The organism is Caulobacter sp. DWR3-1-2 (assembly GCF_049896225.1).
In the GTDB taxonomy this organism is placed as follows: Bacteria; Pseudomonadota; Alphaproteobacteria; order Caulobacterales; family Caulobacteraceae; genus Caulobacter.
On sequence record NZ_JAFCTW010000002.1, the window covers coordinates 217,169 to 442,610 of the forward strand.

The window sequence follows — 225,442 nt, forward strand, 5'->3', positions numbered from 1 at the left end:
CCTTCCATTTGTCGAGCGGCGCGGGGCCGCCGGTGGCGTAGGCGGCGGCCAGGGCGTCGACCGCCGGGAAGGCCGCCGACTTGATGTGCACGGCGTTGTCCGGCAGACCCACCTGATAGACCCACTGGTCGATGCCGATCGCGGCTTCCAGCTTGGGATCGCCCTTGATCAGGCTGGCGCGCAGGTCGGCGACGAAGCCGGCCGTGGTCTGCGACTGGAAGGCGTGGCGGGCGAAATAGTTCTTGAGATAGGCGTCCCATCGCGCGCGGCCGACGGCCTTTTCGATGGTCCGCAGGAAGGTCGCGCCCTTCTGGTAGGCGATGTCGGTCATGCCGTCGTCGGGATCGCGACCGGCCAGGTCGAGGTGCAGGCGGGTGTCGGCGCCGGTCAGGCCGCCGGCGTCCTTGATCGCGCCCTGCAGGTCGCTCCAGCCCAGGTCGGCCAGCATATTGGCGCGCTCCGGACCGTAGAGCTTCTCCATGATCCGGTTCTCGAAATAGTCGGTGAAGCCTTCGTTGAGCCAGAAGTCCGACCAAGTGGCGTTGTTCACCAGGTTGCCCGACCATGAATGGGCCAGTTCGTGGGCCACCAGGCTGACCAGCGAGCGGTCGCCGGCGATGATCGTGGGCGTGGCGAAGGTCAGGCGGGGGTTTTCCATGCCGCCGAACGGGAACGACGGCGGCAGCACCAGCAGGTCGTAGCGACCCCAGGCATAGGGGCCGTAGAGGCTCTCGGCCGCCTCGACCATCTTCTCGACATCGACCAGTTCGTAGGCGGTCTTCTTCATCACCGACGGCTCGGTATAGACGCCGGTGCGCTGGCCCAGCGGTGTGAAGGCGATGTCGCCGACCGCCAGGGCGATCAGGTAGGAGGCGACAGGTTTGTCCATCCGGAAGCGGTAGGCGCGGCCGCCGCCGGCGCCAAGTTTGCCGGCTAGGGGCTCACCGTTCGGAGTCAGCATCTGCGCGCTCATCACCGCCTTCAGGCCGGCCGGCGCCACGATGCGGGCGGTCCAGGTCTGGCGGACGCCTGGGCTGTCCTGGGTGGGAATCCAGGTGCGGTTGAGGATCGCCTCGCCCTGGCTGAACAGATAGGGCTTGGCCTTGCCCGCCGTCTGGGCCGGGGTCAGCCACTGCAATGCCGCGCCGCCGGGGGCGCTGTCGTAAGCGATGACGATGCGCTTGGCGCCGTTCAGTTGGACGGTCAGCGGCGCGCCGAGGATGGGGTCGGTCTTTCCCAGGGTGAAAGGCAAGGCCGCGCCCTTGGCGTCGGTGACGCCCTTGATCACCAGGCCCTTGCTGTCGAGCACGACTTCCTTCGCGCCTGGCGCGGCGGCGATGTCGAGGGCGGCCGTGCCGGTCATCTTCTGGTTGGCGAAGTCGGCGGTCAGGTCCAGGTCGATGTGGGTGACGCGGGCGACCAGGGGCTGTGCGTAGGAGTGGACGTCGCGCGCCTCGGGCGACTTAAGGACCGCCGGGATGGGCGGCTGAACGGCGGGCGTGGCGGCCATGACAGCGGTCGCGGCGGCGCCGGACAGGAGCAGCGCCAATAGGGCGGCGCGACTGGTGATGTTGATCGAGGGCATGATAGGGCGATTTCCGTGTTCGGAAGGGCGTTGGGATTGTTCTAGCCCACCGCCACGGCGGGTCTAAGGCCAATTGCTCAACTCCTCCCCCTCTGGGGCGGTGTCGGCGCAGCCGACGGTGGGGGGAGCAGGATGAAAAAAGATGCCACGCGTCGAGCACTGCCGGCCACTCCCCCCCTCCGGCCCTTCGGGCCTCCTCCCCCACAGGGGGGAGGAGCTTAGAGATAATCCAGCAAACTCGTCCCGCCCGTATTCACGCTGCCGTCGGGATTGAACAGCGAGGCCAGCTTGTCCGACAGGTTCTGGAGCGCGACCATCTTGTCATAGAGCGCCGGAGTCCAACCCGCCGCCTGCCGCTCCTCGTCGCTCATCGCCGTGTATTGAGTGATCAGGCTCTTGCCGAAGGCCGAGTTGTCGGAGCCCTTGGTGCTCTTGTAGCTGCCGGAGATGCTGTCGCGGTTGCGGGTCTTCACCTCGGCGGCGGCCTGGGCGACCTCGTGCTCAGAGAACTGGGCGCCCTTGTTCAGCGCCACGGCGGCCAGGGACCGGTTGTCGAACTTGGAGAAGTCGATCGTTCCGTCGTCGGGATCGGTCGCCATGCCGTCGCCCGTCGCAGCGGCATATTGCTTGTCGAGCACCGAGCGGACGTCGGAGGCGACCGCCTTGATGTCGCGGGTGCGGGGGCTGGCGACCACGCCGCCGGTGTCCTTCAGATAGGCCGCGACGGGGTCGCCGTCGATGCCGCTGGGGGCCACGACCGGCTTGTCGGTCGCCTGCTGGAGCCCCTCGGTGAGGGCGGCCTTGTCCTTGGCCCACTGTCCCATGGCCTTTTCCTCGGGCCCGGCGGCCTCGAGATTGGCCAGGGCCGCCTTGTAGAGCCCGGCATGGTCTCCGGTCACCCGCATGGCCGAGGCCGGGGCCGACAGCGACGCGTCCCGCGTGGCCTTCATCTGCAGGGTCGCCACCACCTGTTCCTCGATCGGGAACTTACCGCCCATGTTGCTGGCGATGGCGTAGAGGCTGCGGCGGTCCAGGCCCGCCAGGCTGATCATCGGCTTGCCGTCCTTCAGGGCGCTGGTCGCCTTGGCGTCTGACAGCAGCTGGTCGAGCGCGGTGCGGGCGAATACGACCACGGTGTCGATGGTGCGGCTGTCGGTCTGGGCGGCCAAGGCGGCCAGGGCTTCCGCCGAAAGGGTGACATTGACGCTGGAGCCGCTGGTCTTGGCTGCGGATGTGCTGGCGGTATCGGCGGCGGTTGCCTTAGTGGCTGTCGTCCCGGCAGCCGCCGCAGCGTAGGGATTGGTCGCGTAGCCGGTGGTGATGCTGCTGACCATGACGCCCTCGAACCGATCGCCGCGCAATCACGAATCACGGCGCTCCTGAACCCAAGTCAAAGGGCGCGATCATGGTTAAGGCTGCGTTCACCATGATCGCGCCGGGCCATCTCAATCCCGTGTGCTGACCTGGGCGATCGGCGCGATCGTGGTGAAGTTGGCGACGTCGGCCATGACCTCGCCGCCGCGCGGACCGGCCAGCGAGGCCTGCATCGCGGCGGCGTCCTCGAAGGCAAGGTGCGCCATGGCCACGAAGGGCGCGGGACCACCGTCGGGCGCCGAGACGCCGACGAACACCTGAACGTCCTTCAGACCGGTGGATCCGAAGGCGTCCTTCACCAGTGGGATGTGGGTGGCGTCATAATAGGCCTGGTCGAAGCTGGCGCCGGGCGTCGCCGGATAGAGCACGCTGAAGATGACCATGTCGGCTTCCTTGATGGCGGCGCTCGAGCATCGCGGGCCGCTCCCTGACGCGATTTAAGCACGCGCCTGGCCGGGCGCCATGCGGGGCGCGGCGCCAATTACGAGCTTAGCGCGCTGACCACAGACTGCCAGCGGCCGCTTGCAGATCTCCAGAGACGTTGCGCCGAGCCAGCGAGAGCCCTTCCAGCTCCACCTTGTCGGCGCGCAGAGTACGGTCGTGCAGGCTGTAGCCCAGTTGATAGACGGCGCGGTCGGTCTTGGTCTGGCCATCCTCGATGAACACCGTCAGCACGCCGACCGGCACGCGACCGGTCCTGGCCTTGCCGGCATGCTTGCGCAGGCCGTTCTCGATCCAGCCGGCCTCCAGGCGCGGATTGCCGGTGGTCTCGACGCTATCGCTGCGCAGCTCGGCGGGAAACCAGATCGTCTGGGTCTGGATCACCTGCTCGGAATTGACCGAGTTCAGACGCACCGTCTCGCCCTTGTCGGCCACCGCGCCGGTCATCACGAAGGTCAGCTTCCGAGCCTGGGCCTTGGCCTCGGCCCGCCGTTCGCTGACGGCGGCGACCCGGTCGCGCTCATCGCGTTCGCGTTCGCGGTGCGAGTCCCAGAAGCCCAGGCCGGCGATCACCAAGGCCCCCACGCCGACGATCTCGGCCAGGGTCAGCCAACGCAGCTGGATGCGCTTGCGGGAGGTCTCTTCGGTCAAGTCGGTCTCCGTCGAAACAAGCGCGAATCCATGGCATGTTCCCACTCTCTAGGGGAAGTTCGCTTGGGAGGCACGGGAGACTGGACCTGACCTGTCGGCTATCTTGGTGAGCAAACCTTCGTCAGATTGGCCAAAGCCGCCATGCGCACACTTGATTTCGAGGACTTCGTCAGCCCGGCGCCCCATCCGGGTGAGCATCTGCGCGAAGACTATCTGCCGGCTTTCAAACTGACGGCCGGCGCCTTGGCTCGCTCCATGGGCCTGAAGGACCGCACCCGGATCGAGCGGCTGATCCGCGAGAAGCAGCCCGTCACCGCCGATACGGCGCTGCGCCTGGGCAAGGTGTTCGGGACGTCGGCTCAGTTCTGGATCAACCTGCAGAACGCCCACGACCTGTCCAAGCCCGCGATCGAGACGCGCGATGCGTTGAAGGCGATCAAGCCGCTGGCGGCGGCTTAGCGAAACCGCGCAATGTAACTCAATCTTGTCATCCCGGGCGTAGCGAAGCGAAGACCCGGGACCGCCGGAAGCGCCCACGTTCACGCGTCGGTCCCGGATCTTCGCGCTTCGCGCTCGTCCGGGATGACAGCCGAGGGAGGCTGACCTCAGTCCGCGTGCCCCGGCTTCCGAGACGTCGCCCAAGGCTCGGACACATCCGCCAACACCACGTCCAGGCAGTCGACGGTGACGCGCAGATCGCCGCCGCCGGCGAAGGTCAACAGCACGCTGCCGCCGGGGGCCTCGGCGGGCTCGAAGGCCACGGAGAGCAGTTCGACGACCGCCGACTTGGCGTCGCGGCGCAGCTTGCGGGCCTGGACGCCGGTGACGTCGCCAAGCTGGAGGGCGGAACGCACGCGCTCACCCTTCTTGGCGCTCGATTCCCAGCGAAAGCGGTTGCAGGCCAGGGTCAGCGTCCGCGCCGAAGCGTCCCAGCGGATGTCGCCGATCTTGGCGATGGCGTCCTGCAGGGCGGCGGAGATCACCGCCAGGTCGTCGGCGTCCTGGGCCAGCAGGCGTAACGGCGTAGCGGCGTCACTCATGGTCGTCGCCCTCGGCATCGCCCGTGATGCGGCGCACCTGAGCCCCGCAGGCGCCCAGCTTTTCTTCCAGCCGCTCGAAGCCGCGGTCCAGGTGATAGATGCGGCTGACCGTGGTCTCGCCGCGCGCCACAAGGCCGGCGATCACCAGGCTGACCGAGGCGCGCAGGTCGGTGGCCATGACCTCGGCGCCTTCCAGCTGGGCCACGCCGCGCACCCGGGCCTCGCCCCCGGCCACCGAGATGTCGGCCCCCAGGCGCATCAGTTCGGGGGCGTGCATGAAGCGGTTCTCGAAGATGGTCTCGCGGATCCGGCTCTCGCCCTTGGCCGTGGTCATCAGGGCCATGAACTGGGCCTGCAGGTCGGTGGCGAAGCCCGGATAGGGCTGGGTTTCCAGGTCGACGGCTTCCAGGCGGTGGCCGTTGCGCTTGATGATCACCCCGTCCTCGGTGCGAACGACGCCGCAGCCGGCCTCTTCCAGCTTGACCAGCAGGCTGTCGATCAGTTCGGGGCGAGCGCGAGTCAGCTGAACCTCGCCGCCGGCCATGGCCGCCGCCACGGCATAGGTGCCCATCTCGATGCGATCGGGGATCACCGAGTGCGTCGCGCCGTGCAGCTTGGCGACGCCGGTGATGGTGATGGTCGGGGTCCCCCCGCCCTCCACCTTGGCGCCCATGGCGTTGAGGCAGATCTGCAGGTCCAGCAGTTCGGGCTCGCAGGCGGCGTTCCTGATGGTGGTGACGCCGTCGGCCAGCACGGCGGCCAGCATGGCGTGCTCGGTGGCGCCCACCGAGACGAACGGGAAGGTGATCTCGGCGCCCTTCAGGCCGCGCGGGGCCTGGGCATAGACATAGCCTTCATGCAGGTCGATCTTGGCGCCCAGGGCCTCAAGCGCCTGCAGGTGCAGGTCGACGGGACGCGCGCCGATGGTGCAACCGCCGGGCAGGCTGACCTTGGCCTGGCCGGTGCGGGCGATCAGCGGGCCCAGCACATTGAACGAGGCGCGCATCTGCCGGACCAGCTCATAGGGCGCGAAACCGCTGGTAATCTCGGGCGCGTGCAGCACCGTCTCCGAACCATCAGGCCCTTCGCGCTCTTCGACCTGGGCGCCCAGGCGGGTCAGCAGCTTGCCCAGGAACCTGGTGTCGGCCAGGCGCGGCATGTTGGTCAGGCGCAGCGGCTCGGACGTGAGCAGGCTGGCCGCCATCAGCTTGATGGCCGAGTTCTTGGCGCCGCTGACCGGGATGATCCCGTTCAGCTGCGCGCCGCCGATGATGGCGATACGATCCAATGAAAGTCCCTCATCGCGCGGCTATTCGAGGGGGAGCGCCGCGCGGTCATCTGTGAAGAAGAGGTTCTAGCGGTTGCAAAGCCCCGCGCAAGGGGCGGCGCCGATTCCTCACCGTTCCCCCTCAGTCGGACGGCTCGCCGGTCTGTTCAAGAGCTGGTTCCGGCTTGGCGGCCGGCGCGGGGGCGACCTTCCTGCGGCGAAGATTGGTCCGTAGCGCCTGAGCCAGCCGCGCCTCGCGCGCCGCCTTTTCCCCAATGGGCTTGGTGTGAGGCTTGGGGTTGTGGCTCATGTTTCCACAGGTGAAAGCGCCGCGACGATTGGTCAACACGATTTTGGCTTTGCCAACCGCGTTTGGTTCGCTATACGCCGCTCCTCTTCGCCGCGGTAGCTCAGTGGTAGAGCGCATCCTTGGTAAGGCTGAGGTCCTGGGTTCGAGTCCCAGTCGTGGCACCATCGGGGTCCAGACCTCTCAGGTCTGGACCCCGACCACACCAGATCCCTACAGATCCTCAACAGATCGCCAGCCGCTAGTTGAACCGGCGCTTCTTCAGCAGGGCGCTGCGATCGGCCGAGCGGATCTCGACCTCGAAGACGTCCTGCTCGCGCAGGATGCGCAGAGGGATCACGGCGCCCGGCGGGCCTTGCGCCCAGAGCTGCGTGTAGAATTCGGCCAGGTCGTCGACCGGCTCGCCCGCCACCGCCAGAATGAGATCGCCCGCCCGCAGCTCGGCGCGCGAGGCCGGACCGCCGGGAACGACGCCCACCAGCACGACATGCGCGCCAGACTCCTGGGCCAGCACACCCAGCCACGGACGCGGCGGATGGCCCGGCTTGCCCCGCGCCAGATCGTCGAGGATCGGCGGCAGCAATTCGGCCGGCACGAACATGTTCATGGGCCGGGGCGCGCCGCTGGACGTGCGGCCTTCCAGGCTCAAAGAGCCGAGCCCCACCAGCTTTCCGGCGGCGTCGATCAGGGCCGCGCCACTCCAGTGCGGGTGGGCCGGCTCGGTCATGATGGCGTCGTCGAGCAGATATTCCCAATAGCCCGCGAACGGCATGCGGGCGAGCACGCGTCCCGCTGCGGCATGGGCGCGTCCGCCGGCCCCGGCCACCACGACGGCGCTGCCGGCCTTCAGCCCCTGCGACGAGCCGAGCGGCAGCACCGGCAGGTCGAGCGGCTCCAGCGCCTGGACGAGGCCCAGTCCCGTCTGGTTGTCGAGACCCAGGACGTGGGCCGCGACGCGCCGGCCGTCGTTGAGCGTAAGGGTGACAGTCTCGGCCTCGGTGATCAGATAGGCCATGGTCAGCACCAGGCCGCTGGGTCCAACCACCACGCCATTGCCCAGGCGCTCCGTGCCCAGAATGCCGGCGGTGAAGGCGTCGGCCGGCACGCGCGCCTCCAGCGCCACGACGGCGGACAGCGCGCTATCCAGGTCGAACGCATGGCCGTCGGCGGTGGGACGCAGCCGGGCCTCGACCTCGTAACCTTGGAATGGTGAGCTCAACTCGATCTCCTTTAGGACTCCAGATCTGGGATCGACCGGCGCGCGCGACAAGGGATACCGCCAGGCGACGGCACGTTTGCCTCAAACAGAACGCGAGACGTTCCGCGCGGCGTTGGCTCCGCCCGCGCCTGTGCTAAGGACCAGCATCCTCACGCGGGCCCCTGGCCCGCCAGCCTGCGAATCGCATGTCCGATCCTTCCGACGAGCCCAAGATCGCCCCGCGAGCCGTCTCGCCCGAGGGCGCCACGCCGAAGCCGAAACGCGTGCGCAAACCCACGGCCGCGCCCGCGCCGGTGACCGCAGCCGAGCCGGCTCCGGAGACCATCAAGGCCGCCCCCGCCAAGCCCAGGCGCCTCCGCAAGCCAAGGCCCGTCGCCGCGCCCATCTCCGCGGTCGAACCGGAGACGCTGGACACCGTCCAACTCGCGCCGGCGGTTGTTGAACCTGAGCCGGCGCCCGCTGACCCGGAAACCGCCGAAGCGCCGCAAGCCTCCGTCACTTCCGATACCGCCCCGGCGCCGGTCCCCAGCAAGCCGGCGCTGTGGCGGCGCCGCGCCTGGCAGGTCGGAGCTGGCGCCGTCGTGCTGCTGGTGATCTCGGTGATCGCCTCGCTGCTGTGGTCCCTGCCCCTGGGCCGCGCCCTCGAGCCGCTGGCCAACCCGACCCTGATCCTGGAAGCCACCGACGGCACGGCCATCGCCCGGCGCGGGTCCTACAAGGAAGCCCCCGTGGTGGTCGCCAATCTGCCGGCCTATGTGCCCGGGGCCTTTGTCTCGATCGAGGACCGGCGCTTCTACAAGCACATAGGCGTCGATCCCAAGGGCATCGCCCGCGCCATGCGCTCCAACGCCAAGGCGGGCGGCGTGTCCGAAGGCGGCTCGACCATCACCCAGCAGCTGGCCAAGAACGCCTTCCTGTCCAACCAGCGCAGCCTGCGCCGCAAGGCCCAGGAGGTGCTGATCGCGCTCTATCTGGAAGCCCGGTTATCTAAGAATGAGATCCTGTCGCGCTACCTGTCGTCGATCTATTTCGGCGACGGCGCCTTTGGCCTGCGCGCCGCGGCCCGGCACTATTTCGACAAGACACCCGAGACCCTGTCGGTCGGCGAGGCGGCGATGCTGGCCGGCATGGTCAAGGCCCCCTCGCGCCTGGCCCCGACCGAGAATTTCGACGGCGCCAAGGCCCGGATGCGCGTGGTGCTGGTCGCCATGGTCGACACCGGGACCATCACCCCCGCCCAGGCCGCCCAGGCCGTCCGCGACATCCATGTGGACGGCGGCCGCCGCAAGCTGCCTACGGGCTCCTACTTCGCCGACTGGGTGTTCCCCCAGGCCAAGGCGGTGTTCGAAAACACCTATGGCGAGACCGTGGTGCGCACCACCCTGGACCGCGACCTGCAGGCCAAGGCCGAGAAGGTGCTGCGCTCCGCGCTGGACCGCGACGGCAAGGGGCTGAACGTCAGCCAAGGGGCGATCGTCGCCATGCGCACCGACGGCCGGGTGGTCGCCATGGTCGGCGGCCGCGACTACAAGGCCAGCCAGTTCAACCGCGCCGACGGCGATCGTCCGCCCGGCTCGGCCTTCAAGCTGTTCGTCTACCTGACCGCCCTGCGCCAGGGCATGACCCCGACCAGCCCGATCCTCGACGCGCCTGTCATCGTCAGCGGCTGGACGCCCAAGAACCACGAGAGCAAGTACGCCGGCCGCGAGGTGCCGCTAATCACCGCCTTCGCCGCGTCTTCCAACGTCGCCGCAGTGCGTCTGGCCAAGCAGGTTGGTCGAGACAGCATCGTCCGCACCGCCCGCGACCTCGGCGTCACCGACCCGATCCCCGACGACCTGACCCTGGCCCTGGGCACCGGCCCGATGAGCCTGGTGCGGCTGACGGCGGCCTATGCGGCCATCGCGGCCGGCGAGACGCCGGTGGTTCCGCACGGTCTGGCCGACTGGCGCAAGCCGGCCAAGGTTCATCCCCTGACCAAGGCCGAGCTGGTTGGTATGCGTGACCTGCTGCGCTCGGCCACCCAGCGCGGCACCGGCATCGAGGCGGCGATCCCCGGCGCGTTCGGCAAGACCGGCACCAGCCAGAGCTATCGCGACGCCCTGTTCGTCGGCTATGTCGGCGACCTGGTGATCGGCGTTTGGGTCGGCAATGACGACAACAGCCCGATGAACGGCGTGGTCGGCGGCGGCATGCCGGCCAAGATCTGGAAGGAACTCGCCAGCTACGCCGTGGGGCGCGGCGTTCGCGCGGCGCCGGTGATCGACGAAAGCCTGGTGCCACTCAATCCCGAGGACCCGACCCTGGAGATCGCGCCCGAGGTTACGCTCGACCCGGCCGTCCCTGGCGAGCCCGCGCCCGCCGATCCTGCCAGCCCCGCCGCGCCGGCCGACCCCTCGCCTCCGATCGCGCCCGTTCCGGTCGCCCCGGCCGCGCCTCCGCCGAGCGAAAACCGCTAGACTGACCCAAGGGCGCCGGCGCTCAGGTCGGTTCAATGCCGTTTTAGGCAACCGTTCTGGGAGGAACGCCGCTATGCCCGAGGCCCTGATCATCGACGCCTGCCGGACGCCGCGCGGCATCGGCAAGGTTGGCAAGGGAGCGTTGGCCGACCACCATCCCCAGCACCTGGCCGCCACTGTGCTGAAGGCCCTGGCCGAGCGGAACGCGCTGAACACCGCTGAGGTCGATGACATCATCTGGGGCACGAGCACCCAGCGCGGCAAGCAGGGCGGCGACATGGGCCGGATGGCCGCTCTGGACGCCGGCTACGACGTGCGGGCCAGCGGCATGACCCTGGACCGGTTCTGCGGCTCGGGCATCACCACGGTGAACCTGGCTGCGGCCTCGATCATGTCGGGCATGGAAGACCTGGTGATCGCCGGCGGCACGGAAATGATGTCCTACACCGCCGCCACTGCGGATCGGACCTCGGTGGGCCTGCTGGACTCCGGCAATCTGCGCCTGCGGGCCCGCCATCCCCAGACCCACCAGGGGGTCTGCGCCGACGCCATCGCCACCCTGGAAGGCATCGACCGCCGGGCGCTGGACGAGTTGGCCCTGCTGAGTCAGCAGCGCGCCGACCACGCGATCCGCCACGGCCATTTCGACAAGTCGCTGGTGCCGGTCTATCGCGACGACGGCTCGGTGGCCCTGGACCGCGAGGAGTTCCCTCGCCCCGAGACAACGATCGAGGGCCTGTCATCGCTGAAGGCCTCGTTCGAGATGATGGCCGGCGTGCCGATCGACGAGGCGGGGACCACCCTGGGCGGGCTGATCCACCAGGTCTATCCGGACCTCAAGATCAACCATGTGCACCACGCCGGCAATTCCTCGGGTGTGGTCGATGGCGCGGCGGCGGTGCTGCTGGCCTCGCCGTCCTATGCCGCCGCCCACGGCCTGAAGCCGCGCGGCCGCGTGATCGCCATGGCCAATATCGGCGACAGCCCGACCCTGATGCTCAACGCCCCGGTTCCCGCCGCCCGCAAGGTGCTGGCCAAGGCCGGACTGACGGTTGACGACATCGACCTGTGGGAGATCAACGAGGCCTTCGCCGTGGTGGCCGAGAAGTTTATCCGCGACCTGCGGCTCGACCGCGACAAGGTCAATGTCAATGGCGGGGCGATGGCGCTGGGCCATCCGATCGGCGCGACCGGGTCGATCCTGATCGGCACGATGCTGGACGAGTTGGAGCGGCGGGGCCTGAAGCGCGGCCTGGTGACGATGTGCGCGGCGGGCGGCATGGCCCCGGCGATCATCATCGAGCGGGTATAGCGCATGGGGACAGGCGCATACGCCTGTCCCCTGCCGGACCAGTCATCGCGCGTAGTAAGCCTCGACCAGCTTGCGATGGACCGGCAGGTGCTTCAGCGCCTCGGTCGAGGCCGCCGCCACCTTTTCGAAGGTCTGCCGCGCCAGCACGCCATCGGGATACCGCCCGTCGACCGGCGAGAAATCGGTCGCGGCGTTCATGCCGTAGAGGATGAACTGGTAGCTGGCCGGCAGGAAGGTCTCCAGATCGACGACGAAGTCGAAGCGCGACACCGGCCGGTGCGCCCACTGGGCCAGCATGTCGCGCAGACCTTGAGGCCACGAGGCCGGGTCGGCGTTGTCGCGCCAATAGGGCTCTTCGCGCTTGGACAGACAGTAGTGCAGCTTGAGGAAGGCGACGATCCGCTCGAAGCGGCCACTCATGGCGCTGCTGAAGTTGCGCGCCGCGCCTTCCATCGCCGCCCTGCCCTTCAGCGGGAAGGTGTCGGCGATCATCATCGCGGCGGCCTCGATCAGCATGCTGCCGGTGGACTCCAGCGGCTCGAAGAAGCCCGCCGACAGGCCCACGGCCACGCAGTTGCCGACCCACTGGGTCTCGCGATAGCCGGTCTGGAACTTCAGCAACCGCACCGGCAGAAGGTCGGCCTCTTTGCCGACATAGGCCCGAAGCACCTCTTCGGCCCGCGCCTCGTCGCTGTGCCGGCTGGAGAACACGTAGCCGACGCCCCGGCGGTTCTCCAGGCCGATGTCCCAGGTCCAACCCGCCTCGTGAGCGGTGGCCAGGGTGTAGGGCGCGATCGGCGCGTCCGGCGTGGCGTAGGGGACCTGCACGGCCAGGGCGCGATCGTTGAACAGCACATCGTCGCAGCGCTTGAACGGCACGCCCAGGGCCTCGCCGATCAGCAGGGCGCGGAAGCCCGAACAGTCGATGAACAGGTCGCCCTCGATGACGCCCAGTCCGCCGGCCGTGACCGAGGCGATGTCGCCGGTCTCGCCGTCGCGTTGCACCGTCTCGACCTTGCCGGTCAGGTGGACGACGCCCAGGTCCTTGGCCACGCCGCGCAGGAAGTCGGCGAAGCGGGCGGCGTCGAAATGGTAGGCATAGTTCATCGGCCCCTGGAAGTCGGGGTCCTCCAGCCGCTTGGGGCCTAGGCCATGGGCGACGACCTGGCTCTGGTTGGTCACCGCGTCAGCGAATGGGACGGTCGATCCCGCCTGGCGGTCCAGCAGCCAATAGGGCGACAGATCACGCCCGCCCGGTTGGACCGGCACGTTGAACGGGTGAAAGTATTCGGAAGCCTTGCCGTCCGATGAACGCCGTTCCCAGTCGCGGAACAGTACCCCCTGCTTGAAGGTGGCCGAGCTCTCTCGCAGGAACCGCGCCTCGCTGACCCCCAGCGTGGCGAGCGTCGCGCGGATGGTGGGAAACGTGCCCTCGCCCACGCCGATGATGCCGATGTCCGGCGACTCGACCAGGGTGATGCTGGCGCCGCCTGGACGGTTCGCGCCCAGCGCCTTGGCCAGGAAGGCGGCCGTCAGCCAGCCCGCCGTGCCGCCGCCGACGATGACGATGCGGTTGCCTGCCATGAGCGGATGATCCCTCAAAGATTGCTCAGGGAGGGACTGGACCCCGAGTCGGGAAAACAAAGAAAAGCCCGGGCGGCGTCAGGGGAATAGCCGCCACCCGGGAGAGCGTCAGTCTGGGAGGTGGAACGCTCAAGAAACTTCGATGGACCGGCCCACCGCCGGAGGCGGAGGGCCGGTCCCATGCGAGCCTAGAGCATTTCCCGACCTGACTGCGTCAGGCCGTGAGCTCTAATCTTCTGTTTTGACGCATTTTTCTTCACGCGAACCGGAACCACTTCGCTCGAAAAATGCCCTAGAACTTCGCGCGGACGCGGAAGCCCCAGGTGCGCGGGGGTTGATAAACCGACAGCCATACCGGGGTGGACGGCCCCCCGAAGGCGCCGGCCCCGGACTTGATGTTCTTGTCCTCAATGTTCTGGACAAAGCCTTCGAGCGACCACGGATCTTCTGGCGGCTCGTAGCGCACCACCAGGTCGGAGCGCGTATAGCCCTTCTGCTGGTCGGCGGCGCCCTGATTGAAGTAGGACAGCCAGCTCTTGCTTTCGATGTGGGTGCTCAGGCGCGGGGTGATCCGCCCGCCGTTGCTCAGCTCGAACACATGCTCGTACGAGACCGTGCCCGAGAAGCGCGGCGCGTGGGCAAGTTCGTTGCCCTTCACATTGACCAGCTTGGTGGGGTCGTTGTTGGCATAGAGGCGGGCGTCGATGCTCTGCAGGTCGTCCATCTCGGTCTTTTGGAGCGAGGCGGAAAACTGCAGGCGGTCGACGGCGGTCAGGTTGGCGGTTAGTTCGGCTTCGAAGCCGTACGCCGTCGCGCCCTTGGCGTTTTGGGTCACCAGTTGCGAGGACTTCACTGAGCCGTCCGGGTTGCGGGTCGTGACCGCCTGGTTGACCTGATAGCCTTTGAAGTCCGCGTAGTAGGCTGCGAGATTCAGCGTGGCTCGGCCGTCCAGGAAGCGGATCTTCGAACCCACTTCGTAGTTGGTCAGGGTTTCCGGGTTGGTCAGCTTGCCGCCGTCCTGGATGTTGCCCGACTTGAAGCCGGTGCCGACCGAGGCATAGACCAGCACGTCGTCGGTCAGATCGGCGTCGGCGCGGGCCAGCCAGGTCAGCTTGCTCCAGCTGCCCTTCACATCGTTGGGCGAGATCGCGTAGCCCGGCAGCAGCGTCAGCAGCTGGGCGGCGGTCAGGCTGCGGCCGACGGCGAAGATGCCGTGGCCATAGGTCCCGTAGGTGCACGAGAAGCTGCCGGCCGGATCGGGGCAGCCGTCGAACATCACGTTGCGGCCGCCGACGTCCTGCTTGGTGTCCTTGGTGTAGCGAAGGCCGCCGGTAAGGCGAATGCGGTCGGTGGCGTGCCAGACGGCCTGGGTGAAGGCGGCCTTGGACTCGATGGTGCGGGCGGCCTGGATGAAGCTGCCGGCCCAGGCGAAGGTGCCGCCGCGATAGCCGTTGCGCTGGTCGATGTCGAAGCGGATCGAGTTGTCTTCGTGGCTGTAATAGCCGCCCAGGATCCAGTCGACGGCCCGATCGTCGCCGGTCGACTTCAACTGGACTTCGTGGCTGTAGGCGTCGTTGCGCGACCAGACGGTGCGGTTCTCGTTGAAGGCGCCGCCCGGAGTGGTGGCGCTGGTCGGCGGCAAGGCGCCGGCGTCGGCGTCGCTGTTGGCGCCGCCACCCACCCGTTGCCAGCCGGTGATGTAGGTCAGGCCGATGTCGTCGGTGACCGCATAGTCCAGCTGGCTACGGATGCCGTAGGAATAGCGATCGCTCTCGGCGGCGGTGTCACTGAGCGTCGACCACTTCTTCTGGCCGGCGCGCGGGGTCTGCATCAGGCCGATGACCGGCGCGCCGGTATCCTGATAGCCCTCGACATTGACGTTCCAGGTCAGCTTTTCGGTGGCCTTCCACAGGGCGCTGACGCGCAGCGAGCGCTGGTCCTGGGCGTAGTACTTCTTGCCGGTGGTGACGAAGGCGGCGGGGTTGATGCCGTTGCCGGCCGGGGGCTGCTGGTAGTCGGCATAGCCGTCGTGGCGCTCGGTGATGCCGGCGATGCGGATGGCGAAGGTGTCCGACAGCGGCATGTTGACCGAGAAGCGGGCGCCCAGGCGGTTGTACGAACCGGCCACCAGTTCGGCGCTGCCGTAATAGTCGTCCGTCGTCGGCCTGGCCGTGCGTAGGCTGATGGCGCCGACCGTGGCGTTGCGGCCAAACAGCGTGCCTTGCGGGCCGCGCAGCACCTCGACGGCGTCCATGTCGTACATCAGCACCGCAGCGCCCTGGGCGCGCGGCGAATAGATGCCGTCCACATAGATGGCGACCTCGGGGTCGGCAACTTCGGTGTAGGCGTTATCGTTGCCGATGCCGCGCATGGTCACCAGGATCGCGCCCTGGTCGCCTTGCTGGTTGATGGCCATGCTGGGCACGAACTTGGCCAGATCGGTGACATCCTCTACCTGCTGGCGGTCGAGCGAGCCTTGGCCAAACGCCGTAATGGCGATCGGGGTGTCCTGCAGGTTGGTCTCACGCTTGGTGGCGGTGACCGTGATTTCCTCGATTTGGATGTTGTCTGCCGGGGCCTGAGCGGTCTGGGCCTGCACGGCGGTGGCGGCGATCAAGGCCGTTACGGCCGAGGTCCCGGCCAAGAGCGTATTGCGGAGTTTCATTCTTCATCCCTCCCTGTGTGCGATCCTTTTTGGTCGCGACTTGCATGCCGTGAATAGCTACAGTAGGACAACGTTGTCAATCACACTTATATTCAGTGTTTAGTTCAAACCTCGGCTTTTAGTGATATGTTTAGCTAAAAGTAGAAGCCGTGATATAAGCAAACAGCGATCGAATGCCTTGAATAGGGCAAGCTTTCTAAGGGAGGAAAAGAATGAAACGACAGCAGATGCGTGGCTTGGCCATGGCCCTGATGCTCTCAACGGCGTTGCCGGCCGCCGCTGCTCACGCCCAGGCCGCCCCCGCGATCTCGGCGAAACCTTGGATGAACACCAGGCTGAGCGCCGATCAACGCGCCGACCTGGTCGTTGCCCAAATGACGCAGGACGAGAAATTGACCCTGGTGTTCGGGTTCTTTGGCTCGAACCAGAAGAAGCCGCAGTTCACGCCTTCGCCGGAAGCCCGCATGGGCTCGGCCGGCTATATTCCCGGCATTCCCCGCCTGGGTGTGCCCGCCCTGTGGGAAACCGACGCCGGCGTGGGTGTCGCCACCCAGCGCGAGACCAGCGATCCCTACCGCGAGCGCACCTCCCTGCCCTCCGGCCTGGCCACCGCCGCCACCTGGAATCCCGAGGTCGCCTACAAGGGCGGCGCGATGATCGGTTCGGAGGCACGGTCGTCGGGCTTCAACGTGCAACTGGCCGGCGGCGTCAACCTGGCGCGCGAACCGCGCAACGGCCGCAACTTCGAATATGGCGGCGAGGATCCGCTACTGGCTGGCGTGATCGTCGGCGCGCAGATCCGCGGCATCCAGTCCAACAACATCATCTCGACCATCAAGCACTGGGCCCTGAACGCCCAGGAGACCGGCCGGATGACGGTCAGCTCCAATGTCGCGGACGACGCCGCCCGGGCTTCGGACTTCCTGGCCTTCGAATTCGCGATCGAACAGTCGAACCCAGGCTCGGTGATGTGCGCCTATAACCGCATCAATGGCGCCTATGCCTGCGAGAACAACTACCTGCTCAACGAGGTGTTGAAGACCGACTGGGCTTATCCGGGCTTCGTGATGTCCGACTGGGGCGGCGTGCACTCCACCGCCAAGGCCGCCAATGCGGGCCTGGACCAGGAGTCGGCCTACACCTTCGACAAACAGCCCTTCTTTGGCGCGCCGCTGAAGGCCGCCGTGGCCGACGGCTCGGTGCCACAGGCGCGCCTGGACGACATGGTCCGCCGCATCACCCGCTCGATGTTCGCCCACGGCCTGTTCGACCATCCGGTCACCCCGGGACCGATCGACTTCGCCGCCCACGCCAAGGTCACCCAGGCCGACGCCGAGGAAGCCATCGTTCTGCTGAAGAACGACGGCCTCCTCCCGCTCCTTTCTGGAAAGGGGGCCAAGACCGCCAAGACGATCGCCGTGATCGGCTCGCATTCCGACGTTGGGGTGCTGTCGGGCGGCGGCTCGTCCCAGGTGTTCCCGATCGGCGGCATGGCGGTGAAGGGCCTGGGCCCCAGCGGCTTCCCCGGCCCGATCGTCTATCACCCCTCTTCGCCGCTGAAGGCGTTGCAGGCCAGAAACCCCGGCGCCCGGTTCACCTATAGCGACGGGACCGATCCAGCCGCCGCCGCCAAACTGGCCGCGCAAAGCGACCTGGTCGTGGTCTTCGCCCACCAGTGGGCGGCCGAGTCGCAGGACTATTCCCTGACCCTGGCCGACGATCAGGACGGCCTGATCGCCGCCGTCGGCGCGGCCAATCGCAAGACCATCGTGGTGCTGGAAACCGGCGGTCCGGTGCTGATGCCTTGGCTCGACAAGGTCGGCGCCGTGGTCGAGGCCTGGTATCCGGGCACCAATGGCGGCGAGGCCATAGCCCGGGTGCTGACCGGCGAGGTCAACCCGTCGGGACGCCTGCCGATCACCTTCCCGCAAAGCGCCGCCCAATTGCCTCGCCAGACGATCGACTGCGACCCGGCCAAGCCGGAGGACTTCTGCGACGTCGCCTATGTCGAGGGCGCGGCGGTGGGCTACAAGTGGTTCGACCAGAAGGGCCTCCAGCCGCTGTTCGCCTTCGGCCACGGCCTGTCCTACTCGACCTTCGGCTACAGCGGCTTGAAGACCTCGGTGACCGGCGACAAGCTGACCGTCAGCTTCACCGTCAAGAACACCGGCAAGGTCACTGGCAAGGACGTGCCACAGGTCTATGTCGGTCCCACGGCCGGAGGCTGGGAGTCCCCGCGCCGCCTCGGCGGTTTCAAGAAGGTCGCCCTGGCCCCTGGCGCCAGCACCGAGGTCAGCGTCACGGTCGATCCACGCCTGCTGGCCACCTTCGACTCCAAGGGCAAGACCTGGGAGATCGCGGGCGGATCGTATGAAGTGTCGCTGGGCTCCTCGTCCCGGACGCTCTCGGCCAAGGCGAACGTGACGGTGGCGGCCAAGTCGCTGCCGGTGTCGTACGACGGAAAATAAGGCGAAAGGGCGGAGCGGCGGTGACCGCTCCGCCCCCTCTCTCGCAATATTAGGACGCTTTCGGCGCGGGCCCCGTTGAGGCGCGGACCATCAGTTCGAAAGGCAGCATCTGACTGCCCGCCGTCAGCTTCTCGCCCGAGGCGCTGGCCATGATCAGCATGTCGGCGGCCTTCTCGGCCATCCGGGCCACCGGCTGGCGCACCGCCGTCAGCGACGGAACGCTCAGCCGCACCCCGATCGAATCGTCATAGCTGAGGATCGACAGGTCGCCCGGCACCGCCAGGCCACGCGCCTGGGCCACGCTGACCACGCCCAGCGCCATCTGGTCGTTGGAGGCCATGATTGCGGTCGGCGGCAAAGCCAAGTCCAGCAAGGCGTTGGCGCCGGCGACCCCGGCCTCGAACGTGAAGTCGCCCTTGTAGATCCAGTCGTCGGGAACAGCCTGGCCCGCCGCTTCCATGGTCGCCACGAAGGTCTCGACCCGCAGGATGGAGGACGAGAACTTGTAGTCCCCGGCGATCATGCCGATCCGCCTGTGACCCAAGCCCAGCAAATGCTTGGTCGCCTGCCGCGCGGCGGCCCGGTCGTCCATATAGACCCGCGGCCCCTGCCCCTTGACGGGGGTGTTGAGCCGCACGAACGGGATACTTCGCTTTTTTAGAGCCGCCAGCACCACCGGGTTCTCGCAGTTGGGCGGCGTCAGGATCACGCCGTCGGGCTGCAGCGACGACAGGACCGCAGTGATCTGTTTCTCCAACTGGTCGGACTCCCGATCGACCAGCTCGAACATCAGGTGATAGCCCGACTGCTCGCAGCGCAGCATGGCGCCATAAAGCATCTGGTCGATCCACTCGTTACCGCGTTCGCTGCGCCAGTTGTCCAGGGTCAGGCGGCGGTCGTTGAAGGCGACCAGCAGGTAGGAACGCGAACCGGCCATGGTGCGGGCGGCCTTGCTGGGGCTGTAGCCCAGCTTCTCGACGGCCGCGAGCACGCGTTCCTTCAGGTCCGGCGTGACGTTGGGCTCATTGTTGAGCACTCGCGACACCGTCTTGACCGACACGCGCGCCTTCTCGGCGACATGGATGATCGTGGCCGGCCGCTTCGCCATGCAGAATCCATTCCCCCGCTTCAGATTCGAGCCTAGCGACCGCGAAACCTTATGTCTGCCCCCGGACGTCAGACGATGGTGCGGCGCCACCAGTCGGCGCCGGTTCGCCGTACCCGCCGCCACCCGGCGTCTCGATGACGATCACATCGCCGGCCAGCATCTCGGCCGCATCGGTGGCCCCGAGGGCCAGCACGCTTCCGTTCGCCCGCTCGACCCGCGCCGCGCCCAACTGCCCCGCCCCGCCGCCAGCCAGACCGAACGGCGCCACGCGGCGTCGGTTGGATAGCAGGGTGGCGGTCATCGGCTCACGGAAACCGATCCTGCGCACCACGCCGTCGCCGCCATGATGCGCACCGACGCCGCCTGACCCCCGCCGGATCGAGAAAGCCTCGACCAGCACCGGATAGCGACTCTCCAGCACCTCGGGATCGGTGAGGCGGCTGTTGGTCATGTGGGTCTGGACCGCGTCGGCGCCGTCGAAGTCCGGACCGGCCCCAGCCCCCCCGCAGATAGTCTCGTAGTACTGCCGCCGGTCGTCGCCGAAGGTGAAATTGTTCATCGTGCCCTGGGCGGCGGCCATCACACCCAACGCGCCATAGAGGGCGTCGACCACCACCTGGCTAGTCTCGACATTGCCGGCCACCACCGCCGCCGGATAGCGCGGCTTGAGCATGGAGCCTTCCGGAATGACCAGCTCGACCGGCCGCAGGCAACCGTCGTTCATCGGGATCTCGTCATCGACCAGGGTCCGGAACACGTACAGCGCCGCCGCCCGGCAGATCGAGGCCGGGGCGTTGAAATTGGTTGGGACCTGATCGCTGGTGCCGGCGAAATCGACCCGCGCCGCGCGGGCCGCGCGATCGACGGTGATGGCCACCTGCACCACGCTGCCGTCGTCCAGCTCGTAGGCGAAGGCGCCGTCCGACAGGGTCGCCAATACTCGCCGCACGGCCTCCTCGGCATTGTCCTGCACGTGAGCCATATAGGCCTCGATCACATCCTGGCCGAACTCGGCGACCAACCCGGTCAGGCTCTCGGCCCCGCGCGCGCAGGCCGCGACCTGGGCCTTGAGGTCGCCGATGTTCTGGTCGGGATTGCGGGCCGGCCAACGGCCCGAGGCCAGCAGGACCCGGACCTCGGCCTCCAGGAACCGTCCGCCCTCGACCAGCAGGACGTTCTCGATCAGCACCCCCTCCTCCTCGACCGTCCGGCTGTTGGGCGGCATCGAGCCCGGCGTGATGCCGCCGATGTCGCCCTGGTGGCCCCGGGCTGCGACGTAGAAGATCAGAACCCCGGCCGCGTCGAACACCGGCATCACCACCGTGACGTCCGGCAGGTGGGTGCCGCCGTTGTAGGGCGCGTTGAGCATGTAGACGTCGCCTGGTTTCATGCCCCGGCCATCGCCGTCGCGCGCCTCGCGGATGGCTCGAACGCTGTCGCCCATCGAGCCCAGATGCACCGGCATGTGCGGGGCGTTGGCGATCAGGTTGCCGTCCCGGTCGAACAGGGCGCAGGAAAAGTCCAGCCGCTCCTTGATATTGACCGAATAGGCGGTGTTCTGCAGAGCGAAACCCATCTCCTCGGCCACGGCCATGAACAGGTTGTTGAACACCTCCAGCATCACCGGATCGGCCGCCGCGCCCACCGCGTGGCGCTTGGCCAGGGCGACGACGCGGTCGAGGATCAGGTTGAGGTGCGCATCGACCGTGGCTTGCCAGCCGGGCTCGATCACGGTGGTCCCGGTGGCCTCGCGGATGATGGCCGGACCGGCGATCGTTGCGGCGATTGGCAAGGCGGCGCGGTCGAACACCGGCGTGGCGTGTTCCAAGCCGGCCATGCGGGTGAGCACCGTGGCCAAGGCCTCGACGTCGCCGGCCGGGGCAGCGCCCAGATCGGGCGCGGTCCCGGCGTCGGCGTGACCGATGGCCTCGACCGCCAAGGCCTCAACCATCAAGGCTGTACTGGGCGAGATAAAGCCAAAGCGCCGCTGATGCAGGGTCTCGAACGCGGTGCGCACGGCCGCTGCATCGCCCAGCGGTACGCGAAGGGGCGTATCGGTCCCAGCATATTTGACCAGCAGGCTGGAGATCGTCTCGACACGGATCAACGGCACATCTTGCCCGCGTAGGGCCACCTCGGCTTCGCTGGCCAAAACCGCAGCGCGCTCGACCAAGTCGCTGGCGTCGGACAGCGGTTGCTCGACGGTCGCCTCCCGCAGGATCCGCAGTTCGGCCAGGCCCATGCCGTAGGCGCTGAGCACGCCGGCGAACGGGTGGATCATCACCTTGGACATGCCAAGCGCGTCGGCCACCAGGCAGGCATGCTGTCCGCCGGCCCCGCCGAAACAGGCCAGCACATAGCGGGTGACATCGTAGCCGCGCTGGATCGAGATCTGCCGCACGGCCTTGGCCATGTTCTCCACGGCGATGGTCACGAAGCCCCCGGCGATCTGGGCGGGGCTCATATCGCGGCCGGTCGCGGTCAGGATCTCGCCGGCCATGGCCTCCAAGCGCGCCATGACGATGTCGCGGTCCAGCCGCTGATCGGCGTGCGGCCCAAACACCGCCGGGAAGAACTCGGGCGACAGCTTGCCCAGCATGACATTGCAATCGGTCACCGTCAGCGGCCCGCCGCGCCGGTAGCAGGCGGGACCGGGATTGGCGCCGGCCGAGGCCGGTCCCACCCGGAACCGCGCCCCGTCAAAGACGCAGATCGAGCCGCCGCCGGCCGCCACGGTGTGGATGTTCATCATCGGCGCGCGCATCCGCACGCCCGCCACCACGGTCTCGTAGGCCCGCTCATATTCGCCCGCGAAGTGGCAGACGTCGGTCGAGGTGCCGCCCATGTCGAAGCCGATGACGCGGTCGAAACCGGCTTGGGCGGCGGTCTTGGCCATGCCCACCACGCCGCCGGCCGGCCCCGACAGGATGGCGTCCTTGCCCCGGAAGGCGTGGGCGTCGGTCAGGCCGCCATTGCTCTGCATGAACAGCAGCCGGGTCTCGCGGCCCCCCTCTTTCGCCTTGAGGGCACTGGCGACCTTGTCGACATAGCGGCGCAGGACCGGCGATAGGTAGGCATCGACCACCGTGGTGTCGCCCCGCCCCACCAGCTTCATCAGCGGGCTGACCTCGTGGCTGACCGACACCTGGCTGAAGCCGATATCGCGCGCGATGGCGGCGACACGCGCCTCGTGGTCGGTAAAGCGAAAGCCATGCAGCAGCACGATGGCCACCGCGCGAAAGCCGGCGTCGAAGGCGGCCCGCAGACCGTCGCGCGCGGAGGCCTCGTCCAGCGGTCGCAGAACGGCGCCCTCGACGGTCATCCGTTCGTCGATCTCGACCACCCGGGTGTAGAGCGCCTCGGGTTTGACGATCTTGCGGTCGAACAGCTTGGGCCGCGCCTGGTAGCCGATCCGCAGGGCGTCGGCATGGCCCTTGGTGATCGCCAGCACCGTCGGCTCGCCCTGGCGCTCAAGCAGGGCGTTGGTGGCCACGGTGGTGCCCATCTTGACCGCGTCGACGGCGGTCTCGGCGCCCAGCAAGGCCCGCACGCCCGCCACGGCGGCGTCGTCATACTGCTCGGGGTTCTCGGACAGCAGCTTGTGGGTGACCAGGGTCCCGTCGGGACGCCGCGCGACGATGTCGGTGAAGGTGCCGCCGCGATCAATCCAGAACTCCCAGCCGCGTTCGGTCATTCATGGCCCCTTGGTCAGAGGTCCCTTTTGGCGTTGGGGAAGGTTCGCATCAAGGGCGCCTCGCGATCCTTCTCTCTCTTGCGGGCGAAGGAGACTTCAACGCATCGCCTCGATCGCGGCCCAAACGCCGAGGCCCAGGAAAACCAGAGCGGCGCCCATGCGGACATATTTGAGCGGCACGACCTTGGTCACCGCCTCGCCGAAATAGACCGCCGGCACGTTGGCGACCATCATGCCCAGGGTGGTGCCGGCCGCGACCAGCAGCACGTTGTGGAAGCGCGCGCCCAGGGCGATGGTGGCGATCTGGGTCTTGTCGCCCATCTCGACCAGGAAGAAGGCGATGGTTGTGGTCAGGAACACGCCGTAGCGACCCTTGCCGCCGGGCATGTCGTCATCGACCTTGTCGGGGATCAGGGCCCAGGCGGCCATGGCGATGAACGAGACGGCGATCGCCCACTTAAACCAGGTTCCGCCGAAGAAGTCCGAGGCCAGCGAGCCGGCCAGCGCCGCCAGGGCGTGGTTGGCCAGGGTGGCGACCAGTATGCCCAGGATGATCGGCACGGGCTTTTTGAAGCGCGTAGCCAGGATGATGGCCAAGAGCTGGGTCTTGTCGCCGATCTCGGCGATGGCCACCACGAGGGCCGACACAAACAGGGATTCCATGGATCAGGTACCGTCAGGGCCGAGCGCATGCCAATAGCGTCGGAGACCCCGCCCAGCCCGGAACGGAAACCGACGCCATTGGTCTCGCCGCGGAAGCCTGTCGGCTTCCTCCACCCGCGCCATGATCTCACCCCTCTTGAAGAAGGAAGACCAAGTATGTTGACGACGGGCCCCGCTGATCGGTGCGGGCGGCTACTCCCCAAAGGTGAGCGGTTGGTAGCGGCGCGAGACGCGGCGGTCAATGCGCGTCTGCCGGTCGAAAGGTCGCGCCCGATGCCCAGGGACTTCGCAAGCCGGTCGCCAGTCTGACGCTGGCCAAGCCGTTCCCGTTAGACCTGTCGGCCATCGAGGGGGGCCCTCCGTTGTCATCCCGGACGAGCGCGCTGCGCGAAGATCCGGAACCGACGCGTGAAGGCAGGCGCTTCCGGCGGTCCCGGATCTGCCCCCGGCTTTCGCCGGGGTTGTCCGGGATGACGGCGGTGGGGGGTTGTGAGTTTGCCGCCTCTAGGGAACCACCCCCGCCCCATCGAAGCGCATGACGTGGATCGCCACCCGCACCTTGCCGCCGGTGAAGCTGCCGCCGGCCGCCGTGATCACCACCGCAGTGTCGGCGTAGTAGGCCGTCGGCCCCACCACCCCGACATTGTTGGTGTTCTTGGCGACGCCCAGGCCCGAGCCGAACTTCGCCGTGTCACCGCTGACGCCGCAGCTGTAGGACGTCGCGCCCGTCACCGCGACGCTGGTGCGGGTCGAGACGCCCAGGACGATGGCGCGGTTAGGGATGACGACCGTGGTGGCGGTCAAAGCGCCCGACAGGGTGACTTCCTGTTCGACGATCTCGAACCGCGTATTGGCGCCGAACGGCGACTTGGCCGCCGTGACGGCCTTGAAGGTCGCGGCCAGGGGCGTCCAGGTCGCGCCGTCGGAGATCACCGCATGGCCCTCGTCCTTGACCCAGGCCAGCCAACCGGCCGCCGGGGTCAGCGCCTCCCAGGCCCCAGCCTCGAACCGGGTGAGCAATCCCGCCGCCTTGCCGGCCCAGAAGGCCCCGGTCGCGGCGGCGGGCAGGATATGGATCGCGCCGTCGGCTGGCGCGACGGGCTGGGCGACGATCGTGCGGCTCTCGACCGCGAGCTGAACGAGACCGTCCAGCCGGGCGAAGGCCTCGTTGACCGTGATGTGTTTCTGGGCCTGGCCTGCGGCTACATAGGGCAGCGACAGGCGGGGGGTGGCGTCGTCGGACATCGGAAGGCTCCTGGAGGTTTCAAGGCCTCCATTCTCGCCCCGCCGCGAGTGACGGAGGACCGACGCGGGTCGATCCCCCTCTTCGTCCCCGTCTACTGGGCCGCGAAAGCCAGGCGGGCGCCCGATGTGAAGGCCGTCTTGGCCGCCAGCTCCGCCTTCGCATCCTCGTACTGCTCTGCGAACTTGGCCACCAGCTCGCCGGCGGTCAGCACCGCGTCGATCGCCCCGACGCCCTGGCCCGAACCCCAGATATCGCGCCAGGCCTTGGCGTCCTGGTTGCCACCCGAGCCAAAGTTCATGGCCGAAGGATCGCTGACCGGCAGGTTTTCCGGATCGAGACCGGCCCGGACGATCGACTGGCGCAGGTAATTGCCGTGCACCCCGGTGAAGAGGTTGGAATAGACGATGTCGTTGGCCGAGGCCTCGACGATGGTGTCCTTGTAGCCCTGGGGCGCGTTGGCCTCGGCGGTGGCGATGAACGCCGAGCCGATATAGGCCAGGTCCGCGCCCATGGCCTGGGCGGCCAGGATCGATCGGCCGCACGCGATCGCGCCCGACAGCGCCACCGGCCCGTCGAACCAGGCGCGGATTTCCTGCACGAGGGCGAAGGGCGACAGGGTGCCGGCATGGCCGCCCGCCCCGGCCGCCACCGGGATCAGGCCGTCGGCGCCCTTCTCGATGGCCTTGTGGGCGTGGCGGTCGTTGATCACGTCATGCAGGGTGATGCCGCCGTAGGAGTGAATGGCCGCATTGAGGTCCTCGCGCGCGCCCAGCGAGGTGATGACCACGGGCGCCTTGTGCTTGACGCACATTTCGATGTCTTCCTCGAGCCGGTTATTGCTCTTGTGGACGATCTGATTGACCGCGAACGGCGCCGAGGGCGCTTCGGGATGGGCGCGATCATAGGCGGCCAATTCTTCCGTGATCCGCGCCAACCACTCGTCCAGCTGCGAGATCGGTCGGGCATTGAGGGCCGGGAACGATCCGACGATCCCCGCCTTGCACTGGGCGATGACCAGGTCCGGGTTGCTGATGATGAACAGCGGAGACGCAATGACAGGCAGGCGCAGGCGGTCGCGCAGGATCGGCGGCAAGGCCATGGACGTCGTCTCCTCTTGGGTCTTCCGGGGGCGACCACTCCGGGCCGCTCATGTAATCAGCGTTAGCTTAAACGCTCGTTCGTGGCATGTGCAAGCGCTTGACCTACCCTAGGGCAGAGAGGCATCTGCTGGTCAAAACAAGAAAATGCTGCACTGCAGGAGAGAAACGACGTGACTGAGGCGATCACGCCGCTGGCCGAGGATTTCGGCCCCCCGGACGAAACTAAGTGGCTGGCCCTGGTCGAGAAGACCCTGAAGGGCCAGAGCTTCGACGACGCCCTGATCACCCAGACTGCCGATGGCATTGCGATTCGGCCCCTCTATACGGCCAAGGACGGCGCGGTCGTGGTGCGCGACCTGCGCGCCCGCGACGCCGATCGTCCGTGGGACCTGCGGATGCGCGCCGCCCATCCTGATCCCCGCCAGACCGCATCCGAGATCATGAAGGACCTGGAGAACGGCGCGGCTTCGGTTCTGCTGGCCATCGATCCGACGGGACAGAGCGGTGTCGCCGTCGGCGCCGTGCAGGACCTGGCCCTGGCGCTGAACGGCGTGATGCTGGACCTGGCGCCCGTCGCCCTGGACGCCGGGTTCCTGGGTCCCAAGGCCGCCGACTGGCTGGGGACGCTGGCCAAGTCGGCCCCCAACGCGCCCCTGGCCTTCCACATGGATCCGCTGACTGCCTTCGCCCAGGCGGGCGTCTCTCCCGGCCCGATCGAGGGCCACCTGATCGCTGCGGCGACGGTCGGCGCGCGGCTGTCGGAGACCTACGCCAAGGCCAGCCTGTTCCTGGCCACCGGCCGCGCGGCGCACGAGGCCGGCGGGTCCAACACCGAGGAGCTGGCGATGATGACCGCCAGCGCCGTGACCTACGCCAAGGCCCTGGTCCGTGCCGGCCTGTCGATGGAGGAGGCCTTCTCGCGTATCGTCTTGGGCGTCAGCCTCGACGCAGAATATTTCACCGGCGTCGCCAAGGTTCGCGCCGCTCGGGCCCTGTGGGCGAGGATCACCGACGCGTGCGGCGTTTGCGTTCCGGCCGTGATCGAGGCCCGCTCCTCCAACCGCATGCTGACGAAGGCCGACGCCTGGACCAACCTGCTGCGCCTGACCTCGGCGGCCTTCGCCGGCGCCGTCGGTGGAGCCGACGCCGTCGTGCTGGGCGCCTTCACCGACGCCCTCGGCCTGCCCACCGCCTTTGGCCGTCGCCAGGCGCGCAATACCCAGTTGGTGCTGATGGAAGAAAGCCACCTGGGCCGCGTCGCAGATCCGGCCGGCGGGGCGTGGTATCTCGACAACCTCACCGACCTGCTGGCCCGCGCCGCGTGGGGCGGTTTCCAGGCCATCGAGGCTGACGGCGGCATCGTAAAAGCCCTGGAAAGCGGCCTGATCGCCGATATCGTCGCCGACACCTGCGAGGCCCAGGCGGCCCAGTTCGCCGACAAGAGCCGCAAGATCCTGGGCGTCACCGCCTTCCCCAACGCCGCCGACAAGCCTGCCGAGGTGGCTACGCCTGATCTTTCCGACTTCGCGCTGGAAGGGCCCAGCACCCGCGTGCCGGGACCGGACTCCAAGTGCCGGCCCATGACCCCGATTCGTTTCGCCGCCGCCTTCGAGGGCGCTGTCGCATGAGCAAGTTCCCGAATTTCGCCGACATCGCCTTCGAGACCGGCGCCACCGCCGACGCGCCCGCTGATGGCCCCGTCTGGAACACGCCCGAAGGCGTCGGTGTCGCAGCGTCGTTCACGCAGGCCGATGTCGAGGGCCTGGACTTCACCGGCGGCTATCCCGGCGTCGCGCCCTATCTGCGCGGCCCCTACCCGACCATGTATGTCACCAATCCGTGGACGGTGCGGCAGTATGCCGGCTTCTCGACTGCCGAGGACAGCAACGCCTTTTACCGGCGCAACCTGGCGGCGGGTCAGATGGGTCTGTCCGTGGCCTTCGACTTGGCCACCCACCGCGGCTATGACAGCGACCATGAGCGGGTGAAGGGCGATGTCGGCATGGCCGGCGTGGCCATCGACTCCATCCTCGACATGCGCACGCTGTTCAGCGGCATCCCGCTCGACAAGATGAGCGTGTCAATGACCATGAACGGCGCGGTGTTGCCGATACTGGCGCTCTACATCGTCGCCGCCGAGGAGCAGGGCGTCAGCGCCGACAAGCTGTCGGGGACCATCCAGAACGACATCCTCAAGGAGTTCATGGTCCGCAACACCTACATCTATCCGCCCGCCCCCTCGATGCGGATCATCTCGGACATCTTCGCCTACACCTCGACGCACATGCCGAAGTTCAACTCGATCTCGATCAGCGGCTATCACATGCAGGAGGCCGGGGCCTCGGCCGACCTGGAGCTGGCCTATACCCTGGCCGACGGCGTCGAATACGCCCGCGCGGGGGTCGCGGCCGGCATGAGCATCGACACCTTTGCCCCGCGCCTGTCGTTCTTCTGGGCGATCGGCATGAACTACTTCATGGAGGTCGCGAAAATGCGCGCGGCCCGGCTGCTTTGGGCCGGGCTGATGAAGCGGGAGTTCGCGCCGAAGGACGAGCGCTCGCTGTCCCTGCGCACCCACAGCCAGACCTCTGGCTGGTCGCTGGCGGCGCAGGACGTGTTCAACAACGTGCCGCGCACCTGCGTCGAGGCCATGGCGGCGGTCAACGGCCAGACCCAGAGCCTGCACACCAACGCCCTGGACGAGGCCCTGGCCCTGCCCACCGACTTTTCGGCCCGCATCGCCCGCAACACCCAGCTGTTCCTGCAGATGGAAAGCGGTACGACCCGTGTCGCCGACCCGTGGGGCGGGTCCTACTATGTCGAGCGCCTGACCCACGACCTGGCCGTCCGCGCCCTCGCCCATATCGAGGAGGTCGAGGCGGCCGGCGGCATGGCCAAGGCTATCGAGCAGGGCATTCCCAAGCTGCGCATCGAGGAGGCCGCCGCCAAGACCCAGGCCCGCATCGACGCCAATCGCCAGAGCGTGGTGGGCGTCAACCGCTACAAGCCGGAGGTGGAAGACGTCATCCCGATGCTGAAGGTCGACAACTCGTCGGTCCGCGCCCAGCAGCTGGAAAAACTGGCCCGCCTGAAGGCCGCGCGTGATCCTGCCAGGACGGCCGCCGCGCTGAAGGCCCTGGAAGACGGCGCGCGGGGCGCCGAGAACCTGCTGGCCCTGGCCGTCGATGCGGCCCGCGCCCACGCCACGGTCGGCGAGATCAGCCTGGCCATGGAGAACGTCTTCGGCCGCCATCGGGCCACCATCCAGTCGATCGAGGGCGTCTATGGCAAGGAGGCCGGCGCCGATCCCAAGGCCGCCCGGGCCCGCGCCATGGTCGCGGCCTTCCAGGAGGCCCACGGGGCCCCGCCTCGCATCCTGGTCGCCAAGATGGGCCAGGATGGCCACGATCGGGGCCAGAAGGTGATCGCCAGCGCCTTCTCCGACCTCGGCTTCGACGTCGACATCGGCCCGCTGTTCCAGACCCCGGCCGAGGCCGCGCAGCAGGCCGTGGCCCACGACGTCCACATCGTCGGGGCCTCGTCCCTGGCGGCCGGACACCTGACCCTGGCGCCTGAACTGAAGGCCGAACTGGCCAAGCAGGGACGCGGCGACATCATGATGGTGGTCGGCGGCGTGATCCCGCCCCAGGACTTCGACGCCTTGCGGCAAGCCGGCGCGGCGGCGATCTTCCCGCCGGGCACGGTGATCGCCGAGGCGGTCATCGAGCTGCTGGAAAAGCTGAACAAGCAGTTGGGGTATACGCAGGGGGAAGGGTGAACGAGGTGCGAGGCGGCGACGTCCTGCGTCTGATCGAAGTGGCTGACAGCTCGATCCTGCATGACCTCAGGGTCAAGGCCGAACTCGACGCTCGGCATGGCGTGACCGACTATTGGTGGTCGATGCTTATGGCCGCCGGATTTTCGTCCATCGCGATCCCACGGCCAATGGGTACGGCGAGATCAACGAGCTCAATCGCGACGGCGAGGTCGCGCCCCTTTCCGGATTTGACGGTCAAGGTTGCCGACCTGCCGACCTGCCGACTTAAGCCCTACCGCTTGTCCGCCTTCACCTTGCGCTTCTTGCGCGTCTTGATGTCGATGTCGTCGGGCAGACCGTGCTTGGACTCGATGTCCTTCTGCAGCGCCTTGGCGGCCATCAGGTGGCCGGGGAACAGGGTATCGACCGCCCAGCCCAGCATCGGCACGGTGTCGGACAGGTTGTCGGCGGCCAGATAGGCGGCCATCCGGGCCATCGTGGCGGCAGAGGCTCTGGCTTGCATGGCGTGGTAGAGCAGCACCCCGCCCGCACCCAGGCCGTAGGCCAGACCCACGCCGGGCACCCAGGCCAGAACGCCGTCCAGGCCAATGCCGAAGGGGCCAATGCCGATCAAGCGATCGGACAGGCGCTTGATGGTCTCGGCGTGCCGCCAGGCCTGATGGGCCTTATGGCGGTGGGAGGAAGGGCCTTCGTCGACGACGTAGCCCTCAAGGGTTTCGGCGGTGCGCTCGGTCATGTCAGTTCAACGCGCCTCTACGAACTTGGTTGTCTGAACGCCAAACTAGCCCAGAAACACGACACGGCGTTTTTCCTTGCCGGCCCGAATTCGCTCCAGAAGGTCGCGATATTCGGCAGTGCCCTGGACATCCTTGCGCGTGCCCTCGAAATAGATCGTGTCGTCCATGTGCTTGGTCAGCATGTCGGCCGACCACTTGTGGCCGGTGAACAGCATGTCGGCGATCTTGCCGGCCACCGGCACCGCGCCGGCGACGGTGTCGATCAGGATGATGGCGACGATCTGCACCACGATCATCGGCGCGGCGCGCGCTCGCACGGCGTCGATGACGATCAGCCCCCCGGCTCCCAAGCTGTAGAGCTCGCCCGCCCCCGGGATCCAGGTCAGCAGGCCGTCCAGGCCGATGCCCAGCGGCCCAATCCCGACCACGTTGTCGGACAGCTTCTTCACCCGCTCGACGTTGTTGCGGATATTGTGAAGATCCAAATGCGATTTGGCGAAGATCACCCGGCGGCCCCCAGCAGCGGAAGCGGTCAATCTGCCTTAACCACGGGCGCGCAGGAAGTGGTCAAAGCGCAGTTTCCCGCGTCAGGCGAAACCCCGATGCAAATACTTCGCGCCGGAAGGGAGCCCCTCGCGGATCAGCGGGTTTATGCTTAAGTTAACGGCGACGCGCCGATGGCGGCTGAGGGGGACTTACCGATGCTGATCTCGACCACCCCCTTTATCGAGGGCCGGCCGGTCCAGGATTACAAGGGCGCGATCTACGCCCAGTCGATCCTCGGCGCCAACGTGGTGCTGGATCTGATGGCGGCAATCCGCGACTTTATCGGCGGCCACTCGAAATCCTATGAGCGCGTGCTGGCCCGGGCCCGCGAAGACGCCATGAAGGCCCTCGTCAAAGAGGCCGAAAAACTGGGCGCCAACGCCATACTGGCCGTCGATCTCGACTACAACACCGTCGGCCCCAACGGCTCGATGATGATGGTTTCGGTATCCGGGACGGCTGTCGTCCTTTAGCTAGCGCGGCAACGACAGGCCAAACCAACCGCTCACCCCGGCGGATGCCGGGATGAGCGGTATTAAAGAGCGGCCAGCCGCTCGGCTTGAGCTACCCAGGCGTCGCGCTCGGCGCGGCCCTTCAAGTTCAGCTGGTTATCGAACTTGGCCAAGTCCTTGGCGCTCCAGGCGGCGATCTCTGCGAACCGGGTCACGCCCAGCTCGGCCAGCGCCACCGCCAGCTTGGGGCCGATGCCGACCAGCAGCGTCAGATCGTCGGCGGTCGCCTCTACGGTCTCGACGGCGGCTTCGACCACGGGTTTGGCTAAAGCCTTTGCGGTTTCCATAGCTTCGGTCGTGGCGGCTTCGGCGGTATCGAGCGTCTGCTCCATCGCTTCAGCGACGGCCTCGATCACGGGCGCGGGTTCGACGGGCTCCGCCATCTCGACCGGGGCGAGGTCAAGCGCGGGCGCCTCGGTGACTGGGGCAATGACCGGTTCGGACCCCGGCGCGTTGAGCGAGGGCGCCATCAACGCCTCGACATTGACCGCCTCGCGCCAGCGCGCCGACCACCACCACCAGGTCGCGCCCGCCATGGCGGCGCTACCGAACATCAGCCACAGGGGCGAGGCGGCGGCGGCCAACAGATAGGAGCCTTTTCCAGGGTCGAGCTTGGCGGGTTCGGGCAGGAACGAGAGGGTCATGGCGCGGGCTCCAACAACCGTTTTGTTGCGGCGCAGCATAACACGGTTTCCCGTATCGCAAGCGCGAAAATCTTGACCCTAGGTCAAGCCCGCAGCGCCCAGCGCCAATCCAGCGGCCACCATCACGGCGACCACCGCCAACACCGGCATGCGCAACGCCAGCACCAGCCCGCACGCCAGGCCTGTCAAGCCGAGCGCCCCGAGATTGAGGCTGGCCAGGTCCGGAAGTTCAGTGCGCAGCGGTCCCCAGGTCTTCACCCCGCCGACCCTGAACAGCAGGTGGATGGCAAACCACACCGCCAGGTACGCGATCACGCCGACAGCGGCGGCCGAGACCAAGGCCAGGGCCCGTGCTGGCCTGGGCTTGGTCCTCAGCCGCTCGACGAACGGACCGCCGGCGAAGATCCATAGAAACGATGGGGCGAAGGTGGTCCAGGCGGCCATCAAACCCCCGGCCAAGGCGGCGAGCCAGGCCCATCCTTCCGGCGCGGTCTGGTAGCCGCCGACGAAGCCGACGAACACGAAGACCAGCACCAGCGGCCCCGGCGTGGTCTCGGCCAGGCCCAGGCCGTCGAGCATCTGGGTTGGGGTTAGCCAGCCATAGGACCCCGCCGCCTGGCCGACATAGGCCAGCGCCGCATAGGCTCCGCCGAAACTGACCACCGCCAGCGTGCTGAACACCCCGCCGATCCGGACCAGAGGCGATCCCGGCGCGACAGCCAGCGCCAGCGCCACCGGCGCGAGCCAGACGGCAAGGCAGATCACGGCCGTGCGCCAGGTGGGCCGCGCGTCCACCGCGTTGGGCTCCGCCTCGACGACCGGGCCGCCGCCCAAGGTCAAACCGGCCGCGCCGGCGGCCAGGATGATCAGCGGGAACGGCAGGGCGGTCGCAGTCAGGGCCAGGAAGGCCAGGCCGGCCGCCCACCATCCCGCCGCGCCCTTGATCGCCCGGCTGCCCATGCGGATCACGGCCTGCAGCACCAAGGCCACCACGGCCGCCTTCAATCCCAGCAGAGCCGGTCCGGCCCAGGCTTCGCGGCCATGGGAGACGTACAGGGCCGACAGCCCGAGCATCACCAGCAGGCCCGGCAGCACGAACAGCAGCCCCGCCGCGATCCCGCCGCGCACGCCATGCAGCCGCCAACCGAGCCAGGTCGCCAATTGCTGCGCCTCGGGTCCGGGCAGCAGCATGCAGAAGCTGAGGGCGTGGGCGAAACGCGCCTCGTCGATCCAGCCGCGCTGCTCGACCACCTCCTTGTGCAGCAGGGCGATCTGGCCGGCGGGGCCGCCAAAGCCGAGACACCCAACCTTCAGCCAAACCCAGAACGCTTCACGGAAGGTGGGGCGGAAACTGGGGCTGGCCGATGGCGTCACGCGCGCCAGATCCTCGCCTTGGCGCCGACGTCGCCGAGATTCCCGGCCAACCAGGTCGTGGCCTCGGTGATCGCCGCTTCCGTGGACTGCGGCGCGCCGACCATGACCATCGCGCAACCGTTCATCTTCATCGGGTCCGTCAGTGGGCGAAGGCGCAGTTCGGCAGCTAGCGCGTCGTTGGTGACGGTTTCCATGGCGCGCATGAAGGCGTCGAAGGTTTCCAGGTCCTTGAGCGGCATCCAGGCGGCGATCACCGCGTGTCGGTCCTTGGCCAGCACCGCCTTGGTCGTGGCGACGATCTGGGCGTAGTCGTCGCTGCGCTCGAACGGCGGGTCGATCAGCACGAAGGTCCGGCCGCCCTTCCCCGCCAAGGCCGCGGCGGTGGCATAGCCGTCATCCTTGATCGCCTCGGCGAAGGCGTAGGGCTTCACGGTGCGGCGCAAGCTGTCGAACTCGTCGGGCCGCAGCTCGCAGGCGGTGTAGCGGTCGGTCCTGCGCAGGCCGCCGGCGATGAGCAGCGGCGAGCCAGGATAGAGCGAACCGTCGCCGCCGCCGTTCAGCGCCTTCACCGCCGCGACCAGAGGCGCCAACACCGCCGGGACGTTCTTCATCGCCAACAGCCGACCAATCCCCGCCGCCGCCTCGCCCGACCGCAGGGCCATCTCGCCGCCCAGGTCGTAGGCCCCGGCCCCGGCATGGGTGTCGATCACCGACAGCGGACCGTCCTTGGCGGTCAGGGCCGCCAGCAGCGCCAGCAGGATCGCGTGCTTCTGCAGGTCAGCGAAATTGCCGGCGTGGAAGGCGTGTCGGTAGTTCATATCTGGCGCGTCGCTCCCGGAACCGACGATCCGTCTATCACGTTGGCGAATAAACAAGACCGCACGATAGGGGAGCACGCCATGGCGTCGCATTTTTCGAAGGGCGACAAGGTCACCTGGACCTGGGGCGCGCACAAGGCTCACGGCCAGGTCGCCGAACGCTTCGAGCGCCGGGTCCAGCGCACCATCCAAGGCGAAAAGATCGTCCGCAATGGCAGCCGCGCCGCGCCGGCCTATCTGGTCACCCAGGAGGACGGCGGCCAGGCGTTGAAATCCCAATCCGAACTGCATCCTTCAAGGAGCGAGTGACCATGGCCCGCGACATTGCGGAGACGACCCCCGCCGAACGCACCCTGCTGGCCTATGTCAACGACCAGGAGCAGGGCCTGCGCCGCGTCGCCGACGGCAAGGGCTTTTCCTATGTCGATGAGGACGGCAAGACGGTGACGGACGAGGCGACCCTCGACCGCATCAAGGCCCTGGCCATCCCGCCGGCCTGGACCAGCGTCTGGATCTGTCCCGACGCCAACGGCCACATCCAGGCAATCGGCCGCGACCAGAAGAACCGCAAGCAGTACCGCTACCACACCGAATGGCGGGCCGACCGCGACGCGCGCAAGTACGACCGCATGTCCGACTTCGGCCGCTCCTTGCCCAAGCTGCGCAAACGGGTCGAGCGCGATCTGGCGCGTCGCGGCCTGCCGCGCGAGAAGGTGCTGGCCGCCGTGGTCAGCCTGCTGGAACTGACCCTCATTCGGGTCGGCAACGACGTCTACGCCAAGCAGAACAACAGCTTTGGCCTGACCACCATGCGCAAGCGGCACCTGAAGCTGAACGGCGGCGGGGCAGTCTTTGAATTCGTCGGCAAGAGCGGCAAGAAGCACAAGACCGGCTTTCGCGACCGCCGTCTGGCCCGCATCGTCGCCGCCTGCCAGGAACTGCGCGGCCAACGGTTGTTCCAGTATTTGGATGACGACGGTCAACGCCGGGCGATCGAGAGCAGCGACGTCAACGACTACATCCGGTCCGCGTGCGGCGACGAATTCTCGGCCAAGGACTTCCGCACCTGGTACGGCTCGCTGGCGGCGCTGGAGGCCCTGGGCACCAGCCCGGCGCCGGCGACCCAGACCGAGGCCAAGCGCACGCTCAACACCTGCGTCAAGGCCGTCGCCGGCCTGCTGGGCAATACCCCGGCGGTGTGCCGCGCGGCCTATATCCACCCCAAGGTGCTGGAAGCTTTCGAGACCAGCCAACTGCCAAAACGAAAAGCCTCGTCGCCGAGGGCAATGGAGCTCGCGCTGCTGCGGCTGGTGGCGTCACAAAATCCTTCGCCCCTTGCGGGAGAGGGTGGCGGCTCAGCCGTTGAATGAGGGGTCGCACCGACCCCGAAACCGCGAGCGGCGCCTCAGTCTGCAGCGGAGTCGGTTTTCGACCCCTCCGTCGGCCTTAGGCCGCCACCTTTTCCCGCAAGGAGAGAAGGAAGATCGTGCGCCTTCAGCGCCGCCTTCAACTCCTCGACCATCAAGGCCTTCAAGCCCGCCGGCGAGACGATCTCCACCGCGTCACCCCAGGTGAAAAGGTGCCAGGCGAGCTCCCGCATGCCGCTTGCCCGGAAGGCCACGCTCACGGATCCGTCCGGCTCGCGCGACACCACCTGGCTAGGGTGGAAGCGCCAGCGCACGGCGTCGTCGGCGCGGCTGGGGCCGATGCGCAGGACCACGTCCTCGATGTCGCCGTGATAGATCCCGAAGCTCTCGGCGGCGAAGGCCGGCAGCGAGAAGTCGGCCGGCGGGGGCGCCGGCTCGTCGAGCACGCCCACGGCCTCCATGCGGTCCAGCCGGAAGGTGCGCGGACGGGGGTCCTTGCCCTCCACCGCCACCAGATAGTTGCTGTGACCGAAAAGGATGCCCAGCGGCGTGACCTTGCGGGTCCGGCCCGGCGCGCTGCCGCCCTCGTAGCGGAAGGACAGGGCCTGCAGCGCCTTGACGGCCGTGCGGATGGCCCCCAGGACCTGGGCGTCCTCGAACGGACGGGGGCCCGGATGGATGGCGATGGTCTCGGCCTGGATCAGGGCTTCGAGATCCGGAGCCACCCGGCGGCGGGCCGAGCCGCGCAAGGCAGACATCAGCTTGCGCTCCAGAGCCTGCAACGACGCGGCCCGCCCGGCCGCTCCCCCCGCAGCGTAGCTGTCGGCGGCGGTGCGCAGTGCGGCCAGTTCCTCGGCGGTCGGTGTCTGAAACAGGCTGTCCAGACCAGATGGGATGCGGAAACGCTTGGTGGGCGGATCGTCGATGGCTTCCATCTGCGGAAAGGCGGCCCAGACCGCGTCGCGCATCCGTTCGGCGGTGCGTCGCCCCACCTCCATCGCGCGGGCCATCTCGTCCAGGGTCATGCCCTCGGACGAGCCAGCCAGCATCCGGGCGAGGTCCAGCAGTTTGGTCGCCTTGTCGTGCCGCATGGCGAAACCAATACGACCGTTTTTGTCGCAACGCATCCTTAAAAGCAGAGTCCAGCAACTCGCGCCGTCTCGGAGCCTCGATCATGAACCGTCTCGCCTGCCAGGACTGGCACACCGCCCCGGTCAGCGCCGCGATGATCTCGGCCGTGCTCGACTTCGCTGACATCCATCGCGATCTCGGCGGCGGCCGCACCCTGCTGAGGCTGAGCCCCGAGCGGGTGTTGCGGGCCGACATCATTCTGCTGCTGGGCCGCGACGCCGAGCGCGCCGCCGACGTCGGCCTTGTCTGGAACGACCGCGAGGACCAGATCGTCCGGATCATCGACGACGCAGCCCTCCGCGTCACTCGCCAAGCCACGTGGGAAGACGCCTTCGACCTTTTCGACCACGACGACCGCGACCAGACGCCGCATCGCCTGAGCGCCTGAGCGCCTGAGCGGAACGTCTGGACGTTTGGCCGCAGCGAAAAACAACCCGAGGAGGCGGCCGAAAGATAAGGTCGAGAAAATACCCCAGTTTTGTATCAAATCTTTCGACAACGCGACAGATCGACACATGTACCTTAGGTTTTATATATATTGACCCGACACAAATACCCGCGACGACAGATCTTGCCGGTTCCAACAATTCCTCTTCATAGCTCGTAAACCGACATCGACCATTCTGGTGGCGAGCAAAACGCTCCCGGCAGTCAAAATGACGTCGGATGCCTTGAATAGGACGACGACCATGGGTCTCAATAGCATCAACACGAACTCGGGCGCGATGATCGCCCTGCAAAACCTGAACACCACGAACTCGGAACTGCAGGTTACGCAACAACGCATCAACACCGGCAAGAAGGTCGGTAGCGCCAAGGACAACGGCGCGATCTGGGCGACCGCCAAGGTCCAATCCTCGTCCGCCTCCTCATTGAACGCCGTCAAGGACTCCCTGCAACGCGGTCAATCGACGATCGACGTGGCCCTGGCCGCCGGCGACACCGTCACCGACCTGTTGGGCAAGATGAAGGAAAAGGCCCTCGCCGCGTCCGACACCTCGCTGAACACCGCCTCATTCAACGCCCTGGCCGCCGACTTCACCTCGCTGCGCGACCAGATCACCAAGGCTGTCACCAACGCCAAGTTCAATGGCGTGAGCATCGCCGATGGTTCGACCACAAAGCTGACCTTCCTGGCCAACTCGGACGGTTCGGGCTTCACCGTGTCGGCCAAGACCATTTCGCTGGCCGGTCTGGGCATGAGCGCGACGTCGACCTTCACCACCGCCGCGGCCGCCAAGACCATGATCGCTACGGTCACCAACGCCCTGGGCACCGCGGCCAACAAGCTGGCCTCCTTGGGCACCAGCTCCACCGGTCTCGACACCCACCTGACCTTCGTCGGCAAGCTGCAAGACAGCCTCGACGCCGGCGTCGGCAACCTGGTGGACGCCGACCTGGCCAAGGAAAGCGCCAAGCTGCAGTCGCTGCAAACCAAGCAGCAACTGGGCGTGCAGGCGCTGTCTATCGCCAACCAGTCGTCCTCGTCGATCCTGAGCCTGTTCCGTTAATCGACGGCCTTTTGCGTTCATCATACCTTTGGGGGCGGGTCTTCGGACCCGCCCCCTTTTTCGTGCCCCAGAGTCTAAATTTCAACAACGACAGCCTGGCCGCTACAGGATTTAGTCCACTCGTGGCGATGCGCCACCAAGGATCGATTTTGAGTCTCTCGTGTAAAGTGTAGAGATTTATAGTTATCTCTTGACCGAGAGTTCGCCAAGGCTGCTCGAAATAATAGAATCGATCGGCAAGTGTTAATGCCTAACGCGGCGTTAGCTACATCCCAAAAATAGCTGCGACATTTTTACAATATCGAAAGCATGACCGTGGAGAGTGGGCCCCGAGCAAAACGCTCCTGACTGTCAAAATGACGTCAGACACCTTGAATGGGAACTTGCCGAAATGGCTTTGAACAGCATCAACACGAACTCGGGCGCGATGATCGCCCTGCAAAACCTGAACACCACGAACTCGGAACTGCAGGTTACGCAACAACGTATCAATACCGGCAAGAAGATCGGTAGCGCCAAGGACAATGGCGCGATCTGGGCGACGGCCAAGACCCAGTCGAGCACGGCCAGCTCGCTGAACTCCGTCAAGGACTCGCTGCAACGCGGTCAATCGACGATCGACGTGGCCCTGGCCGCTGGCGACACCGTCACCGACCTGCTGGGCAAGATGAAGGAAAAGGCCCTCGCCGCTTCCGACACCTCGCTGAACACCTCGTCGTTCAACGCCCTGGCCGCCGACTTCAACTCGTTGCGCGACCAGATCACCAAGGCCGTGACCAACGCCAAGTTCAATGGCGTGAGCATCGCTGATGGTTCGACCACCAAGCTGACCTTCCTGGCCAACTCGGACGGTTCGGGCTTCACCGTGTCGGCCAAGACCATCTCGCTGGCCGGTCTGGGCATGAGCGCGACGTCGACCTTCACCACCGCCGCGGCCGCCAAGACCATGATCGCTACGGTCACCAACGCCCTGGGCACCGCGGCCAACAAGCTGGCCTCCTTGGGCACCAGCTCCACCGGCCTCGACACTCACCTGACCTTCGTCGGCAAGCTGCAAGACAGCCTGGACGCCGGCGTCGGCAACCTGGTGGACGCCGACCTGGCCAAGGAAAGCGCCAAGCTGCAGTCGCTGCAAACGAAGCAGCAGTTGGGCGTGCAAGCTCTGTCTATCGCCAACCAGTCGTCCTCGTCGATCCTGAGCCTGTTCCGCTAAGTTCAGCGTACCGCGTAAGCGTAAGGAAAGGGCGGGTCTTCGGACCCGCCCTTTTTCTATGCGCGCCCGATAGGCGTCAGCGTCTTGCCCATCCGCACCAAGGGCACCTCGACCCCGCTGGAGGTTGGCGCGGCGAAGCGCTCGATCTCCTGGTACCCGCAGGCCCGGTATAGCGGCTCGCCGGCCAGGGTCGCCGCCAGTTCGCAGCGCGAGAACCCCTCCCCCGCCGCCGCGCCTTCGCAGGCTTCCAGAATCAATCGGCCGACGCCCTTCCGCACGTGATCGGGGTGGGTGTACATCGCCCTCACCCTGGCCGCGTCCCGGGCCGGATCCAGCAGCGCGGCGTCACGCCCCGCCGAATGATCGCCGCCGAACAAGGTGGCGCGCCGGCTCCAGCCACCGCAGCCGGCCAGCACCCCGTCATCCTCGACCACGAAATAGGTGCCGTCGGCCACCAGTTGGCTGTCCAGCCCCATGACCTCGAACGAGGCGGCCACGCCATCTGGGGTCAAAAACGGGGCCAGCAGTTCACCGATCGCCGCGTTCATCAGATCGCGCAAGGCGGGTAGGTCCTCGGGGACGGCGAGACGCAGGTTCAGACTCAAAGCGGATCGCTCCTTTGGCGCGGGCCAGCTTGGCCGCTCGAACGGTCGCCTCCAAGCCCGAAGCCGCGACAATGGCGCCCTTGGCGAAATTCTTTTATGACAACGTTGTCACAGCCAAAAGAATGCGCTACAGAAGTCCCAGCCTTTCTGGGCGTTTCCTCCTATCCCACTTTGGGCCGTCTTCCGCTCTCCTGCGAAGGCGGCCTTTTCTTTGGGCGCTAGAGCATTTTTCGAGCGAAGTGGTTGCGGTTCGCGTGAAGAAAAATGCGTCAAAACAGAAGATTAGAGCTCACGGCCTGACGCAGTCAGGTCGGGAAATGCTCTAGGCGCGGCGGCCGAGACGCGCCAAGGCGCCCACCGCCCCGGCCGCGAACAGACCGCTGCGCCAGGCGCTCTCGCGATCCGGCGCCAGGCCGCAGGCGGCGACCCTGGCGTCGAAATCCATCACCTGCCAGGTCCAGGCGTCATTGCCCGCGTGGATCACCACCGCGTAGTCGCGCACCTGCATCTGGTCGTAGGCCATCTCATCGCTCCTTGATGACGCGTGTCACCAAACTGAAGCGGTCGTGTCGTCCCCCGATGCCGGGGGTTTCCAGGGCGGGCGGAGGGAGCGTGGGGGTTTGGTGCAGAACTTATAAATGTTGTCATCCCGGACAAGCCCGCAGTGCGCAGATCCGGGACCGACGCGTGAACGCAGGGGCTTCCGGCGGTCCCGGATCAGCGGCCCTGCGGGCTTGTCCGGGATGACAGGCTTGGAAGCTACCCCGTCACGACCCGCCCGCCCTCGACCACCACCGGCCAAGGTGACAGCCGCGCCCCGACGCAGGGTCCGCCGACGCAGGCCCCGGTCTCGACCTCGAACAGCGCCCCGTGCCAGGAGCAGGCGATCAGGCCGCCGTCGTCGGTCAGATAGCGGTCCAGCACCTGGGCCAGGGGCAGGCCGGCGTGCGGGCAGCGGTCGACATAACCGAACGCCGCCCCGCCCCGGCGCACCACGAAGCCGTGGAAGCGCTTGTCGCCGATCTGCAGGACATAGTTCCGCGCGCCCGGGTCGGCGATCTGGTCGAGCGGGCCGAGCTTCACCCCGGCCGGCGTCGTCCACACCCGACCGCCAGCCCTGGCGTCCGGCGCGGTCTCTTGGCTCAAACGCGCTCGACCGTCTGTTCGATGGCGCCGAAGATCGAGTGGCCCTTGGCGTCACGCATCTCGATGCGGACCATGTCCTCGCCCAGAAGGAAGGACGTCTTGGCCGCGCCGCCCAGGAGGGTCTCGACCGTGCGCAGCTCGGCCAGGCAAGAATAGCCCAGCCCCCCCTCGGCGATCGGCTTGCCGGGTCCGCCGTCTGCGCCGCGATTGCTGACCGTGCCCGAGCCGACGATAGTGCCCGCCGCCAGGCCGCGGGTCTTGGCGGCGTGGGCCACCAGGGTCGCGAAATCGAAGGTCATGTCGACGCCGGCGTCAGCCTTGCCGAAGTCCTTGCCGTTGAGGGTGACCACCAAGGCGCCGTGCAGCTTGCCGTCCTTCCAGGCCTCGCCCAGGGCGTCGACCGAGACGGCGACTGGCGAGAAGGCGCTGGCGGGCTTGGACTGGACGAAGCCAAAGCCCTTGGCCAGTTCGCCGGGGATCAGGTTGCGCAGGGAGACGTCGTTGCAGAGCATGACCAGGGTGATGGCGGCCAGGGCCTCCTCGCGGGTCGCGCCCAACGGCACGTCGCCGACGATCACCGCCACCTCGCCCTCCAGGTCGCAGCCCCAGGCGGCGTCGGCCAGCGGGATGGTGTCACGCGGACCGAGAAACCCGTCGGAGGCCCCCTGGTACATCAGCGGATCGGTCCAGAAGGTCTCGGGCATTTCGGCGCCCCGCGCCTGACGCACCAGTTGGACGTGGTTCACATAGGCCGAGCCGTCCACCCACTGATAGGCGCGCGGCAAGGGGCTGGCGGCGTCATGCTCATGGAACCGCTCCAGCGGCACGCCGCCATCCTCGACGCTCAGGGCCAGGGCCTTGAGCATGGGCTCGCAGCGCTCCCAGTCATCGAGCGCGGCTTGCAGGGTCGGCGCGATCGTTCCGGCGTCGGTGAACCAGGCCAGGTCGTTGGAGACCACCACCAGCCGGCCGTCACGGCCGCCCTTCAGGGACGCGAGCTTCATGGGCGCTTCCTCTTCATTTTCTTGTTAGGGCAGGACGGCTTTGGGAAAGCCCATCCAGCAGGCGTCATAGTCGGCCTGAAGCGCGCAAGTCTCCAGCGCGAACTTCGTGGGGCGGATCACCCAGCGGCTTTCGAACATGAAGGCCATGGTCCCGTCGATCCTGTGCGGCTTCAAATCCGCCGCCGTCGCGCCCGCATGGCTGGCCACGTCGGGGCCGTGATCGCTCATCATGTTGTGCAGGGACGCCCCGCCGGGGCTGAAGCCGCCGGCCTTGGCGTCATAGGCGCCGGTGACCAGGCCCATGAACTCGCTCATCACGTTTCGGTGGAACCAGGGCGGGCGGAAGGTGTGCTCGGCCACCATCCAGCGCGGCGGGAAGATCACGAAGTCCACATTGGCCGTGCCGGGGATCTCGCTGGGCGCGGTCAGCACGGTGAAGATCGACGGGTCGGGGTGGTCGAAACTGACCGTGTTGATCGTGTTGAACCGCGCCAGGTCGTACTTGTAGGGCGCCAGATTGCCGTGCCAGGCCACCACGTCCAGCGGGCTGTGGTCCCAGGTTCCGGCCCACAGCCCGCCCTGGAACTTCTGGATCACCTGGGTGGGACGATCGACGTCCTCGAAGGCGGCGACGGGCGTAAGGAAGTCGCGGCTGTTGGCCAGGCCATTGGAGCCGATCGCACCCAGCTCCGGCAGGCGGAACATCGGGCCGTAGTTCTCGCAGACATAACCGCGCACGGGCCCATCGACCTCGACGCGGAAGCGGACGCCGCGCGGGATGACCACGATCTCGCCCGGCGCGGCGTCGATCAGGCCCAGCTCGGTAACCAGGCGCACCGCGCCCTGCTGGGGCACGATCAACAGCTCGCCGTCGGCGTTCTGGAACACCCGGTCGGTCATCGACGTGTTGGCGAGATACAGGTGCGCGGCCATGCCGGCTTGGGTCGCCACGTCGCCGTTGCCGGCCAGGGTTGTCAGGCCGTCCACGAAGTCCGTCGGCTCGGCGGGAATGTCGAGCGGGTCCCAGCGCAGGCGGTTGGGGGTCGGCTCGGCGACATCGAACGGGCCGCTCTTCAGGCGATCCTGGACGTAGGGCGCATAGGGACCATGGCCAGCGCTGGGCCGCAGGCGATAGAGCCAGCTGCGGCGGTTTTCATGACGCGGCGCGGTAAAGGCCGTGCCCGACAGCTGCTCGGCATAGAGGCCATAGGGCGGCCGTTGCGGCGAGTTCTGACCGACTGGCAGCGTGCCAGGCACGGCCTCGGTGGAGAAGTGGTTGCCGAAGCCGGATTGGTAGGCGGGCGCGTCAGTCATGCGGTTCTCACAAACACCCCCACCTCCCTTCATCCCGGCGAAGGCCGGGACCCAGGCCGAGCTCGGAAGCGATAAGCGGCGGTTCGATCGTTCTGGGCCAAGCCGAAATCCAGCTTCGGTCCCGGCCCTCGCCGGGATGAAGGGAAAGAGAATAGAACCCTTCCCGCGCCGCTCGAAAAGCCCCCTAGGCCTCGACGGTAATCACCCCACGCCGAATCTGGTCCAGCTCGATGCTCTCGAATAGCGCCTGGAAATTGCCGTTGCCGAAGCCCTGATTGCCCTTGCGCTGGATGATCTCGAAGAAGATCGGCCCAAACAGGTTCTCGGTGAAGATCTGCAGCAGCAGGCCTTCCTCGCCGACATTGCCGTCCAGCAGGATACGGTTCTTGCGCAGGCGTTCCAGATCCTCGCCATGGCCCGGCACACGCTTGTCGACCAGCTCGTAATAGGTCTCGATGGTGTCCTGCAGCTTGACGCCCCGGGCCCGCAGCTTCTCGACAGTGTCGAAAATGTCGTCCGTGGTCAGGGCCAGGTGCTGGATGCCCTCGCCCTTGTACTGGCGCAGGAATTCCTCGATCTGGCTGTGGTCGTCCTGGCTCTCGTTGAGCGGGATGCGGATGGCCTTGTCGGGCGCGATCATCGCTTGGCTGAACAGGCCGGTGGCCTGGCCCTTGATGTCGAAATACTTCTGCTCCTCGAAGCCGAAGACCTCGCGATAGAAGGTCGACCAGGTGCGCATCTGGCCGCGCTTGACGTTGTGAGTCAGGTGGTCGAGCAGGTCGAGGCCGACATTGTTGGCCGCTTCCGCTTCCGCAGCGCCGGGCACGGCGTCCCAGCTCGCGAACACCGCGCCTGGGCCTTCGACCAGATACAGCATCGAGCCGCCGATGCCTTCCAGCACCCGCGCGCCCTCGCCCAGCACGGTCGCCGAGGCGTCGGCCGCGACGGCCCCGCGCTTCAGGGCCTCGGCATAGGCGGCTTCCACGTCGGCGACGCCGAACGCCATGCCGTTGGCCGAAGGGCCGTGCGCCGCGCGGAACGCGGCGACCTGGCCGGCCGGCTCGTCATTGACCAGCAGGCTTATCCTGCCTTGCTTGTAGCGGGTCACGGCCTTGGTCGGATGGGTCGAGGCGGGCACGAAACCCAGTTGCTCGAACAGCGCCTTCATGGCGGCCGGCTCGGGGCTGGTGAACTCGACGAAGGCGAAGCCGTCGAGGCCCAACGGGTTTTGGGGCGGGTTTTCAGCGGTCATGGTCATGGCGTTGTCTCCGGAGTCAGAGCGCAAGGGCGGCCGGCAGGGCGGCGATCAGGCGGTCGTTGTCGGCGGGGCGGCCGATGGTGATCCGCACCCAGCCGCCGGGCACGGGCGTGGGCCGCACGATAAGCCCTTCCCGAAGCAAACGCATGGCGGTCGCTTCGGCGCCGGCCGGGCTGCGCAGGAACACGAAATTGGCCGCGCTCCGTGTGCGCTGCACGGCCATGGCGTGCAGTACGGCCTCCACGCGGCCACGCTCGGCGATCGTCAGGGCGACGGTTTGGTTCAGGTGCTCCTGGTCGTCCCAGGCGGCCAGGGCGGCGGCCTGGCTGATGGCGGCGACGTTGAACGGCGGGCGGATGCGATCGAGGTATCCGACCAGCTCCACCGACGAGCAGATGCCGTAGCCGACGCGCAGGCCGGCCAGGCCATAGGCCTTGGAGAAGGTGCGGCCCGAGACCCAGGTCCCGCCCCAGGCCTTCAGCAGGGCCAGGGTGTCGAAGGCGGCGTGATATTCGCGATAGGCCTCGTCGACGAACACCACGGTCGAGCGCGGGGTGACGGCCAGGATCTCGGCCATGTCGACGCCGCTCATCGCGTTGCCGGTCGGGTTGTTGGGGGTGCACAGCACCATCAGCTTGGGACCCTTGGCGGCCTCGAGCTTGAAGGCCTCGACGTCGAGGTCGAAGCTTTCGAGGCGCGGCACGTCGATGAAGCTGGCCTCGGCGCAGGCCCCGAAGATTCCATAGGCCGGGAAGGTGGGCGCGCTCAGCAGGATGCTGTCGCCGGGGTGCAGCACGGCGCGGAACAGGTAGTCGATCAGGGCTTCAGAGCCCGGGGTGACGACGATCCGGCCGGCGTCGATCGCCAGGCGCTGGCCGATCGCGGCGCGCAGGGTCTCGCAATAGGGGTCGGGATAGATCTCGGGGCTGGCCAGGGCGGCTTGCACGGCGTCGGCGACCTTGGGGCTGCAGCCCAGCAGGTTCTCGTTACTGGCCAGCTTGGACAGGTCGGTGCGGCCGGCGCGGCGGGCCGCTTCGGCCAGGGTCATGCCGGCCTTGTAGGCGACGACGCCTTCCAGGGCGGGACGCACGGGCGAGGAAACGGCGGGGGCCAGGGACTTTTGATCGACAACCAGCATAGCCGTGCTCCGGTACAGGATAGGCCGGCAGGATAGGGCGTCCGCTATGGCGGGGTCTGGCGATGATGACGATCTCATGGCGTTTAATGGTCATTTTATGCCGACTCAGTGGTCCATTTCGGACCTTTGTGACGCCTCCGGGGACATGCCCTTGCGGCGTGTCCCCGTCCGGAAACCCGGCGGGTTGAGAAGGCGCGGAGCGGCCGGGCCAAGCCCGGATGACCGTGGGTTTAGAGTTTGCGTTTCGGCGTGGACCGACCGCTTCGCGAAACCGTTTGTCTCGAGGGACGACGATTGAGGGCTTGTTTCATCCCGATCGTCGTTCCCCCTCGGACGGGCAGGATCAAAGTCGCCCGGAAGGGGCCGTCAGCGACTCCGACAGATCCTGGAACAGACCGGTTTGAACGTCCCGGCCCCGTCGACCCGCGCAGATCCCGGCGAGGTTTTGATGGGCGGCGGATTTCTCCAGACCCATGCCTGCCCCACGCGTGGCCCTGCACGGCCCCGCTCGGTTCCATCTCCATCGCCGCTTCGGGTCGGTATCAAGCGCCCTCCTCCGCGACGGAGACGGGGTCCAGTATGAGGCCGTGGTGGGTGCGCCAGCGGTTGTGACGCTGATTATTTTATAGGGCGTTGAATTTGTTGGGGTTTGGGGTGAGTGATTGTGGGGATGGAGGGCGCTCTATCCTCTCTCCGAGAGGGAGAGGGTTCAACAAAGGCGGCCCGGTACCGCTAAACATGGACCGCGCAGCCGCATCCGGGGCGGATGCGGGCGGTCGCCGGAAGCAGACATTACGAGCGTCCGCGAAGGGCGGGAAGCGGACGCTGCGTCAGCCTTCGAAGGCCTCTGCCATCCTGGAACGATCGTAGTCCAAGAGCCAGTTGTCGAACTGCTGGTAGAGTCCGGATGTGGTTTCCTTGGCGATGGAGGTGACCTCCATACCCCGGTCGTCATAAGCGTTGACCGACACACCTCGCTCTAGGTCGACAAGTTTGGACATGACCGGCGCTTGCGGCATGACGCCGATGTCATGCGCAACTTGGTTCCAGAGCAAGATGTCGGCTTGATCCCAAGTCAGCCTTACAGCGCGGTGCAGCCAAGGTTCAGCCTCATCGTCGATCGTCTCATCCTGCCAGCGATAACCGCTCCAAGTCGCTAGGTTGGACTCGGTCGGCACTCCCATCTCTTCGAGGTGTCCGAAGGCCGTCCCCTTTGTCCAGCCACGCCGCTTGGCTCCCAATTCTCGTTTGGGATCAGGATAGGCAGCGATGACACCAACCAGGTTGTCTGTGGGCAGAGCCGCACGGGCTAGAACGCGTGCGCGATCGTAGCTGCTCGTGAACATCGTCACGTAGGAGTCACCCTGGTTTAGCTCAAATCGGAGCCGATAGGGTGAGGACCACAGGTCTCGCTCCCAGTCAGGTCCAAAGGATAAGGTCATCGTTGTTCTATAGGTGGCGTAAATAAGGTCAGCAAAGGGATCGAAAGCCGGCTTTAGGATTAGTGCGCATAGTTGACGTCTAGGACCTCCATGGGCGGCGTCTAATGAGGGACACACCCGCACTTTCCCCCCTCACCCGCTACCCCCTACCCCCTACCCCCGCTCCTTCGTTCGCTCGAACCGCACCTTTGGGAACCGCTCGGTGACATAGCCGATTTCCCACGACGACTTGCCCAGAAATACCGGCTGGTCGTCGATGTCGTGGGCCATGGCGGTGCGGTGCTTGTTGGTGAAGTCCTCGACGTCGGCGCGGTCGCCATTGACCCAGCGGGCCTCGGAATAGGGGGCGTTCTCGAACAGGCAGTCGAGGGCGTATTCGTTGGCCAGGCGGTCGGCCATGACCTCGAACTGCAGCTGGCCCACGGCGCCGACCACGAAGTCGGAGCTGCCGATCATTGGCCGGAAAAGCTGGGTTACCCCTTCTTCTGCCAGGCCTTCCAGCGCCTTTTTCAGGTGCTTGGCCTTCAGCGGATCGCGAACCCGAACGCGGCGCAGGATTTCCGGGGCAAAATTGGGCAAGCCGGCGAAGCGCAGGGTTCCGCTCTCGGACAGGCTGTCGCCCACCCGCAGCACGCCATGGTTGGGGATGCCGATCACGTCGCCGGCGAAGGCGTCCTCGGCCAGTTCGCGGTCGCTGGCGAAGAACATGATCGGCGCGTTGACGCTCATGGCCTTGCCGGTATTCTGGGCCTTGAGCTTCATGCCGCGCACGAACTTGCCGCTGGTCAGCCGCAGGAAGGCGATGCGGTCGCGGTGGTTGGGGTCCATATTGGCCTGGACCTTGAACACGAAGCCCGAGACCTCCGGATCGCCGGGCGCCACATGGGTGTCGACGCCGCTCTTGTTGACCTTGGCCGCATGCGGCGGCGGGGCGTAGGCGCCGATGCCGGCCAGCAGCTCGTTGACCCCGAAATGGCGCAAGGCCGAGCCGAAGAACACCGGCGTCATGTGGCCCTCGAGGAAGCTCTTGACGTCGAACGGCTTGGCGGCCTCGGAGACCAGCATGGCCCCCTCCTCCACCTCCGACAGCTCCTCTGGGTCGAGATACTGGACGATGGCGTTGGACTTCAGCGACACGGCGGCCGGGTGGCCCTCGTCGTCGGTCGAGCTCTTCTTGGCGTAAGGGATGAAGGTCTGGCCGCGCAGGTCGAGCATGCCCTTGAAGCGTCCACCCGAACCGGCCGGCCAATAGAGCGGCGCCGGATCGAGGGCTAGCTTCGAGGAGACCTCGTCCAGCAGCTCGAACGGGTCCTGGGCCTCGCGGTCCATCTTGTTGATGAAGGTGATGATCGGGATGTCGCGCAGGCGGCACACTTCGAACAGCTTCAGGGTCTGGGGCTCGATGCCCTTGGCGGCGTCCAGCACCATGATCGCCGCGTCGGCGGCCGTCAGGGTGCGGTAGGTGTCTTCCGAGAAGTCCTCGTGGCCCGGGGTGTCGAGCAGGTTGAACATCAGGCCATCGTGGTCGAACGTCATCACCGAGGCCGAGACCGAGATGCCGCGCTCGCGCTCGATCTTCATCCAGTCGGACTGGGTGCGGCGAGCCTGGCCGCGGGCCCGCACCGCGCCGGCCGCCCGGATCGCCCCGCCGGCCAGCAGCAGGTTCTCGGTCAGGGTGGTCTTGCCGGCGTCAGGGTGGCTGATGATCGCGAAGGTGCGGCGGCGCGCGGCCTCGAGGGCGAGAGAAGTGCTCATCAGCGGGGGTTAGCGCTCCGGCGCGCCGTTGTCACCTTCCCCGGGCGTCCGATCGGCCGTTTCCGACGGAGCTGCGGCTGCGTCAAACCATACCGCTTGCACGAAAACTCTCATATGACCCTAGGCAGCCTAGGGTTTTCGGATCATGCTGATTTTACGGCGATAGCTCCCCTGTAGAGGGACGGCCGCGAGTGAGGAAACGACGATGGCTATGGTTCACGACCCGCGCCACCAACGCGGCGCATGCACCCCTCAAGGCACGGCCCTGTGCCTCGGCGTCGCGGTGGCGGGCTTGGTGCTGGCCGCAGTGGCGCTGAGCTGGCTGATAGGGCTGATAGGGCTGATCGGCTTGCTCTAGCCGGCCCCAAAAGACCAGCCTAGGCCGCCAGGCGTCGCCAGACCTGACGGTCGGCTTCCAGATTGCTGAGCGCGCCGGTCTTCTGCCGCTCGAACAACGACCCCATGATCTCCGGCCCAAGCTGGGCATATCGCACCTGCACCTGATCAACCAGGCAACCGCGCGACGGGGCGATGAACAGCGCGGCGTTGATGTCCGGCATCTTGGCGATGATCAGGGTGGCCAGGCGTCGAGCCTTCTCCAGATCCTTGTGATGCAGCAGGGGCTCGGTGGCGTAAAGCTCCTGACCCAGCTTACCGACGTAGTTCAGCGACACCTTCGCGAAACGCTCGCGGGTGATCGGCGGGGCCGGTTCGGCCGCGTCGAGGCTGAGGACGACGTCGTTGAGCAGAAACAGCATCGGAACCTTGAAATCACCGGGCGGCGGCTGGGATCGGGGCGTTCGGGGAGAACCGCGTCATCCTGCCTCTGCGGGCTTTCGTTCCGGTTTAGGAGCAGGGTTAACAACCTGGGAAGCCTGGAAATCCCCAATCGCGCCGGCGCCGAGCCCGGAACCAAGGCTTGGCGACCCCGCCTCGGCGCCCCATGTGGAAGCTTCGCCCTCGCCGGAGCCGCAGCACTTGATCCCATCCCCGATCACCACCGCCCTGCGCGTCGCCGGGTTCTGTCGCGTGTCGCCGCGCGAGACCGACGCCCTGCTCGGCCGGCCCGCGGTGGCAGGCTGGGACGCCTTCGCCGACAGCTGGAATGATCTCGGCCTGGACCGCTTCATGGCCGACGGCGGTCGCTATCGGCGGCGGCGGTTCGCGGCCTTTTCGGCGTCGCCGGAGCAGATTGTGCGCAAGCCCCACCAGCCGCACTATCAGAGTCGCGACCACAACGGCCTCAATGGCGGAGTGCAGCGCTGGTTCGCGCCAATCGACGACGCCATCGCCGACCATCCGGTGACCCAGGCTGTGATCGGCGCGGGCCTGGCGCTGTTCCATCCGCTAACGATGGATCCGCCCAAGGCTTGGCACGTCGAGCTCCACCAGTTCCGGATCGAGGCCGGCGATGGCGAGGCGGGGCTGCCCACGCCCGAAGGCGCCCATCGCGACGGCGTCGATTGGGTGATCGTCATGCTGGTGGATCGCCACAACGTGGCCAGCGGCGTCACCGACATCTACGCCAATGACGGCGCCCGCCTGGGCAGCTTCACGCTGGAGCGCCCGCGCGACACGGTGTTCCTCGACGACCACCGCGTGCTGCATGGCGTAACGGCGATCCGCCCGCTCGAACCCGGCGCGCCGGCGCGGCGCGACGTGCTGGTTGCGACCTTCCGGCGGGAGTAGCAGACTGCTAGAGCATTTCCCGACCTGACTGCGTCAGGCCGCGAGCTCTAATCTTCTGTTTTGACGCATTTTTCTTCACGCGAACCGGAAGCACTTCGCTCGAAAAATGCTCTAGGCGGCCGGATCGGCCTCCACCGGCTCGGTCAGGAAGTGGCGGCCTTCGCGGTCCTCGATCTCGATCACCCAGATGTCGGGATCGATCCGGGCGGCGCGCTGCGTATAGGCGTCCAGGTCGGGTTCGAAGTCCGAGCGGACCGGCTGCATCCAGAACCGCTCGCCGTCGCCGCGCGTCGCCTCGCCATAAAGGCGCGCGGTGTTGGCGCGCCGGTCCACGGCCTTGACCAGCACCGCCCCGGCGCGCGGGTCGCCCTTGCGCGTCACCATGGCGAAGGCCCCACCCAGCTCGGCGCGGCGGATCAGGGCCCCGACCCAGATATCCGTGGAAAGTAGCATCGCTAACCGAACCGCAACCTCGGCGCCCTAAGGCTGCCTGCTGAAACCGCTCTCGCAGAATACGAGACCATGACGTCGAAGACCAAGACCCTTGAGGGTTTGACGGCGCGGTGGCCAGGGATTTTCGTCGCCATCGCCGCGCTCGGCGCGGCGACCGCCGTCCAGGCCGCCACCGCCGCCGACCAGCTCTATGAACGCACGCTGATGACCTCGGCCGACGCCCGCTGCCGGCTGTTCAAGCCCGGCGTGGGTTCCGCCCTGGACGCCGCCCGGGCCCAGGCGCGGGGCGCGACCCTGCGCTCGGGGGCCAGCGAGGCCCAGGTCACGGCGCTGGAGGCCCGCGCCCAATCCAAGGCCGGCGCCGCGCCCTGCAATTCCCGCGACCTGACAACCGCCGCCGACCGCGTGCGCAAGGCCTTCGACGGCTATTCGACCATGTTGCGGATGACCTATCCGGGCGACCGCGCCACCTGGCAAGCCGACCGCTCGGTCTCGGCGACCATTCCGATCTGGCGGCTGTCGCAGCCGGCCGGCTTTGGCGCCGATCGACTGGTGTTCGGCCTGGAGGGTCGCGCCAACCAGATGCGGGCAGTGGTTGTTTTCGCCGACGCCGCCCAGCCCTACACCGCCCGCCTGGTGCTGCGCGACACGCTGCGCACCCAGGGCCCCTATCTGAACGCCCGCAACGCCAAGGGGCTCGCCGCCAACGCCGCTCCCCGCAACGCCAGCCGGGTGTTCGGCGCCGAGACCCGCGACAGCGCGCCCGTCACCCTGCTGCCGGCCGGCGCGAAGACGGGCTTGTCATTCCGCTTTCCCCGCGACGCCATCGACGCCATGAGCCGGCTGGACCCGCGCGAAGCCGCGACGCTGGAATTCGTGTTCACCGGCCGCGCGGGACAGGACGTGGTGCGGCGGGCCTATGTGGAGGTTGGCGATTTCGCGGCGGGGCGGGCGTTCTTGCGGTAGGCGCTCCGGCGGCGAACACTTGCCCTCTACGGATCGCTTCGCGATCGTCTTCCTCCAGAGGGGGAAGAGCTCAAGGCTCCGCGCCCATGGGGGCGGACAGACCGCGAAGCGGTCAGGTGGGGGCAAGTGTGTGAGCCGCCTACCGCGGCGGTGCGAACTTCACGACGTTGGGGCCTAGTTCAGGCTCGGCTTCGGGCTCGGCCATCGGCTCCAGGGTCGCCGGCATCGGCCGTGACGCGTGCAGCAGCACCGGCATGCGCACCGAGACGCTGGTGCCCGCGCCCATCCGGCTTTCCACATGCATCTCGCCGCCATGCAGCTTGGCGAAGGCGCGCACCAGCGACAGGCCAAGGCCCGTGCCCATGGCCCGCTGGTCGACACCGCCGGCCTGTTCATAGGGCCGGCCCAGGCGTTCCAGGTCTTCGGGACTGATGCCAACGCCGGTGTCGGCGACCACCAGCTCGAACTCACCGTCATGGCCGTCGGCGGTGACCGTCACCTGGCCGCCGCGCGGGGTGAACTTCAGGGCGTTGGACACCAGGTTCAGCACGATCTGCTTCAGCGCCCGACGGTCGGCGTCGACCTCCAGCTCGCCCGGCGGCAGCACGCCGCGCAGCTGCACGCCAGCCGCGTCGGCCTGGACGCGCATCAGCCGCATGGCCGCCGTTACCGCCTCGCGGGCGTCGAATTCGCCACGCGTCAGCTCGAACCGCTCGGCCTCGATCTTCGACATGTCGAGCACGTCATTGATCAGGTCCAGCAGGTGGCGGCCGCTCTCATGGATCAGCTCGGCATATTCGCCGTAGCGATCGGTCAGCGGGCCGAACATCCGGGCCCGCATGATGTCGGAAAAGCCCATGATGGCGTTGAGCGGGGTGCGCAGCTCGTGGCTCATGTTCGCCAGGAAGCGGGCGCGGCCGGCGGCCAGGCTCTCGGCCTCGGCGCGGGCTTGCTGCAAGGCGGTCTCGCGGGCGCGCTCGACGGTGGCGTCGCGCATGACCCCGACCAGCAAGGCGGGAGAAACCAGGCGCAATTCCAGGCTGACCGTGCGGGCCGGATCCAGAAGGGGCGCGAACGAGACGCTGGCCTCGCCGGCCTCGAGCGCGGCGGCCAGGGCGGCGCTGACCTTTTGGCGATCCCCGGCGCTGGCGACCGTGACCAGGCCTTCATTGACCAGATTGACCGAGCCGACGCCGCGCGGCGCCACGCCGCGCAGGGTCTTGATCCGGCCGATGCTGTTGACCACCAGCAGCAGCTGCGGCGCGCCATCGACCAGGGTCTGCAGCGTGTTGAGTTCAACGAGATGGCGGCTGTCGCGTTCTCGGGCGACGCGATGGGTGAGAATCAGGCCGGACGCCAGGCCCACCCCCACCGTGGCCACGGACAGGAAGCCGAGAATGAAGGCCAGCGGCCCTTCTGGCGCGGCGGGCGCCAGGCCGGAAAGCTGGGTCAGGGCCGCCACCGCGCCGCCAATCAAGGCCAGGCTGGCGCCTTCGGCCAAGCGTCTGGGGGACGACAGGGTCGAGGCGGCCGCCACCGGCGCCAGGATCCAGGCGCTCATCGCGCCCGAAACGCCGCCCGTGACGATCGCCGCGCCCGCGCCGCAGGTGGCCCACAGCACCAGGATCAGGGATTGCAGGCGCTCGTCCCGCCGCTCGCCGACGGCCAGGGCCGCCAGGGCCGGAACTCCTCCGGCCGCCAGGGCGAGCCAGACGTACAGGCTGGTGGCGTCGGTGAAGGCCGCCGCGCCCGCCGCCAGAAACACCGCCGCCAGCCAACCCAGCCGCCACAGATAGGCCGCGCCAAAGCCACCCGTCGCAGACAGGGGCCGGCCGTTCGGGATCTGGGCGCCGTCAATGGCCAAGGCCGCGAGAATCCCTCTTCGCTGTTTCTGGTCGTCAAAGCTTAACGCGGACCGGGCGCTGCCCCAAGGCCGCACAATCGACGCGCGATCGTTAGCGCCCGAGCTTCCTGTGGACGGAAACGGATTCGTAAGCGCCTTGGTTCAAAGGTGGTCGCTCGCGTTACGGACAGAAGGTCCGGGAGTTCCTGATGCCGCCACCGGCCATCACCGATGCGTCGCCCCATGCCGAACCGCCTCGCGAGAGCGTAGGCGCCGACATGGGACCGATGTCTCAGACCGCGACATTCCGTCGCGCGGCGGCGCGCGCGCGTCGAAAACAGGCTCTCGACGACCAGAAGCGCTCATTCCTGCGCATGGTCAGCCACGAACTCCGGACCCCGCTGAACGCCGTGATCGGCTTCTCCGAAATCCTGTCCTGCGAACTCTACGGCCCCCTGGGGGCGCCCCAATACAAGGAATACGCCACCCTGGTGCATGAGAGCGGCCTGAAGCTGCTCAAGCTGGTCAATCAGATCGTCGAGATCGCTCGGCTGGAAGGCCATGTCACCGACCTGGACCTGGGGTCCGAGGACCTGGACGAGGCGGTCGAGGACGTGGTCCTGCAATTGCGGGCGGAAGCTGCGGCCAAGGGCGTCAGCATCGTCGCGCCGGAGGTCGGCGTCCTGCCCAGCCTGCGCGCCGACGGCCGAGGCCTGCGCACCATCCTGTGCAATCTTTTGCAGAACGCCATCATTCACTCGCCGCAGGGCGGGCTGATCGTCATCGAGGCGCGACGGATCGAAGAGGCGATGGTGGAGATCGAGATCCGCGACCACGGCGAAGGCGTGGATCCCGCCGATCTAAACCGCCTCGTCCGGCCTTTCGAGCAAGGTGGCAGCACGCTGACGCGGTGTTCCGAAGGCGCTGGCCTGGGGCTGCCGATCGTCGATCTGCTGACCCGGGCCATGGACGGCGGACTGCGGCTGAAATCAGCGCCCGGCCAAGGCTTCACGGCGATCGTCACCCTGCCGGAAGTTCAAGCCCGGACCGCAACGGGGCGCGGACGGCTGTAAACGGGCTTCCCCTTTGGGCGGCGGCGCACTAAGTCCCGCGCCATGCAACGCCCGATCGACGCCGCCCTCGGCGAACTCGCCGACGAATTCGAAGTCCTTGGCGACTGGGAAGAACGCTATCGCTATGTGATCGAGTTGGGCAAGGACCTGGCTCCGCTCAGCGAGGCCGAGCATTCCGAGGCCAACAAGGTGCGCGGTTGCGCCAGCCAGGTGTGGCTGGTCACCCAGCCCCAGGCCGATGGCACGGTGGTGTTTCGCGGGGACAGCGACGCGCACATCGTCAGCGGCTTGATCGCGATCGTGCTGCGGCTCTATTCGGGCCAACCCGCCAAGGACATCGTGGCGTTCGACGCGGCGGCCGCCATGGCGCGGCTCGGCTTGTCGGAGGCGCTGTCTTCGCAGCGGTCCAACGGCCTCAAGTCGATGGTGGCGCGGATTCAGCGCGACGCCGTGGCGCTGAGCTGAATCCTGCCGACCGCATCGGTCGAGATTTAGAAGAAGCCCGCCCGGGTTCCAATGAACCAGATCGCGATGACGATCAGCACCAGCTGCAGCAGCCAGTTGACCGGCGAGGGAATGGGGCTGCGTTGGACCGCATAGAGCGCTAGGCCAAGCAGAACGAGGGCGACGACGATGATGATCAGGATGCTCATGACGGCTAAACCGCGCTACCTGAACATTAGTTCCAGTCACGCTTGAGAACCTGTCACGCTTGAGAAGAAAGGCGTCACGGCCTATGGCCAGCCGATGAGCTTCCGCGTCGCCGCCCTCTATCGTTTCACCACCTTCGAGGACCCGGCCGCGATCCAGGGACCGCTGGCCGCCCTGTGCTGCGGCCTGGGCATAAAGGGGACCCTGTTGCTGGCTCGCGAAGGGATCAACGGCACCATCGCCGGCCCGCCGGAAGCGATCGACCAGGTGCTGGGCCACATCCGCGGCTTGCCCGGTTGCGGCACGCTTGAGCTAAAGTTCGCCGACGCGGACGCCATGCCCTTCCACCGCATGAAGGTGCGGATCAAGCGCGAGATCGTCACCCTTGGGGCGGGAGAACTAGACCCCGCCAATCAGGCCGGCGCCTATGTCGAGCCCGCCGACTGGAACGCTCTGATCGCCCAGGAAGACGTGGTGGTGATCGACACGCGCAACGCCTATGAGGCCGCCATCGGCACGTTCGAGGGCGCGATCGATCCCCGAACCTCCAGCTTCAGCGACTTCCCCGCCTGGTTCCGCGCCTTCCGCGAGACCTGGGATCCAACCGCGCCGCCGCCCAAGGTGGCGATGTTCTGCACCGGAGGCATCCGCTGCGAGAAGTCCACGGCCTTCCTGAAGAGCGAGGGCGTGCCGGAGGTCTTCCACCTCAAGGGCGGTATCCTCAACTATCTGGAGACCACGCCCGCCGACGAGAGCCTGTGGCGCGGCGAATGTTTCGTGTTCGACGAGCGGGTGGCGGTCGGCCATGGGCTGACGCCCGGCACGCACGGCCTGTGCCGGGGCTGCCGACGGCCGCTGGGGCCGGAGGATCGCGCGTCACCGCTTTATGTCGAAGGCGTCGCCTGCCCCGCTTGCCACGACGAACGCGACGAAGACGCCAAGGCCCGCTACGCCGAACGCCACCGCCAGGCGGCCCGGGCACGGCAGCTGGGCATCGCGCATGTGGGGGCGGTGATGCCGCCGCGTGAAACGGACTGAACGGTCGGGATCATCGCCGCGTCGTCCGCGTTATCGAGGCTCACCCTTGTTGACGGAGCCTCCCCATGGCCGCCTATGACGCCTCCTACGGCAAGCCCGCCGCCTCGTCGGGCCTCTTTTCCAGCCTCAGCGACAAGCTTTCCGGCCTGTTCGGCTCCAAGGCCGCGCCGGCCCCGCCGGTCGATTACGCCCTGACGCCGGACGCCCAAGGCAAGATCACCCTGGCTGGCTACAAGGTGCCCGTGGCCTTGGCCGTGGTCGGCGCCGTCGCGGTCGGCGCCCTGCTGATCAACCGCCGCACCCGGGCCCCGGCTATCGCCGCAGCGGCCACCGCCTGGAGCTTCCTCGGCAAGAAGGCCGTCTAAGCCGCCGCTTAGAACCTTTCGGCCGAGCCCCGCGTTAGACTGGTCACCATTCCAAGGAGAGCCTCTCATGGCCCATACCAACGAAGACCACATAAAGCTCGTCAACGGCCTGGTGGAAACCACCATCGACAGCGCCGACGGCTATGAAGAAGCCGCCAAGGACGCCGACGGCGCCCGCTTCAAGGACCTGTTCACCCAGCGCGCCCAGGAGCGTCGCTCGGTGGCCTCCGACCTGCAGAACGAAGTCCGCCGCCTGGGCGGCGAAGCCAAGGACGACGGCACCATCCTGGCCGCCGCCCACCGAGCCTTCGTCAACCTGAAGGAGAGCCTGACCAAGGGCGACGAAGCCGTGGTCAACGAGGTCGAGGCCGGCGAGGACCACATCAAGCACAAGTTCGAAAAAGCCCTGGCCGACACCGACGTCGACACCCAGACCCGAGCCGCCATCGAAAAGGCTTGGACCTCGGTCAAGTCCGGCCACGACCAGATGCGCGACCTCAAGAAGTCGCTGCAGCATTAGGGCATTTCCCCACCTGACTACGTCCGGCCGTGAGCTCTAATCTTTTGTTTTAACGCACTTTTCTTCAGGCGAACCGGAACCACTTCCGCTCGAAAAATGCTCTAGCGTCTAGTCGGGGGACACACACTCATCCCACGCCCTCTGCCCTGTCGGCACGGGCAGGAGGTTGAGCGTTTGTCCCCCTTTCGCCCGCGCTGATCACGCCATCCGGTAGTGGCTCGCCAGTCGCTGCAGCGCCAATTTCAGGATCGTCTTGCCCGACCGCCTGGGCAGGCCCAACTCACGTTCCGCCGCCTGAAGCGCGGTCTCGGCCAGGCACACCCGCTCCAGCATCTCCCGCAGTCCCGGACCCACCGCCGCCAGGGCCGCAGCGATCCGGTCCTTGGCCGCCCGCGCCCGCAACGCCGGCTCAAGGCGTTGGCCGCCACCTGCGGAACGTGGCTGGGTGTCCCAGTTCATGGTCAGACGGCCCAGCGTGCCGGCCTTTTGGAAGTCCTCGCGCAGCCGCTCGCCCGCCGCCATCTCGACGGGCTCGATGCCGCCGCGTCGGGCCAGCCAGGCCAAGGGGGACTCGCCCAGATTGGCCTTCAACACCACGTGGGCGCTGCTGCCCTCGATCACCACCCGCTCACCCTCGATGACGCCAGGACGGCCGGGGGGCGGCAAGGCCGGGCCCTGGAGCGGGGCCAACCGCCAACCGCCCTCGCGCCGGACAATCAGGCCCCACTCACGCGCCAGAGCCCGAAAGGCGGCCTCGTCCATGGCCAGCATCGCCCGCTGGCGCGGTCCGAAGCATACGGCATAGCCCAGGCCCTTCGCCTCCAGCAGCGCGCCGGGCCGCTGCAGCAGCCGCGCCGCCCGGGCGGCCAGGCGCTCGGCCTCCAGTTCACGCTCGAAGACACCGCTCACCGCCGCGCGCCTTGGTGACAGGTGAGGTCGGGGATGGTGTCGGGCGCCTGTTTCACGCAGGCGTCCAGGGCGTTCATCTGGGCGTCAAAGGCGGCGTTCTCGCGCATGTCCTCGATGCGGTGGCAAGCGTGGCCGCAGGTGGTGCGGTCGCGGTTGAAGGCCAGGGCCACGCGCAGCAGCGGCCAGTTGAAATTGACGTGGGCCAGATAAATGGCGATCTGCCGCGCGCGGGCCGCCGCCTTGCTGGTGCGGCCGACCGAGGCGATCTCGGACGGCGACACCCCGGTGGCCAGGGCCACGGTATGGGTGACGAAGGCCGCGGCCAATCGGTCGCGACGCGGGTCGGGCGTGATCGCCCACAGGTCTTCGAGCGCTTGAGCAATCATGTACCACCCCCAGTGGTCGACGCCCCAATGACGCCGTCTGACCATCAGCCTAGGCCGATATTCCGGGGTAGAGGATAACTTTCCTATTACGCGCGTCTAGTAGGAATATAAACCTTTGATTGTACTCAGATGGGAGCCCCTCTATCCCCGCGTCCAAACGGGCATCGACGCTTTCGGAAGGATCGCGCCCTTGCAGCCGACGACCGCCGCGGCCAGCTCATGGCCGCGAATCACCGCCGATTCGATGGCCAGTCCGGCCAGGCGCGAGTGCAGGTAGGCGGCGTTGAAACTGTCGCCCGCCCCGGTGGTGTCCAGCGCCTTGACCCGCTGCGGCGCGGCCGTGGCGATGCGGCCTTCGGGGGTGTGGACATTAATCGCGTGGCTCTCGTCGCGCGCCACCACCTCGGCGCCAGTGGCGGCCCATTCGGCGGCCAGGTCCTCGGCCTCGCGGCCATAGGGCGGGCGGCTGTCCTCGCTGCTCAGCGAGATGTAGCGGCAGGACGGTACGACGCCATCGAGCGCCTCGCGAGCCGCCTCTGAAGTGGCCCACAAGGCGGGCCGGTAGTTGAAGTCGAGGGCCGCCGCCACGCCCAGCGAGTGGACATAGGCCAGAATATCCTTCAGCCGCGCCCGACCGATGTCGCCGATCACCGCCAGGGTGACGTCGGACAGATAGACCAGGTCGCTGGCCTTGGCCGCGGCGATCAGCTGGTCGGCGGTATGCTGCGAGAACAGGTCGCGGATTGGGGCCCGCTCGCGCCACTAGTGGAACTTCCGCTCGCCGTTGTCGTCCAACACGATGACGTAAAGGCCCGGCAGGCGGTTCTCGGCCTCGCGCACCAGCCGGGTGTCCAGCCCCTCGCGCCGCATGGCCGCAAGGGCGCCCTCGCTGAAGGGGTCGTCTTGGCCAAAGCGCCGTGCAGTAGGCGACCAAGTCGCCCAGCCGGGCCAGGTAGACGGCGGTGTTGAAGGTGTCGCCGGCATAACTCATCCGATGCAGACCCTCGCCCTCCGGCGACAGCTCGACCATGCATTGGCCCTACATCAATTCTGCAAGTCTATCGCCTTAGGTCAGCCAACCTGAAGGGCCGCGCTCGATGAACGTCATTCGCACGATCGGTGAAGCCTTGACCCTTGGCGCCCGAGCGATCGTCATGGTCTGCGCGGCCGGCCTGCTGGCGAGTTGCGACGAGGTGGCGATGTCAGACGCCGACCGCGCCTTCGACGCCGCCTTCACTACAGCCTTGGCGCGACATCAGCCGATTGATCTGGCTCGCCTCGAAACGGGCGACTGGTTTCAGGTCTGCGCGATCGGCGAGGACAGACCGGCGTCGATGTTGCCGGGCCAACGACCCCGTCCGGGAGAAGCGGCGTTCGACACCCTGATCGACCCGGCCTTCTTGCCCGCGGGTCAGGCCGACGGCGGCGCCCTGGCCTATACTCATCCGGACGGGGTGGAGGTTCGTCCGCTATCGGGCCTGGCGATCAACATGGGGGCGTCGATCAATCGCTGCGTCCCGCGCAAGGCTGCTGTCTTGGTCGACTCGCCTGACACCGGCTGGCGGTTTCGAGATTATCCGACATCAACCGACTGGACGGCGGGCACTAGCCCTTCTTCCGCTCCAGAATCCACGCGTCCACCTTGGCCTCCAGCACCGCCAGCGGCAGCGAGCCGTTGAGCAGCACCGCGTCATGGAAGGCCCGCTCGTCGAACTTGTCCCCCAGCGCGGCCTCGGCGCGGTGGCGCAGTTCGAGGATCTTCAACTCGCCCACCTTGTAGGCCAGGGCCTGGCCCGGCCAGGAAATGTAGCGGGCCACCTCGACGTCGATATTGACCGGCGACAGGGCGGTGTTTTCGACGAAACAGACCTTGGCCTGGTCGACCGTCCAGTGCTTGGCGTGGAGGCCCGTGTCGGCCACCAGCCGGCAGGCCCGCCACATCTCGTAGGACAGCCGGCCAAACAGTTCATAGGGGTCGCGATAGAGCCCCATCTCCTCGCCGAGCCATTCCGAGTAAAGGCCCCAGCCCTCGCCATAGGCGTTGAAATAGACGGTCTTGCGAAAGTCCGGGACGCCGGTCTGTTCCTGGGCCAGCGAGGTCTGGATGTGATGGCCTGGCGCGCCCTCGTGCAGCACCAGGGCTGGCAACTCATAGAGGCCGCGCTGGTCGAGCGCCGAGGTGTTGATCATCAGGCCGCCGGCCCGGCCGGTCTTGGGGTCGCCGCCGAAATAGCGGCCGGTGGTGTAGCCCTGCTCGATGCTGGCCGGCACGGGGCGCACGCCATAGGTCAGGCGTGGCAGGGTCCCGAAATGGGCCGGAAGCTGGTCGTCGGCCCGCTTGGCGATCTCGCTGGCCTTTTCCAGTAGCTGCTGGCGGCTGGTGGCGTAGAAGCGCGGGTCCTTGCGCAGAAAGGCGATGAAGGCGGGCAGGTCGCCCGTGAAGCCCGCCTGCCGCATCACCGTCTGCATACGGCCCCGGATGCGCGCCACCTCCGACAGGCCCAGGGCGTGGACCTCGTCGGGCGTCATGGTCGTGGTGGTATGGCGGCGCACCAGGAAGGCATAGTAGCGCGCGCCGTCGGGCAGGTCGGTGGCGGCCAGGCTCTTGGCGGCGTACGGCAGATATTCGGTCTCCAGGAAGGTCACGAATCCCGCGCGGGCCGGCGCCACCTTGTCGGCCAGCACCTCGGACCCCTCGGCCAGCAGGGCGGCTCGGCGATCGGCGGGGATGGACGCGGGCAGGTCGCGCAGCGGGGCCAGCAGCGGCTCGTCGACCAGCGGCGTGGCGGCCGTTCGGCGGGCGCGGTCCAGCACGGCCCGCGCGGTCGGGACGGCTTGGACAAAGCCCGTGCTGATCCCGCGCCGGGCGTTGGTGATATTGGCCGCGTACCAGTCGGGCGTGGCGGCCAGCAGGCCGATCCACTGGCGCGCCTCGGCCTCGCTCTTCAGGTGCATGCCGTTGGCGCGGTACAGCAGGGTCACGTCGAAGCCGCCGTCGGTGTTGAACGGCATCCGCGCCTCGTCGAACGACAGGCCCTCCAGCCGCTCGTCGAGACTCCATTTGAGGATGGCGTGGGTCAGGCGCTGGTCGGGGGTCAGGCCGGCCAGGTCGACGCCGTCCAGGGCCTGGCGGGCGGCCGTCAGCTGAGCCTTACGCGTGGCGTCGGCGGCCGGTCCTACTGGCGGAAACTTGAAGCGCGAAGCCTCGTCGGCCCCGCCCTCCCCGTCGTCCTCGCCCGCTCCGGCGGCCTCATAGGCCTTGACGGCCTGATCCAGCCGGTCGGCGGCGCTGGGCGTCGCGGCGGCCGCCGCGCCATTCAGGGCGAGGGTCAAGGCCAGACCTACAAGGACGCACTTGAACATTGGAAGTTCCCCGCTAAAGCCTCGCGGTTAGAGCAGGAATCGCGGCGCCGCCCAAACGGCTAGAACGTCGTCTTGCAGCCTTGCTTGGCGTGGACGCCGCGCAGGAAGCCGCGACGGGCGAAGCCGGCGTCGAGGGCGGCGTTCATGCGGCGCTCGGCGGGGGCGGCGCCCGAGACCTCGCGCACCAGGCCGCGGAAGGGGATGATGGCGTTGACCACGGTCTTGCCGCCCGCCTCGGCCAGACGGCCGACGCGGTTTTCCTTGTACTCGTTGCCGACGTTGTAGTCGGGGCCGAGTTCGCCGTTCAGGCTGGCGATCTCGGCGGCCAGCGCCTTGCAGGTTTTCAGGCCCTTGATGTTGTAAGGGTCGCTGGCGGCCTTGGCCAGGATCGGCGGTACGTCGCGCTTCATCACGCCGACGTCGCGAGCCGGCTGGGTGCCGATCTCCAGGGTCTTCTTGCGCGCGCCGTCTTTCCAGCTTTCGTTGGTCTCGTCGGCGGGTTTCTTCTGCACCACCTTGGCGGGGACCTTGCCCGGATCCCTGCTCGGATCCTCCGGCTGGATCTGGCGCTCGGCTGCGGTCTCCTGGATCTTGGCTCTTGCCTGGGCGTGCGCCTGGCCAGCCAGCATAAGCGCCGCCGCAGCAACCGTCATAGAGGCCAGGCGAGCGCGTCCAAGGTTCATTCGAGTCATGTGCCGTTCCTACACCTTCACCGGCCCGACGCAGGTGAACGCCGTTTATAAACGGCTAGCTTCACAGTGGGTTCCGCAGCGCACCCAAGGCCCACCGGATGCGTCACGCTTCAAATTCTGGGGAGGAAATTGGAGCGGGCGAAGAGATTCGAACTCTCGACCCCAACCTTGGCAAGGTTGTGCTCTACCACTGAGCTACGCCCGCATCCGGGATCTTCTGGGTCTCGTTCCACGCTCCGAAAACCGGAGAATGGAGCGGGCGAAGAGATTCGAACTCTCGACCCCAACCTTGGCAAGGTTGTGCTCTACCACTGAGCTACGCCCGCATCGGCGAGGGCTGAAACAGCGCCCCGCGACGAGGAGGCGGCTTATGGCAGAGCGCCCCGCGGTTGGCAAGCGGTCTGAGGGAGGGTTGCGGCGCATGATGGTGGACATTGCAAACTCCTCCCCCTTTGGGGCAGGCGGCCGAAGGCCGGTGGGGGGAGTATTGGGGTCGTCGATCTTGTTCGTGGCCCGCGTCCAATCACTCCCCGCTCCGTCGGCTGCGCCGACACCTCCCCCACAGAGGCCCCAAAGGGGGAGCAACTGGGGTTGCGCCGAGGCTCGTTTTGCCCGTTCATTCGCCCCCTCATTTTCAGGAACTTAGCGTTTGCGTCTGTTCGTGTTCGGATTGGGTTATGTCGGCCTGGCCTTCTGCAAGGCCCTGGTCGCGAAGGGCTGGAGCGTCGTCGGGACGACGCGGGGCGCTGACCGCGCCGTGTCGCTGCGCGCCCTTGGGATCGAGACCATCGACGCCAACGACCGCGCCGCGATGACCGCCGCCCTGACCGGCGTCAACGCCGTGCTGATTACCGCTCCCCCCACGGCCGAGGGCTGCCCCGGCCTGGAGGCGGTGATCCCCGCCCTGGCCGCGGCCCAGGCCTTTCCCGACTGGATCGGCTATCTGTCGACCACCGGGGTCTATGGCGACTTCGAGGGCCGCTGGGTGTTCGAAAGCAGCCCGCTGAAGGCCCAGTCGGTCGAGGGCGCCCGCCGGGTCGGCGCCGAGCGCGACTGGCAGGAGGTGGGGCGCGGCATGGGCCTGACCGTGACCACCTTCCGGCTGCCCGGCATCTACGGCCCTGGCCGCAGCGCGCTGGACCGCCTGCGGGCCGGCGAGGGCCGGCGTATAGTCAAGGCTGGCCAGGTGTTCAGCCGCATCCATCTGGACGACATCGTCACCGGCCTGCTGGCCTCGCTGGACCGGCCCAGGGCGGGCGGCGTCTATAATCTGTGCGACGACGAACCGGCCCCGCCGCAGGATGTCATGGAACACGCCGCCGGCCTGCTGGGCGTGGCCGTGCCGCCGGACCTGCCGTTCAACGAACTGGGCCTGTCGCCCGCCACCCGCCGCTTCTACGCCGAGAACAAGCGCGTCTCGAACGCCCTGGCCAAGGCCGAGCTGGGCTGGCGGCCGAGATATCCGACCTATCGAGAGGGGCTGGCGGCGATTTTGGCGGGCGGGGGCTAGGGTCGCCCTACTCCTCCTCGGCGCTCGCCCACGGCGCCGGCGCCAGGGCCTCCAGGTTCGGCGCACCGCGGATGCGGGCGGCTCGGGCGAGGCGGCGGGAGACCAGGTCGCCTTCGCCTTCCGTCGCGATCCGTGACCGCGCCTCGGCCACGGCCGCCACCAGCCGCTCCAGGTCCTGGGGCCGCGACAGCCGATGATCGCCGTCCTTGATCAGGGTGAAGACCACGTCGCTTGAGGTCAGGCTGTTGGCCAGTTCCAGGGCGTGGGTCCAGGGCACATCCGGATCGGCACCGCCTTGCAAAACGCGCACGGGGACGTCGATCGGCACGGCGCCTTGCAGGATCGACCAGCGCGCGCCGTCTTCCAGGAGTTCGCGGGTTATCGGATAGCCGCCGTCCTCGTAGTCGGAAGGCCGGGTCCAGAAGCCGTCGCGGGCGATGGCCGTCTTGGCCTCGGCGGAAAGTTCGGGTTCCATCAGCTTTTCGGTGAAGTCCGGAGCCGGGGCGATCAGCACCATGGCCTTGACACGCTCGGGCCGGGCGATGGCCGCCAGACACGCGATCCAGCCGCCCATCGACGAGCCCACCAGCACCAGCGGGCCCGTCGTCAGGTCGTCGATCACTGACAGGGCGTCCTCGCGCCAGCGGCTGATGGTGCCCTCGGCGAAATCGCCGTCCGATGCGCCGTGGCCGAAATAGTCGAAGCGTACGAAGCCGCCGCCGGTGGCCTGGGCCTGGTCAGCCAGAACCTGCGCCTTGGTCCCCGTCATGTCCGAGTGGAAGCCGCCCAACCAGACCACGGTCGGGCCATCGCCGATAACCTTGTGATAGGCCAACCTGAAATTGTCGTCTCGGGCGTGGTATTCAACGGAATCGGTCATGGCGCGGCCTTGTTCATTTCGATAACTACGACCCCGTAACCCTCGCCAGAGCAACGCGTGTCCATTCTCCCCGATGATTTCACGCTTCTGCAAGTGACCCCCGAGCTTGAAACGGGCGGCGCCGAGCAGACGACGATCGACGTGGCCCACGGCGTGATCGCCCAGGGCGGCAAGGCGTTGGTCGCCACCAAGGGCGGACGGATGGCCGCGCGCCTTGAGGCCGATGGTGGTCGCCTGGCCCAGATGCCGGCCCAGACCAAGAACCCGCTGATCATGCTGGGCAACGCCGCCCGCTTGGTCGACCTGATCCGCCGTGAAAAGGTCAGCCTGGTCCACGCCCGCTCGCGCGCTCCGGCCTTCAGCGCCCTGTGGGCGGCCTACGCGACGAAGGTGCCGTTCATCGCGACCTATCACGGAGTCTACAACGCCAAGTCCAGCCTCAAGCGCTGGTACAACGCGGTGATGACCAAGGGCGACCTGGTGATCGCCAATTCCGAATATACCCGCGCCCACGTCATCGCCGAGCACGGCATTTTGCCCGACAAGGTGGTGGCGATCCCGCGCGGCGTCGACCTGACCCGGTTTGAGCCCGGCCTGGTCTCGGCCGAGCGGGTCGACGCGCTGCGCAAGGCCTGGGGCGTATCGTCCGAGGATCGCCGCCTGAAGGTGGTGCTGGCCGGCCGGCTGACCCGCTGGAAGGGCCAGGCCCTGGCCATCGAAGCCCTGGCCAAGCTCAAGGCCGTCGGCGAGCTGCGCATCCTGCTGCTGCTGGTCGGCGACGACCAGGGCCGCAAGGCCTATCGGGCCGAGCTGGAACACATGATCGCCCAGGCGGGCCTGCAGGACAGCGTCAAGCTGTGCGGCCATTGTGACGACATGCCGGCCGCCTATCTGGTCGCCGACCTGGCCATCGCGCCCTCGCTGGAGCCCGAGGCCTTCGGCCGCACGGCGGTCGAGCCGCAGGTGATGGGCAAGCCGGTGATGGCCGCCGATCATGGGGCGGCGCGCGAGACCGTGCTGAACGGCGACACCGGCTGGCTGGTCAAGCCGGGCGACCCGGAAGCCTGGGCCGAGGCCCTGTCCAACGCTTGCGAGGCGGGCGCGGCGCGACGTCAGATCATGGGCATGGCGGCCCGGGCCCGCGCCCGTAAATTGTATTCTGTTGACGCGATGGTCGAAGCAACGCTCAAGGTCTACGCGCGCGTTCTGGAGACGAAGAGTTGAGCAAGGAAGTCAAGAAGGTCCTGGTCATCAAGCTGGGCGCCCTCGGCGATTTCGTACTGGCCCTGGCGGCGATGAAGAAGATTCGCGAGGCCCATCCGCGCGCCAAGATCACCTTGCTCACCACCCCGCCCTTCGAAGCCCTGGCCAGGCTGTCGCCCTATTTCAACACCATCGAGACCGACGGGCGGCCCGGCGATTTCGGCGACCTGACAGCCATGCTCGGCCGGATGCGCAAGGCGCGCTACGACAGGGTCTATGACCTGCAGACCAACAGCCGCAGCAACTGGTACTTTCAGGCCCTGCGGCCTTTTCCGCCACAGTGGTCGGGCATCGCCACGGGCTGCGCCCTGCCCCAGCGCGGCAAGGCCCGCGACCACATGCACACCCTGGAGCGGCAGGCCGACCAGCTGAAGCAAGCTGGCATCTGGCCCGACGCCCCCACCGAGCCCGGCAGCGCCCCGCCGCCGGACCTGACCTGGATTCTGCGCCGCACCAAGGAGCCCCGCGGCCCAGTGGCTGGCGCGACGGCGGCCAAGCCCTATGTGCTACTGGTGCCGGGCGGCTCGGCCCATCGGCCCGAGAAGCGCTGGCCGGTCGAGAGCTATGCGCAGCTCGCGGCGCTGCTGAAGGCGCGGGGGCTGGATATCGTCATCATCGGCGGCCCGCAGGAAAGCGCCATGGCCCGCCAGATCCAAAAGGCGGTCGGCCAGGCCCGCGACCTGACCGGCCGCACCGACTTCGCCCAACTGGCCGTGCTGGGCGCCAAGGCGGCCCTGGCGATCGGCAACGACACCGGCCCCACCCACCTGCTGGCCGCCGCCGGCGCCCCGACCATCGCCCTGTTCTCCGACGCCTCCGATCCCGAACTGTGCGGCCCGCGCGGCCATGTGGCGGTAATCCGCTCGCCGGACCTCAAGGCCCTGCCCGTCAGCACCGTGGCCAGCGCCGCGATCTCGCTGCTACCGCACTGAGGACCGGGCGGGGACATGCACTTGTGCGTGTCCCCGGGTCTTGGCGTCATGCCTCCGAGTGGGGACACGCACAAGTGAATGTCCCCAGCTCAGTTCCGATCTCAATACCCCTCGTACCGCCCAGGCTTGTGATTGGCGATGATCACCACGCTGAGCGCGACAGCCGACAGGATGGACAGCAGCAGCCTGTCCCACGAGATCACCGCGAAGGCCGCGACCACGATCACGCAGTCCGACGCCATCTGCACCTTGCCGGCGCTGATCCCGCGTTTCTCGTAGAGCCACAGGGCCAGCACGCCGATGCCGCCGACGCTGGACTTGTGCCGCGCCAGGGCCAGGATCCCCATGCCGATGATCGTGCCGCCGAAGATCGCGGCGAACAACGGGTCGACGCCGGTGATCTTCAGCCAGTGCGGCATGGCCCAGGCCAGGCCCATCAGCAGCAGGTTGGTGACCAGGGTCTTGCCCGTGAACACCCAGCCCAGGGTGCGCTGGGCCAGAACATAGAACGGAATGTTGATCAGGAAGAACAGCACCCCGACCGGCCAGTGGGTTAGGTACGAGATGATCAGCGCCACCCCCGCCAGCCCGCCGGTCGACAGGCCCGCGGCCTTCAGCAGGGTCAGGCCCACGGCAATGAAACTGGAGCCGATCAGCAGGGCGTGGACGTCCTCGATCGGCGTATGGCGCGCGGCTGAAGCGGGCGCGGAGGCGGAGGCGACGGGGGCCGCCACGGGGGAGATGGTCATCGGGACTGAACGGATCACGGCTGGAAATGAAGGCCAGCCCGACCGAACGCCTCGCTCCCCTACCCGTTCCTGACACGACAAGGCCCAAAAAGCGGGGCCTTGGACGCGCGGCGCCTTGATAGCGCGGGACTCCTTCGTCATATATCACTAGGCGAACGCGGCGTCCCCAGGGCGCCGCGCGAACCTATTCAACGCCATAGCGCTACGTTCATGCTATCGTGGTGCAAACGCCCTTAAACAACACCGGAGCCGCCCTATTCGCCGTCCTATGCAAACGCCGCCCGTCAAGGATGGTCCGCGTATCAACGAAGACATTCGGGTCCCCCGCGTCCTGCTGATCGACCACAATGGCGAGAAGCAAGGCGAGATGCCGATTTCCGCCGCGCTCGAAGCGGCCGAGGAAGCTGGCCTGGACCTGGTCGAGATCGTTCCCAACGCGAACCCTCCCGTCTGCAAAATCCTGGACTATGGCAAGTTTAAGTTCCAGGAGCAGAAGAAGAAGAACGAGGCCCGCAAGCGGCAGAAGATCGTCGAGCTCAAGGAAATCAAGCTTCGCCCCAACATCGACATTCACGACTATGACGTGAAGGCCAAGTCGATGAGCCGGTTCTTCGAGGAAGGCGACAAGGTCAAGGTGACCCTGCGTTTCCGCGGCCGTGAAATGGCCCATCCCGAGCTGGGCATGAAGCTGCTGCTGAAGGTCAAGGCCGACTTCGACGAGATCGCCAAGGTCGAGTACGAGCCGCGCATGGAAGGCCGCCAGATGATCATGATCCTGGCCCCGCGCTAGGACCAGGCTTTCAGGCCCATTCTGCAAAACGCCCCGGCCCATCGGCCGGGGCGTTTTTCCTTGCCCAGCCGCCCGCAACCGCACCTTGCAAACAAGCGCGACAATGGGCAGGTTGCCCCCGGTATCGGGGAGTCCTAAGTTTTGAAACGCTTTCTGGCCGTCGTTTCGGCCTGCGTCGCCATGGCGAGCACCTTGGCGGGCGTCGCCCAGGCCGAGGTGACGCCTCTGTCGGTCTATGGCGGCCTGCCCAACCTGGAACAGGTGGAGATTTCGCCTGACGGCAAGCTCCTGGCGATCGCGGTGACCGACGGCGAGAAGCGGATGCTGGTCGTCCGTGAGGCGGCCGAGGGCGGCAAACTGCTCAGCGCCATGAACTTCGGAAACACCAAGTTGCGCGCCGTGCAGTGGGCGGGGCAAGAGCACGTGCTGATCACCACCTCAAGCACCGCCGAGGTCTTTGGTCTGAGCGGGCCCAAGCGCGAATATCTGATGGGCTTCGACTTCAACCTGGTCACCAAGAAGCAGACCCTGCTGCTGAAAAACCAGGAAGGCGCGATGAACGTCATTCTGGAAACGCCCGACGTGCGGTTCATCGACGGCGTACCCCAAGCCTTCGTCGAGGGCGTGCATTTCAACGACAATCGCGGTTGGAACACCCTCTACCGGGTTAATCTGAAGACCGGCGTCACCAAGATGCTGGACAGCGGCGGCAGCGAAAACACCGACGACTGGCTGGTTTCTCCCGCGGGTCAGCCGCTGGCCCAGTCGATCTATGACGAAAAACAGGGCGCCTGGAGCCTGAAGGTCAAGGGCGACGGCGGGTGGACCACGGTCGAGAAGACCGTCTCGAAGATGGGCTCCTTTGGCGTTAAAGGCATGGGGCGCGACGGGCGCAGCGTGCTGGTCTGGGCCTATGACGAGGACACCGACAAGACCCTGCTGCGCGAATACGCCTCAGACGGCGGCCACGTCGACGTGCCGGGCAGCGGCGACTACGACAGCCCGATCCCCGCGCCCGACGGCTCGCGCCTGCTGGGTGGCTACAGCCTGGTCGGCGACGAGCGCCGCTATACCTTCTTCGACACCAAGACCCAGGCCAACTGGAGCGCCGTGCGCAAGGCCTTTCCCGGCGACCAGGTCTCGCTGGAATCCTGGTCGGATGACCGGCGCAAGGTGGTGGTCAAGGTCGACTCGCCTACCCTGGGCCCGGCCTACGCGCTGGTGGATCTGGACGCCAAGAGCGCCCGCTGGCTGGGCGACATCTACAGCAAGCTGACGCCCGACGGCGTCTCCGAGGTTCGCCCGGTCAAGTACAAGGCCGCCGATGGCCTGGAGATCACCGGCTATCTGACCCTGCCGCGCGGCAAGGAGCCCAAGAACCTGCCGCTGTTGGTGCTGCCGCACGGCGGCCCCGCGTGGCGCGATATGCCGGGCTTCGACTGGTGGTCCCAGGCCCTGGCCTCGCGCGGCTATGCGGTGCTGCAGCCCAATTTCCGCGGTTCGGACGGCTTTGGCCAGGCCTTCCTCGAAAAGGGCTACGGCCAGTGGGGCAAGACCATGCAGACCGACCTCTCGGACGGCGTACGCTATCTGGCCACGCAGGGGACAATCGACCCCAAGCGCGTCTGCATCGTCGGCGCCAGCTATGGCGGCTACGCGGCCCTGGCCGGCGCAACGCTGGATCGCGGCGTCTATCGCTGCGCGTCGTCGGTCGCCGGCCTCTCGGACCTCAAGCGGTTCGTGGTCGACGGCAGCAAGCGTTTCGAGACGGGCAATAACTCGGCTCAGCGCTACTGGCTGCGGTTCATGGGCGCCGATGGCCTCAAGGACCCCGACCTGGCCCTGATCTCGCCGGCCAAGATGGCCGACAAGATCGAGATCCCGCTGCAGCTGATCCACGGCAAGGACGACACCACCGTTCCCTATGTCCAGAGCACCCTGATGGTCGACGCCCTGAAGAAGGCGGGCAAGCCGGTCGAACTGGTCACGCTCGACGGCGAGGATCACTTTCTATCCAGAGGCGCGACGCGACTGCAGATGCTGACCGCGATGGTGGCCTTCCTGGAGAAGAACAACCCGCCGAACTGACCGGCCAAAGACGCCCGGTGAAATTTCGGACAGCGGTCGCCAGGGCGCGTGATCTGGCGTAAACCGCGCGGCCCGATGTCCACGCTCTCAACCCCCGCCCTGCTGGGCCTGAACATGGCCGCCGGCTCGCTGGCCCGGATGAGCGGACCCATGCTGGCCGGCCCCTTGTTTGGCCTGGCCATCGGCGGGCCCTACTGGTTCGGCGCCGCGCTGATGATCCCGGCCATCGCCTTCGCCCTGACGATCGAGCACAGGGCCAAGGCGGCGGCATAGGCTGGACAGCTCTACCTTGGCCGGGTTACCCCAGACGGGTAGAGTTCGGGGGTTTTCATGTTGAAGTTGTTCGCGGGCGCCGCCTTGGCCGCGTTGGTCGGAATTGGCGCGGCGGTGGCGTCGCCGATCGACGCCTATGGCCGCCTGCCGGCTATGAGCGACGTCTCGATCTCGGCGAATGGCGCCGACATCGCCTACATCGCCAATGAGGGCGGCGCCGCCACCGTCGTCGCCATGGGGCTGGACGGCACGGTGTTGCAATCGGCCAATCTAGGCCCGCGCAAGGTGAGGGCGGTAAGCTGGGTCGACGGCACTCATGTCATGATTCAGGTCTCGACAACCGTCGGTATCGCCAACATCGCCTATGTCGGCGAATGGTATCAGGCGCTGAGCCTGAACGTGAAGACCGGCGCGATGGTGCAACTGCCCAGCGGTTCGGAACAATCGGTCCTCAACGTGATGATGGACACGCCGCATGGCGGCACGTTGGAAGGCAAACCTGTGATCTGGGCCAGCCTCTACGCTAAGGAGGCGCAGAGCTGGCAGGACGACGGCCATTTGGATTTCTACCGCATGGACCCGGAAACGGGCATGGCGCGCAAGCAACAGATGGGCGACGCGGAGACCAAGGAATTCCTGGCCAAGTCCGACGGGACAGTCCTGGCGCGGGTCAAGTATCGCGCCAAGGACGGCGCCTGGCGGCTCGAACTGCGTCATGGCGGCTGGGAACAGGCCTATAGCGAAATCGCGCCCATTGATCAGCCCGACCTCGTGGGTCGGTCGCTGGACGAGAAGTCGGTTATCCTCACCCTCTGGGACGAGAAGAACGACCGGTGGCGCCTGGCGCCGTTCGCGTTGGCGGATGGCAAACAGGGCGAGTTTTTCGGCCCCGACAAACCGTTCGGCACGATCACCGACGAAGAGCGTCGACTGGTGGGTCTGTCCTATACGGACGTCTACACCGAATATGACTTCTTCGAGCCGCGCCTGAAGGCGATCTGGCCCCAGGTGCGTCAGGTGTTCGCCGGACGCCAAGTGAGCCTGACCTCCAACACGCCCGACTACGCCAAGCTGATCGTCTATGTGGAGGGTACTGGAGAGCCGGGCGGCTACTATCTCGTCGATCTGGGCGCTAAGAAGGTGAAGCGGATCGGCGCGGCCTATCCCGCCTTGACCAGCGCCGACATCGCGACGGTGAAGGCTATCAAGTACAAGGCCGCCGATGGCCTGGAGATCAGCGGCTACCTGACCTTGCCCAACGGTAGGGCGCCCAAAGGCCTGCCGCTGATCGTCATGCCGCACGGCGGGCCGCAGTCGCGCGACACCGCCGGGTTCGACTGGTGGGCCCAGGCCCTGGCCTCGCGTGGCTACGCCGTGTTGCAGGCCAACTTCCGCGGCTCGTCAGGGTACGGTCACGCCTTTATCGAGGCCGCCTATGGCGAGTGGGGCGCCAAGATGCAAACCGACCTGTCGGACGGCGTACGCTACCTCGCGCAACAGGGCGTCGTGGATCCCAAGCGGGTCTGCATCGCCGGCGCGAGCTATGGTGGCTACGCGGCCCTGGCCGGCATCACCCTGGACAAGGGTGTCTATCGCTGCGCCGTCGCCGTGGCCGGAGTTTCGGACATGGCCCAGATGCTCGCCAAGGAGAGCAGCCAGAGCGGCCCCGACAGCACCGCCGTGCGCTACTGGAAACGTTATATGGGCGTCGAGCGGTCGTCGGACCCCAAGCTCCGGGAACGCTCCCCCGTCAATTTCGCCGACAAGGCCGACGGCCCTGTGCTGCTGATCCACGGCAAGGATGACACGGTCGTCTACTACGATCAGAGCGTAGCCATGCGCCGCGCCTTGGAAAAGGCCAAGAAGCCTGTCGAGTTCGTGACCCTCAAGGCGGAGGACCACTGGCTCTCGCGCGAGGGCACCCGCCAGCAGATGCTGTCGGAAACCGTCGCCTTCCTCGAAAAGCACAATCCGCCGAACTGACCGACAGCGCGACGGGCCGAGGGGCGGAGACGGCTCTTGCCTTCGCCGCCCCTTTCCCGTACTAACCCCGCCTTTCCGGAACCGCCTGGCTAATGGCATGCCATGGCGGTTCGTCATGCTTCTCTAGAGGACGGGGCGGTTAAACGCTCCGACGCGAAATGCCTAAGTTGAAGACCAAGTCGGGCGCCAAGAAGCGCTTCAAGATCACGGCCACGGGCCTGCTGAAAGCCGGCGTCGCCGGCAAGCGTCACCGTCTGATCGGCCACAACGGCAAGTACATCCGCCAAAACCGCGGAACGAAGGTCATGAGTGCTTCGGACACCAAGACCATCCGTTCGTACATGCCCTACGGCCTTTAAGAGGAGCGCTGAGATATGGCTCGCGTCAAACGGGGCGTCACCGCCCACGCCAAGCACAAGAAGGTTCTTGAACAGGCCAAGGGTTTCTACGGCCGTCGCAAGAACACCATCCGTATCGCCAAGCAGGCCGTCGACAAGGCCGGGCAGTACGCCTATCGCGACCGCAAGGTGCGCAAGCGCGCCTTCCGTTCGCTGTGGATCCAACGCATCAACGCCGGCGCCCGCGTCGAGGGCTTTACCTACTCGCAATTTATCCACGGCCTGGACGTGGCGGGTATCGTGATCGACCGCAAGGTCCTCTCGGATATCGCAGGTCAAGACCCGGCTGCGTTCAAGGCCATTGCCGACAAGGTCCGCACCGCCCTGGCCGCCTAAGGTCTGTTTTCGGGTCCGCCCGATCGCGATCTGGAAAAGCCCTCCGGTGTGAGCCGGGGGGCTTTTTGCCGTCTGGGCCTCGGCGGAACGCTCTTCCCCTGCCCCTCCCCCCCCAGGAGGAGGGAAATGACGTCAGTCGCTAGTTCCAACAGCCCCCGAAACCGCCTAGACGGAACCCCGTCATGACCGATCTCACACCTCTCGAAGCCGACGTGCTGGCGCAAGTCGCCGCCGCTGGCGACCTCGCCGCCCTGGACGCCGTGCGCGTGTCCGCCCTGGGCAAGACCGGCTCGATCTCGGGCCTGCTCAAGACCCTGGGGGCCATGAGCCCCGACGAGCGCAAGGAACGCGGCGCGGCGATCAACGTGCTGCGCGACCGCGTGCAGACGGCGCTGAGCGACAGGAAGGCCGCGCTGGAAACCGCCGCCCTCGACGCGCGCCTGGCCAGCGAGACCCTGGACCTCACCCTGCCCGCCCCCTATCGCCGCAAGGGCAGCGTTCACCCCACCATGCAGACCCTGGACGAGATGATCGCCATCTTCGCCGAGATGGGCTTCGCCGTGGCCGAAGGTCCCGATATCGAGGATGACTTCCACAACTTCACGGCCCTGAACTTCCCGCCCAAGCATCCGGCGCGGGAAATGCACGACACCTTCTTCTTCAACGAGAAGGAAGACGGCGAGAAGCTGTTGCTGCGCACCCACACCAGCCCCGTACAGGTGCGGACCATGGTGTCGCAGACACCGCCGATCCGCATCATCGCGCCCGGCCGCACCTATCGGGTCGACAACGACGCCACCCATACCCCGGTCTTCCACCAGGTCGAGGGCCTGGTGATCGACAAGGGCATCCACATGGGGCACCTGAAGTGGACCCTGGAGACCTTCCTGGCCCGGTTCTTCGAGACGGGCGCCGTGACCACCCAGTTTCGCCCTCACCACTTCCCGTTCACCGAGCCCTCGGCCGAGATGGATGTGCAGTGCGACCGCCCAAAACCCGGGGAGAGGGGCGGCGAGATCAAGATCGGCCAGGGCACGAGCTGGCTCGAGATCCTGGGCTGCGGCATGGTCCATCCCAACGTGTTGCGGGCCTGTGGGATCGATCCCGACGAGTACCAGGGCTTCGCCTTCGGCATGGGCGTCGACCGGCTGGCCATGCTGAAATACGGCATGCCCGACCTGCGCGACATGTGGTCGTCCGACGGCCGCTGGCTGGCCCACTACGGCTTCAGCGCCTTCGCCGCGCCGAACGCGGCTAGCGGGCTTAGCTGATGCGCGCGCTCGGCGTCGCCAGCCTGGCTCTGACGGTTCTCGCCGCCTCGCCCGCCCTTGCCGCGACGCCGGTCGCGTTGTGGAAGGTCGGCGACGACGGCCTGACCAATCGCAACTTCGACGCCCTGGAAAAGGCGTTTGGCGCCGCGAAGGACTTTAGCCTGGCGCAGTCCGGCGAAGGCCTTGTGAAGGTGGAGATCACCAACCACCTCGCCTGGCGCCAAGATGGCGGCACGCTCCATGCCACCGCGCCCTATTCGATTTCCCGCGCTGGCGCCGCGCCGCTCGTCGGCGAGGCGACCTGCACCGAAGCCACCCTGCCTGTCTGCGCCGACGAGATCCTGAGCGCGACCCGCACGTACCTGAAGAACCGGTAGACCCATGAAATTCACCCTCTCCTGGCTCAAGGATCACCTCGACACCGAGGCGTCCGCCACCACCGTCGTCGCCGCCATGACCATGGCCGGCCTCGAGGTCGAGCACGTCACCGATCCGGCGACCAAGCTGGCGGCCTTCACGGTCGCCAAGATCGTGGAAGCGGTCCAGCACCCCAACGCCGACCGCCTGCGCGTCTGCCAGGTCGACACCGTTGACGGCCGCAAGGAGATCGTCTGCGGCGCGCCCAACGCCCGGGCTGGCCTGACCACCATCTATGCCCCGATCGGCGCCTATGTGCCGGGCCTGGGCGTCACCCTGGTCGAGAAGCCGGTGCGCGGCGTCGTCTCGAACGGCATGCTGTGCTCGGGCTCCGAGCTGGAGGCCGACGACGGCGCCGAGGGCATACTGGAACTGTCCGATGATCTCGCCGTCGGCACGCCCGCGAGCCAGGCGCTCGGCCTGGAAGCCGTCATCGACTTCGAGGTCACCCCCAACCGCCCCGACTGGCTGGGCGTGGCCGGCATCGCCCGCGACCTCGCGGCGGCTGGCGTGGGCACGCTGAAGGACCTGTCGATCGCCCCCGTGCCGGGGACCTTCCCCTGCCCGATCAGCATCAAGGTCGATGGCGACGCCTGCCCGGTTTTCAGCGGCCGGCTGATCAGGGGGATCCGCAACGGTCCAAGTCCTGGGTGGCTGGCCGACCGGCTGAAGGCCATCGGCCTGCGCCCGATCAACACCCTGGTCGATATCACCAACCTGATCACCTATGACCGCGCCCGGCCGCTGCACGTCTATGACGCCAAGCTGCTGGTCGGCAACGTCATCGAGGCGCGCCTGGGACGCGGCAAGGCGCAGGTCACCCCCGGCGACCAGCCCTCGCCGGCCGAGCACCAGGACGAGCAGTTGATCGCCCTGGACGGCAAGACCTATGACATCACGCCCGAGATGAGCGTCATCGCCGACGCCGCCGGCAATCGCCCGATCGGTTTGGGCGGCGTCATGGGCGGGATGAGCACCGGCTGTTCGGACGCCACCACCGAGGTCTTCGTGGAAAGCGCCTGGTTCGAGCCGATCCGTATCGCGCAGACCGGCCGCGCCACCGGCATCAACAGCGACGCCCAGTACCGCTTCGCCCGCACGGTCGACACCGGCTCGGTCGTGCCTGGCCTGGAGCTGGCGACCCGGATGATCCTCGAGCTGTGCGGCGGCGAGGCCTCGGAGGTCGTGGTGGCCGGTCAAGCGCCCGAAGCGCCAGGCCCGATTCTCTTCGACCCGGCCTATGTCGAGCAGCTGTCGGGCCTGGCCATCACGCCTGAGCGCAGCCTGAAGATTCTGACTGACCTGGGCTTCGCCATCGCCCCCCCCAGCGACGTCTCGACCACCGCATTCGCCATGAACGCCGAGAGCCTGGTCTGCGTCACCCCGCCGACCTTCCGCCGCGACGTGGACGGCAAGGCCGACCTGGTGGAAGAAGTGGCCCGCATCGCCGGCTATGGCGAATTGCCCTCCACGCCCCTGCCCGAGGTTCCCCGCGCCGTCGGCGGCGTGCTGACCGCCCAGCAGGCCCGCGTCCGCGTGGCCCGCCGCGCCCTGGCCGCCGCCGGCTATGCCGAGGCCCTGACCTTCAGCTTCACCAGCCGCAAGACGGCGGCGCTGTTCGGCGGCGGCGCGGCGCAGCTGGTGCTGGCCAATCCGATCGCCGCCGACCTGGATTGCATGCGCCCCTCCTTGCTGCCCAACCTGATCGAGGCGGCCGGCCGCACCGCCCGCAAGGGCTTTTCGGACATCGCCCTGTTCGAGATCGGCCCGGTGTTCCTCGGCGATCGCCCGCAGGACCAGAAGACCCCCATCGCCGCCATTCTGGTTCCCCGCGCCCCGCGCGGCTGGGCCAAGACGCCGGCCGAGGACCTGTTCTCGGTCAAGGCCGATCTGATGGCCCTGCTGGAGGAGATCGGCGCGCCGGTCGCGTCCTTGCAGACCGCACAGGGCTTGGCCTCGTCCTGGTGGCATCCGGGCCGCTCGGCGCGCCTGCAACTGGGCCCCAAGGCGGTGCTGGCCGAGTTTGGCGAACTTCACCCGGCGGTGCTGAAGGCCCTGGATGTGGCCGGCCCGGTCTATGGTTTCGAGATTACCTTGGAGGCCGTCCCCGAGCCCAAGAAGAGAGCCCTCAAGGCGCGCGCCGCCTTCAGCCCCTCGGCGCTGATGCCCCTGACCCGCGACTTCGCCTTCGTGACCGACAAGGCCAAGGCGGCGGGCGACCTGGTGAGGGCTGCGGCCGGCGCCGACAAGGCGCTGATCACGGCGGTGCGCGTGTTCGACGTCTATCAGGGCCCCGGCGTGCCGGAGGGTTTCAAGTCGGTGGCGCTCGAGGTGGTGGTGCAGCCGCGAGACAAGACCCTGACGGAGGCTGAGATCGAGGCGCTGTCGGGCAAGATCGTGGCGGCGGTGGAGAAGGTGGGCGGGACGTTGAGGTCGTAGGACATAGGTCCTCCCCCACAGGGGGAGGACTTACAAGTTGGCGCCGTCGCATATTTCTTGCGCAGTCTGGACCAAACGCCGCGCCGCAACGGCCGCCCCTTGCGCAGCGCCCAACCCCGCGCTACCTGTAAAGCCGCACACGGAGTCCGTTCGCCAAGATGCACGCGCAGCTGGCCATGACCGTTCTGATCGCGACCGGCCTGACCGCCGGGCTCGCGGTCTCGCGTACGCGCGCCATTATGATGCAGGCCAAGATTAAAACCGTTCGGATTCGGACGGGGCAGCACAGGCGCGCGGACTAGACCCGCAACACCGCCGAAGATCGCAAGATCCGCAAAGCCCCGCTTCCGAAAGGAGCGGGGTTTTTGCTGTGCGCTCGTCGGTCCTCCTCTCAAATCCAAGGACCTTGAACCCATGAGCTACCTGCCTTCCCCACCCGCCTTCAACTCCGACCACCAAGGCGTCACCATCCACCAGCTGCTGCTAGCCGCCCAGGATGCGAACTCCGCCCTGGACGCGGTCCGCCAGGGCCTGGCCGACAGCGGCGCCGAGCTGTGCGGTCTGTCGATGAAGCCGGTCGGCCAGATCGTCGAAGGCTCCTTACGGGTGCGCCATCTCAGCGACCAGGCCGCCCGCCTGCTGGCCCGCGACCTGGCCGCCTGGCCCGGCGTCACCTCGGCCAGCGTCGAACATCAGTGGGTGCGGCCGTGAGTCAACCGGAAGAAGACAAACGCCGTCTGTTCTTGGTGATCGCCGACGACACGCCCGACGCCCTGATGCGGGTGTTGGGCGTGGCCAATGTGCAGCAAACCCGCCTGCGCTCCCTGACCGCCCAGCCGGACGGCGCGGGCCTTTCCATCCGCATGGAGATCGACGACCAGGGCGACGACCGCGCCCAGGTCCTGGCCGCGCGCCTGGCCGCCGCGCCTTCGGTGCGCAGCGTCGGGTTCGGCTGGCGATAGGGATGTAACCTTTCGGCGGTCTCGTCCGTATCTATCGGTACGCACCCTGGAGCCACCCGATGATCCGCCGCCTGCTCGTCCTGCTCACCGTCCTGCTGATGCCGAGCGCCGCCCTCGCCGCCGCGCCCAAGCCCGCGACCCAGACCCAGACCGCCGTGTTCGCCGGCGGCTGCTTCTGGTGCATGGAGAACGACATGCGCGGCATTCCCGGCGTGCTGAAGGTGGAGTCCGGCTATACCGGCGGCCACGTCGCCAAGCCCACCTACGAAGACGTCACAAGCGAACGTAGCGGGCATTACGAGTCGGTGCGCGTCACCTATGACCCCGTCAAGCTCGACTACGGTTTCCTGCTCTACAAGTATTGGAAACTGGTCGACCCCACCGATGACGGCGGCCAGTTCTGCGACCGCGGCCCGTCCTACAAGCCCGCCGTCTTCGTCACCCCCGCCCAGCGCCCGATCGCCGAAAAATCCCGCGCCGAGGCCGCCGTGCGCTTGAAGTCCGGCGGGATGAAGGCCCAGATCCTCGACGCCAAGACCTTCTGGCCAGCCGAGGCCTATCACCGCGACTACGCCAAGAACCACGCGGTCCAATATCACCTGTATCGCACCGGCTGCGGCCGTGATCTGCGCTTGAAGCAGGTGTGGGGCGGCTAGCTGGACTCTTCGACCCACAGCGCGTCTAAGCCCGGACGCCCGTCTGAACCTTCACCCGGGCAAGCCGTTGGCATGGTTCACCCCGGGAGAGTTTGACGATGCGCGTAAAGATCGAGGCGCAGCTGGACTACGAGTTCCCGGAACGCTCTGAATCGCTGCTGCAGATCGAGGCCGCCGTCGCCGCCGATCAGCGCGTGATCGGCGAGACCCTGACCTTTGACCCGCCCTTGGTCGTCACCCGCCGCGACGACCCGACGACGGGCGAGCGTCGTGTGGCCTTCACCCACCAGGGCCATCTGTCCATGGTCTACACCGCCGAGGTCGAGATCGATCCGCGCGAGATGGAACTGACAGGTTCGGACCAGCACCCCATCGCCGAACTGCCGGTAGACACCCTGCCCTTCCTGCGCGGCAGCCGCTATTGCCCGTCCGACACCTTCGAGACCATCGCCCGCCAGAAGTTTGGCAGCTTGCGCGGCGGCGAACGGGTCAGCGCGATCATGGATTGGATCGCCGCCCACCTGGAATACATCCCCTGCAGTGACTCCCGGACCACGGCGCTGGAAACCTATGTCCAGCGCGCCGGCGTCTGCCGCGACTACGCCCACCTGGCCGTCACCCTGTGCCGAGCCAGCGATATTCCGGCCCGAGTCGCCAGCGTCTATGCCCTGGGCCTGCACCCGCCCGACTTCCACGCCGTGGCCGAGGTGTTCGTCGGCGACCGCTGGCGGCTGCTGGATCCCACGGGCTTGGCGCCGATCGACGGCCTGGTCCGCATCGCCTACGGCCGCGACGCGGCGGACGTCGCGTTCCTGACGATCTTCGGCCGGGCCAATATGGTGGCGCAGAGCGTGACGGTGACACTGGCCTGAAGCCGCTAAAATGTTCGACTGGACGCCTCGACCCTGGGCGCCGAAGGGGAAACTAGCCATGAACTGGCGGCGCCGCTTTCAGCCCCTGTGGGCAGGGGGAGGACCTGAAAACTCTAGAACGGGATGAGATTCCGCTGCCGGCTGTAGGCCAGATAACCCACATTGGCCCCCAGGCGCAGGCCGAGGCCAGCGCGGATCGGGGCCAGGGTGATGGTGTCGGCGCGCTGGTAGTTCACGCCGAGGCCGCCGATCAGATAGGCCGTGCCCTCGACGCCCGGGAAGCGGCGGAAGATGGCGTCCGGATATTGCAGATTATAGCACAGGGTGAAGGCTCGGCTGACGTTGCCGCCCCAGTCCCAGCCCACCGAGGGGCCCTGCCAGAACACTTCCTGGGTCGGCCGGCCCTTCATGTAGAGCAGACCCCGGCCGTAGCGCAGGCCCAGGCCGATGGCGCCCGAGCCCTCCTCGCCGGCGATGTAGCCGGTGGGCTGGCCATTGTCGCGGAACACCCGCTCGACCGCTGCGCCGACCGTCTCGGCGGCCACGCCCAGGAAGTCCGAACCGTTGCGGATGATCTCGTCGGCCGAATAGGTGGCGGCCGCGCCGGTGTCATAGGCCGGAGCCTTGGCGTTGTACGGGTCACGCGGCTGGGACGTGCTGGCGCAGCCCCCGAGGCCGGCGGTGGCCATACCGGAAAGGATCAGCTTGCGGCGGTCCATGGGGGTGCTCTCGTGATGTCCGACAGGCTTCAGAGTGCCAAGCCTTCATGTCCGGTTTGCGGCCGGGAGCTTAAGGCACGGTTAACCATGCCACCGTTCCCCCCCCCATGGGGGGAGGTGTCGGCGCAGCCGACGGAGGGGGGAGTGATCGGCCGACAGGCAGCCCCACGATGGCGCCCCGCCCCCCGCTCCCCCTCCGGCGCTACGGGCCACCTCCCCCACAGGGGGAGGAACTACGCTCGCGAACGCCCGCAAATATGCTAGACGCACGCCCATGACTTCGACGCCTCTGAACCTGATCCGCAACTTCTCCATCGTGGCCCACATCGACCACGGCAAGAGCACCCTGTCCGACCGCCTGATCCAGGAGACCGGCGGCCTCACGGCGCGTGAAATGACCGCCCAGGTCCTCGACAACATGGACATCGAGAAGGAGCGCGGGATCACCATCAAGGCCCAGACCGTGCGCCTGGAGTACAAGGCTGACGATGGCCAGACCTACATCCTCAATTTGATGGACACCCCCGGCCACGTCGACTTCGCCTATGAGGTCTCACGTTCACTGGCCGCCTGCGAAGGCTCGATTCTGGTCGTGGACGCCTCGCAGGGCGTGGAGGCCCAGACCCTGGCCAATGTCTATTCGGCCATCGACAACAATCACGAGATCGTCCCGGTCCTCAACAAGATCGACCTGCCGGCCGCCGAGCCCGAGCGGGTGCGCGCCCAGATCGAGGACCTGATCGGCCTGGACGCCAGCGACGCGGTGCTGGCCAGCGCCAAGTCAGGCGTCGGCATCCATGACGTGCTCGAAGCCATCGTCACCCGCCTGCCGCCGCCCAAGGGCGACGAGAACGCGCCGCTGAAGGCCCTGTTGGTCGACGCCTGGTACGACGCCTATCTGGGCGTCGTGGTGCTGGTCCGGGTGATCGACGGCCGCCTGCGCGCCGGCCAGAAGATCAAGATGATGCAGCACGGCTCCACCCACCTGATCGACCGGGTCGGGGTCTTCAAGCCCAAAAATACCCCCGTCGAGAGCCTCGGCCCCGGGGAGATCGGCTTCATCACCGCCCAAATTAAAGAAGTGGCCGACGCCGCCGTCGGCGACACCATCACCGACGAGAAGAAGCCCACCGACAAGGCCCTGCCCGGCTTCAAGGACGTGCAACCGGTGGTGTTCTGCGGCCTGTTCCCGGTCGACGCCGCTGACTTCGAGGCCCTGCGCGCCGCCGTTGGCCGCCTGCGCCTCAATGACGGCAGTTTCACCTACGAGATGGAAAGCAGCGCCGCCCTGGGCTTTGGTTTCCGCTGCGGGTTCCTGGGTCTGCTGCACCTGGAAATCATCCAGGAGCGCCTCTCGCGCGAGTTCGACCTCGACCTGATCGCGACCGCCCCGTCGGTGGTCTACAAGATCCAGATGCGCGACGGCACGGAGATCGAGCTCCACAACCCCGCCGACATGCCCGACCCCATGCACATCGAGAGCATTCTCGAACCGTGGATCAAGGCGACGATCTTCACCCCGGACGAATATCTCGGCGGCGTCATCAAGCTGTGCCAGGACCGTCGCGGCGTGCAGCGCGAGCTGAGCTATGTCGGTAACCGCGCCATGCTGGTCTATGAGCTGCCGCTCAACGAGGTGGTGTTCGACTTCTATGACCGCCTGAAATCGATCTCCAAGGGCTATGCCTCGTTCGACTATCAGGTCGAGGATTACAAGCCCGGCGACCTGGTCAAAATGTCGATCCTGGTCAATGCCGAGCCGGTCGACGCCCTGTCGATGCTGGTCCACCGCGACCGCGCCGAGAGCCGGGGCCGGGGCATGTGCGAGAAGATGAAGGAGCTCATCCCGCAGCACATGTTCGTCATCCCCATCCAGGCGGCGATCGGCGGCAAGATCATCGCCCGCGAAACCGTCCGCGCCCTGCGTAAGGACGTCACCGCCAAGTGCTACGGCGGCGACGCCTCGCGCAAACGCAAGCTGCTCGACAAGCAAAAAGCCGGCAAGAAGCGCATGCGCCAGTTCGGCAAGGTCGAAATCCCGCAGGAAGCGTTCATCGCGGCGTTGAAGATGGACGGGGATTGATCCAGGCCAAGCTGGCTACCCCTGACCGTTTAACGCGCCCTCCGCGGCAGCGATCAGCTGTGGAAGGCGGTAGGTGACGGTGGCCCAGACTAAGGCCGGCGATACGTCGTCATAGTCATGCCGGTAGACATTGCCCGAGCCCATGATCTCCCGCCATGGCAAGTCGGCGAAGCGTTAGCGCTCGGTCACATCAAGGCAGCGGGTCGCCGCGTAGAAGCTTTTGGTATCATGGGCCAAGGCGGCTTCGTCGAGACCGATGGTGAAAGCGAGCGCCAGACGCGCGTTTTCCAGAATATCGGTCCAGGCCTGAACGTCTCGTTCAGAAGGCATAGATCGCATCGCGCTCGGCGGATGGGCGCACATGCGCCTTCAAGCTCTCGCGTTTGACCACATCAACGGGCTCGACAAACAGGTCGGCCAAAAAATGCTGGATTCCGACATAGTCGTGCAGATCGATCTTCGCTGCTGGGTCCAATTCGACCAGGATGTCCAGATCACTGTCCGGTCGCGCCTCACCTCGAGCGGTCGATCCGAATAGAGCCGCTCGGGAAACGCCCATGGCGCGCAAAGCCGCCTCGGCGGTGCGCAGAACGGCGATAACGGCGTCGCGGGTCATCAAAGCCAGCATAGGTGAAGTGCGTTTGAATGGCGATTCACGCGGCTTCATCGTTGGAGAACACATGCTGAAAATCCTCGGCCGCACCTCGTCCCTCAATGTCCGCAAGGTGCTGTGGACCTGCGACGAGCTTGGCTTGGCCTATGAGCGCGAGGACTGGGGCAAGGGGTTCGCTTCGACCCAGAACCCGGAATTCCTGGCGCTGAACCTCAACGGCCTGGTGCCGGTGCTTATCGACGAGCAGGGCGCGCTCTACGAGAGCAACACCATCTGCCGGTATCTCGCCGCCCGCTATGGCGGCGGCCACCTGCTGCCCGCCGTGGTTCGGCCGCGCGCCGTGGTCGAGCAGTGGATGGACTGGCAGGCCACCGAGCTCAACCCGACCTGGGGCTACGCCTTCCTGGCCCTGGGCCGTCCTACGCCGGGCTATGACGACGCGGCGCAGATCGCCGCCAGCGTCCAGGCCTGGAATGGGGTCATGACCATCCTCGAACAACAACTGCGGATCACCGGCGCCCACGTCGCCGGACACGATTTCAGCGTGGCCGACGTGGTGATGGGCGTGTCAGTGCACCGTTGGGTGGCAACGCCGATGGACCGCGCGGAACTGCCGGCGGTCGAAGCCTATTACGCGCGGCTGAAGCAGCGTCCGGCGTTCGGGCCTTGGGCGCGAAACGACGTGCCCTAAGGCATTTTTCGAGCGAAGTGGTTCCGGTTCGCGTGAAGAAAAATGCTTCAAAACAAAAGATCAGAGCTCACGGCCTGACACAGTCAGGTCGGGAAATGCTCTAGACGGCGCCGCGCGCGCCGCGCACACGAAACACCCTGGCCTCCCGCGCCACGTCGTACAGCCGGTAGACCTGGAACGCTTCGGGCTGCTCGCGGCTCAACGCTTCCTCGCCCTGGTTCAGCCGAAAGGGCGTCGCCGCGCCTCCCGTGGTGGTTTTGACGGCGATGCGGCGCGGGGCGCCGGTGCGGCTGAAGCTGACGAGGTCGCAGCCCTCATCGTCCGGGGGCAGGGCCAGGCGGACCTGGTCGGCGAGGTCGGGCCGACCGCGCGCGGTTAGGCGGGTCTGCTCATAGGCCAAGGCGGCTGCGACGCCGATGCGGCTCAGGATGCGGGCGTCGCCGTCGCGGTCGGCGGGGTCGAAGCGGGCGATGAGGGCGCGCGTCCGCTCGCTGGGACGGACCGGCACGGCCTGGGCCGGCGCGCCTTCGGCCAGAACGGGCGCGGCGGCGCGACCCAACAGGGCCGGCGGCTGGGCCAGGTCCTTCAGGGCGGCGGGCTTGGCGGTCAGATGTCGGTCTATCGCATCGACCAGGACGTCGCCGAAGTCCCAGCGCGGCGGATGGTCCTTGAGGGTCGGCAGACCGACGAGCGTCAGGATCGCCGAGATCTCGCCCTGCAGGAAGGTGATCGCCCCGCCCGAGCGGTTGGTCACGAAGCGCAGAGCCCGCTGGTGGGTGGCCGGATCAAGGGCGCGGCCGGTCATCACCTTGTCGAGCATGACAAAATAGTCGCCGACCACCAGGTCGTGCTCGGCCTCGTTCCAGGTCTTTCCGTTAATCGCCACGTCGCCCACGCCGCGACGATGCCTCAGGCCGAGAGTCGGCGCCAGCGACATCGCGGTCGGTCGCGGCTCATGCTAGAAAGCGATCATGACCGACCAGCCTGAAGATTCCCCCGAAGTTCCCGGCGAGACCCCGATCCAGCGCGCCCTGCGCCTGAAGAAGGCCGCCCTGGCCGCCAAGCCGAAACCGCCGCGCGGCGGGAAGTTCCAGCGCGAGCAGGCGGCGGCGGCTAATTCGAGCAACAAGAGCAAGCCCTGGCTGACGCGCTAGCGCGTGTCTGGCTACACAGATGCTTCGCTCCAGTTCCCCTTCGCCGGGGAGACGGAATATTTGGCTGCCGATTCAATCTGAACTAAAGGCGCGCTAGCGCCTCGCCAGACGCTTCCTCGGCCTTGAGAAGGCCGCGCTTTAGCGGCACGATACAATATATGCGCGCCTTGACCCTCGCCCTGACCCTGTGCCTCGCCTCCGGCCCCGCCTTGGCGCAATCCGCAGTGTCCCCACCCAAGCCTTCAACGCCCCGGCCGCGCGAGGAGCCGACCTCGGTGTCGCCGGTGTTGGTGATGCCGCCGACGGCCAAGCCAAGGGTCGTGGGCACCTGGCCCGCCGCAGGCCAGGCGATCGCGCCCGGCGTGTTGGTGTTGAAGGTGGTGTTTGACCAGCCGATGATCCCGCGCGACTTTGCCTATGCTCCCTCGGCCAGCGGCGACGCGCTGGAGTGCCTGAAGACCCCGCGCCTGCTGAACGACACCAAGACCTTCGTCCTGCTGTGCCGAACCTTGCCAGGCAAGACCTATGCGGTGTCGCTGAACAAGGATCCAGCCTCGCCCACCGCCTTCGCCAACCTTGCCGAGAACCGGGCCGTCGAGAGCGAGCTCTCGTTCTCGACCCTGGCCGGTGAGCCCATCACCAAGCTGCGTGAGGCGGTCAAGACCGCCGGCCTCGGCGATCTCGACATGCCTGTCGAGGAAGCGCCGCGTCAGGCTAATGCCGCGCCGTGATCGTCTGAGGCGGTTTGCAAGCGGTGGAGAGCCGGCCGGATTTATGCGTCGGGACACCCCGACCGGCTCTCAGCCTGCGATCTGGTCATACCCCCTCGGAATTGGGCGGACCGACATGCCGGGGGGAATCGGGGGAGGCCACCCGGCATCTGCAAGCCCGCTCAGGTTGCAACAGCGCGCGCCGTTCATCCATAGGGTAAAACCCTGATCGCGGTCGCCGAATTTCCCGATGGACGTGGGCGAAAAGCCTGCCGGTTAACGATGTTGGGATGCCGCAGCACGACGGTGTGATCGCCGGACGACATGCGCAGCGTCAGACGAACGGGCAACCCTACCGTCGTCGGGGACTTCGATGACCAGGCTTTACGAGCGCGGTTGGCGAGACACCACGATGCCGAGGCATCCATCTGGCCGAGGGCCAGATGCGCTCGCGCGACTTCGAGGTGGTCGACGGCCCTCTGCGCTCCGGCGGCTCCGGCGGCTCCGGCGGCGACGCGCTTAATGGGCTTCCCTAAGGTCCGGCTATCGCCAGCCGTGATCCGCGCCCATCATCATCGCAAAAGAACGATAGGGGTGGAACGTAATGCGTTGGATCTTTCGAGGCCTGCTGGTCATCGTCTGCCTGGCGGTCATCACCGTGCTGGGGCTGATCGGCCTGGATCGCGCCGCCCAGCCGCCCAAACCCGACATCCAGGCTCTGATCGCCAAGGCCGGCGCCTATGACGTGCGCATCCGGCGCGACGAATGGGGCGTGCCTCACATCCTGGGCAAGCGCGACGCCGACGCCGCCTTCGGCCTGGCCTACGCCCAGTCCGAGGACGATTTCGCCACCGTGCAGAGCGTGGTGCTGGCCACCCGCGGGACCCTGGCGCACCGCGACGGCGCCAAGGCCGCCGTCACCGACTATCTGGTGGGTCTGCTCGATGTGTGGCCGACCGTCGAGGCGGGTTATCCCAAGCTTCCCGCCTATCTGCGCGCCCTGCTTGAGGCCTATGCCGATGGGGTCAACCTCTATGCCGCCCAACATCCCGACGCGGTGACGCCGGGCCTGCTGCCCCTGAGCGGCAAGGACGTTCTGGCGGGCTTCGTGTTCAAGCAGCCGTTCTTCTATGGCCTGGATGGCGAGCTGAAGCGGCTGAACGCGCCGGAGGAGGCCCAGAAGGCCCCACCCAAGGGCTCGAACGGCCTGGCGGTCGCACCGTCACGCGCCGCCGACGGCTTCACCCGTCTGCTGGTCAATTCGCACCAGCCCTATACCGGCCCGGTCGCCTGGTACGAAGCCGTGGTCGAGAGCGGCGAAGGCTGGCACGTGGCTGGCGGCTTCTTCCCCGGCGCGCCATTCATGCTGCATGGCCACAACGCCACCCTGGGCTGGGCCAACACCGTCTCCAAACCCGACCTGTTCGACGCCTACCGGCTGGTGATCAACCCGCAGAACAAAAACCAGTATCGACTGGACGGCCAGTGGCGCGACTTCACGCGGCACGACGTCAAGCTGCGGATCAAGCTGTGGGGGCCGATCGTCATCCCGGTGACCAAGCACGCCCTGCGCACCGTCCAGGGTCCGGTGCTCGAGACCAAGCACGGCCTGTTCGCCCTGCGCTATGCCGGCATGGGCGAGTATCGCCAGCCACTGCAATATTGGCGGCTGAACAAGGCGCGGAACCTGGCCGAGTGGCGGGCCGGCATCGCCACCCACGCCCTGCCCAGCCTGAACTACATCTATGCCGACGCCGCCGGGAACATCGGCTTCGTCCACAATGGACAATACCCCAACCGCCGGGAGGGCGTTGACTGGACAAAGATCCTGCCCGGCGATCGCTCCGATCTCGTCTGGCAAGGCTATCGCCCGGTCGAGACCATTCCCCAACTGTGGAACCCCCGGTCGGGCTATGTCTACAACTCCAACAACAGCCCATTCCTGGCCAGTGACCCGGCCGACAATCTGAGGTCCGCCGACTTCCCGGCCAGCGAAGGCTTGCAGACCAACGTGACAAACCGCGCCCTGCGCATCCAGGAGTTGGTCGGGGCAGACCATGCGATCACCGATCAAGCGTTCCGGCGCTACAAGTTCGACATCGCCTACAGCGAGCGTTCATCCGTCGTGGCCATGGTGCGGCAGGCGATCGCCGCCGATCCGGGGAACGACGCCGACCTCAAGGCCGCCCAGGCAATCCTGCGTGGCTGGGACCGGCGCACCGACGTAAACAACCGCGCCGCCGCCCTGGCCTCGCTGATGGCCCAGCCCATCCTGGTGGCGCAGATGAACGGCGATCCCGTCCCGACACCGCTGGAGAGCTTGAAGGCGGCGATCGTCACGCTGAAGCAAGGCTTCGGCCGCCTCGATCCGAAATGGGGCCAGGTCAATCGCATCCGCCACGGCAAGGTCGACCTGCCAATCGACGGCGCGGCCGACACCTATCGCGCGGTCTGGGGCATTCCGCAGAAAGACGGAACCTTCTCCGCCGACGCCGGCGACACCTTCATCATGTTCGTCAGCTGGGACAAACAGGGCGTGGTCCATTCCGACAGCATCCACCAGTTCGGGTCGGCCACCCTGGATGCCGCCTCGCCGCACTATGCCGACCAGACGCCGCTGTTCGCGACCATGCGAACCAAGCCCGTGCTGTTCACGGAGGCGCAGCTTCAAGGGCATGTAAAGGAGGACTATCGGCCGGGCCATCGGTAGCATCTAGTCGAACCGAAACCCTTGATTTGTCATCCCGGACAACCCCGGCGAATGCCGGGGTCAGATCCGGGACCGCGGGAAGCACCTGCGTTCACGCGTCGGTCCCGGATCTTCGCGCTGAGCGCTTGTCCGGGATGACAACTCGCTGGGACGGCGCGGAGGCTTGAACAGCAGCGCTTCGCGTGGCTAATCTCGGCCGCACTTCCCTCCAGTCTGGACCTCCTCCCATGCGCAAGATCCTGATCCTGGCCGTCACGGCCGCCGCCCTGATGGTTTCGGCCTGCAACACCGTCGAAGGCGTCGGCAAGGACGTGTCGGCCGCTGGCCACGCCGTCAGCGACACCGCCAAGGACGCCAAATAGCCGCAGGCCAAGCTTCGCGGAGTCCGGCAACCGGACTCCGCGAACCCCGGTGTAGTTAAGTCGCGTTTGCCCAAGGCCGCGCTTGTTGTCAGATTTTTCAAGATCGGCGGCTACTTACCCGTAACCCACAAAGCGCCAGTGGTTAATGTGGCGAAAGTCTGGCGGCTTTACTCGCTCATCTTGCGAGTGAATGCTTGGGCACACGCATACTCATCTCTACGAAACCTGATTCAAAATGGCGCATGCGACCGCGCGCCCCCTTTCGCAAGGCCCGCTGCGGGAGCATATCCACGCCCATGAATAAGAAGTCTCCTCCCAGCGTCCTGACCGGCATGAAGCGCGGTGTCCGTCACCGTTGCCCCAACTGCGGCGAAGGTCGGCTGTACACGCGCTATCTGAAGGTCGATCTGGACTGCGAGGTTTGCGGCCATGACCTGGCGCGTTACCCGGCCGATGATGGCCCGGCCTATTTCACGATCCTGATCATCGGCCACCTGTTCGTCGCCCCGCTGCTGCTGTTCCCGTTCATCTGGAAAATGTCGCCGGCGCTGGTGGTGCCGCTGACCGTGCTGCCGCTGGCCGGCCTGACCCTGCTGCTGCTGCCCCGCGTCAAGGGCGCGGTGATCGGCGCCCTATGGGCAATGGGCCTTCGCAAGTCCGAGGATTGCCCTAGCGGCTGAGCGGGATCGACACCACTTCACTTGATCAAAGGCTCGGGCTGTACGACAAACCCGGTCGACGGGTGGAGTTGTTTTCTATGCGCGCGATCAAGTTAGCCCTTGCGGCCCTGGCTGCGGTCGTCGGCCTGGCGTGCGGCGCCCCGGCTTTCGCGGAGGGCCCAGGCGACAGCTTCACCTACGGCGTCTGGCGCAATCCAAAGAACACGGTCCATCTCGAGATCAAGCCCTGCGGCGGTGGCCAGGCCTGCGGCAAGGTGGTCTGGGCCAATTCAGACGCCCAGGCCGACGCCCGCAAGGGCGGCACACCGAGCCTGATCGGTCTGCAGCTGCTTCGCGACTTCGAGCTGCAGAAGAATGGCAGCTGGCGCGGCAAGGTGTTCGTTCCCGACCTGAACATGGTGCTGACGGGCACCGCCGATTTCCCCGACGCCACCACCATGAAGGCCAAGGGCTGCCTGGTGGGCCGGCTGTTCTGCAAGTCGCAGACCTGGAAGCGGATCGATATCGCGGCCGGCTAGCCTCGCCAGCCCCTCTGGAACCTTGACCGCACCCTCGGCATTCCCTCTCCCGAACCCGGGCGCGCAGAGCGCTCGGATACAACGGAGACGGACATGCTCGGCACGATCCTCATCATCATCCTGATCCTTGCCCTGGTCGGGGCCCTGCCGACCTGGGGTCACAGCCGTTCGTGGGGCTATTTCCCCAGCGGGGGTCTGGGCCTGATTCTGGTGATCCTGATCATCCTGGTGCTGATGGGCCGGATCTAGCCGTCCACGGAACGGACGGGGACGCACGCATGCCTGCGTGCGTCCCCGATCGCTGCCCCCTCCCCCAAAGACCATTGTTCGCCTAAGGTCGCGACAACCAGAGTCGCGGGGCCAACATGACCGACACCACCATACCGGCGACCTCGCCCGTCGCCCCTGATCGGGTCCCCATGACCGCCTGGCGCCGCGTCCGCGCCATCCTCGGCGGTTCGGCCGGCAACCTCGTCGAATGGTATGACTGGTTCGCCTACGCCGCGTTCTCGATCTACTTCGCCAAGATCTTCTTTCCCAAGGGCGACCAGACCGCCCAACTGATGCAGACGGCCGCCATCTTCGCCGTGGGCTTCGGCGCGCGTCCTGTTGGCGCCTGGCTGATGGGGCTCTATGCCGACCGCAAGGGCCGCAAGGCCGCGCTCACCCTGGCTGTCGGCCTGATGTGCGCTGGCTCGCTGATCATCGCCCTGTGCCCCGGCCACGCCACGATCGGCGACGCCGCGCCGGTGATCCTGCTGCTGGCCCGCCTGCTGCAAGGTCTGTCGGTGGGCGGCGAATACGGCGCCAGCGCCACCTATATGAGCGAGATGGCGGGGAAGAAGCGACGAGGCTTCTGGTCCAGCTTCCAATATGTGACCCTGATCATGGGTCAGCTCGTCGCGGCCCTGGTGCTGGTGATCCTCCAGAACACCTTGGACAAGTCCGACTTGGCGGCCTGGGGGTGGCGCGTGCCGTTCTTCATCGGCGCCGCCCTTGCGGTTGTGGTCTTCTGGATCCGGACCGGCATCGAGGAGAGCGTCTCCCACCGGAACGTCGCCCAGCACGACCCGATCAGCAGCCGGCAGGTGGCTTCGGTGACCACCCTGCTGCTGCTGACCGTGGCGGCGATGGTGGTTGGCTTCACCGCCTGGTCCTTCGCGGGCGCGGCCCAAGGCGTCTCGGTGGTCTTGCTGATCATGACCTATGTGGCGCTCGCCGCGCCGCTGGTCTCGCGCCATCCCAAACAAACCCTGGCGATCATCGGGCTGAGCGCGGCGGGCTCCTTGGCCTTCTATGCCTACACCACCTACATGCTGAAGTTCCTGACCAACACCACCGGCTTCGACAAGGCCACGGCCGGGGCGGTCAACTTGGCGACCCTGTTCGGGTTCATGCTCCTGCAGCCGCTGTTCGGCTGGCTGTCGGATCGCCTGGGCCGCAAGATCATGCTGGTCTTCGCCTTCGGGGTCGGGGCGCTGATCGCCTGGCCGGTGTTCACCCTGACCGCCAAGGCCGCCAGCCCGCTGATCGCCTTCGCCCTGATCATGACCGCCCTGGTCGTGCAATCGGGCTACACCTCGATCAGCGCCGTGGTGAAGGCCGAGTTGTTCCCCACCCATGTGCGGGCTCTGGGGGTGGCACTTCCATACGCCCTGGGCAACGCCGCGTTCGGCGGCACCGCCGAATATGTCGCCTTGTGGTTCAAGCGCGAGGGCATGGAAAGCGGCTTCTACCTCTATGTTTCTGCGATCATGGCCGTGGGGTTGGTGGTGGCGCTGTTGCTGCGCGACACCGGCAAGCACAGCCTGATCCTCGAAGACTGATAGCGGTCCCTCGCCCCTTTCACCGACTCTCGTTCCAGACCTAAGCTCACCCCATGCACGCTTCGATCCGTCACGCCCTGCACGCCTTTCCCCTGCCGACCTTCGATCTGGTCGTCCTGGGCTTCTTCGCGTTCTGCTGGCTGTTCTACGAACCGCTGCTCAAGCGCCTGGGCCACGCCAAGAACGTCATCAACACCGACATGACGGTGATCCGCCGGCGCTGGATGGCCGAGATGGCGGTGCGCGAGATCGCCCTACTGGATGGCCAGCTGCTCGGCCACGCCATCAACTCGGCCTCGTTCTTTGCTTCGTCCAACCTGATCTTAATCGCCGCCGCGGCCGGGGTGCTGTTTGGCGGCGACAGCGCGCTGAAGAGCATCGAGGGCCTGGCCGTGCTGGCCCCGGCTTCGACCCTGGTGTTCCAGATCAAGATGGGCCTGGTGCTGATCGCCCTGGCGCGTGGCCTGCTCGACTTCATCTGGGCGATCCGCCAGATGAACTACTGCCTGGCCGCCATTGGCGCCACGCCGATGTGGGCCCCGCGCAAGGTGCTGGAAGACTATGCCGAGGCGACCGGGGCGGTGCTCAACCCCGCCCTGTCGTCGTTCAACGCCGGGGTGCGCGGCTACTATTTCGCCCTGGCCGCCGCCGCCTGGCTGCTGGGTCCGATCGCCTTCGCGGCGGCGACGGGCGGGGCCATGGCGCTATTGCTCTGGCGCCAGCGCCGTAGCCCGGCCTCGGTCGCCGTCCGCCGCATCCGTGAGATCCTCGAGGCTCAGCCCGTGACGACCGGACCCCACCTGCCGCGCGACGACCAGGCCAGTCTGTCCTAGAGCATTTTTCGAGCGAAGTGGTTTCGGTTCGCGTGAAGAAAACTGCGTCAAAACAAGAGATTAGCGCTCACGGCCTGACGCAGTAAGGTCGTGAGCTCTGGAGCCCGAGCCCGGCCCGGACCTTCTTGGTAAGCTTGGCGGCGATCAGGCCGTGGGCGGTCTTCAGCCAATCATTGACCTCGGCCTTGTCCTGGCCCGCCAGGTCCTCGAAATACAGCCATTTGGCCCGAGCCAGATAGGGGGCGGGAACGGCCTGGCCAGTCTCGCCAAGCACTTCGAACGCCACATCCGAGGCCTTCAACGAAAACCCCTTGCCGCCTATCGCCCCGCCCAGCACGGCGAACATCTTGCCGCCAACCTTGTAGACGTGGTTGTCGCCCCACTGGACGGTCATGGTCGCGCCGGGCAGGGCCATGGCGGCGGCGTCGAAGGTTTTGGGAGTCATCACGGGTCCTTTGACGCGGGCCAGGCACTATAAGTCGCCCGTGGCTCCGTTTCACCTCGCATGGCCGCTTGCCCCCGCAACCTTCCTGAGTATATTGCGCCCCTTCCTGCGACGGGGGCCTTCAACCGCCTTCGAATCAAGTGCGCATGGTGAGGTGGCCGAGTGGTTGATGGCGCACGCTTGGAAAGCGTGTTTAGGTGAAAGCCTAACGAGGGTTCGAATCCCTCTCTCACCGCCACCGCCCTCATCCAACATATTGTTTTTACTGGATAATATTTACGCGTCGTTTCTGCTGCCCCGTTTTCGGTCCCATTTTCGAATTCGATGACGAGACGGGTGCCTCGCGCGAATCAATGGGCCCCGGATAGATGGCAACCTGGGCTTGCAGGAATGAGGTGGCGCCGGTGGTCCGCACAGTTTGGCGGCTTGGCTAGGGTTGGCTCAGGTTCAGATCACGCCGCCAGTTTGTGCTCGAGGTTGGCCCTATCCGGGGCGAGCCCCGGATAGGGCCAAGTGGGGCCGGTTGGTGTTGTAGTAGCCGATCCACTTGGTCAGGCCGGCCCGCAGCTCCGAGCCGGTCTCGAAGGCATGGATTTAGACGCGCTCGTATTTGAGGCTGCGCCAGAGCCGCTCGATGAAGACGTCGTCTATCCAGCGGCCGCGGCCGTCCATGGAGACCCGCACGCCGGCGTCCTTCAGCACGTCGACGAAGCGGGGCGAGGTAAACGGGCTGCCCTGGTCGGTGTTGAAGATCTCTGGCGGCCTGTAACGGGCCAAGGCCTGCTCCAGAGCCTGGATGCAAAACTCGGCGTCCATGCTGTTGGAGAGCCGCCAGGACAGCACCTTCCTCGTCGCCCAGTCCATCACCGCCACTAGGGCATTTTTCGAGCGAAGTGGTTCCGGTTCGCGTGAAGAAAAATGCGTCAAAACAAAAGATTAGAGCTCACGGCATGACGCAGTCAGGTCGGGAAATGCTCTAGTACAGAAAGCACCGGCGCATCGGGATGTAAGTAATGTCCGAGCACCAGACCTGATTGGGCCGGTTGATCACCAGCCCGCGCAGCAGGTACTTGCAATATAAGGCCGCCGCCGGCCCGGCGAGGGGTCTCCGACGGGGCCTCCGACGGGGCCTCCCCGAACATGCCGCGATAGGCGCCGGCGAAGCGCCCCAGTTCCCAGAACCCATGATCTAGCGCCACCTGGGTCACCGTGGTGGGCCGACTGGCGGCCGCCAGCAGCCGAGCCCGGGTCGCCGACATGGTCTTCAGCCGCAGCGCGCCGCGAGACCGCCCAGGCCAGCCACATCGACGGCTTGTTGAGGGGCGCGTGAGGGGCCGTCCGCCCCCCTTGCTTACGCTTCGATATCGACGTCCTTGGTTTCCTTGAGGAACAGCGTGCCGATCACCGCGGTGAGTCCGGCGACGACGATCGGATACCATAGGCCGTAGTAGATATTGCCCGTGGCGGCGACCATGGCGAAGGCCGTGGTCGGCAGGAAGCCGCCGAACCAGCCGTTGCCGATATGGTAGGGCAGGCTCATCGAGGTGTAGCGGATGTTGGTTGGGAAAAGTTCGACCAGCATGGCGGCGATCGGGCCGTAGACCATGGTCACGTACAGAACCAGGATCGCCAGCACGCCGACCACCAGGGGCTTGTTCATCAGGGCGTCGTCAGCCTTGGCCGGATAGCCGGCGGCCTTCAGCGTCGCACCGAGCTCTTTCTCCCAGGCGGTCTTGCGGGCCTTGAAGGCGGCCTTGTCGAGGGTCTGGCCCGGGAACGAGGCGAGCACCGCCGGGCCGATCCGCACCTGGGTGATCGCGCCGGCCGGGGCGGCTTGGTTGGCGTAGGTGACGCCGGCCTTGGCCAGGTAGGATTTGGCCAGGTCGCAGGAGCGGTTGAATACGGTCTTGCCCACGGGGTCGAACTGGAACGAGCAGTCGGCTGGGTCAGCGACCACGGTCACCGGCGCGCTGGCCACCGCCGCCGCCAGTTGCGGATTGGCCGCCGTGGTCAGGGTCTTGAACAGCGGGAAATAGGTCAGGGCCGCCAGGACGCAGCCCAGCATAATGATCGGCTTGCGGCCGATCTTGTCCGACAGCCAGCCGAAAAACACGAAGAACGGCGTGCCGATCAGCAGGGCGATGGCCACCAGCAGGTTGGTCGTGCCGCCATCGACCTTGAGCATCTTCTCCAGGAAGAACAGGGCGTAGAACTGGCCGGTGTACCAGACAACCGCTTGCCCCATCGTCAGACCGACCAGGGCGAGAATGACGATCTTCAGATTGCCCCACTTGGCGAACGAGTCGGCCAGGGGCTTCTTGCTGCCCTTGCCCTCGTCGACCATCTTCTGAAACGATGGGCTTTCGGCCAATTGCAGGCGGATCCATAGCGACACGCCCAGCAGCAGCACCGAGATCAGGAACGGGATGCGCCAGCCGAAGGCCTGGAAGTTGTCATCGCCCAACGCATTGCGGGTCAGCAGTATGACCACCAGGCTGAGGAACAGGCCGAAGGTGGCGGTCACCTGGATGAAGCTTGTGTAGAGGCCGCGCCGTCCGGCGGGCGCATGCTCGGCCACATAGGTCGCCGCCCCGCCATATTCACCGCCGAGCGCCAGGCCTTGGACCAGGCGCATGACGACCAGGGCGATGGGCGCCGCGATGCCGATCTGCGCGTAGCTAGGCAGCAGCCCGACCACGAAGGTCGACAGGCCCATCAGCAGCATGGTGACCAGGAAGGTGTTCTTGCGCCCCCACAGATCGCCCAGCCGCCCGAACACCAGCGCTCCGAACGGCCGCACCGCGAAGCCCGCCGCGAAGGCCAGCAGGGCGAAGATGTAGCCCGTGGTCTCGTTGACCCCCGAGAAGAAATGCTTGGTGATGTAGGTGGCGAGCGAGCCGTAGAGGTAGAAGTCATACCATTCGAACACCGTGCCCACCGAGGCGGCCCCGATGACCAGGGCGTCCTTGCGCCCGACGGGACGGTCATCCTTGGCGCCCTTGGCCGGTTTGCCGGCGTTCGTCGCCGTGGTGTCGCTGCCCATCGCATCGTCCCCCTGAAGGCCGCTATTGGCGCGGCTCATGTTACCGCAACCATCATGCCCTCGACCGATTGCGATGGCGAGAGCCTACATGAACTGGTTGAAAGCCGAAGCGTTGGCGCTGAGTCTTTGAGCGTCGCTGTCGCCCTTCAGGAGAGCACCCCCGCATGAGCGTCGTCGCGGCCTACATCTACAAGGACGGCGTCCGGAAACGCGAAGTGTCGCTGGACGACCCGCAAGCCCTGGTCACCAAGCTTGGCGAGTTCGTGTGGATTGGCCTCTACGATCCCAGTGAGGCCGAGATGAGCCGGTTGGCGACCCGCTTCAAGCTGCATCCGCTGGCGGTCGAGGACGCTCTCAACGCTCACCAGTCGCCCAAGGTCGAGGTCTATGGCCGGGAGTTGTTCGTGGTGGCGCGAACCGCCCAACTGGTCGAGGACAAGATCTGCTACGGCGAAACGGCGATTTTTGTCGGGCAGGGCCACATCATCACCGTCCGCCACGGATCGGCCCGGGCCCATAGCGACCTGCGCCAGCAGTTGGAAGCCTCGCCCGACCTGCTGGCCAAGGGCTCGGACTACGTGCTGCACGCGGTGCTGGACTTCGTGGTCGATGGCTATCTGCCAATCATCGAGGCGCTGGAGGACGAGGTGCTCGACATCGAGCGCCGCACGCTCGAGACCTTCCTCAGCCACGCGGAGGTCAAGCGCCTGTTCCACCTTCGTCGCGACCTGATCCGATTCAAACGGGTGCTAAGTCCCATGGCCGAGGTCAGCGGCCGCCTGGAGCACCTGGAGACACCCTGTCTGGATAGCGACGTGCGACCCTATTTCCGCGACGTGCACGATCACACGCAGAAGGTCGAGAACATGGTGGATGCCTTGCGCGAGGTGATCACCTCGGTGTTCGAGGCCGCATCCCTGCTGGAACAGCAGCGCCAGGGCGCCATCACCCGCAAACTCGCCGCCTGGGCCGCCATCCTGGCTGTGCCGACGGCGATCGCCGGCGTATACGGCATGAATTTCGAGCACATGCCCGAACTGCGGTGGGTTTGGGGCTACCCGGCGGTGATAATTGGCATCACCTCGATCATCGGCGTGCTCTATGTGCGGTTCAAGAAGAACGGCTGGCTGTAGAGGCCCTGGCCGGACCCTTTCTAGAGCATTTTCCGACCTGACTGCGTCAGGCCGTGAGCTCTAATATTTTGTTTTGACACATTTTTCTTCGCGCGAACAGGAACCACTTCGCTCGAAAAAGGCTCTAGCTCGCCCACGCCCGCGCGGGATGCAGGAAACGCCCGGCCTCGGCGCCGTCGCGCAGGAACACTCTCACCTCGGCGGAGCGGCCAGAAGCGGCGACGCGATTGGCGAGATCGCGGGCGGCGGCCTCGGCGCGACCGCCGCGCTCGAAGGTGAGGTCGGCCTCGAGGGCTTCGGAACGGACAGACCAGCCCTGCTCGGCCGGCGTCACGGAAATCAGCAGAGCCATCGGGAGCTCCTTACGCAAAACGACTTGGGGTGCGCCCATCGAGGCGCGAACGAGGGGATCTTCGAGCGGTTGGACCGGGCCCCGAAGTTGCGGGATCAGGCCGGCATTCGCCCTGGGTGGGGGTAGCGTGGACACATCTTATAGGCTCGCATTCTCACAACTTGACGACATGGGTATGACTGGAATGCGACTTATGCGAGCTAGAACTCCTCACGCCCTTGTCAGTTTCTCGGGTCGTTCAATGTTCTGAAGGTCGACCCAGAAAAACTGCCTCGACTTAATTCCTACTACATTAGTAGGTTTTAGAAGTCTGCGCCCTTCCTCCCCTTTGGGCTCCGCCGGCCCGCGCCGTGCGGATCCGTCGGGGGATGGATGATCCGCCCGGCGCGACTACGCGCTGTGACGGGGGGGCGTCCCGTCTCGGCAAGTCCTAGGCGCCTAGATGCGCCTTGATCAGCGCCCGTCCCGCTCGCGCCACGGCCCGCACGGGGCCGTTGGGACCCAGCGTCACGCGAGCCGTGTAAGAGCCCTCCATCAGCAGCATGAGGCTGTCGGCCAGGTCCTCGTCCGGCGCGCCGGCCTGCTTGCACAGATCGACCAGTCGGGCATGAAGCCGCTGCTTGTAGGCCACCGACACCTTTTGGGCCGGGTGATCCGCCTCGTGCAGTTCAAGGGCGGCGTTCGACAGCGGGCAGCCGTGAACATCGGCGTTGCAGGCCTTGGTCTCGAAGGCGTCGAAGATCGCTTCCAGCTGCACGCGGGGGTCGCCGCACGTGCAACCGGTCACTTCATCCCACCAGATCCAGTAGTCGCGTTCCTGCTCGCGCAGCACCTCGGCGACCAGCTCGTCCTTGGACGGGAAGTTGCGATACAGCGTCATCTTGGTGGCGTCGGCCTCGTGGGCAATCGCCTCGACGCCCACCGCGCGGATGCCGTGCTGATAGAACAGCTCGCGGGCCGTTTCGAAAATCCGGTCGCGAGCTGGTCGTTTGGACAACGGGGCGCAAACCGGCGCCTCCATGGCGTCCATCTTGCCCCCGCTAGAATTTCTCTCAGCCATTTTCAATGCGCCTCACCTTGACGTGAGAGTTACCGGTCAGTATCTCTCACCGCGTGAATGATACCGAACGGTACCGTCACATCCATCTAAATCGTCACAGATGGCCGCCACGTCAAGCAACAGCCACTGCGACATTTTCATCCTAACCCAGAACGGAGCGCGAGCCATGTCCCCCAGTGCAAGCCAGGACCCCGCCCGCCCCCTGGGCGCCATCGCGAACCGACCGTGGCTGGCGTCCGCCAAGGCCTGGATCGCCCAGGCCGCCGAACCCCGCCGCCGGACGACCCGCTCGGCCAAGCGCCCTGTCCTCGAATAGCCCACTGACCGCTTCCGTTCCGCCTCCCCATCGTCCGTCTTCAGGTGTTTCCATGCGCAAGCATCCCGCCCCCCTCTCGTCCTTGCCCGTCTCCCCCGCTCTCAAATCCTTCGCCGTCCTGGCTGCGGCCGCCGTCTTGGCCGCCTGCACCGCCCAGGCCAAGCCGGAAGCCGCTCCGCCACCGGCCCAGGTCACCATCACCGCCGTGGACTTCAAGGACCTGCGCCAGTGGGATGACTTCACCGGTCGCCTGGAAGCCGTCGACACCGTCGACATCCGCCCTCGCGTCGGGGGTTACATCGACGGCGCGCGGTTCGAGGAAGGCGCGCGGGTCCGCAAGGGCCAGGTGCTGTTCCAGATCGACCCGCGCCCCTACCAGGCCGAGGCCAATCGCGCCGCCGCCGAGGTGGACCGCGCCAAGGCCCAGCTGAACCTGGCCGTCGTCAACCGCGAGCGCGGCCGCCGGCTGATCGAGCAGAACGCCCTGGCCCAGAGCGAATTCGACCGGTTGTCCGCCGAGGAGAAAGCCGCCCAGGCCAATGTCGCCGCCGCAGCAGCCACCTATCAGACGGCCCGCCTGAACCTGGAATGGACCCGCGTGGTCTCGCCGATCGACGGCCGGGTCTCCAAGGCCGCGATCACCCGCGGCAACCTGGTGACGCCCTCGGACCTGCTGACCACCGTGGTCAGCGACAGCCCGATCTACGCCACCTTCAACGCCGACGAGCAGACCTTCCTCAAGTACGCCTCGGCTGAACGCGGCAAGGCCAGCCCGGTCTATATGGGCCTGATGACCGAGGACGGTTATCCCCACCAGGGCCAGCTGAAGTTCATCGACAACGCCATGGACGCCAAGAGCGGCACCATCAATGGCCGGGCGATCTTCGATAATGCAGACGGCCGCTTCACCCCAGGCCTGTTCGCCCGCATCCGGATGGTCAGCGACACCTCGCAGGTGGTGGCCCTGGCCCCAGACCGGGCGATCGCCACCGACCTGGGCAAGCGCTACGTCGTGGTGGTGGGCGCCAATAACAAGGCCGAGTACCGCCCCGTTGAGATCGGCCCGCTGGCCGGCAGCCTGCGCATCATCCGCACCGGTCTGAAGCCCGGCGACAAGGTGATCGTCGGCGGCCTGCAGAAGGTCAAGCCGGGCGATGTCGTAAAGCCGGTGGTCATCAAGACCGAAACGGCCGGCGACCTGCGCCAGTTCGAGACCGCGCCCCAGCGCGTCGCGATGATCAACAGTGTGGGCCAGAACTGATCCTTTAAACCGCTCATCCCGGCGAATGCCGGGACCCAGATCCCCAAGCGATGGGGCGGGTTGGAGTAGCTCGGCGCGCCTGGCGTCAGCCACACCGCCTTTCCATCTGGGTCCCGGCATTCGCCGGGATGAGCGGAACGTGTGCGCCTACTCCCTCCTCGCCTCCTCCCCCTTTTCGCCCGTAAAAGGCGCCGCTCATGAACTTCTCCAAATTCTTCGTCAGTCGGCCGCGGTTCGCCGCCGTGCTGTCGATCGTCATCTTCATCGCCGGGCTGGTGGCGCTGCCGCGCCTGCCGATCTCGGAATATCCGGAAGTGGCGCCGCCGACCGTGGTCGTGCGCGCCGCCTATCCGGGGGCCAACCCCGCCGTCATCGGCCAGACCGTCGCCGCTCCGCTGGAGCAGGCGATCAACGGCGTCGAGGGGATGATCTACCAGTCCTCGCAGTCGGCCTCAGACGGCGCGATGATCCTGACCGTCACCTTCGCGCTCGGGATCGATCTCGACAAGGCCCAGGTGCAGGTGCAGAACCGCGTCGCCCAGGCCCTGCCGAAACTGCCCCAGGAGGTGCAGCGCATCGGCGTCACCACCGACAAGGCCTCGCCCGACCTGACCCTGGTCGTGCACATGATCTCGCCCAACAACCGCTACGACATGCTGTACCTCAGCAACTACGCGCAGCTGAACGTTCGCGACCGCCTCAAGCGCGTCGATGGCGTGGGCGACGTCCAGATCTTCGGCGCCGGTTCCTATTCCATGCGGATCTGGCTGGACCCGGAAAAGCTGGCCTCGCTGAACATGACGGCCGGCGATGTGGTGAAAGCCCTGCGCGAGCAGAACGTCCAGGTCGCCGCCGGCCAGCTGGGCGCGCCCCCCACCCCGGGCGGCGCCGAGTTCCAGCTGTCGGTCAACGCCCCCGGCCGCCTGACCGACGAGGAGCAGTTCCGAGACGTCATCATTCGCTCGGGCGACAAGGGCGAGATCACCCACCTGGGCGACGTGGCCCGCGTGGAGATGGGTGCCAACAACTACGCCCTGCGCTCCTTGCTCGACAACAAGTTGGCCGTGGCCATGCCGATCTTTCAGCGCCCCGGTTCCAACGCCCTGAATATGGCCGCCGACATCAAGGCCACCATGAAGGACCTGAAGAAGGATTTCCCCGAGGGCGTCGACTACGAGATCATCTACGACACCACCGCCTTCGTGCAGGAATCCATCAATTCGGTGGTCCACACCCTGATCGAGGCCATCATCCTGGTGGTGCTGGTGGTGGTGCTGTTCCTGCAGGGCTGGCGCGCCTCGATCATCCCGCTGATCGCCGTGCCCGTCTCGCTGATCGGCACCTTCGCGGTGTTGCTGATGCTGGGCTTTGGCCTCAACGCCCTGACGCTGTTTGGCCTTGTCCTGGCCATCGGCATCGTCGTCGATGACGCCATCGTCGTGGTCGAGAACGTCGAGCGAAATATCGCCAACGGCTTGGAGCCGGCGGCGGCCACCCGCAAGGCGATGAGCGAGGTCACCGGACCCATCGTCTCCACCGCCCTGGTGCTGTGCGCCGTTTTCATCCCCACCGCCTTCATCAGCGGCCTGTCGGGCCAGTTCTACCGGCAGTTCGCCCTGACCATCGCCATCTCGACGGTGATCTCGGCCTTCAACTCCCTAACCCTGTCGCCGGCCCTGGCCGCCGTGCTCCTGAAGAGCCACGACGCCCCCAAGGACCGCTTCCAGAAGATGATCGACACGGCCCTGGGCTGGCTGTTCAACCCCTTCAACCGGATGTTCGCCAAGGCTTCGAACGGCTATGTCCGCAATGTCGGCCTCACCCTGGGCAAGTCGACCGCGGGGTTGGTGCTCTACGGCCTGCTGCTGCTGCTGACGATCGGCGCCTTCGCAAAGACCCCCGGCGGCTTCGTGCCCCAGCAGGACAAGGCCTATGTGGTCGCCGTCGTGCAACTGCCCGACGCCGCCTCGCTGGACCGCACCGAGGCCGTGATCCGCCAGATGAGCGACATCGCCATGAAGGTGCCGGGCATCAAGCACTCGGTGGCCTTCCCCGGCCTGTCGGCCAACGGCTTCATCAACAGCCCCAATTCCGGCGCTGTGTTCTTCCCGCTCGCCGACTTCGACGAGCGCAAGGACAAGTCGATGTCGGCCACGGCCATCGTCGGCCAGCTGAACGCCAAGTTCGGCGCCATTCCCGACGCCCAGATCGCGGTCTTCCCCCCGCCTTCGGTGCAGGGGCTGGGCACGATCGGCGGCTTCCGCATGCAGATCGTCGATCGCGCGGGCCTCGGCCCCGACGAGCTCAACAAACAGACCCAGAACCTGATCGACAAGGCCCGCAAGGACCCCGCCCTGACCGGCGTGTTCTCGACCTACCAGGTCGGGGTGCCGAAGATCGAGGCCAGCATCGACCGGGAAAAGGCCCGGGCCTCGGGCGTCAGCCTGACCGACCTGTTCGAGACCATGCAGGTCTATCTGGGCTCGCTCTATGTCAACGACTTCAACCGCTTTGGCCGCACCTACGAGGTCAATGTCCAGGCCGACCAGAAATTCCGCATGCAGCCGGAACAGATGCTGCGGCTGCAGACCCGCAACGGCTCTGGCCAGATGATCCCGCTGGGCGCCTTCGTCAGCTTAAGGGAGGCCGCCGGCCCCGACCGCGAGAGCCACTATAACGGCGTGCTCACGGCCGAGATCAACGGCGGCCCGGCCCCCGGCTACTCGACGGGCCAGGCCCAGAAGGCGCTGGAAGACCTGGCCAAGCAGGAACTGCCCAACGGCATGGGCTTCGAATGGACCGAGCTGACCTATCAGCAGATCCTGGCCGGCAACACGGCGATCTATGTCTTCCCACTGTGCGTGCTGCTGGCCTTCCTGGTGCTGGTCGCCCAGTACGAAAGCTGGACCCTGCCGCTGGTCGTCATCCTGATCGTGCCCATGACCCTGCTGTCGGCCCTGGCCGGCGTGCTGCTGGCTCATGGCGACAACAACATCTTCACCCAGATCGGGCTGATCGTGCTGGTGGGGCTGGCCTGTAAAAACGCCATCCTGATCGTCGAATTCGCCAAGGAGCGCGAGGAGCACGGCGACACGCCGATGCAGGCGGTGCTGGAGGCCTGCCGCCTGCGCCTGCGGCCGATCCTGATGACCTCGATCGCCTTCATCATGGGCGTGGCCCCGCTGGTCACTTCCCACGGGGCGGGCGCCGAGATGCGCCGGGCCATGGGCGTGGCGGTGTTCTCCGGCATGCTGGGCGTCACGGTCTTCGGCCTGGTTTTGACCCCGATCTTCTACTTCGTCATCCGCCGCAACACCGCCCGCAAGGCGGCGCTGAAGGCGGCGAAAACCCCGACGACCGCCGTGGAGGCGCACTGATGTCTCAAGCTCTCACCCCCAACTACGGCTGGCGAAACCTCCGGGTCCAGCTGGGCCTGTTCGCCAGCATGACCCTGCTCTCGGCCTGCGCCGTCGGTCACGACTACAAGACCCCGGTCACCGCGCCGGTGGTCTTGCAGAACGCCCCGGCCGCCACCTATTCCGCCGCCCAGCCGGAGGCGGACTGGTGGAAGCTGTTCGGCGACCCGGTGCTCGATGGCCTGGTCAGCCAGGCCCTGGCCGGCAATCTCGACCTCAAGGTCGCGGTCGCCCGGGTCGACGAGGCCCGCGCCTTGTTCAAGGACGCGCGTCTCGACCAGCTGCCGCGGGTCACCGCCAGCGGCGGCTATCAGAAGAGCGACCAGCAGCAGCCGGGCTCGAACGGCGATCGGGTCGAGGGCGAGACCTATACGGGCGGCTTCGACGCCGGCTGGGAGATCGACCTGTTCGGCCGCGTTCGCCGGGGCGTGGAGTCGGCGCGGGCCGAGGCCGGGGCGGCCAAGGCCGACCTGCGCGACGCCCAGGTGACCATCGCCGCAGAAGTCGCTCGAAATTATCTCGAACTGCGCGGCGCCCAGGCCCGCCTGGCCGTGGCCAACCGCAACCTCGAGACCCAGCGCGAGACGGTGCGGCTGACCAAGGTGCGCTACGACGCCGGGGCCGGCAGCCCGATCGACGTCGCCAGCGCCCAGGCCCGCCTCAACGCCACCGAGGCGGTGATCCCGGCTTTGATCACTGCCGAGAAGCGCGCCAACTACCGGCTGTGCGTGCTGACCGGTCAGCGGCCCGGCGCCCTGAACGCCACCCTGGTGGTCCAGAACGCCGAGGTCACGCCGCTGATCACCGCCCTGCCGATCGGCGATGCGACGGATCTGCTGCGCCGGCGTCCCGACGTCCAGGCCGCCGAGCGCCGCCTGGCCGCCCAGACCGCCAAGGTGGGCGTGGCCACGGCCGACCTCTTCCCGCGCGTCCGGGTGACCGGCTTCATCGGCTTCCTGTCGGGCTCGGCCGGCGGCTTTGGCAACAGCGCCAGCAAGGCCTGGTCGGTGGCCCCCACCGTCAGTTGGCCGCCCCTCGACCTGGGCGGCGCCCACCAGCGGCTGAAGGCGGCGCAGGCCCGCAATGACGCCAGCCTAGCGATCTATGACCAGACCGTGCTGGGCGCGCTGGAGGACCTGGAGAACGCCTTGGTCGGCTACCGCCAGCAACAGGCCCAGCTCGTGAGCCTCACCAACCAGGCCGCCGCCTCCCGCCGCGCCGCCGAGCTGGCGCGGATCCAGTACAAGGAAGGCGGCATCGACTTTCTCGTGCTGCTCGACGCCGAACGCACGCTGCTGGCCGCTGAAGACTCGCTGACCGTGGCCGAGACGGGCGTCAACACCAACGTCGTGGCGATCTACAAGGCGCTGGGGGGTGGGTGGAGCTAGCGGGGGGCGCACATCTGGAACCCTATCCCAAAGGGAGAGGGTGAGGAAAAACGGCAGAAGTTATCCACAGGGCGGCCGTCCATCCCCACCTGTCGCAAGATAGACCCCAACCCTATCAGCGCCTTGCACAAAAACGCACGTTTCCGATCCTCACCCTCCAGGACGGCCGCACAGGGGCGGTTGTGAGCCGGGGGCACAGACTGCCCCCTACGGGTCGCTCCGCGATCGTCTTCCGCCATAGGGGGAAGAGCTCAAATGCGCTTGAGCTCCGCCCCCTATGGGAGCGGACAGACCGCAAAGCGGTCAGGTGGGGCAAGTGGGTGTGATCCCACGCCCGCCTACTTCGCCACATGCCCCTTGACCAGCTTCAGCTGGATCGTCTTGCCCGTCGGGTCCTTGGACGTCAGGCCGACCTCGGGATCGGTCGGGAAGGTCTCGCACAGGCTACCGAACAGCTTGGGCTTGGACTGTTTCAGGCAGACATTGTCGCCCTTGACGCTCCACTTGCCGGCCAGGTCCAGGCCCCGGCGGCTGAGGCCCGTCCAGGTCCCGTCGGGCTTCAACCAGATCTTCCGCGACCGCCCGTCGGGGTCGATGGTCAGCACGGTATTGCCGAACGCCGCCTTGACATTGGCCGCCGGCGCGGCGGCCTGGGCGACGAGCGGCGCGGCGAGGACGGCGGCCAGGAGGAGCGCTGTGGGCTTGGTCATGGCGGGGTAACGCGCGACGACGCGGAAGGCGCCGGCCTCTCCTCACCCGCGCAACGGGGGAGCGGGGGAGCGAAGAAAGGCCGCCAGCCATCCCAAAATCCGCTCATTCCGGCGAATGCCGGGACCCAGATCCCATGGCGTTGAAGTGGGTTGGAGGCGCTCAGAGCTGATGGCGTCAGGCCCAAAGCCACCCATCTGGGTCACGGCATTCGCCGGGATGAGCGGGTTTGTGGGGGTCGCCATTTGAGCCCCTCTTCCCTCCACGCGCATCGCCGACGCCCCGCCTCAAACCCTCAGCGGAGCCTGCTCCGCCGTCCGACGGTGTAAAGGACGGCGCGCCGCGCCGCCGCGACGCGGCCGCCAGAGGCGGTCCTTGACACCGCCAGCCGCCAGAGCTCCGATCCTCCAAAGGTTTAAGGTGTGGCCCCATCCGAGGCGGATGCGGGGCAAGAAGCCACATTTCCAACCTCAGCAGAGGGTGAGGCGCCTGCGCGAAACCCTCTCTCTTCGAGAGAGGGAGGGGCCCACCGCGAAGCGGTGGGAGGGTGAGAGGTTTCACCGCTTGCCGGGAAATCCCTGCCTGAACCTTCATCAACTCGAGCCCGACCACGCCTTACTTCAACGTCGCGCCGATCACCGCCGAGTTCCCTCGCATCCGTGTCTCGAAGTCAGGGTCCGACCAGTTTGTGTCGGCAATTCCCAGCGCGCAGGGCTGATAATCGCGCACCTCCACGCAGTCGGTCCAAATCCCGCCGCGCCCCACTAGGAGCCGGCGCCCGTCACGTGAGAGCGCCAGCCGCCCGTCGTTGATGAAGCGGCCGTCTTCCGAATAGCTGAGATCGGCCATCGTTCGCCGCCACAGCCACCCACCCTGCTCCTCCTGCCAGAGATCGTAGGTGACGTCGGTCAGCGTGGGGCCAACGCTAAGATGCACGACCCGCCCATCCGCCAACCGAAGGCGCGCGGTATCGGTGGCGGGAATCATTAGCGCGCCATTGCTCAGCGGCACGATCAGCGGCGGCAGCAAGAGCAACAGCAGTAAACCCGTCCAGTGGCGCACCCACAGGATCAGCAACACGATGGTGACGGCGGTCCCGCCAATGGCCGTCAGCAGTAGCACGTCCATGGTCGGCGGCGCCGGCGACAATTGGGGCGGGATCGCGGACATCACGAAGAGGACCCCCGCCAACACGGACACCGCCGCGCAAATGCGGAGAGGCCAGAGCAGCCCGCCGCGCCGAACCTTGCCAACCATCAGCCGCCCTCCCGCGCGGTCGCCAACCGCACCTCGAACACCGCCCCCGCCTCCCCTTCGACCAGCCCGATCCGCCCCGAACTCGCCGCCAGCAGCGATCGGGCGATCGACAGGCCGAGCCCCGTGCCGCCCGCCTCGCGCCGGCTGGTGAAGAACGGCTCGAACAGGCGCTCCCGGTCAGCCGGCGGCACGCCGGGGCCGTCGTCGCTGACGCGCAGCACCACGTCTTCGCCCATCACCAAAGCCGAGATCCAGACCCTCCCCGCCCCCGCCTGGCGGCTGTTCTCCACCAGGGTGGTCAGCACGGTCTCCACCGTCGCCTCGGGCGCGGCGACCTGCGGGAGGTCGTCCGGCAGGTCCAGGACCACGGCGATGTCGCGGCCTTGGGCGTCGGCCACCCGGCGGGCCGGCGAGGCCACGGCGCAGACCACGCCGGCCTGGGGCATGGCCATGTCGGCGCGGGCCATGTCCATCAACCGGCCGACCAGGGCCGAGAGCCGGGCGCTGTCGGCCGAGATATTGCCCAGGAAGCGGTGGCGCTCCTCGGGGCTCATGGTGGCGAAATGGTCGTCCAGCAGCTCGACCGCGCCAGTGATCCCGGCCAGGGGGGTCTTGAACTCGTGGCTGACGGCGGCGGCGAAGTCGCGCAGGTAGCGCGAGCGCACGGCGATGGCGCCGGCCATCACCCGGAAGTCCTGGTAGAGGGCGCGGATCTCGACCGCGGCGGTGACCGGGGTCTCCGGAACCTCGCCCTGCCCCGCCGCCACGCCCTTGGTGGCCGCGCTGAGGGCCTCGATTGGCCGGGTCACGCCGCGCGACACCAGGCCCGACAGCAGCACCATCAGCAGCACCGTCGCCCCCGCCCCGAGCAGGATCTTGCCCCGGTCCTGATAGACGCCCCGGAACAGGGCGCGGGGCGAGCGCGACAGCAGCAGCGCCCCCACCACCTGGCCATTGACCCGGATCGCCCGCGCGTGATGCAGCCGCAGGGCCGAGGCCCGGCTCAGCCACTCGAACGAATAGCGCGGATGATAGGCCCCATTGCGCCGCAGCACGGTGCGCGAGTGGCCCGCCAGCGCCGCCTGGATCTCCGGCAGGGCCGCCAGGCTGCCGCCTTGGCCAAGACCGCGCACCACCACGCCGTGGCGGTCGACGATCAGGATCGAGGCCAGGGTGCTGCGGCTGGTCTGGTCGAGGATCGGCTCCAGGGCGTCGGCGGCGGCCACGGCCTGCGGGTCGGCGGGCGGCGCGGGCGCGGGGCCGGGGCGCTCGGGCAGCACCGGCGAGGCGCGCAGGTCGATGCTGACAGCCTCGGGCCGGTAATAGCCGGGATCGTCGCGGGCGTCGGGGTCGGCCGGGGTGGTGTCGCGCACGGCGCCGGGCCACAGGGCGCCGGCCGCCGCCGCCAGGGCCGCGCCTTGCGACGCGAGTTCGGCCTCGGTCTGGCGCACCAGGGTGTTCTCATAGGTGCGCAGGAACACCGCGCCTATGGCTGGCATGGCGGCGGCGAACAGCAGCACGGTCAGCAGGATGGCCCGCAGCCGAAGCGCCGGCCACCAGGTGCGCAGCCAGGCCCGCAGCGGCTGGATCACGGCTCGACGCCGCCAGCACAAGCGCCTAGCCGGTAACCGATCCCGGCCCGCGTCTCGATCAGGTCGTGACCGCCCACGCCCGCGAACTTGGCCCGCAGGTTGCGCACATGGCTGTCGATGGTGCGGTCGGTGACCGCGAAGCCCGGCCCGCGCAGACGGTCGATGATGGCGTCGCGGCTGAACACCTTGGTCGGTGTGGCCGCCAGGGTCTTGAGGATGGTGAATTCGGTGACGGTCAGCGACAACTCGGCCCCGGCCCAGCGGGCGCTCCAGGCCTCGGGGTCGAGGGCCAGCCGGCCCCGCGTGATCACACCGTCCAGGCCTGTCGCCGCCTCGGCCTTGGCCCCGGTGCGTCGCAGGATGGCCTGGACGCGGGCCACCACCTCGCGCGGGCTGAACGGCTTGACCACATAGTCGTCGGCCCCCAGCTCGATGCCCAGCACCCGGTCGATCTCGTCGTCGCGCGAGCTCAGGAACAGGATCGGCAGCTCGCCCTGGGCCCGCAGCCGGCGGCAGACCTCCAGCCCGTCCAGGCGCGGCATGTTGATGTCGAGAACCACCAGGTCGGGGGCGCGCTCGGCCACGCTGGCCAGGGCCGCTTCGCCGTCGGCCGCTTCGCGGGTCTGCAAGCCCACCTTGGCCAGGGCGAACACCAGGAGCTGGCGGATGTGGGGATCGTCGTCGACGATCAGGATCGTGCGCTGCATGGCGCCCATGTTCAGGGCTCCGCGTCTGGGGTCAACGGAGACGTCGAGGCGGTCGCGCGCGTTTGCCGTGCAGATTTCGTGCAGGCCCTACCCCGCCTTGACCCTCTCGGTCCACCGTCCGAACGGGCCATCTGGCTCGTCGGGCAGGCTGGGCTGCAGCGAGCGCAGGTCGCTGGGGCGGATGTTGAACGCCTTGCGGAAGCTGCGGCTGAAATGGGCCTCGCTGCTGAAGCCGCACTGGAAGGCGATCTCGCTGATGCGGCGGACCCGCTTGGGGTCCAGCAGGGCGGCGCGGGCCAGGTGCAGGCGGCGGTCCCAGACATAGGCGGTGACCCCGCCCAGGGGTTCGAACAGGCGATAGAGCGTGGAGCGCGACACGCCCAGGGCTTCGCTGATCTTGGCCGGGTTCAGGCTGGGTTCCAGCAGGTTGTGCTCGACATAGCCGCGGGCGCGCAGCAGCACGGGCGACTCGCGCACCCCGAAATCGGCCCGTCCCGCCTCCATGGCCAGGCACGCGCCCAGCAGTTCGACGGTGGCGCGGGTGATGCCGGGCAGGGTCTGGGGGATCAGTTGCGGGAACCAGCGGGTCACCGAGGTCAGGTGTTCGATCAACAGGCCCGCCCGGTTGCCGTCCAGCACCATGCCATGCAGGTCGATACCCGGCACGACGGTCTGGACCTGGACGCGCGGCAGGAAGGTGGAGAGCACCTTGACCGACGTGCTGTGCAGCAGCATGGGCCGCGAAAGGTCGCAGATGCCCACCTCGCCCGGACCGGCCGCGAACGGCACGCCGTCGAAGTCGCCGGTGTGCGAGCCGGCGATGTTGAACTGAACAATGTAGGCGTCGTGGCCGTCGGCGGCGATCATTTCCGGCGTACGGAACATCGTGTGGCCACCGGTCTCGGTCACATAGAAGGCGTGGTCGCCCAGACGCAGCGAGGTGATGCTGGCGGTGAAGCCGGGCTCGGGGTCACGGGCGTCCAGCGCGACGAGCACTTCACGCCGGTAATAGTCGTGCCGCTCTTCGGCCGGTACGCTCCGGGTACTGAAATTCGACCGGGCGAGGGACGGCAGCCCCGCGCGCGGCTGTTCGAAATCGCTCATGTGTCCCCCCGTTAGCCATAGTCGCTGATTTACGAGACCCGCCCCATGCGGGCGTTCGTCGCATGGGGCGAGACAGGTTTGTCCTTTGAGACAAGCGGTCAAGGAAAAGGGACCCGCATGTAACGTTTGGCGCGCCGAACGCCTTCCTGGTATCCAGCCATCGGGAGAACGTTGGTCGATGACGCGAGCGCTCCGGGAAGACTTTCGTCCCGACGCGACGGCCGCTGGCGACATCGGTTCGAAGAACGGCGCACCGCCCAGGCCAGAGACTGGCTGTTTGTCAGCGCCGCCAAACCCTGTGGGGGGAACCAACTGAAGGCGGGCCTTGGGGGGGGGCTTTTTTGTTTCCGCGGATCCGCCGGGGACGTCATCGAACTGCCGCCGCGTTCCTTCTCCCCTTGCGGGGAAAGTGGCGGCGTAGCCGACGGATGACGGGTCGACGGGCGGCTACCGAAGCGTTTTCACAGCATTGCCGATAGGCTGGCGCGACCCCTCATCCGACCTGCTTCTCAGGCCGCCTTCTGCCGCAAGGGGAGAAGGGAAGGTCCACGCCCGTCCAAGAGCATTTCCCGACCTGACTGCGTCAGGCCGTGAGCTCTAATCTTCTGTTTTGACGCACTTTTCTTCACGCGAACCGGAACCACTTCGCTCGAAAAATGCTCTAGTGCTCGCGGCCCATCCGCCAGAAGGTCTGGGTCAGGGGCTCCAGCAGATAGGCCAGGGCCGAGCGCTTGCGCAGGGGGATCAGCACCTCGACCGGCAGGCCGGCCTGCAGGCCCGACTGCGCGCCACGGATCTGGCGGATCTTGTCAAGCTCCTCGGGCGGGGCCGCCACCTCGGCCCGGAAATACTGCACCCCGCTCTTCTCGTCGGTGAAGCTATCGGCCGACAGCTCGGTCAGGGTGCCGTTCAGCAGCGGCAGGTCGCGTTCGTGCAGCGAGGTGAAGCGAATCTGGGTCTTCTGGCCGGGCTGCAGGTCGTCGGCGTCATTGGGCGAGACCTTGGCCTGGATCACCAGCCGCCGATCCTGAGGCACGATCTCCATCAGGGTCTGGCCCGGCGCCGCCACGCCGCCGACGGTGAAGACATTGAGGCCCACCACCTTGCCGCTGCTGGGCGCGCGGACGGTGGCGCGGGCCAGCTGTTCGCGAGCGGCCAGCACCTTGGGCTGCAGGTCGTCCAGCCGCACCTGCACGTCGCGCAGTTGGCCGGAGACCTCCTCCATCATCTGACGTTCCAGCGACAGGGTCTGCAGGCGGGTTTCGCCGATCTGCTCGTTGGATCGGGCGATCTGGGCCCGATAGGCCCCGTCCTCGCCGGTCAGGGAGGCGGCGCTGCGCTGCAGGGCCAGAACGCGGGTCTTGGGCGCATAGCCCTTGCTGGCCAGTTCCTGAACACCGGTCAGCTCCTCGGCGATCAGTTTCTGCTGCTCGCGATTGGCGTCCAGCTGGCGCTCGGCGCCGTTGGTCTGCTGGCCCAACTGAAGGACGCGCTGGTTGAGCACGCCGCGCTGGGTGTTCAGCGAACCGCGACGGGCCTGGAACTGCTGGCGCTGCAGGCGCAGGGAGTCCTCGGCGAGGGGCTTGTCCTCGGGCGCCAACGTGGCGAACTCCGGCGGGACGGCGATCGTGGGGCGGCGGTCGCGCTCGGCCACCAGGCGGGCGCGCTGGGCCAGCAGGGTCAACATCTCGCCGGTCATGCCGCGTTCGCTGGCCCGCAGTTCCGACGCCGACAACTCGACCAGGATCTGGCCCTTGACCACGGTCTGGCCTTCCTTGACCCGGATGCCGGTAACCACCCCGCCTTCACGATTTTGTACGGCTTGGCGGTTCCCCGACACGGCGACCACGCCGTGGGCATAGGCCCCGGCGTCCAGCGGCGCGAACGCCGCCCAGCCCAGGAAGCCGACGAAGAACACGCCAGCGACCACCGCGCCGAGACGGATCATCAGGGCCGGATCGTCAGAAATCCGCGCCGTCGCCAGGGCGGTGTTGGGAGACGGCACGGTCATCGCTTGGCGGCCCGCAGGGACATGGCGTTGCCGTTGGTGGCAGGACGGGGCGGGGTCTTGGCGGCCGCAGCCATCTGGGCGATGACCTCGGCTCGCGGCCCGATCCGCTCGACCTGTCCGTCGCGCAGAACCAGCAGGCGATCGGCGATGTTGAGGATGCCCGTGCGGTGGGCGATGATCATGATCGCCGCGCCCCGGGCCTTGGCAGCCAGGATCGTTTGGTTCAACGCCGCCTCGCCCTCGGCGTCGAGCGCCGAATTGGGCTCGTCCAGCACCAGCAGCGGCGGACTTTCATAGAGGGCGCGGGCCAGGGCCACGCGCTGGGCTTGACCCGCCGACAGACCGCGACCGCCCGGCCCGAGCACGGTGTCGTAGCCATTGGGGAAACGCAGGATCAGCTCGTGCACGCCCGCGGCCTGGGCGGCTGCCACCACGGCGGCGTCGATGACGGCGGGATCACCGCCCGCCCAGGCCGCGAAGCGCGAGACATTGTCCTTGATCGAACCGGCGATCAGGGCGGAGTCCTGCGGCAGATAGCCGATGAACCGCCCAAGGCGATCGCCGTCCCAATCGTTCATTTTGGCGCCGTCCAGCCGAACCGCGCCGGCGTCGGGCGTGATCGCGCCGGCGGTCACGCGGGCCAGGGTGGATTTGCCGGCGCCGCTAGGGCCGACAACCCCGAGGATCTCGCCCGGCGCCAAGCGTAGGGACACGCCGCGCAGCAAAAGTGGGCCATCGCCGGGCGCGCGGATCACCACCTGCTCAAGGGTTAGGAGTCCCGAGGGCGCTGGCAGCAGCGTGCTCGGCAATTCAAGGTTCTGGGCTGGAAACAGCTTGATCAGGTTGTTGAGCGCGCCGCGCGCCTGGCCCACCGTGGTCCAGGCGCCGACCATCTGCTCGATCGGCTGCAGGGCCCGGCTCATCAGCACGGAGGCGGCGATGATCGAACCCGCCGAGATCTGCCGGTCCACCGCCAGCCAGGCGCCCAGGCCCAAGGCCGCCGACTGCAGGAACATTCGGGTGAACTTGGTGGCCGCCGAATAGCCGCCGCCGGTGAACTGGGCCTTGGCGGTCAGGTCCAGGCCCTTGCGGCGGTCGACCAACTGTCGCTCGCCCAGGGCGCCGCGCATGCCCAAGGCGCGCACCACCTCAGCGTTGGCGGCGACGGCCTCTTGCGAGGCATAGGCCTGGGCCTGGGCCAAGAACGCCTCGCGGGCCCGCAGGCGAGTGGCGCGCTCGTTGAGGACAGCCAGGGCTACCAGGATCGCGCCGCCGACGATGGTCATCGCGCCGAGGGCCGGGTGGATCATGAAGGCCACGATCACGTAGATCGGTGTCCAGGGGATGTCGAAGGCAGCGATGGCGATGGGGCCGGACAGGGCCTGGCGAACGATGTCGAACTCGCGCATGCCCTGCGACGACGAGCCGGGCGACAGGGCGCTCATCAGCCTCTGCAGGATGTCGCCGGCCAGCAGGCGATCCACGCGCAGGCCGGCCAGGGTCAGCAAGCGCGAACGCACCGACTCCAGCGCCGTCTGGGTGCCCAGGGCGAAGGCCACAACGAGGGTCAGGTAAAGCAGGGTGAGGCGGCCCTCGGTCGGCACGACCCGGTCATAGACCTGCATCATGTAGATGGTCGGGGCCAGCAGCAGCAGATTGATCATGGCGCTGAACACCGCCGCGGCCATGAAGTGCGGCCTGCAAGCTCGCAAGGCGGCGGCCAGCGGCGGCGGCAAGGGGGCGTCCAGGAACTTCAGCCTAATCTCTCCCCAGGCCGCGCGCTCGTTCCGACACCCTGGTCGGCCGTCAACGTTACGCTCCGGACGGTACCTAACGTCCGGGGCCCCTTCTATGCAAGAGAACGTCGCCCAGGTTGCAGGGCGGCGCGACCTTGCTATTCCACGAAGGCGGGAGCGGCGACGCGGCGTCCCAGCAGGAAAGCGTCCGCCACGTGCCGCAGGGGCGTGACATCGACGTCCGACGCGCCGGTCGCGATCAGCTCGGCGAACCGGGTGTAGAGGCTCGGATACTCCGCCTCTGGCTGCTCGTGCATCAGGAGGCCGTCGATCCAAAGCTTGGACCCGCCGTGCGACAGCCGCAGGGCGCCGCCGTCGGTGTCGACCTCGATGTCCCAGCTCTGCGGGCCGGTCTGCAGGAAGTCGAACACTGCGGTGATCGGCACGCCCGCCGTGTCGACAAAGTCCAGCTCGGCGGCGATTGGCGACTGGCGGTTCTCGGGAACGTGCAGGGTGGCGCTGGTCAGGAAGAACGACCGGGGCAGGATGGCGGTGGCGATCGACAGGGCGTTGATGCCGGGGTCGAAGACGCCCAAGCCACCCGGCTCCCATATCCAGTCCTGGCCGGGATGCCAGACGCGGACGTCCTCTTTCCAGATGATGCGGGCGGCGCTGATCCTCCTGCCGGCTAGCCAGTCGCGCGCGGGGGCGACGGCGGGGGCGTGGCGCGAGTGCCATGTGGCCTGCAGGGTGACAGCCTTCGCTTGCGCGAACTGCCGCAGGTCCTCGACCTCGCTCAGCGTCGCGCCGGGGGGCTTTTCCAGCATCACGTGCTTCCCCGCTTCCAGCGCCTGGCGGGCCAGGCCGTGGCGCACCTGGGGCGGGGTGCACAGCGTCACGGCGTCGAAGGCGACCTCGCTGGCCAGTAACTCATCGAGGGTGTGGAAGCTGGGTAGGCCCGGCTGTTCGGCGTGGCGGCTGACGATCGCTACCAGCTCGAAGCACGGGTCGGCGGCCATGGCCGGCAGGTGCTGGTCACGGGCAATCTTGCCCAGGCCGATCAGGGCCACGCGGATGGGGGTGGCGGCGGTCATGGGGCCTCGCGAACTCCGGGGACTTTATTTGTAGGATGAATGATGGGTGGGGCTCGAGATGTCAAATAGCCTCCACAAACCCGCTCATCCCCCCAACAACTCGAAACTCGCCGCCAAGCCATCCACGGCGTTATTGGCCACCCACAGGTCGAACATCCCCGGCTCGGCGATCCAGCGATCGTTCTCGCCGAAGAACATCAGCGCGCCGCGCTCCAGGCTGAAGCGCACCTCGCGCTTCTCGCCGGGCTTCAGGGCCACCCGGATGAAGCGCTTCAGCTCGCGCACCGGCCGAGTGCGGCTGGCGACCCGGTCATGCACATAGAGCTGGACCACATGCTCGCCCGCCACCTTGCCCATGTTGGTGACATTGGCGGTGATGGCCAGCTTGTCGTCCCAGGCCAGGCGCGTGGTCGACAACCGCACATCGCTGAGCGCGAACGGCGCATAGCCCAGGCCATGGCCGAACGGATAGAGCGCCTCGTTGCGGGTGGTGCGCCAGCGGGCTTTGTACTCCTGGCTGTCGTCGGCCTGGGGCGCGGGCCGGCCGGTGGTGCGGTGATTGTAGAAGAACGGCTCCTGGCCGCTCTCGTGCGGGAAGCTGACCGGCAGGCGGGCCGACGGATTGACCTTGCCAAACAACACATCGGCCACCGCGTGGCCGGTCTCGCTGCCCAGGAACCAGGTGGCGAGGATCGCCGGCGCGGCCTTGACGGCCCCCTCCAGCACCAGGGCCCGCCCGTGACGCAGCAGCACCACCGTCGGCTTGCCCACCGCGCCGACCAGGTCGGCCAGTTGCTGCTGGACGCGCGGCAGGCCGATCTCGGTGCGCGATTGGGCCTCGCCGGACATGTTCTGCCCCTCGCCGACCGCCAGCAGCACGATGTCGGCCGCCCGCGCCGCCGCCACTGCCTGGTCGAAGCCGCCGCGGATGGTGGCCTCGACATCGCAGCCGCGGGCGACGGTCAGCGACGCCGAATCGGCCAGGGCCTCGCGGATGCCGGTGGCCAGGTCGACGCTCAGGCCCGGATCGCCGAAAAAGGCCCACGGGCCCAGGATGTTGGCGCGGTCCTCGGCGAACGGCCCGATCAGAGCGATGCGCTTGCCCTGGGTCGCCAGGGGCAGCAGGCCGCCATCGTTCTTCAGCAGGACGATGGATCGCGCGCCCGCTTCCCGCGACAGCGCCCGCGCCGCCGGGGTGGCGGTTTGGGCGGCCTGGACCTTGGGGTTTATCGAGCGGAACGGCCGGTCGAACAGGCCGACGGCCTCCTTCAGGCTCAGCACCCGGCGCACGGCGGCGTCGACGACCGCCATCGGCACGCGCCCCTGGGCGACCAGCTCGGGCAGGTAGCGGCTGTAGAGCCCGCTCTGCATGCTGATATCCACCCCGGCCAGGATCGCCAGCCGCGCGGCGTCCCTGTCGTCGGCGGCGTAGCCGTGGGCCACCAGCTCCTGGTCGGCGGTGTAGTCGGAAATCACCACGCCCTTGAAGGCCCATTCGCCGCGCAGGACATCGGTCAACAGGTGGCGGTTGGCGGTGGAGGGCACGCCGTTGATGTCGTTGAAGGCCGACATCACCGTCAGGCAGCCGGCGTCGAAGGCGGCCTTGAACGGCGGCAGGTGCACCTCGCGCAGGGTCTCGTCTGAGATGTCGACGGCGTTGTAATCGAGCCCGGCCATCACCGCGCCATAGGCAGCGAAGTGCTTGGCGGTGGACAACAGGCTGTCGGGGGCGGTCAGGTCGCGGCCCTGGAAGCCGCGCACCCGGGCCTGGGCCATCACCTCGCCCAGGAACACGTCCTCTCCGGCGCCCTCGGCCCCCCGGCCCCAGCGCTGGTCGCGGGCCACGTCGACCATCGGGGCGAAGGTCCAGTGCAGGCCGTGAGCGCTGGCCTCGACGGCGGCCGCCCGGGCCGTGCGCTCGGCCAGGACAGGGTCGAAGCTCGCCGACTCGGCCAGGGGGATGGGGAAGATGGTCTTGAAACCGTGGATCACATCGGCGGCCAGCAGCAGCGGAATGCCCAGGCGCGACTGTTCGACGGCGGCGGTCTGGGCCAGCAAGGCGCCCTCGACGCCCACCCCATTCATCAGCACGCCGATCCTGCCGGCCCGGGTGTCGGCCAGGATCTGCTGGGTGTTGCGGGCGTTGACCGCCGGATTGATGTCGCCGACCGGCGGACGGATCGTGTCGGAATAGCACGAGAGCTGACCGGCCTTTTCCTCAAGGGTCATCTGAACGATCAGAGCCTCGACGCGCGGCGAGGCCGCCCGGGCGGAGCCGGCTCCCGCCCCCACCGAGATAACGGCGAACCCCGCCAGACCTGCGGCGCCGGCCATGAACTCGCGCCGACCCAGGCCCTGCCGCCCGCCACCATCCGCCATGGAATCTTCCTAACTGAAGCTTTGGCGCAACCTCGCCAGAAACACCGACCGGTGCAATGGTGCGTTACCTGTGGGGCGAACGAACGTCCAATTCTTGAAGAGGCTCCCATGACCGTACGCTGGCGCATTGATGTCCGACTGGGCGACGCCCCGCCCCAGGCGCCGCTCCGCAGCATGGTGGTCGAGGCTCCCACCGAGGTCGAGGCCCTGCGGCTGGTGCTGGTCCAGGCCGAGCAGGACCGCGACAACGCCGCGGAGCTGTTGCAGGACGGGCAGGAGGAGGTGTTCTCCCGCACCGAGGTCGAGGGCCGCACGGAGCACCAGGGGAATACGGACTAGCGGGCGGCGCAGTCTTAAAAACCTTCTCCCGGAGAGGAGAGGGTCTCATTTGCGCCGATACAGATAATCCGCCGGCAGTCCCATCCGCAGGCACGCCTCCACCGCTGGCATGCCCTTGATTGGTAAACGATCGGCCGCCGCGCCGGCCCAGCGCACCAACCGGCCCTCCACCGGCCCCAGGTCCCACTCAGGCCCAAGCCCCACGACCGCCCGAACCTCCGCCGGGGTGATCGCCACCGCCGCTCGGATCAGCGCGCCCTGCAGGCCTTGTAGTGGCGCTGGCAGGATCGCCGTCTGGCGCATCAGGTCCAGGAACTCAAACACGATCTCGTGTCGCTCGAGCTTCGGCAGCATGGCCACGAGCTGAGCCTCCCATCCCACCACCGAACCCGGCGCCCCCACGGCGCCGTAGAGGGCGGCCGCCGGCGCCGCCTCGGCGTAGAAGCGGTCGCGTTCGTCGTCAGTCAGCGGGGCGGCGTAGGCGCGGTAGGCCTCCAGGAAGCCGAAGCTGGCGGTGGCCTGCACCCAGTCCAGCAGCTCGACGTCGTTGGCGCGGTAGGTGGCGCCGGTTGGAGTATCGCCCGCCACCCGGTCATGCATCCGCCGCACGCCGGCGATCATCGTCTCGGCGGCCGATCGCGCGCCATAGACCGTGACCATCGCCGCCAGGCCCGTGCGCTTGAGACGCGGCAGGGGATCGGTGCGAAAACTGCTGTATTGCCAGACCCCCGTGCGCACGCGCGGCTCGGCGAGTTCCAGGATCACCGCCGCAACGCCGCCGACGAATAGCGAGACCGGGTTCTTGAACACCCGCCACGACACCGAGTCCGGGGCGGCCAAGGCGGGCTCGCCGGCCGGCTGGCGGAAGTCGATGCGTGGCCCGGTCTCCGGCTGGATCAGACCCTAAACGAAGCTCGCCAGGCGACCGCCGTCGGCCATGCTAGTTCACGCGCCTTTCCTTGCCAGCCCAGTACGGTTCGCGCAGTTCGCGGCGCAGGATCTTGCCCGAGGCGTTGCGCGGCAGGACCTCGACGAAGTCGATGGTCTTGGGCGCCTTGAAGCCGGCGATGCGGGTGCGGGCGAAGGCGATGATGTCGTCCGGATCGGCCGGGGCGCCGGGCTTGAGCGCCACCACCGCCTTGACCGCCTCGCCCCAGGTGTCGTCGGGCACGCCGATCACCGCCACCTCGGCGACGTGCGGATGACCGTAGACGGCGCTTTCGACCTCGGCGGGATAGATGTTCTCGCCGCCGCTGATGATCATGTCCTTCACCCGGTCGTGAATGAACAGATAGCCGTCGCCGTCGATATAGCCGGCGTCGCCCGTGCGCAGCCAGCCGTCGGCGGCGATGGTCTCGGCGGTGGCCTCGGGCAGTCTCCAATAGCCGGCCATGTTGGCGGGCGAACGGACCGCGATCTCGCCGACCTCGCCCGGCGGCAGGGCCTGGCCGCTCTCGCCGAGCACCTTCAGCTCCACGCCCGGCATCGGCAGACCGGCCGAGCGCATGCGGGCGTTGCCGGCCGGGTCGTGGTCCTGTGGCGGCAGATAGACCACCGTGCCGGTCGTCTCGGTCATGCCGTACTGCTGGACGAAGCCGCAGCCGAACACCTCGAGACACTCGCGCAGCAGGTCCAACGGGATAGGCGCGGCGCCGTAGAGGATGTGGGTTAGGCGGCTGTAGTCAACCTGGCGGGCGCTCGGCAGGCGGACCACGATCTGCAGGGCCGCCGGCACCATGAACATCTTGGAGATCTGGTCCTTCTCGATGAAGTCCAGCACCTTGGTCGGGTCGAACTCGCGGGCCACCACGCCCTTGGCGCCGTTAACCAGGCCGACCACGCCCCAGCCGGTGCCGCCGATATGGGCCACCGGCATGGCCACCAGGCTGACATCGTCCGGACCCCAGCGGTTCCAGTCCATGTCGGCGGCGGCGGCCAGCTTGCGCGGCCCCAGGATGTTGTCGTGGGTCAGCATCGCGCCCTTGGGGCGGCCGGTGGTGCCCGAGGTGTAGAGCTGCACGGCGATATCAGCCGGCATGATCCGCGCGGTCGGCGCATCGGCGGAGGCGGCGTCGCGCCAGGTGGCGAAGTCGGGATGGCCGTCCTCGCCGGGCTCCATGGCGATCAGCAGCGGCTGGTCGAGAATCAGGGCCGCCACGTCCTGGACATGGGCGATCAGTTCGGGGCCGACGAACACCATGCGGGCCTCGGCGTCGCCGAGGATGTAGGCGATCTCGCGCGGGGCCAGGCGCCAGCCGATCGGAGCCAGCACCACCCCGGCCTTGGCCGCGCCGAACAGCAGCTCGAAATAGTGGTCGCTGTTCTTGCCGACATAGGCGATGCGGTCGCCGGCGCTCAATCCCTCCGCCAACAGGGCGTTGGCGACCTGGTCGGTGTGGCGGTCGAAGTCGGCGAAGCTCGTCGAGCGCCCTTCGAACACCAGGGCCGTGGCCTCCGGGCGCACATCGCGATGGTAGCGCGCCACGTCGCCAAGGGTGGTCATGCGGTCGAAATCGACGGCGGGTCCGGACATGCTCACAGGGCTCCTCGCGCGGTTCCGAGGCGATCTAGGCGCCGCCTTCGGTTCAGAAAACCCAGGATGAAGGCCATTTCCGGTTCAGGGCTAGGGGAAAACGCTCGTTTTCGACACGGCCTTGGGTCCAAGGCGTCGAGCATTGGCTGTCGCGGCGGCGTGCACCGGGGTGATCATCGCCGCCTGCCAGGCCATGCTTAGCGACATCATTCGTCCCCAAAAGGCCATCGCCGCCATGGGCGCGGCCACGGGAGCGGCCACCACGCCGAGGCCCGGCGCCTTCCAGGCCTCGCCGAGATAGCGATTGGAGTCCGCCACCATCGCCAAAAGACCCGCGCCGCCCGCCGCCGCGCCGCGCGCGAAGGCCAGGGGCTTTTCGGACACCATCTTGGTCAGTTCGGCGTAGTCGCCGCGCATCGGGTCGCGCAAAGCCTGGGCGATCATCGGCGTGCGCGCGCCCACCACCTGCCACGAGGCCAGGGCCAGTTCTCCAGCCGTCGTGGCCAGGCAAAACGCGTCGACGACGGTGGCCGTCTTGCGGCGGGTCTTGCGGGGCTTGGTCATGCGAGAACAACGCGGCGCGAGCCGGGTTTGCTCCGCGCAATATAAAGACCGGCCCCGCACAAGCGGGGCCGGCCCTTCAGTCTTCGACGGCGAACGCTTAGTGGGCGGCGTCCTTGGCCTTGTCGCCGGCCTTTTCGGCCTTGTCGCCAGCCTTCTCGGCTTGGTCGCCCGCGGCGGCGGCGGCGTCGCCGGCGGCCTTCTGGGTGGCTTCGTCGCCGGTCGCGGCGGCGGTGGCGCTGGCCTGGGCGGCGGTCTCGGCGGCGGCTGCGGCCTGTTTGCTGGACATGGCGGCGGCGTCGCTGGCGGCGGCGGCCTTCTGGGCTTCCTCGGCCTTGTTCTCGCAGGCGGTGGCGGTCAGGGCGAGGGCGGCGACGGCCGCGATGGTGACGATGCGCATGGTGTGATGTCTCCCAAAATCCCCGACATCTTCGCCGTGGGTACGCAAATGAATTCCAAGCGCGGCCGAAGGTTGCCGTGAAGCTCGCGCGACGCTCGAGGACGCGGAAGCGCTTGACCCGACGCGGCCGGCATTCTCTGTTGGCGGCGGATACAGCAGGGTGAGCGCGTCCGTTTGGCGAAAGAGACAGTCCAAGCCAGCCCGCCGGCGGCCAGCACGGTGCGGCGGCGCCTGCTGCTGATGGCCCTGAGCCTGGTGGTTCCGGCCATGGTCTTCATGGCCCTGCTGGCGCGCGCCGAATATTCCGACAGCCGCGCCCGTGATGAGCGGCAACTGGTCGCCACGACCCGGGCCCTGGCCCTGGCCACCGACCGCCAGATCGGCCAGGGGCAGAGTATCCTGCAGACCCTGGCGGTCTCGCCCGCCCTGATCGCCGGCGACCTCCCGACCTTCGAGCGCCAGGCCCGCGCGGCGGTGCAAGGCGGCGATGGCTGGGTCGTGCTGCTCGACGGCCAGCGCCAGTTGCTCAACACCCAATCGCCGCCCGGCGCCGCCCTGCCCCCGTCGAAGACGCCGCCCTATCGCTGGGAGGCGGTGCGCTCGGGCCGAACCGCGGTCTCGAACCTGGTCCTGAGCGCCGATCCCAGGCAAGCCTTCGTGGCGATCGACATGCCGGTGATCGTCGATGGCCATTTGCAAGACCTGGCCTACATCCAGTCGCCCAAGGCCTTTTCGTCGATCTTCGCCGCCCAGAACATCCCGCCGACCTGGGTGGCGACCATTGTCGATCGAAGCCATTCGGTGGTGTCGCGGTCTCGCGACCAGGACCGCTTCCTGGGCCACAAGGCCAGCGGCAGCATGCGGGCGGCCTTGGCCCGGGGCAATGACGGCGTGATCCTGAGTCGGACCCTGGACGGCACGCCCACCCTCTCGGCCTTCAGCCGATCGCCGACCAGCGGCTGGGCGTTCATCATCGGCGTGCCGCGCGCCGAGTTGGATCGGGCCAACTGGGTTTCGGTGGGTCTGTTGACCCTGGCGGGCCTGGTGCTGTTGGCCATCGGCGCGACCGTGGCCTCGCTGTTCTCGCGCGATATCTCGGTGGCGGTGCGCGGCCTGGTGATCGACGCCAAGGCCGTGGCGGCCGGCGAGACGGTGTCGACCGCCCCCGACAGCCTGAAAGAGATCGCCGAGGTGCGCGCCGCGCTGCACGACGCCGCCGCCCAGCTGCGGGCCCGCGAGGCCGACGAGCATCGCGCCCGCCAGCGCCAGCGGCTGATGATCAACGAGCTGAACCACCGGGTGAAGAACACCCTGGCCACGGTCCAGTCCCTGGCCCGCCAGAGCCTGGGGCGCCCGGACGATGTGCCCGGCCTGCCGGCCTTCAACGAGCGCCTGCTGGCCCTGGCGAGGGCCCACGACCTGCTGACCAAGAGCGTCTGGGAAGGGGCCGACCTGGAGGATATCCTGCACCAGACGCTGGAGCCCTACGAGGGCCAGACCGTGTTGGCCGGCCCGCCGGTCGCCCTGTCGCCCAACGCCGCCCTGGCCCTGTCGATGGTGTTCCACGAACTGGCCACCAACGCCGTCAAATATGGCGCGCTCTCGGCGCCCGAAGGCTCGGTGACAATCGTCTGGCACGCCGATCCGCGCGCCATCCATCATGTCACCCTGCACTGGGAGGAGCGCGGCGGTCCCACCGTCTCGGCCCCCAGCCGTTCGGGCTTCGGCTCGCGCCTGATCGCCGCCAGCCTGAAGTCCGACCTGGGCGGCGAGGCCAGGTTCGACTATCGGCCCACGGGCCTGGTCTGCGTGCTCAGCTTGTCTCTACCCAAGCCGCCGGCGGGCGCGAAGCCTGAAACGCCTGAGACGGGCGTCGGTAATGAGTAAGCCATTTCTGAATTAGCCCAAGACTTGGGCGCCCCATGGGGCACTTGGCGTTCGGCGATCATCGATCGATTGCGCCGCGTCTCGCGATGGTCTTACCTGCGTCGCTCACCTCTAGGGCCATCCTTGACCGCAGGAATGAGCGCGCATGACGACACCCGACACCCTGATGCTGCCGGCCCGCCCCGAGCCGATCGCCCTGCCGGTCGACAAGACGGCCGTGATCGTCATCGACATGCAGAACGCCTATGCTTCACCGGGCGGCTATCTCGACCTGGCGGGCTTCGACATCAGCGGCGCGGCCGCCGTGATCGACAAGATCAAGGACGTGCTGGACGTGGCGCGCGGCGCGGGCATGCCGGTGATCTATTTCCAGAACGGCTGGGACAGCGACTATGTCGAGGCCGGCGGTCCGGGCTCGCCCAACTTCCACAAGTCCAACGCGCTCAAGACCATGCGCGCCCGGCCCGAACTGCTGGGCAAGCTGCTGGCCCGAGGCGGCTGGGACTATGAGCTGGTCGACGCTCTCAAGCCCCAGCCCGGCGACATCCAGCTGCACAAAACCCGTTACAGCGGCTTCTTCAATTCCCAGCTCGACAGCGTGCTGCGCTCGCGCGGCGTCCGTCATCTGGTGTTCGTGGGGATCGCGACGAACGTCTGCGTCGAGTCGACGCTGAGGGACGGCTTCTTCCTGGAATATTTCGGCACGGTGCTTGAGGACGCCACGCATCAAGCGGGCCCGGACTTCGTGCAGAAGGCGGCGCTCTACAACATCGAGACCTTCTTCGGCTGGGTATCGACGACCGCAGACTTCAAGGGGGCGGTGGGGCAGCAGCAACCGTTGTCATCCCGGACAAGCGCGTAGCGCGCAGATCCGGGACCGACGCGTGAACGCAGGCGCTTCCGGCGGTCCCGGATCGGCGGCCCTGCGGGCCCTGTCCGGGATGACACGCTTTTGAGAATCTGGAGAGAGACATGCCCAAGACCGTCATCACCCCGCCCGGCACGGGTACGCCCATCGCCCCGTTCTCGCCCGGAACCCTGGCCGACGGGATCGTCTATGTCTCGGGCACCCTGGCCTTCGACAAGGACAACAATGTCGCCCATGTCGGCGACGCTTCGGCCCAGACGCGGCAGGTGCTGGAGACCATCAAGTCGGTGATCGAAACCGCCGGCGGCACGATGGAGGACGTGACCATGAACCACATCTTCCTGAAGGACTGGGCCGACTACGCCGCCATCAACCTGGTCTATGCGGAATACTTCCCCGGCGAGAAGCCCGCGCGCTATTGCATCCAGTGCGGCCTGGTGCGGCCCGACTTCCTGGTCGAGATCGCCACCGTCGCCCACATCGGCAAGTAGATGAATTCCGGAACCGTCGACGGCCTGTACCACGAGGTCAATGGCGGCCCGGCCGCCGATCGCCAGACGGTGATCCTGTCGGCCGGGCTCGGCGGCTCCGGGGCCTTCTGGGCGCCGCAGATGGACGCGCTGCTCGAGCGGTTCTGCGTGGTGCTCTACGACCATCGCGGCACGGGCCGCAGCGCGCGGATCCTGACCGACCCGCACACCGTGGCGGCGATGGGCGAGGACATCGTCAAGGTCATGGACGCCATCGGCCTGGAGCGCGCCCACGTGGTCGGCCACGCGGCGGGCGGCAATGCCGGCCTGGCCATGGCGCTGACCCACTCGGACCGCATCGGCAAGCTGGTGGTGGTCAACGGCTGGTCGCGGCCCGACCCGCACATCAAGCGCTGTTTCGACACCCGCCTGGCCCTGCTGAACAACACGGGGATCGCGGCCTATGTGCACGCCCAGCCGCTGTTCCTCTTTCCTGCCGACTGGCTGAGCGCCAACCACGCCCGGCTGGAGGCCGAGGAGGTTCACCATATCCAAGGCTTCCCGGATCCCGACGTGATGCGCGCCCGCATTCAGGCGCTCCTGGATTTCGACATCGACGCCGACCTGCCGCGCATCGCCTGCCCCGTGCTGGTCAGCGCCAGCGCCGACGACATGCTGGTGCCGCTGTCCTGCTCGCGCCGCCTGGCCGAGCGCCTGCCCCACGCCACGCTCGACATCGCACCCTGGGGCGGCCACGGCTTCACGGTGACGGCGGCGGAGGCGTTCAACGCGACGCTCGTCGATTTTCTGGAGGGGGCGTGAGGTGTTTTTGCACGCCCCAAGCCGCCTTCCTGGCGAAGGCCGGGACCCAGATTCATCCTGAGCGGCTCGTGGGTTTCACCTAGAGCATCGCGCGGAAAAGTGGCAACCGGTTTTCCGCAAAAGCGATGCGAAAACAAAAGTCTAGAGCAAGCCGTGCGATTCCTATATCGCGCGGCTTGCTCTGGGCCCCGGCCTTCGCCGGGGAGACGGAAAATGGGCGAGTGATCGCTCAACACAACATCAAGCTTAGGCAGGGGGAATTGATATGGAAATCGGCGTCTTCATTCCGATCGGCAACAACGGCTGGCTGATCTCCGAAGCGGCTCCGCAGTACATGCCGACGTTCGAGCTCAACAAGGAGATCGTCCAGAAGGCGGAGACCTACGGCTTCGACTTCGCCCTCTCGATGATCAAGCTGCGCGGTTTTGGCGGCAAGACCCAGTTCTGGGAGCACAATCTCGAGAGCTTCACCCTGATGGCCGGCCTGGCGGCCGTGACCAGCAAGATCAAGATTTTCGCCACCGCCGCCACCCTGACCATCCCGCCGGCCATCGTGGCGCGCATGGCCTCCACGATAGATTCGATCGCCCCGGGCCGGTTCGGCATCAACTTGGTCACCGGCTGGCAGAAGGCCGAATATGACCAGATGGGCCTGTGGCCGGGCGAGGGCCACTATACCGATCGCTACAACTACCTGGCCGAATACGCGACGGTGCTGCGCGAGCTGCTGGAGACCGGGGTGTCGGACTTCAAGGGCAAGTACTTCCAGATGACCGACTGCCGGGTCAGCCCCCATCCGAAGGACACCAAGCTGATCTGCGCGGGCTCGTCGAACGAGGGCCTGGCCTTCACCGCAAAGTATGCCGACTACAGCTTCGCCCTGGGCAAGGGGATCAACACCCCCACCGCCTTCGGCTCGGTCAATGACCGCCTCAAGGCCGCCGCCGACAAGACCGGCCGCGACGTGGCCTCCTACATCCTGTTCATGATCATCGCCGACGAGACCGACGAGGCCGCCATGGCCAAGTGGCAGGCCTATCGCGCCGGCGCCGACCAGGAGGCGCTAGCCTGGCTGACCAACCAGGCCGCCCCCAACGCCGCCGCCGGTTCCACCACCAACACCGCCCAGCTGGCCGCCCCGGAATCGGCGGTGAACCTCAACATGGGCACCCTGGTGGGGTCGTATGAGAGCGTCGCCCGCATGCTCGACGAGGTCGCCGCCGTCGACGGCACGGCCGGCGTGCTGCTGGTGTTCGACGACTTCGTTGCGGGGGTGGAGAACTTCGGGACGCGGATTCAGCCGCTGATGAAATCAAGGGCGGGGATTTAGGTGGCTCACTGACTTGCCTCCACCTGACGGCTTCGCCGTCTGTCCACCCCCATAGGGGGCGGAGCTCAGGTCGCGCGAAACTCCGCCCCCTGTGGGGGCGGACAGGCGACGCAATCGCCAGGTGGGGGCAAGTGCGCCGCCACTCCAGCCCCTTTTCTAATCCACCGCCAGCATCCCGATCAGCTGCAGGCGGAACACCAGCACGCTGTTGGCCGGGATCGGACCGGTGTTGCGTTCGCCGTAGCCTAGGCTGGCCGGGATCCACAGGGTCCATTCATCGCCGACATGCATCAGCGGCAGGGCCTCCATCCAGCCCGGGATGAGCCCGTCCGACGGCATGATCGCCGCCTTGCCGCGCTCGAACGAGCTGTCGAACACCCTGCCGTCCAGCAGCTTGCCTTCGTAATGCACCTTGATGATGTCGCCGAGCTTGGGCGACGGGCCGGTCTTCGGACCCGAGGTCGTGATCTTGTATTGCAGGCCCGAGGCGGTGGTGATCACGCCAGGCGCCTTGGCGTTCTTCACCATGAACGCCTGACCGTCGGCCAGCGTCTTGGCGGTGTCGACCGCGTTGACCAGTTGCGGCGGCGGCGAGGCCTGCCGCGCCAGGGCGGGGCTCGACAACAGGCAAAGGCCCAGGGCCAGGGCGGCGATACGGTTCATCGGAAACTCGCGACAGGGACGAAAAGGAAAGACGCCCCGACCTTCGCATGAAAGCCGGGGCGAAATCAGCCTACTTCCGCGCCGCGTAGATATCATCCAGCCGCGCGGGCGTGCCCTCGATGCGTTCCAGGCGCGGATACTTCAGGCCGCCGGCATAGTCGATCTTCACCGTGCGATAGCGCTCGCCGTCCTTGATCAGCAGCTCGACCGGCGCCGCGCCGGTCTTGGTCGTGGCCTTGACCGCGTCCTTCAGGCCGTCGTCGCTATAGGCCGTACCGTTGACCGCCACGAGGGTCTCGCCGGCCGTCAGGCCCGCCTTGAAGGCCGGGGTGTCCCAGTTGACGGCCGACAGCACGCCCAGCGCGCCGACCGAAATGCCCAGCGAATAGCTGAGATTGACGACCTTGCCGCGCGTTTCGGCCGCCTTGAAGAACTCGGTGGGCGTGTCGGTATAGACCAGCTTGTAGCCGCCGCGTGTCAGGCCATCCAGCGGGGCGCGCGCCGAGAGCCCCTGGATGCGGGTCTTCAGAAAGCTTGACCAATCATAGGGAACCACGCCGTTCAGCGTCGTGACCACGGTGTCGAAGTCGTAGGTCAGCGGCACGTAGGAGCCGTTCTCGACGCCGAAAAAGGCCTTGGCAAAGTCGTCCAGCGACTTCTTGCCGCCGGTCTTCTCGCGGATCAGGGTGTCGGCGTCGAGCCAGACCAGCTGGCCTTCCGAATAATAGTCCTCGCTGCGCTGCCAGCTGGTCCACGAGGCCGGCTTGCGATTGGCGATGATCGGGTCGTTGGTGGTGTCTTCCACATTGCGCCAGTTGCGGCCGGCGCGAGTGTCATAGAGGGCGGCGGTCATGGCCAGAGAGTCCAGGCCCTGCTGCTTGGTCTGCAGGCCCGAGCGGGCGGCCAGTATGTTGCCCCAATACTGGGTCTGGCCCTCATAGACCCACATCAGGCTGTCGCGCATCGGCTCGTTCAGCGTCGGGGTATAGAGGTCGGCGGCGCGGCGGAACTTGCCGTTCCACGAGTGGGTGTATTCGTGGGCCAGCAGGTCGCGGCCCACATAGGTCTTTTCCCAGTCGGTGAAGTATTTGGGGGTGACGCCATTTTCGCTGGAGCGGTGATGCTCCAGGCCGATGCCGCCCATCTTGTCGGTCAGGGCCAGCAGGAAGTCGTAGTGGTCGTAGTGGTGCGCGCCGTACAGCCTGTAGGCCTGCTGCACGAGGTTGCGATGGATCTGCAGGGCTTCCGGCTTGATCTCCAGCAGATCGGGCTTGTCGGCGACGATGTTCAGCCGCACCGGCGTAGCCGCGCCCGGGTCCAGGTCGACCTGCTTGAAATAGCGGCCGGCGAACATCGGCGAGTCGACCAGCGTCTCGAAGGTGGTGGTCTTGAAGGTGGTGGTCTGGCCGCTGGCCGAGGCCTTCTCCAGCGCGGTGCCGAAGCCCCAGCCTTCCGGCAGCTTGACGGTCGGTTCGATCTGAATGCCGCGCATGTAGTAGCCGGCCGGGTAGAAGCCCAGCTGCAGCCACTGCACGTTCAGCATGTCGTCGGTCACCAGGATACGGCCGACATCGGCCTTCACCGGGGTGAGGAACTGGAAGCTGACCTGAATCTCGGTCGCGCCGGCCGGCACGTCGAAATGGAAGGCGTGGACGGCGACCGGGTCGCGGGTCCAGGGCAAGCTCGCGCCATTGGCTGTGATGACGAGGCCCGCAAGCTTGTCCAGGTCGTTGCGGGGCGAGTGGCCGCCGGGAACCCACTGCGGATAGAGGATGGTCATCGGGCCTGGCTTTGCGACCGGGATCGTCTCGCGGACCTGGAAGATCTTGCGGTCCAGATCGGTGGCGTCGACCGACAGTTTCAGCACGCCGGGATAGGCGATATCCTGGGCGGCCGCGATCTGCGGGGTGGGCGGCGCCTGGACGGGCACGCGGTCCTGGGCGGAAGCGCCGCCCGTCAGAACCAGGGCGAGAGCGGAGGCGGTAAGGAACAGCGTTTTCAAAAAACGACCCCAATGCGACGCGCGGGCATACTCCCACGACGAAAGGCAGGATACTTCTCCCCTAAGGCCGGCCTTGTCGAGGTCGCCTTTTGCAGAGACTACCGGGTTCGCTCCCTTTTTGACGGCCGCCCACGCAGCGGGCTCCTCCTGCCCCTGACCGACCCGCGTTAGCTGACAGGTCTGAAGCCGGCGTAGCGGGGACAACTATGGCTGGATGTCAGGCGCTGGATTTGGCAAAACTGACCGCACTGTTCATCGAGACGAGAACCATGAGTTGGACCTCCAAACCTCTGACCGTCTCCTTGGGTGTTTTCGCGCTTCTCGCGCTTTCACCGCTTTCCGCCCAAGCCCAGGCCACCTCGCGGACCTGTCAGGGGCAGGCCGGCGAGACACCGGGGCCGGCCTGTCTCGTCGCCCACCAGGATCTGGGGACGCCGCCGCCGGGGCCGCTCTATTGGAACATCTACACCTTCGCCGACCTGCCCGCCGCCGAACGCGTCAGGCCGCCGCACGGCGCCGTCGTTCAGGCCTTTGGCCGGGTCTGGCTCTTCGATGTGGGGGGCAAGGGCCTTGAACGCGAGGGCGGACGCCATCTGGCCGACATCGGCCCGCTGCCGATCGAGGCGGCGCCGGGCGAGCTTAGCGCCGAATATCTGAAATCGACCTTCGCGCCTGGCATGACCGCGCCGGTGCATGCGCATTCCGGACCCGAAGCCTTCTATGCAATCCGTGGCGCAAGCTGTCTGGAAACGCCCGCCGGCGTTCAGGTCGCCCGAGGCGAAGGCCACTCGCTGATGGTGCCGCGTGGCCCGCCCATGCTGCTGATGGCGATTGGCCGAGAAACGCGGCAGGGCTTCGCCCTGATCTTGCATGGCGAAGGCAGTCCGCCGACGACCCTCACCTCGGACTGGACGCCCAAGGCGCTGTGCCCAAAGGATTGAGGGATCGAGGCCGCCTGGCTGCGGACTTTACGCGGCCAGCGCGCCGCCGACGAAGCGCTCTTCCAGCGCCCGCACCGCGCTCAGCAGGCGGCCGGGGGTGATCGGCTTTTCCAGGCGGGCGTCGCCGCGCTCGTCGGCTTGCATCGAATGCTCTTCGCGTCCCGAGGCCAGCAGCACGGCCGTGCGCGCGCCGCGACGACGGCGGGTGGCCTTGATCAGCTCGCCGCCGTTCATGCGGGGCATGAAGAAGTCGGTGATCAGCAGGTCGGGATCGAAGGCGTCCATGGCCTCCAGCGCCTGCTGCCCGTCGCGGCACACCAACACGTCGAAGCCCGCCTCGCTCAGGGTAATCTCGTGAAGGGTCGCCAGCAGGATATCGTCCTCGGCGACTAGGATTTTCTGCACGCGACGGCCCCCGGCATTTCTTAACAACACATGAACAGATCTAGTCTCCGAGGCCGGGTCCGTCCCCGTGCGCTATCGTCGCAGGCGCCGTATTTGGGAGGCCTAAAAGCCGAGATCAGACCCTGCGCAGAGCTTGCTCTTGCAAGTCGTTCTCAAATATGGGCATGAAGCTGCGCTCCTCCTCCCGCCGACCCGGATACCGTGAAGACCGCTCCCGCCCCGCAACGCCGCTCGTTCTGGCTCAAGCAACTGCACCAGTGTCACTGGATCAGCGCGGCCCTGAGTTTGGTCGGCCTGCTGGGCTTCGCCGTGACGGGATTCACCCTCAACCATGCCGGCCAGATCGAGGCCAAGCCCGTGGTCATCGACCACAAGGCCACCCTGCCCGCCGACCTGATCGCCCTGCTGGCCAAGGGCCCGACCGAGGGCAAGCGCCCGCTGCCGATCCGGGTCGAGACCTGGCTGGACAAGGCCGTCGACGCCGACATCGCCCGCCGCGACGGCGAGTGGACGGCGGAAGAAGTCTATGTCGCCCTGGCCCGTCCCGGAGGCGACGCCTGGATCAGCATCGACCGCGAAACCGGCGCGGTGGAGCACGAGAAGACCACGCGCGGCGCGATCAGCCTGCTGAACGACCTGCACAAGGGTCGCAACGCCGGCAAGGCCTGGGGCTGGTTCATCGACATCTTCGCCGGGGCCTGCGTGATCTTCGCGGTCACCGGCCTGATCCTGCTGCAGTTCCACGCGCGGGCCCGGCCCCTGACCTGGCCCTTGGTGGCCGGCGGCCTGGTGATCCCGCTGCTGCTCGTCATTCTTTTCGTCCACCTGTGAGCGTCCATCCATGAAGCGCACCCTGTCCCTGCTCGCTTTCTCGGCTCTTGGCGCCGGCGCGGCCGTCGCGACCCCGGCCCTGGCCGCCGACCTTAATGTCACCGTCGAGGTGCCGCGCCTGACGGTCGCGGAATATCACAAGCCCTATGTGGCCATCTGGGTGGAGGCGCCGGACGCCTCGGCCGCAGCGACGCTGGCGGTCTGGTATGACGCCGACTCCAAGGAGGACAAGGGCGTCAAATGGTTGAAGGACATGCGCCAGTGGTGGCGCAAGGCCGGCCGCACCATGAGCTTCCCGGCCGACGGCCTGAGCGGCGCCACCCGCGCGCCCGGTCCGCAGAAGCTGGTGTTCAGCGGCGCCAAGGGACCGCTGAAGGACCTCAAGCCCGGTCAGTATAACCTGGTCGTCGAGGCCGCTCGCGAGGTCGGCGGCCATGAGGCCGTCCGCGTGCCCTTTGCCTGGGGCAAACCCGGCAAGCCCGCCTCCGCCAAGGGGACAGCCGAACTCGGCGCCGTCACCGTCGCCGTCAAATAGAAGAGAGAAAACGCCATGACCTTCAAGAAGCGCCTTCTCGCCGTCGCCGCGTCCATGACCCTGGGCGGTTTCGTCCTGGCCCTGCCCTTCGCGGCCCAAGCCCATCGCGGCTGGATCGCGCCCACGGCCACCGTGCTGTCGGGCGACATCTGGGTCAGCTTCGACGCGGCGATCTCGAACGAGCTGTTCTACGCCGACCATAACCCGATGCGGCTGGACGGCGTGGTCGTCACCGCGCCGGACGGTTCGGTCGACAAGATTCAGAACGCCCTGACCGCCAAGTACCGCTCGACCTTCGATGTCCAGCTGACCAAGCCGGGCACCTATAAGATCGGCGCGGCCTCGGCCAATATCATGGCCAGCTGGACCGAGAACGGCGCGGTCAAGCGCTTCCGCGGCACGCCCGAGGACTTCGCCAAGCAGGTTCCGGCCGGCGCCGCAGACCTGAAGACGATCAAGAGCTTCAACCGCAACGAAACCTTCGTCACCCGTGACGCCCCGACCACCACGGTGTTCAAGCCGACCGGCAAGGGCCTGGAACTGATCCCGGTGACCCATCCCAACGACCTGGTGTCGGGCGAGGCGGCGACCTTCAAGTTCCTGCTAGACGGCAAGCCGGCGGCCGATCTGGAGGTGACCTTCGCCCCCGGCAACGCCCGCTATCGCGCCACGCCGGGCGACTTCAAGGTCAAGACCGGCGCGGACGGCAGCTTCAAGGTCACCTTCCCGGAGGCCGGCCTCTACTGGATGAACGCTGTCGCGCGTTCCGGCGAGACCGGTCGTCGCGCCGGCGGTGAAGGCGGCGGCCCTGGTGGTCCCGGTGGCGCGCCCGGCGGTCCTGGCATGGGCGATCCTGGCGCCGGTCAGCAAGGCCCCGCCACGCCCCTGGCGGGCGACGGCACGAGCGCCAGCTACACCGCCACGCTCGAAGCGCTGCGGCCTTAGTCGGCCAACACTCCACGTCGTCAATCCCCCGACCTGTCCGGGGGATGACGACGGTGGGGCCGGCCCCTCCCCATGACCCGCGTCCTCGTCCCCCTGCTCGCCGAGCCGCCCGCCCGCCCGATCGGCGGCGCGGTGCTGGCGCTTGGTGGTGAGACCATGGGCACAACCTGGTCGGTCAAGCTGGTGGCCCCGCCCACCGCCAAGGCGCGGGCCCTGACCGCCATGGTCCAGTGCGAGCTCGACACCGTCGTGCGTGAGATGAGCCCCTGGGAGCCTGACTCCGACCTGTCGCGCTATAACCGCGCCGCCGCCGGAACTTGGACTGCCCTACCCCCGGCCATGCTTCGAGTGCTGCGGTGCGCTCTGGAAGTCGCCGAGGCCACGGAGGGCGCCTTCGACCCCACCCTGGGCGGCCTGGTCGACCTGTGGGGCTTCGGGCCCCGCCCGTTTACCGGCGCGCCGCCGTTGCCCGAGGCGATCGCCAAGGCCCAGGACGCCGCCGGCTGGCGTAGCCTGATCCTCCACGGCGACCGCCTGTTCCAGCCCGGCGGCTTGACGCTGGACCTCAACGGCGTCGCCAAAGGCTTCGCGGTCGATCAAGTCGCCGCCGCGCTCGATCGCGCCGGCGCCCGCTCGTACCTCGTCGACGTCGGCGGCGAACTGCGCGGGACCGGCGCCAAGCCGGACGGCCAGCCCTGGTGGGTCGAGCTTGAGCGGCCACCGGTCGCCAATGAGAACCCGCGCACCCTGGTCGCCCTGCACGGCCTGTCGGTGGCCACCTCGGGCGACTACCGCCGGTTCTTCGAGCATGACGGCCGGCGTTACGCCCACACCCTGGATCCCGCCACCGCCGCCCCCGTCGAACACGGCGCCGTCAGCGTCACGGTCCTGGACGAAAGCTGCATGCGCGCCGACGCCTACGCCACAGCCCTGACCGTGATGACGCCCGACGTCGCCCTGGCCTTGGCCACGGTGCGGGGCCTGGCCGTGCTGGTCGTGGCCGACGGTCCTGGCGGACTGGAAGAGCGCCTGTCGCCGGCCCTGACGGCGATGCTCGACGCATGAGCGCCTGGCTCGCCCTGTCTCCCGAGACCCGCCGGCTTTGCGCCGCCGGCCTGGTGCTGGGCGTCTATGCCCTGTTCTGCATCGCTATCGCCCTGCGCGAGGCCCGCCGCCGTCGCGCCGTCCGCCGCGAGGCCCACGCCCTGTCGGCCGGAGAGGGCGCGGCGATCCTGCTGGCCCATGCCAGCCAGACCGGTTTCGCCGAGCAGCTGGCGCTGGCCACCGCCAAGCTGCTCAGCGACGGCGGCGCGAGGGTGACGCTGAAGGCCCTGGCCGACGTTACCGCCGCCGACTTGGCCAAAGCTGGGCGCGCCCTGTTCGTGGTCAGCACCACCGGCGAAGGCGACGCCCCCGACACCGCCCGCCCCTTCCTGCGTGATGTGATGAGCGCGGCGCCCGACCTGCACGACCTTGGCTTTGGCGTCCTCGCCCTGGGCGACAGCAGCTACGCCCACTTCTGCGCCTTTGGCCGCACGCTCGACGCCTGGCTGGCCCGGCGCGGGGCCCATCCGCTGTTCGACCGGGTCGAGGTCGATGAAGGCGACGACGCCGCCCTGCGCCATTGGCAGGGCCAGGTTGGGGTAATGGCCGGCGTCACCGACAGCCCGGACTGGACCCGACCCCGTTATGGTCTCTGGCGCCTGGCCGAGCGTCGACAGCTCAATCCGGGCAGCCCCGGCGAGGCGGCGTTCCACATCCGGCTGGAGCCCGCCGAGGCCGCGACCTGGGAGGCTGGCGACATCCTGGAGATCGGGCCGTGCAACGACCCCGCCGAGGTCGCCGCCTTGCTGTCGGGCCTGGCCCTGGACCCGGACGCTGGGGTGCTGGCCGACGAGGGCGCGACCTTGGCGGCGGTCCTGGCCTGGCGGCGCCTGCCGCACGACGGCGCGGCCCCGACGACGCCTCAGGCCCTGATCGACGCTCTGTCGCCCCTGCCCCACCGTGAATATTCCATCGCCTCGCTACCGGCCGACGGCGGGGTCGAGCTGCTGGTGCGGACCATGCGACGCGCCGACGGCAGGCTGGGCGTGGGCTCGGGCTGGCTGACCGTCCACGCCGAGAAGGGCGCCGAGATCGCCGCGCGGGTGCGAACCAACCGAAGCTTCCATGGCCCGACCGACGATCGGCCGCTGATCCTGATCGGCAACGGCACGGGCCTGGCCGGCCTGCGCGCCCACCTGAAGGGCCGCGCCGCCGCTGGCCGCCACCGCAACTGGCTGGTGTTCGGCGAGCGGACCCAGGCGCACGACTACTTCCACCGCGACGAGATCGAGGCCTGGCGGGCCAGCGGCGTGCTGGAACGTCTCGACCTGGCCTTCTCCCGCGACCAGACCCGCAAGATCTATGTCCAGCACCGGTTGATGCAGGCCGCCGACGCCTTGCGGGCCTGGGTGGCGGACGGCGCGGCGATCTATGTGTGCGGGTCGCTGGAGGGGATGTCGGGCGACGTCCATGCCGCGCTGGTCGCGGTGCTGGGCGCGGAGGCCGTGGAGCGGCTGAGCGACGAGGGGCGGTACCGGCGCGACGTTTACTGACGCGGCGCCTGGAGGTGGCCAGCCCTCAATATCCTTCTCCCCTTGGAGAAGGGAAAACAATCAACCTCGCCCGCTCCTCCGGCGTGTTGGCCCCGCGCAGCCTCAACCGCACGGCCTCGTCGCAGGGCTCGGCGACCAGCCCCGCCCGCTCGACGAGCCGCCGCAACGGCCAGCCGACCTCCGCGTCACCCGGCACGGCGGTCAAAGCCAGCACCATCGGAACCGGCAGCCCCTCGTAAAACGCCCCCGCCCCCGGCGCGGCGAGCAGCGGCGCGAGGTCGGCCAAGGTCACGGTCGGCGCATCGACCGCCAGCACCAGCGCTCGCGTCAGGCCGCTCGCCGCCAGCGCCGCGCAGCCCGCCAGCACCCCGCCCACGGGCCCGGCGTCGGGCGCGGGATCCTCGACATGCTCCAACCCGTGATCGCGCCCGGCGGTCAACACGCGCGCCGCGCCCGCCGCGCGCGCCAGGGCGACCACGCAGTCCACCGCCCGCTGACCGTTCCAGTCGAGCAACGCCTTGTCGGCGCCCATGCGACGCGAGCCGCCGCCGGTCAGGATGATGGCGCCGAAGGGGATCATTGGGCGCAGCCTAGGACAGACCGTCCGCGGACAAAAGCGCGCGTCTTTCAAGTTGAGGCCGAACAGGGCTAGTCTCCGCCGCGATAAAGGGACGGGCTATTCATGAACGAACGTAACGAGCGTCAAAGGCGCCGGACGACCCAGAGCGCCACCATCCGCGACGTCGCCGCCCTGGCGGGCGTCTCGCCGATGACGGTGTCGCGGGTGATCAACCGCGAGACCACGGTCAAGTCCGAGACCAAGGCCCTGGTCGACGCGGCGATCCGCGACCTCAACTACGCCCCCAACCCCGCAGCCCGCAGCCTGGCCGGCTCGGCGCCGGCCCGCATCGGCCTGCTCTATGACAACCCCTCGACGGGCTACCTGTCGGAATTCCTGGTCGGTGCGCTGGACGAGAGCAGCCGCACGGGCGCCCAGGTGGTGATCGAGAAATGCGCCGAGCCCGAACTGGCTGGCGCCACCCTGACCCGCCTGTTGAAGACCGGCGTCGACGGCCTGATCCTGCCCGCGCCGCTGTGCGAGAACGCCCAGGTCCTGGCCGAGGTCAAGGCGGCCGGCGCCGCCGCCGTGGCCGTGGCCCCAGGCATGCCCAGCGCCGACATGGCCACCATCCGCATCGACAACGAAGCCGCCGCCTACGAGCTGGGCCAGCATCTGCTGGATCTCGGCCACAAGCGTTTCGGCTTCATCAAGGGCCACCCCAACCAGACGGTCAGCCAGCAGCGGCTGGACGGCTTCATGGCCGCCCTCAAGGCCGCAGGCCTGACGCAGGACGCCGTGCATATCGAGCAGGGCTATTTCACCTATCGCTCCGGCCTGGAGGCGGCGGAGCGGTTGCTGGCCGTCGAGGATCGCCCCACGGCCATCTTCGCCAGCAATGACGACATGGCCGCCGCCACAGCCGGCGTCGCTCACCGCCTGGGCCTGGACGTGCCGGGCGACCTGTCGATCGTCGGTTTCGATGACACCTCGATCGCCGCCAATATCTGGCCGGCCCTGACCACCGTCCACCAGCCCATCGCCGCCATGGCCCGCGCCGCCGTCGACCTGGTGCTGGAAGAGATTCGCCGCAACCGCGCCAAGACCGGCGAGCCCCGGCAACTGGTCCACCCGCATACCCTGATCGTCCGGGATTCGACCGGGCCGGCGCCGGAAGCCTAGAGCATCGCGCGGAAAAGTGGCCACCGGTTTTCCGCAAAAGCGATGCGAAAACAAAAGTCTAGGGCAAGCCGTGCGATTCCTATATCGCGCGACTTGCTCTAGGTCCGCGCGATCAGCGAACCAATACGCTCGGCGTCCGCCGCCGTGACCGGATTATAGACGATCATGCTGAGGTCGGGCCGTCCATCGACGGCGAAGGCGGAATATTCTAGCGCTAGCACGCCCAGGATAGGGTGGTGGAGCCGCTTGGCGCCCTCGCCGTGCAGGCCGACGTCGTTTTCGGACCAGAACCGCTTGAACTCGGGGCTGGTCAGGCACAGCTCATCGACGAGCTGGCTGACCTCGGAAACGGCCCCGGCGCGGGCCGCGTCCGCCCTGAACGTGCTGACCACGAACCGGGCGACGTTCTCCCAATTCTCCTGGGCGGCGCGGACCTGGGAATTGCCGAACATCAGCCGCAGCACGTTGCGCTGGTCGGGCGCCAACGCGCCATAGTCGGTCAGCACGGCGGCGGCGGCCCGATTCCACGCGACGATGTCCCAGGTGGCGGTCTTGATCATGGCGGGACTGGAGGTCATGCCGTCCAGCACCCGCTGCAGGCGGGGCGATACCCCCTCCGGCGCCTTGTAGCGAACCTCGGGAGGCCGCCCCAGGCCGAGCAGGAAGACATGCTCGCGCTCGACATCGGTCAGCATCAGCGCGACAGCGATGCGATGCAGAACGTCGGCCGACGGCGCCCCGCCCCGGCCTTGCTCCAGCCAGGTATACCAGGTGGCGCTGATGTTGGCGCGCTGGGCCACCTCTTCGCGCCGCAACCCCGTGGTGCGCCGGCGCGAGGCGGGAAACCCCAGGGCGACCGGATCCATGCGCCCGCGCCGGCTTTTCAGATAGGTCCCCAGCCGATTGTCAATATCGACGGTCATGTTGAGCCTGTTGGCTATTATACCCTGATAAGGTCACTACTTTAACAGTATCGGTCCAGGGCGTCATGGTCCTTCGAACAGCTAATATCGGAGTGTTTCCATGCGTGTTTTCCTCACTGGGGCCACCGGCTTCATCGGCTCCGCCGTCATTCCCGAACTTCTTCAAGCCGGCCATCAGGTCGTGGGCCTGACGCGGTCCGAGGCCGGGGCCCGGCAAATGGCCGTCGCTGGGGCCGACAGCCATCGCGGCAGCCTCGAGGATCCTGACAGCCTGCGGGCCGGCGCGGCCCAGGCGGACGGCGTGATTCACTGCGCCTTCGACCACGATTTCGAGAACTTCCTGGCCAATTGCGACAAGGACCGCCGGGCCATCGAGGCCCTGGCTTCGGCGCTGGTCGGAACCGACCGCCCGCTGGTCATTACCTCGGGCGCGGGGATGGGCAGCCCGGGCGACGGCCGGCCGGCCGTCGAGGACGTCTTCAACCTGGAGTACCCCAATCCGCGCAGCGCCTCGGAGGTCGCCGGCCAGGCGGCCCTGGCGACCGGCGTCAATGTTTCGGTCATGCGCCTTCCCCAGGTCCACGACCCGGTCAAGCAAGGCCTGATCACCCCCGCCGTGGAGATCGCCCGCGCGAAGGGCGTCTCGGCCTATGTCGGCGACGGGGCCAATCGCTGGGCCGCGGGCCATGTCCTGGACGTCGCCCGCCTCTACCGGCTGGCGCTGGAGCACGCCAAGCCCGGCGCCCGCTACCACGCGGTGGCCGAGGAGGGCGTGACAGCCCGCGAGATCGCCGAGGTGGTCGGCGACGGGTTGAAGGTTCCGGTGGTGTCCCTGACGCCGGAGGAGGCGGCGGTCCATTTTGGCTGGATGGCCCGGTTCATCACCCTGGACATGCCGGCCTCGAGCGCTTGGACGCGACGGGAACTGGGCTGGACCCCGACCGGGCCGAGCCTGATTGAAGACCTCGAGGCGATGAACTACGCGGCCTGAGGCGCCGTCACATCCTCATTCCTCGACGGGGCGGCCTGCGCGCCGTCCCCGTCGCGCCCGAGACAAAAGCCTCCGAACCGACTTACCTGCCCCCGCCATTTGTAATATCAAATCACCGACTTGCGCGCCCCGGCATGTTAGCGCTAACAGGTGGGTTTGCAGGAACGAGCGTGGCCTTGGTAGGGTTGCAAAGCTCGACGAGGGAGAAGACGCGGTGGGTATTTCGGAGTTCCTTCCCGAGGATTGGCGTGACGCGACCCTGCTGGGCCGTGTCGATTTCGGCGACGGACCGACCCCGATCCTCGTGCGCGGCGGCCGGATCGAGGACGTCAGCAAGATCGCCCCCACCACCTCCGACCTGATGAACCGCTTCGCGCCTGGCGAGACGATCCCGGCTGGCGTCGACCTGGGCCCGCTTGAAGACCTGGATGTCCGCCCGGTCTGGGCCGACCCGCAGGGCGCGGCCGCCAAGCTGCTGGCCCCCGTCGACCTGCAGTGCCTGAAGGCCGCCGGCGTCACCTTCGCCGTCTCGACCCTGGAACGCGTCATCGAGGAACGGGCGCGCGGCGACGCCGCCGAGGCCCTGAAGATCCGCGCCCAGCTGGCCGACAGCATGGGCGGCGACCTGCGCGCCGTCGATCCGGGCTCGGAGGGCGCGGCGCGCCTGAAGCTGACCCTGATCAAGGACGGCCTGTGGTCGCAATATCTCGAAGTGGCCATCGGCCCCGACGCCGAGATCTTCACCAAGGGCCCGACCCTGTCGTCGATGGGCTGGGGCGACCAGGTCGGCGTGCGCAGCGACAGCCATTGGAACAATCCCGAGCCCGAGGTCGTGCTGCTGTGCGACGGCCAAGGCCAGATCCGCGGCGCTTCGCTGGGCAACGATGTCAACCTGCGCGACTTCGAGGGCAGATCGGCCCTGCTGCTCAGCAAGGCCAAGGACAACAACGCCTCCTGCGCCATCGGTCCGTTCTTCCGCCTGTTCGACGACGGGTTCAGCCTGAACGACGTCCGCTCGGCCGAGGTCACCCTGAAGATCACCGGCCGCGACAATTTCGTGCTCGATGGCCACAGCAATATGAGCCTGATCAGCCGCGACCCCGCCGTCCTCGCCGGCCAGGCGTTCGGCAAGCAACACCAGTATCCCGACGGCTTTGCCCTGTTTTTGGGCACGATGTTCGCGCCGATCCAGGACCGCGACACCCCCGGCCAGGGCTTCACCCACAAGATCGGCGACCGGGTGCGCGTGGCCACCCCCAAGCTGGGCGTACTGGAGAACGAGGTCACCACCTGCGATCTCGCCCCCCCGTGGACCTTCGGCGTCTCCGCACTGATCCGCAATCTGGCCGGCCGCGGCCTGCTCTAGTCTCTAGGAATCCGGCATGACCGACACCCTGCACCACCTGATCGGCGGCCAACGCGTCAGCGGCGACACCCCGACCCAGAGCCTCAACCCGTCCAACACAAACGACGTCGTCGCCCAACTTCCCGACGGCGGCGCGGCCGAGGTTGACGCCGCCGTCAGCGCCGCCCGCGCGGCTTTCCCGGCCTGGTCGGAATCCTCCCCCGAAGTGCGTTCGGACCTGCTGGACAAGGTGGGCACGACGATCATCGCTCGCAGCGCCGAGATCGGCCGCCTGCTGGCCCGCGAGGAGGGCAAGACCGTGCCCGAGGGCGTCGGCGAGACAGTCCGCGCCGGGCGGATCTTCAAATATTTCGCCGGCGAGGCCCTGCGCCGCCACGGCCAGAACCTGGAAAGCACCCGCCCCGGCGTCGAGATCCAGACCTATCGCCAGGCCGTCGGCGTCTTCGGCTTGGTGACGCCCTGGAACTTCCCGATCGCCATCCCGGCGTGGAAGGCCGCCCCGGCCCTGGCCTTCGGCAACACCGTGGTCATCAAGCCGGCCGGCCCGACGCCCGCCACGGCCTCCGCCATGGCCGACATCATCCAGGAATGCGGCGCGCCGGACGGCGTGTTCAACATGCTGTTCGGGCGCGGGGCCATGGGCGACGCCCTGGTCAAGCATCCGGGCGTGGACGGCGTGTCGTTCACCGGCTCGCAGGGCGTGGGACGCCAGGTGGCCGCCGCCGCCGTGGCCCGCCAGGCCCGTGTGCAACTGGAGATGGGCGGCAAGAACCCGCTGATCATCCTCGACGACGCCGACCTTGAACGCGCCGTGGCCATCGCCCTGGACGGCTCCTATTTCGCCACCGGCCAGCGCTGCACGGCCAGCTCGCGCCTGATCGTCCAGGACGGCATCCACGACCGGTTCGTGGCCCTGCTGGCCGAGAAGGTCGCGGCCCTGCGGGTGGGCGACGCGCTCGACCCCAACACCCAGATCGGTCCGGCCGTCACCGAGGACCAGATGGAAACCAGCTACCGCTATATCGACATCGCCACGAGCGAAGGCGGCCGGCTGGTCACCGGCGGCCAGCGTCTGAAGCTGGAAAACCCCGGCTGGTACGTGCACCCCACCCTGATCGCCGACACCGATCCGTCGATGCGGATCAACAATGAGGAGGTCTTTGGCCCCGTCGCCTCGACCATCCGGGTCAAGAGCTACGAGGAAGCCCTGGAGGTCGCCAACAACACCGAGTTCGGTCTGTCGGCAGGTATCGCCACCACCTCGCTGAAGCACGCGCGCCACTTCCAACGCCACGCCAAGGCTGGCATGACCATGGTCAACCTGGCCACGGCCGGCGTCGATTACCACGTGCCGTTCGGCGGCTCGAAGGGCTCGTCGTACGGAGCCCGCGAGCAGGGCTTCGCGGCGGTCGAGTTCTATACCCAAACCAAAACCGCTTACTCCTGGTCGTGATCTCCATGTCTTCCGCTATCTATCCCAGCCTCAAGGGCAAGCGCGTGGTGATCACCGGCGGCGGCTCGGGCATCGGGGCCGGCATCGTCGCCGGCTTCGTCCGCCAGGGGTCCGAGGTGATCTTTCTCGATGTCGCCGACGAAGATTCCTCGGCGCTGGCCGCGCGGCTCGCGGGCTCGGAGATCGCGCCGGTCTATATCCGCTGCGATCTGACCGACCTGGACGCCGTGGCCAAGACCTTCGCCGAGATTGGCCCCATCGACGTTCTGGTCAACAACGCCGGCAATGACGACCGCCACAGCCTGGCCGACATCACGCCCGCCTATTGGGACGAGCGGATCGGCGTCAACCTGCGCCACATGCTGTTCGCCACCCAGGCCGTGGCGCCGGGCATGAAGGCGCGCGGCGGCGGGGCGATCATCAATTTCGGCTCGATCAGCTGGCACCTCGGCCTGCCCGACCTGGTGCTCTACGAGACCGCCAAGGCCGGCATCGAGGGCATGACCCGCGCCCTGGCCCGGGAGCTCGGCCCCGACGACATCCGCGTCACCTGCGTGGTGCCCGGCAACGTCAAGACCAAGCGCCAGGAAAAGTGGTATACGCCCGAGGGCGAGGCCGAGATCGTCAAGGCCCAGGCCCTGAAGGGCCGGCTGCTGCCCGACCACATCGCCTCGCTGGTGATGTTCCTGGCCTCGGACGATGCGAGCCTGTGCACGGGTCACGAATACTGGATCGACGCCGGCTGGCGTTAGGGGTTGCTCCTTGAGCCCCCTTCCCCCTGGAGTGGGGAAGGGCTGGGGATGGGGGTGGAAACGGTTCAGGATAGGGCGATGGAATCACAGCTTCCAGCTGGCGGCGCCGCCCCCATCCCTGCCCTTCCCCCCTCCAGGGGGAAGGGTTCAAAAATGGATAGACTCATGCCCGAACCCCTCTGCGTCTGGGACCTGAAGGCTACGCTCGGCGAGGGTCCGATCTGGTCGGCTGAGGAACAGGCCGTGTGGTTCGTCGATATCAAGAGCCACAAGGTCCACCGCTTCCACCCCGCCAGCGGCGAGACGACCAGCTTCGACGCTCCCGACCAGGTGACTTTCCTGGCGCCCCGGGCTGGCGGCGGCTTCGTGGCGGGCCTGAAGAGCGGCCTGCATCACTTCCACCCCGACATCGGCTTCACCTTCCTGGGCGAGATCGAGCCGCCGGAGCTGAACAATCGCCCCAACGACGCCACGGTGGATGGCGAGGGCCGGCTGTGGTTCGGCACCATGGACGACGGCGAGGAGGCCCCGAGCGGCGCGCTCTACCGCCTCGACGAGGCCGGCCGGCCGATCGCCGAGGACACCGGCATCTGCATCACCAACGGCCCCTGCGTCAGTCCCGACGGCCAGACCTTCTATCACACCGACACGCTGGAGAAGGTGATCTGGGCCTACGACATGGAGGGCGGGGCGCTGTCGAACAAGCGGCTGTTCTTCAAGCTTGAGCTCGAAAACGCCTGGCCCGACGGCTCGGTGGTCGACGCGGACGGCTACATCTGGACCGCCCTGTGGGGCGGCAACGGCGCTTTGCGGATCTCCCCGGAAGGCGAGGTCGTCGACCGGATCACCCTGCCGGCCATCAATGTCACCAAGCCCTGCTTCGGTGGGCCCGACCTGAAGACCGTCTATTTCACCACCGCCCGCAAGGGGCTGAGCGACGACCAGCTCGCCGCCTTCCCCCTGTGCGGCGGCCTGTTCGCCCTGCCCGTCGCCGTCGCCGGCCAACCCCAATACGAGGTGCGTCTTGACCTCTAATCACACCCCATCGGGCCGTACCCCACGCCGGTTCCGATCGCGCGACTGGTTCGACAACCCCGACCATATCGACATGACGGCGCTCTACCTCGAGCGGTTCATGAACTACGGGATCACGCCTGAGGAGCTGCGCAGCGGCAAGCCGATCATCGGCATCGCCCAGACCGGCAGCGATATCTCGCCGTGCAACCGTATCCACCTGGACCTGGTGAGCCGGATCCGCGACGGCATCCGCGATTCCGGCGGTATCCCGATGGAGTTCCCGGTCCACCCGATCTTCGAGAACTGCCGCCGCCCGACTGCGGCGCTCGACCGCAACCTGTCCTATCTGGGCCTGGTCGAGGTGCTGCACGGCTATCCGATCGACGCCGTCGTCCTGACCACCGGCTGCGACAAGACCACCCCGGCCGGCATCATGGCCGCCACCACGGTCAATATCCCGGCCATCGTGCTGTCGGGCGGGCCGATGCTGGACGGCTGGCACAACAATGAGCTGGTCGGCTCGGGCACGGTGATCTGGCGCTCGCGGCGCAAGCTGGCGGCCGGCGAGATCAACGAGGAGGAGTTCATCCAGCGCGCCTCCGACAGCGCCCCTTCGGCCGGCCACTGCAACACCATGGGCACGGCCTCGACCATGAACGCCGTGGCCGAGGCCCTGGGCCTGTCGCTGACCGGATGCGCGGCCATCCCCGCCCCCTATCGCGAGCGCGGCCAGATGGCCTATCGCACCGGCCAGCGGATCGTCGACCTGGCCTATGAGGATGTGAAGCCCCTCGACATCCTGACCCAAAAGGCCTTCGAGAACGCCATCGCCCTGGTGGCGGCGGCCGGCGGCTCGACCAACGCCCAGCCGCATATCGTGGCCATGGCCCGTCACGCCGGGCTGAACATCACCGCCGACGACTGGCGGGCGGCCTATGACATCCCGCTGATCCTCAACATGCAGCCGGCCGGCAAGTACCTCGGCGAGCGCTTCCACCGGGCCGGCGGCGCGCCGGCGGTGCTGTGGGAGCTGCTGCAGGCCGGCCGCCTGCACGGCGACGTCATGACCGTCACCGGCAAGACGATGGCGGAAAACCTGGAAGGCCGCGAGACCCGCGACCGCGAGGTGATCTTCCCCTACGCGGCGCCGATGAGCGAGCGGGCCGGGTTCCTGGTTTTGAAGGGCAACCTGTTCGACTTCGCGATCATGAAGACCAGCGTCATCAGCCAGGAGTTCCGCGACCGCTATCTCTCGGAGCCCGGCAATACGGGCGCGTTCGAGGCGCGGGCGGTGGTGTTCGACGGGTCGGACGACTATCACGCCCGGATCAACGATCCGTCGCTGGAGATCGACGAGCGCACCTTACTGGTGATCCGCGGGGCCGGTCCGATCGGCTGGCCGGGCTCGGCCGAGGTCGTGAACATGCAGCCGCCGGACGCCCTGCTGAAGCGCGGGATCATGAGCCTGCCCACCCTGGGCGACGGCCGCCAGTCGGGCACCGCCGACAGCCCCTCGATCCTCAACGCCTCGCCCGAAAGCGCGATCGGCGGCGGCCTGTCCTGGCTGCGCACCGGCGACCGGATCCGCATCGACCTCAACACCGGCCAGTGCAACGCCCTGGTGGACGAGGCGACCATCGCCGAGCGGCGCCTGGAGGGCATCCCCGCCGTGCCGGCCACCATGACGCCCTGGCAGGAAATCTACCGCGCCCATACCGGCCAGCTGGAAACCGGCGCGGTGCTGGAGTTCGCGGTCAAGTACCAGGACCTGGCGAGCAAGCTGCCGAGGCATAACCACTAGAGCATTTTTCGAGCGAAGTGGTTCCGGTTCGTGTGAAGAAAAGTGCGTCAAAACAGAAGATTAGAGCTCACGGCCTGACGCAGTCAGGTCGGGAAATGCTCTAAAGGGGCGGACGGTGACAGGCCCATGGGCCTGTCACCCACCTCGGCCGGCGACGCCGGCGAGCCCTATCGATCAGCGCCCATGCCAGGCCAGGCGCGCAAGGCCGCCTGGACCGTCGCCAGCAAGGACGCGCGGCTCGCGCCGTCCCGGGCGAGCACGGACATCCCCTGTATGACGGCCATGACCAGCCCCGAAAGCTCGGCCGGGTTCGTGGTCAACGGGAGCGCGCCGTCGGCGATGTCTCGCTGAATTCTCTCATCAAGGCGCCGTTGCACGCCACGCCGGATGTCTGCGACGGCCTGTTGCACGTCGCAGGACGCCGCCGACCCGCTGGCCGTCGCGCTGGCAAGCAGGCAGCCCCTGGGCGTCTCCTCGCCGGTATAGGCGGTGGCGGCTGCGGTCATCAGGTCACGCGCCGCCTCCAAGGCGCTGGGCGCATCGCCGATGGCCCGCGCCATGACGTCTGGATCGCCCGCATACAGCCGCACGGCTTCCAGGAACAACTGCTTCTTGTCGCCAAACGCGGTGTAGAGGCTGGGCGCCGTCACGCCCATGGCGGCGGTCAGGTCGGCCACCGACGTGGTCTCGTAGCCATGACGCCAAAAGGTCAGCATCGCGGTCTGAAGGGCGACCTCCCGGTCGAACGACAGCGGGCGGCCAAGACGCCGTGGACGTTGCGGGTCAACATATTCCATAGCGACCACTATGGAATATGTTGACCCGCCGATGCAAGAGAGTCATGACTTTCGTAGCAACCGCTATGAAAGTCAGATCCTCATGTCGCTCACCGCCTTCCGCACCCTGGGTCGCTCCGGCCTCGTCGTCAGCCCCCTGGCCCTCGGCACGATGACCTTTGGGCCGGGCGCCTGGGGCGCCGACGAGGCGACCTCGCGCCAGATCTTTCAGGCCTACCGCGCGGCGGGCGGCAACTTCATTGACACCGCCGACATCTATTCGGGCGGCGAGAGCGAGCGTCTCGTGGGTCAATTCATCAAGGAGGCCGGCTCGCGCGACGACATCGTGCTGGCGACGAAATTCGCCTTCAACGGATCGGCGAGCCCTTTGACCGCCACCCAGGCCGGCGGCGGGAACCCCAACGCCGGCGGCGCCGGGGCGAAGAACATTCACCGCGCGCTCGACGCATCGCTGAAGCGCCTGGGGACCGACTATGTCGACCTCTACTGGATGCACATCTGGGACGGGGTAACGCCCATCGAGGAGATCGTGCAGACGCTGGGCGACTTGGTGCGGGCCGGCAAGATCCGCTACTATGGCCTCTCCGACATGCCCGCGTGGCTGGCGATGAAAGCCGCCACCATCGCCGCCGAACGGCGCGTGCCGGGACCGATCGCAATCCAGGTGGAATACTCCCTTGTCGCGCGCGACGTCGAAAGCGAGCATGTGCCGGCCGCCCGTGAAGGCGGCATGGGCGTGATGCCGTGGAGTCCGCTGGCGGGCGGCTTCCTGTCCGGCAAGTACCGCCGCGAAGACACCAAAAACACCGGCCGGCTCAGCGGCCCCAACCCGTTCGGCGACAGCAAGTTCACCGACCGCAACTGGGAGGTTCTCGACACGCTGAAGACAGTCGCGGCCGAACTCGATCGCCCCGTCGCGCAGGTCGCGCTCAGCTGGGTCATGGCCCGCCCCGGCGTCACCGCGACGATCGTCGGCGCGAGCAAGCTGGAGCAGCTTGCCGGAAACATCGCCGCCACGCAGGTCGTGCTCAACGACTCCCAGATGGCGCGCCTGAACGCTGCGAGCGCCCCACCCGCGAGCTTCAGCGCGGGACTGACGTCACCGATGATCCGCCGCATGGTCTTCGGCGGTCATGCTGTCACCGGATGGGGCGAGTAGGTCGCACGACCTGCGGCAAAGTCGAAGACTCAGGCCGCCGCCAAAGCCGCCGGCGTCAAACCTTGATGATGCGCGTGTTGTAGGACGCGACGGCGGCGTCGTGGGTCAGCAGGACCAAGGCCTCCGTCAGCCCCTGGGCGATCAGCAGGCGATCGAACGGGTCGGCGTGGACGCGCGGCAGGGTTTCGACGATGACCGCCTGCTGCGGCGTGATCGGGATCAGCAAATAGCCGGCGGCGGCGAACAGCACCTGGGCCTCATGGGCGCCGATCGGCATGGCGCCCGGACCTTGGCGGTCGAGGCCATGCTTGATGGCGATCTCCCAGAGCGTCACCGCGCTGACGCAGATCTCATTGGCCGGGTCGAGGATCAGGTCGCGCGCCGCCTGCGTCAGGCGGGGATCGTCGGTCAGGGTCCACAAGGCGATGGGGGTGTCGAGCAGCAGCCTCAATCGCGCGGATCGAGGAACAGCACCGCCACCTCGGCGTCCTGGGCGGCCGTGTCGGCCGGGGCGACGAACAGGCCCTTGGCGATGCCGATTCTGACCGGCGTCCTGGCCGCCGTCGTCATGGGGATGAGCCGCGCGGCAGGCCGGCCATTGCGCGCGATCACCACTTGGTCGGTTTCGCCGCTCTCCACAGCCTCCACCAACTTGGAAAGCTGCGACTTGGCGTCGTGCATGTTGACTGTGCGCATGGTCGGGCTCGCGATTAGCTAATCTTAGCTCGCACAAGACCAACCCTACGGAAAGGCCGCCAACGCCGCTTGCGGGCTGATACCGGTAACACTAAGGTCAAGCTCAATGAGCGGTCCGCCAAGGACCGCTCCGCGTACAAACGGGCCTTCGGGCCACATCGGGGAAGAAACCGTGGCATCAGTCATCAACGCCGGCCCAAGCCCGGGCATGAGCGCCGTGGGCGGCCCCAATGGGGGCAAGGTCAACATGGCCTTCATCGCCGCCATCGTCGCGGTCGCCACCATCGGCGGCTTCATGTTCGGCTACGACAGCGGCGTCATCAACGGCACGCAGGAAGGCCTGGAGAAGGCTTTCAGCCTCAGCAAGCTGGGCACCGGCCTCAATGTCGGGGCCATCCTGATCGGCTGCGCGTTTGGCGCCTTCGCCGCCGGCCGCCTGGCCGACGTCTGGGGCCGCCGCACGGTGATGATCATCGCCGCCCTGTTGTTTCTGGTCAGCGCCATCGGCTCGGGCGCGGCCCACACCTCCACCGTGTTCATCATCTTTCGCCTGATCGGCGGCCTGGGCGTGGGCGCAGCCAGCGTGCTGTGCCCGGTCTATATCTCCGAAGTGACGCCGGCCAATATCCGCGGCCGGCTGTCGTCGGTGCAGCAGATCATGATCATCACCGGCCTGACCGGCGCCTTCCTGGCCAACTACATTCTGGCCCACACCGCCGGCAGTTCGACCGCCCCGTTCTGGCTGGGCTTGCCCGCCTGGCGCTGGATGTTCTGGATGCAGACCATTCCGGCCGCCATCTTCTTCTTCGCCCTGCTGTCGATCCCGGAAAGCCCGCGCTACCTGGTGGCCAAGGGCAAGGAGGCCGAGGCCGAAAAAATCCTGTCGCGCCTGTTCGGGGCCGGCCAAGGCGCCGCCAAGGTCGCCGAGATCCGCGCCTCGCTGTCGGCAGACCACAAGCCGAAGTTCTCGGACCTGCTGGACCCTACCACCCACAAAGTGCGCGCCATCCTCTGGGCCGGTCTCGTGCTGGCCGTCTTCCAGCAACTGGTCGGCATCAACATCGTCTTCTACTATGGCTCGGTGCTGTGGCAGTCGGTGGGCTTCACCGAGGACGACAGCCTGAAGATCAACATCCTGTCGGGCGCCCTGTCGATCCTGGCCTGTCTGCTGGCCATCGGCCTGATCGACAAGATCGGCCGCAAGCCGCTGCTGCTGATCGGCTCGGCCGGCATGGCCGTGACCCTGGGCCTGCTGACCTGGTGCTTCTCGACCGCCACCACCGTCAACGGCGCCCTGCAACTGGCGGGCGACACCGGCCTGATCGCCCTGGTCTCGGCCAATGCCTATGTGGTGTTCTTCAACCTCAGCTGGGGTCCGGTGATGTGGGTCATGCTGGGCGAGATGTTCCCCAACCAGATGCGCGGCCCGGCCCTGGCCGTCGCCGGCTTCGCCCAATGGATCGCCAATTTCGGCATCTCGGTCAGCTTCCCGTCGATGGCCGCCAAGAGCCTGCCGATGACCTATGGCTTCTACGCCCTGAGCGCCGTGGTCTCGTTCTTCCTGGTCCAGAAGCTGATCCAGGAGACACGCGGCAAGGAACTCGAGGCGATGCAGGGCTAAGGCGCCATTTCCCTCCCCAAAAAATGGGGAAGGAAAGAATTCAAAAACGCCCGGGGGCTATGCCTCCGGGCGTTTTTCGTTTCATGCTGACAGCGTTATCGGCGATGACACCGGTAGACATCAGTCGAAAAGGCCCGATAGGCTAGCGGTATCATTGAAGCGACGAGCCAACGTCGCGCGCGTTCAGGGAGGGAAACACATGGTCGATCTCAATCGCCGAGGCGCGCTGGGCGCGGTCTTCACCGGCGCCGCCGCAGCCGCTCTTCCCACGATCGCCGACGCCGCGACCGCCGCCGCCAAGCCCGCCGCGACCTGGGCCAAGGGCGTCGAGGGCCAGCGCAAGGCCGATCTCGGAGACGGGACCTTCCTCAACCCCATCCTGGCTGGCGACCATCCCGACCCGTCGATCCTCAAGGACGGCGAGGTCTATTACATGACCCACTCGTCGTTTGACGCCTATCCGGGCCTGCTCATCTGGCGCTCGACGGATCTCGTCAACTGGACCCCGGTCGGCCCGGCCCTGAAGACCAATGTCGGCTCGATCTGGGCGCCCGAGCTCTGCAAGCACAACGGCCGCTACTACATCTTCTTGCCGGCCAAGTTTCCCGACAACAACACCAGCTATGTGATCTGGGCCGACCAGATCGAGGGTCCGTGGAGCGAGCCGGTCGATCTGAAGCTGCCGCGCTATATCGACCCCGGCCATGTGGTCGACGAACACGGCGTGCGCTGGCTGTTCCTGTCGGGTGGCGACCGCATCCAGTTGGCGCCCGACGGACTGTCCACCATCGGCAAGCCCGAGCACGTCTATGATCCCTGGCATTATCCGGAGGACTGGGACGTCGAGGGCTTCTCGCCCGAGGGCCCCAAGGTCACCAAGCGCGGCGACTACTATTACCTGGTCACCGCCGTGGGCGGCACGGCCGGCCCGCCGACCGGCCACATGGTCATCGTCGCGCGGTCCAAGTCGTTGGCCGGTCCCTGGGAGAACGATCCGAAAAACCCCATCGTGCGCACCACCGACAATAGCGAAAAGTGGTGGTCGCGCGGCCACGCCACCTTGGTCCAGGGTCCGGCCGGCGACTGGTGGACCGTCTATCACGGCTACGAAAACGGCTTTTATACCCTGGGCCGCCAGACCCTGCTGGCCCCGGTGACCTGGACCAAGGACGGCTGGTTCGAGGTCGGCGGCGGCGATCTGTCCAAGCCGCTCCCCAAGCCCAAGGGTGGCAAGGTGGGTCCCCACGGCCTGGCTTTGTCGGACGACTTCGGCGCCGACAAGCACGGCGTGCAATGGAACTTCTTCGATCCCAAGCCGGGCGAGCACGACCGCATCAGCCGGTCCGGCGGCGTCATGACCCTGAAGGGGGCCGGGGAAGCCCCCAGCACCGGCGCTCCGCTGATCTTCGTCAACGGCGACCAAGCCTATGAGATCGAGTGCGAGATCGAGGTCGATGCCGACACGCGGGCCGGCCTGATCCTGTTCTATGATCGCCAGCTCTATTGCGGCCTGGGCTTCGACACCAAGAACTTCGTCACTCATCAGTACGGCATCGAGCGCGGGCGGCCGGCCAATCCGCAGGGGTCGAAGATGCTGATGCGGCTGAAAAACGACCGCTGCATTGTGTCCTTCCACACCAGCGGGGACGGCGGCGCGACCTGGAAGCGGTTCGACCGCGGCATGGAGGTCTCGGGCTACCACCACAATGTGCGCGGCGGCTTCCTGATGTTGAAGCCGGGCCTCTACGCGGCCGGCAAGGGCTCGGCGCGGTTCAAGGGCTTCAAATACCGGGCGCTGGCATAATCCATGTTGTCATCCCGGACAAGCGCGTCGCGCGGAGATCTGGGACCGACGCGTGAACGCCGGCGCTTCCGGCGGTCCCGGATCGGCGGTCGTCCGGACCTTGTCCGGGATGACAATCGTTTGGTGGAAAGATCGATGACGCTCAAGCCCCTCCTCCTCGCCGCCGCCCTCCTGATCGCGACGCCCGTCCTCGCCCAGGCCCCGGCTGATCCGCCGCCGTTCAAGGCGACCAAGATCATCCTGGTCGGCGACTCGACCACGGCGGTGCGCAGCGGCTGGGGCGGGGCGTTCTGCGGCCAGCGGGTGACGTCGGCCGTGGCCTGCGTAAACCTTGGGCGCGGCGGGCGCAGCACCAAGACCTATCGCAGCGAAGGATCCTGGACCCTGGTCCTCTCCGAGATGAAGGCCGGGGGCTTCGCCGACACCTATGTGCTGATCCAGTTCGGCCACAACGACGCCTATGGCCGGGCCGAGCGCCTGACCGACCTGAAGACCGAGTTTCCGACCAATCTGAAGCGCTATGTCGCCGACGTGCGCGCGGCGGGCGCCCATCCGGTGCTGGTGACCCCACTGTCACGCCGACAGTTCAGCGACGGCAAGCTGGTCGACGACCTGATCCCGTGGGCCCAGGCCATCCGCGCCGTCGCCGCCGAAACCGCCACGCCGCTGGTCGACTTGAACGCCCGCAGCGCCGCCGCCGCTCAGGCGCTAGGCCCCGTGAAGGTGGCGGACTGGGCCGAGGGGCCGCCCTCGGCGGAGGTGGCCAAGGCCCTGGCGACCGGCACGACGGTCGGCGTGAAGTTCTATGAGCCGCCGATCCCAGGCGCCGTCGCCGTGCCGATGCCCGCGCCGGGCGCGCCGGGCGAGGCGCCCTTCGACTATACCCACCTGGGTCCGGTGGGGGCGGAGGCTTGCGCGACGATCGTGGCTGAAGCGTTGGCGAAGGCGGTTCCGGAGTTGGCGCGGGTCTTGGCGCCGTAGAGCTGAGACGCCCCTACTTCACCCAAGCCGGTCCGCTGAACTCCGTCTCGATCCGCACATCCACCGCGTCGCTGACGCCCATGGTCGTGCCCGGGGCCGGCACGCCGAAGCCCATGCCGAAGTGGGAGCGCTTGAACACGCCGTGGGCCGAAAAGCCGATGCGGGCGTGCGGGTCCATGTCGAAGCCCGCATAGCCGCCGTTGAAGGTCGCTTCCAGCACCACTGGCTTGGTGACGCCATGCAGGGTCAGGTTGCCGGTCATCTTCGCCTTATTGGCGCCGGTGACCTCGATCTTGGTCGAGCGGAAGGTGATGGCCGGATATTTCGCGGCGTCGAACCAGGATGGCCCGGTCAGTTCGTCGCGGAAGCCGGCCGGCGGGCTGGGGATCACCAGGGAGCGCGGGTCGATCGTCGCCTCTATGCTGGCCGCCGCCGGATTGGCCGGGTCGAATTTCAGCTTGGCGTCGAAGGCGGCGAACTGGGCCGTATATTGCGAAAAGCCGAGATGGCCGACCTTGAACACCACCGTCGAGTGGCTCTTGTCGAGCGTGTAGTCGCCGGCCGGAACCTGAGGCATGGCGGGCTGAGCGGGGCCGGCGGCCGGCGTCGCCGGCGGGGCGGCCTCCCTGTCGGCGGGCGGCGAACAGGCGGCCAGTGCGGCCGCGGCCGCGACGGCCATCAGGGCCAAACGGAAGGGCCGGCGGCGGGTTGGCGCGGTCATGGTGGGCTCCCTCGAACTTTTGTCAGCGTCGTCAGCCCAAGGACGAAGCTGGGGACGATGATCCGACATCGCGGCGCGGACTTTGTTGGCCCCGCTTCCCCGCACCCCTAGCTGAGCAGCTGCCGCACGGTGGCGCCCAGCACGCGGGCCAGGGCCTGGCGGTCGGTGTCGGGATGGTTGACCGCGCGCATGATCATGCCGTCGAACAGCATGCCGACCACTTCGCTGCGGGCATGGAACTCCGCATCGCTCCAAGCGGGATTGCGGCTGCGCTCCAGCATGCCGCGGGCGAAGGCGCGTTCCTGTTCGTCGGCGGCGCGGACAATGCAGGCCACCTTGGGATTGCGCGCCGCCTCGGCCAGCACTTCCAGCACCAGGGCCGCGCGGCGCAGGTCGAAGCATTTGTCGACTGCCTCGGGCAGGTGCTCGGTCATGGCGTCCAGCAGGTCGCCAGGCCGGCTTTTCATCTCGGCGAACTTCTCGCGCATCTCGGCCAGGTCCTGGGCGACGATGGCGGCGATGATCGCCTCCTTGTTCTCGAAATAGCGATAGATCTGGCCGACACTGAGACCCGCCGCCTTGGCGATCTCGGCCATGCTGGCGCCATGGAACCCGGCCTGGCGCACGCAGTCGCAGGCCGCGTCAAGAATCTGCTGGCGTCGGGCTTCCGGCGTCGGCCTGCACACGGCCTGGGCTTCGTCGTCCATGGAAAGCTACAAGTCCCAATTAAATTTCCGTCGCGTCAACCTGGACGGAACCCCCGAGGTTGACTTGCGACAACCCCGGAACTATGTCCAGCCCGATTGAGAATGAACGTTCATTCTCATGTTGGTTACCACCAGGGCCTCGTCAAGGCCAAGCGCCTGCGGCGCCCTGTCGCTCCTGGGGTTTCTCTATGTCCGTCAACCTTTCTCGCGCCGTCCTTTCGGCGGCCTGCCTCGCGGCCATCGCGCTGACCCTGGCCGCCTGTGGCCAAGGCAAGGGCGCGGGCGGGGCCGGCGGCATGGGACCGCGCGGCCCCTCGCCGGTGGGCGTGATCATCGCCAGGATCGAGCCGGTCACCCTGACCTCCGAACTGACCGGCCGCACCTCGGCCCACCTGATCTCCGAGGTGCGTCCGCAGGTCGGCGGCATCGTCAAGGCGCGGCTGTTCCAGGAAGGCGGCTATGTCCGCGCCGGTCAGGCGCTGTACCAAATCGACGCCGCGACCTATCAGGTCGCCTATAACAGCGCCGCTGCGGGTCTCGCCCAGGCCCAGGCCCAGGCTACCGCCGCCCGTCTCAAGGCCGAGCGCTACAAGGGCCTGGTCGAGATCAACGCAGTCTCCAAGCAGGACAATGACGACGCCCAGGCCGCGTCCCTGACGGCCGCCGCCAATGTCGCCGCCCAAAAGGCCGCCGTCGACGGCGCCCGCATCAATCTGGGCTATACCCGCGTGCTCGCCCCGATCTCGGGCCGCATCGGCAAGAGCACGGTGACCCCGGGCGCCCTGGTCACCGCCAGCCAGGCCACGGCCCTGGCCACGGTGCAGGACCTGTCGAAGATCTATGTCGACCTGACCCAGTCGTCCTCGGACATGCTGAAGCTGCAGAGCGCCCTGAACAGCGGCCAGCTGGGCCGCTCGGGTTCGGCTCAGGTGACCCTGAAGCTGGAAGACGGCTCCACCTATCCCGTGCCCGGCCGCCTGGAGTTCTCCGACGTCAGCGTCGATCCCACCACCGGGTCGGTCGGCCTGCGCGCCACCTTCGACAATCCCAATGGCGTGCTGCTGCCGGGCATGTATGTCCGCGCCATTCTCGGCAAGGGCGTGGCCAATGGCGGCATGCTGATCCCGCAAGCGGCCGTCAGCCGTGATCCCAAGGGCAACGCCACCGTGATGGTGGTCGGCGCCAAGAGCCTGGCCGAGCCACGTGTCGTGGTCGCCAGCCAGACGATCGGCGACAAGTGGCTGGTGACCTCGGGCCTGAAGCCGGGTGACCAGGTCATCGTCGAAGGCCTGCAGAAGGTGCGCCCCGGCGCGCCGGTCAAGGCCGCCGTCATCACCGCTCCTGCTACCTCTGCTCAACGCTAAGGCCGGTCCCCGATGCTTTCCCGTTTCTTCATCGACCGGCCGATCTTTGCCTGGGTCGTGGCCATCGTCATCATGCTGGCGGGGGCCCTGGCCATCCGCAGCCTGCCGATCGCCCAATATCCCAACATCGCCCTGCCCCAGGTCGCGGTGACCGCCGTCTATCCCGGCGCCTCGGCCAAGACCGTCGAGGACAGCGTCACCCAGGTCATCGAGCAGAAGATGAAGGGCCTCGACGGCCTGGACTACATGGCCTCGACCAGCGACAACTCGGGCCGGGCCACGACGACCCTGACCTTCAAGGCCGGCACCGATATCGACATCGCCCAGGTGCAGGTCCAGAACAAGCTGCAGACCGCCACCGCCCTGCTGCCGCAGGAAGTGCAGCAGCAAGGCCTGGCAGTGGCCAAGTCGGCCCGGAACTTCCTGCTGGTGGTCGGCATGTATTCGGAGGATCCGAAGACCACCGCCACCGACCTGGCCGACTACATCTCCAGCAACCTGCAGGACCCGCTGAGCCGCGTCGACGGCGTGGGCGACATCCAGATGTTCGGCTCGCAATACGCCATGCGCATCTGGTTGGATCCGACCAAGCTGGCCAGCTTCAGCCTGAACCCAGCCGACGTGCAGGCCGCCATCCGGGCCCAGAACGCCCAGGTCTCGGCTGGCCAGCTGGGCGGGGCGCCCAACCTGCCGGGCACGGCCCTGAACGCCACGATCACCGCCCAGTCGCGCCTGACCACCCCGGCCGAGTTCGAGAACATCATCGTCAGGAACAGCGCCGGCGGCGCCATCGTCCACCTGCGCGACGTGGCCCGCGTCGAGCTGGGCGCCGAGAGCTACGGCTTTGGCGCCAAGTACAACGGCAAGCCCGCCGCCGGCATCGCCATCAAGCTGGCGCCCGGCGCCAATGCGCTGGACACGGCCGACGCCGTCAAGAAGCGGGTCGAGGAGCTCTCCAAGACCTTCCCTGCCGGCTATCAGTACGTAGTCCCCTACGACTCCACGCCTTTCGTGAAGCTGTCGATCGAGGAGGTCATCAAGACCCTGATCGAGGCCATCATCCTGGTCTTCATCGTCATGTTCCTGTTCCTGCAGAACTGGCGCGCCACGCTGATCCCGACCATCGCCGTGCCCGTTGTGCTGCTGGGCACCTTCGGAATCCTGTCGATCTTCGGCTATTCCATCAACACTTTGACCATGTTCGGCCTGGTGCTTGCCATCGGCCTGCTGGTCGATGACGCCATCGTCGTGGTCGAGAACGTCGAGCGGGTGATGAGCGAGGAAGGCCTGTCGCCCGTCGAGGCCACGCGCAAGTCGATGGACGAGATCACCGGCGCCCTGGTCGGCATCGCCTTGGTGCTGGCCGCAGTGTTCGTGCCCATGGCCTTCTTCAGCGGCTCGCAGGGCGTGATCTATCGCCAGTTCTCGATCACCATCGTCTCGGCCATGGGTCTGTCGGTGCTGGTCGCCCTGGTGCTGACCCCGGCCCTCTGCGCCACTCTGCTGAAGCCGGCTCGCCCGGGCCATGGCGAGCCTTTGCGGACAGACCGTACGGGTCCGCTGGGCGGGGTCGTGAATTTCTTCAACCGGTTCTTCAACTGGTTCAACCGCAGCTTCGACCATATGAGCCGCAACTATCAGGGCTCGGTGCGCGGCATCCTGGGCAAGAGCGCCCGCTGGATGCTGGCCTATGGCGTGGTCATACTGGTGATGGGCTTCCTGTTCATCCGCCTGCCCAGCGCCTTCCTGCCGGAAGAGGACCAGGGCACGATGTTCACCATCGTCCAACTGCCGCCGGGCGCCACCGAGGAACGCACCCAGCGGGTGCTGGACCAGGTGCGCGACCACTTCCTGGTCGACGAGAAGGACGCGGTGCAGGCGGTGTTCACCGTCGCCGGCTTCAGCTTCAGCGGCGCCGGCCAGAACGCCGGCCTGGCCTTCGTTCGGATGAAGGACTTCGACGAGCGCAAGGCCGCCCGGCTCAAGACCCCGGCCGTCGCCGGCCGCGCCATGGGCAAGTTCATGCAGATTCGCGACGCCATGGTCTTCGCCATCGTGCCGCCGGCCGTGCCGGAACTGGGCACCTCCTCGGGCTTCGACTTCCAGCTGCAGGACATCGGCGGCGTCGGCCACGAGGCCCTGCTGGCGGCGCGCAACCAGGTGCTCGGCATGGCGGCAAAAGACCCGGCCCTGGCCGGCGTCCGCCCCAACGGCCAGGACGACACCCCGCAGCTGAAGATCGACATCGACCAGGCCAAGGCCGGGGCGATGGGCCTGACCACGGCCGACATCAACGCCGCGCTGAGCACCGCCTGGGGCGGGGCCTATGTGAACGACTTCATTGACCGGGGCCGGATCAAGAAGGTCTATGTCCAGGCCGACGCGCCCTATCGCATGCGGCCCGAGGACCTCAACAACTGGTACGTCCGCACCGGCAGCGGCGCGATGGCGCCGTTCAGCGCCTTTGCCACCACCCGCTGGGTCTACGGTTCGCCGCGCCTGGAGCGCTATAATGGCCTGTCGTCGATGAATATCCAGGGAGCCCCAGCCCCAGGCAAGAGCTCGGGCCAGGCCATGGACGCCATGGAAAAGATCGCCGCCCAGCTGCCCCCGGGCATCAGCTTCGAATGGACCGGCCTGTCGGCCCAGGAACGCGAGTCGGGCAGCCAGGCGCCCGCCCTCTATGGCGTCTCGATCCTGGTGGTCTTCCTGCTGCTGGCGGCGCTTTATGAGAGCTGGTCGATCCCGCTGTCGGTGATCCTGGTCATTCCACTGGGCATCGTCGGCGCCCTGCTGGCCACCACCCTGCGCGGCCTGTCCAACGACATCTACTTCCAGGTGGGCCTGCTGACGACCATGGGCCTGGCGTCCAAGAACGCCATCCTGATCGTCGAGTTCGCCAAGGATCTGCACGAAAAGGGCATGGACCTGGTCGAGGCCACGGTGGAGGCCGTGCGCATCCGTCTGCGGCCGATCATCATGACCTCGCTGGCCTTCATCTTCGGCGTGTTGCCCTTGGCGATTTCGAACGGGGCTGGATCCGGCAGCCAGCACGCCATCGGCACTGGCGTGATCGGCGGCATGATCTCGGCCACCGTCCTGGCGATCTTCTTCGTCCCGTTGTTCTTCGTGATCGTCGAACGGATTTTCAAACCCAAGCCGCGCCATTTCGCCGAGACGCCTGTCACCCCGGCCGAGGGCCACTGAGATGAACTTGCGTAGCCTGACCCTGGCCCTGTTGGCCGCCTCGGCCCTCGGCGCCTGCACCCTGGCCCCCGCCACCGTGCGTCCGGCCCTGGCGGTCGACAACGCCTGGCCGGTCGCGGCCTCGAATACCGGCTCTAGGGTCACCGCCACCGACCTGGGTTGGCGCGAGGTGTTCGAAGACCCGCGCCTGCAAGGCGTCATCGAGATGGCCCTCAGCAACAACCGCGACCTGCGGGTGGCGGTGCTGAACATCGAGCGGGCCCGCGCCCAGTACCGCATTCAGCGCGCGGCGCTCATTCCGGGCATCGACGCCTCGGCGATGGGGACCCGAGGCCAGAGCTCATCGTCGCAAACGGCCAATATCCCCGGCGTGGCGGTCGGTCGCGACATCGAGAGCTACTCGGCCGGCGTCGGCGTCACGTCCTACGAACTGGACATTTTCGGCCGCGTGCGCAGCCTCAAAGACGCGGCGCTGCAGAGCTATCTGGCCACCCACGAAAACAGCCGCGCGATGCAGATCAGCCTGATCGCCCAGACGGCCGGCACGTGGCTGACCCTGGCCGCCGACCAGGACCTGCTGGCCCTGTCGCAAGAGACCCTGTCCACCCGCGACCAGTCCATGACCCTGATCCGCCGGCGCTTCGAGGCCGGCGCGATCTCGCAGCTGGAAGTGCGCGAGGCCGAGACCCTGGTCGAGAACGCCCGCTCCGACGTGGCGACCTACCTGGCCCAGGTCGAGCAGGACAGGAACGCCCTGCGGCTGGTGGTCGGCGCCGATGCGCCGAACGACCTGCTGCCGGCCGGCGGGCTGGTCACCGCCCAGATCCTGCCCGACCTGCCGGCTGGCCTGCCTTCGGACGTGCTGACCCGTCGCCCCGACGTGCTGGCCGCCGAGCACGGCCTGGCCGGCGCCAACGCCAATATCGGCGCGGCCCGCGCGGCCTTCTTCCCCAGCATCAGCCTGACCGGCCAGACCGGCGTGGCCAGCAACGATCTGGGCGGCCTGTTCGACAGCGGCAGCGGCGCCTGGAGCTTCACGCCGCGCATCAGCCTGCCGATCTTCAACGGCGGGGCCAATATGGCCAATCTCGACAGCGCCAAGGCCGGCCGCGACATCGCCATAGCCCAGTACGAACGGGCCGTGCAGACCGCGTTCCGCGAAGTCTCCGACGGCTTGGCCGTCCAGGCCACCATCCAGGACCGGGTCGGCTCGCAGGAGCGCCTGGTCGCCGCCGCCAACGACACGGTCCGCCTGTCGCGGGCCCGCTACGGCGCGGGGATCGACAGCTCGCTCAGCCTGCTCGACTCCGAGCGCACGCTCTATACGGCCCGGAAGGGCTTGATCAACACCCGCCTGGTGCGCGCCACCAACCTGGCCACCCTCTACAAGGCCCTCGGCGGCGGCGCCCCCGCCGCGCCGGGGACCTAGAGGATTTCCCGACCTGACTGCGTCAGGCCGTGAGCTCTAATCTTCTGTTTTGACGTATTTTTCTTCACGCGAACCGGAACCACTTCGCTCGAAAAATGCTCTAGACGGACCACGCGATCCCCCATGCGCCCCCTCCCCCAAGCGTGCCATTTTCCTTCTCCCCTTGCGGGAGAAGGACGCGATAGCAAGATCGCTGAATTGGGTATGCGGAGCGGGCCCTACCTTACCCGCTTCCATACCGAGATCGGGATCGTCCCGTCTGCCGCCGCCGGCACCTGGTAGCTCAGTTCCTCGCCCTTCAGCTCATATCGCCGCTTCTGCTCCGTGCCCTCCCAATTGGGATAGGACGCGCCCTCGATTCGGAAGGTCAGCACGTGGGCCGGCGCGTCGATCGTCACAGTCCCATAATGGGTGCTCGACCCCAGCACGGCGCTCTCGAACTCGGCCGCCGTGCCCTTGCGCTTGTCGGCCAAGGCGAACCTCGGCCGCTCCGCCTTGAAGATCTGCAGGCTGTAACGGCCTTGGTCATCGACAATCAGCCGGCCCTTGGGCGCCTCGCCATAGCCGTGGGTGCGCGCCCCGCCGGGATGCAGGTCGTCGGCGGCGACCAAGATCCAGGTCCCCCCCAGCGATGGCTCGGCCGCGTGCGCCGCCGAGACCGACAAGGCCGCTAACGTCAAACCGAAAGCCACGCCCCATGGCCGCGTCGTGGTCGTGCTCATGTCGATCTCCAGTGATAACTTGTTTGACAGGTTACTTGTGCACCTTCGACGACGCATCCTAACCTGTCAATTCGGTTACTGGACAGGAACGCATGATCGCGAAGGCGGAAATCCGCGACGGCTTCAAGTTTCGAGGCGGCCGCCTGGCGCTCGACCTGCCGGCGACGGTGACCGGTCGCCTGGGCGCCGCGCCCCGCGACCTGCTGGCCACGCCCGCCGATCTCGATCGCTGGCTGGTCGCCGCTGGCTTGGCCGAGGTCTCGCCCAGCGCCACCGACGGCAACCTGGTCCAGGCCCGCGGCCTGCGCGAGGCGCTCTATCGCCTGGCCTTGGCCCGCGCCAAGGGCGGCGACCTGCCGAGCCTCGACCGCGAGCTGATCAATGGCTTCGCCGCCCTGCCCGCCGCCCCGCCCTGGCTGGGCGAGGATGGCCGCGCTCGGTTGTTTGGCGATGCGCGCAGCCTATTGGCCGGCCTGGCCCGTGAAAGCGTCGACCTGCTGGGCGGCGAGCTCTCCGACCGCATCCGCCAGTGCGAAGGCCCGCCCTGCGCGGTGCTGTTCCTCGACACCTCCCGCAAGGGAGACAGGCGGTGGTGCTCGATGACCGCGTGCGGAAACAGGGCGAAGGCGGCAGGGTTTCGGAAGCGGGAGCGGTCTCTCTAATTCCGCTCATCCCGGCGAATGCCGGGACCCAGACCCCTTAGCGGTGAGGATGACGGGAAGAGCTCGACGCCTATGGCGTCAGCCTCAGCTATTCCATCTCGGTCCCGGCATTCGCCGGGATGAGCGGGTTTTTGGCGGGATTACAACGGCAGCTGCACCGTGCTCTTAACCTCTTCCAGCACGGCATAGGTCCGCGTCTCGCGCACCCCCGGCATCTTGACCAAAATGTCGCCCAGGAACCCGCGATAGGCCTCCATGTCGCGCACCCGGGCCTTGATCAGATAGTCGAAGCCCCCGGCCACCATGTGGCACTCCAGGATCTCGGGCGCGCGGCGCACGGCGGCGGCGAAGTCCTCGAACATCTCGCCGGTCGTGCGGTCCAGCACCACCTCGACGAAGATCAGCAGGGCGCGGTCGACCTTGGCCGGGTCGAGCAGCGCCACATAGCCGAGGATGAAACCGCGCTCGCGCAGCCGCCGCACACGGTCGAAGGTGGCGGCCGGTGACAGGTTGCAGCGTTTGGCCAGCTCGGCGTTGGTGATACGGCCATCGACCTGCAGCACCCGTAAAAGTCGGCGATCGGTATCATCTAGAGCAGACATGGACTTTTCCCGTTTTAACCGAAGATAATTCGGAAATTGATCCGAACAAACAAAGCACCTTCGATCATGTCGGCGCTATACCCTCAATCGTCCTAGCAAGCTTGGCCGCGCCACTCCCCCCCTCGGCGTTTCCAGGCGGCAGGATCGCCCCGCGCAAGCGGCGGCCGTCGCGGCGCGCCTCTCCCCCGTTGAGCGCCGCGCGAGAGCGGAAGGGGCACGCGACCTCCCCCCGTAACGTGTCCCTTCCCACCGCTCTCCTTCCCGCCCAATGTGCCGTCGACATGCTCCCGAGCGACCTCGCGGCGCGCCTGGAGCGAATGACTGGTCTCGCCGATTTTACCGAAGATTACACGGACCAGCCACCGAACAAACGAAGCACCTTTGGCCGATGTCGCGATAGACCGATGATATTCCATTAACGAGGCGACCATGACCGACTGGGACACGCTGGACGACGGCAAGTACCGCGACGAGGCCGCGGTGATCGCCGACCTGCTAGCCGCCCAGCCCCTGAGCCTGGAGGATCGCGCCGCCATCCGCGCCGAGGCCGAGGCCCTGGTGCGCGGCGCCCGCCGCAGCGTCCGCAAGCAGGGCGTGGTCGAAAGCTTCCTGCAGGAGTTTTCGCTCGGCACCCGCGAGGGCCTGGCCCTGATGTGCCTGGCCGAGGCCCTGCTGCGCACCCCTGACGACGACACCCGCGACAAGCTGATCGCCGAGAAGATCGGCTCGGCCGACTGGGCTTCCCACTTGGGCGGCAGCGACAGCCTGTTCGTCAACGCCTCGACCTGGGGCTTGATGCTGACCGGCAAGCTGGTCGAGCCCGACGACCAGGCCCAGCGGGATTTGCCGGCGTTTATCAAAAAGATCGCCGGCCGCCTGGGCGAGCCGGTGATCCGCGCCGCCGTCGGCCAGGCCATCCGCATCATGGGCGAGCAGTTCGTGCTGGGCCGCACCATCGAGGCGGCCATCAAGCGCGCCGCCCACGACAACGACATCTGCAGCTTTGACATGCTGGGCGAAGGCGCCCGCACCGCCGCCGACGCCGCCCGCTATGAGAAGTCCTATGCCGACGCGATTCAAACCGTCGGCAAGCTGTCCAACCGCGCCGGCCCGGAAGCCGGCCACGGCGTGTCGATCAAGCTGTCGGCCTTGACCCCGCGCTATGAGGCCACGCAAGAGGCCCGCGTCTGGGACGAACTCTATCCGCGCATCCTGCGCCTGGCGCTGATCGCCGCAGAGCATGATTTAAGCTTCACGATCGACGCCGAAGAGGCGGACAGACTGGCGTTGTCGCTGAAGCTGCTGGACCGCCTGTGCCGCGAGCCGGAACTGGGCGACTGGACCGGCCTGGGCCTGGCTGTCCAGGCCTATCAGAAGCGCTGCCCCGAGGTGATCGCCCGCCTCACCGCCCTCTCCAAGGAAACCGGTCGCCGCCTGATGGTCCGCCTGGTCAAGGGGGCCTACTGGGACAGCGAGATCAAGCGCGCCCAGGTCGCCGGCCGGCCGGACTATCCGGTCTACACCACCAAGCCCGCCACCGACCTGTCGTACCTGGTCTGCGCCAAGGCCCTGGTCGCTGCCGCGCCCCACCTCTATGCCCAGTTCGCCACCCACAACGCCCACACGCTGGCGGCCGTGGTGCGCATGGCCAAGAATTCCGGCGTCAAGATCGAGCACCAACGCCTGCACGGCATGGGCGAGGCGCTCTATGCCGCCGCCGACGACCTCTATGACGGCGTCACCCTGCGGGCCTACGCCCCGGTGGGCGGCCACGAGGACCTGTTGCCCTACCTGGTCCGCCGCCTGCTGGAGAACGGCGCCAACACATCGTTCGTCCACGCCCTGCTCGACGAGCGGGTGCCGGTTGAGCAGGTGGTGGTCGATCCGATCACCGCCGTGGAAGCCCACCCCGACCGCCACGCCAAGATCCCGACGCCGACCGATATCTACGGTCCGTGGCGCCGCAACAGCGCTGGCGTCGACCTGTCGGTGAAGGCGGCGCGCGACCGCCTGGCCGCCCACCTCGTCGAACTGGACAAGCTGACCCTGTCGTCCGGCCCGCTGATCGGCGGCAAATTCACGGCCGGCGCGCCGCCGATGCCGGTGGTCAGCCCCGCCGATCCCGACCGCGTGGTGGGCGTCGTCTCCGAGGCCCAACTGCCGCAGATCGACCAGGCTTTCAAGCTGGCTCGCGCCGCCCAGCCCGCCTGGGATCAGGCCGGCGGCCCCGCCCGCGCCGTGGTCCTGCGGTCGATGGGCGACGCCCTGGAAGCCAATATCGAGCGCCTGATCGCCATCCTGTCACGCGAAGCCGGCAAGACCCTGCCCGACGCCGTGGCCGAGGTGCGCGAAGCGGTCGATTTCTGCCGCTACTACGCCAAGCTGGCCGAGGAGCAGTTCGGCCTGGCTGGCGAGACCCTGACTGGACCGGCCGGCGAGACCAACACACTGCGCTTGGCGGGCCGGGGCGTCTTCGTCTGCATCAGCCCGTGGAACTTCCCGCTGGCGATCTTCACCGGCCAGATCGCCGCCGCCTTGGCGGCCGGCAACGCCGTGCTGGCCAAGCCTGCCGAGCAGACGCCGCTGGTCGCCTATGAGGCGGTAAAGCTCTATCACGCCGCCGGCCTGGACCACCGCCTGCTGGCCCTGCTGCCAGGTCGCGGCGAGACGGTCGGCGCGGCCCTGACCGCCCATGACGGCCTGGACGGCGTGGCCTTCACCGGCGGCACCGACACCGCCTGGCGGATCAACCAGACGCTGGCCCAACGCCAAGGCCCGATCGTGCCGTTCATCGCCGAGACCGGCGGCCTGAACGGCATGTTCGTCGATACCACCGCCCAGCGCGAACAGGTGATCGACGACGTGATCCTGTCGGCCTTCGGCAGCGCCGGCCAGCGCTGCTCGGCCCTGCGGCTGCTGTTCCTGCCGGAAGACACCGCCGACGGCTTGATCGAGGGCCTGAAGGGGGCCATGGACGCCCTGGTGATCGGCGACCCGGCCCTGGCTGCCACCGACGTCGGCCCGGTGATCGACGCCGAGGCCAAGGCGGCGCTAGACAAGCATCTCGTCCGCCTGAGACACGAGGCCAAGGTCCTGCACCAGCTTACGGCCCCGGAAGCCGGGACCTTCTTCGCCCCGGTCCTGGCCGAGATCCCCGCCGCCGACTTCCTGGAGCGCGAGGTGTTCGGCCCGGTGCTGCACGTGGTGCGCTATCGGCCCGAGGACCTGGAGCAGGTGGCCGGCGCCCTGGCGGCCCGCCGCTACGGCCTGACCCTGGGCGTTCACTCGCGGATCGAGCGCTTCGCGGCCGACGTGCAGCGCCTGGTCCCAGCCGGCAACTGCTACGTCAACCGCTCGATGACCGGCGCCGTGGTCGGCGTCCAGCCGTTCGGCGGCGAGGGCCTGTCGGGCACCGGCCCCAAGGCCGGCGGGCCCCATGCGCTGCTGCGCTACGCCGTGGAGCGGGCGCTGAGCGTCAACATCACGGCCCAGGGCGGGGATCCGGCGCTGCTGAATCTGTGAGTTGACGATCTCGGCCAGGGGCGGGATTCTGCGTCCATGGCCGATGGATTTGATCTTCACCTGGACGACGAACGGGCCGCCAAACTCAAGGCTCTGGCAGACCGGCTCAACATGTCACCGGAGGACTATGCGGGCCTGTTGATCGATCGGGACCTCGCGAACAGTAATTCGGGGTGGGTCGATCCAGACCCCGCCATCGATGAAGCCATAGCGGACGAGGTTGAGCGCACGGGCGAGGCCATTTCCTGGCCAGAATTTCAGGTGCGGCTCCGGACGTTCGGCGGCCGAGAGGGGTGATCTATTCCATCACCGTCTCTCCTCGGGCAGGCAAGGACGCCGAACGCCTGAACGGGAGACTGATGGAATACGACACCGCCATAGCCGCCCGTTTCGGCGATCTAATGGGCCAGATGCTTATCAGCCTGACCAGACATCCTTTGAGAGGCCGCCCCGTCGGCCCCACGACCCGCGACCCGCGACCCGCGAAGTGAATATTCCTTTCGGACAAGGTGGCTACATCATCCGCTACCGGGTCACTTCCGACCGGGTGATCATCACCCGGATCTGGCACGGGCTAGAAGAACGCCGGTGAGGCTGGACCGCCGCCACTCGGACCTGTCGGCCGGCGGGCCGCATGCCCCGCTGCGCTATGCGGTGGAGCGGGCGCTGAGCGTCAACATCACGGCCCAGGACGGGCATCCGGTGTCGTTGAATCTGTGACTTGACGCCGCCGGCCCAGGGCGGGATTCTTCGCTCATGGCTGACGGCTTTGATCTTCATGTGAACGCTGAAAAGACCGCCAAGCTGAAGGCTTTGGCGGATCGGCTGGACATGTCTCCGAAAGACTATGCCGCCTTGCTGATCGATCGAGAGATCGATCAGGCCGGGCAAGCGCCGATCGATCCTGATCCGGCTATTGACCGGGCTATCATTGAACGCATGAAACGGACCGGCGAGGGAACGGCTTGGCCCGAACTGCGCGATCGGCTTCGCGCGCGCCACCGCCTGTAACGCTCTGCCCCGCCCGGTCATCCTTTCACGCGAAGCGCACGCCGATGTGGCACGCGTCCACGACTGGCTGTTCGAGAAGCATCCTCTCGCGGCCGATCGCTTGCTCGACGTGCTGGCCCAGGCCTTCGAAAGTCTCGGCGAGATTTCGGATCGGGGACGCCCCATCGATGCCGACGGTCTTCGCGAGTTGATCGTGCCCTTCGGCTCATCAAGCTACGTCGTGCGTTACGAACCCGCTGGTGACAGGGTGCGCGTTTCTAGGGTCTGGCATGGGCTGGAAAAACGAACGCCTTGAGTTAGCAAGCCGTCGCTTCTCTGGCCGGCCTCTCGCAGGGCTCGGCGGTCAAGGGCGTAAGGATCAATCCGGCATCGCACTTCTTCGACAACAGCTGTCGCGCCGATCGAACGGGCCGACCACGCTGTACAAAGGCTAAAGGGAGCAGCCTGGGCCATTCTTTCAGAAATCAAGTTCTGGAGTCCCCTCCCCCGCGCCACCGCCCTCCGCTAGTGTAGGCAAAACGGGGGAGCCAACCATGCTGTCGAGACGCCACCTGATGATGGCCGGAGCCGCCCTGATGGCCGTTGGCGACGCGCAGGCCGCCACGCCCGCAAAGGGCTTCGTCACCGTCCGCGACGGCCACCTGACCCTCGACGGCAAGCCCTATCGCTTCGTCGGCGCCAATCTCTGGTACGGGGCCTGGCTGGGCTCCCCAGGCAAGACCGGCGACCGCGCCCGCCTGGGGCGCGAGCTGGACCGGCTGAAGGCCTTGGGCGTCACCAATCTGCGGGTGCTGGGCGCGGGCGAGCGGTCGCCGGCCAAGGTGGCGATCGACCCGACCTTCCGTGGGCCCGGCGAGGACTATGACCAGGATCTGCTGACCGGCCTCGACGTGCTGTTGGCGCAAATGGCCGAGCGCGGCATGAAGGCGGTGATCTATCTCAACAACTTCTGGGACTGGTCAGGCGGCATGCCGGCCTATCTGCGCTGGACCGGCAATGGCGACTGGTTTCAGCAGGGCGATCCGGCCCACCCGTGGCCAGAGTTCGCCGACTATTCGGCGCGCTTCTATGGCGACGCCAAGGCCCAGGTCCTGTTCCAGAACTATGTCCGCGCCTTGGTGACCCGCACCAACGGCGTCACCGGCAAGGCCTATCGCGATGACCCGACCATCATGGCCTGGCAGCTGGCCAACGAGCCGCGGCCGGGCGGCAGCGAGGCGTTCGGGGTCGCCAACCTGCCGACCTATTATCGCTGGATCGCCGAGACCTCGGCCTTCATCAAGGCGCTGGACCGCCGCCACCTGGTGAGCACCGGCAGCGAGGGCGACATGGGCTGCCTGCAGCGCGAGGCCTGCGTGGTCGAGGCCCACAAGCCCGCTAGCATCGACTACCTGACCCTGCACGTCTGGCCCAACAACTGGAACTGGATCGACTTCAAGGATCAGCCCGCGACCTACGCCGCCGGCGAGGCGAAGTGCCGCGACTACATCGCTCGCCACATCGCGCTGGCCAAGGGGCTGGGCAAGCCCCTCGTGATCGAGGAGTTCGGCCTGATCCGCGACGATCGCGCCTTCACGCCCGGCGCTCTGGCCACGTTCAAGGACCGGTTCTACGGCATGGTCTTCGACACCGCCCTGGCCGACATGAAGGCCGGCGGCCCGATCGCCGGGACCAACTTCTGGGCCTGGAACGGCGAGGCCCGCGCGGCCCATCCGGACGCCTGGTTCAAGATGGGCGACCAGGCCTATGTCGGCGATCCGCCGCAGGAGGAGCAGGGGTTGTTCGGGGTGTTCGACGCGGATGTCTCGACGTTGGAGATCATCCGCGAGCACGCAGAGGCGGTGGACGCACTCTAAGTCCTCCCCCTGTGGGGGAGGTGTCGGCGAAGCCGACGGTGGGGGGAGTGTCGGTGAGGTGGGTCTACTCCCGCCACCGGCGCCTTCGCGCCGCCTCCCCCACGGGGGGAGGACCTGCTCGGCTGGCGCTCCGCCCTCCCCAAAAAGTGGATGTCACCGGTGTCATGATCCGTGATAGCCCTTCTTCCGAGCGCGAGCCCAACCGCGCCGGAGCAAGCTCATGGACCACCTGAATGTCGATCGCCGCGGCCTGATCGCCGGCGCGGGCGCGGCCCTGGCCTTGGCCTCGACGCCGGCCTTCGCCGCCGCCAAGGCCGGTCCCGTCGTCGCCACCACGGCGGGCAAGGTGCGTGGAGCCAGCGCCACGGGCGTCCAGGTGTTCAAGGGTCTGCGTTACGGCGCCGACACCGGCGGCGCGGCGCGGTTCACGCCGCCCGTCAAGCCCAAGCCTTGGACCGGCGTCGCCGACGCCCTGGCCTTCGGCGCGGCGTCACCGCAAAGCGGCAAGGGCGAGGAGGGCGAGACGCTCAGCGAGGACTGCCTGTTCCTCAACGTCTGGACCCCAGCCTCAGAGGGCAAGAAGCGCCCGGTGATGGTCTACATCCACGGCGGCGCCTACAACACCGGCTCGGGGGCCAGCCCCTGGTATGACGGCACGAAACTGGCCAAGCGCGGTGACGTGGTGGTGGTGACGGTCAATCACCGCCTCAACGCCTTTGGCTACCTCTATCTGGCCCGCCTCTTCGACGACCCTTCCGTGGCTGACAGCGGCAATGCCGGCCAGCTGGACCTCGTCCTGGCGCTGCAATGGGTGCGCGACAATATCGCCGCGTTTGGCGGGGATCCCGGTAATGTCATGCTGTTTGGCCAGTCCGGCGGCGGCGCCAAGATCGCCACCCTGATGGCCATGCCGTCGGCCAAGGGCCTGTTCCACCGCGCCGCGACCATGAGCGGCCAGCAGGTCACGGTCGGCGGCCCGTTCAACGCCACCAAGCGCGCCAAGGGCTTCGTGGACAAGCTGGGGGTCAAGGACCTGGCCGCCCTGCGCGCCCTGCGCGCCGACCAGTTCCTGGCCGGCCTGAAGGCCGTCGATCCCATCGCCGGCAGCGGCGGGGTCTATATGGGTCCGGTGCTGGACGAGCGGAGCCTGACCCGCCACCCCTTCTTCCCCGACGCCGCGCCCCAGAGCCTGGACGTGCCGATGATGGTCGGCAACACCCATGACGAGACGCGCGGCTTCGTCGGTTATGACAAGAGCCTGCTGGACCTGACCTGGGACCAGGTCATCGCCAAGTTGCCCAGCCAGTTCAACGCGCGCGTCGACATCGACCCCGCCACGGTGGTGGCGGCCTATCGCAAGATCTATCCGGCCTATGCCCCGTCCGACGTCTATTTCGCCGCCGCCACGGCCGGCCGCTCGTGGAAGGCGGCGATCATCCAGGACGAGGAACGCGCCAAGGCCGGCGCCCCCGCCTTCGCCTATCAGCTCGACTGGCGCGCCCCCAAGGACGGCGGCGTCTGGGGCGCCCCCCATACGCTGGACATGCAGCTGGTGTTCGGAAATCTCGACGCGCCCGGCGTGATCACCGGCTCAGCGCCCGACGCTGTGGCCTTGCATGAGCGCCTGGCCGACGCCTTCATCGCCTTCGCGCGGACGGGTGATCCCAACTGCCCGGCGATCCCGAAGTGGGAGCCCTACACCCTGCCGAGGCGGCAGACGCTGGTGTTCGACAACACCACCCGGATGCAGGACGACCCGCGCGGGGCGGAGCGCGAGCTGTTCAACAAGGTCCCGTTCACGCAGTTCGGGACGTAAAATCCTCCCCCGATGGGGGAGGCGATCGCGAAGCGATCGGTGGGGGGAGTTTTAGGGTCGGCAATCCTGCAGGCGGTCACCTGCCGAACACTCCCCCCCTCTGTCGCCCTTCGGGCGACACCTCCCCCACAGGGGGAGGATTTTTACTTCGCCTGATCCATCAGACCCGCGAACCGCTCGAACAGGTACAGACTGTCCGTCGGCCCCGGCGAGGCCTCAGGATGGTGCTGCACGCTGAAAACCGGTTTCCCCGTCACGGCGATGCCGGCATTGGTGCCGTCGAACAGCGAGACGTGGGTCTCGGTCACCGCCTCGGGCAGGCTCGCGCTGTCCACCGTGAAGCCGTGGTTCATCGAGACGATCTCGACCTTGCCGGTCGTCAGGTCCTTCACCGGGTGGTTGGCGCCGTGGTGGCCCTGTTCCATCTTCACGGTCTTGGCGCCGACAGCCAGGGCCAGCATCTGGTGGCCCAGACAGATGCCGAACACCGGCTTGCCGCTGGCGACGAGCTTCTGGATCTCGGGCACCGCATATTCGCCGGTCGCGGCCGGATCGCCCGGGCCGTTTGACAGCAGCACGCCATCGGGATTGCGCGCCAGGATGTCCTCGGCCGAGGTGTCGGCCGGCACGACCGTGGCGCGGGCGCCGACATGGGCCAGGGCGCGCAGGATGTTGCGCTTGACGCCATAGTCGAGGACCACGACCTCATATTTGGGCTTGTCCAGCTTGGCGTAGCCTTCCGGCCAGGACCACAGGCCCTCGTCCCAGGTGAAGGTCTGGGTGGTGGAGGCGTCCTTGGCCAGGTCGAGGCCTTCCAGTCCGGCCCAGGCCTTGGCCTTGGCGACCAGGGCGTTGAGGTCGAACTCACCGCTCGGGCTGTGGGCGATGACGCCGTGCGGCATGCCGGTCTCGCGGATCTTGCGGGTCAGGGCGCGGGTGTCGACGCCCGACAGGCCGATCATGTTGCGGCGCTTCATCCAGCCGTCGAAGTCGCTGTCGGCGCGCCAATTGGCTTGGTGGGTCGGGGCGTCGCGGAAGATCGCGCCGCGGGCCGCCGTCTCGGCCCCGCCGGCCATCTGTTCGAGGTCCTCGACATTGGTCCCGACATTGCCGATGTGCGGGAAGGTGAAGGCGACGATCTGGGCCATGTACGAGGGGTCGGTGAGGATCTCCTGGTAGCCGGTCATGGCGGTGTTGAAACACACCTCGCCGACCGCGTCGCCCGTCGCGCCGCAGCCGAGGCCTTGCAGGATCGTGCCGTCGGCCAGGGCCAAAATTCCGGTGACGCCGGGGAGAAGGTCTTGGGACATCTCGGAAAGCGCCTCCAGAACGCTGGCCCCGAAGGGCCGATCATTGTCGCAAAAAGGCGGGTCGGAGATAACCCCCACCCGCCGCGCAAACGGCGGCGTGTCTAGGGGGGTATGACGGGGGGGTCAACCCTTTCGATCACGGCGCGGCGAGCGCGCTCCCACATTCCCGTGATCGGCGAACTTGCTCTCTCGCGTTCGCGCGCCATCGGCCCTTATGGTGCGCGGGTCAACGCGTATCAAGACACGCGATCAAGGGAGGAGGCGACCATGCTCGAACTTCGTCCCAATTGCGAGTGCTGCGATCGCGACCTGCCGCCCAGCAGCGACCAGGCCCTGATCTGCACCTTCGAATGCACCTTCTGCATCGACTGCGTGGAGAGCCGCTTTTCCGGCGTCTGTCCCAATTGCGGCGGCGGATTGTCGGCGCGGCCGATCCGGCCCGCGTCGGCCCTGCACCGTTTCCCGGCCTCGCTGAAGCGCGTCTACAAGGCCCATCCCGCCTGCGCCAGGCTGCGACCACCGTCGCCCCAGGCGTCTGCGCCCTCCTGGGCCTAGAGCATCGCGCGGAAAAGTGGCCACCGGTTTTCCGCAAAAGCGATGCGAAAACAAAAGTCTAGAGCAAGCCGCGCGATTCCTATATTGCGCGGCTTGCTCTAGGAGGAACGCCGCCGACCCTTCCCTCCTCTCCGGACCCGTCGTATCACCCGCCTCCGATCCGGAGCGCTTCCATGCCCATCACCACTGTCGGCGTCGATGCCGACGACACCCTCTGGCACAACGAGACCCTCTTCCGCCTGACCCACAAGCGGTTCGTCGAGCTGCTGGCGCCCTATGGCGATGAGGCCCAGATCGACGCCAGCCTGGTCGAGACCGAGCAGCGCAACCTGCGGCTCTATGGCTACGGGGCCAAGGGCTTCACCCTGTCGATGATCGAGACCGCCATGGACCTGACCGACAGCCAGGTCAGCATCGGGGTGATCCGCCAGATCCTGGCGGCCGGCCGCGAGATGCTCAGCGAACCCGTCGAGCCGCTGCCCGGCGTCGAGAAGGCCCTGGCGACTTTGTCCGAACGCTACCGGCTGGTGCTGATCACCAAGGGCGATTTGCTACACCAGGAGCAGAAGCTGGCGGCTTCCGGTCTGGGCGACCTGTTCGCCGCCGTCGAGATCGTCTCGGAGAAGGACGCCGGCACCTATCGCCGGGTTTTCGCCCGCCACGGGACCGGACCCGAGCAGGCGGTGATGGCCGGCAATTCGGTGAAGTCCGACATCCTCCCGGCCCTTGAGGCCGGCGCCTGGGCGGCGCTGATCCCCTACCCGCTGGTCTGGGCGCACGAGGCGGCGACCGCGCCAAAGGACCATGCGCGGTACGGCGAGTTGGGGTCGATTTCGGCGCTGCCGAGCTGGGTGGACAGTCTTTCTTGAACCCTCTCTCTTTGAGAGAGGGAGGGGCCCATGGCGAAGCCATGGGAGGGTGAGAGGTTACACCGCTGACCGGCGTGCCGGCAGGGCATGACGGATAGCGCCCGGTCTGCTTTCGACCCGTTGCGGATTCCGTGAAGCTGCCGCAAACATCGCGTATGCCTGAGCTACTCCACGAGTATTGGGAAAGCGGACACGGCGGCGAATTCGGACCGGTCCGTGAGCGCAGCGATCAGCTGCGCCCTGGCCTGACACCTCACGCCCGCAGGGTTTTTGAACTCCGCGCGTCGTCATGGTACGAGGCGATGCAGCTCTACAATGAACAGCTTGACTATGGCGATTACGTGCCTGTCGAGGGGCTCGACGATCACTTCTACACAGATGAAGAGGCGGCCCAACAAGAAGCCTATCTAGCTGTCCGCCACGTCTGAAACCTACCCATAACTGACCGTCCGAGCGCCCATTGCGGGCGCGGCGCGAAATCGTCCAAGGTGTAACCTCTCACCCTCCCACCGCTACGCGGCGGGTCCCTCCCTCTCTCTATGAGAGAGGGTTCGTTTTTGGCCCAGCCGTGAAATCCAGTCGCGCGCCGGCCGTTCGAAGAGCACCAGCGACAGATAGGCCAGCGGGATCAGCGCCACGATGCTGGCCAGCACCAGCCAACGCATGGCGTCGCCGTTGTCGCCCAGATGCCAGGTGCTGAGCCCCAGCCAGTTCAGCACCATCTTCAGGAAGATCGGATGCAGCAGATAGAGGGTAAAGCTCAATTGCGCCCACGGCGCCAGGCGGCGACTGACCCCGCCCTGCGTCCCTGCGGCATCGGCGGCGACGCCGGCCAGGCCCAGGGCGTAGACGAGCAGCAGCAGCCAGGTGCGCTCGACGCGGATCATCGACAGCCCCAGGAACAGCGCCAGCAGGCCCCACATCCACAAGCGCGCCAAGGGCAGCCGCCCCAGTATCGGCCTCAGTTGGAACCCCAGCATGCCGATCAGGAACCCCGGCACAGCGCGCAGCACCCCAAAGTTCCAGGTCCACTGGTGAAAGGGCATCGGCCCGTCGGGATTGAGCAGCAGCACCGTCAGGCTGACGCCCGCCGCCAAGGCCGTCACCACCCATCCGCGCGCCGTGATCCAGAACAGCAGCGGCAGGGCGATATACATCCCCATCTCGGCGCTGATCGCCCAGCTGACGAAGTTCCAGGTCTGGGCGTGGCAAACGTGCCAGGCGTGGATGAAGATGATGTTGGGGACGATGCAGGCCAGGTCGTAGCGCTTGGGATCGCGATCGGCGACCAAACCCGCTTGCCCTGCGGCCCAGACGGCGACGAACACCGCAAGCGTCGCCCAGTGCAGCGGCCCCAGCCGCGCCACCCGCTTCTTCAGGAAGGTCCCGTACTTGCCCCAGGTCGTCAGCCGCCCGGCATAGACCGCCGCCATCACATAGCCGGAGATCACGAAGAACAGGTCGACGATCAGGCTGAAGCCCTTGACCATGTCGTCCACGGCCTGCCAGCGCCCATCCAGATTGATGAAGCGGTTGAAATGGAACACCACGATCATCAGCGCCCCGACGATGCGCAGGGCGTCGAGGTGCAGCATGTCCTCGGAGTCGGGTTTCAGAGGTGGGAAAGATTTCATGCGCCCTCTGGATGGGACGCGGCGGGACGATGGTCAAGCTCGCGTGATGGCGGGGACACGCCCTTGCGGCGTGTCCCCTTCCGCAACCGCTGAAGCTAAATGGGGACACGCCGCAAGGGCGTGTCCTCAGCATTACCGCAACGTCGGGCCCTTGGTCTTGTCCAGGCTGGCCAGGGCCAGTTTTGGGGTCGCCTTGTCGTCCGCGTCGCCGCCATCGGCCAGCAGCCGGTCGATATGCGCCCGCTGGGCCTTGAAGCGGCTCAGTTCGCCGCCCGCCAGGATCGTGCCCTGTGGGACCTTGGCGCCGATCGGGTTAACGCGCTGGCCGTTGAGCCAGACCTCGTAATGCAGATGGGGACCGGTCGCCAGGCCGGTCTGGCCGACATAGGCGACGACTTGCCCCTGGCGCACATGGACGCCCGGACGGATGCCGGGGGCGTAGCGCGAGATGTGGCCGTAGCCGGTGTCCCACTGGCCCGAATGGCGGATACGCAGCCAGTTGCCGTAGCCGCTCCAGCGGCGAGCCTCCAGCACCACGCCGTCGCCGGCCGCAAGAATGGGCGTGCCGGCGCCGGCGCCGAAGTCTACGCCCTGGTGAGCGCGGGTATAGCCCAGCACCGGGTGCTTGCGCGGCCCAAAGGTGGAGGTGATGCGGGCCCCGTCAACCGGCGTGCGCAGCAGGAAGCCCTTAATGTTCTTGCCCAGCTCATCGAAGAACTGAGGCTTGCCATCCCCCCCTGCTCCATTGCGACCATCGCGGTCGAAGGCGTAGAACTTCTGGCCCTTGACCTCGGCATATTCCAGGTCGCCGGCCTCGACCGTGCGACCGCTCTCGGTGACCTTGCGGTCGAACACCAGGCAGAACCTGTCGCCCTCGCGGATGTCGCGCGAGAAGTCGATCTTGTGCGAGAACAGCTGAGCCGCCTGGCTGATCACCGCCGGCGTGCCGCCGACATTGGCGACGCTCTCATAGAACGAGCCCTCCATCCGGCCGCAGGCGACCTTGGTCTCGTCGCTGACCTTTTCCTCAAGCTCCCGCAGCTTCATCGCGCCGTCGAAGGTGCGCGAGACGGTCAGGGTGGAGGACGGGCCGGTGCGCATCGACAGGCCGATCAGGCGGGCGGCGCCGGCCCCCCTTCTACCATTGGGCCCATTGCGGCGCTCGGCGATGGCGGCCTCGAAGGCCATGCCGGCCTTGATGTTAACGGTGTCGATCGCGCCCTGTAGAGAGGCCACCACCTGGTGGGCGTCATTGGGGGCGATCCCTGTGCGCAGCACGGCGCTTTCCAGGGTCTCGCCGGGACGCACCTTGACGGGGATCGATTGCGGACGGTCGAAGCCAGGCTGGGCCTCGGCGCTGGCGAAGGCGTTGTGCTGCAGGATAGCCATGGCGGCGGCGTCGAGCGGGGCGCGGACCAAGGCGATCGGGGCGTCGGGCGCCGTAAGCTTCCAGCCCAGGCCCAGGGCGGCCAGACCGGCGATGGCGGTGAAGACGCGCGGAGCCCAACGCAAGGTCGGCCGCCTCGGATCGAATTCCTGCATCATGCCCCCGTTCGGTAGCGATGCCGCGTGCGTTCAAGAATGACACGGCTGGGATGCCCCCCAGCAAGCCTCGCGCCGGAAAGTGACGGATGAGACCGCCCCTGGACAAGGACTATCAAGTGCTTTGGGCGTTTTGTCACGGATAGGGTTAATCCGTTGATCTGGCAGAGAAAAACGCCCGCCTCCGGAGAGACGGGCGCCTTGATCTCTCGACATCGCGCGGGACGGTTTAGGCCGCGGCGACTTGCTCGTTCGGGTCGCGCAGGACGTAGCCCCGGCCCCAGACGGTTTCGATGTGGTGCTTGCCTTGGGCCGAGGCCGCCAGCTTCTTGCGCAGCTTGCAGATGAAGACGTCGATGATCTTCAGTTCCGGCTCGTCCATGCCGCCGTACAGGTGGTTGAGGAACATTTCCTTGGTCAGGGTCGTGCCCTTGCGCAGGGAGAGCAGCTCCAGCATCTGGTATTCCTTGCCGGTCAGGTGGACGCGGTTGCCCGTCACCTCGACCGTCTTGGCGTCCAGATTGACCACGATGTCGCCGGTCTTGATCACCGACTGGGCGTGACCCTTGGAGCGACGGACCACCGCATGGATGCGGGCGATCATCTCGTCCTTGTGGAACGGCTTGGTCATGTAGTCGTCGGCGCCGCCCGAGAAGGTCTTGACCTTCGTGTCGATTTCCGACGTGCCCGACAGGATCATGATCGGCGTGTTGACCTTGCCCACCCGCAGGGTGCGCAGCACGTCGAGGCCGCTCATGTCCGGCAGGTTCAGGTCCAACAGGATCAGGTCGTAGTCATAGATCTTGCCCAGATCCACGCCCTCTTCGCCAAGATCCGTCGTGTAGACGTTGAAGCCTTCAGACTTCAGCATCAGCTCGATGGTCTGCGCGGTGGCGCTGTCATCCTCGATCAACAGTACGCGCATGCAGCCCTCCCCGCCCTTGGGCGGCATTATTCGACAGCGTGGCGGAATACCGCCGGTGAAACCCGTCCTGCACTGTGCGGGACAGTTAATTTAAGACTGGTTAATGGTGAATAATCTCGCTGAGGAAATGGTTAATCTGATTTGCGAATCGGGCGCAAGCGCCCAGCGAGTCGTTTGTCGCATTGGTCGCGGCGGCCTGTGGATCGTTCGTCAAGACGATTCCTTTTGGGTCAAAAGCCGTGAAATCCAGCCCCGCAAAGCTCTTCGACATCGCCTCAGGCGCGTTTCCTGACCATCGCGCCGTTCATCTGTGGGGCGAGATTGCGGCGTTCTGTCGCGAAGATTTTCGAACGGTGATCGCCAGAACTTTTCGGCGGGGCGCAAAGCGCCTGCCACGGTCGCGACGTCCTGCCGCAGAAGCTTGACCTATTATTTTTCGGGTGGGAGCCATCCGGCGTCCCGCAGCCGCGCCACCGAGGTCCGCGAGACCGGCGCCGACAGGTCGCCTCGCAGAACCAGGCGCAGGTTGCGGCCCTCGGCGGCCACACCGACCACCGCGGCGCGCGCCACCCACCAAGAGCGATGGACCCGCATGCCCTCGCGCGCGTCCAGGCCGGCGATCACCCGCTCGAACGGACCGGCCACCAGGCGCGAGCCCGTCAGGGTGTGGACCCGCACATAGTGGTCCTCCATCCGCAGACACAGCACCTCGCCAGCCGGAACGTCGCGTGAGGGCCGGCTTTCCAAGGCGACAGGTGTAAGCGACCGCGCGGCGCGCAGCCGGCGGCCCAGGATCATGAAGACCAGGACCGGAACCGACAGCACTAGGCACTGGCTGTACCAGTCCCACGGCGTATACGCCTTCAGTTGCGGCCACAGAAGGGTGGCCAGCCAACTGACGAAGACCGCCAGTAGACCGCAGGCGACGGGCGCCAGGATGGCGAGGCTCAGGCAGGGCGGGACCCGGCTGCGTTCCGACCAGGCCTCGGCCAAGCGAAGCGACATGCCGAAGATCATCGTCCCGACCCAGAAGCAAACGACGAAGTGGAAAACGCGGGGTCCCGGCGGGCCGTTATAATAGCTGCCAAAGGGTCCGATCACGCCGAGGAACGCGCCCGCCACCGAGGCGACGCCCAGGTTGATGGCCCATTCGCGGGCGGTTCCGAAGAAAGGCGTCCTGGCGGTCATGCTGCTCCTATAGCGGCGGTTGGCCGGTTCGCGAACCCGTTCGCCCATCCGCGCAGGCGCGCTGGCGGAGAGCGTTCGGTCTCGGCATGGCTTGGTCAGGTTTCACTTCGCCCAAGGACATCCATGTCGATCCGCTCCCTTCTTCTGCCGCCCGTCGCCGCCCTGGCCTTGCTGGCCTGCGCCGCCCCGGCCCTGGCCGCCAATGCCGGCTTCACGGTGGTTCAGGTTCCCGACCCGCAAGGCCCGCCGATCATGGTGGGCGTCTGGTATCCCACCGACGCCCCCGCCACGCCGATGGACCTGGGCATCGGCGCCCAGACCGTGGCGCGCGGCGCGCCGCTGGCCGGCGATTACCTGCCGCTGGTCGTCATGTCGCACGGCAATGGCGGCTTCTTCGGCGGCCATGCCGACACCGCCCAGGCCTTGGCGGAGGCCGGCTTCGTGGTCGCCGCCCTGACCCACACGGGCGACAACTATGCCGACCAGAGCCGAGCCACCGACATGGCCAACCGCCCCCGCCAATTGTCGGTGCTGATCGGCTACATGCTGACCGCCTCGCCGATGAAGACCGCCCTCGACCCCGAGCGGGTCGGCGCCTTCGGCTTCTCGTCTGGCGGCTTCACGGTGCTGGCGGCGGCAGGCGGCGAGCCGGACCTGAGCAAGATCGCGCCGCACTGCCAGGCCCATCCGGACTTTTACGACTGCAAGCTGCTGGCTGAGCATCCGCAGTCCGAAGAAGCGCTAAAGGCCACTTGGGTGCACGACGCCCGCATCAAGGCCGTGGTCTCGGCCGCCCCGGCCCTGGGCTACATCCTCGACCTGCGCCACGTGAGCGTGCCCGTGCAGTTGTGGCGAGCGGCCGACGACCAGATCCTGCCCGATCCGTTCTATGCCTCGACCGTCCGCGCCAACCTGCCCAAGGCGCCCGACTATCATCTGGTGGCCGGCGCCGGGCATTTCGACTTCCTGACGCCTTGCAACGCGGCGGGTCTGGCCACGGCGGGGTTCATCTGCGCCAGCGCCCCAGGTTTCGACCGGGCCGCGTTCCATGTGGATTTCAACAAGGCCGTGGTGGAGTTCTTCGAGGCGAACTTGGCGCGGCGCTGAAGCGAATATCCTTTTCCCCTTACGGGAGAAGGTGGCCTCCGAAGGAGGTCGGATGAGGGGTCGCACCGCCCTGTCCGAAAGCCTTGGAGCGCACGGCGATCGCCCGTCGCCCCCTCATCCGTTGGCTTCGCCGCCACCTTCTCCCGCAAGGGGAGAAGGAAGGGACGGTCATAACGCCGCAGCTCCAACCCCACGCTCCAGGTCGCAAGACCCAATTAACCATGTCAGCCCTACTTCACGGCCCATTAACGCGCGGGGTCGAAGCTTGACCCGGAGCTCGGGAGTCCTGCTTGCGTAGCCTGATCGCCGCCGTCGAACGTATCGATCCGCTGACCATTTCCGGTCGCGTCGCCGCCGTGAACGGCCTCTTGATCGAGGCGCGCGGCGGGCTGACGCGGCTGGCGATCGGCGCGCGGGTCGAGATCGACCGGCTGAACCTGCCGGTGCTGCCGGCTGAGGTGGTCGGCTTCCGCGAAACCCGCGCCCTGCTGATGCCGTTCGGCCCCGTCGAGGGCGTGGCCCCCGGCGCCGAGATCCGCATCATGCCCGAGGGCGCCGCCGTGCGTCCGACCAAGGCCTGGCTGGGCCGCATCATCAACGCCTTTGGCGAGCCCATAGACGGGCTCGGCCCCTTGCCACAGGGCGAAGTCCCCTACCCGCTGAAGGCCCCGCCTCCGCCCGCCCACGCGCGCGGCCGGGTCGGCGAGCGCATCGATCTGGGCGTGCGGTCGATGAACGTCTTCACCACCACCTGCCGCGGCCAGCGCCTGGGCATCTTCGCCGGCTCGGGGGTCGGCAAGTCGGTGCTGCTATCTATGCTGGCCAAGGAGGCGACCTGTGACGCCGTCGTCGTGGGCCTGATCGGCGAACGGGGCCGCGAGGTCCGCGAGTTCATCGAGGAGACCCTCGGCGAGGAAGGCCTCAAGCGCGCCATCGTCGTGGTCGCCACCTCGGACGAGCCTGCCCTGACCCGCCGCCAGGCCGCCTACATGACCATGGCGATCTGCGAATATCTGCGCGACCAGGACCAGGAAGTGCTTTGCCTGATGGACTCGGTGACCCGCTTCGCCATGGCCCAGCGCGAGATTGGCCTGGCCGCCGGCGAGCCGCCGACCACCAAGGGCTACACCCCCACCGTCTTTACCGAACTGCCCAAGCTGCTCGAGCGGGCCGGCCCCGGCCCGATCCGCCCCGACGGCACGACCGCCGCCCCGATCACCGCGATGTTCACGGTGCTGGTCGATGGCGACGACCACAACGAGCCGATCGCCGACGCCACCCGAGGCATCCTCGACGGCCACATCGTCATGGAACGGGCCATCGCCGAACGCGGGCGTTTTCCCGCCATTAACGTGCTCAAGTCCATAAGTCGGACCATGCCCGGTTGCCAGACCCTGGAAGAGCGCGAGGTCGTCAAGACGGCCCGCCAAACCATGTCGGCCTACGCCAACATGGAAGAGCTGATCCGCATCGGCGCCTATCGGGCCGGGGCCGACCCGGTCATCGACCGCGCCATCCGCCTGAACCCCGCCGTGGAAGCCTTCCTGGGCCAGGACAAGGACGAGGCCACCAGCCTCGACGACAGCTTCGGCTATCTCGCCCATATCCTGCAAAGTGACGCCGCCTGATGACCAAGTGGGCCGACTCCCTGATCCGCATCTCGAACCACGAGGTGGAGACGCTTCAGAAGCGGTTGTCCGAGATCGTCGATCGTCGCCAGACCGCCGAGATGCGGGTCGCGTCGCTCGACGCCGAGGCCGAGGCCGAGGCCCTGGGCGCCCAGGGCGACATCCAGGCCGGGTGGTACATGATCGGCTTTCGCCAGGGGTTCAAGATCCGCCGCGACCAGGCCCTGCTGGAGATCGACCAGACCCTGATCGAGGAAACCGGCGCGCGCGACGCCCTGGCCATGGCCTTCGAGAACCTCAAGAAATACGAACACGTCGCCGAGGCCGCCAAGCTCGCCAAGGCCAAGCTGGTCGGCAAGCTGGAGAGCGCCGCCCTCGACGAGTTGGGCCTGCGCAGGATCGCCGCCGGTGGGCGGTAGCGCTGACAGCCTCTATTCGCCGCGCCCGGAGCCCGGGACAGGCACATGTGCCTGTCCCGGTCCGTCGCGCTTACACCGCCTAGACCGCCGCGCAGTGCTGACAGGCGCCCTGGCCCTGTCCGCCTGCGGCCCCGGCGCCAAGAGCCAGACCGTCCCCGCGGATCTGCCGCCGCTGAAGACTATGGCGCCCTTCCGGATCGGAACCTGCGTCCAGGCCCTGCATCTGGACGACCCGGCGCTCGCCGGGCTGGTGGCCCGCCAGGTCAGCCAACTGACCCCAGAGTGGGAAATGAAGATGGAGTACATCGTCCAGCCGGACGGCTCTTTCCGCTTCGACGCCCCCGACCGCATCGCCGCTTTCGCCCGCGCCCACGGCATGGGCCTGCTGGGCCACACCCTGGTCTGGTACGCCCAGGCCCCGCCGGCCTTCCAGGCGCTGGACGAGAGCCGCATCAAGTTCGTCGACGCCTATCGCAACTACATCCTGGCCGTCGCCGGTCGTTATCGCGGCCAGGTGGTCGGCTGGGACGTGGTCAACGAGGCCGTCGCCGAGGACGGTAACGGCTGGCGCGACAGCCTGTGGTCCCAGAAGCTGGGAGCCTTCGAACACATCGCCCTGGCCTATCGCACCGCCCGCGAGGCAGACCCGCAGGCCGTGTTGCTGCTCAATGACTACAATCTTGAATACAATCCGCGAAAGCGCGCGACCTTCCTGAAGCTGGCCGAACGGCTGCTGTCCTCCGGCGCGCCGCTGACCGGCCTGGGAACCCAGATGCATGTCGCCGCCGATATCGAGCCCAGCAAGATTCGCGAGATGATGCGCGACCTGGCCAGCCTGGGGCTGCCGATCCACGTCTCCGAACTCGACATCTCGCTGAGCGAGGCCGAGAACAAGCTGCTGTCGCGATCGGATTTGCAACGTCGCCAGGCGGCGGTCTATGGCGAGACCGCGCAGGCCTTCATGGCCCTGCCCGAGCGCCAACGCTTCGCCTTCACCCTATGGGGCCTGCGCGACCGGGACTCGTGGCTGCGCAAGGCCCACCCCACCGACGCCCCCGCGCCGTTCGACGACGCTGGACGGCCCAAACTCGGCGCTGCGGCTCTGGTCGAGGCGTTCCGGGGCTAGAGCATTTCCCGACCTGACTGCGTCAGGCCGTGAGCTCTAATCTTCTGTTTTGACGCATTTTTCTTCCCGCGAACCGGAACCACTTCGCTCGAAAAATGCTCTAGCCGGCGATCATCTCGGGATCGTTCCGGCGCAGCCAGGCGGAGGCATAGCTGCACATTGGCACGATCTTCATGCCCTCGGCCCGGGCAGTCTTGGTCACCTCGCCCATCAGGCGTCCGGCCGCGCCGGTGCCGCGCAGGGCGGGGTCTGCCTCGACATGGGCGATCACCAGGCGAAGGCCGCTGCGCTGGTAGTCGGCGAAGGCGATCAGGCCATCGACCTCCAGTTCATAGCGGCTCTTGGCGGGATTGTGGCTGAAGGCGTCGGTCATCAGGGGTGAACGCGGATCATGGGAAGAGGATGCGGGGTGCGGTTGGGGACACACACTCATCCCCCGGGTCGTGGCTTGTTGGCGACGACGCGGGATGAGTGTGTGTCCCCGTCAGCAGCTCAAACCAGCTCTATCGCCATCGCCGTGGCCTCGCCGCCGCCGATGCAAAGCGACGCCAGGCCCTTCCTGCCGCCGCCCGCCTGCAAGGCCGCGATCAGGGTGCAGAGGATGCGCGCGCCCGAGGCGCCGATCGGGTGGCCTAGGGCGCAGGCGCCGCCATTGACGTTCAGCTTCTCCGGATCGATGCCCAGTTCCTGCTGGGCGATCATCGCCACCACGGCGAAGGCCTCGTTGACCTCGAACAGATCGACCTCGGCGACGCTCCAGCCGGCCTTGGCCAGGGCCTTCTTCATGGCCGGCACGGGGGCGGTGGTGAACAGGCCCGGCTCGTGGGCGTGGGCGGCGTGCGACACGACGCGGGCGACGATCGGCAGGCCCAGACGCTGGGCGACGCTCTCGCGGGTCATTACCAAGGCGGCGGCGCCGTCGCTGATCGACGAGGAATTGCCCGCCGTGACGCCGCCATCGCGACTGAAGGCCGGGCGCAGGGTCGGGATCTTGGCGGCGTCGGCCTTCAGCGGCTGCTCGTCTTGCGTGACGGTTTCGACGCCCTTGCGGGTGGTGATGGTTACTGGCGTGATCTCGCCGGCGAAGGCGCCCGAGGTCACCGCTTGCTGGGCCTTGGCCAGGCCGGCGATGGCGTAGGCGTCCATGGCGTCGCGGTCGAACTGATAGGCCGCCGCGCTGTCCTCGGCGAACGAGCCCATCAGCTTGCCGGGCGAGTAGGCGTCCTCCAGCCCGTCCAGGTACATGGAATCCCACATCTGGTCGTGGCCGATGCGGGCGCCGGCGCGGTGTTTGGTCAGCAGGTAGGGGGCGTTGGTCATGCTCTCCATGCCGCCGGCCACGATGATCTGGGCGCTGCCGGCCAGCAGGGCGTCGTGGGCCATGATCGCGGCCTGCATGCCGCTGCCGCACATCTTGTTGACCGTCGTGGCCTCGACCGACAGCGGCAGGCCCGCGCCCACAGCCGCCTGGCGGGCTGGCGCCTGGCCAAGGCCTGCGGGAAGGACGCAGCCCATGAAGATCTGCTCGACCAGTTCGCCCGACACGCGCGCCCGCTCGATCGCCGCCTTCACGGCCGTCGCGCCCAGCTCCGTGGCCTTGGCGCCGGCCAAGGCGCCCTGGAAACCGCCCATCGGCGTGCGAGCGAACGAGACGATGACGACGGGATCAGAGACATTGGACATGGATAAACTCCGGCCTTGGAAATTCGTGGCGGAATAAACCCCCTTGGGCGCGGCTGGCGCAAGGGTCTCGCGCAAAAAGCGGCCGACGGCGGGAGCGGATGTCCTTGGCCGTCGGCAGAAATTGGCAAAGCCAATTTCTGACTCAAAAAGTTGGAACGCGATAGCCGTCGAAACCGGGTTCCACTTTCGACTATCGCGCTCCGCAGGGGGCAACTGAGACAGTCAATTGCTTTAAGAAACCTACGTCGTTCGTCTGCAAAAGCAACCCTTGCATTCCCCCGCGGAAGGCTTCACCTTCGCGTGATGGGCCGCACCGCTGACTACACCAACGAACGTTGCTCTATCGCAGCCACCCTTGAGGTGGTCGGAGACCCCTGGACTCTATTGATCCTGCGCGACGCCTTCCAGGGCGTGAAGCGCTTCGAGCAATGGCAGGAACGGCTGGGCGTGGCCCGAAACGTGCTGGCCGCGCGGCTCAAAAGCCTGGTGAGCAACGGCGTGCTGGAGCCCCGCCGCTATTCCGAGCGCCCGCCGCGCCAGGAATATGTGCTGACCGCCAAGGGCCGCGCCCTGTCGCCGGTGCTGCTGACCATGGCCGAATGGGGCGACCAGCACGTCTATGGCGTCGGCAAGGGACCCGTCCACTTCGTCCACAAGACCTGCGGCCACGACTTCCACCCGCACCTGGCTTGCGAGGCGTGCGGAGCCATGGTCGAAGGCCGCGACCTGACCCGCGTGGTCCACGACCAGCCGGCCATGACGGTCGGCGAGGCGCTGGAAGCCTCGGTCGCCATCGCGGCGGCGTGAGTGACGGCCCACGGGTATCGAAATCCTCGAACACGTCCAGCAACTCGAGGGCCAACAGGGCGAGGCCCCCATAATCCAGGCCACTGACCGCCTGGCCGATGCGCACCCCCTGGGCCTTGGGCGAGGTCCCGTGGTGATCGGCGTCGAACACCGACTGCAGGACACGCCAGGCGGCGAAGGCGGCCAGGCCGCAGCCGATGGCGGAAATCAGCACGTAGCCCAGGGGCCAGTCCGCCCAAGCGCGCAACACGCCCGTCGCGCCCTCGGCGCTGGGCGTGTTGCGCGCTTGGGCGTCCGATCCGTGGCGGCCAGCAACACGATGGCGCCAATGCCCAGATACACCAGGCCCCGCGCGGCAAAGCCAAGGCGCGGGGCGATCTCGATGAGCTTGGGCAGGTCCAGCCGGCGCCGCTTGATGTCTGCTTTCCTGAACGCGCATGAGGGCGCGGGCGCCGCTAACGGTCAGGTCGAAATGGTGTTCCGGGCACGGAGGCTGGCATGGTTCGAAGCATGGCGTCCTGGCCTCAGATCGCCGCTCTCGAATCCCCTCATCCCGACTTTCGCCGAGATGAGGAGAATGGAGGACGGTTTCGCTGTGAATCGAACCGATTCTATAGCGCGATCTGCGCCCGTTCCGTCGCCACGATGAAGCCGCCGCCCAGCACGCGTTCGGGATCGGCGGGGTCGTAGAGCACGCAGGCCTGGCCGGGGGCGACGCCTTCTTCCAGGACGTCGAACACCAGGCGCGGCTGGCCATCGACCAGGGCCAGATGGCCCGGGACGGGTTCGCGGGTCGAGCGAACGCGGGCCAGCACCGGCGCGCCAGCCGCAGCGGCGGCTTCCAGGCTGTCCTCAGCGCCCAGCCAGTTCGCCTCCTTCAGCGATAGCGCCTGGGTCAGCAGCGCCTCGCGCGGCCCGACGATCACCTGGCGCTTGTCGGCGTCGATCCTGACCACGAACAGCGGGTCGCCGACCGCGATGTTCAGGCCCCGGCGCTGGCCGATGGTGTAGCGGGTGACGCCCTCGTGGCGGCCCAGCACGCGGCCGTCGATGTGGACCAGGTCGCCGGGGATCGCGCCGTGCGGCCGGATGCGGTCGATCACCGTGGTGTACTTGCCTTCGGGCACGAAGCAGATGTCCTGGCTGTCGGGCTTGTCGGCCACGGTCAGGCCCAGGGCGGCGGCCACCTGGCGCACCTGGCTCTTGGGCATGCCGCCCAGCGGGAAGCGCAGGAATTCCAGCTGCTCGGCCGTGGTGGCGAACAGGAAGTAGCTCTGGTCCTTCGAAGGATCGGCCGCACGCCGCAGCTGCGGGCGGTTGCCGCCGCCGGTCATCGTCCGCTGCACATAATGCCCGGTCGCCATGGCCTCGGCGCCCAGATCCCGCGCGACATCCAGCAGGTCGCGGAACTTGACCGTCTGGTTGCAGCGCACGCAGGGGATCGGCGTCTCGCCGCGCAGATAGGCGTCGGCGAACTCCTCGATCACCTGTTCCTTGAAGCGGCTCTCGTAGTCGAGAACATAGTGCGGAATGCCGATCCGCTCGGCGGCCATCCGGGCGTCCAGGATGTCCTGGCCGGCGCAGCAGGCGCCTTTCTTGGTGATCGCCGCGCCATGGTCATAGAGCTGCAGGGTGACGCCCACCACGTCATAGCCGGCCCGGGCCAGCAGGGCGGCGGTGACGGTGGAGTCCACGCCCCCCGACATCGCCGCGACGATCCGCGTCCCGACCGGCAGGCCGACGGCCGCGCGCGCCTGCTCGACGGCGCGGTCGAGGATGGCGGGGTCGGTCTTGGCTGTGTCGAAGGTGGCGATGTCGGCGTCCATCGCCGCCATATAGCGGTTTGGGCTGCGTTTTGCGAGGTTGTGTAGGGAACGCTGACGCCGCCACCGTCACGATGCGTATTCGGATCGCGGCCACCTCCCCCGCTTTGCGGGTGAGGTGGCCGCGATGCAGGACGGAGGGGGCGTCCTGCGCCTTTGACTACTTCAGCACGTTCAGCAGCGACGAGTTCTGCAAGGACGCGAACACCTGGGCCGAGGCCTGGACGGCCAGCTTGGCGGATTCCAGGCGGGTGATGGCCTCGGCCATGTCGACGTCGGTGATGCCGCCGACCATGGTCTTCAAGGTGTCGGCCCGATTGGAAAGGTCGGTCTTGGCGGTGTCGAAGCGCGCCTGGTTGAGGCCATTCTTGGCCTGGTCGGTCGTCAGGGTGGTCTTTACGCCGTCGAAGGTGGGCAGCAGGCCGGACAGGAAGGTGGACTGGGCCTGGGTCAGCTTGCCGGTGAACGGGCCGTTGACGTCGACATAGGCCTGGACCTGCTTGAAGGCGTTGAACACGCCGGTGCCCAGCTTGTCGGCCAACACGCCGGTGTCGACCGAGGTGGTGTCGTCGATGCGGTTGCTGGTGATGTATTGGTCGTTCTGAAACAGCGAGGCGGTGCTGGCCGCGGCGGTCAGGTCGGGCATGCTGGTGGCCGTGGTCGCTTGGGTGTCGGACTTGGCGCCCGAGAACAGGTAGCGGCCGTTGGACTTGGCGTTCAGCCCCTGGATCACATCGCCAAACGCGCCGCTCAAGGCCTGCATCATGGTTTCGGCGCTGCCGGCGGCGACGGCGTTGGCGATCGAGTCCCGCGCGCTCTGCATGCCGTCCGAGATCTGGCCGATCGAGGTGTCCTGCATGTCCAGGCGATTGGCGACCTGGGTGGACTGCTCCAGGAAGCCGGCGACCTTGGCTTGGGCCGAGCGCATGGCGGTCAGCACCTCCGCGTTCTTGGCGTAGCCCTTGAGGTCGGTGGCGTTCTTCTGGCTGGAAACCTGCTCGCCGGCGATGTTCTGCAGAACCTGCGCGCGCATCAGGTTGCTGGTCATCACGCCGAAATTGCCGGAGGTGGAGACGCGGGTCATGGCTTAACCTCAAACGATGCCGACAAGGACATCGTACATGTCCTTGGTCGCCTGGATCAGGCGGGCGGAGGCGTTGAACGCCTGCTGAAAGGTGGTGAGATTGACGAGCTCCTCGTCGAGATTGACGCCCTCCTGCGACTGGCGCTGGGCGTTGACCTCGGTCTGGACGGACTCGGCGGCTTCCTTGCGGCTGATCGCGGCGGCCGACTTGCGAGCGATCGAGCCGCTGAAATCGGCAGCGTAGGTCAGGACGCTCTTCTTCGACCCCGCCGCGTCGCCGGCCTGGGCGAAGCTGGCGAGGCTGTCGCCGGCCTTGGCCAGGGCCAGGGCTCCGCGGCCATCGCCGACCGCCAGGGCAGGCGCGCCGCCCGCCACGGTCAGGTTGAGTTTGGCGAACGGCAGCCTGGACGGGTCGGACTTCATCGCCGGATCGACCTTGTACAGGCCGCCCCGCGTGCTGCGCTCGCTCAGGCCCACGCCGAACAGCTGGCTGAGCGAAGGACCCGAGACGCCGCGCTGGGTGGTGTCTTCCACGACCGACAGGCTGACGGGCGAGGCGGTGTTGGAGGTGAAGCTCAGCTCGCCCTTCGCGCCGAGGGCGAAGGCGCCATAGAGGCCAATGCCGTTGTTGCGCGAGTTCAGCGCGTCGATCGTCTCCTGCATCGTGCCCGTCCCCGTGGGGATGGTCACCTGCACGTCGCGGATACGGCTGCCGTCGGTGTCGGTCATCCGAAGCGTGATGGTCTGGCCAGGCGCGAAGCCGCTCTGGTCGCTGGCGACCATGCCTGTCTCGTAGGGCGAGTAGCCGCTGTTGCGGACCACGTCATTGAGGCCAAAGAACTGGCTGAAGCCCTTGCCGGCCTTGGTCGAAGGGGTGGTGGCGTCGTCGGCGATGGCGATGCCGTTGGTCGAGAGCGTGGTGTTGAGGCTCAGCGACCCATTGGCGAAGGAGGCCGTGGCCGTGCCGCCCAGGGCGGTATTCAGTTGAGTGGTGAAGTTGGCGTTGGTGAAGGCCGGCCCGGCCGCGCCGTTGACCGTCATCGTCCCGGCGGTGAAATCCACATCGACGCGCTGGACGATCGCGCCCGCAGCGTTGGTCACGGCGATGGTGGTCTTGCCGGTGAAGTTCTTGAAGGCGGTGGCCGGATCCAGGCCGGTGTTCTTGCCGGTCATGGTGGCCGGGGCGGGGACCGAGCTGGAGGCGTTGGAGGCGCGGTTCAATTCCTCGGCCGCCCGGCTGACGAATTCGCCCAGTTGGTCCGAAAGGTTTGGTAGTTCCTTGTTGCGCAGCTCCAGCAATCCCTGGATCTCGCCGTTGGCGACATACAGCGGCAGGGTCTGTCCACCGCTGTTGGCGGTGGTCACGGTCAGATAGCCGTTGGCCGGGCCCGATTGATTGTAGGTCACGGTCGCCGGGCCGTTGTCGGCCAGGCTGACGCCTTCAGCCGAGCGGACGATGACGCCGCCATTGGCCCGGTCGCTGACCTGCACGTCCATATAGGTTGAGAGCTCGTCGATCAGGCCGCTCTGGATATTCTCCGAGCCGGTGCCGTCGGCGCCGGCCATCTTGGCGCGGGTGATATCGACGTTGAGGGAGTCGATCTGCTTGAGCAGGTCATTGACCCGATCGACGTCGGCGCCCAGGCGGTTGTCGGTGTCGGTGATCTGGCCCGACAGCGACGCGGTGATGCGCTTGCTCTCGCTGAGGAAATTGTCGAGCTGGGTCGTGGCGGTGCTGCGCAGCAGGGTCGAGGACGGCTCGGCGACCGCAGCCGAGAAGGCCGTATAGACGTCGTCGAGCGTCGAGAAGTAGTTGCTGGCGGCGCTGGGGTCGCCAAACAACTTCTGGGCGTTGTCCATGGCGGTAGCGATGGCGTTGGCCTTGCCGGCGCCGGACGCCCCGTTCAGGCTGGCGGCGGCCATGAACTTGTCGGTGGCGCGCTTGATGGCGTCAACATTGACGCCCACGCCCATGCCGTTCGATACCAGGTTCGACTGGGCGATCGTCTTGCGGACATAGCCCGGCGTATTGATGTTGGCGACGTTGTCGGACGTGACGCGCAGGCCCGTCTGGGCCGCCATCATGCCCGAGGTCGCGATATTAAGGATGGTGTTCAACGACATCGGCTATTCTCCAGCCCACTCGGCAAACCACGAACGGCATGACGCGGCCTTGCCCGGCGAAAACTGCCGGGCGTGGCGGGGGGCGACCCCTTCGATCATGTGCAAGCCATTGAATTTCATGGCGTTCCGTTCCTGACGCAGCGTGAGCGACACGACCCTATCCGCAAGGAGGGCGCCAACTGCGGGGGCGGCAGGGCGACGCGGCAAGCCACGCCCCTTTCAGCGTGTTTGGCCCGGCAAAAAGCGCCGTGGTCGGTCTATCTGAAGTGGTAAACGATTCATTAAAGCGAGTAAAACCAACAGGTTGCATGATTTTGGCGAGTTGGCCCGACCGTTGCTGTTGGAGAAACGGATCAAGGCGTCCCTTTCGGAACCGCCATTCACCGTGGACTTCATCCGCCGCATGAACGCGATCGCTGCTCCCACTCCCGTTGCCTCGATCCCGGCGCCCGTCGTCGGGACGCAGGACAAGGATACGGCCGAAGGCTTCGGCGCGCTGCTGGCCCAAGCCGGAAGCGCGACAGCCGCCAATGACAAGGCCGCTCCGCGAGACACCAAGCTGCAGGACAGCAAGGCCGCCGCCGACCGGGCCGCTGATCGCGCCGCCGACGCCAAGTTGGCCGAAAAGGTCGCCAACAAGGCTTCCGACCGCGCCAACGACGCCAAGGCGTCAAGCAAGACGCCCGACACCAGGACGGCCGACACCAAGACGGCCGACAAGACCTCGGGCAAGCTCGACACGCTCAAGACGTCTTCCAAGGACAACGCCGACGGCAAGCTTGCCGACAGCCAGGACCAGACCGCCGACACGACGGACGCCGACGGGGTCAAGGACGCCCGGGTCGCCGACGCCACCGCCGGGCAAGCCGCCGCCGCCGCCCAGGCCGCCGCGGCCCTGATCGCCGCCATGCAGGTCGCCCAGGTCCCGGCGCTTAACCCGCTCGCCGCCGCCGCCCAGGCCGCCACCGCCGCCGACGCCCTCACCTTGGCCACGGACGCCGCGCCGACGACCCCGGTCGCGGTCTCCGCCGCCCTGGCCACGCCGGCCGAGACCGCGCCGGCTGCGGACCTGCCGGAAACGCCGGCCGCCTCGGCGATCGACCTGGCCGCCGCTGCTGTCGCCCAGGCGACGACCCCCGGCCCGGCGGCGAAGACCGCCAGCGCCGCCGCGACGGCCGCGCCCCCGGCCTCCACACCGGTCAGCGACACCGTCGAGGCCGCCCTCGCCGCCCTCGCCCCGCCCACCGGCACCATCCCGCCGCCGCCCGCCGCCGCGCAGGCCGCGCAGGCTGCGGCGCGCCAGGTCATCGCTCCAGAGATCGCCTCGATCAGCGGCAAGATCGTCAAGGCGGTCGAAGAGAAGGCGCCCGCCGCCGCCGCGACCAACACCGTCGCCGGCGCCTTGCAGGACGCGGTCGAGGCGACCTTGGCCGAAGCGGTCCAATCGGCCCACGCCGCCACAACCGGTCAAGGCGACGCCGACACTGGCAAGGACAAGAGCGGCGCCCAGGGCGCGGCCCTGGCCGAGGCCGCGCCGGCCGCGGCGCCCGACGCTTCGGCCCCGACCTTCGTCGCGCCAGGCACCACCGCAGCGCCGGCGCCCGCCCCGATCGCCGCGACGCTGGCCAAGGCCGCCGTGACGCCGGAGACGGTCAGTCACCTGACGACCGAGATCACCGGCAAGGCCCAGCTGGGCAAGACCAGCCGCTTCGACGTCGTGCTGCAGCCGGAAGGCCTGGGTCGCGTCGATGTGCGCATCGAGATCGCCAAGGACGGCAAGCTGACCGCCGCCCTGAACTTCGACAACCCGCAAGCCGCCGCCGACATGCGCGGCAAGTCGGGAGAGTTGCGCCAGGCCCTGGCCCAAGCCGGCTTCATCGTCGCCGACACCGCCCTGAGCTTCGACACGTCGAGCCAGCACGGCGGCCAGAACCAGAACGCCTTCTTCAACTTCCAGGGCGGCGAGAACGGCCGTCAGGCCTTCAACGGCCGCGCCTTCCAATCGGCGCTTGGCGAAGACCTGCCCACCATATCTCCGTCCGCCCTGTTGCCCGGCCTGCGCGTCGCCGAGCGCAGCGGCGTCGACGTGAAAATCTAGGAGAGACCGCCATGGCCGTCGCCGCTACCAACACCACCAGCAACACCGCCACCGACAAGATCAACACGTCGCGGACGTCGCTCGCCAGCAACCAGCAAACCTTCCTGAAGCTGTTGACCACCCAGCTGAAGAACCAGGATCCGCTGGCGCCGACCGACACGGCCCAGATGACCAGCCAGATCACCCAGATGACCGGCGTCGAACAGCAGTTGGTGACCAACGAGTTGTTGACCGCCCTGGTTGGCATGAATTCCGGGGGTGGCATCAGCGAAGGCGTCAACCTGATGGGCAAGCAGGTCACCGCCGAGACCGCCAAGTCGGTGCTCAAGGGCGGCGAGGCCAGCTGGAGCTACACCCAGAGCCGCGGCGGCACCGGCGTAAAGATCGAGGTCCTCGACAAGTTCGACAAGGTCATCGCCACCGTGCTGCCGGACGACATGGCCAGCGGCGACCACACCTTCAAGTGGGACGGCAAGAGCGCCGATGGCGTCAAGCAGCCGGACGGCGGCGCCTACACCATCAAGGTCACGGCCACCGACGCAGCCGGCTCGGCCATCCCGACAACGGCCAAAGGCCGTATCGAAGGCGTCGTCACCAAGGTCACCAACGAAAGCGGAACCAACATGGTCTGGATCGGCGACACCAAGGTGCCGCTGGACTCCGTGATCGGGGTCACCAACGCCCCGGTCGCCACCGCCACGACCTGACACGTCGCCACCCATGAATGGGCGTCAGAATGACGCCGTCGCGGCCTCCCCGGAGCGCCCAAACGCAAACCGCGCTGAACCCCTCGACCCATTGACCCTCATCGCAGGAATACAGTCATGAGCATCAACAGCGCCATGCTCTCGGGCGTTTCGGGCCTGATCTCCAACTCGTCGGCCCTGGCCGCGATCTCGGACAACATCGCCAACGTCAACACGGTTGGCTACAAGCGCAGTTCGGCGAACTTCTCGACGTTGGTCACCGCGCAGAGCAAGAGCGCCACCTACAGCGCCGGCGGGGTGAAGGCCCAGACGCACCAGTTTGTCAGCCAGCAAGGCCTGACCCAGTCGACGAGCTCGAACCTGGACCTGTCGATCGCCGGCTCGGGCTTCTTCGTTGGCACCGAAAAGCCGGAAGGCCTGACCGCCACCGATACGCGCTCGTTCACCCGCGCCGGCTCGTTTCAGCTGGACAATCTGGGCTATCTGAAGAACGACGCCGGCCTCTATCTGCAAGGCTGGCTGGCCGATCCGGTGACCGGCACGATCACCCCCGATCCGTCGGACCTGACGCAACTGTCGTCGATCAATGTGGGCACGGTCGGCGGCACCGCCGAGAAAACCACCCGTATTGGCGTCAACGCCAACCTGCGCTCCGAGCAGCCAGTGTCCGCCGCAGCCAATGCGGCCGCCACCAAGACCGCTGTGGTCGATAGCGGCGGCGGCACAGCCAACTACTCGATCTATTACAGCCCCACGGGCGCGGGTAACCAGTACAGCGTCGAAATCCGCAAGGCCGGCGTCGCGGTTTCGACCGGCACGGCGACCTTCGATCCCGTCACCGGCAACCTGTTGTCGACCACCCTGCCGGGCACGCCCCCCAACATCACTGTCGCGCCCGGCGTCACCGTCACCCAGACCCAGATGGGCCTGAACACCAAGGCCGACGCCATCGCCAGCGGCGCCTATGACCCGACCACCCGCTCGATGTCGGACTACGCCCTGGACAACACCACGGGCGTCAAGCCGGACTTCGAGATTCAGATTCCGGTCTCCGACTCCAAGGGCGGCCAGCGCACCATCACCCTGTCGCTGCTGAAGGGTCCGGGCCCCAATGAATGGTTCGCCGAACTGCGCGCCAAGCCGGGCGACCTGGACAACAACGCCAATGGCCAGATCGCGTCGGGCAAGGTGACCTTCACCACCGACGGCAAGCTCGCCTCGGTCGGCAACCTGTTCGGCGGCATCACCCCGACGGCGATCACGATCGGCGCGTCCGACCCGACAGTGACCACCTCGACGCCGCGCTGGGCCGACGGCCTGGGCATCGACGCCCAGAACCTGCAGGTCGACCTGGCCAACGCCGCCGGTGGCCTGACCCAGTACAACAGCCAGTCGGTCGTCCAGTCGGTGAATACCAACGGCACCGCGTTCGGCAATCTGACCAATATCGAAGTCGACGACAAAGGCTATGTCTCGGCGATTTTCGACAACGGCGTGACCCGCCGGATCGCACAGGTGGCGATCGCGACCTTCTCGAACCCCAACGGATTGAAGGGGGTGAACGGAAATGCGTATCGCGTCACGAACGAAAGCGGCACCTACAGCCTGAAGACTCCGGGCGGTGGCGGCGCGGGCTCGATTGCTCCGTCCACCCTCGAAGCCTCGACCGTCGACCTGTCGACAGAGTTCACCGGCTTGATCACGACACAAAGAGCCTACTCGGCGTCGTCGAAGATCATCACTACAGCCGATCAGATGCTGGAAGAACTTCTCAGCATTAAGCGGTAATTACAGGTCTTAACCGACTTTAATTAGCCTGTGTCGAATTGAGACATCACTGGAGCAGGGAGAAAGTCATATGTTTCAGCCTTTCTTTACTATTGGAATTAAGCCGATGTTATTTCCCGGCGCCTATATTCCTCTCCAACAGTGATGGTTGTGGGAAAGGCGTAAAGCCATGTTGCAGCAGCAGCGCACGAACAGCCGGGGTGAGAAGTACGTGATCGGTCCGACCGGCGCGCCACTAACTCTCTCCGACTTGCCGCCTCCGGAAACCCAACGTTGGGTGATCCGGCGCAAGGCCGAGGTGGTCGCCGCAGTCCGCGGTGGTCTGCTCTCGCTCGACGAGGCGTGCGATCGGTACAAGTTGACTAATGAGGAGTTCCTCAATTGGCAGCAATCGATCGAACGGCACGGTCTGGCGGGTCTTCGGACGACCCGGCTTCAGCAGTACCGCTAGAGCATTTTTCGAGCGAAGTGGTTCCGGTTCGCGTGAAGAAAAATGCGTCGAAACAGAAGATTAGAGCTCACGGCCTGACGCAGTCAGGTCGGGAAATGCTCTAGCCGCGGGACTGGACGGCCATGGCGTGCAAGGGCTTCGGCTCTTGTCAGCCTTCCATGAGATAGATCAACGGCCGCGTCCCCTGGGGCGCGGCCGCGACCTTTTGGCGCCTGTGGCGGCGCTTGCCAGGGCCCTTTGTAAACGACCCGTTTACCTTGCACTGGGTAAATCCTGCCTAGCGACGGCGTGCTTCGGTGCGCAGCTGGCGTCCTATCGGGACGCTCTTTCGGGGCAGGGCGTAGGTTGGATAGATTCCTGAGCGCGATTCAGAGATTTGGCGTCGGCCGTCTGGCCGCCCTGATCGGCGTCGCCGCTGGCGCGATCGCCGTGATCGCGGCCGTAATGCTGATGATGAGCAAGCAGCCTAATGAGCTGCTGCTGTCCAATGTCGATCCCAAGGAATCAGCCGCCGCCACCCAGGCGCTCGACACCGCCGGCATCAAGTACGAGACCAAGAGCGACGGCTCGACGATCTATGTCGCCCGCGACAAGGTCAACGCCGCCCGCCAGCTGATCTTTACCAAGGGGCTCGTGACCTCCGGGTCGGTCGGTTACGAAATCTTCGACACCGGCAGCGCCCTGGGCCAGACCGACTTCGTCCAGCAGCTGAACCGCCAGCGCGCCCTGCAGGGCGAGCTCGAACGCACGATCCAGGGCTGGGACGGCGTGCGCGCCGCCCGCGTCCACCTGGTCATGCCCAAGCGCCAGCTCTTCGAGGAAGACGCCGCTCAACCGACCGCCGCCGTCAGCATCAGCATGGGCCGCGAGCCCTCGGCCGACATGGTCCGCGCCATCCAGAACCTGGTGGCCGGTTCGGTTTCGGGCATGAAGCCCGAAGCCGTCGGCGTGATGGACCAGCACGGCAAGACCCTGTCTGCCGGCAATAACGACAGCCTGGCTGGCAAGGCCGCCCAGGACGCCAAGAGCGAGGCCGAGGCCCGCATCGCAAAGACGGTGCAGGACATGCTCGACGGCGTGCTCGGTCCGGGCAAGGCGCGCGTCAAGGTCACCGCCGATCTGGACCTGAGCCGGGTCACCATGCAGGAGCGCAAGTTCGACCCGGACGGCCAGGTCATCCGCTCGGAAAGCACCAACGAGAACAGCGCCAGCGAGAACAAGAACGACGACAACGGCGGCGTCACCTCGACCCAGAACATCCCCGGCCAGACCCCGAACGGCTTCCAGCCGCTGGGCTCCAAGTCGGCCGGCAACGAGAGCGTCACCAACTACGAGATCGGCGAAACCACCAAGACCACCGTCCAGGAGCCGGGTCAGGTGACCAAGCAGGCTGTGTCGGTGGCCATTGACGGAATGACCGCCCCCGCGGGCAAGAACGGCAAATTGGGCGCCTATACCCCGCGCAGCGCCGAGGAAATGGCGAAGCTGGACCAGATGGTGAAGACCGCGGTCGGTTACGACGCCGCGCGCGGCGACCAGGTCTCCCTGGTCAACGTCGCCTTCCCGCAACCCGAGGACCAGGGTCTGGGCAAGGCCGGCCTGATGGCGGGCTTTGACAAGAACGACATCATGCGGATCGCCGAACTCGGCGTGCTAGCGGTCGTGGCGCTGCTGATCCTGCTCTTCGCGGTCCGGCCGTTCCTCAAGAGCCTGATGGGTCCTCCGCCAACCCCGCTGGGCATGGCCCTGAACGGGCCGCAGGTGACCCGCATGGTCACCCTCTCTGACGGTTCGACCCAGGAAGTGGTCATCGACCAGTCGGGCGAGGCGATCGCCATCGCCGGTCCGGCCAGCGACATGGACAACCGGATCGACATCGCCAAGATCGAGGGCCAGGTGAAGGCCTCGTCGATCAAGCGGGTGTCGGAGTTCGTCGAAAAACATCCTGACGAGTCCGTCGCGATCCTGCGCACCTGGCTGCACGAGTCCGAATAATGGCCAAGGGCGCGATCACCGACGTCAAGAAGCTGTCCGGGCCCGAGAAGGCCGCGATCGTGCTGCTCGCCCTGGGTGAGGACCACACCGCGATCTGGGAAGCCCTGGACGACGAGGAAATCAAGGAAGTCTCACAGGCCATGGCCGGCCTGGGCTCGATCTCGGCGTCGGTCGTCGAGGAGCTGCTGGTTGAATTCGTCTCGGGCATGAGCTCGACCGGCGCGATCATGGGCTCCTACGAACAAACCCAGCGCCTGCTGTCGGCCTTCATGCCGCCGGAGAAGGTCGACCAGCTGATGGAGGAGATCCGCGGTCCGGCGGGTCGCACCATGTGGGACAAGCTGGGCAATGTGAACGAGGCGGTGCTCGCCAACTATCTGAAGAACGAATATCCGCAGACCGTCGCCGTGGTTCTGTCGAAGGTGAAGTCCGACCACGCCGCGCGCGTTCTGGCGTCCCTGCCTGAGGACTTCGCCCTGGAATGCGTCACCCGCATGCTGCGGATGGAGCCGGTGCAGCGCGAGATCCTCGACAAGATCGAGCAGACCCTGCGCACCGAATTCATGTCGAACCTGGCGCGCACCTCCAAGCGCGACAGCCACGAGATGATGGCCGAGATCTTCAACAACTTCGACCGCCAGACCGAGGCGCGGTTCATCGCGGCCCTGGAAGAGCGCAACCGCGAGGCCGCCGAGCGCATCCGCGCCCTGATGTTCGTGTTCGAGGACCTTTCGAAGCTCGACCCGGGCGGCGTCCAGACCCTGTTGCGCGCCACGGGCAAGGAACAACTGGCCCTGGCCCTGAAGGGCGCCTCGGACAAGCTGCGCGAGATGTTCTTCTCCAACATGTCGGAACGCGCCTCGAAGATCATGCGCGAGGACATGGAGAGCATGGGCCCCGTGCGTCTGAAGGACGTCGACCAGGCCCAGGTCGCCATGGTGCAGGTCGCCAAGGACCTGGCCGCCAAGGGCGAGATCATGCTGGCCGGGGCCGGCGCCGAAGACGAACTGATCTACTAGGGAGATGGCTGAATGACCGACATCCCCCACAAGCGCTTCACCTTCGACACCGTGTTCGACGATCGCGGCGGCATGAGCGCGCCGGTTCGCGTGCAGAAGAACTTCACGCTGGAAGAGCTGGAAGCCGCCAAGGCCCAGGCCTTCGCCGAGGGCGAGCAGTCGGCCGTGGCCCGCGCTGAGCGCGAGGCCGCCGCCGCCCTGGCCCAGGTTGGTCAGGTCGTGCACGAGGCCTTCTCCACCCTGACCGCCGTGGCCCACGAGCACCGCGAAGGCTCGGCGATGCTGGCCCTGGCCTGCGGCCGGGCCATCGCCGACGCAGCCCTGGACCAGTTCCCGCAGGCCCCAACCCAGGCGGCCCTGGTCGCCTTGGCCCGCGAGGTCGAGGCCAGTCCGAAACTGACTGTCCGCGTCGCCCCGAATCTGGTCGAGCGCACTCAGGCGGCCTTGGAGACCACGGCCCACGCCATTGGCTATCCCGGTCAGATCCTGGCGAGGGCCGACGCCCACTTCCCGCCCGCCGCCTTCCTCCTCGACTGGGGTGACGGGCGCGCGGCGTTCAACCCCGCAGACGCGGCCGCCCGCGTCACAAAGGCCCTCGAAGCCGCCATCGCGGCCGAGGGTCTCCACGCCGAACCCCTGCTTCCCGCTAGCGAAAGCTGACCCCGATGTCCGAAGACAATCTCACCCTCGACGAATTCGGCGGCAGCATGCTGGCCTCCGAAATGCCGGTCGAGATGTCCGACAAGATCGCGGCGGACCTGGCGCCGGTGTTCGACGTCCCCGTCAACATCTCCGCAGTGCTGGGCCGGGCCCACATGTCGGTGGCGCAGCTGCTGCAGCTGACGGCCGGTAGCATCCTGGAGCTCGATCGCAAGGTCGGCGAGGCGATCGACATCTATGTGAACAACCGCCTGGTGGCGCGCGGCGAGGTCGTCGTCGTCGACGAGCGCCTGGGCGTGACCATGACGGAAATCATCAAGGACGGCGACGCCGCCGGCTAAGGCCAAGCGACGTCGACTACCGCTTAAACAGTTGCACTGCCCCTTCTTCAGCGGGGTTAGGGGCGGCAAAGCCCCAACGGAGAGAAAACGATGCGCCTCCTGGTCGTCGGAAAACTGAACGGACAGCTCTCGGTCGCCGTGAAGATGGCGATGAACACCGGGGCCAAGGTCTCGCATGTCGAGACCACGGAAGCGGCTACGCATGCGCTGCGCGCCGGGCAGGGAGCCGATCTGCTGATGGTCGACTACACGCTCGACATCGCCGGCATGATCGCCGCCAACGAGTCCGAGCGGATCCGGGTGCCGGTCGTGGCCTGCGGGGTCGACGCCGATCCGGTCAAGGCCGCCGCCGCGATCAAGGCCGGGGCGAAAGAGTTCATCCCGTTGCCGCCGGACGCCGAGCTGATCGCCGCCGTGCTAGCCGCCGTCACCGACGACAACCGTCCGATGATCGTCCGCGATCCGGCCATGGGCGACGTCATCCGCCTGGCCGACCAGGTGGCGGCGTCAGAAGCCTCGATCCTGATCACCGGCGAAAGCGGCTCGGGCAAGGAGGTCATGGCCCGCTATGTCCACGCCAAGTCGCGTCGGGCCAAGGCGCCGTTCATCAGCGTCAACTGCGCCGCCATCCCCGAAAACCTGCTGGAGAGCGAACTGTTCGGCCATGAGAAGGGGGCCTTCACCGGCGCCCTGGCCCGGCGGATCGGCAAGTTCGAGGAAGCCAATGGCGGCACGCTGCTGCTCGATGAAATCAGCGAGATGGACACCCGCCTGCAGGCCAAGCTGCTGCGCGCCATTCAGGAGCGCGAGATCGACCGGGTCGGCGGCTCCAAGCCGGTGAAGGTCGATATCCGCATCCTGGCCACCTCCAACCGCGACCTGACGGCTGCGGTGAAGGACGGCTCGTTCCGCGAGGACCTGCTCTATCGCCTCAACGTCGTGAACCTGCGCCTGCCGCCGCTGCGCGAGCGTCCGGGCGACGTCATCACCCTGTGCGAGCACTTCGTGAAGAAGTATTCGGCCGCCAATGGCGTCGCCGAAAAGCCGATCTCGGCCGAGGCCAAGCGTCGGCTGATCGCCCACCGCTGGCCGGGCAATGTGCGGGAACTGGAAAACGCCATGCACCGCGCGGTGCTGCTGTCGCCGGGCTCGGAGATCGAGGAATTCGCCATCCGCCTGCCCGATGGCCAGCCCCTGGCCCCGGCCCCCGACACCTTGGTCGCCCGCGGCGCCCAGATGGCGGCCGACGCCATCTCGCGCACCTTCGTCGGCTCGACGGTGGCCGAGGTCGAGCAGACCCTGATCATCGACACCCTGGAGCACTGCATGGGCAATCGCACGCACGCGGCCAACATACTGGGCATCTCGATCCGCACTTTGCGCAACAAGCTGAAGGAATATTCCGAAGCCGGCGTCGCCGTACCCGCGCCCCAGGGCGGCGTGACCAACGCCGCCTAGCCGTCGAGTTCGCCGGCCCTGTCGGAGGGCCGCGACCATCGGTCCGGCGCCCGACATGGCTAACTTTCACTAAGGACGTGGCGGCCCCCCGCAAATCGCTTCATCGCGATCGGGGCCTCCACCGGACCCAGGATCTGCATGGCTGACGCCGCCGTCCCCAAGACCGCCTCTTCCATGCCCAGCGCCAGCTCGCTGTGGGCGGGGATCCTGCGCGGCGAAATGGGCCTGGCCCTGGGCATCGTCGGCATCATCGTCCTGCTGATCATCCCCGTCCCGGCGATGGTGCTGGACCTGTTGCTGGCCATTTCGCTGACCGGCTCGGTGTTGATCCTGATGACTGCTGTGCTGATCAAGAAGCCGCTGGAATTCACCTCGTTCCCGACCGTGCTCCTGGTCGCCACCCTCTACCGGCTGGGGCTGAACATCGCCTCGACGCGCCTGATCCTCGGCCATGGCCAGGAAGGCTCGCACGGGGCCGGCGCGGTGATCGCGGCGTTCGGCAACCTGATGATGCAGGGCAATTTCGTCATCGGGGTGATCGTCTTCATCATCCTGGTGGTGGTCAACTTCATGGTCGTCACCAAGGGTTCGGGCCGGATCGCCGAAGTCGCCGCCCGCTTCACGCTCGACGCCATGCCCGGCAAGCAGATGGCCATCGACGCCGACCTGTCGACCGGCCTGATCGACCAGGACACCGCCAAGCAGCGCCGCAAGGATCTGGAGCAGGAAAGCACCTTCTTCGGCGCCATGGACGGCGCGAGCAAGTTCGTGAAGGGCGACGCCGTCGCCGGCCTGATCATCACCGCCATCAACATCATCGGCGGCATTCTCATTGGTGTCGTCCAGCACAAGATGCCGATCGGCGAGGCCTCGGCCAGCTACACCCTGATGACCATCGGCGACGGCCTGGTCAGTCAGATCCCGGCCCTGATCATCTCGATCGCCGCCGGCCTGGTGGTCTCCAAGGCCGGCGTCGAAGGCAGCGCCAACGCCGCCCTGATTACCCAGCTGGCCATGAACCCGGTGGCCCTCGGCATGGTCTCGGCCTCGTCCGGCGTCATCGCCCTGATCCCGGGCATGCCGATCATCCCGTTCGCCGCCCTGTCGATCGGCTCGGGCTATCTGGCCTATCGCCGCGCCATGACGGCCAAGCAGCCCAAGCCGCTCGACCCCGCCGCCATGGCCGCCCTGGCCGAGGGCTCGGCCGAGCCGGAGGAGGAGCCAATCAGCGCCTCCCTGGCCATAGACGACGTCAAGATCGAGCTGGGCTACGGCTTGCTGACCCTGATCAACGACCTGGACGGCCGCAAGCTGACCGACCAGATCCGCGCCCTGCGCAAGACCCTGGCCACCGAGTTTGGCTTCGTGATGCCGCCGGTCCGCATCCTCGACAACATGCGCTTGGCCAACCAGGGCTACGCGATCCGCATCAAGGAGATGGAGGCCGGGGCCGGCGAGGTCCGGCTGGGCTGCCTGATGGCCATGGACCCGCGCGGCGGCCAGGTGGAGTTGCCCGGCGAGCACGTGCGCGAACCCGCCTTTGGCCTGCCCGCCACCTGGGTGGAAGAGGCGATGCGCGAGGAGGCCACCTTCCGCGGCTACACCATCGTCGATCCGGCCACCGTGCTGACCACGCACCTGACCGAGATCCTCAAGGAGAACATGACCGACCTGCTCTCCTACGCCGAGGTGCAGAAGCTGCTGAAGGACCTGCCGGAGGGCCAGAAGAAGCTGGTCGACGACCTGATCCCCTCGGTGGTCAGCGCCACCACCATCCAGCGCGTGCTGCAGGCCCTGCTCAAGGAACGCGTGTCGATCCGCGACCTGCCGCAGATCCTGGAAGGGATCGGCGAGGCCGCGCCGCACACCGCCTCGGTGACCCAGCTGGTCGAGCAGGTGCGCGCCCGTTTGGGGCGTCAGCTGTGCTGGTCCAATCGCGGCGAGGACGGCAGCTTGCCGATCATCACCCTGTCGGCCGAATGGGAGCAGGCCTTCGCCGAGGCCCTGGTTGGTTCGGGCGAGGACAAGCAGTTGGCCCTGGCCCCTTCGCGACTGCAGGACTTCATCCGCGGCGTCCGCGACGCCTTCGACCAGGCGGCCATGGGCGGCGACAGCGCCGTGCTGCTGACCAGCCCCGGCGTGCGGCCCTATGTGCGTTCGATCATCGAGCGCTTCCGCGGCCAGACCGTGGTGATGAGCCAGAACGAGATCCATCCGCGTGCGCGTCTGCGCACGGTGGGCATGGTTTAGGGGCGATCGCCGCTCCACGATTGGGGACGCGCGCATGCGCGCCTCCCCGTCCCAACCCACGCCCTATCCAGATTGTGGCGCTCAACCTCAGGCCGCCACATTTCGCCGCGAAATGGTCACGCTCTGTTACCGACTATTTCGGAACCGTGACTGATTAGGTCGCGTTTTGTTTGGCAAGGCGGGGGCCTGCAAGACGGAGCGCAAAACCATGAAGACCAAGATCGCCATGTTCGCCGCCGCCGCGACGCTTTCGCTGGCTGGCGCTGCATTCGCCCAATCGACGGCCCCGGCCGCGCCGACCAATCCGACGCAGCTGCCGCCAGCCACGACCTCATCGACCACCACCACCACGACGGCCCCGGCCAAGGCGACAACCGCCGCGCCGGCCATGCCTTCGGCCACCGCGCCGGCTCAATCCACCACGAGCAGCACGACGACCTCGACCACGGCGGCTGACGCCGACGCGGCCGGTACGCCGTCCTCGGCCAATGTGGCCCTCGACCTGAAGGTCGGCTCGGCGGTGAAGGATCCTTCCGGCGCCGTGGTGGGCGTCATCTCTGGCGCATCGGCCGGCGCTGGCGGTTCGACCAATGTGGTCGTGACCAGCGGCGAGAAGAAGTTCGCCCTGCCCAAGGCCAGCTTCAGCGCGGGCGCCGACGGCAGTCTCGCCACCACGGCCACCAAGGCCCAGATCGACGCCACCCTGGCCGGCGCCAAGCCGCAATAAGCCAGGCCTGCGGCGATAGACGGTCCGGAGCCCGCTCGGCATTGCCGAGCGGGCTTCACGCTGCTAGCGATGCAGCTTACCGGGCGGGTGTGTTTCCGCTGACATGAGGGGTGTCGGATGGCTCCGGCCAACAAATCCAACGCGCGCGGCTCGAACGGTCTGTTCTGGGACCTGCTGACGTTCGATCGGCTCGTCACGGGACCGGTGATCCATCTGATCTACTGGGCGGGTCTGGGCGTCGTGGCGCTGTTCGCCTTTTCCGTGGTGGGCGCCGCCGTCGGCCTAGCCCTCAAGGAGCCTGGCCCACAATCTCTGCTGCTGGCTTTCCCAGTGCTGATCGCTGGCCTGCTGGTCGCCGCGGCCATGGTGCTGCTCTGGCGCGCCTTCTGCGAATTCTACGTCGCCATCTTCCGGATCAGCGAAGACCTCCGCGCCCTGCGCCAGGCCAGCGACGCCGACCACGCGGTGGCCGCCGTGACCCGTCCGCCGGCTCAAAAGCCGCTTGGCTAGCGACATCGGCCTGTGACCAAACAACACGGTATACAGAAAATAACCACCTTGGCTTGAGGGGGCGCCCCGTCCCCGGCGTCTAAGCGAAAGGAGGCCTGTTGTGTCTCCGACCGAGGAGACGCCTTTGGCCGCCGATCACGAACCTCACCTCGTCGATATCCACGTGGGCGCGCGGGTGCGCATGCGCCGCAAATCGCTGGGCCTGAGCCAGACCCAACTGGCCGAGAGCGTTGGCATCACCTTCCAGCAACTTCAGAAATACGAGCGTGGCGCTAATCGGGTCAGCGCCTCCAAGCTCTATGGTATCGCCGTGACCCTGCAGGCTTCGGTCGCTTGGTTCTTCGAGGGCCTGTCGGTCGTCGATCTGGCTAACGCCACCGACGAGCAGATGCACGACGAGCGCCGTACAAAGAGCCTGCAGCGGTTCATGATGTCGAGCGAGGGGGTCGAGCTGGCCACCCTGGTGCCGAAGATCCCCCTGCATCAACGCCGCCAAATCCTGGCCCTGGCCAGGAGCCTGGGCGAGACGGAGGACGCGTCCGCCAAGGTGGGCTGAGGCCTGGGCGCCTTCGCGCGCCGGGGCCGCGAGGCTGGTTCCGCTCATGCGGGCGAGTGCGCGGTCAGACGGGCGTCAAAACAAAATATTAGAGCTCACGGCCTGACGCAGTCAGGTCGGGAAATGCTCTAGCAAGCGGTTCGAGCACTGAAGTCGGGTTCGGGATTTCCGAGGATGCAACCTTGGGCACGCGGCGATGAGCCGCGCTCCAAGCCACCTGAAACGGCGCGAAGATCGGATAGCACCGATCGTCGAGATTGCTTCGCCGAGGCCGCGCGCTAGGATCGCGCCTCGTTCCACGGAGGCCGCCATGACCGACGAAATCGTCTTCTACACCAACCCAATGTCGCGTGGCCGGGTCATCCGCTGGATGCTCGAGGAAGTCGGCGCGCCCTATCGCACCGAGGTGCTCGACTATGCCTCGTCAATGAAAGCCCCCGCCTATCTGGCCATCAACCCGATGGGCAAGGTGCCGGCCATCACCCATCGCGGCGTCACGATCACCGAGGGCGCGGCGATCTGCGCCTACCTGGCCGACGCCTTCCCTGAGAAGGGCCTGGCCCCACCCGTGAGTTCGCCCGAGCGCGGGACCTATTATCGCTGGCTGATGTTCGCCTGCGGGCCCGTGGAATCCGCAGTCACCAACAAGTCGCTCGGCTTCGAGGTTCCCGCTGATCGCAAGCCCATGGCGGGCTATGGCTGCCTGGAAGACACGCTCGACGCTCTGGAGACGGCGGTCACCGGCAAGACCTACATCGCCGGCGACAGGTTCTCGGCGGCCGACGTCTATGTCGGTTCGCAGATCGGCTGGGGCATGATGTTCGGCTCGATCGAGAAGCGCCCGGCGTTCGAGGCCTATTGGGCCGGGATCAGCGCCCGGCCGGCCGCCAAGCGCGCCGCCGAGATCGACGACGCCCTGATCGCGGCGGCTCAGGCGGCCTCCTGAAACCCGCTCCCGGAGGAGATCTGGTGATATGATCTCGCCCAGGACCTGGATCACCGCGCGCTGGTTCTGGGCGCGGCCGCCGGGAGTGTCGTTCGGGGCCGGCGGGTCTTCCTCGCCGTACGAGATGCTGCGGCTCGCTAGAGCATTTCCCGACCTGACTGCGTCAGGCCGTGAGCTCTAATCTGTTGTTTTGACGCATTTTTCTTCACGCGAACCGGAACCACTTCGCTCGAAAAATGCTTCAGCGGAGCGGACGATGATCACGTCCGCCCCGCTGAAGCCTCGCAAGCCTACTGCAGGGTCGCCTTGCCGATCGCCAGGCCACCGTCGCCGGTCCCTACGGCGATCACGCCGCCATCTTCCAGTTCGCCGGCCAGCAGCCGCTTGGCGATTGGGTCGATCAGGTCTTTCTGGATCACCCGCTTGAGCGGGCGCGCGCCATAGACCGGATCATAGCCCTTGTCGGCCAGCCACTGCAGGGCGCCGGCATCCAGCGACAGCGTCATGCGACGCTCGGCCAGCATCTTGTCGACCCGTTGCAGCTGGATGCGGACGATGTCGCCCATGTTGGCGCGGGAGAGCCGCTTGAACAGGATGATCTCGTCGATCCGGTTGAGGAACTCGGGACGGAAGTGGCCGCGCACCGTGTTCATCACCAGAGGCCGCACCTCTTCCACATCCGAACCGTCTTCCTGACCGGCCAGATATTCCGAGCCAAGGTTGGAGGTCATGATGATCAGGGTGTTCCTGAAATCGACCGTCCGACCCTGGCCGTCCGTGAGCCGGCCGTCATCCAGCACCTGAAGCAGCACGTTGAAAACGTCCGGGTGAGCCTTCTCGATCTCGTCGAACAGCAGCACCTGATAGGGCCGCCGGCGCACGGCCTCGGTCAGGGCCCCGCCCTCGTCATAACCGACATAGCCGGGGGGCGCGCCGATCATCCGGCTGACCGAGTGCTTCTCCATGTATTCGCTCATGTCCATGCGGGTGATCGCATGCTCATCGGCGAACATGAACTCGGCCAGGGCCTTGGTCAGCTCGGTCTTGCCCACGCCCGTCGGACCCAGGAACAGGAACGAGCCGATCGGCTTGGACGGGTCGTGCAGGCCCGCGCGAGCGCGCCGCACGGCGTCGGACACCGCCTCCAGCGCCTCGTCCTGGCCGACGACGCGGCCGCGCAGGGCGTCCTCCATCTTCAGCAGCTTCTCGCGCTCGCCTTCCAGCATCTTCTCGACCGGCACGCCCGTCCAGCGGCTGACCACGGCGGCGATCTGCTCGGCGTCGACGACCTCGGGGGTCAGGGCCTTCTGGGTCCCGCCCTCGCCGCTCTCGGCTTCCGCCAGGCGGCGCTCCAGGGCGGGGATCTCGCCATATTGGATCTGGCCGGCCCGCGCGAAGTCGCCGGCCCGCTGAGCGGAGGCGAGATCGGCGCGCAGGCGGTCCAGAGCCTCGCGGGCCTGGGCGGCGCCGCCGACCTTGTCCTTCTCGGCCTTCCAGCGGGCGGTCATCTCGTCGGAGCGGAACTGCAGGTCATCGACTTCGACTTCAAGGTTTTCCAGGCGCTGCCTGGAGGCCGCGTCAGTTTCCTTGCTCAGCGCCTCGCGCTCGATCTTCAGCTGCACCAGGCGGCGGTCGATCTCGTCCAGTTCCTCGGGCTTGGAGTCGATCGCCATCCGCACCCGGCTAGCGGCCTCGTCCATCAGGTCGATGGCCTTGTCCGGCAGGAAGCGGTCGGCGATGTAGCGGTTGCTCAGGGTGGCGGCGGCGACCAGGGCGGAGTCCGAGATCCGCACGCCGTGGTGCACCTCGTACTTTTCCTTCAGCCCGCGCAAGATCGAGACGGTGTCCTCCACCGTGGGCTCGCCGACGAACACCGGCTGAAACCGGCGCGCCAGGGCGGCGTCCTTCTCGACGTGCTTGCGGTACTCGTCCAGCGTGGTGGCGCCCACGCAGTGCAGCTCGCCGCGCGCCAGGGCGGGTTTCAGCAGGTTGGAGGCGTCCATGGCCCCCTCGCTCTTGCCGGCCCCAACCAGCGTGTGCATCTCGTCGATGAACAGGATGATCGAGCCCTCGGCGGCGGTGACCTCGCCGAGCACGGCCTTGAGCCGCTCCTCGAACTCGCCGCGATATTTCGCGCCGGCGATCAGGCTGCCCATGTCCAGCGACAGCAGCTTCTTGTCCTTCAGGCTTTCGGGCACATCGCCCTCGACGATGCGCTGGGCCAGGCCCTCGACGATCGCGGTCTTGCCGACGCCGGGCTCGCCGATCAGGACGGGATTGTTTTTGGTGCGGCGGCTCAGCACCTGGATGGTGCGGCGGATCTCCTCGTCGCGGCCGATCACCGGGTCGATCTTGCCATCGCGAGCCGCCTGGGTCAGGTCGCGGGCATAGCGCTTGAGGGCGTCATAGCCGTCCTCGGTCGAGGCGCTGTCGGCGGTTCGACCCTTGCGAACGGCGGCGGCGGCGGTCTCCAGGCCCTGGGCGCTAGCGCCGGCGTCCTTTAGGATCTTGGCCGCGTCGCCGCCTTCCTTGGCGATGGCGATCAGCAGGCGTTCGGTGGTGACGAAGGCGTCGCCGGCCTTCTTGGCGCCTGTCTCGGCCGCGTCAAACACCCGTGCGGTGTCGGGCTTCATGAACAGCTGGCCGCCCGCGCCGTCGACGCGCGGCGTCTTGGCCAGCAGGGCGTCGGTCGCGGCGTCGGCGGCGTCGGGCCGCCCGCCGGCGCTCTGGATCAAGGCGCGACTGAGGCCGTCCTTCTCCTCAAGCAGCACCTTGAGCAGGTGTTCAGGGCCGAGCTGCTGATGGCCCCGGGCTAGCGCCAGGCTTTGAGCGGATTGCACGGCGGTCTTGGCGCGGTCGGAATAGAGGTCGATTTTCATGATATCCCCAATGTCGGCGGATTCGGCCGCGTCGCCTTGATCAAGCGCAACGCGGCTTCAGGGGATGTAGTGTGGCCGATGGGCCACACAAGCGTCACCAGCCGCGGCCGGCGATATATGTTTGCAGCGCCGCGATCCGCGAGGCGTCCGACGGGTGGGTCGAGGCGAACTGCGGGCTGTTCGAACCGCCTTGGGCCTGCATGTGTGTCCACAGCACCACCGCCTCGCGCGGCCGGTAACCGGCCCGCTGCATGAAATCGACCCCCAACCGGTCGGCCTCCAACTCCTGCTTGCGCGAGAACGGCAGCAGGAAGCCGTACTTCGCGCCCGTCGCGCCATAGCTGTTGATCGCGCGCGCCGCGTCTGACGAGCCGGCCGCCACCCCCAGAACGCCCAGCACCAAGCTCGAGGCCACGGTCTGCGACTGTCGCTCGGCGGCGTGGTGGGCGACGACGTGACCGGCCTCATGACCGATCACGGCGGCCAGTTGGTCGTCATTGTCGACCAACTTGACCAGGCCCGTGGTGACCCCAACATGACCGCCGGGCAGCACGAAGGCGTTGGGGGCTGTATCCTCGAAGACCGCATAGTCCCACGGCCGGCCGCCCAGCCCCGCCGCGTCGACCACGCGCTGGCCCACGGCCCGCACCCGGGCGGTCGCCGCCTTGTCCGGGCTGACCTTGCTGGTCGCCAGGGCCTGGCTCCAGGCCTGCTCGCCGGCCTTGGCCAAGCTGGCGTCGTCGATGATGGTCATCTGCTGGCGACCCAACTCGGGATTATAGGCGCAAGCCGACAGGGTCAGGGCGGCGAGGGGGAGGAGCAGAACCGGGCGCATGGGGTCTCCGACGGTCTTTCCGAAAGGGTCCAAATCCCTAGCGACAAAGCTTCCGCCATTTCAACCCCTCACGTCGCATCGGCGGGGCGGCCGCAGGCGCTCGGCCCGGCACGGCATCATCCCCCGCCTGCGGCGGAGGATCAGACGCCGATGGCGGTCACAGCACGGCGGTCAAGCGTCGTCCGACCCAGGCGCGGCGCCTTCGAAGCTGCGTGGGGCGCGGCGACGCTTGGGCTTGGCCGGGGCGGCCTCGGCGTCGGCGGCCAGCACCGATGAGGTCGAGACCGGGCCGGCGTCCGCGGCGGGCTCGGCGCGCGGCGTCTTGCGGCCCAGGAAGGCCGGGGCGTGGCTGACATCGCCGTCCTGGCTGCGCAGCAGCGGCGAGGAGGGAGCCTCGCTGGTCAGCGGCGTGGCCTGGGGCTCGATCACCGCCATCGGATCACGGTCGCGGGGCGCGCGCTCGCGGCGCGGACGCTCGCGGCGGGCTTCGGTCGGCGCGGCCTCGACGGCTTCGGCGATGACGGCGGGACGGTCTTCACGGACGCGGTCCTCGCGAGGGCGCTCGTCACGGAAACGATCTTCGCGCGGCGCGCGCTCCTCACGCGGCCGGTCGTCACGGGGACGCTCTTCACGTGGCGGACGATCATCACGAGGCCGATCTTCCCGGGGCCGATCTTCCCGGGGCCGGTCGTCACGAGGACGGTCGTCGCGGGGGCGGTCATCACGGGGGCGGTTGTCGTCGCGCGGACGCTCGTCGCGTTCGCGCCAACGGTCGCGGCGGCCTTGACCCTGGCCTTGGCCGCCTTGGCCCTGACCGTCAAAGCGGTCACGGTTTTGGTTGTTGTTATTGCTATTGTTGTCCCGCGGCCGGTCGTCGCGCGGCCGGTTCTCGAAGCGGTCGCGGCGGCCCTCGTTGGTCTGGCCGTCGTTGCCGTTCTCGCCGTCGCCCTGGGTCTCGGTCTGGACGACTTCGGGGATCTCGGGCTGTTCTTCCGGCTCGGCCTCGAAGTCGATCTCGTAGGCCGAATAGGCGTCCTTGCCGATGATGTCGCTGACGGGGCGATTCGGCTGAATGGCCCGCAACACGCGGAAATAGTGCTCGGCGTGCTGCAGATAGTTCTCGGCCAGAACCCGGTCGCCGGACGACGTCGCGTCGCGGGCCAGTTGCTGGTACTTTTCATAAACGCCTTGGGCGGCGCCGCGCACCTTCACGCCTTCGGGGCCGTTCGAATCGAAGGCCCGGTTGGCGTTGTGCTGCTGAGGCTTGCCGCCACTCACCATGCCGCCGCGATTATTGCGGCCGCGCTGGCGCTTCATGCCCTTGAAATCTCTCATGTTCTCTTCTGAACCTGTCCGGCGGCGATCACTGTCACGTCCGGCTGTTTGGTCTCTTCGAGCGGGGTGGAACCCTGCGGTTCGGCCTTCGATTGTCTAGAGACGCTGGTTTCCGTAGAGCCTCCGCCCGGTTCGGGCGCGGCGATCAGCCTGTTGGGCCGTTCGCGCCTGCCGGGGGAGCCTTGCGATCATCGAAGACGACCGCTTTTCCCGTCACCCGGCGTTTTGGAAGGAGGCCTTATCCGTCTAGCGCCTCACGCCGGGCTTTCCAAGGGATTTTTCGACCCTCTCGCCGGCCCGCCTATTTCGTGCCGGTGACAACGCGGTCGTGGACCGAAAGGTCCTTGATGGTCCGTACGTTCTGGCCGCCGGCTTCCTTGAACAGTGTCTCGACCGCTTCGGACTGGTCGTAGCCGATCTCGACGGCGAACATCGCGCCGGGCTTGAGCACCCGCAGGATCTCGCCGGCCAGGAAGCGGTAGGCGTCCAGGCCGTCGGGACCGCCGTCCAAGGCCAGGCGCGGCTCGTGGTCGCGCACCTCCGGCTCGAGGCTCTCGATCACGTGGGTGGCGATATAGGGCGGGTTGGAGACCACCAGGTCGAAGCTGTCGTCGCCCAGTCCGTTGGTCCAGTCGCCGCGCATCAGGGCCACGCGGCCGGCCAGGTCCAGATTGGCGGCGTTCTCGCGCGCCACGGCGAGGGCCTCCTCGGAGACGTCGATTCCCAGCCCCTTGCCGGCCGGCCGCTCGGCCAACACCGCCAGCAGGATCGTGCCCGAGCCAACGCCGAGGTCGAGCATGTTGAAGCTGATCTGCTCCGGAAACGCCTTCAGCACCTCGTCGACGATGACCTCGGTCTCGGGCCGCGGCGTCAGGACGTTCTTGTTGACCTGCAGCAGGATCTTCCAGAACCCCTTGCGGCCGATGATGTGGCTGACCGGCTCGCGCCGAGCGCGACGGTTCAGGAAGTCGTCGAGCGTCGCCTCCTGGTCTGGTGTCAGTTCGCGGTAGGGATCGGTGATGATGTCGGTGCGCGTGACGTCGGCGGCCACTTCCAGCAGCAGGCGGGCGTCGATCGCCGGCTGATCGATCTGAACAATCTTCAGACGTTCCTTGGCGGCGGTCCAGGCTTTGACGAGGGTCAGGGTCATGGGCGGCTCCTTAGCGCGTCGGCGGCGCCGGGGCGAGTTTGAGTTTGGTACCAGATTTTGGTAATATGTGGCTCGGAGGACCCGATGAGCAAGAATACCTCGATCGTTCTTAGTGACCACTTCCAGACCTTCATCGAAGGCCAGATCGGAGAAGGACGCTACGGCTCGGCCAGCGAGGTCGTGCGGGCGGGCCTGCGTCTGTTGGAGAACCAGGAAGCGCGTATGACGGCGCTAAGAGCCGAACTAGCCAAAGGCGTGGCGAGCGGGTTCATCCATGACTTCGACTTCGACGGCTTTATCGCGGAGAAGCTGCAAGGCGAAAGCGAAGCTTAGCGGAGTGAAGGCCTATCGGCTTTCGCACGACGCCCGGCGTGATCTCGACGATATCTGGGACTACTCACGCGACCATCGGGGTGCGCGGCGGGCCGCAAGCTACCTTCATGACCTGCGCGCCACCATCGGCTTGATCGCCGAGCGCCCTGGCGTCGGAACCGTGCTTGAGGCGCCTGACCACGCCTTTCGCAAGCGCCCCGTCGGATCGCACTTCATCTTCTATCGTCTTGAAGCCGGTGTGATGGAGATCGTCCGAATTCTGCATCAGAACATGGACGCCACGCGCCGATTGCCAGGGCTAGACTAGCCCCACCCCATCCCCCTCGCGCACCGTCCCGCCCTCTTCCACCTTCATATAGATTCCGCAGAACATGTGGCCGTAATGGTCGAACAGCGCCTTGACCATTTCGATGTCGCGCTGCGCGGTGACCGGATCGACATGGATGGCCGCGCAGCGGACGATGGGCTTCAGCACCTGGGCCCGCGCCGCCCCGACCCGCAGGGCGTGGCCGGTCCAGTCGTTCTCGATCCAGGCCGGCCAGCCCTCGACATAGAGGTTGGCGCGGAACCGCAGCGGATCGACGGGGCGGGCCAGCTTGGCCGCAAGGTCGCGGACGCTGGCGAGATTGACGATGGACACATAGCCCGACCGGCTGTCCATGAACCGGTAGTCGCCTGGCCCCTCCACCACTCGCAGCGGACCCCTGATCGCGTCGCCCAACAAAGCCTCGAGCCACGCCTCGAAGCCGCGCCGCCCCGGCTCGCCCCGCAGGTCGCCGGCGAAGTCCGGCTGGCCCTGGGCGCTGGCGGTCAGCAGGCCGGTGGCGTCGTCATAGGCCGTGCGAGCCTTGGCGACGGCGGGGATCTTGGCCAGCACCGTGAACTTCATCTTCGAGATATGGGCCGGCACGTCGGGGTCAAAGCCGCTGGGCCCGTCCTCCACCGCATAGAGCCGGTCGCACGGAAAGCATTCGCCGGCCACCAGCTGCGCCGCCGCCAGCCGTTCGGGCGTGAACCCCTTCACGGGGTGGCGGTAGAGGCTGACGATACTCGCCTGCGGTGTTGGCGCTTGCATGGCCGGCAAGGTCGATGACGACTCAGGGCTTGGCAAGCCGCGAAACAGGGTAAGACCGGCGCAGGAACGGAGCGGCGCCCGGCGAGTTCCTCCCCCGGAGGGCCACACCATGACAGATAAAGCGCCGCGACGCCCCCTCCGGTCGTGGATCGCCTCGCGCCCCTATCACCTGGCCCCGTGGATCGCCCTGCTGGCCCTGGCGCCCTTCGCCCTGCCCCGCCGCGCGCCCGGCCCCACGGGCGCCGCCGACCGCCTCCCCAGCGAAACGCCCATCGAGAACCCGCCCGGCCTGTCCGAGGACCGGGCCATGCCGCCGCACGACTTCGACCAGGTCGAACCCCTGCGCGGCCGCGCCGCCCACCATCCCCACCACATCCCGATGCTGGGCTGGCGCGACATCCTGTGGCGCACCTTCCGCGAGATCGAGGCCGACCGCCTGCCGGCCGTGGCCGGGGGCGTCACCTTCTACACCCTGCTGGCCCTGTTCCCGGCCATCGGCGCCTTCGTGTCGCTATACGGCCTGTTCGCCGACGTCGGGGCGGTCGAGAAGCAGTTGCGGGAGATGTCCAGCGTCTTCCCCGCCAGCGTCGTCAACATCGTCGGCGAGCAGATGCTGCGCCTGGCCAGCCAGGAACAGACCAAGCTGGGCGTCGCCTTCGTGGTCAGCCTGCTGCTGTCGGTGTGGAGCGCCAACGCCAGCATGAAGGCGCTCTTCGACGGGCTGAACGTCGCCTATGACGAGGACGACAAGCGCAATTTCGTCACCAAGACCGCGTGGACCTACGCCTTCACCTTCTGCGCCCTGCTCTATGCGGGGGTGCTGGCCGGGGTGCTGATCGGCGCGCCGATCGTGCTGGAGCATGTGGGTCTGAGCAGCGCGGCGGTGATCTGGATCCCCCTGCGCTGGCTGATCGTGCTGGTGGTGACGACCGGCGCCTTCGCCATGCTCTACCGCTTCGCGCCCTGCCGCGCCCGTCCCCGCTGGCGCTGGGTGATCTGGGGATCGGTGTTCGGCGCCGCAGCCTGGCTGATCGGCTCGCTGGGCTTCTCGCTCTATGTCAACACCGTCGCCCATTATGACGCCACCTACGGCCCCCTGGGCGCCATCATCGCCTTCATGGTCTGGATGTGGTTCTCGATCATGACCGTGCTGGTCGGCGCCGAGCTGAACGCCGAGATCGAGCACCAGACCGCCATCGACTCCACCACCGGCCCCGAAAAGCCGATGGGCGAGCGCGGCGCCGCCATGGCCGACACCGTCGGCCTGGCCTTCCATCCCTGGGAATTCCTGCAGCGCGAGGCCGGCGTCGTCAAACGCGCCTCGGGCCGCTATTGGAACCAGGCCCGGGGTCGCAAGCCGCCGCCGGCCTGACAAAAATCCTCTGGTCCCGGCGGATGCCGGGATGAGCGGAGAAAAGGTGGCTTAAGCAGAAGGCCACGACCCGCTAAACCTCCACCCATGATCTTCGCCCCCGCCGCCGAGACCGACTTCCCCGCCCTCGTGGCCCTGGTCAACAGCGCCTATCGCGGCCAGGGCGCGCAAGCCGGCTGGACCACCGAGGCCGGCTATATCGACGGCCAGCGCATCGACCTGGACAGCCTCTGGCAGGACCTGGCCGACGCTCCGGGCGCCACACTGCTGACCCTACGCGACGCGGCGGACGGCCCCCTGCTGGGCTGTGTCTGGCTGCAGCCGGACGGCGACAGTCCGGGCGAGGACGTCTGGTACCTGGGCATGCTGACCATCCGCCCCGACCTCCAGGACCGCAAGCTGGGCGCCGCCCTGCTGGCCCAGGCCGAAGCCCACGCCGCCCGGCTGGGCGCCAAGCGCGTCCGCATGACGGTGGTCCACCTGCGCGACACCCTGATCGCCTGGTATCAGCGCCGCGGCTACGCGCTGACCGGCGAACGCGAGCCGTTCCCGGTGGGAGAACGGTTCGGGACGCCGCGGCAGGCGCTGGAGTTCGTGGTGCTGGAGAAGGGGGTTTAGCTGAACCCTCTTTCCCGCCCCGCTCTGGGGAGGCAAGGCGCGTTTGGTCGACGCCCGCGCCCTGGCGCGGGCCACAACCTCGACGGCCTCCGACAGGGCCTGCGACCCGAACGATCGCGCGTCGGCAAGATAGGCCTCGATGCCCTCTTCGCTCTCCAGATAGTCGGCCGGGTCGAACGGTAATGTTTCCACGTCAGATTTCCCCGCATGACGGCCCAGGCCCTGCCGGCGAAGCCACCGTCCGCGTCGGCGAGGCCGCGCCTTGAAACCTTGATGGCGAGCTTGCTCTGGCGTCTGACGATGTCAAGGACGGGGCGGAGCGCCGCCGCGACGCGGCCGCCAGAGGCGGTCCTTGACATCGTCAGACGCCAGAGCTCCGATCCACCAAGGGTTTAAGGCGCATCAGCTGTTCTTGGTGTCGCGACCGTCGGGCTTGCGGGCGACGCCCTTGAGCGGCCCTTCGCTAGAGCATTTTTCGAGCGAAGTGGTTCTGGTTCGCGTGAAGAAAAATGCGTCAAAACAGAAGATTAGAGCTCTCGGCCTGACGCAGTCAGGTCGGGAAATGCTCTAGTACCCCTCTTCCAGGCTCGCCAGCCGGGCGGCCTGGTCCTCGGCGATCAGGGGCTTGATGATGTCGTCCAGGGCATCGCCCTCCATCACCCGGGAGAGGTTGTAGAGGGTCAGGTTGATGCGGTGGTCGGTGACCCTCCCTTGCGGGAAGTTGTAGGTGCGGATGCGCTCGGAGCGGTCGCCGCTGCCGACCTGGGTCTTGCGGGCGTCGGAGCGGGCGTCATCGAGGGCCTGGCGCTGCATGTCGTAGAGCCGGGCCTTGAGGTTCTTCATGGCCTTGGCGCGGTTCTGGTGCTGGGACTTTTCCGAGGAGGTGACGACCACGCCGGTGGGCAGGTGGGTGATGCGGACGGCCGAGTCGGTCTTGTTGACGTGCTGGCCGCCGGCCCCGGAGGAGCGGTAGGTGTCGATGCGGATGTCGGCGTCGTTGATCTCGATCTCGACGTCCTCGGCCTCGGGCAGCACGGCGACGGTGGCGGCCGAGGTGTGGATGCGGCCCTGGGCCTCAGTGGCCGGCACGCGCTGGACGCGGTGGACGCCGCTCTCGAACTTCCAGCGACCGAACACCCCGTCGCCGCTGACCGAGGCGATGATTTCCTTGTAGCCGCCCATCTCGCCCTCGGAGACGCTGTCGACCTCGACCTTCCAGCCCTGAAGTTGGGCGTAGCGCTGGTACATGCGGAAGAGATCGCCGGCGAACAGGGCCGCCTCGTCGCCCCCCGTGCCAGCCCTGACTTCGAGAATGGCGGAAGCGTTCTCGTCCTTGTCGCGAGGGGCCAGCATCAGGGCCAGGTCGCGCTCCATGACGGGAAGCTTCTCGTCGAGGGCCTGGATTTCGTCGGCGACCATGGCGGCCATTTCGGGGTCGGCGGCCATCTCCTGGAGGCCAGCGCGCTCGGCGGCCAGCTTGGCCAGGGCCTCGACGGCCTCGGCCACCGGGCGGATTTCGGCGTGCTCCTTGGAGAGCCTGACGATCTCGGCCCCGTCCGTCGCGGCGCCCATCCGGGCTTCCACCTCGCGGAAGCGGTCGAGAACTTGGTCGAGGCGGGCCTGGGGCAGTCGCAAGGGAGGGTCACATGGTCTGGAAGGGGTGGGGCGGTCTCTGTACCCCCAGCGATCGCCGCCGTCGAGTTCCGCCTCAGGGCACGGGCTTGACCTCCACCGAGGCCAACATGCGCACCGAACGCCCCGGGCGCAGGTCGCCGTCGACCACCAGCCGATACGGGCCCTCCTTGGCGTCGAGCGGCTGGCCGTCCTTGCTGTCGGCGATGATCACCGGATTGGTCCGATAGATCGGGTCGGTCTCGCCCAGGGAATAGGTCGCGGTGAAGCCGTCCGCGCCCTTGGCGACCACCACCTGGTTCAGATAGCGGCCCATCAGCCGGTCGCCCGACACCACGCCGGCCTTGAGCAGGGCGGCGTTGAGCACCGCGCCTTCGTAGGTGATCGGATGGCCGTGGGCGGTGAAGGTGGCCTTGGCGCGCGGCAGGGCCTTGAGGTCGGCCGGGGTCAGAACTACCGAGTCGCGACCGACCACTGTGACCTTGATGTCCTGGGCCAAGGCGGGGGTCCAGGCCAAGGCCAGGACAGCGGTCAGGACGAGCGGGAAACGCATGGGCGGACCTCGGATTGGCCACTGATGTGGGCCCGATCCGGCGTTCGAGGCAAGCTCTCGCCGCTCAACCGGTCTCGACAACCAGCGGATACAGCGAGGCGACCAGCAGCGCGGCCATGGTCAGGTTGAAGGTCCGCAACACGGCGGGGCGGTCGAGGAACCGTCTCATCCCTTGGCCGAAACCGGCCCAGGCCGCGCTGCAGGGCGCGCCGACCAGCATGAAGGTCCCGGCCACGATGAACACCGCGCTGCTCGAGCCCTCGGGCGTGTAGGTGCTGGCGGCCGTCAGGGCCATGGCCCAGGCCTTGGGATTGACCCATTGAAAGGCGGCCGCGCCGAGGAAGGTCATCGGCCGCGCGCCGGCCTCCCTGTCGCCGATCCCCTTGGCCGTGCCGATCTTCCAGGCCAGCCACAGCAGATAACCGCCCCCGACCCAGCGCAGCACCTCGTGCAGCACCGGCCAGGCCCTGAACACCCCGCCCAGTCCCAGCCCCATGGCCAGCACCATCACGCCTAGTCCCACGCTGATCCCCAGGATGTGCACGATCGTCGCCCGAAACCCGAAGTTCGCGCCGGACGCCAGCAGCATCATGTTGTTGGGGCCGGGCGTGCCAGCCGTGGCGAAGGCGAACAGGACGAAGGCGAGCAGAAGTTGGGCGGTCATGGCGGACACTCCAATCCGACGAATGTCACGGTAATCTTGCCGATTGCATCACGAGTCAAAACCTATATTGTTACAGTGACAATTCTGGAGACTTGCGTGGCCGCCTGGACCCCGACCCTCCCGCCCGGCGACTCGCCGCTCTACGAGCGCCTGCTCGACGCGCTACGCGCCGACATCGCGTCTGGAGCCCTGAACGACGGTGACCGTCTGCCGCCGCAGCGCGAACTCGCCCATCGCCTGGGCCTGGGCTTGGGCACGGTGACCCGCGCCTATGTCGAGGCTGAGAAGGCCGGGCTGGTCAAAGGTCATGTCGGGCGCGGCAGCTTCGTGCGGAACGCGGCCACCGCCGGGCGGCCAGTGATGAAAGACCAGGGCCCGATCAATCTCAGCCAGAACATCGCGCCGGTCGGCCCCGGCGCGGCGCGGATCGTCCAGACCCTGGCCCGGCTGCAGCGCCGATCCGACCTGATCGACAACCTGGCCTACGCCCCATCGACAGGGCTTGAGACCCACCGCAGGGCCTTCGCGACCTGGCTGTCGCGCACCGCCGGGGTCGAACGCGCCGACTGGCGCCAGCTGATCTGCTGCGCCGGCGCCCAGCAGGGCCTGGGCCTGGCCCTGGCCGCCCTGTGCCGGCCGGGCGACGAGGTGCTGTGCGAGGCCGCCACCTTCCCCGGCGCCCGGGTGCTGGCCGACCACGCCGGCTATCGCCTGACCGGCGTGGCCATGGACGGCGAAGGCCTGCTGCCCGACGCCTTGGACCGGGCGGCGGCGAACGGGGCCAAGGCGGTGTTCGTCTTGCCCACCTTGCAAAACCCCACTGGCCGGATCATGGGCGCCGCGCGCCGCGCCGACATCGTGGCGGTCGCCCGCAAACGCGACCTGTGGATCATCGAGGATGGCATCTATGCGATCTTTGGTGGCGATCCCCTGCCCGCGCTGGTCGAGCTGGCGCCCGAACGGACGATCCACGTTTCGGGGCTCTCCAAGGCGCTATCGCCCGGCCTGCGGGTCGGCTTCCTGCTGGCCCCGCCGGGCGAGGTGTTCGAGCGGGTGATCCACGCGGTGCGCGCCCAATTCTACGCCCCCCCCAATTTCGGCGCCCTGATCGCCACCCAGTGGATCGAGGACGGCTCGGCCGACGCCATCGCCGGCGAGATCCGCGACGAGATGGGCCAGCGGCTGGCCCTGTCGCGTGGGATCCTTGGCCCGGCCATGGAGACCCCCGCCTCGGCCTTCAGCCCGCACATCTGGCTGCCGATGGACGAGCTGGCGGCCGAACGCCTGGCGGGCCGCGCCCTGCGCTGCGGTGTCGAACTGACCCCGCCCGGCGCCCCAATCGTCGCCCCAGGCCTGGAGAGCGGCGTGCGGCTGTGTCTGGGCGCGGCCAGGGATCAGGCCGAGCTGGAACGCGCGCTGGGTGTGGTGGCGGAGGCGCTGTCAGGCGCCGACGATCGCTCGCGGGCGATGATTTGAACGAACAGCGACAAGCGCCCTTACGCTGCAACCTTAAGGTTTGCTATGGTGCGCTGGGGGGCTGAAACGGTTTCAGCCAATGCCTAAGTTGGAGCCATCATGCGTCGTATTTTCCTTGTAGCCGCGCTTTGCGCGATGACCACCGGCTGCGTCACGCAGTCGGGGGGCGACACCATCGCCCAAATCTCGTCGGACATTTCGAAAAACGCTTTCGTCAAGGAGATCGTCGTCAACACCCCAACCGGGGCGAGCGCCGCCTTCGAAACGACCTTCAAGAAAAACGTCGCGGAAAAGCTGGCCTCCTGCGCCAAGGGGACCCAGCCCCTGCTGCTGAAGGTTAACATCACCGGCTTCAAGAAGGCCAACGCCGGCATGACGATCCTCGTCGGCTCGTCCAACACGATAAAGGGTGTGGCCCAGTTGATCGATCCAGCCACCGACAAGGTGGTTGCCGACTACGAGATCGATCGCTCGACGGGCGGCGGCGGTCTGATCGCGGCAGCGGCCATGGCTGACGCCGAAGGCCAGATGTCGTCGGGTTTCGGCGCGGAAATCTGCAAGCGCGCCTTCATCGCTCGCTAGAGCATTTCCCGACCTGACTGCGTCAGGCCGTGAGCTCTAATCTTTTGTTTTGACGCATTTTTCTTCACGCGAACCGGAGCCACTTCGCTCGAAAAATGCTCTGGCCCAAGGCACCCATGGGAAAGGGCGCGGGACAAACGTCGCCGCGCCCTTTTTTGGTTTGATCGCTTTATTGAGCCGAGAGCGCCTTGGTGAAGGCCTCATCTGCAAACAAGGTCTTGAAGTCGTCGGCCAAAGCCTCGGTCAACGACGCCACGGCGTTCTTGCCGCTGGCCATCTGCACCGACTTGCTCGCCTTGCCCGCCAGGTCGCGGGTGTAGACTTGGGCGCCTGAAGGCGAGGTCACCGACACGGTCACATTGACTTCGGAATTGGCCTTGCCGGCGAACATGCCCACGCCAAACTGGTTGTAGAAGGTGGTGACCTTCGCCTCGACCTTCGGCCCGCCGGACGCCAGCCTGTAGCCATGTTGCTTGAACTCGGCGCTCAGAGCATCACGCACGATGTCTGCGACTTCTTCCTTGGACCGGATCGGCGCCATCTCCATGCCGTAGCCATTGATCTTGGTGGAGATGCGGGCGCGGTTGGTGGAACGACCGTCAACGGCGGTCACCGTGACCAGAATGGAGTCAGCGCCGGCGACAGCCGGAACCGCGGCCGGCACATAGCCGACCGGAATTACCTCTTCCGTCGTGGCGCAGGCCGTGACGGTCGCGGCCAGCGCGATGATAGCCAGAATTCTCATGAAAACCCCCGTACTCGCGGCCTTTGCCGCGACCGGGACATTTCCGATCGCACCACCTAAAGTCAAGCGCCAGATGGCGCCCCTACTCCGCCGCGATCGCCTCGGCCTCGTCGGCGGCGGCTTGCAGCACCGCGGCGCGTTGTTCGACCAGTTCGACGATGTGGTCGATCATGCCGTCGTTGGACTGTTTGTGGTTGGGCTTGCCGGCCATGTAGACCATGCCTGAGCCGGCGCCACCGCCGGTGAAGCCCAGGTCGGTCATCAGGGCCTCGCCAGGGCCGTTGACCACGCAGCCGATGATCGACAGCGACATCGGCTGGGAGATGTGAGCCAAGCGCGCTTCCAAGGCCTCCACCGTCTTGATGACGTTGAAGCCCTGACGCGCGCAGGACGGGCAGGCGATGATGTTGACCCCGCGGTGACGCAGGCCCAGCGATTTGAGGATGTCGAAGCCGACCTTGATCTCCTCGACCGGGTCGGCGGCCAGCGAGACGCGGATGGTGTCGCCGATGCCGGCCCACAGCATGGCGCCGATGCCGATCGACGACTTGACCGTGCCGGTGCGTAGGGCCCCGGCCTCGGTGACGCCCAGGTGAAGCGGGCAGTCGATGCGTTCCGACAGCTGATGGTACGCCGCCACCGTCATGAACGGATCGGACGCCTTCACGCTGATCTTGAACTCGTGGAAGTCGTGGTCCTGCAGGATGCGGGCGTGGTTCAAGGCGCTCTCGACCATGGCGTCAGGGCACGGCTCGCCGTACTTTTCCAGCAGGTCGCGCTCCAGCGAGCCGGCGTTGACCCCGATCCGCATCGAGCAGCCGTAATCGCGGGCCGCCTGGATGACGTCGCGGACGCGGTCAGGCGAACCGATATTGCCCGGATTGATCCGCAGGCAGGCCGCGCCGTTTTGCGCCGCCTCGATGCCGCGCTTGTAGTGGAAGTGGATGTCGGCCACCAGCGGCACCCGGCTCTCGCGGGCGATGGTCTTGAAGGCCGCCGTGGAATCGGTGTCGGGGCACGAGACCCGAACGATGTCGGCGCCGGCTTCTTCCAGCTGGCGAATCTGCTCCAGCGTCGCTGCGGCGTCGCTGGTCAGGGTGTTGGTCATCGACTGGACGGTGATCGGGGCGTCGCCGCCCACCTCGACATTGCCAACGCGGATCTTGCGCGACGTGCGGCGCTCGATCGAGCGCCACGGGCGAATGTGGGTGTGGTCGGTGGCCATGGCGTCAATCTAAGGCGTTTGGCGACGGAACCCAAGACCGTCATGAAAATGTCGCCCGCCGTCGGCTTCGCTGGCCGGAGGGCGACAGGATTACTGAGGGGCGGCCGGCGGGGCGACCGGAGCCACCGGGGCCGCGACCAACTTGCTCAGCGTCACTTGCGGTGTCGCCAGGCGCGTGGCCAGCACGCCGTTGACATAGACGTCGAAGGCGGTCGGGTCGGAGACATCGGCGACCAAGCCAGCAGTGCGCGGGGCGCGGAACGACTCTCCAGTTGCCATCCAGCGGGCGAAATAGGTCGAGTCGCCGGCCCCGTGCACGGCCAGCGAGGCGGGCTTGCGGGCCTGCAGCACGACGCCCGAGGCGTCGGCGGCCGTGGCGCCATAGATCGCGCCCTTGGGGCGGAACGGCGTGCCAACCCGGGTCAACTGGAGCGCGTCGGCGGTTGCGCCAGCGGCTTCCGCGCGGGACTTGGAGGCGGCGGTCACAGCGTCGGCAGAACCGCCATTGGCGGCGGCGTCGTCGAGGCCGGGGGTCTTGTAGGGCTCGGGCGTGGTCGATTCGACCGGAGCCGGCAGGGGGGCGCCCAGCGGGACCGAACCCGGCGTGGCGTTGGGATCGACCGGAATGGCGGCGGGCGCGGCGACCGCGGCGCTGGCCTGCTCCCGGGCCACCAGGGCGGGCGGGGCGTCCTTGGCGATGGCGCGCTGGGCGACGTTCCACAGCACGATGGCGGCGACGATCAGCACACCCAGGGCCAGGATCAGGCCCAGACGCGGGTCGCGTTCGTGACGCACGCCGACCGGCGCGCGCAACGGTTCGCTGTCGTCAGGCGCGTCCAGCTTGAAGCGGTCGACGGCGGCGTCGCCGTCCAGGCCCAGCAGCTTGGCGTAGGATTTCACATAGCCGATGGTGAAGGGGCGCGAGGGCAGTTCGTCGAGGCGCAGGTCCTCCAGCGCCTCGACATAGCCCTGGCGGATGCGGGTGGCGTCGGCGACATCGCGCAGGGTGAGACCCCGAAACTCGCGCGCCGCGCGCAGGGCCGAACCGATATCGACGCCGAAGTCGATCGAAGGCTGATGCGCCGTCGCGGGCGCGTCCTCCGGATCGCTATCGGCGACCAGGTGCAAGTGCGGAACCCTGCCCGTATCCAGCGGCATGGCTGCCATGTGACCCCAAAATTCGCGCCGTACGGGAGCCCGACAGAGAACCCTACGGCTTTGCCCCACCCGAGATAACCGGGATTATTAATACCTCATCGTGGATATCAAAGTAAGTCGCCGGATTCAATACACTATAAGGTAGAGCTCGGTTAACGCTCCGACCGTCTAGATCGCGACGTAAAGCTTGCGCGCCAAGGTTTCGATCTCACCACGGAGCGACCCGGCCGAGGTCTTCAGCAGCGCCTCGACATTGCGCCGGGCGGCCTCGCGATCGAGCGAAAGCACCATCTGCTTGACGGGTCCGATGCCGGCCGGCGGCATCGAGAAGGCGTCGAAACCCAAGGCCAGCAAGGCGAAAGCCTCAAGCGGCCGCCCCGCCATCTCACCGCAGACCGACACCGGCGTGCCCGTGTCGGCGCAGGCCTGCTGAATGGTCTTCAAGGCCCGCAGGGCGGCCGGCGACAGCGGATCATAGCGATCCGA

General features: G+C 67.3%; 211 protein-coding genes, 4 tRNA genes and 7 pseudogenes (2 of these 222 cut by a window edge). 120 read left to right on the top strand and 102 right to left on the bottom strand.

From position 1 onward, the window contains the following. The 4 genes from ACP696_RS03365 to ACP696_RS03380 form a co-directional block, all read right to left on the bottom strand. Positions 1-1,585, bottom strand: the 5' portion of a protein-coding gene (locus ACP696_RS03365) for a M1 family metallopeptidase (RefSeq protein ID WP_426012880.1). The gene continues 347 nt to the left of window position 1, outside the view; 1,585 of the gene's 1,932 nt are visible here — the first part of the coding sequence; the start codon lies at positions 1,583-1,585; its stop codon lies off the left edge, out of view. Between the two features lie 218 nt (positions 1,586-1,803). Further along, a complete protein-coding gene (locus ACP696_RS03370) occupies positions 1,804-2,919 on the bottom strand; it encodes a hypothetical protein (protein WP_426043506.1) in 1,116 nt (371 codons plus the stop codon). A gap of 111 nt (positions 2,920-3,030) precedes the next feature. Next, complete coding sequence (locus tag ACP696_RS03375) at positions 3,031-3,342, bottom strand: EthD family reductase (protein ID WP_426043460.1); 312 nt, start codon at positions 3,340-3,342, stop codon at positions 3,031-3,033. A 106-nt stretch (positions 3,343-3,448) separates the two neighbouring features. Next, a complete protein-coding gene (locus ACP696_RS03380) occupies positions 3,449-4,051 on the bottom strand; it encodes a hypothetical protein (protein ID WP_426012883.1) in 603 nt (200 codons plus the stop codon). Positions 4,052-4,192: 141 nt separating this feature from the next. On the opposite strand from ACP696_RS03380, the gene ACP696_RS03385 reads away from it, so the two are divergent. Next, positions 4,193-4,510, top strand: coding sequence for a HigA family addiction module antitoxin (locus ACP696_RS03385; protein ID WP_426012885.1), 318 nt, complete (start codon positions 4,193-4,195; stop codon positions 4,508-4,510). Positions 4,511-4,656: 146 nt separating this feature from the next. Here the strand turns inward: ACP696_RS03385 and ACP696_RS03390 are convergent, their stop codons facing one another. The 3 genes from ACP696_RS03390 to ACP696_RS03400 all read right to left on the bottom strand — a co-directional run bounded on the left by ACP696_RS03390 (position 4,657) and on the right by ACP696_RS03400 (position 6,668). Next, positions 4,657-5,091 (bottom strand): DUF2948 family protein, encoded by a 435-nt coding sequence (locus ACP696_RS03390; RefSeq protein ID WP_426012887.1) that lies wholly within the window; start codon positions 5,089-5,091, stop codon positions 4,657-4,659. Next, positions 5,084-6,379, bottom strand: a complete 1,296-nt coding sequence (gene murA / locus ACP696_RS03395) for a UDP-N-acetylglucosamine 1-carboxyvinyltransferase (RefSeq protein ID WP_426012888.1) — start codon at positions 6,377-6,379, stop codon at positions 5,084-5,086. The genes ACP696_RS03390 and murA overlap by 8 nt, the downstream gene beginning before the upstream one ends. A gap of 121 nt (positions 6,380-6,500) precedes the next feature. Then, positions 6,501-6,668 (bottom strand): hypothetical protein, encoded by a 168-nt coding sequence (locus tag ACP696_RS03400; RefSeq protein ID WP_426012890.1) that lies wholly within the window; start codon positions 6,666-6,668, stop codon positions 6,501-6,503. 89 nt (positions 6,669-6,757) lie between these two features. Here ACP696_RS03400 and ACP696_RS03405 point away from each other — a divergent pair. Then, a tRNA-Thr gene (locus tag ACP696_RS03405) sits at positions 6,758-6,832 on the top strand. Positions 6,833-6,906: 74 nt separating this feature from the next. Here ACP696_RS03405 and ACP696_RS03410 read toward each other — a convergent pair. Further along, the gene (locus ACP696_RS03410; protein WP_426032373.1) at positions 6,907-7,884 is read right to left on the bottom strand and encodes a S1C family serine protease; all 978 of its coding nucleotides are present in this window, start codon (positions 7,882-7,884) and stop codon (positions 6,907-6,909) included. A 185-nt stretch (positions 7,885-8,069) separates the two neighbouring features. Here ACP696_RS03410 and ACP696_RS03415 point away from each other — a divergent pair, with 185 nt between their 5' ends. Both ACP696_RS03415 and ACP696_RS03420 read left to right on the top strand, forming a co-directional pair. Then, positions 8,070-10,343, top strand: a complete 2,274-nt coding sequence (locus ACP696_RS03415; RefSeq protein ID WP_426043461.1) for a transglycosylase domain-containing protein — start codon at positions 8,070-8,072, stop codon at positions 10,341-10,343. A 73-nt stretch (positions 10,344-10,416) separates the two neighbouring features. Continuing rightward, positions 10,417-11,655, top strand: coding sequence for an acetyl-CoA C-acetyltransferase (locus ACP696_RS03420; RefSeq protein WP_426012896.1), 1,239 nt, complete (start codon positions 10,417-10,419; stop codon positions 11,653-11,655). A gap of 42 nt (positions 11,656-11,697) precedes the next feature. On the opposite strand, the gene ACP696_RS03425 is transcribed toward ACP696_RS03420, so the two are convergent. Then, on the bottom strand, positions 11,698-13,239 hold the full coding sequence (locus tag ACP696_RS03425) for a tryptophan halogenase family protein (protein WP_426012898.1): 1,542 nt from the start codon (positions 13,237-13,239) through the stop codon (positions 11,698-11,700). Positions 13,240-13,531: 292 nt separating this feature from the next. Continuing rightward, positions 13,532-15,904, bottom strand: a complete 2,373-nt coding sequence (locus ACP696_RS03430; protein ID WP_426012900.1) for a TonB-dependent receptor — start codon at positions 15,902-15,904, stop codon at positions 13,532-13,534. A gap of 212 nt (positions 15,905-16,116) precedes the next feature. On the opposite strand from ACP696_RS03430, the gene ACP696_RS03435 reads away from it, so the two are divergent. Continuing rightward, positions 16,117-18,372 (top strand): beta-glucosidase, encoded by a 2,256-nt coding sequence (locus tag ACP696_RS03435; RefSeq protein ID WP_426012901.1) that lies wholly within the window; start codon positions 16,117-16,119, stop codon positions 18,370-18,372. Positions 18,373-18,421: 49 nt separating this feature from the next. On the opposite strand, the gene ACP696_RS03440 is transcribed toward ACP696_RS03435, so the two are convergent. From ACP696_RS03440 to ACP696_RS03460, 5 genes are all read right to left on the bottom strand, one after another. Next, positions 18,422-19,480: a LacI family DNA-binding transcriptional regulator gene (locus ACP696_RS03440; protein ID WP_426012902.1), complete on the bottom strand. Its 1,059-nt coding sequence runs from the start codon at positions 19,478-19,480 to the stop codon at positions 18,422-18,424. A 49-nt stretch (positions 19,481-19,529) separates the two neighbouring features. Beyond that, entirely contained in the window at positions 19,530-23,174 is a 3,645-nt protein-coding gene (locus ACP696_RS03445; RefSeq protein ID WP_426043462.1) for a hydantoinase B/oxoprolinase family protein, read from the bottom strand. A 96-nt stretch (positions 23,175-23,270) separates the two neighbouring features. Beyond that, a complete protein-coding gene (locus tag ACP696_RS03450; RefSeq protein ID WP_426043463.1) occupies positions 23,271-23,837 on the bottom strand; it encodes a TMEM165/GDT1 family protein in 567 nt (188 codons plus the stop codon). A 504-nt stretch (positions 23,838-24,341) separates the two neighbouring features. After that, positions 24,342-25,082 carry a DUF2793 domain-containing protein gene (locus ACP696_RS03455; protein WP_426043464.1) on the bottom strand — a complete coding sequence of 247 codons (741 nt, stop codon included), beginning with the start codon at positions 25,080-25,082 and terminating at the stop codon, positions 24,342-24,344. Positions 25,083-25,174: 92 nt separating this feature from the next. After that, positions 25,175-26,182: an NAD(P)H-dependent flavin oxidoreductase gene (locus tag ACP696_RS03460; protein ID WP_426012908.1), complete on the bottom strand. Its 1,008-nt coding sequence runs from the start codon at positions 26,180-26,182 to the stop codon at positions 25,175-25,177. A 183-nt stretch (positions 26,183-26,365) separates the two neighbouring features. On the opposite strand from ACP696_RS03460, the gene ACP696_RS03465 reads away from it, so the two are divergent. Both ACP696_RS03465 and scpA read left to right on the top strand, forming a co-directional pair. Then, positions 26,366-27,811 (top strand): methylmalonyl-CoA mutase family protein, encoded by a 1,446-nt coding sequence (locus ACP696_RS03465; protein WP_426043507.1) that lies wholly within the window; start codon positions 26,366-26,368, stop codon positions 27,809-27,811. Beyond that, on the top strand, positions 27,808-29,961 hold the full coding sequence (gene scpA, locus ACP696_RS03470; protein ID WP_426043465.1) for a methylmalonyl-CoA mutase: 2,154 nt from the start codon (positions 27,808-27,810) through the stop codon (positions 29,959-29,961). The genes ACP696_RS03465 and scpA overlap by 4 nt, the downstream gene beginning before the upstream one ends. 271 nt (positions 29,962-30,232) lie before the next feature. On the opposite strand, the gene ACP696_RS03475 is transcribed toward scpA, so the two are convergent. Together ACP696_RS03475 and ACP696_RS03480 are read right to left on the bottom strand one after the other, a co-directional pair. After that, a complete protein-coding gene (locus ACP696_RS03475; protein ID WP_426012912.1) occupies positions 30,233-30,697 on the bottom strand; it encodes a DUF4112 domain-containing protein in 465 nt (154 codons plus the stop codon). Positions 30,698-30,742: 45 nt separating this feature from the next. After that, positions 30,743-31,204, bottom strand: coding sequence for a DUF4112 domain-containing protein (locus ACP696_RS03480; protein ID WP_426013261.1), 462 nt, complete (start codon positions 31,202-31,204; stop codon positions 30,743-30,745). A 195-nt stretch (positions 31,205-31,399) separates the two neighbouring features. Between ACP696_RS03480 and ACP696_RS03485 the strand changes: the two genes are divergently transcribed. After that, positions 31,400-31,717: a heavy metal-binding domain-containing protein gene (locus ACP696_RS03485; protein ID WP_426012914.1), complete on the top strand. Its 318-nt coding sequence runs from the start codon at positions 31,400-31,402 to the stop codon at positions 31,715-31,717. A gap of 62 nt (positions 31,718-31,779) precedes the next feature. Here the strand turns inward: ACP696_RS03485 and ACP696_RS03490 are convergent, their stop codons facing one another. The 3 genes from ACP696_RS03490 to rlmJ all read right to left on the bottom strand — a co-directional run bounded on the left by ACP696_RS03490 (position 31,780) and on the right by rlmJ (position 34,592). Continuing rightward, the gene (locus ACP696_RS03490) at positions 31,780-32,400 is read right to left on the bottom strand and encodes a hypothetical protein (RefSeq protein ID WP_426012915.1); all 621 of its coding nucleotides are present in this window, start codon (positions 32,398-32,400) and stop codon (positions 31,780-31,782) included. 78 nt (positions 32,401-32,478) lie between these two features. Then, positions 32,479-33,774: a chromate efflux transporter gene (gene chrA, locus ACP696_RS03495; RefSeq protein ID WP_426012917.1), complete on the bottom strand. Its 1,296-nt coding sequence runs from the start codon at positions 33,772-33,774 to the stop codon at positions 32,479-32,481. Next, positions 33,771-34,592: a 23S rRNA (adenine(2030)-N(6))-methyltransferase RlmJ gene (rlmJ, locus tag ACP696_RS03500; protein WP_426012919.1), complete on the bottom strand. Its 822-nt coding sequence runs from the start codon at positions 34,590-34,592 to the stop codon at positions 33,771-33,773. Before rlmJ ends, chrA begins: the two co-directional genes overlap by 4 nt. 81 nt (positions 34,593-34,673) lie before the next feature. On the opposite strand from rlmJ, the gene ACP696_RS03505 reads away from it, so the two are divergent. Together ACP696_RS03505 and ACP696_RS03510 are read left to right on the top strand one after the other, a co-directional pair. Then, entirely contained in the window at positions 34,674-34,901 is a 228-nt protein-coding gene (locus ACP696_RS03505) for a DUF2945 domain-containing protein (protein WP_426012920.1), read from the top strand. A gap of 2 nt (positions 34,902-34,903) precedes the next feature. Continuing rightward, entirely contained in the window at positions 34,904-35,962 is a 1,059-nt protein-coding gene (locus ACP696_RS03510) for a DNA topoisomerase IB (protein ID WP_426012922.1), read from the top strand. A 116-nt stretch (positions 35,963-36,078) separates the two neighbouring features. Here ACP696_RS03510 and ACP696_RS03515 read toward each other — a convergent pair. Then, positions 36,079-37,050: pseudogene (locus tag ACP696_RS03515) on the bottom strand (helix-turn-helix transcriptional regulator); the annotation flags it as partial. An 83-nt stretch (positions 37,051-37,133) separates the two neighbouring features. On the opposite strand from ACP696_RS03515, the gene ACP696_RS03520 reads away from it, so the two are divergent. From ACP696_RS03520 to ACP696_RS03530, 3 genes are all read left to right on the top strand, one after another. Then, on the top strand, positions 37,134-37,478 hold the full coding sequence (locus ACP696_RS03520) for a hypothetical protein (RefSeq protein ID WP_426012924.1): 345 nt from the start codon (positions 37,134-37,136) through the stop codon (positions 37,476-37,478). A 301-nt stretch (positions 37,479-37,779) separates the two neighbouring features. After that, entirely contained in the window at positions 37,780-38,601 is an 822-nt protein-coding gene (locus ACP696_RS03525; RefSeq protein ID WP_426012109.1) for a flagellin, read from the top strand. Between the two features lie 391 nt (positions 38,602-38,992). Beyond that, positions 38,993-39,814: a flagellin gene (locus ACP696_RS03530; RefSeq protein WP_426012926.1), complete on the top strand. Its 822-nt coding sequence runs from the start codon at positions 38,993-38,995 to the stop codon at positions 39,812-39,814. Positions 39,815-39,870: 56 nt separating this feature from the next. On the opposite strand, the gene ACP696_RS03535 is transcribed toward ACP696_RS03530, so the two are convergent. The 9 genes from ACP696_RS03535 to ACP696_RS03575 all read right to left on the bottom strand — a co-directional run bounded on the left by ACP696_RS03535 (position 39,871) and on the right by ACP696_RS03575 (position 49,476). Next, positions 39,871-40,419 carry a GNAT family N-acetyltransferase gene (locus tag ACP696_RS03535; RefSeq protein WP_426012928.1) on the bottom strand — a complete coding sequence of 183 codons (549 nt, stop codon included), beginning with the start codon at positions 40,417-40,419 and terminating at the stop codon, positions 39,871-39,873. Between the two features lie 322 nt (positions 40,420-40,741). Next, positions 40,742-40,942 (bottom strand): hypothetical protein, encoded by a 201-nt coding sequence (locus ACP696_RS03540; protein WP_426012930.1) that lies wholly within the window; start codon positions 40,940-40,942, stop codon positions 40,742-40,744. Positions 40,943-41,178: 236 nt separating this feature from the next. Beyond that, positions 41,179-41,565 (bottom strand): Rieske (2Fe-2S) protein, encoded by a 387-nt coding sequence (locus ACP696_RS03545; protein ID WP_426012931.1) that lies wholly within the window; start codon positions 41,563-41,565, stop codon positions 41,179-41,181. Next, positions 41,562-42,569, bottom strand: a complete 1,008-nt coding sequence (locus ACP696_RS03550) for a fumarylacetoacetate hydrolase family protein (protein WP_426012933.1) — start codon at positions 42,567-42,569, stop codon at positions 41,562-41,564. The genes ACP696_RS03545 and ACP696_RS03550 overlap by 4 nt, the downstream gene beginning before the upstream one ends. Positions 42,570-42,593: 24 nt before the next feature. After that, complete coding sequence (hmgA, locus tag ACP696_RS03555) at positions 42,594-43,883, bottom strand: homogentisate 1,2-dioxygenase (RefSeq protein WP_426012935.1); 1,290 nt, start codon at positions 43,881-43,883, stop codon at positions 42,594-42,596. Between the two features lie 184 nt (positions 43,884-44,067). Continuing rightward, positions 44,068-45,135 carry a 4-hydroxyphenylpyruvate dioxygenase gene (hppD, locus tag ACP696_RS03560; RefSeq protein WP_426013262.1) on the bottom strand — a complete coding sequence of 356 codons (1,068 nt, stop codon included), beginning with the start codon at positions 45,133-45,135 and terminating at the stop codon, positions 44,068-44,070. A gap of 22 nt (positions 45,136-45,157) precedes the next feature. Next, a complete protein-coding gene (locus ACP696_RS03565; protein ID WP_426012937.1) occupies positions 45,158-46,279 on the bottom strand; it encodes a pyridoxal phosphate-dependent aminotransferase in 1,122 nt (373 codons plus the stop codon). Positions 46,280-47,109: 830 nt separating this feature from the next. Further along, positions 47,110-47,721 carry a DUF3885 domain-containing protein gene (locus tag ACP696_RS03570; RefSeq protein ID WP_426012939.1) on the bottom strand — a complete coding sequence of 204 codons (612 nt, stop codon included), beginning with the start codon at positions 47,719-47,721 and terminating at the stop codon, positions 47,110-47,112. A gap of 153 nt (positions 47,722-47,874) precedes the next feature. Continuing rightward, a complete protein-coding gene (locus ACP696_RS03575) occupies positions 47,875-49,476 on the bottom strand; it encodes a peptide chain release factor 3 (protein ID WP_426012941.1) in 1,602 nt (533 codons plus the stop codon). Between the two features lie 205 nt (positions 49,477-49,681). Here ACP696_RS03575 and ACP696_RS03580 point away from each other — a divergent pair, with 205 nt between their 5' ends. Beyond that, the gene (locus ACP696_RS03580; RefSeq protein ID WP_426012943.1) at positions 49,682-49,834 is read left to right on the top strand and encodes a hypothetical protein; all 153 of its coding nucleotides are present in this window, start codon (positions 49,682-49,684) and stop codon (positions 49,832-49,834) included. 19 nt (positions 49,835-49,853) lie between these two features. On the opposite strand, the gene ACP696_RS03585 is transcribed toward ACP696_RS03580, so the two are convergent. Further along, on the bottom strand, positions 49,854-50,234 hold the full coding sequence (locus ACP696_RS03585; RefSeq protein WP_426012945.1) for a hypothetical protein: 381 nt from the start codon (positions 50,232-50,234) through the stop codon (positions 49,854-49,856). Positions 50,235-50,469: 235 nt separating this feature from the next. Between ACP696_RS03585 and ACP696_RS03590 the strand changes: the two genes are divergently transcribed. Continuing rightward, positions 50,470-51,165, top strand: a complete 696-nt coding sequence (locus ACP696_RS03590; RefSeq protein ID WP_426013264.1) for a 2OG-Fe dioxygenase family protein — start codon at positions 50,470-50,472, stop codon at positions 51,163-51,165. Positions 51,166-51,276: 111 nt separating this feature from the next. On the opposite strand, the gene ACP696_RS03595 is transcribed toward ACP696_RS03590, so the two are convergent. Then, entirely contained in the window at positions 51,277-51,618 is a 342-nt protein-coding gene (locus ACP696_RS03595) for a DUF1491 family protein (protein WP_426012947.1), read from the bottom strand. Between the two features lie 69 nt (positions 51,619-51,687). Between ACP696_RS03595 and ACP696_RS03600 the strand changes: the two genes are divergently transcribed. Next, positions 51,688-52,584 carry a hypothetical protein gene (locus ACP696_RS03600; protein WP_426012949.1) on the top strand — a complete coding sequence of 299 codons (897 nt, stop codon included), beginning with the start codon at positions 51,688-51,690 and terminating at the stop codon, positions 52,582-52,584. A 139-nt stretch (positions 52,585-52,723) separates the two neighbouring features. Here ACP696_RS03600 and ACP696_RS03605 read toward each other — a convergent pair whose 3' ends face one another. Then, positions 52,724-54,448, bottom strand: coding sequence for a sensor histidine kinase (locus ACP696_RS03605; protein WP_426012951.1), 1,725 nt, complete (start codon positions 54,446-54,448; stop codon positions 52,724-52,726). Between the two features lie 188 nt (positions 54,449-54,636). Between ACP696_RS03605 and ACP696_RS03610 the strand changes: the two genes are divergently transcribed. Continuing rightward, positions 54,637-55,500, top strand: coding sequence for a sensor histidine kinase (locus ACP696_RS03610; protein ID WP_426012953.1), 864 nt, complete (start codon positions 54,637-54,639; stop codon positions 55,498-55,500). A gap of 42 nt (positions 55,501-55,542) precedes the next feature. Beyond that, positions 55,543-55,965 (top strand): SufE family protein, encoded by a 423-nt coding sequence (locus ACP696_RS03615; RefSeq protein WP_426043466.1) that lies wholly within the window; start codon positions 55,543-55,545, stop codon positions 55,963-55,965. Between the two features lie 26 nt (positions 55,966-55,991). Here the strand turns inward: ACP696_RS03615 and ACP696_RS03620 are convergent, their stop codons facing one another. Beyond that, on the bottom strand, positions 55,992-56,153 hold the full coding sequence (locus ACP696_RS03620; RefSeq protein WP_426012956.1) for a hypothetical protein: 162 nt from the start codon (positions 56,151-56,153) through the stop codon (positions 55,992-55,994). Between the two features lie 94 nt (positions 56,154-56,247). Between ACP696_RS03620 and ACP696_RS03625 the strand changes: the two genes are divergently transcribed. From ACP696_RS03625 to ACP696_RS03635, 3 genes are all read left to right on the top strand, one after another. Next, complete coding sequence (locus ACP696_RS03625; protein WP_426043467.1) at positions 56,248-57,189, top strand: rhodanese-related sulfurtransferase; 942 nt, start codon at positions 56,248-56,250, stop codon at positions 57,187-57,189. Positions 57,190-57,254: 65 nt separating this feature from the next. Continuing rightward, positions 57,255-57,554, top strand: coding sequence for a hypothetical protein (locus ACP696_RS03630; RefSeq protein WP_426043468.1), 300 nt, complete (start codon positions 57,255-57,257; stop codon positions 57,552-57,554). A gap of 67 nt (positions 57,555-57,621) precedes the next feature. Further along, positions 57,622-58,074 (top strand): PA2169 family four-helix-bundle protein, encoded by a 453-nt coding sequence (locus ACP696_RS03635; RefSeq protein WP_426012962.1) that lies wholly within the window; start codon positions 57,622-57,624, stop codon positions 58,072-58,074. A 198-nt stretch (positions 58,075-58,272) separates the two neighbouring features. On the opposite strand, the gene ACP696_RS03640 is transcribed toward ACP696_RS03635, so the two are convergent. From ACP696_RS03640 to ACP696_RS03650, 3 genes and pseudogenes are all read right to left on the bottom strand, one after another. Continuing rightward, entirely contained in the window at positions 58,273-58,983 is a 711-nt protein-coding gene (locus tag ACP696_RS03640; RefSeq protein WP_426043469.1) for a DUF6456 domain-containing protein, read from the bottom strand. Continuing rightward, complete coding sequence (locus ACP696_RS03645; protein WP_426012965.1) at positions 58,980-59,369, bottom strand: helix-turn-helix domain-containing protein; 390 nt, start codon at positions 59,367-59,369, stop codon at positions 58,980-58,982. The genes ACP696_RS03640 and ACP696_RS03645 overlap by 4 nt, the downstream gene beginning before the upstream one ends. Positions 59,370-59,510: 141 nt before the next feature. After that, a pseudogene (locus ACP696_RS03650) lies at positions 59,511-60,399 on the bottom strand (sugar kinase). Positions 60,400-60,466: 67 nt separating this feature from the next. On the opposite strand from ACP696_RS03650, the gene ACP696_RS03655 reads away from it, so the two are divergent. Next, a complete protein-coding gene (locus tag ACP696_RS03655) occupies positions 60,467-61,048 on the top strand; it encodes a hypothetical protein (RefSeq protein WP_426012967.1) in 582 nt (193 codons plus the stop codon). Here the strand turns inward: ACP696_RS03655 and ACP696_RS03660 are convergent. The 4 genes from ACP696_RS03660 to ACP696_RS03675 form a co-directional block, all read right to left on the bottom strand. Next, entirely contained in the window at positions 60,975-62,732 is a 1,758-nt protein-coding gene (locus ACP696_RS03660) for a DUF885 domain-containing protein (RefSeq protein ID WP_426012968.1), read from the bottom strand. The genes ACP696_RS03655 and ACP696_RS03660 overlap by 74 nt on opposite strands. 59 nt (positions 62,733-62,791) lie before the next feature. Then, positions 62,792-63,424: a hypothetical protein gene (locus ACP696_RS03665; RefSeq protein WP_426012969.1), complete on the bottom strand. Its 633-nt coding sequence runs from the start codon at positions 63,422-63,424 to the stop codon at positions 62,792-62,794. A 130-nt stretch (positions 63,425-63,554) separates the two neighbouring features. Beyond that, positions 63,555-63,629: transfer RNA gene (locus ACP696_RS03670), tRNA-Gly, on the bottom strand. 46 nt (positions 63,630-63,675) lie between these two features. Continuing rightward, a tRNA-Gly gene (locus ACP696_RS03675) sits at positions 63,676-63,750 on the bottom strand. A 323-nt stretch (positions 63,751-64,073) separates the two neighbouring features. Here ACP696_RS03675 and ACP696_RS03680 point away from each other — a divergent pair. After that, complete coding sequence (locus tag ACP696_RS03680) at positions 64,074-64,934, top strand: SDR family oxidoreductase (RefSeq protein WP_426012972.1); 861 nt, start codon at positions 64,074-64,076, stop codon at positions 64,932-64,934. Between the two features lie 7 nt (positions 64,935-64,941). Here ACP696_RS03680 and ACP696_RS03685 read toward each other — a convergent pair whose 3' ends face one another. Continuing rightward, complete coding sequence (locus ACP696_RS03685; RefSeq protein WP_426012974.1) at positions 64,942-65,814, bottom strand: alpha/beta fold hydrolase; 873 nt, start codon at positions 65,812-65,814, stop codon at positions 64,942-64,944. Positions 65,815-65,871: 57 nt separating this feature from the next. On the opposite strand from ACP696_RS03685, the gene ACP696_RS03690 reads away from it, so the two are divergent. Together ACP696_RS03690 and ACP696_RS03695 are read left to right on the top strand one after the other, a co-directional pair. After that, complete coding sequence (locus tag ACP696_RS03690) at positions 65,872-67,038, top strand: glycosyltransferase family 4 protein (protein ID WP_426012975.1); 1,167 nt, start codon at positions 65,872-65,874, stop codon at positions 67,036-67,038. Beyond that, positions 67,035-68,009: a glycosyltransferase family 9 protein gene (locus tag ACP696_RS03695; protein ID WP_426012976.1), complete on the top strand. Its 975-nt coding sequence runs from the start codon at positions 67,035-67,037 to the stop codon at positions 68,007-68,009. Before ACP696_RS03690 ends, ACP696_RS03695 begins: the two co-directional genes overlap by 4 nt. A 101-nt stretch (positions 68,010-68,110) precedes the next feature. On the opposite strand, the gene ACP696_RS03700 is transcribed toward ACP696_RS03695, so the two are convergent. After that, positions 68,111-68,758 carry a YitT family protein gene (locus tag ACP696_RS03700; RefSeq protein ID WP_426012977.1) on the bottom strand — a complete coding sequence of 216 codons (648 nt, stop codon included), beginning with the start codon at positions 68,756-68,758 and terminating at the stop codon, positions 68,111-68,113. A 268-nt stretch (positions 68,759-69,026) separates the two neighbouring features. Here ACP696_RS03700 and infC point away from each other — a divergent pair, with 268 nt between their 5' ends. The 14 genes and pseudogenes from infC to ACP696_RS03770 all read left to right on the top strand — a co-directional run bounded on the left by infC (position 69,027) and on the right by ACP696_RS03770 (position 81,243). Next, entirely contained in the window at positions 69,027-69,548 is a 522-nt protein-coding gene (gene infC / locus ACP696_RS03705) for a translation initiation factor IF-3 (RefSeq protein WP_426012979.1), read from the top strand. A 180-nt stretch (positions 69,549-69,728) separates the two neighbouring features. Further along, a complete protein-coding gene (locus tag ACP696_RS03710) occupies positions 69,729-71,636 on the top strand; it encodes an alpha/beta fold hydrolase (RefSeq protein WP_426013265.1) in 1,908 nt (635 codons plus the stop codon). A 99-nt stretch (positions 71,637-71,735) separates the two neighbouring features. Then, positions 71,736-71,909: pseudogene (locus ACP696_RS03715) on the top strand (MFS transporter); the annotation flags it as partial. 57 nt (positions 71,910-71,966) lie between these two features. Continuing rightward, the gene (locus ACP696_RS03720; RefSeq protein ID WP_426043470.1) at positions 71,967-73,892 is read left to right on the top strand and encodes an alpha/beta hydrolase family protein; all 1,926 of its coding nucleotides are present in this window, start codon (positions 71,967-71,969) and stop codon (positions 73,890-73,892) included. Between the two features lie 158 nt (positions 73,893-74,050). After that, complete coding sequence (gene rpmI / locus ACP696_RS03725; RefSeq protein WP_012285249.1) at positions 74,051-74,251, top strand: 50S ribosomal protein L35; 201 nt, start codon at positions 74,051-74,053, stop codon at positions 74,249-74,251. A gap of 15 nt (positions 74,252-74,266) precedes the next feature. Beyond that, on the top strand, positions 74,267-74,626 hold the full coding sequence (gene rplT / locus ACP696_RS03730) for a 50S ribosomal protein L20 (protein WP_426012983.1): 360 nt from the start codon (positions 74,267-74,269) through the stop codon (positions 74,624-74,626). 182 nt (positions 74,627-74,808) lie between these two features. Next, positions 74,809-75,897 carry a phenylalanine--tRNA ligase subunit alpha gene (pheS, locus tag ACP696_RS03735; protein WP_426031918.1) on the top strand — a complete coding sequence of 363 codons (1,089 nt, stop codon included), beginning with the start codon at positions 74,809-74,811 and terminating at the stop codon, positions 75,895-75,897. Continuing rightward, entirely contained in the window at positions 75,897-76,274 is a 378-nt protein-coding gene (locus tag ACP696_RS03740; protein WP_426012986.1) for a hypothetical protein, read from the top strand. The genes pheS and ACP696_RS03740 overlap by 1 nt, the downstream gene beginning before the upstream one ends. Positions 76,275-76,278: 4 nt before the next feature. Then, positions 76,279-78,753: a phenylalanine--tRNA ligase subunit beta gene (pheT, locus tag ACP696_RS03745; RefSeq protein WP_426012987.1), complete on the top strand. Its 2,475-nt coding sequence runs from the start codon at positions 76,279-76,281 to the stop codon at positions 78,751-78,753. 176 nt (positions 78,754-78,929) lie between these two features. Then, the gene (locus ACP696_RS03750; RefSeq protein WP_426043471.1) at positions 78,930-79,055 is read left to right on the top strand and encodes a hypothetical protein; all 126 of its coding nucleotides are present in this window, start codon (positions 78,930-78,932) and stop codon (positions 79,053-79,055) included. Positions 79,056-79,167: 112 nt separating this feature from the next. Next, entirely contained in the window at positions 79,168-79,464 is a 297-nt protein-coding gene (locus ACP696_RS03755; protein WP_426012989.1) for a hypothetical protein, read from the top strand. Continuing rightward, positions 79,449-79,715: a hypothetical protein gene (locus ACP696_RS03760; protein ID WP_426012992.1), complete on the top strand. Its 267-nt coding sequence runs from the start codon at positions 79,449-79,451 to the stop codon at positions 79,713-79,715. The genes ACP696_RS03755 and ACP696_RS03760 overlap by 16 nt, the downstream gene beginning before the upstream one ends. 62 nt (positions 79,716-79,777) lie before the next feature. Next, a complete protein-coding gene (gene msrA, locus ACP696_RS03765; RefSeq protein ID WP_426013267.1) occupies positions 79,778-80,371 on the top strand; it encodes a peptide-methionine (S)-S-oxide reductase MsrA in 594 nt (197 codons plus the stop codon). Positions 80,372-80,469: 98 nt separating this feature from the next. Continuing rightward, the gene (locus tag ACP696_RS03770; protein WP_426012993.1) at positions 80,470-81,243 is read left to right on the top strand and encodes a transglutaminase-like domain-containing protein; all 774 of its coding nucleotides are present in this window, start codon (positions 80,470-80,472) and stop codon (positions 81,241-81,243) included. Between the two features lie 113 nt (positions 81,244-81,356). Here ACP696_RS03770 and ACP696_RS03775 read toward each other — a convergent pair whose 3' ends face one another. Then, positions 81,357-81,962, bottom strand: a complete 606-nt coding sequence (locus ACP696_RS03775) for a DUF1134 domain-containing protein (protein WP_426012996.1) — start codon at positions 81,960-81,962, stop codon at positions 81,357-81,359. Positions 81,963-82,236: 274 nt separating this feature from the next. Between ACP696_RS03775 and lepA the strand changes: the two genes are divergently transcribed. Further along, on the top strand, positions 82,237-84,045 hold the full coding sequence (gene lepA / locus ACP696_RS03780) for a translation elongation factor 4 (RefSeq protein WP_426012998.1): 1,809 nt from the start codon (positions 82,237-82,239) through the stop codon (positions 84,043-84,045). A gap of 15 nt (positions 84,046-84,060) precedes the next feature. Here the strand turns inward: lepA and ACP696_RS03785 are convergent, their stop codons facing one another. Next, on the bottom strand, positions 84,061-84,207 hold the full coding sequence (locus tag ACP696_RS03785) for a DUF86 domain-containing protein (RefSeq protein ID WP_426013000.1): 147 nt from the start codon (positions 84,205-84,207) through the stop codon (positions 84,061-84,063). A 157-nt stretch (positions 84,208-84,364) separates the two neighbouring features. Continuing rightward, the gene (locus ACP696_RS03790; RefSeq protein ID WP_426013002.1) at positions 84,365-84,661 is read right to left on the bottom strand and encodes a nucleotidyltransferase family protein; all 297 of its coding nucleotides are present in this window, start codon (positions 84,659-84,661) and stop codon (positions 84,365-84,367) included. Positions 84,662-84,725: 64 nt separating this feature from the next. Here ACP696_RS03790 and ACP696_RS03795 point away from each other — a divergent pair, with 64 nt between their 5' ends. Beyond that, positions 84,726-85,349 (top strand): glutathione S-transferase family protein, encoded by a 624-nt coding sequence (locus tag ACP696_RS03795; RefSeq protein ID WP_426043472.1) that lies wholly within the window; start codon positions 84,726-84,728, stop codon positions 85,347-85,349. Between the two features lie 100 nt (positions 85,350-85,449). Here the strand turns inward: ACP696_RS03795 and ACP696_RS03800 are convergent, their stop codons facing one another. Continuing rightward, complete coding sequence (locus ACP696_RS03800) at positions 85,450-86,235, bottom strand: DUF3883 domain-containing protein (protein WP_426043473.1); 786 nt, start codon at positions 86,233-86,235, stop codon at positions 85,450-85,452. Positions 86,236-86,320: 85 nt separating this feature from the next. On the opposite strand from ACP696_RS03800, the gene ACP696_RS03805 reads away from it, so the two are divergent. The 9 genes from ACP696_RS03805 (at position 86,321) to ACP696_RS03845 (ending at position 94,142) form a co-directional block, all read left to right on the top strand. Continuing rightward, on the top strand, positions 86,321-86,503 hold the full coding sequence (locus ACP696_RS03805; RefSeq protein WP_426013008.1) for a hypothetical protein: 183 nt from the start codon (positions 86,321-86,323) through the stop codon (positions 86,501-86,503). Between the two features lie 158 nt (positions 86,504-86,661). Then, complete coding sequence (locus tag ACP696_RS03810) at positions 86,662-87,234, top strand: hypothetical protein (protein ID WP_426043474.1); 573 nt, start codon at positions 86,662-86,664, stop codon at positions 87,232-87,234. A 583-nt stretch (positions 87,235-87,817) separates the two neighbouring features. Then, positions 87,818-89,923: an acylase gene (locus ACP696_RS03815; protein ID WP_426013012.1), complete on the top strand. Its 2,106-nt coding sequence runs from the start codon at positions 87,818-87,820 to the stop codon at positions 89,921-89,923. A gap of 227 nt (positions 89,924-90,150) precedes the next feature. Next, complete coding sequence (locus ACP696_RS03820; protein ID WP_426013013.1) at positions 90,151-90,285, top strand: entericidin A/B family lipoprotein; 135 nt, start codon at positions 90,151-90,153, stop codon at positions 90,283-90,285. Between the two features lie 296 nt (positions 90,286-90,581). Further along, positions 90,582-90,965, top strand: coding sequence for a DUF983 domain-containing protein (locus ACP696_RS03825; protein ID WP_426013015.1), 384 nt, complete (start codon positions 90,582-90,584; stop codon positions 90,963-90,965). 77 nt (positions 90,966-91,042) lie between these two features. Then, on the top strand, positions 91,043-91,483 hold the full coding sequence (locus ACP696_RS03830) for a DUF2147 domain-containing protein (protein WP_426013017.1): 441 nt from the start codon (positions 91,043-91,045) through the stop codon (positions 91,481-91,483). A gap of 93 nt (positions 91,484-91,576) precedes the next feature. After that, positions 91,577-91,732 (top strand): DUF3309 family protein, encoded by a 156-nt coding sequence (locus ACP696_RS03835; RefSeq protein ID WP_426013018.1) that lies wholly within the window; start codon positions 91,577-91,579, stop codon positions 91,730-91,732. 116 nt (positions 91,733-91,848) lie between these two features. After that, positions 91,849-93,309, top strand: a complete 1,461-nt coding sequence (locus tag ACP696_RS03840; protein ID WP_426043475.1) for an MFS transporter — start codon at positions 91,849-91,851, stop codon at positions 93,307-93,309. Between the two features lie 53 nt (positions 93,310-93,362). Continuing rightward, the gene (locus ACP696_RS03845; protein ID WP_426013022.1) at positions 93,363-94,142 is read left to right on the top strand and encodes a DUF599 domain-containing protein; all 780 of its coding nucleotides are present in this window, start codon (positions 93,363-93,365) and stop codon (positions 94,140-94,142) included. Between the two features lie 67 nt (positions 94,143-94,209). On the opposite strand, the gene ACP696_RS03850 is transcribed toward ACP696_RS03845, so the two are convergent. Continuing rightward, complete coding sequence (locus ACP696_RS03850) at positions 94,210-94,587, bottom strand: MmcQ/YjbR family DNA-binding protein (protein WP_426031464.1); 378 nt, start codon at positions 94,585-94,587, stop codon at positions 94,210-94,212. 148 nt (positions 94,588-94,735) lie between these two features. Here ACP696_RS03850 and ACP696_RS03855 point away from each other — a divergent pair. Then, positions 94,736-94,825: transfer RNA gene (locus ACP696_RS03855), tRNA-Ser, on the top strand. A 245-nt stretch (positions 94,826-95,070) separates the two neighbouring features. On the opposite strand, the pseudogene ACP696_RS03860 reads toward ACP696_RS03855, so the two are convergent. The 3 genes and pseudogenes from ACP696_RS03860 to ACP696_RS03870 form a co-directional block, all read right to left on the bottom strand. After that, positions 95,071-95,463 (bottom strand): annotated as a pseudogene (locus ACP696_RS03860) (transposase); the annotation flags it as partial. A gap of 83 nt (positions 95,464-95,546) precedes the next feature. Further along, positions 95,547-95,846 (bottom strand): hypothetical protein, encoded by a 300-nt coding sequence (locus ACP696_RS03865; RefSeq protein ID WP_426043509.1) that lies wholly within the window; start codon positions 95,844-95,846, stop codon positions 95,547-95,549. A 92-nt stretch (positions 95,847-95,938) separates the two neighbouring features. Next, positions 95,939-97,630: an MFS transporter gene (locus ACP696_RS03870; protein ID WP_426043508.1), complete on the bottom strand. Its 1,692-nt coding sequence runs from the start codon at positions 97,628-97,630 to the stop codon at positions 95,939-95,941. Between the two features lie 164 nt (positions 97,631-97,794). Between ACP696_RS03870 and corA the strand changes: the two genes are divergently transcribed. Beyond that, positions 97,795-98,763 (top strand): magnesium/cobalt transporter CorA, encoded by a 969-nt coding sequence (gene corA / locus ACP696_RS03875; RefSeq protein ID WP_426013028.1) that lies wholly within the window; start codon positions 97,795-97,797, stop codon positions 98,761-98,763. A 124-nt stretch (positions 98,764-98,887) separates the two neighbouring features. Here corA and ACP696_RS03880 read toward each other — a convergent pair whose 3' ends face one another. After that, complete coding sequence (locus ACP696_RS03880) at positions 98,888-99,115, bottom strand: hypothetical protein (RefSeq protein WP_426013030.1); 228 nt, start codon at positions 99,113-99,115, stop codon at positions 98,888-98,890. Between the two features lie 430 nt (positions 99,116-99,545). Then, positions 99,546-100,175, bottom strand: a complete 630-nt coding sequence (locus tag ACP696_RS03885; protein WP_426043476.1) for a TetR/AcrR family transcriptional regulator — start codon at positions 100,173-100,175, stop codon at positions 99,546-99,548. Positions 100,176-100,341: 166 nt separating this feature from the next. Between ACP696_RS03885 and ACP696_RS03890 the strand changes: the two genes are divergently transcribed. From ACP696_RS03890 to ACP696_RS03905, 4 genes are all read left to right on the top strand, one after another. Continuing rightward, the gene (locus ACP696_RS03890; RefSeq protein WP_426013034.1) at positions 100,342-100,491 is read left to right on the top strand and encodes a hypothetical protein; all 150 of its coding nucleotides are present in this window, start codon (positions 100,342-100,344) and stop codon (positions 100,489-100,491) included. Positions 100,492-100,543: 52 nt separating this feature from the next. Further along, positions 100,544-101,752 (top strand): efflux RND transporter periplasmic adaptor subunit, encoded by a 1,209-nt coding sequence (locus ACP696_RS03895; protein WP_426013035.1) that lies wholly within the window; start codon positions 100,544-100,546, stop codon positions 101,750-101,752. Between the two features lie 197 nt (positions 101,753-101,949). After that, positions 101,950-105,129 (top strand): efflux RND transporter permease subunit, encoded by a 3,180-nt coding sequence (locus tag ACP696_RS03900; RefSeq protein ID WP_426043477.1) that lies wholly within the window; start codon positions 101,950-101,952, stop codon positions 105,127-105,129. Then, entirely contained in the window at positions 105,129-106,556 is a 1,428-nt protein-coding gene (locus ACP696_RS03905) for an efflux transporter outer membrane subunit (RefSeq protein ID WP_426043478.1), read from the top strand. Before ACP696_RS03900 ends, ACP696_RS03905 begins: the two co-directional genes overlap by 1 nt. A 338-nt stretch (positions 106,557-106,894) precedes the next feature. On the opposite strand, the gene ACP696_RS03910 is transcribed toward ACP696_RS03905, so the two are convergent. The 9 genes from ACP696_RS03910 to bglX form a co-directional block, all read right to left on the bottom strand. After that, entirely contained in the window at positions 106,895-107,266 is a 372-nt protein-coding gene (locus tag ACP696_RS03910) for a hypothetical protein (RefSeq protein ID WP_426043479.1), read from the bottom strand. Positions 107,267-107,879: 613 nt separating this feature from the next. Next, entirely contained in the window at positions 107,880-108,521 is a 642-nt protein-coding gene (locus ACP696_RS03915) for a hypothetical protein (RefSeq protein WP_426043480.1), read from the bottom strand. Then, complete coding sequence (locus tag ACP696_RS03920; protein ID WP_426043481.1) at positions 108,521-110,113, bottom strand: sensor histidine kinase; 1,593 nt, start codon at positions 110,111-110,113, stop codon at positions 108,521-108,523. The genes ACP696_RS03915 and ACP696_RS03920 overlap by 1 nt, the downstream gene beginning before the upstream one ends. Beyond that, positions 110,110-110,829: a response regulator transcription factor gene (locus ACP696_RS03925; RefSeq protein WP_426013044.1), complete on the bottom strand. Its 720-nt coding sequence runs from the start codon at positions 110,827-110,829 to the stop codon at positions 110,110-110,112. Before ACP696_RS03925 ends, ACP696_RS03920 begins: the two co-directional genes overlap by 4 nt. 78 nt (positions 110,830-110,907) lie before the next feature. Then, positions 110,908-111,924 (bottom strand): helix-turn-helix domain-containing protein, encoded by a 1,017-nt coding sequence (locus tag ACP696_RS03930; RefSeq protein ID WP_426013046.1) that lies wholly within the window; start codon positions 111,922-111,924, stop codon positions 110,908-110,910. A gap of 661 nt (positions 111,925-112,585) precedes the next feature. Next, positions 112,586-113,929: an HlyD family type I secretion periplasmic adaptor subunit gene (locus tag ACP696_RS03935; RefSeq protein WP_426013048.1), complete on the bottom strand. Its 1,344-nt coding sequence runs from the start codon at positions 113,927-113,929 to the stop codon at positions 112,586-112,588. Between the two features lie 2 nt (positions 113,930-113,931). Beyond that, complete coding sequence (locus ACP696_RS03940; protein WP_426013050.1) at positions 113,932-115,671, bottom strand: type I secretion system permease/ATPase; 1,740 nt, start codon at positions 115,669-115,671, stop codon at positions 113,932-113,934. A gap of 158 nt (positions 115,672-115,829) precedes the next feature. Continuing rightward, positions 115,830-116,765: a Gfo/Idh/MocA family protein gene (locus ACP696_RS03945; RefSeq protein ID WP_426013053.1), complete on the bottom strand. Its 936-nt coding sequence runs from the start codon at positions 116,763-116,765 to the stop codon at positions 115,830-115,832. 84 nt (positions 116,766-116,849) lie between these two features. Continuing rightward, entirely contained in the window at positions 116,850-119,144 is a 2,295-nt protein-coding gene (gene bglX / locus ACP696_RS03950) for a beta-glucosidase BglX (RefSeq protein WP_426013054.1), read from the bottom strand. A gap of 108 nt (positions 119,145-119,252) precedes the next feature. On the opposite strand from bglX, the gene ACP696_RS03955 reads away from it, so the two are divergent. Then, positions 119,253-119,483, top strand: a complete 231-nt coding sequence (locus ACP696_RS03955; protein ID WP_426013056.1) for a hypothetical protein — start codon at positions 119,253-119,255, stop codon at positions 119,481-119,483. 45 nt (positions 119,484-119,528) lie between these two features. Here ACP696_RS03955 and ACP696_RS03960 read toward each other — a convergent pair whose 3' ends face one another. The 4 genes from ACP696_RS03960 to ACP696_RS03975 form a co-directional block, all read right to left on the bottom strand. Further along, positions 119,529-120,323, bottom strand: a complete 795-nt coding sequence (locus tag ACP696_RS03960; RefSeq protein ID WP_426043482.1) for an oxygenase MpaB family protein — start codon at positions 120,321-120,323, stop codon at positions 119,529-119,531. Positions 120,324-120,423: 100 nt separating this feature from the next. Beyond that, complete coding sequence (locus tag ACP696_RS03965; RefSeq protein WP_426013060.1) at positions 120,424-122,016, bottom strand: fatty acid--CoA ligase; 1,593 nt, start codon at positions 122,014-122,016, stop codon at positions 120,424-120,426. 90 nt (positions 122,017-122,106) lie between these two features. After that, positions 122,107-122,580 (bottom strand): hypothetical protein, encoded by a 474-nt coding sequence (locus ACP696_RS03970; RefSeq protein WP_426013062.1) that lies wholly within the window; start codon positions 122,578-122,580, stop codon positions 122,107-122,109. A gap of 97 nt (positions 122,581-122,677) precedes the next feature. Further along, positions 122,678-122,977 carry a hypothetical protein gene (locus tag ACP696_RS03975; protein WP_426013063.1) on the bottom strand — a complete coding sequence of 100 codons (300 nt, stop codon included), beginning with the start codon at positions 122,975-122,977 and terminating at the stop codon, positions 122,678-122,680. Positions 122,978-123,217: 240 nt separating this feature from the next. On the opposite strand from ACP696_RS03975, the gene ACP696_RS03980 reads away from it, so the two are divergent. The 5 genes from ACP696_RS03980 to rutA all read left to right on the top strand — a co-directional run bounded on the left by ACP696_RS03980 (position 123,218) and on the right by rutA (position 128,354). Further along, positions 123,218-124,864, top strand: a complete 1,647-nt coding sequence (locus tag ACP696_RS03980; protein WP_426013271.1) for a sensor histidine kinase — start codon at positions 123,218-123,220, stop codon at positions 124,862-124,864. A gap of 145 nt (positions 124,865-125,009) precedes the next feature. Then, positions 125,010-125,726, top strand: a complete 717-nt coding sequence (gene rutB, locus ACP696_RS03985; RefSeq protein ID WP_426013065.1) for a pyrimidine utilization protein B — start codon at positions 125,010-125,012, stop codon at positions 125,724-125,726. A 110-nt stretch (positions 125,727-125,836) separates the two neighbouring features. Next, on the top strand, positions 125,837-126,223 hold the full coding sequence (gene rutC, locus ACP696_RS03990; protein ID WP_426013067.1) for a pyrimidine utilization protein C: 387 nt from the start codon (positions 125,837-125,839) through the stop codon (positions 126,221-126,223). After that, positions 126,224-127,024, top strand: coding sequence for a pyrimidine utilization protein D (gene rutD / locus ACP696_RS03995; RefSeq protein WP_426013068.1), 801 nt, complete (start codon positions 126,224-126,226; stop codon positions 127,022-127,024). A 265-nt stretch (positions 127,025-127,289) separates the two neighbouring features. Continuing rightward, entirely contained in the window at positions 127,290-128,354 is a 1,065-nt protein-coding gene (gene rutA / locus ACP696_RS04000; RefSeq protein WP_426013070.1) for a pyrimidine utilization protein A, read from the top strand. A gap of 156 nt (positions 128,355-128,510) precedes the next feature. Here the strand turns inward: rutA and ACP696_RS04005 are convergent, their stop codons facing one another. Together ACP696_RS04005 and ACP696_RS04010 are read right to left on the bottom strand one after the other, a co-directional pair. After that, positions 128,511-129,017 carry an FKBP-type peptidyl-prolyl cis-trans isomerase gene (locus tag ACP696_RS04005; protein WP_426031426.1) on the bottom strand — a complete coding sequence of 169 codons (507 nt, stop codon included), beginning with the start codon at positions 129,015-129,017 and terminating at the stop codon, positions 128,511-128,513. 70 nt (positions 129,018-129,087) lie between these two features. Beyond that, positions 129,088-131,019, bottom strand: coding sequence for a M61 family metallopeptidase (locus ACP696_RS04010; protein ID WP_426043483.1), 1,932 nt, complete (start codon positions 131,017-131,019; stop codon positions 129,088-129,090). Between the two features lie 269 nt (positions 131,020-131,288). On the opposite strand from ACP696_RS04010, the gene ACP696_RS04015 reads away from it, so the two are divergent. Then, positions 131,289-131,960, top strand: coding sequence for a hypothetical protein (locus tag ACP696_RS04015; RefSeq protein ID WP_426043484.1), 672 nt, complete (start codon positions 131,289-131,291; stop codon positions 131,958-131,960). 27 nt (positions 131,961-131,987) lie between these two features. On the opposite strand, the gene ACP696_RS04020 is transcribed toward ACP696_RS04015, so the two are convergent. Next, on the bottom strand, positions 131,988-132,365 hold the full coding sequence (locus ACP696_RS04020; protein WP_426013076.1) for a response regulator: 378 nt from the start codon (positions 132,363-132,365) through the stop codon (positions 131,988-131,990). 201 nt (positions 132,366-132,566) lie between these two features. Here ACP696_RS04020 and ACP696_RS04025 point away from each other — a divergent pair, with 201 nt between their 5' ends. The 5 genes from ACP696_RS04025 to ACP696_RS04045 all read left to right on the top strand — a co-directional run bounded on the left by ACP696_RS04025 (position 132,567) and on the right by ACP696_RS04045 (position 137,273). Further along, entirely contained in the window at positions 132,567-133,196 is a 630-nt protein-coding gene (locus ACP696_RS04025; protein WP_426043485.1) for a PepSY-associated TM helix domain-containing protein, read from the top strand. 10 nt (positions 133,197-133,206) lie between these two features. After that, complete coding sequence (locus ACP696_RS04030) at positions 133,207-133,731, top strand: DUF2271 domain-containing protein (RefSeq protein WP_426043486.1); 525 nt, start codon at positions 133,207-133,209, stop codon at positions 133,729-133,731. A 15-nt stretch (positions 133,732-133,746) separates the two neighbouring features. Further along, positions 133,747-134,676, top strand: coding sequence for a DUF4198 domain-containing protein (locus ACP696_RS04035; protein ID WP_426043487.1), 930 nt, complete (start codon positions 133,747-133,749; stop codon positions 134,674-134,676). 72 nt (positions 134,677-134,748) lie between these two features. Further along, the gene (locus ACP696_RS04040) at positions 134,749-135,741 is read left to right on the top strand and encodes an FAD:protein FMN transferase (protein ID WP_426013082.1); all 993 of its coding nucleotides are present in this window, start codon (positions 134,749-134,751) and stop codon (positions 135,739-135,741) included. Further along, a complete protein-coding gene (locus ACP696_RS04045; protein WP_426013084.1) occupies positions 135,738-137,273 on the top strand; it encodes a flavodoxin domain-containing protein in 1,536 nt (511 codons plus the stop codon). The genes ACP696_RS04040 and ACP696_RS04045 overlap by 4 nt, the downstream gene beginning before the upstream one ends. A gap of 25 nt (positions 137,274-137,298) precedes the next feature. On the opposite strand, the gene ACP696_RS04050 is transcribed toward ACP696_RS04045, so the two are convergent. Continuing rightward, on the bottom strand, positions 137,299-137,853 hold the full coding sequence (locus ACP696_RS04050; protein WP_426013086.1) for an NTP transferase domain-containing protein: 555 nt from the start codon (positions 137,851-137,853) through the stop codon (positions 137,299-137,301). A gap of 102 nt (positions 137,854-137,955) precedes the next feature. On the opposite strand from ACP696_RS04050, the gene ACP696_RS04055 reads away from it, so the two are divergent. Then, the gene (locus tag ACP696_RS04055) at positions 137,956-139,014 is read left to right on the top strand and encodes a LacI family DNA-binding transcriptional regulator (protein WP_426013088.1); all 1,059 of its coding nucleotides are present in this window, start codon (positions 137,956-137,958) and stop codon (positions 139,012-139,014) included. Positions 139,015-139,112: 98 nt separating this feature from the next. Here the strand turns inward: ACP696_RS04055 and ACP696_RS04060 are convergent, their stop codons facing one another. Beyond that, the gene (locus ACP696_RS04060) at positions 139,113-139,937 is read right to left on the bottom strand and encodes a helix-turn-helix transcriptional regulator (protein ID WP_426013090.1); all 825 of its coding nucleotides are present in this window, start codon (positions 139,935-139,937) and stop codon (positions 139,113-139,115) included. Positions 139,938-140,037: 100 nt separating this feature from the next. On the opposite strand from ACP696_RS04060, the gene ACP696_RS04065 reads away from it, so the two are divergent. The 6 genes from ACP696_RS04065 to xylD all read left to right on the top strand — a co-directional run bounded on the left by ACP696_RS04065 (position 140,038) and on the right by xylD (position 147,317). After that, the gene (locus ACP696_RS04065) at positions 140,038-140,928 is read left to right on the top strand and encodes an SDR family oxidoreductase (RefSeq protein WP_426013092.1); all 891 of its coding nucleotides are present in this window, start codon (positions 140,038-140,040) and stop codon (positions 140,926-140,928) included. A 214-nt stretch (positions 140,929-141,142) separates the two neighbouring features. Further along, positions 141,143-142,294, top strand: coding sequence for a fumarylacetoacetate hydrolase family protein (locus tag ACP696_RS04070; protein WP_426013094.1), 1,152 nt, complete (start codon positions 141,143-141,145; stop codon positions 142,292-142,294). A gap of 16 nt (positions 142,295-142,310) precedes the next feature. Next, positions 142,311-143,747, top strand: coding sequence for an aldehyde dehydrogenase family protein (locus tag ACP696_RS04075; RefSeq protein WP_426013095.1), 1,437 nt, complete (start codon positions 142,311-142,313; stop codon positions 143,745-143,747). Between the two features lie 5 nt (positions 143,748-143,752). Continuing rightward, positions 143,753-144,499, top strand: coding sequence for a D-xylose 1-dehydrogenase (xylB, locus tag ACP696_RS04080; RefSeq protein WP_426013097.1), 747 nt, complete (start codon positions 143,753-143,755; stop codon positions 144,497-144,499). Between the two features lie 165 nt (positions 144,500-144,664). Continuing rightward, the gene (locus tag ACP696_RS04085) at positions 144,665-145,534 is read left to right on the top strand and encodes an SMP-30/gluconolactonase/LRE family protein (protein WP_426043488.1); all 870 of its coding nucleotides are present in this window, start codon (positions 144,665-144,667) and stop codon (positions 145,532-145,534) included. Further along, complete coding sequence (gene xylD, locus ACP696_RS04090) at positions 145,524-147,317, top strand: xylonate dehydratase XylD (RefSeq protein ID WP_426043489.1); 1,794 nt, start codon at positions 145,524-145,526, stop codon at positions 147,315-147,317. The genes ACP696_RS04085 and xylD overlap by 11 nt, the downstream gene beginning before the upstream one ends. Positions 147,318-147,484: 167 nt before the next feature. Here xylD and ACP696_RS04095 read toward each other — a convergent pair whose 3' ends face one another. Next, the gene (locus ACP696_RS04095) at positions 147,485-148,114 is read right to left on the bottom strand and encodes a TetR/AcrR family transcriptional regulator (protein WP_426043490.1); all 630 of its coding nucleotides are present in this window, start codon (positions 148,112-148,114) and stop codon (positions 147,485-147,487) included. A gap of 82 nt (positions 148,115-148,196) precedes the next feature. On the opposite strand from ACP696_RS04095, the gene ACP696_RS04100 reads away from it, so the two are divergent. Continuing rightward, positions 148,197-149,273 carry an aldo/keto reductase gene (locus ACP696_RS04100; RefSeq protein ID WP_426013102.1) on the top strand — a complete coding sequence of 359 codons (1,077 nt, stop codon included), beginning with the start codon at positions 148,197-148,199 and terminating at the stop codon, positions 149,271-149,273. Positions 149,274-149,328: 55 nt separating this feature from the next. Here ACP696_RS04100 and ACP696_RS04105 read toward each other — a convergent pair whose 3' ends face one another. Together ACP696_RS04105 and ACP696_RS04110 are read right to left on the bottom strand one after the other, a co-directional pair. Further along, entirely contained in the window at positions 149,329-149,724 is a 396-nt protein-coding gene (locus ACP696_RS04105; RefSeq protein WP_426043491.1) for a type II toxin-antitoxin system VapC family toxin, read from the bottom strand. Next, on the bottom strand, positions 149,721-149,969 hold the full coding sequence (locus ACP696_RS04110; protein WP_426043492.1) for a type II toxin-antitoxin system Phd/YefM family antitoxin: 249 nt from the start codon (positions 149,967-149,969) through the stop codon (positions 149,721-149,723). Before ACP696_RS04110 ends, ACP696_RS04105 begins: the two co-directional genes overlap by 4 nt. A gap of 172 nt (positions 149,970-150,141) precedes the next feature. On the opposite strand from ACP696_RS04110, the gene ACP696_RS04115 reads away from it, so the two are divergent. From ACP696_RS04115 to ACP696_RS04125, 3 genes are all read left to right on the top strand, one after another. Further along, positions 150,142-151,590 (top strand): sugar porter family MFS transporter, encoded by a 1,449-nt coding sequence (locus tag ACP696_RS04115; protein WP_426013108.1) that lies wholly within the window; start codon positions 150,142-150,144, stop codon positions 151,588-151,590. 199 nt (positions 151,591-151,789) lie between these two features. Continuing rightward, positions 151,790-153,394, top strand: coding sequence for a family 43 glycosylhydrolase (locus tag ACP696_RS04120; RefSeq protein ID WP_426043493.1), 1,605 nt, complete (start codon positions 151,790-151,792; stop codon positions 153,392-153,394). A gap of 135 nt (positions 153,395-153,529) precedes the next feature. Next, entirely contained in the window at positions 153,530-154,375 is an 846-nt protein-coding gene (locus ACP696_RS04125) for a rhamnogalacturonan acetylesterase (RefSeq protein WP_426043494.1), read from the top strand. Between the two features lie 13 nt (positions 154,376-154,388). Here ACP696_RS04125 and ACP696_RS04130 read toward each other — a convergent pair whose 3' ends face one another. Further along, positions 154,389-155,096: a YceI family protein gene (locus ACP696_RS04130; protein WP_426043495.1), complete on the bottom strand. Its 708-nt coding sequence runs from the start codon at positions 155,094-155,096 to the stop codon at positions 154,389-154,391. A 107-nt stretch (positions 155,097-155,203) separates the two neighbouring features. After that, entirely contained in the window at positions 155,204-155,803 is a 600-nt protein-coding gene (locus tag ACP696_RS04135) for a TetR/AcrR family transcriptional regulator (RefSeq protein WP_426013114.1), read from the bottom strand. A gap of 188 nt (positions 155,804-155,991) precedes the next feature. Here ACP696_RS04135 and ACP696_RS04140 point away from each other — a divergent pair, with 188 nt between their 5' ends. From ACP696_RS04140 to ACP696_RS04150, 3 genes are read left to right on the top strand one after another with little or no spacing between them, the layout of a single operon-like run. Beyond that, entirely contained in the window at positions 155,992-157,167 is a 1,176-nt protein-coding gene (locus ACP696_RS04140) for an efflux RND transporter periplasmic adaptor subunit (RefSeq protein ID WP_426013115.1), read from the top strand. Between the two features lie 12 nt (positions 157,168-157,179). Next, positions 157,180-160,374: an efflux RND transporter permease subunit gene (locus ACP696_RS04145; RefSeq protein WP_426013117.1), complete on the top strand. Its 3,195-nt coding sequence runs from the start codon at positions 157,180-157,182 to the stop codon at positions 160,372-160,374. Between the two features lies 1 nt (position 160,375). Next, complete coding sequence (locus tag ACP696_RS04150; protein ID WP_426013118.1) at positions 160,376-161,803, top strand: efflux transporter outer membrane subunit; 1,428 nt, start codon at positions 160,376-160,378, stop codon at positions 161,801-161,803. Positions 161,804-162,021: 218 nt separating this feature from the next. Here ACP696_RS04150 and ACP696_RS04155 read toward each other — a convergent pair whose 3' ends face one another. Continuing rightward, entirely contained in the window at positions 162,022-162,525 is a 504-nt protein-coding gene (locus ACP696_RS04155) for a lipocalin-like domain-containing protein (RefSeq protein WP_426013120.1), read from the bottom strand. 92 nt (positions 162,526-162,617) lie between these two features. Between ACP696_RS04155 and ACP696_RS04160 the strand changes: the two genes are divergently transcribed. Beyond that, the gene (locus ACP696_RS04160; RefSeq protein WP_426013122.1) at positions 162,618-163,187 is read left to right on the top strand and encodes a CGNR zinc finger domain-containing protein; all 570 of its coding nucleotides are present in this window, start codon (positions 162,618-162,620) and stop codon (positions 163,185-163,187) included. 140 nt (positions 163,188-163,327) lie between these two features. On the opposite strand, the gene ACP696_RS04165 is transcribed toward ACP696_RS04160, so the two are convergent. Further along, positions 163,328-163,789, bottom strand: a complete 462-nt coding sequence (locus ACP696_RS04165) for an Lrp/AsnC ligand binding domain-containing protein (RefSeq protein WP_426013124.1) — start codon at positions 163,787-163,789, stop codon at positions 163,328-163,330. A gap of 429 nt (positions 163,790-164,218) precedes the next feature. On the opposite strand from ACP696_RS04165, the gene putA reads away from it, so the two are divergent. From putA to ACP696_RS04205, 8 genes and pseudogenes are all read left to right on the top strand, one after another. After that, positions 164,219-167,311, top strand: a complete 3,093-nt coding sequence (gene putA, locus ACP696_RS04170; protein ID WP_426013126.1) for a bifunctional proline dehydrogenase/L-glutamate gamma-semialdehyde dehydrogenase PutA — start codon at positions 164,219-164,221, stop codon at positions 167,309-167,311. 36 nt (positions 167,312-167,347) lie between these two features. Next, positions 167,348-167,608, top strand: a complete 261-nt coding sequence (locus ACP696_RS04175; protein WP_426013128.1) for an antitoxin — start codon at positions 167,348-167,350, stop codon at positions 167,606-167,608. Positions 167,609-167,798: 190 nt separating this feature from the next. Next, positions 167,799-167,903, top strand: coding sequence for a hypothetical protein (locus tag ACP696_RS04180; protein ID WP_426013129.1), 105 nt, complete (start codon positions 167,799-167,801; stop codon positions 167,901-167,903). Between the two features lie 29 nt (positions 167,904-167,932). Next, positions 167,933-168,031: pseudogene (locus tag ACP696_RS04185) on the top strand (hypothetical protein); the annotation flags it as partial. 36 nt (positions 168,032-168,067) lie between these two features. Further along, a complete protein-coding gene (locus tag ACP696_RS04190) occupies positions 168,068-168,322 on the top strand; it encodes an antitoxin (protein ID WP_426013131.1) in 255 nt (84 codons plus the stop codon). A 19-nt stretch (positions 168,323-168,341) separates the two neighbouring features. Then, the gene (locus tag ACP696_RS04195) at positions 168,342-168,617 is read left to right on the top strand and encodes a type II toxin-antitoxin system RelE/ParE family toxin (protein WP_426013272.1); all 276 of its coding nucleotides are present in this window, start codon (positions 168,342-168,344) and stop codon (positions 168,615-168,617) included. A 238-nt stretch (positions 168,618-168,855) separates the two neighbouring features. Further along, positions 168,856-170,178 (top strand): glycoside hydrolase 5 family protein, encoded by a 1,323-nt coding sequence (locus ACP696_RS04200; RefSeq protein ID WP_426013132.1) that lies wholly within the window; start codon positions 168,856-168,858, stop codon positions 170,176-170,178. 220 nt (positions 170,179-170,398) lie between these two features. Then, positions 170,399-171,994: a carboxylesterase/lipase family protein gene (locus ACP696_RS04205; protein ID WP_426013134.1), complete on the top strand. Its 1,596-nt coding sequence runs from the start codon at positions 170,399-170,401 to the stop codon at positions 171,992-171,994. 143 nt (positions 171,995-172,137) lie between these two features. On the opposite strand, the gene carA is transcribed toward ACP696_RS04205, so the two are convergent. Continuing rightward, on the bottom strand, positions 172,138-173,304 hold the full coding sequence (gene carA / locus ACP696_RS04210) for a glutamine-hydrolyzing carbamoyl-phosphate synthase small subunit (RefSeq protein WP_426013135.1): 1,167 nt from the start codon (positions 173,302-173,304) through the stop codon (positions 172,138-172,140). A 267-nt stretch (positions 173,305-173,571) separates the two neighbouring features. Here carA and ACP696_RS04215 point away from each other — a divergent pair, with 267 nt between their 5' ends. From ACP696_RS04215 to ACP696_RS04225, 3 genes are all read left to right on the top strand, one after another. Continuing rightward, on the top strand, positions 173,572-173,859 hold the full coding sequence (locus ACP696_RS04215) for a DUF1272 domain-containing protein (protein ID WP_426013137.1): 288 nt from the start codon (positions 173,572-173,574) through the stop codon (positions 173,857-173,859). Between the two features lie 173 nt (positions 173,860-174,032). Beyond that, positions 174,033-174,728, top strand: a complete 696-nt coding sequence (locus ACP696_RS04220) for an HAD family hydrolase (RefSeq protein ID WP_426013139.1) — start codon at positions 174,033-174,035, stop codon at positions 174,726-174,728. Between the two features lie 131 nt (positions 174,729-174,859). Next, positions 174,860-175,156, top strand: coding sequence for a hypothetical protein (locus tag ACP696_RS04225; protein ID WP_426013141.1), 297 nt, complete (start codon positions 174,860-174,862; stop codon positions 175,154-175,156). An 84-nt stretch (positions 175,157-175,240) separates the two neighbouring features. Here the strand turns inward: ACP696_RS04225 and ACP696_RS04230 are convergent, their stop codons facing one another. The 4 genes from ACP696_RS04230 to ACP696_RS04245 form a co-directional block, all read right to left on the bottom strand. After that, positions 175,241-176,362, bottom strand: coding sequence for an acyltransferase family protein (locus ACP696_RS04230; protein ID WP_426013142.1), 1,122 nt, complete (start codon positions 176,360-176,362; stop codon positions 175,241-175,243). 132 nt (positions 176,363-176,494) lie between these two features. After that, positions 176,495-177,904 (bottom strand): peptidoglycan DD-metalloendopeptidase family protein, encoded by a 1,410-nt coding sequence (locus ACP696_RS04235; protein ID WP_426013273.1) that lies wholly within the window; start codon positions 177,902-177,904, stop codon positions 176,495-176,497. A 229-nt stretch (positions 177,905-178,133) separates the two neighbouring features. Next, positions 178,134-178,829: a response regulator transcription factor CtrA gene (ctrA, locus tag ACP696_RS04240; protein WP_426013144.1), complete on the bottom strand. Its 696-nt coding sequence runs from the start codon at positions 178,827-178,829 to the stop codon at positions 178,134-178,136. 429 nt (positions 178,830-179,258) lie between these two features. Next, positions 179,259-180,017: a LytTR family DNA-binding domain-containing protein gene (locus ACP696_RS04245; RefSeq protein ID WP_426013146.1), complete on the bottom strand. Its 759-nt coding sequence runs from the start codon at positions 180,015-180,017 to the stop codon at positions 179,259-179,261. A gap of 123 nt (positions 180,018-180,140) precedes the next feature. Between ACP696_RS04245 and ACP696_RS04250 the strand changes: the two genes are divergently transcribed. From ACP696_RS04250 to ACP696_RS04265, 4 genes are all read left to right on the top strand, one after another. Next, positions 180,141-181,124 carry an alpha/beta hydrolase family protein gene (locus ACP696_RS04250; RefSeq protein ID WP_426013148.1) on the top strand — a complete coding sequence of 328 codons (984 nt, stop codon included), beginning with the start codon at positions 180,141-180,143 and terminating at the stop codon, positions 181,122-181,124. A 290-nt stretch (positions 181,125-181,414) separates the two neighbouring features. Beyond that, positions 181,415-182,752: a flagellar protein export ATPase FliI gene (fliI, locus tag ACP696_RS04255; protein WP_426013150.1), complete on the top strand. Its 1,338-nt coding sequence runs from the start codon at positions 181,415-181,417 to the stop codon at positions 182,750-182,752. Beyond that, a complete protein-coding gene (locus tag ACP696_RS04260; RefSeq protein WP_426013152.1) occupies positions 182,752-183,171 on the top strand; it encodes a flagellar export protein FliJ in 420 nt (139 codons plus the stop codon). Before fliI ends, ACP696_RS04260 begins: the two co-directional genes overlap by 1 nt. 94 nt (positions 183,172-183,265) lie before the next feature. Then, positions 183,266-184,297 carry an endo-1,4-beta-xylanase gene (locus ACP696_RS04265; RefSeq protein ID WP_426043496.1) on the top strand — a complete coding sequence of 344 codons (1,032 nt, stop codon included), beginning with the start codon at positions 183,266-183,268 and terminating at the stop codon, positions 184,295-184,297. Positions 184,298-184,397: 100 nt separating this feature from the next. Here the strand turns inward: ACP696_RS04265 and ACP696_RS04270 are convergent, their stop codons facing one another. Both ACP696_RS04270 and ACP696_RS04275 read right to left on the bottom strand, forming a co-directional pair. Then, positions 184,398-184,670: a GNAT family N-acetyltransferase gene (locus ACP696_RS04270; RefSeq protein WP_426013156.1), complete on the bottom strand. Its 273-nt coding sequence runs from the start codon at positions 184,668-184,670 to the stop codon at positions 184,398-184,400. 119 nt (positions 184,671-184,789) lie between these two features. Next, positions 184,790-185,980: an acetyl-CoA C-acyltransferase gene (locus ACP696_RS04275; RefSeq protein WP_426043497.1), complete on the bottom strand. Its 1,191-nt coding sequence runs from the start codon at positions 185,978-185,980 to the stop codon at positions 184,790-184,792. A 303-nt stretch (positions 185,981-186,283) separates the two neighbouring features. On the opposite strand from ACP696_RS04275, the gene ACP696_RS04280 reads away from it, so the two are divergent. Beyond that, the gene (locus ACP696_RS04280; RefSeq protein WP_426013159.1) at positions 186,284-186,787 is read left to right on the top strand and encodes a winged helix-turn-helix transcriptional regulator; all 504 of its coding nucleotides are present in this window, start codon (positions 186,284-186,286) and stop codon (positions 186,785-186,787) included. 205 nt (positions 186,788-186,992) lie between these two features. On the opposite strand, the pseudogene ACP696_RS04285 reads toward ACP696_RS04280, so the two are convergent. From ACP696_RS04285 to ACP696_RS04305, 5 genes and pseudogenes are all read right to left on the bottom strand, one after another. Continuing rightward, positions 186,993-187,226, bottom strand: a pseudogene (locus tag ACP696_RS04285) (hypothetical protein); the annotation flags it as partial. 172 nt (positions 187,227-187,398) lie between these two features. Next, positions 187,399-188,622, bottom strand: coding sequence for a tRNA 2-thiouridine(34) synthase MnmA (gene mnmA / locus ACP696_RS04290; RefSeq protein WP_426043498.1), 1,224 nt, complete (start codon positions 188,620-188,622; stop codon positions 187,399-187,401). Between the two features lie 148 nt (positions 188,623-188,770). Then, positions 188,771-189,694, bottom strand: coding sequence for a flagellin (locus ACP696_RS04295; RefSeq protein WP_426013162.1), 924 nt, complete (start codon positions 189,692-189,694; stop codon positions 188,771-188,773). Positions 189,695-189,703: 9 nt separating this feature from the next. Continuing rightward, entirely contained in the window at positions 189,704-191,818 is a 2,115-nt protein-coding gene (gene flgK / locus ACP696_RS04300) for a flagellar hook-associated protein FlgK (protein WP_426032015.1), read from the bottom strand. A 3-nt stretch (positions 191,819-191,821) separates the two neighbouring features. Next, entirely contained in the window at positions 191,822-191,971 is a 150-nt protein-coding gene (locus ACP696_RS04305) for a hypothetical protein (protein WP_426013166.1), read from the bottom strand. A 250-nt stretch (positions 191,972-192,221) separates the two neighbouring features. Here ACP696_RS04305 and ACP696_RS04310 point away from each other — a divergent pair, with 250 nt between their 5' ends. The 15 genes from ACP696_RS04310 (at position 192,222) to ACP696_RS04380 (ending at position 207,505) form a co-directional block, all read left to right on the top strand. Next, on the top strand, positions 192,222-193,916 hold the full coding sequence (locus ACP696_RS04310; protein ID WP_426013168.1) for a flagellar hook-length control protein FliK: 1,695 nt from the start codon (positions 192,222-192,224) through the stop codon (positions 193,914-193,916). Between the two features lie 11 nt (positions 193,917-193,927). After that, positions 193,928-194,623 carry a flagellar hook assembly protein FlgD gene (locus tag ACP696_RS04315; protein ID WP_426013169.1) on the top strand — a complete coding sequence of 232 codons (696 nt, stop codon included), beginning with the start codon at positions 193,928-193,930 and terminating at the stop codon, positions 194,621-194,623. 117 nt (positions 194,624-194,740) lie between these two features. Then, a complete protein-coding gene (gene flgE, locus ACP696_RS04320; protein ID WP_426013171.1) occupies positions 194,741-196,411 on the top strand; it encodes a flagellar hook protein FlgE in 1,671 nt (556 codons plus the stop codon). 169 nt (positions 196,412-196,580) lie between these two features. After that, positions 196,581-196,862: a DUF1153 domain-containing protein gene (locus ACP696_RS04325; protein WP_426013173.1), complete on the top strand. Its 282-nt coding sequence runs from the start codon at positions 196,581-196,583 to the stop codon at positions 196,860-196,862. Positions 196,863-197,207: 345 nt separating this feature from the next. Further along, positions 197,208-198,857, top strand: a complete 1,650-nt coding sequence (gene fliF / locus ACP696_RS04330; RefSeq protein ID WP_426013175.1) for a flagellar basal-body MS-ring/collar protein FliF — start codon at positions 197,208-197,210, stop codon at positions 198,855-198,857. Continuing rightward, entirely contained in the window at positions 198,857-199,876 is a 1,020-nt protein-coding gene (fliG, locus tag ACP696_RS04335) for a flagellar motor switch protein FliG (RefSeq protein ID WP_426013177.1), read from the top strand. The genes fliF and fliG overlap by 1 nt, the downstream gene beginning before the upstream one ends. 12 nt (positions 199,877-199,888) lie before the next feature. Further along, positions 199,889-200,536 carry a flagellar assembly protein FliH gene (locus ACP696_RS04340; RefSeq protein ID WP_426013179.1) on the top strand — a complete coding sequence of 216 codons (648 nt, stop codon included), beginning with the start codon at positions 199,889-199,891 and terminating at the stop codon, positions 200,534-200,536. A gap of 5 nt (positions 200,537-200,541) precedes the next feature. Continuing rightward, the gene (fliN, locus tag ACP696_RS04345) at positions 200,542-200,877 is read left to right on the top strand and encodes a flagellar motor switch protein FliN (protein WP_426013181.1); all 336 of its coding nucleotides are present in this window, start codon (positions 200,542-200,544) and stop codon (positions 200,875-200,877) included. A 90-nt stretch (positions 200,878-200,967) separates the two neighbouring features. Next, a complete protein-coding gene (locus ACP696_RS04350) occupies positions 200,968-202,335 on the top strand; it encodes a sigma-54 interaction domain-containing protein (protein WP_426013183.1) in 1,368 nt (455 codons plus the stop codon). A gap of 138 nt (positions 202,336-202,473) precedes the next feature. After that, positions 202,474-204,585 carry a flagellar biosynthesis protein FlhA gene (gene flhA, locus ACP696_RS04355; protein WP_426013185.1) on the top strand — a complete coding sequence of 704 codons (2,112 nt, stop codon included), beginning with the start codon at positions 202,474-202,476 and terminating at the stop codon, positions 204,583-204,585. Between the two features lie 208 nt (positions 204,586-204,793). Continuing rightward, positions 204,794-205,312: a hypothetical protein gene (locus ACP696_RS04360; RefSeq protein WP_426043499.1), complete on the top strand. Its 519-nt coding sequence runs from the start codon at positions 204,794-204,796 to the stop codon at positions 205,310-205,312. 117 nt (positions 205,313-205,429) lie between these two features. Continuing rightward, entirely contained in the window at positions 205,430-205,822 is a 393-nt protein-coding gene (locus ACP696_RS04365; protein ID WP_426013189.1) for a DUF4282 domain-containing protein, read from the top strand. A 100-nt stretch (positions 205,823-205,922) separates the two neighbouring features. Next, a complete protein-coding gene (locus ACP696_RS04370) occupies positions 205,923-206,378 on the top strand; it encodes a helix-turn-helix domain-containing protein (protein WP_426013191.1) in 456 nt (151 codons plus the stop codon). Between the two features lie 310 nt (positions 206,379-206,688). After that, the gene (locus tag ACP696_RS04375) at positions 206,689-207,324 is read left to right on the top strand and encodes a glutathione S-transferase family protein (protein WP_426013193.1); all 636 of its coding nucleotides are present in this window, start codon (positions 206,689-206,691) and stop codon (positions 207,322-207,324) included. 28 nt (positions 207,325-207,352) lie between these two features. Further along, a complete protein-coding gene (locus ACP696_RS04380; RefSeq protein WP_426013195.1) occupies positions 207,353-207,505 on the top strand; it encodes a hypothetical protein in 153 nt (50 codons plus the stop codon). Positions 207,506-207,614: 109 nt separating this feature from the next. Here the strand turns inward: ACP696_RS04380 and clpB are convergent, their stop codons facing one another. The 4 genes and pseudogenes from clpB to prmC form a co-directional block, all read right to left on the bottom strand. Next, on the bottom strand, positions 207,615-210,203 hold the full coding sequence (gene clpB / locus ACP696_RS04385; protein ID WP_426013197.1) for an ATP-dependent chaperone ClpB: 2,589 nt from the start codon (positions 210,201-210,203) through the stop codon (positions 207,615-207,617). Positions 210,204-210,297: 94 nt separating this feature from the next. Next, entirely contained in the window at positions 210,298-211,038 is a 741-nt protein-coding gene (locus ACP696_RS04390) for a M48 family metallopeptidase (RefSeq protein WP_426013199.1), read from the bottom strand. 1,077 nt (positions 211,039-212,115) lie between these two features. Then, positions 212,116-212,373, bottom strand: a pseudogene (locus ACP696_RS04395) (DUF4167 domain-containing protein); the annotation flags it as partial. A gap of 301 nt (positions 212,374-212,674) precedes the next feature. Beyond that, positions 212,675-213,523: a peptide chain release factor N(5)-glutamine methyltransferase gene (gene prmC / locus ACP696_RS04400; RefSeq protein ID WP_426043500.1), complete on the bottom strand. Its 849-nt coding sequence runs from the start codon at positions 213,521-213,523 to the stop codon at positions 212,675-212,677. A gap of 84 nt (positions 213,524-213,607) precedes the next feature. Between prmC and ACP696_RS04405 the strand changes: the two genes are divergently transcribed. Beyond that, a complete protein-coding gene (locus ACP696_RS04405; protein ID WP_426013203.1) occupies positions 213,608-213,856 on the top strand; it encodes a type II toxin-antitoxin system ParD family antitoxin in 249 nt (82 codons plus the stop codon). A 4-nt stretch (positions 213,857-213,860) separates the two neighbouring features. Further along, on the top strand, positions 213,861-214,163 hold the full coding sequence (locus ACP696_RS04410) for a type II toxin-antitoxin system RelE/ParE family toxin (RefSeq protein WP_426013205.1): 303 nt from the start codon (positions 213,861-213,863) through the stop codon (positions 214,161-214,163). Here ACP696_RS04410 and ACP696_RS04415 read toward each other — a convergent pair. Beyond that, positions 214,155-214,931, bottom strand: coding sequence for an MOSC domain-containing protein (locus ACP696_RS04415; protein WP_426013207.1), 777 nt, complete (start codon positions 214,929-214,931; stop codon positions 214,155-214,157). The two genes, ACP696_RS04410 and ACP696_RS04415, sit on opposite strands and share 9 nt — an antisense overlap. A gap of 109 nt (positions 214,932-215,040) precedes the next feature. On the opposite strand from ACP696_RS04415, the gene ACP696_RS04420 reads away from it, so the two are divergent. Beyond that, entirely contained in the window at positions 215,041-216,303 is a 1,263-nt protein-coding gene (locus ACP696_RS04420; protein ID WP_426013209.1) for a YihY/virulence factor BrkB family protein, read from the top strand. Positions 216,304-216,390: 87 nt separating this feature from the next. Then, entirely contained in the window at positions 216,391-216,921 is a 531-nt protein-coding gene (locus ACP696_RS04425; protein ID WP_426043501.1) for a GNAT family N-acetyltransferase, read from the top strand. Positions 216,922-217,488: 567 nt separating this feature from the next. Here the strand turns inward: ACP696_RS04425 and prfA are convergent. The 3 genes from prfA to ACP696_RS04440 form a co-directional block, all read right to left on the bottom strand. Beyond that, positions 217,489-218,556 carry a peptide chain release factor 1 gene (prfA, locus tag ACP696_RS04430; RefSeq protein WP_426013213.1) on the bottom strand — a complete coding sequence of 356 codons (1,068 nt, stop codon included), beginning with the start codon at positions 218,554-218,556 and terminating at the stop codon, positions 217,489-217,491. A gap of 73 nt (positions 218,557-218,629) precedes the next feature. Continuing rightward, complete coding sequence (locus ACP696_RS04435; protein ID WP_426043502.1) at positions 218,630-219,106, bottom strand: molybdopterin-dependent oxidoreductase; 477 nt, start codon at positions 219,104-219,106, stop codon at positions 218,630-218,632. Between the two features lie 64 nt (positions 219,107-219,170). Then, positions 219,171-219,770, bottom strand: coding sequence for a LysE family translocator (locus ACP696_RS04440; protein WP_426043503.1), 600 nt, complete (start codon positions 219,768-219,770; stop codon positions 219,171-219,173). 96 nt (positions 219,771-219,866) lie between these two features. Here ACP696_RS04440 and ACP696_RS04445 point away from each other — a divergent pair, with 96 nt between their 5' ends. Then, positions 219,867-221,246: a PLP-dependent aminotransferase family protein gene (locus tag ACP696_RS04445; RefSeq protein WP_426043504.1), complete on the top strand. Its 1,380-nt coding sequence runs from the start codon at positions 219,867-219,869 to the stop codon at positions 221,244-221,246. A gap of 99 nt (positions 221,247-221,345) precedes the next feature. Then, positions 221,346-221,828: a hypothetical protein gene (locus tag ACP696_RS04450; protein WP_426013221.1), complete on the top strand. Its 483-nt coding sequence runs from the start codon at positions 221,346-221,348 to the stop codon at positions 221,826-221,828. A gap of 169 nt (positions 221,829-221,997) precedes the next feature. On the opposite strand, the gene ACP696_RS04455 is transcribed toward ACP696_RS04450, so the two are convergent. The 4 genes from ACP696_RS04455 to ptsP form a co-directional block, all read right to left on the bottom strand. Next, positions 221,998-222,573: a YajG family lipoprotein gene (locus ACP696_RS04455; protein WP_426013222.1), complete on the bottom strand. Its 576-nt coding sequence runs from the start codon at positions 222,571-222,573 to the stop codon at positions 221,998-222,000. 82 nt (positions 222,574-222,655) lie between these two features. Beyond that, positions 222,656-223,798 (bottom strand): flavodoxin-dependent (E)-4-hydroxy-3-methylbut-2-enyl-diphosphate synthase, encoded by a 1,143-nt coding sequence (gene ispG, locus ACP696_RS04460; RefSeq protein ID WP_426030975.1) that lies wholly within the window; start codon positions 223,796-223,798, stop codon positions 222,656-222,658. A 90-nt stretch (positions 223,799-223,888) separates the two neighbouring features. Next, positions 223,889-224,956, bottom strand: a complete 1,068-nt coding sequence (locus ACP696_RS04465; protein ID WP_426013225.1) for a helix-turn-helix domain-containing protein — start codon at positions 224,954-224,956, stop codon at positions 223,889-223,891. 168 nt (positions 224,957-225,124) lie between these two features. Continuing rightward, a protein-coding gene (ptsP, locus tag ACP696_RS04470; RefSeq protein ID WP_426013226.1) for a phosphoenolpyruvate--protein phosphotransferase crosses the window boundary here: on the bottom strand, positions 225,125-225,442 show its 3' end. It continues 1,947 nt past the right edge of the window; 318 of the gene's 2,265 nt are visible here — the last part of the coding sequence; its start codon lies off the right edge, out of view — the gene reads right to left on this strand; it ends in the stop codon at positions 225,125-225,127.

Coding starts and splice junctions, on each gene's coding strand:
- ACP696_RS03790 (WP_426013002.1), bottom strand. CDS start 84,661: ATGACCCGCGACGCCGTTATCGCCGTTCTGCGCACCGCCGAGGCGGCT.
- ctrA (WP_426013144.1), bottom strand. CDS start 178,829: ATGCGCGTACTGTTGATCGAGGATGACAGCGCCACCGCGCAGACCATC.
- ACP696_RS04310 (WP_426013168.1), top strand. CDS start 192,222: ATGAACGCGATCGCTGCTCCCACTCCCGTTGCCTCGATCCCGGCGCCC.
- putA (WP_426013126.1), top strand. CDS start 164,219: ATGACCGACTGGGACACGCTGGACGACGGCAAGTACCGCGACGAGGCC.
- ACP696_RS03460 (WP_426012908.1), bottom strand. CDS start 26,182: ATGGCCTTGCCGCCGATCCTGCGCGACCGCCTGCGCCTGCCTGTCATT.
- ACP696_RS03390 (WP_426012887.1), bottom strand. CDS start 5,091: ATGAGTGACGCCGCTACGCCGTTACGCCTGCTGGCCCAGGACGCCGAC.
- ACP696_RS04280 (WP_426013159.1), top strand. CDS start 186,284: ATGGGCCGCACCGCTGACTACACCAACGAACGTTGCTCTATCGCAGCC.
- ACP696_RS03655 (WP_426012967.1), top strand. CDS start 60,467: ATGAACGTCATTCGCACGATCGGTGAAGCCTTGACCCTTGGCGCCCGA.
- ACP696_RS04050 (WP_426013086.1), bottom strand. CDS start 137,853: ATGATCCCCTTCGGCGCCATCATCCTGACCGGCGGCGGCTCGCGTCGC.
- ACP696_RS03445 (WP_426043462.1), bottom strand. CDS start 23,174: ATGACCGAACGCGGCTGGGAGTTCTGGATTGATCGCGGCGGCACCTTC.
- ACP696_RS04130 (WP_426043495.1), bottom strand. CDS start 155,096: ATGACCGCGCCAACCCGCCGCCGGCCCTTCCGTTTGGCCCTGATGGCC.
- scpA (WP_426043465.1), top strand. CDS start 27,808: ATGAGCAAGTTCCCGAATTTCGCCGACATCGCCTTCGAGACCGGCGCC.
- ACP696_RS04005 (WP_426031426.1), bottom strand. CDS start 129,017: ATGAACCGTATCGCCGCCCTGGCCCTGGGCCTTTGCCTGTTGTCGAGC.
- ACP696_RS04030 (WP_426043486.1), top strand. CDS start 133,207: ATGAAGCGCACCCTGTCCCTGCTCGCTTTCTCGGCTCTTGGCGCCGGC.
- ACP696_RS04390 (WP_426013199.1), bottom strand. CDS start 211,038: ATGCGCCCGGTTCTGCTCCTCCCCCTCGCCGCCCTGACCCTGTCGGCT.
- bglX (WP_426013054.1), bottom strand. CDS start 119,144: ATGGCGGATGGTGGCGGGCGGCAGGGCCTGGGTCGGCGCGAGTTCATG.
- ACP696_RS03580 (WP_426012943.1), top strand. CDS start 49,682: ATGGCTATGGTTCACGACCCGCGCCACCAACGCGGCGCATGCACCCCT.
- corA (WP_426013028.1), top strand. CDS start 97,795: ATGAGCGTCGTCGCGGCCTACATCTACAAGGACGGCGTCCGGAAACGC.
- ACP696_RS03925 (WP_426013044.1), bottom strand. CDS start 110,829: ATGGGCGCCATGCAGCGCACGATCCTGATCGTCGACGACGATCCCCAC.
- ACP696_RS03755 (WP_426012989.1), top strand. CDS start 79,168: ATGAGCTACCTGCCTTCCCCACCCGCCTTCAACTCCGACCACCAAGGC.
- ACP696_RS03770 (WP_426012993.1), top strand. CDS start 80,470: ATGCGCGTAAAGATCGAGGCGCAGCTGGACTACGAGTTCCCGGAACGC.
- ACP696_RS04165 (WP_426013124.1), bottom strand. CDS start 163,789: ATGTCTGCTCTAGATGATACCGATCGCCGACTTTTACGGGTGCTGCAG.
- ACP696_RS03430 (WP_426012900.1), bottom strand. CDS start 15,904: ATGAAACTCCGCAATACGCTCTTGGCCGGGACCTCGGCCGTAACGGCC.
- lepA (WP_426012998.1), top strand. CDS start 82,237: ATGACTTCGACGCCTCTGAACCTGATCCGCAACTTCTCCATCGTGGCC.
- fliN (WP_426013181.1), top strand. CDS start 200,542: ATGTCCGAAGACAATCTCACCCTCGACGAATTCGGCGGCAGCATGCTG.
- fliG (WP_426013177.1), top strand. CDS start 198,857: ATGGCCAAGGGCGCGATCACCGACGTCAAGAAGCTGTCCGGGCCCGAG.
- ACP696_RS04270 (WP_426013156.1), bottom strand. CDS start 184,670: ATGACCGACGCCTTCAGCCACAATCCCGCCAAGAGCCGCTATGAACTG.
- ACP696_RS03830 (WP_426013017.1), top strand. CDS start 91,043: ATGCGCGCGATCAAGTTAGCCCTTGCGGCCCTGGCTGCGGTCGTCGGC.
- ACP696_RS03750 (WP_426043471.1), top strand. CDS start 78,930: ATGACCGTTCTGATCGCGACCGGCCTGACCGCCGGGCTCGCGGTCTCG.
- ACP696_RS03375 (WP_426043460.1), bottom strand. CDS start 3,342: ATGGTCATCTTCAGCGTGCTCTATCCGGCGACGCCCGGCGCCAGCTTC.
- ACP696_RS03435 (WP_426012901.1), top strand. CDS start 16,117: ATGAAACGACAGCAGATGCGTGGCTTGGCCATGGCCCTGATGCTCTCA.
- ACP696_RS04455 (WP_426013222.1), bottom strand. CDS start 222,573: ATGAGAATTCTGGCTATCATCGCGCTGGCCGCGACCGTCACGGCCTGC.
- pheS (WP_426031918.1), top strand. CDS start 74,809: ATGACCGATCTCACACCTCTCGAAGCCGACGTGCTGGCGCAAGTCGCC.
- ACP696_RS03880 (WP_426013030.1), bottom strand. CDS start 99,115: ATGGCTCTGCTGATTTCCGTGACGCCGGCCGAGCAGGGCTGGTCTGTC.
- ACP696_RS04440 (WP_426043503.1), bottom strand. CDS start 219,770: ATGACCGCCCAACTTCTGCTCGCCTTCGTCCTGTTCGCCTTCGCCACG.
- carA (WP_426013135.1), bottom strand. CDS start 173,304: ATGTCCCAAGACCTTCTCCCCGGCGTCACCGGAATTTTGGCCCTGGCC.
- ACP696_RS03805 (WP_426013008.1), top strand. CDS start 86,321: ATGACCGACCAGCCTGAAGATTCCCCCGAAGTTCCCGGCGAGACCCCG.
- ACP696_RS04230 (WP_426013142.1), bottom strand. CDS start 176,362: ATGAAATCTTTCCCACCTCTGAAACCCGACTCCGAGGACATGCTGCAC.
- ACP696_RS04060 (WP_426013090.1), bottom strand. CDS start 139,937: ATGACCGTCGATATTGACAATCGGCTGGGGACCTATCTGAAAAGCCGG.
- ACP696_RS03970 (WP_426013062.1), bottom strand. CDS start 122,580: ATGACCAAGCCCCGCAAGACCCGCCGCAAGACGGCCACCGTCGTCGAC.
- hppD (WP_426013262.1), bottom strand. CDS start 45,135: ATGACCGCTGAAAACCCGCCCCAAAACCCGTTGGGCCTCGACGGCTTC.
- ACP696_RS03930 (WP_426013046.1), bottom strand. CDS start 111,924: ATGAGCGATTTCGAACAGCCGCGCGCGGGGCTGCCGTCCCTCGCCCGG.
- ACP696_RS04125 (WP_426043494.1), top strand. CDS start 153,530: ATGACGCTCAAGCCCCTCCTCCTCGCCGCCGCCCTCCTGATCGCGACG.
- flgE (WP_426013171.1), top strand. CDS start 194,741: ATGAGCATCAACAGCGCCATGCTCTCGGGCGTTTCGGGCCTGATCTCC.
- ACP696_RS03510 (WP_426012922.1), top strand. CDS start 34,904: ATGGCCCGCGACATTGCGGAGACGACCCCCGCCGAACGCACCCTGCTG.
- ACP696_RS04015 (WP_426043484.1), top strand. CDS start 131,289: ATGAGTTGGACCTCCAAACCTCTGACCGTCTCCTTGGGTGTTTTCGCG.
- ACP696_RS03475 (WP_426012912.1), bottom strand. CDS start 30,697: ATGACCGAGCGCACCGCCGAAACCCTTGAGGGCTACGTCGTCGACGAA.
- ACP696_RS03720 (WP_426043470.1), top strand. CDS start 71,967: ATGTTGAAGTTGTTCGCGGGCGCCGCCTTGGCCGCGTTGGTCGGAATT.
- ACP696_RS04085 (WP_426043488.1), top strand. CDS start 144,665: ATGCCCGAACCCCTCTGCGTCTGGGACCTGAAGGCTACGCTCGGCGAG.
- ACP696_RS03415 (WP_426043461.1), top strand. CDS start 8,070: ATGTCCGATCCTTCCGACGAGCCCAAGATCGCCCCGCGAGCCGTCTCG.
- ACP696_RS03575 (WP_426012941.1), bottom strand. CDS start 49,476: ATGAGCACTTCTCTCGCCCTCGAGGCCGCGCGCCGCCGCACCTTCGCG.
- ACP696_RS04450 (WP_426013221.1), top strand. CDS start 221,346: ATGCGTCGTATTTTCCTTGTAGCCGCGCTTTGCGCGATGACCACCGGC.
- ACP696_RS04465 (WP_426013225.1), bottom strand. CDS start 224,956: ATGCCGCTGGATACGGGCAGGGTTCCGCACTTGCACCTGGTCGCCGAT.
- ACP696_RS04360 (WP_426043499.1), top strand. CDS start 204,794: ATGAAGACCAAGATCGCCATGTTCGCCGCCGCCGCGACGCTTTCGCTG.
- ACP696_RS04380 (WP_426013195.1), top strand. CDS start 207,353: ATGATCTCGCCCAGGACCTGGATCACCGCGCGCTGGTTCTGGGCGCGG.
- ACP696_RS03370 (WP_426043506.1), bottom strand. CDS start 2,919: ATGGTCAGCAGCATCACCACCGGCTACGCGACCAATCCCTACGCTGCG.
- ACP696_RS04145 (WP_426013117.1), top strand. CDS start 157,180: ATGCTTTCCCGTTTCTTCATCGACCGGCCGATCTTTGCCTGGGTCGTG.
- ACP696_RS03595 (WP_426012947.1), bottom strand. CDS start 51,618: ATGCTACTTTCCACGGATATCTGGGTCGGGGCCCTGATCCGCCGCGCC.
- ACP696_RS03905 (WP_426043478.1), top strand. CDS start 105,129: ATGTCTCAAGCTCTCACCCCCAACTACGGCTGGCGAAACCTCCGGGTC.
- ACP696_RS03540 (WP_426012930.1), bottom strand. CDS start 40,942: ATGGCCTACGACCAGATGCAGGTGCGCGACTACGCGGTGGTGATCCAC.
- ACP696_RS03610 (WP_426012953.1), top strand. CDS start 54,637: ATGCCGCCACCGGCCATCACCGATGCGTCGCCCCATGCCGAACCGCCT.
- ACP696_RS04275 (WP_426043497.1), bottom strand. CDS start 185,980: ATGTCCAATGTCTCTGATCCCGTCGTCATCGTCTCGTTCGCTCGCACG.
- ACP696_RS04095 (WP_426043490.1), bottom strand. CDS start 148,114: ATGGAATATGTTGACCCGCAACGTCCACGGCGTCTTGGCCGCCCGCTG.
- hmgA (WP_426012935.1), bottom strand. CDS start 43,883: ATGACTGACGCGCCCGCCTACCAATCCGGCTTCGGCAACCACTTCTCC.
- ACP696_RS03505 (WP_426012920.1), top strand. CDS start 34,674: ATGGCGTCGCATTTTTCGAAGGGCGACAAGGTCACCTGGACCTGGGGC.
- ACP696_RS03550 (WP_426012933.1), bottom strand. CDS start 42,569: ATGAAGCTCGCGTCCCTGAAGGGCGGCCGTGACGGCCGGCTGGTGGTG.
- ACP696_RS03565 (WP_426012937.1), bottom strand. CDS start 46,279: ATGCTGGTTGTCGATCAAAAGTCCCTGGCCCCCGCCGTTTCCTCGCCC.
- ACP696_RS04040 (WP_426013082.1), top strand. CDS start 134,749: ATGACCCGCGTCCTCGTCCCCCTGCTCGCCGAGCCGCCCGCCCGCCCG.
- ACP696_RS03570 (WP_426012939.1), bottom strand. CDS start 47,721: ATGACCTTATCCTTTGGACCTGACTGGGAGCGAGACCTGTGGTCCTCA.
- ACP696_RS04065 (WP_426013092.1), top strand. CDS start 140,038: ATGCGTGTTTTCCTCACTGGGGCCACCGGCTTCATCGGCTCCGCCGTC.
- ACP696_RS03885 (WP_426043476.1), bottom strand. CDS start 100,175: ATGGCTGAGAGAAATTCTAGCGGGGGCAAGATGGACGCCATGGAGGCG.
- ACP696_RS03740 (WP_426012986.1), top strand. CDS start 75,897: ATGCGCGCGCTCGGCGTCGCCAGCCTGGCTCTGACGGTTCTCGCCGCC.
- ACP696_RS03450 (WP_426043463.1), bottom strand. CDS start 23,837: ATGGAATCCCTGTTTGTGTCGGCCCTCGTGGTGGCCATCGCCGAGATC.
- ACP696_RS03810 (WP_426043474.1), top strand. CDS start 86,662: ATGCGCGCCTTGACCCTCGCCCTGACCCTGTGCCTCGCCTCCGGCCCC.
- ACP696_RS03890 (WP_426013034.1), top strand. CDS start 100,342: ATGTCCCCCAGTGCAAGCCAGGACCCCGCCCGCCCCCTGGGCGCCATC.
- ACP696_RS03700 (WP_426012977.1), bottom strand. CDS start 68,758: ATGACCATCTCCCCCGTGGCGGCCCCCGTCGCCTCCGCCTCCGCGCCC.
- ACP696_RS03645 (WP_426012965.1), bottom strand. CDS start 59,369: ATGATTGCTCAAGCGCTCGAAGACCTGTGGGCGATCACGCCCGACCCG.
- rutD (WP_426013068.1), top strand. CDS start 126,224: ATGAATTCCGGAACCGTCGACGGCCTGTACCACGAGGTCAATGGCGGC.
- ACP696_RS03400 (WP_426012890.1), bottom strand. CDS start 6,668: ATGAGCCACAACCCCAAGCCTCACACCAAGCCCATTGGGGAAAAGGCG.
- rlmJ (WP_426012919.1), bottom strand. CDS start 34,592: ATGAACTACCGACACGCCTTCCACGCCGGCAATTTCGCTGACCTGCAG.
- ACP696_RS04260 (WP_426013152.1), top strand. CDS start 182,752: ATGACCAAGTGGGCCGACTCCCTGATCCGCATCTCGAACCACGAGGTG.
- ACP696_RS03530 (WP_426012926.1), top strand. CDS start 38,993: ATGGCTTTGAACAGCATCAACACGAACTCGGGCGCGATGATCGCCCTG.
- ACP696_RS04325 (WP_426013173.1), top strand. CDS start 196,581: ATGTTGCAGCAGCAGCGCACGAACAGCCGGGGTGAGAAGTACGTGATC.
- rpmI (WP_012285249.1), top strand. CDS start 74,051: ATGCCTAAGTTGAAGACCAAGTCGGGCGCCAAGAAGCGCTTCAAGATC.
- ACP696_RS03945 (WP_426013053.1), bottom strand. CDS start 116,765: ATGACCGCCGCCACCCCCATCCGCGTGGCCCTGATCGGCCTGGGCAAG.
- ACP696_RS03965 (WP_426013060.1), bottom strand. CDS start 122,016: ATGTCCGGACCCGCCGTCGATTTCGACCGCATGACCACCCTTGGCGAC.
- ACP696_RS03455 (WP_426043464.1), bottom strand. CDS start 25,082: ATGTCCGACGACGCCACCCCCCGCCTGTCGCTGCCCTATGTAGCCGCA.
- ACP696_RS03600 (WP_426012949.1), top strand. CDS start 51,688: ATGACGTCGAAGACCAAGACCCTTGAGGGTTTGACGGCGCGGTGGCCA.
- ACP696_RS03975 (WP_426013063.1), bottom strand. CDS start 122,977: ATGCGCATCGTCACCATCGCGGCCGTCGCCGCCCTCGCCCTGACCGCC.
- ACP696_RS03850 (WP_426031464.1), bottom strand. CDS start 94,587: ATGACTCCCAAAACCTTCGACGCCGCCGCCATGGCCCTGCCCGGCGCG.
- ACP696_RS03440 (WP_426012902.1), bottom strand. CDS start 19,480: ATGGCGAAGCGGCCGGCCACGATCATCCATGTCGCCGAGAAGGCGCGC.
- flgK (WP_426032015.1), bottom strand. CDS start 191,818: ATGTCGTTGAACACCATCCTTAATATCGCGACCTCGGGCATGATGGCG.
- rplT (WP_426012983.1), top strand. CDS start 74,267: ATGGCTCGCGTCAAACGGGGCGTCACCGCCCACGCCAAGCACAAGAAG.
- ACP696_RS03865 (WP_426043509.1), bottom strand. CDS start 95,846: ATGTCGGCGACCCGGGCTCGGCTGCTGGCGGCCGCCAGTCGGCCCACC.
- ACP696_RS04435 (WP_426043502.1), bottom strand. CDS start 219,106: ATGCGTTTCCCGCTCGTCCTGACCGCTGTCCTGGCCTTGGCCTGGACC.
- ACP696_RS04100 (WP_426013102.1), top strand. CDS start 148,197: ATGTCGCTCACCGCCTTCCGCACCCTGGGTCGCTCCGGCCTCGTCGTC.
- ACP696_RS03665 (WP_426012969.1), bottom strand. CDS start 63,424: ATGACTCGAATGAACCTTGGACGCGCTCGCCTGGCCTCTATGACGGTT.
- ACP696_RS03385 (WP_426012885.1), top strand. CDS start 4,193: ATGCGCACACTTGATTTCGAGGACTTCGTCAGCCCGGCGCCCCATCCG.
- ACP696_RS04045 (WP_426013084.1), top strand. CDS start 135,738: ATGAGCGCCTGGCTCGCCCTGTCTCCCGAGACCCGCCGGCTTTGCGCC.
- ACP696_RS03710 (WP_426013265.1), top strand. CDS start 69,729: ATGGCGAGCACCTTGGCGGGCGTCGCCCAGGCCGAGGTGACGCCTCTG.
- ACP696_RS03870 (WP_426043508.1), bottom strand. CDS start 97,630: ATGGGCAGCGACACCACGGCGACGAACGCCGGCAAACCGGCCAAGGGC.
- ACP696_RS04405 (WP_426013203.1), top strand. CDS start 213,608: ATGAGCAAGAATACCTCGATCGTTCTTAGTGACCACTTCCAGACCTTC.
- ACP696_RS03795 (WP_426043472.1), top strand. CDS start 84,726: ATGCTGAAAATCCTCGGCCGCACCTCGTCCCTCAATGTCCGCAAGGTG.
- ACP696_RS03420 (WP_426012896.1), top strand. CDS start 10,417: ATGCCCGAGGCCCTGATCATCGACGCCTGCCGGACGCCGCGCGGCATC.
- ACP696_RS04205 (WP_426013134.1), top strand. CDS start 170,399: ATGGACCACCTGAATGTCGATCGCCGCGGCCTGATCGCCGGCGCGGGC.
- ACP696_RS04350 (WP_426013183.1), top strand. CDS start 200,968: ATGCGCCTCCTGGTCGTCGGAAAACTGAACGGACAGCTCTCGGTCGCC.
- ACP696_RS03615 (WP_426043466.1), top strand. CDS start 55,543: ATGCAACGCCCGATCGACGCCGCCCTCGGCGAACTCGCCGACGAATTC.
- rutA (WP_426013070.1), top strand. CDS start 127,290: ATGGAAATCGGCGTCTTCATTCCGATCGGCAACAACGGCTGGCTGATC.
- ACP696_RS03685 (WP_426012974.1), bottom strand. CDS start 65,814: ATGACCGATTCCGTTGAATACCACGCCCGAGACGACAATTTCAGGTTG.
- ACP696_RS03525 (WP_426012109.1), top strand. CDS start 37,780: ATGGGTCTCAATAGCATCAACACGAACTCGGGCGCGATGATCGCCCTG.
- ACP696_RS04420 (WP_426013209.1), top strand. CDS start 215,041: ATGACAGATAAAGCGCCGCGACGCCCCCTCCGGTCGTGGATCGCCTCG.
- ACP696_RS04035 (WP_426043487.1), top strand. CDS start 133,747: ATGACCTTCAAGAAGCGCCTTCTCGCCGTCGCCGCGTCCATGACCCTG.
- ACP696_RS03425 (WP_426012898.1), bottom strand. CDS start 13,239: ATGGCAGGCAACCGCATCGTCATCGTCGGCGGCGGCACGGCGGGCTGG.
- ACP696_RS04150 (WP_426013118.1), top strand. CDS start 160,376: ATGAACTTGCGTAGCCTGACCCTGGCCCTGTTGGCCGCCTCGGCCCTC.
- ACP696_RS03585 (WP_426012945.1), bottom strand. CDS start 50,234: ATGCTGTTTCTGCTCAACGACGTCGTCCTCAGCCTCGACGCGGCCGAA.
- ACP696_RS04215 (WP_426013137.1), top strand. CDS start 173,572: ATGCTCGAACTTCGTCCCAATTGCGAGTGCTGCGATCGCGACCTGCCG.
- ACP696_RS04425 (WP_426043501.1), top strand. CDS start 216,391: ATGATCTTCGCCCCCGCCGCCGAGACCGACTTCCCCGCCCTCGTGGCC.
- xylB (WP_426013097.1), top strand. CDS start 143,753: ATGTCTTCCGCTATCTATCCCAGCCTCAAGGGCAAGCGCGTGGTGATC.
- ACP696_RS03910 (WP_426043479.1), bottom strand. CDS start 107,266: ATGACCAAGCCCACAGCGCTCCTCCTGGCCGCCGTCCTCGCCGCGCCG.
- ACP696_RS03490 (WP_426012915.1), bottom strand. CDS start 32,400: ATGACCCTCTCGTTCCTGCCCGAACCCGCCAAGCTCGACCCTGGAAAA.
- ACP696_RS03980 (WP_426013271.1), top strand. CDS start 123,218: ATGGCCCTGAGCCTGGTGGTTCCGGCCATGGTCTTCATGGCCCTGCTG.
- ACP696_RS04135 (WP_426013114.1), bottom strand. CDS start 155,803: ATGGACGACGAAGCCCAGGCCGTGTGCAGGCCGACGCCGGAAGCCCGA.
- ACP696_RS04365 (WP_426013189.1), top strand. CDS start 205,430: ATGGCTCCGGCCAACAAATCCAACGCGCGCGGCTCGAACGGTCTGTTC.
- ACP696_RS04110 (WP_426043492.1), bottom strand. CDS start 149,969: ATGCGCACAGTCAACATGCACGACGCCAAGTCGCAGCTTTCCAAGTTG.
- ACP696_RS04375 (WP_426013193.1), top strand. CDS start 206,689: ATGACCGACGAAATCGTCTTCTACACCAACCCAATGTCGCGTGGCCGG.
- infC (WP_426012979.1), top strand. CDS start 69,027: ATGCAAACGCCGCCCGTCAAGGATGGTCCGCGTATCAACGAAGACATT.
- ACP696_RS03955 (WP_426013056.1), top strand. CDS start 119,253: ATGACCGTACGCTGGCGCATTGATGTCCGACTGGGCGACGCCCCGCCC.
- ACP696_RS03620 (WP_426012956.1), bottom strand. CDS start 56,153: ATGAGCATCCTGATCATCATCGTCGTCGCCCTCGTTCTGCTTGGCCTA.
- ACP696_RS03900 (WP_426043477.1), top strand. CDS start 101,950: ATGAACTTCTCCAAATTCTTCGTCAGTCGGCCGCGGTTCGCCGCCGTG.
- ACP696_RS03895 (WP_426013035.1), top strand. CDS start 100,544: ATGCGCAAGCATCCCGCCCCCCTCTCGTCCTTGCCCGTCTCCCCCGCT.
- ACP696_RS04250 (WP_426013148.1), top strand. CDS start 180,141: ATGTCGATCCGCTCCCTTCTTCTGCCGCCCGTCGCCGCCCTGGCCTTG.
- ACP696_RS03820 (WP_426013013.1), top strand. CDS start 90,151: ATGCGCAAGATCCTGATCCTGGCCGTCACGGCCGCCGCCCTGATGGTT.
- ACP696_RS04220 (WP_426013139.1), top strand. CDS start 174,033: ATGCCCATCACCACTGTCGGCGTCGATGCCGACGACACCCTCTGGCAC.
- ACP696_RS03485 (WP_426012914.1), top strand. CDS start 31,400: ATGCTGATCTCGACCACCCCCTTTATCGAGGGCCGGCCGGTCCAGGAT.
- ACP696_RS04295 (WP_426013162.1), bottom strand. CDS start 189,694: ATGACCCGCGTCTCCACCTCCGGCAATTTCGGCGTGATGACCAGCAAC.
- pheT (WP_426012987.1), top strand. CDS start 76,279: ATGAAATTCACCCTCTCCTGGCTCAAGGATCACCTCGACACCGAGGCG.
- rutB (WP_426013065.1), top strand. CDS start 125,010: ATGACGACACCCGACACCCTGATGCTGCCGGCCCGCCCCGAGCCGATC.
- prmC (WP_426043500.1), bottom strand. CDS start 213,523: ATGACCCTGACCCTCGTCAAAGCCTGGACCGCCGCCAAGGAACGTCTG.
- ACP696_RS04235 (WP_426013273.1), bottom strand. CDS start 177,904: ATGCAGGAATTCGATCCGAGGCGGCCGACCTTGCGTTGGGCTCCGCGC.
- ACP696_RS03635 (WP_426012962.1), top strand. CDS start 57,622: ATGGCCCATACCAACGAAGACCACATAAAGCTCGTCAACGGCCTGGTG.
- mnmA (WP_426043498.1), bottom strand. CDS start 188,622: ATGGCGGCGATGGACGCCGACATCGCCACCTTCGACACAGCCAAGACC.
- ACP696_RS04200 (WP_426013132.1), top strand. CDS start 168,856: ATGCTGTCGAGACGCCACCTGATGATGGCCGGAGCCGCCCTGATGGCC.
- rutC (WP_426013067.1), top strand. CDS start 125,837: ATGCCCAAGACCGTCATCACCCCGCCCGGCACGGGTACGCCCATCGCC.
- ACP696_RS04075 (WP_426013095.1), top strand. CDS start 142,311: ATGACCGACACCCTGCACCACCTGATCGGCGGCCAACGCGTCAGCGGC.
- ACP696_RS04120 (WP_426043493.1), top strand. CDS start 151,790: ATGGTCGATCTCAATCGCCGAGGCGCGCTGGGCGCGGTCTTCACCGGC.
- ACP696_RS04190 (WP_426013131.1), top strand. CDS start 168,068: ATGGCTGACGGCTTTGATCTTCATGTGAACGCTGAAAAGACCGCCAAG.
- clpB (WP_426013197.1), bottom strand. CDS start 210,203: ATGAAAATCGACCTCTATTCCGACCGCGCCAAGACCGCCGTGCAATCC.
- ACP696_RS04160 (WP_426013122.1), top strand. CDS start 162,618: ATGATCGCGAAGGCGGAAATCCGCGACGGCTTCAAGTTTCGAGGCGGC.
- ACP696_RS04175 (WP_426013128.1), top strand. CDS start 167,348: ATGGCCGATGGATTTGATCTTCACCTGGACGACGAACGGGCCGCCAAA.
- ACP696_RS03835 (WP_426013018.1), top strand. CDS start 91,577: ATGCTCGGCACGATCCTCATCATCATCCTGATCCTTGCCCTGGTCGGG.
- ACP696_RS03775 (WP_426012996.1), bottom strand. CDS start 81,962: ATGGACCGCCGCAAGCTGATCCTTTCCGGTATGGCCACCGCCGGCCTC.
- ispG (WP_426030975.1), bottom strand. CDS start 223,798: ATGGCCACCGACCACACCCACATTCGCCCGTGGCGCTCGATCGAGCGC.
- ACP696_RS04245 (WP_426013146.1), bottom strand. CDS start 180,017: ATGACCGCCAGGACGCCTTTCTTCGGAACCGCCCGCGAATGGGCCATC.
- ACP696_RS03825 (WP_426013015.1), top strand. CDS start 90,582: ATGAATAAGAAGTCTCCTCCCAGCGTCCTGACCGGCATGAAGCGCGGT.
- ACP696_RS03815 (WP_426013012.1), top strand. CDS start 87,818: ATGCGTTGGATCTTTCGAGGCCTGCTGGTCATCGTCTGCCTGGCGGTC.
- ACP696_RS03520 (WP_426012924.1), top strand. CDS start 37,134: ATGAACCGTCTCGCCTGCCAGGACTGGCACACCGCCCCGGTCAGCGCC.
- ACP696_RS04155 (WP_426013120.1), bottom strand. CDS start 162,525: ATGAGCACGACCACGACGCGGCCATGGGGCGTGGCTTTCGGTTTGACG.
- ACP696_RS04415 (WP_426013207.1), bottom strand. CDS start 214,931: ATGCAAGCGCCAACACCGCAGGCGAGTATCGTCAGCCTCTACCGCCAC.
- ACP696_RS04055 (WP_426013088.1), top strand. CDS start 137,956: ATGAACGAACGTAACGAGCGTCAAAGGCGCCGGACGACCCAGAGCGCC.
- ACP696_RS04315 (WP_426013169.1), top strand. CDS start 193,928: ATGGCCGTCGCCGCTACCAACACCACCAGCAACACCGCCACCGACAAG.
- flhA (WP_426013185.1), top strand. CDS start 202,474: ATGGCTGACGCCGCCGTCCCCAAGACCGCCTCTTCCATGCCCAGCGCC.
- ACP696_RS04140 (WP_426013115.1), top strand. CDS start 155,992: ATGTCCGTCAACCTTTCTCGCGCCGTCCTTTCGGCGGCCTGCCTCGCG.
- ACP696_RS03845 (WP_426013022.1), top strand. CDS start 93,363: ATGCACGCTTCGATCCGTCACGCCCTGCACGCCTTTCCCCTGCCGACC.
- ACP696_RS03625 (WP_426043467.1), top strand. CDS start 56,248: ATGAGCTTCCGCGTCGCCGCCCTCTATCGTTTCACCACCTTCGAGGAC.
- ACP696_RS04340 (WP_426013179.1), top strand. CDS start 199,889: ATGACCGACATCCCCCACAAGCGCTTCACCTTCGACACCGTGTTCGAC.
- ACP696_RS03840 (WP_426043475.1), top strand. CDS start 91,849: ATGACCGACACCACCATACCGGCGACCTCGCCCGTCGCCCCTGATCGG.
- ACP696_RS03915 (WP_426043480.1), bottom strand. CDS start 108,521: ATGGTTGGCAAGGTTCGGCGCGGCGGGCTGCTCTGGCCTCTCCGCATT.
- ACP696_RS03630 (WP_426043468.1), top strand. CDS start 57,255: ATGGCCGCCTATGACGCCTCCTACGGCAAGCCCGCCGCCTCGTCGGGC.
- ACP696_RS03660 (WP_426012968.1), bottom strand. CDS start 62,732: ATGTTCAAGTGCGTCCTTGTAGGTCTGGCCTTGACCCTCGCCCTGAAT.